This is a genomic window from Kitasatospora azatica KCTC 9699, assembly GCF_000744785.1.
Classification (GTDB): Bacteria; Actinomycetota; Actinomycetes; order Streptomycetales; family Streptomycetaceae; genus Kitasatospora; species Kitasatospora azatica.
The window spans coordinates 5,479,243-5,708,283 of sequence record NZ_JQMO01000003.1; the positions used below are offsets into that span (position 1 = coordinate 5,479,243).

Here is a 229,041-nt window from a genome sequence, read left to right on the forward strand (position 1 = left end):
TATGACGGGAGGCTGTGGCGATTCGGGCCCGCGTGTCGGACCTCGCTGGTGGACCTCGGCCGGCGGGCCGTCAGACCCGGAAGATCCCGTACGAGAACCCGGCCGCCCGGACCCTGCCCGCCGCCACCTCGACCCCTTCGACCAGCAGCGGCACCGCGTCCGACACCGAGGGCACCGCGAGCTCCGCCGGCTCCCGGCGCGGGTTCACCACCACCAGATGGGTGCCACCGCGCACGTAGGCGAACGGGTAACCGGACCCGAGCACGGTCACCTCGGCACCCGTCCCGAGCTCGGGGGTGTCGCGGCGCAGCCGGATCAGCCGGCGCACCTGGTTCAGCAGCGAGTCGGGGTCGGCCCGCTGCGCGGCGACGTCGGGCCGTGCCGGGTCCGGGTCCAGCGGCAGGTAGAGCACGCCCGGGTCGGCGGTGGAGAACCCGGCGTTCACCGAGGCGTCCCACTGCATCGGGGTCCGCGAGCCCTGCCGGGCCTCGGTGCCGAACTGGCTGCCCTCCTTCTCCGGCAGCCCGGGCACGAACCGCATGCCGATCTCGTCGCCGTAGTAGATCACCGGCAGGGTCGGCCAGCTGAGCAGGAAGGCGAAGGCACAGGCCGCCTGCTCGCGGGTGCGCGGGCCGCAGACCAGCCGGGAGAAGTCGTGGTTGGCGGTCGGCAGCGCGACCAGGCCGCGGCCGTCGATGGCGGCGTCGGCCTGCTGCCAGGCGGTCAGGAACTCCGCCGTGGAGCCGGCGCCGGCCGCGTCGAAGTAGCAGGGCTCGCCGTGTGCCCAGGAGCCCTGGCTGCCGGTGCCGTTGTCCCAGAGCGAGCGCAGACCGCGCCCGTTGAAGTGCAGGAAGAAGTCGGAGTGCAGCCCGGCGGGGACGGAACGGGCCGGATCGCCCCACTCGGCGATCAACACCCGGTCGGGATAGTGCTTGTCCAGCCAGGAGCGCATCTCGCCCCAGAGTTTGGCGGTCTCCAGCTGCCCCGGGTCGTCCTTGACCAGCGAGGCGGCCATGTCCACCCGGAAGCCCGCGACGCCGAGTTCGAACCAGTGCGCCATGATCTGGCGCAGCGCCTCCCGGTTGGCCCGCGGACCGGGGTCGTCGACCGAGCTGCGCCAGGGCTCGGCCGGGTCCGGGCGGGCGTAGCCGAAGTTGAGCGCGGGCTGGATCGGGTAGAAGTTGGCCCGGTAGAAGCCGCCGCGCCGGCCCTGGTTGGGGATCCACTCGTGCACCGGGGCGGTGATCCGGTCCGACCAGATGTAGCGGTCGTCGGCCGGGTCCTGGGCGGACTGCTGGAACCACGGGTGCCGGTGCGAGGTGTGCCCGGGCACCAGGTCGAGCAGCACCCGGATGCCGCGCTCGTCGGCCGCCGCGACCAGCGCGGCGAGGTCCGCGTTGCTGCCGTAGCGCGGGGCGATGCTCAGGTAGTCGGCCACGTCGTAGCCGGCGTCGCCGAACTCGGAGGCGAAGCACGGGCTCAGCCAGACCGCGGTGATCCCGAGCTCGGCCAGGTGGTCCAGGTGCGCCGTGATCCCGGGCAGGTCACCGATGCCGTCGCCGTTCGAGTCGGCGAAGGACTGCGGGTAGATCTGGTAGAGCACGGCCTCGGCGAGCCAACTCGGTACGGACTGACGGTCGGTCATGGGCGCGGCCTCCGTGGATCAGCTGGATCGGGATCAGGATCAGGGGGACGGTGGGGACAGCGGGGCGTACTTCGCCAGGAAGTCCAGCACGTCGCGCAGCCCGCCGTCGTCCAGCAGCAGGGCGCCGTGCCGGCTCCCGTTGTAGAGCTTGAGCACCTTGTTGCCGTCGGGGGAGGCCATGTAGAGCGTGTGGATGTTGTCCCGGAACGGCATGTCGTCCATTTCGGCGGCGAAGAACCCGGGAATCTTCAGGTTGGCCACGGCCTTGCCGGCGTCGTCGCCGTGGTAGACCACCGGGGCGCTGAGCGCGACCACGGCCTGCACCGGCAGCGCCAGCGGCTGTACGGCGGCGACCAGCGAGGCGGTGCCGCCCTTGGAGGCGCCGACCAGCACCACCCTGCTGGCGCCGCGCTGGGCCAGGTAGCGGACCACGGTCGCGATCTCACCTTGTCCGCCACCGGAGTTGAAGGCCAGGATGCCGTAGCCGGCCTTGCTGAAGTCGGCCCAGTGCGGCTGCCACTCGCACAGGTCGCCGCCGGCCTGGTGGGAGAAGACGAGCACGGTCTTGGCCGGATCGGGGCCGGGGTCGCGCAGGTAGGCGTCCAGCGAGCCGCTGTCGGTGGGCAGCGAGTAGGAGCCCTGCAGGGCCTCGTCCTGGGTGAGGCAGCCGTAGGTGGCGCTGGTCTTGCGCGGGGGTGTGGGGCTGAAGTCCGAGGACGACAGCGGCGGGGTCGGGCCCGGGTGCAAGGGGCGGGCAACGCCGTCGCCGTTGGACGGCGAGCCGCAGCCCGCCAGCAGGCCCACGGCCAGTAATACCCCGATGGTGCGCAGCATGGTGTCCCCCGTGACGACTCGGGCGCGCCGTGCTGCGCGCCCTCGTGCAGCCACGCTAGGAAGCGGCGGCGGACCGCGTCAATGGCACTGCACGCTCGGTCAGATCCGGGCGTGCGAGGCGATGTCCGCGGTGAACTCCTCGACCAGCGCCGGGGTGACCGTGGGACGGCAGCGGGCGATCGCCGCGAGGTGGTCCTCGGTGGTGGCGCCGGCGGTCTGCGGCGCGCCGGGCGCCGGACGGGCCAGGTCGCGTTCGAAGGCGGCCTGGGCGGCGCCGCGCGCGGCGTGCTCGATGTCGGCCGGGGTGAACAGCTCGCTGGCGGCGACCAGCACGTCCAGCTCCACGCCCGCCCGGTCCGCCGCGTAGCGGCGCCAGATCGCGGCCCGGGCGGCCGGGTCGGGGGTGCCGATCGGCACCGGGTAGTCGAACCGGCCGGGACGCAGGAAGGCCGGGTCGAGCGAGCGGATCGAGTTGGTGGCGCAGACCAGCACCCGCTCCAACCGGCCGACCCGGGCGAAGGCTTCGCGCAGCGCGGCGGCCAGGTTGCCCTGGTCGGCCAGCCGGGAGGGCAGCAGCTCCACGAACGGCCAGCCGAGCCGGGAGGCGATGGCTCGGGCGAAGGTGGTCTCGCCGGTGCAGCCGGCTCATGTGGAACCGCCCCTCGCGTCGGTTGGTGGCCCGACGGTAGGGGCGGGTGGCCGGGCACGGCGCGCGCCGCAGGGGACAAGCGGCGCGCCGGAACCGTACGGACCGGCGGTGGCGCTCGGCTCAGGTACGCCCGGGGTCTCGCGCAGGCCGAAGGCCTCAGGTCTCGCGCAGGCCGCTCAGATGGGCGAAGACCACCACGTTGGCGGTGTAGTCGCCGCGCTGGCGGTCGTAGGCGCCGCCACAGGTGATCAGGCGCAGCTGGGCGTCGGCGGTCTTGCCGTAGACCCGGTCGTCGGGGAAGGCGTCCTTGGCGAAGACCTCCACGCTGTCCACGGTGAAGGTGGCGGTCACGCCGTCGTCCCGGGCGATGTCCACGCTGCTGGCGGGGGTCAGTGCGCTGAGGCCCCAGAAGACGGCGGGGGCGGTCGCGGTGTCGACGTGGCCGAGCACGATCGCCGGGCCCTTGTTGCCCGGCACGGTGCCGCCCTTGTACCAGCCGACCAGGTTGGTGTCGTTCGCCGGCGGCGGGTTCAGCACGCCGTTCGGGTCCAGGTCCACCTGGGTGAAGGGGGCGTTGACGCCGATGGCGGGGATGCTGATCCGGTTGGGGTGCGCGTCGGGGACCACCACGGCGGGGGTGGTCCGCTTGGCGCCGGCGGAGGGGGAGAGCGGCGCGCTGGGGGAGGCGACGGCCTGAGCGGCGGTTGGCTGGCGCGGCGGGAGCGGGGAGCGCGGCTGCTCGGAGCGGTGGATCAGCAGCAGGCCGATCAGGCAGGCGCCCAGGGCGGCGAACAGGACGTTCCGGCGGCGCGGGCTCAGCCCAGAGCCGAGCGGCGGCGGGTCGTCGGTCGGCGGGACGGGGTTGCCCATGGACGTGCCTTTCTGCGGGAGGCCGGGGGAGCGGGGCGGGGGAGGCAGCCGCCGTGCCCCGCCGGGACGGGGCGGGGGAGGCAGCCGCCGTGCCCCGCCGGGACGGGGCGGGGCACGGCGGCTGGACGGGCTGGGCCGGGTCAGGCCGCCCGGTTGCTGGACGGCTTGCGCCGACGCAGCGCCAGCGCGCCCACGCCGAGGCCACCGGCCAGCAGCACCGCGCCGGTGGTCATGCTGGCGTCGCCGAGGGCGCCGAAGCCGCCGCCGGTGTGCACGCCGCCGTGCGGGCGCCGCTCGGCGTCGCTCCAACTCTTGTCCTTGTCGCTGGACTTGTCCTTCTCCCAGCTCTTCTCGGAGCTCTTGTCAGTGCTCTTGTCGGAGCCCTTCTCCGTGCCCTTGTCGGTGCTCTTCTCGGAGCTCTTGTCGGTGCTCTTGTCCAGGCCCTTGTCCGTGGACTTGGTCGCGTCCAGGTCGGCGGGCTTGTCCATCGGCACCGAGCTGATCGGCCGGTCGGCCGGTACGGAGGTGATCGGCCGGTCGGCGGGCACGCCGGGCGCCGTGTCGGCGAAGGCGAGGGCGGCGGGGGCCAGGCTCAGAGCGGCGGCGGTCAAGGTCGCGGCGGCAAGCCGGTGTGCACGAAGCATGAGTGGGAATCCCTTCGACGGCGCAGCCCGGACGGGCCGACAGTCGTCGGCCAGGGGGACATCCGGGGCGCCTGCTCCACCGTCGGTCGCGCAGCGCTCCGCTGCCACTACACAGCGTGCGAACGTGTGACGCCACGGCCAGTCGGCCCCGCCGGGTGCATCCTGGAGGGGGTACGTGGTGGAGGTGTTGGCGATGACAAAGACGCTGGTCGGATGGCACATCGAGGTGGAGTTCGCCGAGGAGGGCCCGCACACGACGGCGGCCGCCCTGCTCAGGCTCCCGGACGGGCGCGAGCTGCGGGCCCGCGGCGACACCAGCAGGCACCCCGCGGACCCGGAACAGCTGCGGGTGGGCGAGGAGGTCGCGACGGCCCGGGCGTTGCAGGCGCTGGCCAGGCAGCTGCTGGACAAGGCCCACACCGAGATCGACGAGATGGGAGCGGTGCCCAGCTACCCGCTGTAGTCCAGCTGCCCGCTGTGGTTCAGCTACCCCCTGTGATTCAGCTGCCCGTCGTGGCTCAGCTGATCGGACCCCGCGCGGCGGCCAGCTTGATCGCCGCGCGGATCCGGGCGTAGGTGCCGCAGCGGCAGACGTTCTGGATCTGGTCGATGTCCGCGTCGCTCGGCTGCGGGTTCTTGCGCAGCAGGGCGACCGCGGTCATGATCTGGCCGGGCTGGCAGAAGCCGCACTGCGCCACATCGCAGTCGATCCAGGCCTGTTGGACCGGGTGCAGCTGCTCGCCGGTGGCCAACCCCTCGATGGTGGTGACCTGGCGGCCCGCGCAGTCCTGCACGGCCACCGTGCACGGCTGCACCTCGGCACCGTCCAGGTGGCTGGTACAGGCCCGGCAGACGCCCACCCCGCAGCCGTACTTGGGGCCGGTGACGCCGAGCTTGTCGCGCAGCACCCAGAGCAGCGGCATGTCGCCGGGGGCGTCGACGCTGACCGGCTGTCCGTTGAGGACAAAGTTGTAGACAGGCATGGCTCGAGTCCTGACGGTGACGGCGGCCGCGAGGGCGGCGAGTTGGGCGAAGCCGAGAGTGCGTCCGTCGGGGGCCAGCACCGCGCTGTCCCGGGTGCGCAGCGAGCCGGCGGCCAGGCCCCACTGGCGGGCGGCGGCGGTGACCAGCCGGGCCCGAGCGGCGGCGGCCGCCGCCCGGACCGGGGTGTACAGCGAGCGGACCGAGTTGGAGGCGCCGGTCAGCTGGTTGAAGAGCAGCTCCGGTCGGGCGTCGCTGAGTCGGACCCCCACATCGGTGAGCCGGGCGTCCAACTCGTCGGTGGTCAGGCCCTGCCCGACCTCCAGGCGCGGGAGTTGGAGCAGCACCCGGCCGTCGGCGGTCAGCTGCAGCACCAGCAGGCTGGAGGTCGGCAGGCCGGCCAGGATCAACGCGTCGCCGAGGTCCAGCACATCGGGGATGCCCGGCAGGCTGGGAATCGCGGCCTGGGCTGACGGCTCGTCAACTGCCAGGGAGGCGCCGATCGCCAGCGTCGGGGCGGCCACCAGGTAGGTGAGGAAGCGGCGCCGATCGGGATGCGGGGTGGTGATGGGGGCGCCCCTTGCTCGTGGTGATGGTGGGGAGAAGCCGAGCATAGGGAGTGGCCGACTGACGAGTCAACATGGACATGTCTGGGTACGTTCCCTGCCCATGAGACGCTTCCCGCTGGTGGCCGTCGTCGCCACCCTTCTGCTCGCGCTGCTCGGGCCGGCCGGTACCGCCTGGGCCGCCGCGCCCGCCGGCACCGTGCACGGCGGTGCCAGCCAGCCCGTCTACTCCTATGCGCACGCCGTCCGCGAGACCGTCTGGGTCGACACCGGCCTCGACGGGGACGGCAACGGCAGGACCGACCGGGTGGCCGCCGACATCATCCGCCCGAGCGAACCGGCCGCCGCCGGCCGCAAGGTCCCGGTGATCATGGATGCCAGCCCCTACTACTCCTGCTGCGGCCGCGGTAACGAGAGCCAACTGAAGACCTACGACGCCCAGGGGCGCCCGATCCAGTTCCCGCTCTTCTACGACAACTACTTCGTCCCGCGCGGCTACGCCGTGGTGCTGGTCGACCTGGCCGGGACCAACCGCTCGGACGGCTGCGTGGACGTCGGCGGAAGGTCCGACGTGACCAGCGCCAAGGCGGTGGTCGACTGGCTCAACGGACATGCGGTCGGCCACAGTTCACGCACCGGCGGCAGCCCGGTGCCGGCCGGCTGGAGCAACGGCAGCGTCGGTATGATCGGCAAGTCCTGGGACGGCACCATCGCCAACGGGGTCGCCGCCACCGGCGTCGCCGGCCTGAAGACCGTGGTCCCGATCTCCGCGATCAGCTCCTGGTACGACTACTACCGCTCCCAGGGCGCCCCGCTCTACGGCGGCACCCCGGCCGACCTGGCCGGCTACGTCGAGGACCAGGCCACCACCGCGCGCTGCGCCGCCCAGCAGAGCGCGCTCGCGGCCGGCGCCCCCTACAGCGGGGACTGGACACCGCTGTGGCAGCAGCGCGACTACCTGGCCTCGGCGAACCAGGTGCGGGCCAGCGTCCTGCTGGTGCACGGCATGCAGGACCTCAACGTGCGGACCGTCAACTTCGGCCAGTGGTGGGACGCGTTGGCGGCGCGCGGGGTGGAGCGCAAGATCTGGCTCTCGCAGACCGGGCACGTCGACCCGTTCGACTTCCGGCGCGGCGCCTGGGTGGACACCCTGCACCGCTGGTTCGACCACTACCTGCTGGGCGTGGCCAACGGGATCGAGACCGAGCCGATGGCCGACATCGAGCGGGCCCCCGACCAGTGGACCCAGGACGCCCGATGGCCCGCGCCCGGTACCGCGCAGACCACCGTGCACCTCAACCCGGGTGCACTCGGCGGAAGTTCCAACAGCGGGACGGCCTCCTTCACCGACGACCCGAGCCGGGACGAGAACGCCTGGGCCGCCGACGCGGACCTGAGCACTCCCGACAAGACGGTGCTCAGCACCGGCGTGCTCGGCCAGGACCTGCGGCTCTCCGGCAGCGGCTCGGTCACCCTGACGGTCAGCTCCAGCACCAGCAGCGCCCACCTCAGCGCGGTGCTGGTGGACCTGGGCGCGGCCACCGTCCGCGACTACCAGGGGACCGGCGAGGGCATCAACACCCTTGGCACCCGCTCCTGCTGGGGGCAGAGCACGACCGGTGACAGCGCCTGCTTCCTGGACACCGCCGCCGCCACCGCCCAGGTGGACGCCACCGTGTTCAGCCGGGGCTGGGCCGACCTCGGCCACTACGCCTCGCTCGACCACGGCGTCGCACTCACCCCCGGCGCGCCGTACCGGATGACCGTGCACCTGGCGGCCACCGACCACGTGGTGCCCGCCGGACACCGGCTGGCGCTGATCCTGGCGGGCACCGACAACGGCCTGGTCGACCCGCCGGACACCCGCCCGACGGTCACCGTGGACCTGGCCGCCTCCTCGCTGCAGCTCCCGCTGGTGGGCGGTGCGGCCCGGCTGACCGGCGGCGGCGAGCCGGCCGCACTCCCGCACCACGTCCTGACCGGACACCAGCCCCGGCTGCTCGGCTAGTTCCCAACCGATAAGAAGAGCCGGCCCTGCTCGGCCCGGCGGCGGACCGCCGGGCCGAGCAGGGCGACCCGGCCCAGGTCGGCCAGCCGGCCGAAGGCCACCGCGTGGTACCCGGCCGGCCGCTTGCCGGCCAGGCTCAGCGCGCGCCGATTTGAGTGATCGTCACCGCGGCCACGCTCCGCGGGCCGCCCGAGCCGTCACCAGTCGGGCGCCACCAGCTCCCCGGTGCTCGCCCGGTGCACCGCGATCGCCTCCATCGGGCAGAGCTCGGCGGCCTCGACCACCGCCTCGTGCGCGTCGGTGCGCTCGCGGCGCGGGCGGGCCCGGCCGTCCTCGCCGAGCGCCAGGTCGGCGGGCGCGGTGGAGGCGCAGAGCCCGGTGCCCACACAGCGACCGCGGTCGACGGTGACCACCAGGTCCGGCCCGCCCGGGTCCGCCGCGCCCAGGTCCGCCGCGTTCGGGTCCGACGGTTCGGCGCTCACCAGGTGACCGGGAGGGACTGCGGGCTGCGGGTGAGCAGGCCTCGCCGCCAGTCGATCCCGTCCGGCGGCACGGTCAGCCGCAGCTGGGGCAGCCGTCGGGCCAGCCGGTGCAGGGCCAGCTCCAGCTCCATCCGGGCCAGCCAGGAGCCCAGGCAGTGGTGCGGGCCGGCGCCGAAGGTCAGGTGCGGGGTGCCGGGCGGCTCGAACAGCCCGGCCCGCCAGTTCTCCGGGTAGACCGCCGGGTCCTGGTTGGCGCTGACGGTGTCGGCGGCCACCACACTGCCCGCCGGGATCAGCACCCCGCCGATCTCCACGTCCTGGGTGGCCCGGCGGAGCAGCCCGGGCAGCACCTCCGCGTCGCCGAGCGGGATGCTGCGCAGCAGCTGCTCGGCCGCCACCGAGGCCTGCGCCTCGTCCCCGGCCAGCCGCTGCCAGTCGTCCCGGCCCTCGGTGAGCAGGTAGACCAGCGCGTTGCCGAGGGTGGTCATCGTGGTCTCGTGGCCGCCCACCACCAGGCCGATGGTCAGCATGACGATCTGATGCTCCGTCACCTCGGCTTCCTGGTCGGCGGCCTGGACCAGCGAGCTGACCAGGTCATCGCCCGGCTCGGCCCGGCGCTGGGCCACCAGGGCGGCTCCGAAGGCGCCGAAGTCCTGCATCGCGTCCTGGACTTGGCGCGGCGTGTAGGCGGAGGTGGCCAGCGCGTGGTCGCTCCAGTAGGCCAGCCGCTTGAGGTCGAGTCCGTCCAGGCCCATCAACCGGCTGATCACCGCCACTGGCAGCGGGCGGGTGAAGGTGGCGACAAGGTCGAGCGGCTGCTCGTCCGCTCCGGGCTGGTGGGCGTCGGTCAGCTGGTTGAGCAGGTCCTCGACCACCGAGGCGACCCAGGGCCGCCAGCGGGCGATGGCCCGGGGGGTGAAGGCGCGCTGGACGGTGCGGCGCAGCCGCTGGTGGTCGGGGCCGTCCAGGTTCAGCAGGCTCTGCGGATCGTCCAGCAGGTTCGGGTAGGGGGTGAGCGCGGGGGCGTCGGGAGCGTAGAGGTGGGCCCGGTTCAGCCGCGGGTCGGTGAGCACCTGGCGGACGTCCGCATGGCGGCGGACCAGCCAGACCGGGGTGCCGGTGCGCAGCGCGGTGAGCATCGGCGGACCGGCTTCCATGGCGCGCAGGCAGTGCAGCGGGATCAGCGGCTCGGCGCTCGGCGCGTCGCTGTGGTCGAGGGACACAGTTCCTCCTGGCGGTAGGCCTTGCTACCGACGGTAAACGGCCGATCGCCAGTCAACCAGAGGGCGTAGCCGGGAAGTTGGGGGCGTGCGCAGGAGTCGCACGTGCGCCGGGTTTGCCGCGCGCAGCCAGCGGGAGGATCGTGGAGGAAGGGCTTCGGGAGCGAGGTGCCCATGCGTGATGCGGTGATCCGGACGGCGGGGCTGACCAAGGTGTACCCGAAGTCGGAGACGCGCGCCGTGGACGGCCTGGACCTGGAGGTCCGGCACGGCGAACTGTTCGGTCTGCTCGGCCCCAACGGCGCCGGCAAGACCACCACCGTGGGCATGCTGACCACCCGGGTGGTGCCGACCGAGGGGTCCGCCTGGATCGGCGGGATCGACGTGGTGCGCCGACCGACCCTGGTCAAACAGGTGATCGCGGTGGTCTCTCAGCAGAACACCCTGGACCGCTCGCTGACCGTGCGGGAGAACCTCTACTTCCACGGCCTGCTCTTCGGCTACCCGGCCCGCGCCGCCCGCCGCACCGCCGACGAGCTGCTCGCCCGCTTCCACCTGGGCCGCTGGGCCGACGCCTCGGTCTACGCGCTCTCCGGCGGCCTGGCCCAGCGGCTGATGGTGGCCCGGGCGATCTTCCACCAGCCCGCCGTGCTCTTCCTGGACGAGCCCACCGCGGGCCTGGACCCGCAGAGCCGGCTGGCGCTCTGGGAGATCCTGGCCGGACTGATCGCCGAGGGCCAGACCATCCTGCTGACCACCCACAACATGGAGGAGGCCGACCAGCTCTGCGACCGGGTGGCGATCATCGACCACGGCCGGGTACTGGCGCTGGACACCCCGGCCGCGCTGAAACAGGCGGTGGAGGCCGACACCGTGGTCACCGTGCAGGCCTCCGGCGACCCCGCCGCGCTGGCCGAGCGGCTGGTCAGGGAGGTCGCCGGGGTCGGCCGCACCCGACTGCTGCCCGGCGGGGTGGAGCTGCAGGTCAAGGTCGGCGGCGCCGACCGGCTGCTGCCCCGGGTGCTGGGCGCGGCCGAGTCCGGCGGCTTCGAGGTGGCCGACCTGTCGGTGGCCGAGCCGACCCTGGAGACCGTCTTCATCAGCCTGACCGGGAAGGAGCTGCGGGACTGATGGCCACCGAGGAGATGCTCACCGACCAGATGCTCACCGTGCGCCCGCCGCGCTCGGCCTTCGCCGCCGCCCGCTCGGCCCTCGGCGCGCTGATCCAGCGCGACCTGCTGGTGCTGCGCAAGCACTTCGGCGAGTTCGCCGGCCGGACCATCATGCAGCCGCTGCTGCTGGTCTTCGTCTTCCTCTACGTCTTCCCGACCATCGGCCAGGGCGTCGGTGCGGGCGGCGGTACCAAGGGCGAGTCGGACTTCGCGACGGTGCTGGTGCCCGGGGTGGTGGCGGTGACCATCATGTTCCAGGGCATCCAGTCGGTGGCCATCCAGCTCTCCCAGGAGTTCGGCTACACCCGGGAGATCGAGGACCGGGTGCAGGCGCCCTGCCCGCTCTGGCTGGTCGCGGTGGCCCGGGTGCTCTCCGGCGCCACCCAGGGGATGATCTCGGCGGTGCTGGTCTTCCCGATCGCGGCGGTGGTGCACGCGCCCGGGGTGCACGCGCACCTGTCGGTGCACTGGTGGGTGGTGGTCACCCTGATCCCGCTGGCCTGCCTGGCGATGACCTCGCTCGGGCTGGTGCTCGGCACCACCTTCGAGCCGCGCAACATCGGGCTGATGTTCGGCTTCGTGGTGCTGCCGCTGGTCTTCCTCGGCGGCACCTACTACCAGTGGACCAGGCTCTCGGCGGTGCAGGTCGGCGGGTTCCCGTGGCTGCAGACGCTGGTGCTGGTGAACCCGCTGATCTACATCGCCGAGGGCATGCGGGCGGGGCTGACGGCCGCCTCGCACATGCACCTGTACGTGGTCTACCCGGTGCTGATCGGCTTCTGCGTGCTCTTCCTCAGCCTCGGGCTGCGCAACTTCAGACGGCGGGTGCTGTCCTGAGGAGGGCGGGTGCCGTCCTGGGCTACGCGGCCGCGCGCGAGGCCGCCACGGTCTCGCGCAGGGCGGCGTCCAGGTCCTCGCGCCCGGTCGGCTCGAGGTAGAGCTCGCCGCAGAGCAGCTCGGCGAGGTGCTCGGTGTCCAGGCCGCCCTCCAGCCCGCGCAGTCGGTGCCCGAGGCCGACACCGCGCAGCACCGCGCGCAGCGCGCTCGGCGGCAGCCGACGGACCCGGACCGGGTACGGTCGCCCGGCCGCTGCCGCGAATCGGATCAACAGCTGACGCCAGGTCATGTTGCCGTCCGCGACCGGGAGATCGGTCCCGAGCCCGCGCTCCAGGGCGTCGACCGTGGCGGTCGCCACCGAGCGCACGGTGACCGCCGCGGTACCCCCGGGCGGGGCCAACAGCGGTGCGCGCGAGGCCAGCCAGGGCACGGCCGGGGCCCAGAGCGGGCGCCGTCCCGGGGTGGCGCCGAAGACGAACGGTATCTCCAGCACGGCCACCGGCAGCGCGTCGCCGGCCGCCTTCCGGGCGGCCTCGGCCTGCAACATCCGGCTGCGAACGTACGGGTGACGGTCCGTCAGCCGAAGCTCGGGGCGCTGCCGGTGGATCGCGGTGAAGTACGAGCCGTGCAGCACCGCCTGCTCCACGCCGACCCGGCGGGCGGCGGAGAGCAGCCGCCGCACCGGCTCGACGTTGGCCTCGGTGAAGTAGGCCTCGGCCGGGCGGCGCGGCACCGTGCGGTCGTCCGCCCCCGCCGCGAAGACCACGCCCTGGTGGCCGTCCAGCAGTCGGGCCCACTCGTCCTCGGTGAGCCGCTGGGCGTCACCGAGGACGAGGTCGAGTCCGGGTCTCGGGGATCGGGCGAGGACGGTGGCCTGGTGGCCGCCGTCGGTCAGTCGATCCACGACGTGGTGCCCGATGAACCCTGTCCCGCCGACCACGAGTACCCGCATGTGCGGGAGGCTACTCCGCGCCGAAGCGCTCGCGCCAGGCCGCCAGGTCCTCATCGGTGATCTTGGCGAAGAGCACCGGCGGCACGGTGAACGCCGTGCCGGCCGCGACGAAGTCCAGCCCGGTGGCCTGCTCCGCGCTCACCCAGCCGGGCTCGCCCGACTCGGCCGAGGCGAAGACCGCCCGCATCACGGCACTGGTGGCCGGGATGAACGGCGCCGAGATCACCCCGTACAGGTGGATCAGGTTCATCGCGGTGCGCAGCGTCAGCGCGGCGCCGGCCTCGTTGGTCTTGATCTCCAGCCAGGGGGCCTTGGTCTCCAGGTACACGTTGCCCGCGCTCCACAGGGCCCGCAGCGCCTGGCTGGCCTTGCGGAACTGCAGGGTCTCCAGGTGCCCCTGGTACTCGGCCAGCAGACCGGCCAGCTCGACGCCCAGCGCGTGCTCCGCCTCGCCCGGCGCGTCGCCGGCCGGGACGGTGTCGCCGAACCGCTTGAGCGAGAAGGAGAGCACCCGGTTGACGAAGTTGCCCAGGGTGTCGGCCAGGTCCTTGTTGACGGTGGAGGCGAAGATCTCCCAGCTGAAGCTGGTGTCGTCGGACTCCGGCGCGTTCGCCATCAGGAAGTAGCGCCAGTAGTCGGCGGGCAGCAGCTCCAGCGCGGCGTTGGTGAAGACGCCGTGCTGCTGGCTGGTGGAGAACTTGCCGCCGTAGTAGTTCAGCCAGTTGAAGGCCTTGACGTAGTCGACCTTCTTCCACGGCGCCCGGGTGCCGATGATGGTGGCCGGGAACATCACGGTGTGGAAGGGGACGTTGTCCTTGGCCATGAACTCGGTGTAGCGGACGTCGTCGGCCTGGTACCACCAGGACTTCCAGTCCCGGTTCGCCGGGTCCGCGTCCGACCACTCCTTCGTCGCGCCGATGTACTCGATCGGGGCGTCGAACCAGACGTAGAAGACCTTGCCCTCGGCGGCCAGCTGCGGCCAGACGTCGGCCGGCACCGGGACGCCCCAGTCCAGGTCGCGGGTGATCGCCCGGTCGTTGAGGCCCTCGGTCAGCCACTTGCGGGCGATCGAGGAGGCCAGCGTCGGCCAGTCCCGGCCGTGCTCGTCGATCCAGGCCTCGACCTCGCCGGCCAGCTTGGACTGCAGCAGGAACAGGTGGGTGGTCTCGCGGACCTCGAGCTCGGTGGAGCCGCTGACCGCCGAGCGCGGGTTGATCAGGTCGGTCGGGTCGAGCAGCCGGGTGCAGTTCTCGCACTGGTCGCCGCGCGCCTTGTCGTAGCCGCAGTGCGGGCAGGTGCCCTCGATGTAGCGGTCCGGCAGGAAGCGGCCGTCGGCGATCGAGTAGACCTGGCGGATCGAGCGCTCCTCGATGAAGCCGTTGGCCTTCAGCTCGCGGGCGAACTCCTGGGTGATCTCCCGGTTCTGCTGCGAGGAGCTGCGGCCGAAGTAGTCGAAGGAGAGCTGGAAGCCGTCGTAGATCGCCTTCTGCGCGTCGTGCTGCTCGGCGCAGAACTCCGCCACCGACTGGCCGGCGGCCTTGGCGGCCAGCTCGGCCGGGGTGCCGTGCTCGTCGGTCGCGCAGATGTACAGCACGTCGTGGCCGCGCTGGCGCAGGTAACGGGAGTAGACATCCGCCGGGAGCATGGACCCGACCATGTTCCCCAGGTGCTTGATCCCGTTGATGTAGGGAAGCGCGCTGGTGATCAGGTGTCGAGCCATCCGGGGAAGCTCCCATTCATGTAGGCGGCGCGCGCCGGGTGCCAGGCACCCGGGCGGGCGGATCGGCGGCCATCGCCGAGGAATGCGGCCAGTCTATCGGCCGTGACCGGGCCGCCCGTACGGCATTACGGCCCGAGCGCGCCGGTCAGGGCTGCGGGACGTTGGGCGGGGTGGAGCCGCTCCAGATGTAGATCGGGTTGCCGGAGCCGGTGTACTTCTGCGGGTTGACGTCCATGCACTGGTTGGCGTCGTCCCCCGCGTTCTGCGAGACGGCGGTGGTGGGCATCGCGGTCGGCGCCGGCGGCTGCGCGCCGCCGGAACCGCCGGGCGCGGCGGTCGGGAACTGGGTGCCGGTGGTCCAGTCGGTGCCGACCACCAGGGTCAGGTGGGTGGCCGAGGCGGTGGACTCGCTCAGCGCCGCGTCGGGCAGGCCGAGCACACCGGCCAGCGCCTTGGCCTCGGCCTCCTTGGCGGCCGGGTAGAGCAGCTTGGTCGGCGACTTGGGCACCGCGCTGGTGTCCCGCTGGGCGTGCGTGTAGCCCTGGTTGACCAGCGCCTCGGCGATCGCGGTGCTGCGCATGCTGGCGCCGCTGGCGTTCTGCACGTCCACCCGCACGGTCGACTTGTCGGCCGGGGTGGCCGGTGCGCTGCTCGGCGCGGCCGGTGCGGAGCTGCTGGGCGCCGCCGGTGCGCTCGGGGCGTCGCTGGGCGCGGCGGTCGGGGCCGGCGCGTTGCGGTCCAGCGGGACGTCGTTGACGACCATCTGGAACAGCTTGGTCGAGTCGGCGTTCGGCTCGACCAGGGCGGCCTGGGGGTTCTTCGGGTCCGGCACGTAGGTGAAGGGCATGGTCACCGAGGTGATCCGGTTGGCCGGCACCTTGTTGAGCTCCATGGCCAGGCCGGCCAGTGACTGGATGGTGGCCAGCGCGTTGTCCACCTGGAGGGCCTTGCTGGCGGCCACCGCGAGGTCGTTGAGCTTGAGCGGGTCGGCCAGTGTCTTGGCCGACTTCATCTTGCGGATCATCGAGTTGAGGTAGAGGTGCTGGGCGTGGGTGCGGCCGATGTCGCTGCCGTCCTCCCAGGCGTGCCGGGTGCGCAGCCACTCCAGCGCCTGCACGCCCTGGATGGTGTGGGTGCCGGCCGGCAGCACCAGGTGCGAGCCGGTCTCGTGCCGGACACCGTCGATGTGCTCGACCTGATAGTCCATCACGTTCTGCTTGGTGCAGACGTCGACACCGCCGACCGCGTCGGCCATGCTCACCACGCCCGCGAAGTCGATCATCATGTAGTGGTCGATGTGGATCCCGGTGAGGGTCTCCCAGGTGTCCACCACGCAGCTCGGCTCGCCGACGTTGAGGCTGTCGGTGATCTGCGACTTGCGCGCCTTCCAGACCTGCTTGGTCTTGGAGTTGGTGCAGCTGGGTATGGAGGCCTGGGTGTCGCGCGGGATGCTCAGCACCGAGGCGTTGCTGCGGTCGGCGGAGAGGTGGACCAGCATCTCCACGTCGGCGTGCGGGGCGCCGCTGTCGCAGGCGCCGCCGAGGTTGCAGTCCTCGGGCTTGTCACGGGAGTCGGAGCCGAGCAGCAGGATGTTGATCGGCTTCTGGCCGGCCGCGTTGGCCTTGGACTCGGGGGCCAGTGCCGAGCCGCCGTTGTTGAGGTCGCCCTTGCGGAAGTTGGAGTTGAGGTACTGGACGTAGGAGTAGCCGCCGACGACCGCGAGCAGCACGACCAGACCGGTGCCGCCGGCGCCGTACTTGAGCAGGCGTTTGCGTTTGGCGGCCTTGCTGAGCGGGGCGCCCTTGCCGCGCCGGCCCTTGGCGGCCTGCTGGGCGGCTCGGCGGGCGGCCGCGCGGCCCTGGGGCGCGCCTTCCTCGGGTGGGCTGGGCGCGGCCAGCCGGCCTTCGGTCGTGCGGTCTCCGTCAAGCGTCATCAGGTGTCCACCAAGCTGGCCTGGCCAGGTCCCTCCCCTGGACTCTTGGCGGGAGACTATATCAATTCGAGATCATAGGTTTATGTGATGAGTGCGACCTAGTGGGGGAGCGGATCCCATGAACCATCAGAAAACACCGGCCGTTGGGAAGTACGCACGGGTGGAGCGGGAGCGGCGCTTCCTCTTCGCCGAGCCGCCGGCGCCGGCTGTGGTGACCGTCACGCGCCGGATCGACGACCGCTATCTCACCGGCACCCGCCTGCGGCTTCGCCGGGTCGAGCGGACGGACAGCGGGGCGGTCGAGCTCAAGCTCACCCAGAAGCTGCCCGGCACGCCGTGGGGGCTGGTCACCAACACCTATCTCTCGCCCGAGGAGTACCGGCTGCTCGCCACCCTTCCGGCGCAGGTGATCCGCAAGACCCGGTACAGCGTCCCGCCGCTCGGCATCGACGTGTTCGAGCCGCCGCTGCACGGGCTGGTGCTGGCCGAGGCGGAGTTCGACACCGAGGAGGAGGCGCGGGTCTTCGCCCCGCCGGCCGGATGCGTCGCCGAGGTCACCGCGGACCCGCGGTTCACCGGTGGCAGCCTGGTGTCCGCGAGCCGGGCGCAGCTGCGCGCCCGGCTCGCGGAGTACGGCATTCAAATCGAGTAGGTGTTCGATTCACGAGCTACGCTGGACCCATGCGCACCCACCTGCAGGGCTCCCTCTTCGAAGCCGGGGACGAGATCGGCCTCGGTCCGCTCGGCGGGCAGCGGCGCACGGTGCTGGGCCAGGGTGCCTGGGTCGACCACCTGCCGGGCTGGCTGACCGGCGCCGACGAACTGTTCGAACTCCTGGCCGGGGCGGTGCCCTGGCGGGCCGAGGAACGGGTGATGTACGAGCGGGTGGTGGCCGTACCCCGGCTGCTCGCCTCCTACGGTGCGGGCCAGGCGCTGCCGCACCCGGTGCTCGACCGGGCCCGGGAAGCGCTCAGCGCCTGGTACCGACCGGAGCTCGGCGAGCCCTTCGTCACCGCCGGACTCTGCTTCTACCGGGACGGACAGGACAGCGTGGCCTGGCACGGCGACCGGATCGGGCGCGGCGCCACCGAGGACACCATGGTCGCGATCGTCTCGGTCGGCGAACCGCGCCAGCTGCTGCTGCGACCCCGCAACGGTGGTGGCGCGAGCACCGGATACCCGCTCGGGCACGGCGACCTGGTGGTGATGGGCGGCTCCTGCCAGCGCACCTGGGAGCATGCGGTGCCGAAGACGGCGCGGGCGGTGGGGCCGCGGATCAGCATCCAGTTCCGGCCGCGCGGGGTGGCCTGACCAACCGAGCTACGAGTCGAGCCCGGTCTCCAGCGCGAGCAGTTCCGCCACCGTCTGCCGGCGCCGGATCAGCCGGGTCTGCTCGCCCTCGACCAGCACCTCGGGGATCAGCGGGCGCGAGTTGTAGGTGGAGGACATGCTCGCGCCGTAGGCACCGGCGTCGTGGAAGACGACCAGGTCGCCGATCTCGGTGCGGGGCAGCGGGATCGGTTCCACGTCGCCGCCGGCCAGCTGGGTGAAGACGTCCCCGGACTCGCAGAGCGGACCGGCCAGGACGGTGTCGCGCTCGTCGGCGAGCCGCGGTTCGCCGTCGGGGGTGAACACCGAGACGCGGTGGCTGCTGCCGTACATCGCGGGCCGCATCAGGTCGTTGAACCCGGCGTCGACCAGGACGAAGTGGTTGCTGCCGACCGGCTTCTGCGCTCGCACCTCGGCCGCCAGCACACCGGCGCCGGCCACCAGGAACCGGCCGGGTTCGATCTCCAGCCGCACCGGGTGGCCGAGTTCGCGGACCAGCTCCTGCCGGGCGGCGTCCCAGAGCCGGAAGTACCGGTCGGTGTCCACCTCGGCCTGACCCGGACCGTACGGCACGGAGAGGCCGCCGCCGGCCGAGATGGCCCGCACGTCCCGCCCGCTGAGCCGCACCTGCTTGACCATGGTCTCGCAGACCGCCTCCAGGTGGCCGTAGTCCACCCCGGAGCCGATGTGCATGTGCAGGCCGATCAGGTCCAGTCCGTGACGGTCGATCAGATCCAGGCTCTCCTGCAGGTGCTCGTGCCAGATGCCGTGCTTGCTCTGCTCGCCGCCGGTGTTGGTCTTGCGGCTGTGGCCGTGCCCGAAGCCCGGGTTGATCCGGATCCAGACCGGGTGGCCCGGGCTGGCCGCGCCCAACTGGTCGAGCATCTGCGGGGATCCGGCGTTGACCGGCACGCCCAGTTCGACCACCCGGCGCAGCGTCGGACGGTCCAGCAGGTCGGCCGTGAAGACCACCGGCTCGTCCGGTCCGCCCACCTGGTAGCCGGCGGCCAGCGCGCGCTCGATCTCGCCCAGCGAGACGGCGTCCACCAGCACGCCCTGGGCCCGCATCAGCCGCAGGATGTGCGTGTTGGAGCAGGCCTTCTGCGCGAACCGGATGGTGTCGAAGCGGCGCAGCCGGGCGATCTGGGCGCGGATCAGCTCGGCGTCGTAGACCCAGGCGGGGGTGCCGTGCTCACGGGTGATCCCGGCCAGGCGCGGGCCGCTGAGCGAGCCGCCGAACGGGCCGTCGAGGCCATCGAAGCCATCGAGGCCGTTGCGGCCGTCGGGCTCGCCGGTGCCGGAGGTGGGGGCAGTGGTCACGGGTCAGTCCTTCTCGCTGGTCAGGCCGCGGCCACCGTACGGGCGGCGCTCGCGCCGGCGAAATCCGTTTCGGGACCGGCCGCGGGCCCTGTTCGGCGAGGCGTGGGCGCGAGCGGAAGTTGTCCGCGCGAGCGCCCGCCGCCCTGGACGAATGCGGGGCCACCACGGCTCGTTCGGAAGATAATCCCGTGCCGCGATCGGTGGACATCGAGTCCGGTATCTGGGACGCGGCGGCGACCGGGCGGGCCCGAGTCAGGATCGCGTATGGATTCGGGCCAGGTGCGTATGGAACGCGTCAAGAAGGTGCTCGGTGGGCCTGCGGCCGCTTTTCCTCAAGGCCATGCGGCTGTATCGAGCGCGGCCGGGCGGCCGACACTACTACCCCGAGCTGCGGCGGATGGCCGCGAGCCTGTCCGGCGCACTGGCCTTCCTCGGCGCGGCCGCGCTGGCGTTCGCACTGGCCGCGGTGGGGGAGCTGCGGCCGTGCTGGCTGTCGCTGGGAGCCTTCGCCCTGCTCTGCGCGGTGCTCGGGGCGTGCTCGCGGGTCGCGGCGACGCCGTTGATCGCCGGGGCGGACTGGCTGGTCTACAACGGCTTCGTGGTGCACCGCTACGCCACCGTCGCCTGGACCGGGACCGGGCTGGAACTGGCCAGGTACGGGCTGTTCGCGGCGGCCGCGCTGGCCACCGCATTGCCGGCCGGACTGCCGCGCCGAAAGATCCGCGCCGAGCACTGGCCGCCGCCCGGCGCGGGAAGGTGAATCGCCCGGACCGCGGTCAGCAGGCCAACCGGCGGTCCGGACGCGGCGGATGAGCAGGCGGAGCGGGATGAGCCGCCGGGCCGTCCGGTCCCGGTTGCGCCGGAGCCCGCTGGGCCGGAACCCGCTGGGCAGTCCGCTCGGCGCCGTCCCGGTACCGGTCCACGGCGGCCTGCGCCGCGCGGGCCAACTCCCGTCGTCCGGTGTACTGCCCGGACGGCAGCGGGGCGGGGAGGACCACCTCGGCCACCAACCCGTCCGCGGCGAGCACCCGCCGCAGCGAGAAGAGCAGCCCGTCCTCGCCCACGAAGGCCGCCGCCGTGGTCGACAGCCCGCCGAGCCGGTAGCGCAGGGCCATCGGCTGCACCGGCACCCCCGCGTCGAGCGCCGCCTGGAAGAGCGCGGGCCGGAACCGTCCGCCGGCCCGGCCGCACCAGGTGCTGCCCTCCGGGAAGACCGCCACCCGTTCGCCCCGGCGCAGCGCCCCGGCGAGCTCGGCGACAGTGCCGGGCAGCGCGCGCAGCCGGTCCCGGTCGATGAACAGGGTGCCGCCCCAGGCGGCGAGCGGACCGAGCAGCGGCCAGCGGCGCACCTCGGTCTTGGCCATCATCCGGGCGGGTCGCAGCGCGGCGATCAGCAGGATGTCCAGCCAGGAGACGTGGTTGGCCACCAGCAGCGCGCCGCCGCCAGGTCCACCGCGTCCACGGCCGGCAGCCGAACCGTCGGCCGAGCGGACCCGCACCCTGACCCCCAGCGAGCCGAGCACCAGCCGCGCCCAGGCCCGGATCAGCGCTGCCCGCACCCGCGGCGGCAGTCCGCGCACCGGTGGGATCAGCGCCACCCCGGTGATCAGTACTGCGGCGCACCCCAGCGCGCGCAGCAGCTGCCGTCCGGGGCCGACCGTGACCGCCGGCCGCTCCACGCAGGCCTCGGGCGTGCACGGCGCGGTCGGCAGCCAGACACTCGAGCGAACCGCCACGCTTGCGCTGCCTGTCCCGCCGGAGCGGGCTGTCCCGCTTGCGCTGCCTATCCCGGGGCTCATGCCGCACCCAGGAAGTGCCGCAGGTACCGGGGGTCGGTCCGGCGCAGCGAGAGCAGCACGAACAGGTCGGCCACGCCGAACTCGGGGTCGTGCGCGGGCGTTCCGCAGACCCAGGCGCCCAGCCGCAGGTAGCCGCGGAGCAGCGGCGGCACGGCGGCCCGGGCAGCGCGGGGGCGGCCGGTCGGGTCCCAGGGGCGGTGCGGCGTCACCCGGTACTCCTCGGGGGCCAGGTACTTGGTCGCGACGTTGTCCCAGACCCCGGCCGCCAGCGCGCCGCCGTCGTCCAGCGGCACCGAGCAGCAGCCCGCGATCCAGTCGTGGCCGCTCTCCGCGAGGTAGCGCGCGATGCCGCCCCACATCAGGTTGATCACCGCCCCGTTGCCCCGGTGGTCCGGGTGGATGCAGGAGCGGCCGACCTCGACCAGGTCCCCGCGCAGCCCGGCCAGCCGGGACAGGTCGAACTCGGTGTCGGAGTACAGCCGGCCGGCCCGGGCCGCCTGGCTGGGCCGGAGCAGCCGGTAGGTGCCGACCACCTGGCCGGTGGCCAGTTCGCGGACCAGCAGGTGGTCGCAGTAGTCGTCGAAGGCGTCGACGTCCAGGCCGGGCAGCGGGCTGTCGAGGACCGCGCCCATCTCCTCGGCGAAGACCTGGTGGCGCAGGCGCTGGGCGGCGCGCACGTCCTCGCCGCTCTGGGCGAAGGAGATGGCGTAGCGGGACGGGGCCGCGAGCTGGGCCGCGGCGGGACGCAGTGGGGCGATGGTCATGGCGAACTCTCCGTCGGGAGGAGGGCGAAGGCCTGGCACTGGGAGTTCTCGCCGGTCCGACTGGCCTTGAAGTGGCCAACCGACGGAGTCGAGATGTGCACCCGCTGAATGGCTGGCCGGTGCTGGAAGCCGCCGCCTGCTGGTCACGTGCCGGACGCCGGGAGGTCGTCTGCCGGCCATGACGCCCCGTCACCGTTCCCCGCATGCCGAACTGGGGCGTGACCGCCGACCCGCTGCACTGTCGACGGCTGGGACTGGCCGGATCGGTGGCGCTCGCGGTGGGCGGACTGGCCTCCGGCGCGGTGCCGGTCGGCGCTCCGCGCTCGCTGGCCGATCTCGGGCTCTTCCTCGCCTACTTCGGCATGGTGCTGCTGGTCGCCGCCTGGCTGCTGCTCGGCCGCGCGATCCGGAGCCCGGAGCGGCCCAGCCAGCGCTGGCTGCTGTACACCCTCGGCTGGTGGGCCGCGCCGCTGGTGCTCGGGCCGCCGCTGTTCAGCCGGGACGTGTACAGCTACCTGGCCCAGGGCGCGCTGGTGCAGGCCGGGGTGGACGTCTACACCAACGGGCCCGCGGTGCTCGGCGGCCCGCTGGCCGCCCAGGTGCCGGGCGTCTGGCAGAACACGCCGGCGCCGTACGGTCCGGTCTTCCTCGAGCTGTCCAGCCTGACCGAGCGCCTGTTCGGCACCGGGCTGCACACCGGGGTGCTCGGACTGCGACTGGTGGCGCTGCTGGCCACCGGCGGACTCGCGGTGCTGCTGCCCCGGCTGGCCCGGGCCTGCGGGGTGGACCCGGCGGCCGCGCTCTGGCTCGGCGCGCTCAACCCGCTGCTGCTCTTCCACCTGGTGGCGGGCGCCCACAACGACGCCGTGCTGCTCGGCCTGCTGGTCGCCGGACTGGTCGCGGCCCGGCGCGGCCACCCGGTGCTGGCGGCCGTGCTGGTCACCCTCGCCGCGCTGGTGAAACTGCCGGCCGCGCTCGGCCTGTTCGCCGTGCTGCTGCTCTGGAACGGCCAACTGCGCGGTCGCGCCCGGCTGCCCAGAGCCCTGCTCGGCACCGGCGCGGTGGCGCTGGCGACCACCGTGGTGGTGACCCTGCTGACCGGGACGGGCTACGGCTGGATCCACGCGCTGGCGGTGCCGGTCTCGGCCGGCAGCTGGTCGCTGACCAGCGCGATCGGCCGGGCCAGCGGCGCCGTGGTGGGGACCTGGCTGCCCGGGCTCGGCCACCTGGCCGTGACCGCCTGGCGCTGGTTCGGCCTGGCCGTGGCGGCGGCCGCGGTCACCGCGCTGGCCGGCCGGGTGCGCCGCCAAGGCCTCGGCGTGGTCTACGCGTTGGGGCTGGGACTCGCCGTGGTGGTGGCGCTGGGGCCGGCGATACGGCCGTGGTACGCGCTCTGGGCGGTGGTGCTGATAGCCGCCGCCGCCCCCGAGGGCCGGGTGCGCCGCTGGGCCCCGGCGGTCAGCGGGCTGCTGGCGATCATCGTGGTGCCGGACGGCTTCACCCCGGACCGTGAGCAGCTGGCGATCGCGGTGGCGGGTGGCGCTGTCGCGGTCGCCGTCCTGGGCGGCCTGCGCCTGCTGCTCGCGGTGAGTCACGCCCGGCGGGCCAAACTGTGCTGATCGTTCGTCGACTGATGCAGCGTCAGATCCTGCTCAAGGCAACCCTGCTGATCGTGCTCGGCACCGCTGCCGGGGTGTTCCTCGCGGTGATCCCCGGCCACCGCGGCTGGTTCGACGTGGGTGTCTACTACGGCACCGTGCAGCACTGGATGCACGGCGGCGAGCTCTACGACTACCAACGGCCCGGCACCAGTTACGGCTTCACCTACCCGCCGTTCGCCGCGCTGTGCATGCTGCCGATGGTGCTGGTCGGCTGGCACACCGCGATCGCCATCGCCACCACGCTCAACGCGCTGGCCACCGCCGCGCTGCTGTACTGGCTGGTGGACCCGATCGCCCGCCGCCAGGGCTGGGACCGCTGGTTCGCCTTCGGCCTGGCCGCCTGCGCCTTCGCCGTCCTCAACCCGGTCCGCGACACCTTCAGCTTCGGCCAGATCAACCTGCTGCTGATGGCCCTGGTCTTCGCCGACTGTCGCCAACTGGCGCGAGGCCGGGGCCGGTTCGCGGGCATCGGGATCGGCCTGGCGGCCGCGATCAAGCTCACCCCGGCGGTCTTCATCGGCTACCTGCTGATCACCCGACGGCGCCGCGCCGCGCTGCTCGCCGCCGGAACGGCCGTCGGCGCGACCCTGCTCGGGCAGTTGGCCGCGCCGAGCGCCTCGCACTTCTTCTGGACCGACGCGCTGTGGAACACCGGCCGGGTCGGATCGCTCGGCTACATCTCCAACCAGTCGCTGCAGGGCATGCTGGCCCGGCTCGCGCCGAGCTCGCCGAGCCGGATCGCCTGGGCGGTGGCCGTGCTGCTGGTACTCGGCCTCTGGGCCCACCGGGCCCGTCGGGCCGCGCTGCGCGGTGACCACCCGACCGGCTTCGCGCTCACCGGCCTGGCCTCCTGCCTGGTCAGCCCGATCACCTGGGTGCACCACCTGGTCTGGACGCTGCCCGCGCTGCTGACCCTGGCCGACGCCGGACTGCGGGCCCCGGGCCGGGTGCGGCGCCGCCTGCTGCTGGCCGGCGCCGGGGTCGGGTACCTGGTGCTGACCAGCGGCCTGGTCTGGCTCTGGCACGACCCGACCGGTGGCGTCGGCGAGTTGCTCGGCGCCAACGCCTACCTGCTGCTCACCCTCGCGCTGCTGGTCGCCGTCCCGCTGCCGCCCAAGCCGAAGGGCCGCCCCCGGACCGAGGTCCGGGAGCGGCCCGTGCTCACGCACAGCGGCGAACTGGTCAGCCGAGGCTCGCGATCGCCTCGTTGAAGGTCGCCGACGGGCGCATCACGGCCGCGGCCTTGGCCGGGTCGGGCTGGTAGTAGCCGCCGATCTCGACCGGCGAGCCCTGCACCGCGATGAGCTCGGCGACGATGGTCTGCTCCTGCTCGGTCAGGGTCTTGGCCAGACCCGCGAAGGCTTCGGCCAGCTGCGCGTCCTCGGTCTGCGCGGCCAGCTCCTGGGCCCAGTAGAGCGCCAGGTAGAAGTGGCTGCCGCGGTTGTCGATCCCGCCCAGCTTGCGGCTCGGCGACTTGTCCTCGTTGAGGAAGGTGCCGGTCGCCCGGTCCAGCGTGTCGGCGAGCACCTGGGCCCGCGCGTTGCCGGTGGTCTGCGCCAGGTGCTCGAAGCTGGCCGCCAGCGCGAAGAACTCGCCCAGGCTGTCCCAGCGCAGGTAGTTCTCCTTGAGCAGCTGCTGCACGTGCTTGGGCGCCGAGCCGCCGGCCCCGGTCTCGAACAGGCCGCCGCCGTTGATCAGCGGGACCACCGAGAGCATCTTGGCGCTGGTGCCCAGCTCCAGGATCGGGAACAGGTCGGTCAGGTAGTCGCGCAGCACGTTGCCGGTCACCGAGATGGTGTCCTCGCCGCGGCGGATCCGCTCCAGCGAGAACGCGGTCGCCTGCTCCGGCGAGAGGATCTCGATCTGCAGGCCCTCGGTGTCGTGCTCCGGCAGGTACGCCTTGACCTTGGCGATCAGGTTGGCGTCGTGCGCCCGGGTCTCGTCCAGCCAGAAGACGGCCGGGACGCCGGTGGCGCGGGCCCGGGTGACGGCCAGCTTGACCCAGTCGCGGATCGGCACGTCCTTGGTCTGGCAGGCGCGGAAGATGTCGCCGGCGCTGACCGGCTGCTCCAGCACCGCGTTGCCGGCGGCGTCGACCAGGCGGACGGTGCCGTCGGCCGGGATCTCGAAGGTCTTGTCGTGGCTGCCGTACTCCTCGGCCGCCTGCGCCATCAGGCCGACGTTCGGCACCGAGCCCATGGTGGCCGGGTCGAAGGCGCCGTGCTCGCGGCAGTTCTCGATGACGACCTGGTAGACACCGGCGTAGCTGCTGTCCGGCAGCACCGCCAGGGTGTCGGCCTCCTTGCCGTCCGCGCCCCACATGTGGCCGGAGGTGCGGATCATGGCCGGCATCGAGGCGTCGACGATCACGTCGCTCGGCACGTGCAGGTTGGTGATGCCCTTGTCGGAGTCGACCATCGCCAGCGCCGGGCCCTCGGCCAGCTCGGCCTCGAAGGAGGCCTTGATGTCGGCGCCCTCGGGCAGCGCGTCCAGGCCGGCCAGGATGCCGCCCAGGCCGTTGTTCGGGTTCAGGCCGGCCGCGTCGAGCACCGCGCCGAACCGGGCGAAGGTCTCCGGGAAGAAGGCCCGCACCACGTGGCCGAAGATGATCGGGTCGGAGACCTTCATCATGGTGGCCTTCAGGTGCACCGAGAACAGCACGCCCTCGGCCTTGGCCCGGGCCACCTGCGCGGCCAGGAACTCGTTCAGCGCGGCGGCCCGCATCACCGAGGCGTCGATCACCTCGCCGGCCTGCACCGGCACCGACTCGCGCAGCACGGTGGTGCTGCCGTCGGCGGCCACCAGCTCGATCCGCAGCGCGCCGGCCTCGGCGATCACGGTGGACTTCTCGGTGTGGCGGAAGTCGTTGACGCCCATGGTGGCGACATTGGTCTTGGAGTCGGAGCTCCAGGCGCCCATCCGGTGCGGGTGGGTCTTGGCGTAGTTCTTGACCGAGGCGGGGGCCCGGCGGTCGGAGTTGCCCTCGCGCAGCACCGGGTTGACCGCGCTGCCCTTGACCTTGTCGTAACGGGCGCGGACGTCCTTGTCCTCGTCGCTCCGCGGGTCGTCCGGGTAGTCCGGCAGGGCGTAGCCCTGGGCCTGCAGCTCGGCGATCGCGGCCTTCAGCTGCGGCATCGAGGCCGAGACGTTCGGCAGCTTGATGATGTTCGCGCCGGGCGTCTTGGCGAGCTCGCCGAGCTCGGCGAGGGCGTCCTCGATGCGCTGGCCCTCCGCCAGCCGCTCCGGGAAGCTCGCGATGATTCGCCCGGCCAGGGAGATGTCGCGGGTCTGCACCCCGACGCCCGCCGTCGAGGCGTACGCCTGGACCACTGGCAGGAACGAATACGTCGCCAGGGCCGGGGCCTCGTCGGTGTGCGTGTAGATGATGGTCGAGTCAGTCATCGGTGCTCCGCTTCACGGCTACAACGTCTTGATGTCAAGATATCTCGTCCCGGGCCCTCTCCGACACCCGGGCCCGCCGGGGAGTCCACGAAGTCCGCTCGTGTTCACCCCGCCGGGCCCGGGTCACGCCTTCCGTTCCTGCGGCGTTGGCGGCTCAGCCGCGCTTCGGGCCCTCCTGCAGCACGCCGTCGACGTAGATGTCCGCCTTCCAGAAGGCGATCAGGCCGGCGGCCCGCTGGCTCTCCGGCAGCGCCGTGCGGTACGACCAGGCCAGGTCGCGGTGGTACTCGTCGCCGACCCGGACCGACCAGTACTCGGCCGTGCCCTTGTACGGGCAGTGGCTGACGGTGTCGGTCGGTTCCAGCAGGTCCATCCGGACATGCGTCTTGGGGAAGTAGTAGCGGGTCGGCAGGCCGGTCTCGAAGAGCAGCCGCGCGTTGCGCGACTCGGCGACCGTCACACCGTCCACCTCGACCCGGATGTGGCGAGAGCTGGGCAGCACGTCGATCCGGGTGTACGGGGAGCGGGGGTGCACGAAGACCTCCTCGTCCTCCTCGAACCAGGCGTCCATCGCATCCCAGTCGAACCGGTAGTGGCCGCGCAGCTCCTCGATCGGCGACTCCTCGTAGTGCAGCGCGGCCCCCGGCGCCTGGGCCGCGCCGACCTTGACGGTGTACTTCTGCGCGTCGCCGCGGCTGGGCGAGTGGGCGATCTTCCCGTCCGCCGCCAGCAGCTCCTGGTCGACGTCGGCGGCCGCGAAGTAGTACGTCGGGTAGTGCGGCGACTCCCACACCAGCAGCGGGTGGCTGCTGTCGGCCACCACCTGGCCGCCCAGGTAGACCCGGACGCGCTTGGCGCTCGGTTCGGTCCGGACGCTTCCTCGACTGGTCGTCATATGTCCGTCGGTCCCTTCGAATTGAGCGGTCGGTACGTGCTAGCCACAGTACGTGACGGCCTGCGGGAGAACGACGAACGCCCGCACCCGGCCGAGGGCCGGGTACGGGCGTCGATGCGGGTCGGTTCACTCAGTAGCGTTGCTGCTCGTACTCCCGCGCCGCCGGGGCCTGCGGCGGCACCGGTGCGGCACGGTAGCGGCGCCCGCCGCGCGGGTGGCGGGTGAACCGGTAGCCGGCCACCCCCGCCAGCGCCGCGAGGGCGCCGCCGCCGATGGTCCAGAACCAGCGGGTGTTCCAGCCGGAGAACAGCTCCGAGTACCAGTGGGAGACCGCCTTGACCGGCGCGGCCGCCCGCAGGGTGCCCGGCTCCGTCGAGGCGGAGGCGGAGGGGGCGGCGGAGGCCGAGGCCGTGGCCGTCGGCGCGGCGGTGGCGCTCGGTGCGGCGCTGCCGCCGGGAGCGGGCGCGCTGCCCGGGTTGACCGGCGGCACCAGCGGCGCCTTGAGCGAGCCGCCCTCCGGCTGCGCGTCGTCCGCCCCGCCCTTGGTGCTGACGTGCAGGTTCACCTGCGCGGCGAGACCGAGGTCCTGCTGCTGGAGGTCGCTCACCGACAGCCGGACGTAGTACGTGCCGGGCAGCGGGTCACCGGACCACGGCTCGGCCCAGGTGCGGATCTGCCGCAGGGTGCAGCTGGTGGTGACCGAGGCCGCGCTCTGGCTCGCGGTCGCGTCCTGCGGCCCCGCGGTGCAGGCCTGGCGGCGGCGAAGCCCGTCGAACAGCTCCACCGACCAGGTCTGCGGCCCGTGCCGGTCGGTGGACGGCGGGAGCGTGACGGTGACCTGCGCGGTGGCGATCTGCCCTTCGGAAGCCGCGAAGGCCCAGTACAGGTAGTCGCCGGTGGAGGCGGTCACGGCGGCGTCCTGGCCCGGGGCCAGCGTGGTCGCGGTCAGGAAGGAGGTGCCCGAGGTGGTCACCGGAGCGGCCGTGGAGCCGGGCGACGGGCTGGCCGACAGGTTGGCCGACGCACCGGCTGACGGGGTGGGGGAGGCCGCCGATGCCGCCGATGCCGCCGATGCCGCCGGAACGGCGAGCAGGGTGAGCCCGACCGCGAGCAGCCCGGCCTTGAGGATGGAAGGTGCACGCATGGTCAGTTCTCCCGCCAGACAGCGATCCGCCAGCGTGCCACCCAGCCGGCCAGCAGGCCGGTCAGCAGTCCGGCACCGGCCAGCACCAGGAGCAGGATCCAGCCCCGGCCCAGACCCATCGCCGGGCCGTCCGGCGTGGGCGAGGCCGCCGCCACGTCCACGGTCAGCTCCAGCGGCAGCCCGGGGTCGGCCTGCACGCCCGCCTGCGGCGCGAAGGAGTTGCTGACCACCAGGCAGACCTGGCGGTCCGCGGCGGTGCCGGGGGAGGGGGAGGCGGCCGGGCCCGGGTCGGACCAGCGCACGCCGGTGGAGGCGACATCGGTGCGGCCGCTGCCCGCGTCGGTCCCGCGGACCAGCTCCTGGCCGGTCCGGTCGGTGGCCTGCAGCAGCACGCCGTAGTCGCGGGCGACCGCGCGGTCGGGGGTCACGCTGACCGCGGCGCGCAGCTCCTGCCCCGGCTTGACCGGGACCCGGTAGACCCGGTGCTCGGAGAACTTCTCCCGGTCGCTGTACACGCCGGGCGTCAGCACCGGGGCATTGGCGCAGCTGTCGCTGCCGGCCACCTGCGCGGGGGTCTGGCGGTAGGTCTTGTCGGAGCGGTCGACCAGCTGCTTCACCCGATCGGTGAGCTGCTGCTGGGTGTGCACGTCGGTGTAGGTGCCGCCGGTCGCGTTGGCGATGCAGAGCAGCTGCTGGCGGATCTTGTCGTCGTGTGCCAGGCCGAGCGTGTCGACCACCAGGTGGATGCCCTGGGCGGCCAGCTCGCGGGCCACGTCGCACGGGTCGGGCGGGGCGCAGTCGTCCTCGCCGTCGGTGATCAGCACCACCCGGCGGGTGGCCTGGCCGCTGCCGAGGTCCTGCGCGGCGCCGCGCAGCGCCAGGCCGATCGGCGTCCAGCCGGTGGGCCGCAGGGTGGCCACGGCCGTCTTGGCCTCCACCTTGTTGGTCCGCCCGACCGGGAAGAGCACCTTGGTGTCCTTGCAGCCGTTGGCCTTGTCGCTCGCCGGGTAGGTCGCCCCGAGGGTGCGGATGCCGAACTCGGCCTCCGGCGGCAGCGCGTCGATGACGTCGCTGATCGAGCGCTGGGCGACCGACATCCGGCTCTTGCCCTCGATGTCGGTGGCGCTCATCGAGCCGCTGACATCCAGCACCAGGTCGACCTTGGGCTCCTCGACGCCCTGGGTGGTCGGGGCGCCGCCGGCGCCGGTGGGTTCGTCGGCCTGCGCCGGCAGGCCGCTGAGCAGTGTGGCGGCCGTTATCGCCAGGGCGGCCAGCAGGCCTGCCGTCCTGGTCGGTCGTCGTCGGGTGATCTTCACGGCGGCATCCTACGGATCATCAGCTCGACGCGTCCGACCTGCCCAGGAAGGCGGCCGACGAAATATCCACCCCCCACGAACGATGACGTGACCATGGCCGCTATATAGTGACCCCCTCTCGCCTCCGGGCGCTGCTGGGCGGCGGCTTGCCGCGTCCGCGGGCGGGTGCTTTTTCTCACCGGAACGGGGCCGGTGGGGTGCTGTCGGCGCCACCTGCCGCCATGCCTTGAACCCGCGGCACCGTGCGCCGTCCACATTGGGAGATTCGACGATGGGCTACTCCACCAGACACCGCTGCGCCGCCGTGGCCGCTGCCAGCACGACGGTCGCCCTGCTGCTGAGCGGCTGCGGCACGAGCGGCAAGGCCTCCCTGCACGACCAGCTGCCCGAGGCGATCCGCAAGGCCGGCGTGATCAAGGTCGGGGCCTCGTTCACCGCCGCGCCGGTGATCTTCCGCAACCAGCAGGGCCAGCCCGAGGGCCTGGACCCCGACATCGCCGCCGCCCTGGAGAAGGTGCTCGGCGTCAAGCTCGAGTTCCAGGACGTCGGGCTGTTCGCCAATGTGCTCCCCGGGCTGTTCGACAAGAAGTACGACATAGCGATGTCGGGCATCACGGACACCCGCGCGCGCGAGCAGGGCGTCGACAAGAACAGCAACAAGATCAACGACGGCGTGGACTTCGTCGACTACTTCATGGCCGGCATCGGCATCGTGGTCGGCAAGGGCAACGCCGACGGGATCGCCAAGCTCGACGACCTGTGCGGCCGGACCGTCACGGTGAAGAAGGGCACGATCCACGACGACCTGGCGGGCCGCCAGCAGAAGGCCTGCGACCACCTCGGCAAGGCCCTCAAGATCCTCGAGACGGACGCCGACGCGAAGGCGCTGGACAACCTGAAGAGCGGCCAGGCCGACGCCTACCTCACCGACTTCCCGAAGGCCCAGTACAACGCCCTGACCGTCGACAACGGCCAGACCTTCGCCGTCGCCGGCCCCCAGCTGCAGCCCCAGCCCTACGGAATCGCCCTGCGCAAGTCCGACACCGTGCTGCGTGACGTGCTCACCAAGGCGATGAACTCCCTCGTCCTGGGCACCGCCTACGACGGCATCCTGGCCAAGCGCCAGCTCGCCGCCGGCGCCATCCCGGTCGCGGTCGTCAACGGCAGCAGCTGAGCCTGCCGGTACGGCGGCACCGCCCGGCTGCTACCGGGCGGTGCCGCCGCCGTCGCGGCTGTGTCTCGTGAATCCGGCGCGCGTACCCTTCGTCTCTTCGGGCGTAGCTGATGAAGAAGTCGAACTCCGGCTCCGCGGCGCTCTCGCTGGTCCAGCCTTCGGTCACCATGACGACCGGCTACCCCTCTCTGCCTATGACGGTATGTCAGAAGCGTAGGGTGATGATCAGCTCACGGATGGCCCGCGTCCGGAGGCTGCGGTAACGGAAGGGCGAAGATCACCCGAGGCTCGACCGCCCCCGCTACGCTCCGCGGCATGGGCGGAATAGACGTGGTCAACGGAGTCGCCGGCGCCGTGATCGGGATGCTGCTCGCGGTGCTGTTCCAACAGCCGCTGCAGGACGTATGGTTCAGGGTTCGCAGACGCTGGTTCGGCGCGGTTCGAAGCCTCCGGTTCCGGGAGGAGCCCAGTCCCTCGTGGACGACCTTCTCGCTGGGCCCGCTCCACACGTCGGCGCTGATCGTCGAGGGCGACGGCGAAACACCCATCCGCGCCGAGAACGTACACATCCAGGTACTCGATGGCGAGACCGAGCTTCCTGCGGAGATCGCGCACTGGTGGGACGAGATCGAAGCCGAAAGCGCCCGGCTCCGGGCGGAGGGACGAACGCCGATCTGGAACGGTCTCCGGTACTCGGTCGAGTCGTTCGACGTCTCCCGCACGCCCCTCGACGAGCAACCGGAAGTCCGCCTACGGCTGCGGCCCACGGACTACTACACCTTCCTCGCCGCCCAGCAGCTCGACCGGCGGCTGCCCGACGGGACCACGCTACGGTCCCGCTACCTCGACCCCGGCCGCCCGCTCGAGGCGCCGGCGTTCCTGCAGTGCAGCTTGGGCGTCAACATCGCGGTGGTGACCGCCGACGACCTGCTGGTCGTCAGTCAGCGCAGCGACCGGGTCCGGATGGCACCGGGCATCTGGAACTCCTCCGTCAACGAGGGCGTGTCCCGGCACATCGATTCATCCGGCAGGAGCGCCCCGGTCCTCCATGCAGTTGCCCAGCGCGGCATGCGGGAGGAGATCTCCCTGGAGCCGCACGAGTACTCCCTCGAGCTCCTGGCCTTCGTACTGGACGTGGAGAAGCGCCAGTGGAGTGCCCACTTCTACGCGCGCCTGCACGAGTTGACCCGCCAGGGACTCCAGGCCCGGCTGAGCAGAGGGGTCGCCGACAGGTGGGAGCACCAGACCATCGACTACGTCCCGTTCCGCGCGGCAACCGTGGCCAGGTACCTGCTGCACACGGACCGCATCCACCGCTGGGCTCCGGTCGCCCCGGCACTGTTCCACCTGGCGCTGGTCCACGTGCACGGGCGAGCGACGGTAGAACGGGCCGAGGCGCAGGTCGTTCGACGCCGGTAGCACCTGACAATCCGTCGACCGTAATCCTCAGGGTCCGGCTACGGCCCGCACCCCGACACGGCGAACCCGCTGATCGCTCTGCGAGCCACCTTCACCGCCGAGGACCCCTTCGCGGTCGAAGCCCTGATCAGGGAGGTGCTGCTCGCGATCCTCCCCTTCGCCGCAGGTGCCGCGGCGGACTGGCCTGCCGATGACCGGTGGCCGGACCTCCTGCCGGACTGGTTCGTGCAGCGCTGCGCTCCAGAAGCCCCGGACGGTCCGGAGGCTCCGGCGGGGCTGCGCACTCCCGGCGACTGGTTCTCCTGGTGGCGCGGCCTGACCCAGCGGCAGCGGGAGTTCGAAATCAGGGTGGACGCCGTGGCCGACTGGCGGCTGTTGGACTGGATCAACCTGTTCGATCCCAACGGGATGGCCGATCGCCGCAGCTGGCGGTTGTGGGACAGCGGGGTCAGCGGCCGTGGCGTCGGTTGGATCAGCGTCGGCGTGGACGGGCATCCGTATGGTGGCGGCGGAGCCCTGCGCTGGCTGATCGAAGCCGCAGGCGGCTATGACATCGAGCTCGCTTGAGGCCGGAGCCGGTGGGCGTCGACGGCGGGGCCCGCAGATATCCGCTCGTCGTCCGTTCGGGGTGGCCGCTACGGTGGGCAGCCGATCGAGGGAGACAAGGAGAGCACGATGGCCCAGGCGCAGACGGTGACGCTGTGGCGTCCGACCGGACCGGAGGAGCTCGCGTTGGTCGAGGCGTCCGGGTGGCGTGCCTGGCCGCCGCGGCTGCCCGAGCAGCCCATCTTCTACCCGGTGTTGAACGAGGACTACGCGGTCCGCATCGCGCGGGACTGGAACGTGCCGGCTTCGGGTGTCGGCTTTGTGACGCGGTTCGAGGTCGACGCCGAGTTCCTGGCGCGTTACCCGGTTCGTCAGGCGGGCGGTGAGACGATCCTCGAGCTGTGGGTGCCGGCGGAGGAGTTGGCGGAGTTCAACCGGCACATCGTCGGCGCCATCGAGGTCGTCCACGAGTTCCGGCCGGAGGTGTGAACACGGGCCCGGCGCCGGTTCTGCTGACGTCGGCCCAGCGGACCAGCACGACCGTGCTGCTCGCCGAGGCCGCCGCGCGCCGTGGTCTGGAGGTCGCGACGCTGGACGGGCCGCTGCTCATCGAGACGTGGGCCGGCCGACAGGTGCACTGGTACGGCGGTCCGCTCGCGGCTGACCGGATCGGCGGCGGGCTGGACCTTGCCCTGCTGGAGCCGGCCGACGACTGGCTGGCCGGGCTGCCGGAGGAGTTCACCGGCCGCCGGATCGAGCTGACCACGCTGTCGGAGGCCTGGACGGCGCGGCGCTCGCTGTTCGCGAAGCCGCCCAGCGACAAGCAGTTCCCTGCCGAGGTCTACGCCGATGGCAGCCGGCTGCCCCGCGCGGGCGAGCGGACCGCGGCCGGCACCGTGGTCGGCGGCTCGGCCCAGCGCCGTCGTTGTCGTCCTGGTGCTGTCGACTCCGGGCCGCCGCTCGGTGATGACCAGCGCGGCGACGGCGCCGAGCAGCGCCACGCCGAGCACGACGGCCAGGACTACGGAGAGGTTCATGCGACCGCCTTCATCGGGACCTGGTCTGGCACGTGGGAGAAGTCACCGGCCCGCTACGGCCCCGGCCGCCGAACGGCTCACCCCACGCCGAGCCGACCGCCGCGACCACCCGGCGTCGCGCGCCCGGCAGGATCCACAGGAGCGGCCCTGGCTCTCTCTCAGTGCCCGACGATCCGCCGGAGCCAGCGGGAACGGGCGTCGCGGGCATCCCGGCTGAGGACCGCCCGCGGTGCGAGGGTGTCGAAGCCGTGGAACGCGCCGGGCCACACGTGCAGTTCGGCCTGGCCGCCGGCCTGCCAGATCCCATTGGCGTAGGCCACCGCCTCGTCCCTGAAGGTCTCGGCCGAGCCGACCTCGACGTAGGCCGGGGGCAGCCCGGACAGATCGGTGGCGCGCGCCGGGGCCGCGTAGGGCGACAGGTCGGCGGCGCCGTACCTGTCGCCCAGCAGCGCCTGCCACGCGGTCGCGTTGGAGGTTCGGTCCCAGGTGTCGCGGCCGGCCAGCTGGTGGCTGGAGAAGGTGCTGTTGCGGTCGTCGAGCATCGGGCTCAGGAGCAGTTGACCGATCGGGGTCGGCCCGCCCCGGTCGCGGGTCAGCAGGGCGAGCGCCGCAGCCAGTCCGGCGCCGGCGCTCTTCCCCCCGATGATCACCCGGTCCGGGTCGAGGCCCAGTTCGGCCGCGTGCTCGGCCGCCCAGACGAGTCCGGCGTAGCAGTCCTCCACGGGGCCCGGGTACCGCGTCTGCGGGGCCAGCCGGTACTCCACGGAGATGACCGCGAGTTGGAGCGGGAGCGCCCAGTCGCGGAGCACCTTCGGGAGTACGGACCAGGCATTGCCCATGATCATTCCGCCGCCGTGCAGGTAGTACAGGAGCGGCAGGGGACCGGCGAGTCCGGCAGGCCGTGCGCTGACGAGCCTGACCTCGGTCGCGTTGCTCCCGTGGCGGGGTCCCGGTGCGAGCAGTTCCGCGACCTCGAACCGGCCGTCGGCCCGCAGCTCCCGAACCGTCGGCCTGGGCCGGGCCGTGGCATCCCGCTGCTGCCTGGCCGCGAGGTTCTCCGGGGTGACCGGCTCGCTCGCCTCCGCTCCCAGGGCTGCCAACGCGGCACGCAGCTCCCGGTCGAAGGGAGGCGCCGGCCGAGCCGGTGAGGCAGGGCCGTGCTCCACCGGCATTCCATCGACGCCCACCACAGGACCCCCCTCGGCCATGGAATGCCCGGCGGCACCCCGACCAGGACAGCTTGCCAGCCTGATCGCGCGATGGAGGCCCCGGCCCATCAGGCCGGTTGAGGCTCCCTCAGCGGCGCCTCCCGATTCCTGACCGGCCTGCTCACCTGCTTCGCCACGCATGACGGCAGCCCCGCCGCCCCGCCCGCCGCCCGGCGCTGGTAGGTGCTGGGCGGCATGCCGACCAGCTCGGCGAAGCGAGTGCTGAAGGTGCCCAGCGAGGAGCAGCCGACCGCGAAGCAGACCTCGGTGACGGTGAGGTCGCCCCGACGCAGCAGCGCCATCGCGCGCTCGATGCGACGCGTCATCAGATAGGCGTACGGCGACTCGTCGTAGGCCAGCCGGAACTGACGGCTGAGGTGCCCGGCCGACATGTTCACGCCTCGGGCGAGCACCTCGACGTTCAGCGGCTGCGCGTACTCCCGGTCGATCCGGTCACGGACACGGCGCAGTCGTGCGAGGTCCTTCAGGCGCTGCGCCGCCGTGAGGGCGCGCCCCCATGCGGGATGGCACACGAGAGAAGTCCTTTCGTCTGTGGGGGAGCGGCGGGGGCGGGGGTGCTGCCGGGGCCGCATCGAGGACCGAACGGCTCAGCGGAGCTCTTGGATTCGGATCAGGTTGCCCGCCGGATCGCGGAAGGCGCAGTCGCGAACCCCGTACGGCTGCTCGGTCGGCTCCTGGACGACCTCGGCGTCGCCGGCCTGCAGCCGCTCGAAGGTGGCGTCGAGGTCCTTGGTGGCCAGCAGGATCCAGCCGTAGGTGCCCTTGGCCATCATCTCGACGATGGTGCGGCGCTCGTCCTCGGTGATGCCCGGGTCGGCGGCCGGCGGCGCCAGCAGGATGGACGTGCCGGGCTGGTCGGCGGGGCCGACCGTGATCCAGCGCATCTTGCCCTGCCCGACGTCGCTGCGGACCTCGAAGCCCAGCGTGTCGCGGTAGAAGGCCACCGCGGCGTCCGGGTCGTCGTGCGGGAGGGAGGTGGTGTGAATGGTGATGTCCATGGGCGCCACGCTAGTCGCGGTCAGGTGACCCGCGCTTCTCGAATCCTGATCGGTCCGGCTGGCTGTTCCGGCGGGCGGATGCTCGGGATCACGGTGCCGCCCCGCTGACCGACGCCCCGGCGGGGGTGTCGTCGAGGAAGCCGCCGGACTGGTGTTGCCACAGTTTGGCGTAGGCGCCGTCCGCGGTGAGCAGCTCCTGGTGGGTGCCCTGTTCGAGGATCCGGCCGCGGTCGACGACGACGAGCCGGTCCATCTTGGCGACGGTGCTCAGCCGGTGGGCGACGACCAAGGCCGTGCGCCCCTCCATGAGTCGCCACAGGGCCTGCTGGACCAGGATCTCGCTCTCGGAGTCCAGGGCGCTGGTCGCCTCGTCCAGCAGCAGGATGGGCGCGTCGCGCAGGATCGCCCGGGCGAGCGCGACCCGCTGGCGCTGTCCGCCGGAGAGCTTGACGCCGCGCTCGCCCACCATGGTCTCGAAGCCCTCCGGCAGCGCCTCGGCGAACTCGGTGACGTGCGCCGCCTCGGCGGCCCGGCGGATCTCGGCCTCGGTGGCGTCCGGCCGGGCGAACGCGATGTTCTCGCGCAGCGTGCGGTGGAACATCGCCGGGTCCTGCGGCACGTAGGCGATCTGGCCGCGCAGGTCGGCCTGGCGCAGCCTGCTGATGTCCTGACCCCCGATCAGGATCCGCCCGGCGTCGATGTCGGTCATCCGCAGCAGCAGCCGGGTGAGGGTGGTCTTGCCCCCGCCGGACCGGCCGACCAGGCCGATCTTCGCCCCGCTGGGCACGGCCAGGTCGAGGCCCTGGAAGATCGGCTCGGCGCCCGCGTAGGCGAAGGTCACCTGCTCGAAGCGGACGTCGGCGGCCTGGCGCCGCAGCGGTTCCGGCGAGGGCGGGTCGAGCACGGTCGGCGGCGTCAGCAGCAGCTCGGTGAACTGCGCCGCCTCGGTCATCGAGCTCTCCAACCGGCGGTAGATCTGGTTGAACTCGAACATGATCCGCGTCGCGCTGCTGTAGTACGTGAAGGCGACCATCACCGCCTCCACGCCGTGCCTGCCCCCGCCGAGGGTGACCGCGAGCAGCAGGCCCAGCGCGTTCGTCAGCACGGACATCGGGGCGACCAGCGTGTCGATCCGCAGATTGCTGTAGTCCCAGGAACGCAGCGCCAGGCTGCGCGACTTCGCGACGCGGGAGCGGTGTTCGGCGGCCTCGCGGTCCTCGGCGGCGAACGCCCGGACGGTGTCCATGTTCATCAGGCTGTCGGCGACATGGCCCGAGACCCGGGCGAACGCCTCCTCGCGCTGGTCGACCAGCCGCTGGCGGCGCCGGATGAGGGGCGTCACGCACACCGCCGTCAGCGTGATCATCGCCAGCAGCCCGACGACGAGCAGCGGTTGGTACTGCCACAGCACCACCGAGCCGAACAGCAGCGGCACGAAGCTGGCCACCACCGAGAAGGTCAGCGTGTCCACGAACTCCTCGAAGCGCGAGGCGAAGCTCAGCACCCGCTTGGTCAGCGAACCGGCGAAGTTGTCGTGGAAGAACGCGGAGTCCTTGGCGAACAGCTCGTCCATCCCGATCACGTACAGGTGCTCGATGCCGCGTGCCTCAAGGCGGTTCATGCAGTGCAGGCCGATGCGCCAGAGCGTCTCGGCGACCAGCAGGACGCCGCCGAAGGCCAGCACGTAGGGCAGCATGGTGCCGAGGCCGAGACCTTCCCCCAGCCTTCGGCCGGGGGTGCTCCCATCGCCGGCGATGCGACCGACCAGCTTGGCGACCACCAGCGGCGCGATGTAGGCGATCCCGATGTTGCCCAGCGCCGGTAGCAGCATGGCCGGCAGGGCCAGTCTCGGCGATCGGGCCAACTCCCGTCCGTAGTAACGAAGTGCGAGGAGTACCGAGGCCCGACCGGGCGAGCCCTGGCGCGATTCAGACGATCCCATCCCAACCCCGAATTCCCGTGTGGCGGTGTGCGAGGAGGCCAAGGACCGTAGTGTCCCGCGTGGGCGGCTGAGGAGTCCAAGCGTTTTACCTGGGTGTTGGGGCGCTGGAGGACATACCCTCAGGCCATGGCCGACACCACCGAAACCACACCTGGCTGGCTCGCTCCCGAGGAGCTGGAGACGACACGGGCACGAATGCCGATCCTGTACGTCGAAGCGGTACCGGTTCGCGTCGACGTCGCGGGGGAGGTCACCCAGGTCGGGCTCCTGCTGCGGATCGGGCCGGACGGCACGGTGAGCCGGACCCTGGTCTCCGGTCGGGTGCTGCACCACGAACGGATCCGCGACGCGCTGCTGCGCAACCTGGAGAAGGACCTCGGCCCGGTGGCGCTGCCCCGCATCCCGGCCTCACTGCAGCCGTTCACCGTCGCCGAGTACTTCCCGACCCTGGGCATCACCGAGTTCCACGACCCCCGCCAGCACGCGGTCTCCCTCGCCTACGTCATCCCCGTGGCCGGCGACTGCCGCCCGCGCCAGGACGCCCTCGACCTGGTCTGGTTCACCCCCGAGGAGGCCGCCTCCGCGATGGTGCAGAACGAGATGCCCGGCGGGCAGGGGGTGTTGCTCAAGCGGGCTCTCGCGCACATCGGGCGCCTCGGCTGACGGTCCGCCAGCTTCACTGAGGCTGTGATCCGTCGAGCGCTGAGGGGCCGGCGACCAGTTGCCGACGAGGTCGGCGTAACGGCGGTCGGACAGCAGCTCCTGGTGGCTTCCGAGGGCCACATGGTCGCCGTCGAGGACGAGCACGCGGCGGGCCCGGGTGGCGGACGGGATCCGGTGGGCGATCACGATCAGGGTGCCCGGCCGGGCGGCGAACGCGGCCTCCACCCGAGCCTCGGCGGCCTGGTCGAGGTGGCAGGTCGCCTCGTCGAGGATGACGATCCGCGCCGGTGAGGCGAACACCCGGGCGAGGGCGACGAGTTGGCGCTCGCCGCTGGAGAGCTCGGCGCTCGGGTCGGCGAGCTGTGCGTGGTAGCCGCCCCAGCGGCTGACGGCGGCCGTCAGTCCGACCGCCGCGACCGCCCGTTCCAGGTCCGCCCGGGGGAGGTCGGGCGCGAGGTAGGCGAGGTTCTCGCGGACCGTACCCGGGAAGACGTAGGCCTCCTGCGGCAGCAGGGCGATCAGGTCACGGCGCAGCGGTTCCGCCAGCTCGCAGGCCGTCCGGCCGCCGACCCGGACCGTGCCGGAGCCGGGCGTCTCGATCCCCGCGAGCAGACCGGCCAGGGTGGACTTGCCGATGCCGCTGGCGCCGACGACGGCGAGGTGGTCGCCCTCGGGGATGCTCAGACTGAGGTCGTCCAGCACCGGGGCGGCTGCCGGGCCGTAGGCGAAGCCGAGGCGGTCGGCCTCCAGGGCGTAGCCGGCCGGTACCCACCCGACCTGGCCGGACGGGGAGTCGGGTTCGGCGGTCGCCTCGGCCAGGCGGTCCAGGATCACCTTCAGCTGGGTGCCGTAGCCGCTGACGGTGCCGGCCAGTTGCTGGAGCGCGGGCACCAGGTAGCCGGCCAGGTAGGTCGCCGCCCCCACCAGCGCCCCCGGACCGACCGAGCCGTGCCCGACCAGCCGCGGGCCGGCGACGAGCAGGATGAACAGCGGGACATAGCCGCCGACGAGCACGATCGGCACCCGGACCGCGGCGGCCCGGGCGACCGCGACGAGGGTCCCGCGCGAACGGTCGGCGGCCCGCTCGACCGAGGCGACCGCGGTCGGCTCGGCACCCAGCGCGCCGATGTCCCGAGCTGCGGTCAGCACCGCGCCGGCCTGGGCGGCGAGGCCCTCCTCGGCGAGCACGGACTCGCGGCGGCGCCCGGTCAGGGCCCGCATCGACAGCGCGAACCCGGCCAGCGCGAGCAGCAGCGGCGGCAGCACGACGGCCGCGAGTGCCGGGCTGAGCGTGCCCAGGCCCAGCACGACCGCCGCCAGCCGTACCGCCAGCGGGCGGGCGGTGCGCAGCAGGGCGCCGACCAGGCCGCGCACGGTGTCGGTCTGCGAGCTCAGTCGGGACACCCCGGAGGCGTCCCCGGCCCGGCCGCCAAAGGCCGCCTGGCGCAGGGTCGCGCGGACCACCCGGCGGACCAGGCTGTCCCGCAGCGGCTCCACGATCCGCGGCAGCAGGGCGAACATCGCCCGTTCGGAGACCGCGCTGCCCAGGTACAGCACCGCGAGCAGCCCCAGCCAGGCCAGGCCGGCGCCGGGTCGGCCGGCCAGGAAGCCGCGGTCCAGCGCGGCCGCGGTCACCCGGCCGGAGGCCAGCACGGGCAGCGCCTCCACCACGGACCAGGCGCCCAGCAGCAGGAACGGCCGGCGGCTGCCGCGCAGCCCGTCCCGGAGCAGCCGCATCCCGCGGCCCCCGGCGCCGCGGCCGTTCTCGACATGGCCGTTCTCGACATGGCCGTTCTCGACGCGGCCGTTCTCGACGTGGTCACTCGCGCCGCGACCGCTCCGACGGTCGGTCAGGCTCCGGTACGGCATGTGTCCTCCTCGACGGCCAGGTGGTCGGCCGCGGTGGTCTGGTCGGGGTCCGGTGCCGAGAACACCGCCCGGTACTCGGGGTCGCGCCACAGGTGCGCGTGCGGCGCCAGCGCGCGGACCCGGCCGTCCTCGAGCCAGGCGACCCGGTCGCAGCGGGCGGCGGTGGCGGCCCGGTGGGTCACCACCAGCCGGGTCCGGCCGGAGAGCAACTCGGTGACCGCCCGGCTGACTTCGGCCTCGGTGACGGTGTCCAGACCGGAGGTGGCGTCGTCCAGCACGTACACCCGGCCGGCGCGGGTGCGGGCCAGCGCGCGGGCCAGGCCCAGGCGTTGCCGCTCGCCGCCCGACATCGGGGCGTCGCCGAGCGGTGTGTCGTAGCCGGCGGGCAGCCGGCGGACGAAGGCGTCGGCGGACGCGGCCCGGGCCGCGTGCTCGACGTCGGCCCGGGACAACTCCGGGCGGCCGTAGGCGATCGCCTCGTGCACCGTCCCGCCGACCAGGGTGGGCCGTTCGAAGGCGTACACGACGCTCTGCCGCAGCTCGGCCAGGGCAACCGAGCCCACCGGAACGCCGTCGATCAGCACCTCGCCGGAGTCCGGTTCGGTGAGCCGCCCGGGCAGGCCGGCCAGCACGCTCTTGCCGGCGCCGGTCCGCCCGACCAGGGCCACGGCGGTGCCGGCCGCGATGTCCAGGTCGACCCGGTCCAGGACGATCCGGTCCTCCCGGCGGACGGTGACCGCGCGCAGCCGCAGCACGCCGGGGCCGGGCGCGAGGGCGTCGTGGCCGTCGGCCGGGGCGGGCAGGGCCAGTGTCTGTGCGATCCGACCGGCTCCGGCGCGGGCCTGGGCGAGCGCGAGGAAGGAGTCGATCTGCTGCACCGCGCCCGCCGCGATCCGCTGGTAGGCGACCACGGCGAGCAGCTCGCCGGGGCTGATCCGGCCCGCGCTCACCCCCAGGCCGGCCACCGCGAGCACGGCCAGCTGGGTGAGCGCGGACACCAGGTTCAGCCGCCAGACGGTTCCCCGTTGGAAGCCCCAGATCGCGTGCCCGGCCGCCGACACCTCGCCCAGTGGCTCCAGCACCCGCTCGGTCTCCGCCGACAGCGTCCCGGAGGCGCGGATGGTCCGGGCGCCGGCCAGCGCGGCGATCAGCCGCCCGGCGATCCGGCCCTGCGCGGCGAAGTAGCGGCCCTGCACCTCGGCGACGTTACTGACGAAGGTGCGGGCGAGCAGCACGGAGAGGAGCATCCCGATCGTCATCGCGAGCCCGGAGTCCAGGTCGACCAGCCACAGGGCCACGAAGGCCACCGCGGATCCGGCCAACGAGACCGCCAGTTGGACCACGGCCATCGGCAGGCCGGCGGCCTGCGGAGCGGCCTGGACGAGCTGCGTCACCACCTCCCCGGCGGGCACCGGGGGCCGCGGGCCCAGCGACAGCACGTGCCGGGAGACGGTGGTGCGCAGCCAGGCCGTGCCGCCGCCGGCGGCCGAGGCGCCCAGCGGGCCCAGCGCCGCGTCGCACAGCGCGGCCAGCACCAGCAGCACGGCGAGTGCGGCGGCCGGCGACAGGTCGCGGGAGCCGCGCAGCAGCGCGTCGACGGCCGACGCCAGCCGGCCGGGGACGGCAACGCTGACGCCGACGAGGACGAGGGTGACGGCCGTGGCCGGAAGCAGCCGGCCGCGGATCCGGCCGGCGGTGGCGAGCAGCACCCGCCGGCTCGTGGCGTTCTCCAACTCCGTTGGCTCCTCTGAGTGGTGGATGGCGGTCCGGGTTCTCGGGGAAGTGCTCCCCGGGAACCCGGACGGTTCAGGCAGCCCTCATATGTGGGCGAGTGACTGCTAGTTGGTGACCCAGCAGGTGACCGGGCAGGACTGCGGGCACGAGATCGTGCAGCTGCCGTCCAGGTAGTCGCCGCCGTTGGCCAGGCCCTCGGCCTCGGGCAGCTGCTGCAGGGCGTCCAGGTCGATTTCCATCGGGATCTCCTTGTTGGGGTTGGTCACTTCTTGGTGTAGTCGCAGGTGGCTGCGCAGCTGTCGCCGCAGGTATAGGTGCAGTCGGGGTCCAGGCCGCCGCCGGCGTAGGCCTGGGCCTCGGGTGCGGGCAACTGCTGCAGGGCGTCCAGGTTCAGTTCCACGGTTCTCTCCTTCCGTCCTCGGAGGGTGGGAGCCGCTCGGGCAGCGGCAGGTGCGCGGCGTCAGGTCGTCTGGTCGCAGCCGGTGTGCAAGCACGTGTACTCGCAGCTGCTGCCGCAGGTGAACTTGCAGTCGGGGTCCAGGCCGCCGCCGGCGTAGGCCTGGGCCTCGGTCGTCGGCAGCTGCTGCAGGGTGTCCAGGTCGAGTTCCATGACGCGGCCTCAGAGGGTGGCGGGGCCGGTGATGGTGCAGGAGTTGGCGCAGGTGTAGCCGCAGTCGGGGGTACGGTCGCCGCCGCCGGTGGCCTGGGCCTCGGTCGTCGGCAGCTGCTGCAGGGCGTCCAGGTCGAGTTCGAGGTTCATGGGTGTCTCCTTGTGTGGTCGGGTGGCTGGTCGGCCGGGTGGGTGGCTACATGTTCCAGATGCTCATGACGCAGGTGACGCAGCACGTGTAGTCGCAGGTGTTGGTGCAGTCGGGGTTCAGGCCGCCGCCGGCGGTGGCCTGGGCCTGCGTCTCCGGCAGCAGCTGCAGGGCGTCGAGGTCGAGTTCCATGGGGATCACCTCCTTCTGTGGTCGCAGTGGTGGTACCGCTACTGCGTTTCGATGCAGGTGTGGCAGCAGGTCACATCGCACTTGCCGGTGCTGTTCTCGAGGGGCTGCAGACCGTGGGCCTGGGCCTCGGGGTCGGGCAGTTGCTGCAGGGCGTCCAGGTCGAGCTCCACGGCTCGCCCTCCTTCGCGCTCGGGCTGGTGGTTACCACCAGGCGGTGGTGGGCCAGTTGGTGTACTGGCAGCTCTCGGTGCAGGCGTTCTGCTCGGCGGGCTGCCGGGTGTCGCCGGCGGCCTGCGCCTCGGGGCCGGGCAGCTGCTGCAGGGCGTCGAGGTCGAGCTCCATGGGGATCACCTCCTTTCCAGGACGGGTGGGCGGGTGGGAGCGGGGGCCGGGCGAGGGGCCGTCAGGAACGCCAGGACGCGCGCGGCGACCGGGTCCGTCTCGGCCGTGCCGGGTGCGGCGTGGCCGCGCTCGGCGAGCTCCTCGTAGCGGAAGTCCCCGCTGGTCGGTGGGTCGCCCGCCAGGCGCCGGGCGAGGGCGCGGGAGTGGGCGACGGGTACGGATTCGTCGTGCACGCCGTGCAGGACGAGCGTGCGGGTGCGCAGGCCGGGCGCCAGGCGCTCCAGATCGCGCGGGCCGATGGCGTCGTGCGCCGGGCGCAGGCCGCCGAGCCGGACCACCATGTCCCGCACCGGGGGCCGCGCGTCGGCGTGCAGGCGGGGCCCGGACAGGAAGGGCGCGTAGGCCACGCAGGCAGACCAAGGGTCCGGGTCCGTCATCGCGGTCAGCAGCGCGAGGTAGGCGCCGTAGCTGGCTCCGTACAGCGCCGGGGCTTCGGCGCCGGGGCCGCGACCCTGGCGCAGGTGGTCGGCGACGGCGAGCAGGTCGGCCCGGTCGACCACGCCCCAGGCGTCGACCAGGGCGAGCGTGTGGGCGGCGCCGTAGCCGGTGCTGCCGCGCTGGTTGGGGGCCACCACGGTGAACCCGACCTCGACGCAGGAGCGCAGGAAGGGCTCGTAGCGCAGGGTCCAGTGGCTGTTCGGGCCGCCGTGCAGGGCGACGAGCAGCCGCCGGTTGGTCCGCCAGTCGGGCCCGTACACCACGGCCTCCACCGGGCCGGCCGCGCCCGGGAAGGTCTCCACCCGGGCCCGGTGCGGAGCGCCCGCCGCACCTACCGCGCCCGCCGCACCTACCGCGCCCGCCGCACCTACCGCGCCCGCCGCGCCTGCCACGCCCGCCGCGCCTGCCACGCCCGCCGCGCCTGCCACGACCCGCGACCGGCGCAGGGCGGTGCCGCGGCGCGGCAGCTGGGCGAGCGACTGCGGGCCGTCCGGGGTGGACAGCGGCAGCCAGGCGCCCGCCGCGGTCCAGGCGCAGCGGGCGGTCAACTCCCCGTCGGGGACCTCGATCCGCTGCACCTCGTCGCTCTCCCACCCGTGCCGGAGCAGGCCGGAGCGGGCGCCGCGGGTCTCCATGTGCAGGACCTGGGTGCCGGACGGGTCCACCGCCACCGGGTGCAGCGGAGCACCGGTCCGGTGCAGCGCCGACTCCCGGTCCAGCAACCGCAGTTCGCCACCGACGGCCGGGGTCAGGGCGAGCCGGTGGCCGCCCTCCTCCGGTACGGCCAGCAGGACCTGGCCACCACCGACGGCCAGCACCTGGGCCGCCCGGTCGGTCAGCGGCACCGGCGGCCCGACCGCCGCGGCGCCGGCCCGCAGGTCGAACCCGACGGCGCTCGGGCGGCCGTCGGTCAGCAGGGTGAAGACCAGCCGGTCGCCGACCAGTCGGCCGGCCTGCAGCAGACCGGGCACCTGATGCAGCGTCAGCCACCGGGTGTCGTCCGCCCGCAGGCCGTGCAGCGTGGAGCTGCCGTCGGTGCCCCGGCTGACGGCCAGCGCCAGCAGTCCGAGGTCCGCCGGGGCGGGGAGCAGCGTGAGTCCCGGCCCGGTCCAGGTCGCCAGCGGGATGCTCGCGCCCTCGTCGTGCAGGTCCAGGTGCTGGCCGGCGCCCGAGTGCCAGGAGGCCAGCACCCGGCCGTCCGCCAGGGGCAGCACTGCGGCGAAGCCGGGTTCGCCCCGGAACGCGTGGCGGCGCAGCAGGCGGGCCCCGGTGGGCAGCAGCCGCCACTGCTCGACGTACCGCTGGCCGCTGCCGTCGGCGGCCAGCGACGCGGCGTACCCGCCGTCGGCGGAGAACTCGAAGCCGCTGCGCAGGGTGGCCGGTACGGGTGCTGCGGTCACCGGGCGGCGCCCAGCAGCGCGGGCGCCGCAGCGGCCGGGACCTGCACGGCGGGGGCGTCGGTCATCCACAGGCGCGGCCCGCCATGGTCGAGGCGCAGCAGCAGGTCCAACGGCCCGGCGAGGCCGGTCTGGTAGTCGGCCCGGACGCTGCGCCCGCTCTCGTCCGGCAGGACGATCCGGCCGTCCCGCAGCGCGTGCCGGACGTGCATGACGTCGACGAGATCGAGGGTCCACTGCCGGTACGGGCCGCCCAGCGCCTCGTCCAGGTCGAGCAGGAACTGTCCGTTCCCGGCCAGCCCGTGGCAGGCCGCCGAGGGGGCCAGCCAGCGCATCCGGTGGACCGCCACCGCGGCCTGCTCGGTCGGCCGCAGGAACGCGTCCTCGCCGGTCGCCTGCCAGAGCCGGAGCAGGAAGGTGCCCACCCCGGAGGAGCCGTTGCACCAGTGGTAGAGCATGCCCTTGCCGGGCCCGCCGTCGCGGTCGCTGCGCCAGCGCGCACCCCAGGGGCCGTACTCCGCTTCGGCGGCGAGGGTCCGGCCGGCCTCGACCGCGAGGTCCAGGTACGGCTGCCGGCCGGTCGCCTGCCAGGCGGCGAGCAGGAACGCGCCCACGCCCGCCACGCCGTGGCCGAAGCCGAGTTGACGGATTCCGGCCAGGTTGGAGTCCAGGTCGGGCGCCACCTGCCAGTAGACCGAGCCGTCGGTGCGCTCGGCGCAGTCCAGCAGGCCGTCCGCGCAGTCGGCCACCCGGGCCAGGAACTCCTCCCGGCCGGTGGCGCGCCACAGGTGGAGCTGGGCGAAGCCCGCTCCGGCGGCGCCGTGGCAGACATCGGGGTTGGGCCAGCGCACCGGCAGCGAGAGGACGAAGTCCTCGGCACGGGCGGCGAGTTCGGCGTCACCGAGGTGGCGGGCCGCGTCGTGCAGCGCCCAGGCGGTGCCGGAACGCCCGAAGTACAGTCCGGGAAGCCGGTGCTGGACCCTGGTCAGCCGGTCGTCGGTCCACCGGGCGGCCCGCTCGACGGCCACCCGCAACTCGGGGCGGTCCAGCGCCGCGTCGGCGCGGGTCAGTAGGGCGAGCACGCCCGCCGCCCCGTGCTGGACGGCCAGGGTGTCGGCGGTCGCGGCGAAGGCGGAGCTCTCCCACAGGCGTTCGTCCGCGTCGGGGTCCATGGTGGCCACCAGGTGGGCGAGGCCGTCGTCCAGCATCCGGCGGCGCAGCGGCTCGTCCGGCGCCGGCCAGGCGGGGAGCGCCGGCTCAAAGGTGCGGGCGGCGGGGTCCTGTGCCGTGGCGAGTTCCTGCGTCGTGGCGAGGTAGTGGGCGACCTTGGCGAGCGGCCACCGGTCGGCCGGGTCCTGCGCCATCAGGCCCAGGATCGCGGGTGCCAGCAGGGCCACCGCGGGGTAGTGGTCCGCCGCGCGGTCGAGCAGGTGCGCGGTCCGCTCCCGGGGCGTGCGGGTCTTCGGTTCGTCCTCGAGGTACGCCGGCGTCAGCCCGGTGGCGAGGTAGCAGAAGACGGCACCCAGGGCGAACAGGTCCACCGCGGCGTCGTCGACCCGGGCGTAGCGCCGGCTGAGCACCTGCTCCGGCGCGCCGAAGCCGGGCGTGTAGGCGTGCACGGCCCAGTCGCCGACGGGGGCGGCGTGCTCGGGGTCGATCAGCACCAGCCGGTCGTCGGGGGTCACGATCACGTTGTTGGGGGTGAAGTCCTGGTAGACCAGGCCCCGGTGGTGGATCTCGGTCACCAGCGCGGTGAGGTCGCGGGCCAGCCGGAGCACCTCCCCGGGGTCGAAGGCCTCGCCGTCCGCGGCGAGCCGCTCCTGGACGTACCTGGTCAGGGGCTGGCCCTCGACCAGTGACTCGACCAGGAAGGCGTGCCCGTCCGCCTCGAAGAACTCCACCAGTTCGGCGGCCAGTCCGGAGAGTCGGGCAAGGGTCCGCGCCTCCTGGCGCAGCGCGTCGCGGGCGTCCCCGGCGGGCAGGCCCACTCCGACGTGCGCCCGGGCCTGCTTGACCACCACATCGGCGCCGGTCCGCTGGTCGAGCGCCCGGTAGACGCCGCCGCGGGCGGAGAAGGTGATGGCCTCGCGCACCACGTAACGATCGTTGATCAGCACCGGCTTCGGCTCGGTCGGCGTGCCGTCGGCCGCCGGCTTGGCGGGGGCCGGCGCGGGTTTGGCCTCGATCGGCGGCACCGCCCAGGCCGGCGGCGAGAACCACGGCTTGCGCGGGTCCGGCACGGCGGTCCCGTCGGGGGCCTGGAGGCGGACCTCGTGGACCCCGTCGGCGGTGAGGGTCGGGACCCCGTAGAACGCGCCGTACCGGAAGTGCACCAGGCTGCCCGGTCGGTAGGGCCGGTCGGAGAGCACCGCAGGGCCCGGCAGGCCGGCGGTCGCGGCGTCGAGCGCCGCTGCGAGCTCCCTGAAGTGGTCGTCGTCGCGCGGGTAGGCGGTGATGAACTTGCCGCACTGCGCCCGGTCGTAGCGGTGCGAGGTCATCTCCTCGGTCAGCGCCAGGTCCCGCGCGCACTTGAAGGCGCAGCCGCCGCGGATCAGCACCTCGGCCGCGCGGGTCAACACCTCGGGCGCGCTCAGCCGGGTGGCGGAGACGTGCAGCTTCCACCCCTGGACCCGCCGTTCGACCACCGGCGGCTCGACCCGGCACCAGACCCCCGACTCCTGCACGGACCAGCCGTCCTCGCCGAGTTCGGCGAGCACCGCGCGGACCACGCTGCGCAGCGGGAACGCGAGCTTCCCCTGCTGTTCCTGCACTGCCAACGCCGTACCTCCGGTGCCTGGGATTCGCGGAGCCTCGGTGGCCCCGCCCGCACCGCAGATACTTCCGTCGCCGCGCCGGCCGGACATCGGTACGGCGCACGCACATTCACGCCCGCGCACCCCACCGATCCTCCGGACGCGCGCCCAGCTTCCCGCCCAGCTCCGCGCCCCGCTCGGCTGCCCGGTCAGCCCTCGGCGACCTCGACGGACAGCTGTTGCAGCCCCGCCCGGTCGGCCCGGCCGGTCTTGCGGAGCAGGCTCGCCATGTGCTTCTCCACCGTGCGCGGCGAGATGGAGAGCCGACGGGCGATGTCCTGGTTGCCGAGCCGCTCGACGATCAGCGCGAAGACCTCGTACTCACGCGTCGTCACGCCGACGGCGCGCAGGCCGGCGGGTATCAGGTCCCGTCCGCTGCGGCGCTGCGCGACGGTCGCGCCGGTACGGCGCAGCAGAGCCCGGCAGGCGGCCGCCACGGCGGGCACGTCGAGGCCGTGGAAGTAGTCCTCGGCCGTGCGCAGCCAACTCACGGGATCGCCCCAGCCGTCGGTCAGGGCCGCCTCCGCGACCAGCCGAAGGGCGAGGTGACTGCCCGTCGGGAAGACCGACGCGGCCGAACGCACGGCCTGCACCGCCCGGGTGGCCTCGTCCGCGTTGCCCTCCCGCCCCAGCAGGACCGCCTCGGCCGCCAGCAGGAACTGCCGGTTCCAGGCGAGTTCGGCCGCCGGCGCGGCCGCCGCGACCGCGTACTCCGCCCGGCCCGCACGTCCCGCGAGGACGTCGAGCAGCGGGCGCAGACCGTACCGTCCGGCCAGGTAGAAGATGTTCGGATGGTCGCGTTCCCAGTCCGCGGCGGCGGCCAACTCGGCCTCGGCCAGGGCCCGGTCCTCCTCCAACAGGGCGCAGACGGCGCGGCCCAGGCCGAGCATCACCGGCACCAGGAACGACCGGCCGCCGCCCGCCTGGTCGAAGGCCAGCAGCTCGTCCTCCATGTCGCGCCGGCGACCGCGGTGGGCCGCCAGGGTGGCCGCGGTCAGCAGCAAGTAGCGGTGGGTGGCGAGATTGCGCATCCGTGCGGTGGCGTCGAGGCAGCGGTCGATGATCTCCCGGGCCCGGTGCGGATCGCCGGTGAGCACCGCGTGCATGGCGAGCAACCCCTCGGTCCGCTGGGTCAGCGTGATCGATCCCAGCTCGTGCGCCGCCGCCAGCGCCTCCTCGAGGGTGCGGGAGTCGCCGGTGCGCAGGAAGGAGTTGGCGCCGAGCCGGATCAGCGCCTCGAACCGCCAGCCGGGCAGCGCGTGGGTCTCGGCGACCGCGAGCATCCGGGCCAGGCAGTCGTCGGCCTCGTCGAAGCCGCGTTCCCGCGCGAGCGTCGCGAGCAGCTGCCAGGCCTGGCAGGCCAGCACCGGGAGTTCGGCCCGCTGGGCGACCTCGGCCGCCTCCCGGGCCTGCCGCTCGGCGTCCGCCAGGTCCGCTTCATGGCCTGGCAGCAGAGCCAGGCCCCCCTGGACCAGTGCGAGGGCGGCGGTCTGGGCAGGCGCGCCGCCATCGCCCATGAGCGTCCACGCCGCCGCCAGCTGCTCGCCGCACTCCTCGGCACGCTCGGCGAGCAGGGTGGCCCAGGCCAGGCGGGTGTGCAGGGCGATCCTGCGGTCGGCACTCAGCCCGGCGACGCCGGCGGTCGGGAGGGTGCCGAGCAGTTCCAGCGCGCCGTCCAGCTGGCCGGCCTCGGCCCGGGCGTACACCAGGGCCTCGGTGAGGTCGGCGCGATCGGCCTGGGCGGCGAGCCGGTGCCCGCGTTCGAGCAGCCGGACGGCCAGTCCTGAGGTGGCGTCGGCCAGCGCCTGCCGTCCAGCTTCGGCGTACAGCCGGGCGGCGGCGGCCTCGTCCCCGGCGGTCTCCAGCAGCCGCGCCGCGAGGTGCCACCGGCCGTCGGCGGGCTCCGGTCCGGCCTGCTGCAAGGCGATGGCGGCCCGTCTGGCGGCGGCGGCCCGCTCCGCGAGCGGGATGCCGGCCAGCAGGGCTTCGCCGATCAGCGCGTGACGAAACGCGTAACGATCCGCCACGATGCCGTCCGGGACGACGAGTTCAGCCTCCACCAGCGTCCGCAGCGTGGCGAACAGGCTCCGGTCGTCGTGTCCGGTGATGAGCTGGACGGTGCCGACCGAGAACTGCGGGCCCAGCAGTGCCGCGAGCACGACGAGTTCCCGCGCCCGGGGGGCGAGTAGCCCGGCGCGGCGGCCGTAGGCGTGCACCACGCTGGTCGGGACGGTGGCGGCGAGATCCCCCGCCACCCGCCAGCGCGCCCGGTCCTGGCGCAGCGAGCCGGTGCCGACCATGTCGGCCAGCAACTCCTCCACCAGGTACGGGTTTCCGCCGCCGACCTCGGCCAGCCGGTCGACCACCTCGCCCGGCACCTCGGCGGCCGGCACGCCCAGGCAGCCGGCGGCCAGTGCCCGGATGTCCGGAGTGTCGAGCGGTCCCAGTGCGAGGACGGACGCCGCCCTGCGCCGCTCGGTGGCCTGGAGCAGGTCGAACGCGGCTCCGGCCTCCGGCCGCAAGGTCGCGATCAGCAGCACCGGCAGGTCGGCGACGTTGTCCACCAGGTACTCCAGCACGGCGACCATCTCGGAGTCCGCGTCGTGCAGGTCCTCCAGCACCAGCACGCACCCGGCGTCCCGGCCGAGGACGGCGAGCAGCCGCAGCAGCGCCTCGGCCAGCTCGATCACGCTCTCCGGGTAGTCCGGGCCGGCGGCCGTCCGCCACTCGGGGACCACCCGGGCCAGCGCGGGCCGGTACGGCACGAGCTCCTGGTCGTCCGGCGGGCCCGCCTTGCGGAAGCGGGAGCTCAGCGCCTCGACGAGCGGGCGGAAGGGTGTACCGGCGCCACTCGGGCTGCCCCGGCCGCGCAGCAGTGGCAGGCCCAGGGCGACGGCCTGCCGGGCGCACTCGTCGGCCAGCCGGGACTTGCCGATCCCGGCCTCTCCGGAGAGGAACACCGCGTGGCCGACGCCTTCCCGAAGGCTCGTCAGCAGGCCTTCGACCAGCGCGATTTCACTCTGTCGGCCGACAATGACAGGCGACGAGGTATGCATGATCGCAGGCTAATCGAGCCGATCATGATCCGGTAGGGCCTCTGCGGGCCGCGCTCTCAGCTGTGCCCGTCGCAGTTCCCGGAGGTCATGGTCATGGTCTCGAACGGGTCGAGCGACAGCGCCACGGCCCCGTCCGAGGAGAGCAGGTTCGCCCGTCGCCCGAGAGCGCCTGCGGTCCACAGCCTGATCTCGCCGGCCGGGTGAACGTCCGGCTCCTCTCCCTGCCTGGTCGGCTGCTCCCACGAGCGGTTCACGTCGAGGGTCTCCATGCGTGGTCTTTCCTCTCCTAGAGCGTCAGGACTGCGTCGTCCTCAGGGAATCCACATCAACTTATATGAATGTATACCTTTTTTGATTCACCTGAGTTTACACGCGGGGGGTGCACCCATGACCAGGTCGGGTGACACCCGGGCATCACGCCTTCGGCACCGCTGACACACGGTCAGACCCCGGTGCCCAGAGCAGCAGCACCGCTGCGGTCCGGTCGGCGAACCCCAGCCGCAGCAGTCCGTGGCCGATGCCCGCCAGCCCGGTCAGCAGTCCGGGGACAGCCAGGCCGCCAGGGGTCCCGCACCCCGGCCCGTGCTGCTCCAGCGCGGCCAGCAGCAGGAGCGCGCGCCGCTCCCGGGCCGCCTGCGAGACCGGGTCGCCGCGGCGGCCGAGCAGTTCGAGGGCTCCGAGCTCGCCGTGGCACAGGCTGTGGTCCGGCGACGGCCCGGGCCGGGCCTCGGCCGCACGCACCGCCCGTGCCGGTAGGTCCGCCAATCGCGGATCGGCCGCCGCCACCGCCCGGTCGGCCACCGCCAGCGCGACGCCCGGCAGCCCTCGGCACCAGGACTCACCGGAGGCCCGGTCGGCGGCCGCTCTCAGCGCCGCCAGTCCGGCCTGCTCGTAGCGGGCGCCCCCGCCGGCCGCCGCGAAGCCGAGCAGTGCCCAACCCACCCCGGCCGCGCCCGAGGCGAAGCCCGCCTCCGGCGGCAGCGGGCAGGCGGCGAGACGGGCCGCGCAGACCTGTGCACCGCGCCAGGCATCGAGCGAACCGGTGGCCTGGTGGACGGCGAGCAGCGCCGCGAGGCCACCGGCCAGGCCGTCGACGATCCCTGGCGCCGTCTCGGCTTCGGCGGCCAGCACGGTCAGGGTGGTCGCCGGGGCGGTCAGGGCGGCGAGCTGCGGGTCGTCCAGCGCGGCGGCCACCACGGTGACCGCGTAGGCGATGCCGCCCAGCCCGGCGAAGCCGCCGGGCCCCACGGCCGCGAGGTCCTGCGGCCTGGCCGCGAGCCGCTCCAGCAGGGCGGGCAGCGGCCGCAGCGCGCGGCGGGCCACCTCCGCGTAGCGCTCCTCCCCGGTGAGCGCGGCCAGTTGGGCGAGGAACAGGGCCACTCCCGGATAGCCGCCGCCCAGGTCGGCGCCGCACGGCCGCAGTTGCCAGTAGCGGTCGGCGATGAGTTGGAGACCGAGCCAGTTCGTCCGTACGGGACTCCGGTGAGCCAGTTCGACCAGCCGGTCACCGATGCCGCGGGCTGCGCCGAGCAGCCGGCCCGGGTCGATCGAGGAGGCCGACGCGGCGGGCACGGTCTGCGCGGCCGCCCGCCGGCCGGCCGGCCCGTGGGGCGGCTCGGTCGACCGCGCCCTCATCGCGGCCCGAACGATCCACTCCTGCGCCGCGAGGTCCGCCTCGCCCATCCCCGTGATCCGCTCGGCCACCCGGTCGAGACCGGTCCGTTCCAGGGCGCCGGCGATCCGGGCCCCGGTCCCGCTCCACAGGTCCACCGCACCCGGCCGGGTGGTGAACAGCGGGACGTCGCCGTCCCACAACTGCGCGATCTCGTGGCCGAGGACACCGGGGTGGCCCGGCCCGGCGGACTCGTCCGTGCCCAGCAGGTCGAACAGCGCCTCCCGCTCGGCCGCGTCCCGCAGCACGTCGGGATGGGTCGCCTCGGCCAGCAGCGTCGTGTAGATCTGGGTGGGGCGTACCACCACGCGGACGTCGGCGTCCGCGAAGCGGCTCAGCAGCCCCCGCCGGCCGAGCAGTTCACGCCGGCCGGCGACGACGGCCCGGTAGCCCGCGCGGAAGCCGGTGAGCAGGGCCTCGGTGTGCGCCGCGGGTTCGGCCCGGGTCCCGGCGAGGCCGGGGCGGTTGGCGGCACCGGCGAAGGTCTGCGGCCGGCGTACCAGCCGCATCCGGTCGGTGCCCGGATCCGCCCAGTCCACCCCGTCCATCGGCAGCGGCGTGCCCGGGTCGCCACCGAGCCCGGAGGCGTCCATCGCCGTCCGGTCCCCGAGGAGCAGATGCGGGAGCAGCCCGGTCCGGTACACCGACGAGCCGAGCGCGAGCGCCGCCGGATCCTCCATGCCGCGAACCGCGAGCGGCGGGTGGAACAGCGTCTCGACATCGATCAGCACCGGTTCGTCGCCGCAGGCGATCAGGTTCTCGTAGTGCAGGTCCGTGCCGTCCAGGGCGTACAGCAAGGCCAGCAGGGCGCCCTGTCGACGGTAGAAGCCGTCGAGCTGACGTGCTGTCGTGCACGGCCGGTGGGCGACATGTTCGACCCAGCCGTACTCGCCCCGGTCCAGCAGGGCCAGCACCGGCAGTCCCGGAGTGCCGGGCTGCTCGTTGAACCAGTCGACGGTCTCGTTGAAGTGCCGGTGCGTCCCGAGCGGCCTCGGCTTGTACACCGCCCGCCGCCCGTCGGCGAAGCGCAGGATCGCGACACTGCGTCCCCGCTGATGCCCGTCGCCGGCCCCGCTCTCCACCGCGAGCAGCGCCCCGGGATCCACTCCGCCCAGCAGGGTCGCGACGATCTCCGCCCGGTCGAGCGCGAACCGGCCGAGCATCTCGGCCAGCGCGGAGACCGCGTACAGACAGGTCTGACCGAGCAGGCGAGCGAGCACCGGGTACTCGGCCAGCAGCGCGGCCAGGCCTTCTTGGCGGGACATCAGGTCCACGAAACTGCGGAACCGCTCGGCCGGTGTGTCACCGGCCAGTTGGCCGCCGACCCTCGCCACCTTGAGTTCCAGCACGAGCGTACGGGCCGAGCGCCGCGCCAGATCCCGGGCGAGCCGCTGGACGAAGGCGGCCCGAACCGCGACCAGGTCGACCGGCCCCTCGCCGAGTTGAACCGACAGTTGCTCGGCGGCCTGCTCCGCGAACGGTGTCAGTACTGCCACGAACCCGGTGGTTCCCGGGAGTTCACCGGCCGGCAGTCGCGGCGCCGACAGCGGCCCGACCAGCACCGCGTCCACGAAAGCCGCCCAGTCCGGCTTCCCCCGAGCGGGCCGCTCACCCTCCGGCAGCGCCCGCAGCCACCAGCCGTCCGCAGCCGGCGCGGCCCCTGACCGCCCCTGCGTATTGATCACAGCGGCCGAGCTTGCCACCCGCCGACCGGCTCGCACAAGAGCGGTGCTGCGCACCCGGAGGGTCCCGCCCTGCCGGCCTCACCCCTCCCGGAAGTGCACCAGCACCCGACCGGGATTCTTCGGGTCCAACTCGCGCCGCAGGTACAGCTTGCGGATGTGCTTCTGGTCCAGGAACGCCAGCACCCGCCGCATCAGCTGCCCTGAGCCCTTCCCGGGAATGATCTCGGCGACCGGGTCACCCGACTGGGCTGCAGCGAAGAGGAACTGCCGCATCGCCAGCTCGATGTCACGGTTGTTCCGGAAGATCGGGTGCAGGTCGAGGCTACGCATCGGAATCACCGCCGCACCCTAACCGGCCCGGACCGACAGCCATGCCGTTCTGCGAGTCGGTCCCCGGATCGGTGACGGCCACGCGGCGACCGCCAGCTGCCTGAGCAGCCTCACCAGTTGCCCCCATCCAATGGAATGATTCCAATGAAAATGGCGCGGGGAAGATACTCATGGGCACCATCAGGATTCACCGCACAATTGTGCAACGCTGAGCTGCACCCGATTACTCTGACCTCGTGCGCAACATGCGCAACATTCCATTTTCCCCTTGCGGCAGTTGACGAGCTGGCTGTAGCTTTCGTCGCGGGAAGCAAGGGTGTTGCCAGGTGGCGTGATCATCGCTTGGAACGGCCTCGTCTCATGGCGCTTCGAGACAGCCTGATGTCGATCAGCGAAAAGCCGCCGCGGGACTCACTGCCGGAAAGCATCTGCAGCGCGCTTCCTGAGAAAATAGGGGGCAGGGGGTGGGGATGCATTCCTTATTGGCGCGATTCCGGGAAAGACGTCGACTCGGGCACTCGATTCAGCGTGCCGTCGAAGGCGCGCCGGCGTTGTCGTGCGCCACTCTCCCCGCCGGGTCCCCAGCGCCCGTACGGCCGCCGGCGCGCGGGCGACGGGCAGGTCGCGCCCCTGGTCGACCGGCTCGACCGGGTCGACCGGAATGCGTTCGCGGCCCGCTCGGCGGTCTCGGTGGTTCCCGCGCACCGCTGGGACGCACTCAGTTTCCAGGCGTTTCGATCCGCGCGACCGGGGCGCCCATCGGATCCGATAAATCCGCTCGAAAGATGACGGGGTTCAGCCATGACCGAGTCCACCACCTCGCCCGACCTGCCCGCCCGCACGAATCGGCCCACCGGCACTTCCCGAGCTCGGACGGACGTCCAGAAAAGCATTGCCCCGGGAGCGGTCGACCTGCCGTCGCTGGTGCCAATCATGTACACGTTCATGTTCCGGAACATCGCGAGTGACGGCTTCGTCTTCAGCGATCCGCAGTCGCCGGGCGACATTTCCCGGGACTCGAAGCCGGGCTGCATCATCGCCGCCCCGTCCTTCCCCGCCGACACCCCCGGCATCGACGAGGACTACGTCTTCAACTGGGTGCGCGACGGGGCGATCACGGCCATGGAGGTGGCCAAGGCGGGCATGCCCACCCGCCCGGGCGGGACGGTGCAGACGCTCAACGACTACGTCCAGTTCGCCGACCTCTGCCACTCCAACGCCCAGCCGCCGCTGACCAAGGGTCACGCCTGCTTCAACATCGCCGGCGACGCCCGCCCGTGGACCGAGCAGAACGACGGTCCGGCCCTGCAGTCGATCACCATCCTGGCCGCCTACGACCAGCTCGACCTCGACACCCAGAAGCGGGCGGTCGACCTGGTGAACGCGAACGTGGCGTACCTGCTCGGCGTCTACGAGGACGCCACCACGAACCTGTGGGAGGAGCACAACGGGTTCAGCTTCTTCGCCCGGGCCGCCCAGCTGCGCTGCTTCGAGGAGATCCAGGCCTCGACCGTCGTCGGGATCGACAAGCCGGTCGAGCTGCGGCCCGCCATCGACTGGCTGCGCCAGGCCCTCGCGAGCCACTGGGACGGAAGCAAGTACGTGAGCATGATGGCCGACCCCGGCAACGGGGCCCAGCCGTCGCCGCAGAACCCGGTCGTCAGCGGTTACGACCCGAACATCGACATCGTCCAGTCGGCCGTCTACGGCGCCGTTCCGATCACCGACACCAAGCTGCTGGCCACGGCGGCCCAGCTGCGGTCGCAGTGGGAGGAAGGCGGCATCGCCTTCTACCCGGTCAACAAGGCGGACCGGGAGGCGTTCGGTATCGGGCCGCTGTTCGGCCGCTACCCGGGCGACGTCTACGACGGTGACACCTCGCACCCGGTGCTCGGCGGTCACCCCTGGGCCCTGTCCACCTGCAACGTCGCCGAGCTGCACTACAAGCTGGCCGCCGAGATCACGGCGAGCGGCAAGGTGCCCCTGGACGACCTGTCCGCACCCTTCTTCGCCCAGTCCGGCATCGACGCGTCGACGGCCCCGGCGGCAGCCGCCACCGCCCTGGTGGCGACCGGTGACGCCATGGTGCGGGCCGTCATCTACCACAGCGACAACCTGGAGCTCTCCGAGCAGTTCGACGGCGCCACCGGCTTCGAGCGCAGTGTGCACAACCTGACGTGGAGCTTCGCCGCCTACCTGTCCGCCATGCGAGCCCGGGCCGAGGCCGAGTGACCCCGGGGCCGACCGACCCGAATCCCGACCACCGCTCCGGTCCCGGCTGCGCCCGGGACCTGGCAGAGGAGTAACTGCCCCATGTACGCGAAATTCCCCGACGGGGCGGCGAAGCGTACCGACCCCGCGGCGGCGGCCGAGGTTCTCTACGACGCCGTGATCGTCGGTGGCGGGATCGCCGGTGCCATCGTCGCCGCGCGGCTGGCCGAGGCCGGCAAGAGGGTGCTGATCCTCGAAGCGGGCCCGGCCGAGGACCTCACCCTGCGGGGCTACGAGGACTACCTCGACCGCTTCTACTCGGCCACCAGCAAGGACAACCAGGCCCCCTACCCGGTCGTCGCCAACGCTCCGATGCCCCGCGGCACCGACGCACGGCGCATCTTCCCGGGTGCGCCCGACACCTCGGCCTACATCGTCCAGAGCGGGCCCTTCGCCACCGACACCACCTACACCAGGGTCCTCGGCGGCACCACCATGCACTGGGAGGCCAAGACGCTGCGGATGCTGCCCGAGGACTTCCGGATGCGCACCCTCTACGGCGAGGGGACCGACTGGCCGATCGGCTACGAGGACCTCGCCCCGTACTACAACGAGGCCGAACGCGAGATCGGCGTCTCCGCCGACGTCGCCGACCAGGCCTACCTCGGGATCACCTTCGACCAGGACTACGTGTTCCCCATGAAGGGGCTGCCGCTGTCCTACCTGGACCGGATGGTGGCGGCGGACCTCGACGGGATGCCGGTCGAACTCGACGGGGAGAAGCGGGAGCTGCGGGTCCGGCCGTTCCCCCAGGGGCGGAACGGGATACCGAACCCGGCCTACGACGGCGGGAAGGGATACGTACCGCGCGGGGCGGTGAGCACGTACCAGGTCGAGGTCGGCGGGCGGTGCCAGGGCAACAACAACTGCGTGCCGATCTGCCCGGTGCAGGCCAAGTACAACGCCGGCAAGACCCTCGCCGCGGCCCTGCGGAGCGGCCGGGTCGACCTGGTGGCCCAGGCGGTCGCCCACAAGGTGCACATCGACGAGCAGACCGGCCGAGTGACCGAGATCGAGTACCGCCGCTACGACCGGCCCGACAGCCCCGGCTTCACCACCGTGCGGGCCCGGGGCCGGCTGTTCATCCTGGCCGCCAACGCGGTGGAGAACCCCCGGCTGATGCTGGCCTCGGGCCTGCGCAGCTCGAGCGGCCTGATGGGGCGCAACTTCATGGACCACGCCTACCTACTGGCGTGGGCCCTGCTGCCGGAGGTGGCCGGCACCTTCCGGGGCACGAACTGCACCGGCGGCATCACCGACCTGCGCGGGGGCCGGTTCCGCCGCCGCCAGGCGGCATTCAGCGTCGACATCCACAACGACGGCTGGGGCTGGGCGCGCGGCGCGCCGATGACCGACCTGGTCGACCTGGTGGACGCCGGTGGTCGCTACGGCGAGTCCCTGCGCCAGGGCCTGGTGGACCGGGTGTCCCGCCAGTTGCAACTGGCGTTCATGGTCGAGGTCCCCGCCAACCCGAGCAACCGGGTCACCGTGGACCCGGCCGTCACCGACAGCCTGGGGAACATGCGGCCCATCCTCAGCTACGACATCCCCGACTACACGATGCGCGGGGTGGCTTACGCCCGGCAGCTGTCGAAGCGGATCTTCGCCCGCCTCGGGGCCGAGGACCACACCGCGTACGACCCCAACTTCTGGGGCTACGCCGTGCACGAGGGCGAGGGGTACGAGATCCGCGGCGGCAACCACCTCGCCGGCACCCACGTGATGGGCAGCGACCCGTCGACCTCGGTGGTCAACGCGGACCAGCGGAGCTGGGACCACGAGAACCTCTACCTGGTCGGCGGGGGCAGCATGCCCACCGTGGGCACCTCGAACGTGACGCTCACCGTCGCGGCCCTGTGCCTGCGCAGCACCCGCGCCATGCTGGCCCAGCTCGAGTCCGAGACCGCACCGATCCACGTCAGCACGAACGGCGCCGCCCAGGGCCGACCCCAGGAGGCGGGCCAGTGACCGCGTCGACCATCGAGAACCGTGACGACCTGATCAGCTACCTGAACGCGGCGATGGCGCTCGAGCACGCGACCATCCCCACCTACCTGACCGCGTTCTACTCCATCCACTCCAGCACCAACTCCGACGCCGCCCACATCATCCGGGTGGTCGCGGTGGAGGAGATGCTGCACCTGACCCTCGCCGCCAACGTCCTGAACGCCATCGGCGGGACACCCGACCTGACGCGCCCCGGCTTCGTACCGTCCTACCCGGCCTATCTGCCCGACGGGGAGGACGACTTCACCGTCGACCTGCGGCCTTTCTGCCCCGAGGCGGTGGAGACGTTCTGCAAGATCGAGCGGCCGGGCAAGGCCCCCAGCGCCGACTCACGGCTGGTGCGCACCCCGGACCACGGCAGGCCGCTGCTGGTCTCCAGCCCCACGGCCGAGGGGATGCACTTCTACAGCATCGGCGAGTTCTACGAGGAGATCATCGAAGGCCTCGAGCAGGTGGCGGCCGCCGACCCCGGGCTGTTCTGCGGGGATCCGGCCCGGCAGGTGGGGCCCGAGTACTTCTACTCCGGCGGCGGCCAGGTGATCACCGTTTCCGACCTGGACTCGGCCCGCCGGGCGCTGCGCTTCATCGCCGATCAGGGCGAGGGCCTCGACTCCGGCATCTACGACGCGGACGGCGAGTTGGCCCACTACTACCGGTTCCGGCAGCTGCAGCTCGGCCGCTACTACCAGGCGGGCGACCACCCCGACGCGCCCTCGGGGCCGCCGCTCACCGTCAGTTGGGACGACGTGTACCGGCTGAAGGTGAGCGCCCGGCTGGCCGACTACCCGGCGGGATCGGAACTCGCCGGCGCCGCCCGGAAGTTCAACGCCGAGTACGGCGCCTTCCTGGCGCTGCTCAGCAGGGCCTTCAACGGGAAGCCGGAGCTCCTGCAGGACGCGGTCTGGTACATGTTCCGGCTGCGCGACGGGTTCAACCGGCTGGTGCGCAACCCGCTGCCGGGCAGCGACGGCCTGCACGCCGCGCCGACCTTCGAGATCCCGGCCGCGGTCGGATCGGGTCCGGACGCCGCACGGACCGTCGGCGGGACACCCGGGGCGGTGGCGCGATGACCGCCCCGTCGTTCGAGGAGTTCCTCCTCCTGTCGGTCGACCTCACCGCCTTCGAGCGGACCGACCTGCTCGGCACGGGTCTGGCCCACCAGTACCTCGCCAAAGCGCGGGCCGCCTGCGGCGACGAGGTCGTCACCGCCCTTCTGGACGCCCACCGGGCGGCCCGGGCCGAGGCGGCCGACGGTGTCGGAGGCCATGACCGGGCCCTGCTCGACCGGGCCCTGCGCCACCGGATCTTCAGCGACGACCGCCTCGGCCCGGTGGCCCGCAATGTGATCAAGCTCTGGTACGCCGGGACGTGGTACGGCCTGCCGCCCGAGTGGACCGACCGCTACGGCGCCCAGACGGCGGCCGAGACCTCCACGGTCACCGCCGCCTCCTACCAGGAGGGGCTGCTCTGGCCGGCCATCGGGGCCAATCCGCCCGGTGCCAAGGCACCCGGCTACGGCTCCTGGGCCCAGCCGCCCCGCATCGAGGACCGTTACCTGAAGGGGGACGCGAAATGACCGAACTGGGTGACCGCCTCGGCCCGGACAAGGTGAAGCTCGGCGTCTGCTGCACCCTGTGGTGGAACGACGACTTCCCCAGCATCGACGCCGGCATCTCCTTCGGCCAGGCCGTCAGCGAGATGGCGCTCGCCGGCTTCCAGGGCTGCAGCCTCGGGCACAAGTACCCCTCGGACGCCGCCGAGCTCAAGGCCGCGCTCGACCTGCGCGGCCTGCAGGTCTCCGAGCCCTGGACGAGCACGTACTTCACGATCGCCAAGATGCGGCAGAAGACGATCGAGGCCTTCGAGAAGACGCTGGTCCACATCAAGGCGCTCGGCGGCACCGAGGTGGTGGTGGCCGAGTTCGGCGCCTCCTCGCACCTGCTCCCGGTCGACGTGTTCGCCAACCGCCCGGTCTTCACCGACGCCCAGTGGGACGACCTGACCTCGGGCTTGGAAGAGCTCGGCAAGATCGCCAACTCGGCCGGGATGAAGCTCAGTTACCACCACCACATGGGTACCGGCGTGATGACCCGGGCCGACGTCGACCGGCTGATGTCCTCGACGGATCCGGCCCTGGTCCACCTGCTGCTCGACACCGGCCACATCGCCTTCGCCGGCGACGACCCGCTGGAGCTGGCCCGCGCCTACGCCGACCGCATCGGCCACGTCCACATGAAGAGCGTCCGGTCCGAGATCGTGCGGCGGGTGCGCGGCGAAGGCCTGTCGTTCCAGGAGGGCGTCGAACTCGGCGTGTTCACCGTGCCCGGAGACGGCGCGATCGACTTCCGGCCCATCCTCGGGGTGCTGGCCGAGGCCGACTACCGGGGCTGGCTCGTCGTGGAAGCCGAGCAGGACCCGAACAAGGCCGTCCCGCTCGAGTACGCCAAGAAAGCCCGCGCCTACCTCGCCGACCTCCTCGGCTGGTAGCCCGACAGCGGGGACACCAGGAGCGGACACGGGAGCGAGGACACCAGGAATGAACGCGGCAGTCCGGCGGGACATCTTTTTCAGCTTCTTCATGTTCACGGCCGACCTGCGGCCGCAGGACTCGGACTACACCCAGGTTCTGATCAGCCATCTGAAGGCCCTGACCGAGATGGGCTACGACGGCTTCGACCTGCACATCGCCACCCAGCCCGAGACCGTCGACCACCGGATCGAGGTCGACAGCTACGTCGGCCTCAAGAAGGCGTTCGACGAGGCGGGCCTGCGGGAGGTGAAGTTCACCACCAACGTCGGCACCACGCGGACCTTCGACCCGACCTCGCCCTACCAGGAGCAGCGCAGGCAGGCCCTTTCCTACCTGAAGTCGCGGGTCGACATCACCCGGGTGCTGGGCGGCGACTCGATCATGTCGGGGCCGTTCCTCTACCCCTACGGGGTCTTCCCGGTCACCGACGCCGGTGCGCCGATGTGGAGCGACGCCCTCCAGGACTGGATGAAGTCGCGCTACCACGCGGCGCGTTCGATCTTCGAGGAGTTGGCGCAGTACGCCGCGGCGCAGGAGGTGAAGCTCGCCATCGAGCCGGTCAAGAGCTGGGAGACGCCCCCGCCCAACTCGGTCTCGGAGGTGCTGGACTTCCTGGAGGGCCTCGGACCCCGGTCGGGTGGCGTGACGGTCGACACCGCGCAGGTGGTGATGGAGAGTCAGGGGCCGGAGGCCTTCCGGGAGAACATCGCCCGGGCCGCGCGGCAGGACCGGCTCAGCTACGTCCACCTCTCCGCGCCCGACCGCGGTGCGGTGCGGGACAGCTGGATCCCGTGGGACATCGTCCGGACGGAGATCGAGCCGGTCTACCGCGGCCCGTACCTGGTCGAGGTGTTCAACGCGATTCCGCCGTTCGACAGTTCGATGCGGATGGCGCGCCGGCGCTTCTGGCGGCCCGGCGAGGACGACCCGGTGCGCGGCGTCGACAGCGCCTACCAGGTCGCGCTGGCCGCGCTGGACGAAGTGCGGGCCCAACTCCCGTCCGCCTGAACTCGATCCACCACAGCAGAGAGGTCCCCGCATGCCGGCTCAGGTGTCGGATCCCATCGTCATGGTCGTGAAGCGGGCGGGCAACGTCCGCATTCACACCTTCGTCGCCTCCTTCGCGTACAACAACATCGCGAACGCCACGCACATCATCGAGACCGAGAACCAACTGGTGCTCGTCGACGGGCAGTTCCTGGCGCCCTACGCAAGGGCGTTCAGGGAGTACGCGGACAGCCTGGGCAAGCCGATCGAGCGGCTGTACCTCTCGCACCGGCACCCCGACCACTGGTTCGGCACCGGGGCGGCGTTCGCCGACGTCACCATCCACGCGCTGCCCGAGACCATGAGCTTCATCGAGGAGCACGGCGAGGACTCCAGGAGCGACCACTGGAAGCTCGGTGACCTGCTGCCGGACCGGATCGTCGTCCCGCAGAAGCTCGCCGGCCCCGGTGAGGAGATGATCGACGGGGTCAGGTACGTCTTCGACCGGGTGACGGACACCGAGATCGACTACCACCTCACCATCAAGCTCCCCGAGTTGGGCGTGTACATCGCCCAGGACCTGCTCTACAGCGGAACCCACCTGTACCTGACGAAGCACATGGACCACTGGATCCGGGTGCTGCAGGACATGCTGGTGGAGGACTACGAGCTGTTCCTGCCGGGCCACGGCCTGCCGGCCGACAAGAACGAAGTCGCTCGCAACATCGAGTACCTGTCGGCCGCTCGCCAGGCCATCGGCAACGGCCTGGCGGACGACGCCTTCAAGGACTTCATGCTCCAGCGGTATCCCGAACGCAGGTGTCCGGGCATCTTCGACATCTACCTGCCCCGGCTGTTCGGCGGCGCGAGCGACTACTGACCAGCGACTACTGACTGCGGAGGTCACCATGAACAAGCGCTACTCGGTGGGACAGTACCTGGTGGACCGGCTCCGGCAGCTGGGCCTGGAGCACCTGTTCGCCATCGCGGGTGACTACTCGATCGAGTGGCTGAACCGGTACGTCGCACCGAGCGGCATCGAGCTCGTCGAGGAAGTCAACGAGGTGAACGCCGGCTACGCGGCGGACGGATACGCGAGACTGAAGGGCATCGGCGCCCTCTGCGTCACCTACTCGGCGGGCGCGCTGTGCGCCGTGAACGCCGTCGCCGGTGCCTACGTCGAGAAGGTGCCGATCGTGCTGATCAACGGCACGCCGAGCATCAAGAAGACCCTGACCTTCGAGCAGACCGGGTTCAGCGCGCACCACTTCATCAGCGGACGCGAAACGGACCTCCAGTCGTTCGAGCACATCACGGTCGCAGCCGTCCGGATCGACAATCCCGACCTCGCACCGAACCTGATCGACTACGCGCTGACCAGATGCATCAGCGAACGGCGCCCGGTGTACCTCGAACTCCTCCAGGACATGGTTGACTTGGAGTGCGAGCCGCCGCAGGGCGAGCTGAAGCCGGTCAGGATCCTGTCGGACCAGACCAGCCTGGAGGAGTCGGTCGAGAAGATCTGCGCCAGGCTCGAAAGCGCCGAGAACCCGCTGATCTGGATCGGCGTGGAGATCGACCGGCTCGGCCTGCAGGAGAAGGCCCTGCGGCTGATCCGGCAGCTGGACGTCCCCTTCGTCACGGAACTCCTGAGCAAGGCCGTCCTGTCCGAGGACGATGTGCTGTTCGCCGGAGTGCTCGACGGCCAGGCATCCTCGGCGGCCGTCACCGAGTTGGCCGGGTCGGCCGACTTCGTGCTGGCCCTCGGCGTGTGGCTGACGGACATCAACTCCCTGGGCTGGAACCCGGACTACGACAAGACCGCGTTCGCCTCGATGGACGCGGTCAAGCTCGGCACCTACTTCGGCGGGCAGGTCGCGCTGGAGCACCTGATCGACGGGCTCCTCGCGGCGAAGCAGGTCGCGCCCAACGCGCGGAAACTGCCGGCGAAGCCCGCCCGGAGCGTACCGGCCGTCGCGGGGACCGAGGTGATCACGTACCAGGGGTTCTACAACTACGTGCAGCGGTACATCGATCGGAACACCATCGTCAGCGCTGACGCGAGCATGAACTACTTCGGCAGCCTGCTGCTCGATGTGCCCGCCCCGAGCGGGTTCATCGTCCAGTCGTCCTACTCGGCGATCGGTTACAGCGCGGCTGCCGCGACGGGTGTCTGCCTGGCGAAGAGGGACGATCAGCGGGTCATGGTCTTCTCGGGCGACGGCGGCTTCCAGATGACCGCCCAGTGCCTGTCGACGCAGACCCGCTTCGGACTCAACCCGATCATCTTCGTCATCGACAACGGCGTCTACGGCGTGGAGCAGTGGCTCGCCGACGCATCGGTCTTCCACACCGACAAGCCGTTCTACCGGCCCTGCATCCTGCACCGGTGGAACTACAGCAGGCTGTCGGAGGTATTCGGTTGTCAGGGATGGGAGGTGAGTACCTACGGGGAACTGGGCCATGCCGTGGCGGGTGCGCTGGAGAACTCCGGCAGCCCGTCCATCATCCAGGTCCGGGTGCCCGACAAGTCGATTCCTGACAATGCGAACTGGAAGACCCAGTAGCAGGACCAGCAGGACGAGCAGGACGAACACCTACCGCAATACCGGAGAGAGGATCAGAACAATGCCCACGAAGATCACCGCAGTCTTCGAGAACCCGCAGGACCCCACCGTCTTCGAGGCCGGTCACGACGACCAGGTCGCGCTGGCGAAGAAGATTCCCGGAGTCCAGCGGGTCGAGAGCGCGAAGGTCTGGCCGAAGGAGGACGGCAGCCCGACGCCGGCCTACCGCGTGCTCGACCTGTACTTCGCCGACTACGACGCGGCCAGCAGGGCCGTGACGACCGAGGAGGCCGGGGCGTTCGTCGGCAAGCTCCGCGAGTTGGCGACCGGCGGTGTCCGGCTCCTCTTCGCGGACGTCGAGGAGGTCTGAGCGCAGCCTCGTCCCACGGCCCGCATGCGAGCGGCCCGCGCTGCACGGCTCCTCGGGAGCGGTGCGGCGCGGGCCGCTGTGGTGTGCCCGTGGGCGCGGGCCGTGGGCGTGGGTTACCAGCGCGCGGACTGGGTGGTCAGTTCCGCACGGCCGGCCAGCCGTTGGTTGCGCGGGTGCTCGCGCTTGAGGAACCAGTGGCGGGCGGAGACCAGCCACCACAGGGCGGCGAAACCGACCACGATGGCGACCGCGACCGGCGCGTAGTTGAAGTTCTTCGCGGTGATCGGGTTGACCTGCGGCAGCATGAACAGCACGGTGATCAGGACCACCCAGGCCACCGCGACGACGCCGATCGGGCGGCTGTACCTGCCCAGGTGCCAAGGGCCGCGGTGGAAGTTGTCGCCCTGGCGCAGGCGCAGGAAGGTCGGGATCACGTACGCGATGTACAGGCCGATGGTGGCGATCGAGGTCACGGCGGCGTAGGCGGTGGCGTTGATCAGGTCGGGCAGGCCCAGTGCCAGCGCGCCGCCGACGGCCAGCCAGACGGCCTTGGTGGGCGTGCGGGTCTTGGGGTTGATCTGGTGCCAGACCTTGCTGAACGGCAGCGCGCCGTCGCGGGAGAAGGCATAGATCATCCGGGAGTTGGCGGTGACCGAGGCCATCCCGCAGAACAGCTGGGCGCCGATCACGACCAGCAGCAGCAGCTTGCCGCCGGTCATGCCGAGGGCGTCGATGAACACCTGGGCCGGCGGCACACCGGTGGTGGTGCTGAGCGTGCTGTCCCAGTCCTGGATCGCGAAGGTGAGGCCGACGATCAGCACGAAGCCGGCGATCCAGGAGAGCCAGATGGAGCGGACGATGCCGCGCGGGCCGGAGACCGCCGCATCGTTGGTCTCCTCGGTCATGTGGGCCGAGGCGTCATAGCCCGTGAACGTGTACTGCGCGACGAGCAGGCTCAACAGGCCGACGTAGAAGGAGGACTGGAAGCCGGTGCCGTTGACGAAGTGCCCGAAGACGAAACCCACCGACTGGTGGTGCGAGGGCACCAACGCCAGCGCGCCGACGATCAGCAGCACACCGCCGACGTGCCACCAGACGCTCACGCTGTTCAGGACCGCGACCATGCGGACGCCGAAGGTGTTCAGCGCGCCGTGCAGCAACAGGATGCCCGCGAACAGCATCATCGTGTGCTGCGGCGTGGTGGCGAAGCTCCACTGCAGGTCGAGGTAGGCGTTCAGGAAGGTGGCCGCGCCGAAGTCGACGCCGGCGGTCACCGCGACCTGGCCCAGCACGTTGAACCAGCCGGTGAACCAGGCCCAGGCCGCGGCCGACTTCTGCGGGGCCATCTCCTTGGCCCAGAAGTACAGTCCGGCGGAGGTCGGGTAGGAGGAGCAGACCTCGGCCATCGCCAGGCCCACGAACAGGGTCATCGCGCCGACCAGCACCCAGCCCCAGGTGAGCATCGCGGGGCCGCCGGTGGTCATGCCGAAGCCGTAGAGGGTCAGGCAGCCGGACAGGATCGAGATGATGGTGAAGGAGACGGCGAAGTTGGAGAAGCCAGACATGCGGCGGGCCAGGACCTGGGTATAGCCAAGTTCGGCGAGGCGTTCCTCGTCTGACAGGTGATCGGCTTCCAGGGGCATGGGCGTTCCTCTCGGGGGCGAGGGGGAGCGGGACGGGGGAGGGCAACACGTACGGGGACGCCGGGGAGCCTGCCGCCGGCTCAGTTCGAGCGGCGCCAGCGGGGAGTTTGGGGAGGATTGACCGCGCGCTCGCGGTGCTGCAGGAACAGCTGCTGCGCGTCGCCCGTGAAGCCCCACGGCGTCCTGGTGGCGAACGGGCCGATCGCCTCGAAGACCTCCCGTGCCTCGGCGTGCCGGCCGGCCAGGCACAGGGCGTAGGCCAAGTAGTTCGCATCGTCCGCGAAGTTGGCGTGCGGCTGTGGCGAGCGGTAGTACCACCAGCGCTCCAGCACCCGGTCGATGTCCGGGCAGTCGGCCCACGGGTTGAGGCTGAGTCCGAGGCCCCGCGGGTTCTGCCGCAGCCGGTGCTGGTGGTGCTCGGCCTGGGCGACCAGCAGTACCACCGGGATCGGGGTGCCCTGCGGGGTCTGATGGGTCCGCTCGTGCGCCCAGTCGAACATCATTGCGCTGCCGCCCTGGTGACGCGGCATCAGGAAGGCCAGCATCTCGTGGTGACCCTCACGGCTGTACGGATCCCGGCGGCAGGTCTCGGTCCACAGGTCCTGCATCAGCGCGCCGTCCTGCGCGAGCGTGCGGGCCAGCGCCATCAGCACCAGCCACGGAGACGGGTCCGGCGGCGCGGCGTCCGCCGCCTGGACCGTGGTCTGCCAGGCCAGATCGGCCAGTTCCTGGCTCTCGTTGCGGCCGGCCAGGATCGCCCTGAGCGCCTGGACGTGCGCCAGCATCACCAGGGCGTCGGGGTTGTCCGGTTCGGCGGCGGCCCAGGTCTCGGCCCAGCGCAGCCGCACGCCCTGGCGGGCGAGCACCTGGAGCCGGAAGACCCTGCGGTCCCAGTTGTACCCGGTGGCGGCGATCAGGTCGCGCGGGGCGTCCCAGCGGCCCATCGCGGCATCGTCGCAGACCGTCCTCAACTCCCGGTCGTCGCGGGCGGGATGCGGGTCGATCTGGAGGGAGCGGCCCGGTCCCCTAGCCACGGCAGTTCCTTGCCATCCTTGAAAACGGGGACTTCGGGGTCACAGGTCGCTCTTCTCCGTATCCCGGATCCGCGGACGCTCGTGCGGACACACTCGGGGGCTCATCGACACACGGTTACGCAGCGTCAGCTGCAGGTAGCGGTACAGGCAGTAGAAAATCAGACCCACGTGCGGTCGCAATAGGGCTCACAGGGGGTCCACTTGCCGCAACAGGGCACACACGGGTTAAGCGGGACCTATGAAGAGGTCACAGTCACATACGAATTCAGCGACCATCCCTCACCAGGACGCCGTCGGTCCTACAGTCCCTCCATGACCAGTGGCACCGAGAGCGCACCGGCCCCCACCCGTCGCGGCAACGGCCAGCTCATAGCTCTGATCGAGCAGGCCGCGATGTCGAACAAGGAATTCGCCCGCGCCGTGCGCGCCACCGCCGTGCGGCACGGGCGGGACGCCAAGTGCACCCACACCAGCGTGCAGCGCTGGCGGGACGGCCGGATGAGCCGAGCCGTGCCGCCGGAGCTGATCGCGGAGACGCTCTCCCGCGCGCTCGGCCGGATCGTCAGCACCACCGACATCGGCATGGCGGGCCCGAGCCGATCCCAACGTCCGCTGTGGACGGCTGAGTTCCTCGAATCACCGGCCGAACTCAGCTCCGTCATGCGGGCGCTGTGGGTCAGCGACCTGGAACAGGAGGGCGCCGTCCGCAGCGAGATCCCGGCCACCGCGCTCAGCGGACCGGGACTGCACTGGCTTATGGCCGACAGGGTCGCCGCACCCGTCGGCCGGGGTACCGGCCGTGAGGTGACGCCCGCCGACCTCGCCGGCTTCCGTGACACCCTGCACGCCTTCGACCTGATCGCCCGGCGGACCGGCGGCGCCGCCGCGCGGCTGCCCGCCGTGCAGTACCTGCACACCAGCCTGACGCCGCTGCTGACCGGCCGCTACCCGGCCGAGACCGGGCGCAGCCTGTTCGGCGCCGTGGCCCTGGCCCACCTGGGCATCGGCCGCTACACCCACGACGCGGGCCTGCACGGGCTGGCCAGGCGCTACCTGCTGCTGGCCCTGTGCTCGGCGCACCAGGCCGACGACCGGCTGCTCGGCGCGCACGTCCTGACCACCCTGGCCGAACACGCCGCCGGTGCCGGCGACCAGCCGGCCACCGCCAACCTGGTGCGCGCGGCACTCGGCGCGAGCAGCGGCAGCAACCCGCGGGCCCGGGCCGCCCTCTACGCGGCCCAAGCCCACGCACAGGCGGCCCGGCAGGACGGCGAGGCGGCCACCCACAGCCTGGCCGCCGCGTCCCGCGGACTGGCGCACGCGATCCCGCAGGACGCCCCGTGGCTCGACTACTTCGGCGCGGCGGAGCTGGCCGACACCGCCCTGCGCTGCCGCCTGGAACTCGGCGATTTCGCCGCTGCCCCGGCCGACTTCGCCGCCGCCACCGCGGCCCGGTCGCCCGACCGCCTGGTCGACCAGGTACTCGCCCGCTGCCTGCTGGCCACCGCCTACTTCCGGCTCGGCGATCCGGTCCAGGCCTGCACCGCGGTCGAGGCCGCCCTGAACGGTGCCCAGGGCCTGCAGTCCGGCACGGTCGCTGCCCAACTCGCCCAACTGGCCACCTACCTGGCCCCGCACCGCGAATCCCCCCGCGCTGCCGCCCTGCTCCGCCGAATCCGCCGATGCGGCAGCCCCCTTGGCAGCCCGGACACACCCCGGTCAACAGGCGCCGCCACCCGTCCGACCCACTGACTATCCTGCTGCCGCCGGCAGTCGCGGACGTCCATGAGGGCATTGTCCACGCCTGATCGTGGCGGCCCGGGCCGGCGGCAGCTTCTAGGATCTGGGGCATGTCAACACGACTTGTGCAGATCACCATGAAGGCCCAGGACGACTCCGCGCTCGGCCGGTTCTGGGCGGAGGCACTCGGTTGGGGTGTCGACAGCGAGGGGCCCGGCGTGACCAACCTCGAACCCGTGGGCTTCGCCTACCCCGACCCGGTGGCCGTCTGCATCGACATCGTCGCCCGTCCGGAACCCAAAACGGTGAAGAACCGGGTGCACCTCGATCTGGCCACCACCTCGGCCGCCCATCAGGCGCAGTTGGTCGCGCGCCTGAAGGATCTCGGCGCGACGCTCGCCGACGTGGGACAGGGCGACGTCCCCTGGACGGTCATGGCCGACCCGGAGGGCAACGAGTTCTGCGTCCTGGAGCCCCGTGCGATCTACCAGGACACCGGGCCGATCGCCGCGGTGGTGGTCGACTGCACCGACCCAGGAGCGATGGCCCGGTTCTGGGGCGAGGCGATGGACTGGACGCTGCACGAGGTCACCGACGACCACGCGGCCATGCGCTCCGCCCAAGGCGTCGGCCCCTACCTGGAGTTCCTCCGCACCCCGGACACCAAGAGCGGGTGGAACCGCGTCCACCTCGACGTCCGCCCCTACGCCGGCGACGACCTGGCAGCAGAGGAAGCCCGACTGCGTGCGCTGGGCGCCACCGACCCGGGCATCGACCAGTCCGCAATCTCCTGGACGGTTCTGGCCGACCCGGAGGGCAACGAGTTCTGCCTCCTCGCTCCTCGCTGACCTCGAGCAACAGCTCCCGTCGGAGTCGGGCCTCGGCCGTGCCAACGAGTACCCAACGAGTACCGGTACGGCCTGGGGGCGCCTTCACCCTCGCCGCGCGGATGACGCCTCCGGTCACCGTCATCGCCCAGGACCCGGTCGCGATCGGCACGACCGCCGCCCATCTGCTCTTCGCCCGTATCCACGGGGACACCTCCCCGCCCCGCACGATCGTCATGCCCACCACCCTGATCCCGCGCGGCTCCGGCGAGATCCTCGGGCCCTACGCGCAAGGAAGCTGACCATGGCCCCAGCAGACCGTGAGGCGCTCTCCCGCGACGAGTCGCCCGCCGTCCGCAAACTCCACGTCGTCCGCGCGGCCCTCGGGCGCCAGTCCGGGCTCATCGGGGCCGCCCGCCACGCCATGGCACACCGACCCACCAGGTCGCACCCGCCGGCGCCGCCGTAGGCGGCGACCGCTTCCCGGTTGGCCCCCGCCCTGTGCTCGCGACGGCAACCTGTGACGCGCCGCCTATTCCACCATGCGAAATGGTGCTTCCGAATTTGATGCGTCGCTTACGTCGCCGGAATCGCCAGGAAATGCACGGCCCGTTCCCTGTACGTCAGCTGGCACCTGGTCTGCCTCCCCTGACGGCGCACGTGTGCTTCTGCAGGTCAGCCCAGCATGGAGAGAGCATGACGACGACAGCGAGCAGCACACCCCTCACCCCGGCGCCGGTCCCGGCAGAGTACTCACCGCGCCTCTACAACGAAGACCTGGCCCCCACCACCGAGCGGAAGTGGGGGGCGTTCAGCATCTTCAACGTCTGGACCTCGGACGTGCACAGCCTCTACGGCTACTTCCTGGCCGCCAGCCTGTTCCTCGTCGCCGGCAACGCCTTCAAGTTCGTCATCGGGATCGGCGTCGGCTCGCTGGTGATCTACTGGCTGATGACGCTGATCGGCAAGGCGGGCGTTCGGACCGGTGTGCCGTACCCGGTGCTCGCCCGGGCTTCGTTCGGCACCTTCGGCGCGAACGTCCCGGCGCTGGTGCGGGCCGTGGTCGCCACCTTCTGGTACGGGGCGCAGACCAGCGCGGCCGCCGGCGCGATCGTCGCCTTCCTCACCAGATACAGCGGCCCCAGACACTTCCACGAGACCACCCACCTGCTCGGGCACAGCGGCCTGGAGGTGGTGTGCTTCCTGGCTGTGTGGGCCGCTCAACTGCTGGTCATCAGCAAGGGAATGGAGACGGTTCGCCGCTTCCAGGACTTCGCCGGGCCGGTCGTCTGGCTGATGATGCTGATCCTCGCCGTCGTTCTGTCGGTCAAGGCCGGCGCACTGTCCTTCTCGGTCGACATGCCGGCCGGCGACCTCGCCGCGCTCGCCAAGAGCTCGACCGGCCTGGACGTGGCCCCGGGCTCGCTGGCCGCGATAGCGGCGATCGCGGCGACGTGGATCACCTACTTCGCGGCTCTCGTCCTCAACTTCGGTGACTTCGCGCGATTCGTGCCCAACGAGAAGACGCTGCGCAAGGGGAACATCTGGGGGCTGCCGGTCAACCTCGTCCTCTTCTCCTTCGTCGCCGCCCTGACCACTGCGGCGGCCAGCAAGGTCTACGGCCAGGTGATCCTCGAACCTGCCAAGATCTCCGCCAAGTTCGACAGCGTCTACCTCGTCCTGCTGGCCGCCCTGACCTTCGCGGTCGCCACCCTGGGCATCAACGTGGTCGCGAACTTCGTCAGCCCGGCGTTCGACTTCGCCAACGTCGCCCCGAAGTACATCGACTTCCGGCGCGGCGGCCTGATCGCTGCCGGCGTCGCGCTCCTGCTCTACCCGCTGCACCCCTGGGACAACGCGCCGAGCTTCGTCAACGCCATCGGCTCGACCATGGGCCCGATCTTCGGGGTGATCATCGTGGACTACTACCTGATCCGCAAGGCGCGGATCGACGTCGCGGCGCTCTACCAGGAGAACGGCGAGTTCCGCTTCCAGGGCGGCTGGAACATCCGAGCCTTCGCCGCCGCCGCCGTCGGCGCGGTCTTCTCCAGCCTCCTCCCGATCTACGGCCCGGCCGGCTACGGCGCGGCGCTCGGCCCGTACAGCTGGTTCATCGGCGTCATCGTCGCCGGCTCGCTGTACTTCGCGGTCAGCGGCGGCAGGAGCCGGATCCTCCCGGCGCTCCCGGCGGACAAGACGGCCTGATTCGTCACTGTGGCCCCCCGGCCCCCGGCTCGGGGGGCGGGGGGGCCACAGCCGTCGCCCGTCGTCGACGAGCGCTGGTGGCTCGGGAAAGCAGAAAGTGCTGGTTGAGATGAATCTCAACCAGCACTTTTACGGAACCCGTGGGCTCACGTTCGGTGTCCGAGGGCCGAGTTGAACCACACGCACATGCCGCCGCTGCGCGGGGAACCATCGCCGGCCAACTAACCGGCCTGGTACTTGCCTGTCTCCCGGTCGCGGTAGATCGCGCCCGACTTGCGCAGCTGCTCCAGGTCCCGCCGCACGGTGCGCGGGTCGGGCTCGACCACATAGCTTGCGCGGGCGCGCACCCAGTCCCAGGCGCCGCCGCCCTGCCGCATCGCCTGAAGGAGCTGGTCGCGCCTCTCGATGGCCGAGGTGGGTGCGTCGGGGGTGTTCTCGTTCATGGCCATCATTCTCGCCCAGGACCGGCACGCCTCCCAACGTTACGGTGGGGCACGAGGGCCTCCTGAACTCGGTCGAGGTGCCGCAATCCCCACCGAGCCGGAAGGCCCTCAACCGTTCACCCCGTACGGTCAGCCGCCCGCTACCGGCCGCAGGTCCATCGCCAGTTCGCCGCCGTCCCGGGGGTGCACGGTGCAGTAGGCGAAGCGGCCGGCGCCCGACAGCCAGTCGGCCTGGGTCGGGCCGAGCACCGCCCGGGCGAAACTCAGCGAGGGGTGGGTGGATTCGACGTCCGTGGCGGCCGTGTCGCAGTCGCTGTTCAGAAGGGCGAGGGCGGTGTGCCACTTCGCAGCAAAGGTCGGATCGGTGAGGGTGAGCATCTTGACGACCTGCGCCTGGTGTGGGCGGGCGCAGTCCAGCCGCGTCCAGCCGAGCCCCGCGTCCAGGTTCGTGTCCAGATCACTGGTCGGCTCGGTGTAGGAGAGGCAGTCGCCGGGGTGCAGCTGCGGCGGGAGCGGGATGGCGGTCGGGTGGTTCGGCTCCCACCCGGGGGTGGCGGCGGTGTCGGAGGTCGCGTACGGCACGTCGAGGACCTTGACGGCGGCCAGGGCGAGGGCGAGCACGGCCGCACTGCTCAGGACGGCCCGGCGCACCCGGTGCTGCGACCCCTTGGCCCCCTTCGGTGCGCGGCCCATGGGGATCTGCCGCACCGTCTTCGGGGCCTTCCGGCCGCCGTGCCGCTCGGCCAGGCGGCGCAGCTGCTCGGCGACCGGCGCGGCCTCGGCCGGGCGCTCCGCCGGGTCGGGCCGGAGCAGGGAGCCGATCAGCTGCTCCAGCTCCTTCGGCACGTCCGGGCGCAACTCCCGCAGCTGCGGGCCACCGGCCGGCGGCCACCCGGTCAGCAGGGCGTGCAGGGTGCCGCCCAGCGCGTACAGGTCGGCCCGGGCATCGACACTGCGGCCCGTGTACTGCTCGGGGGCCATGTAGGCGAGGGTGCCGGCGGCCGTGGTGCGGTCGGTGCTCCCGGAGTCGTCCGGGGCCTGCGGGCGCTCGTGGACGAGGCCGAAGTCCAGCAGCTTGACGGCGCCCTCCTCGGTGAGGAAGAGGTTGCTCGGCTTGACGTCCCGGTGCACCAACCCGGCGGCGTGGGCCACCGCCAGGGCCTCCGCTACCCGGGCACCCACCTCGGCGGCCCAGCCCACGGCGACCGGGCCGTCACCCCGGCGGGTCTCCAGCGAACGTCCGGCCAGCAGCTCCATGACCAGGTACGGCATGCCGTCGAACTCGCCGAAGTCGTGCACCACCACGATCCCCGGGTGCTGCAGCCCGGCGACGGCCCGCGCCTCGCGCAGGAAGCGCTCCCGGGAGTCGGTGTCGGTCCGGTGCAGCAGCTTCACCGCCACCCGCCGGTCAAGCAACTGGTCCTCGGCAGCCCAGACCTCGCCCATCCCGCCGGCGCCCATCGGACGGTCCATCAAGTACCGTCCTGCCACGACCGTGCCGCTCTGCACCGCGTCCGCCCTTCGTCCTCGTGATCATCGGAGAGCGGCCCAGCATAGAGCTACCTCCGTCGGCGGCCTCAGGGCTGGACGGTCTCCTGGTACTGGTCGGCCGGAGCGGGGATCGCGGTGACCACTCCTACCGCCGGGCCCCGGAAGGGCAGGCGGAGGAAGACGCCTGGAAACCGGCTCGCGAATGCCCATGTCTCCCACTGGTCCTGCGTGTTGACCGCTGAGGCTCGAGTGAGGGCGTCCTCTCGACGCCAAAAACGGTTGGCGACGGCGCTGGGTGTCGGGCATGCTCCGCGCGATGAACGACGATCCAGAGGTCTTCCAGTACGTCCATCCAGTGCTCGCCCTCACGGATGTACGACCTCAGGACCTCACGAAGTGACGCCGGGCCGCACGTACCAGGTGGCCAGGACTCCGCACTGCGGCCCGGGCAGACAACTCGGTTCGGCGAGGGTGCGGTTCGTGCTGGAGGACCAGGTGTTTCTGGCGGCGCTGCTGGCGCGGCTGCCGCGCGCGGTACTGCGACGGCTGCGCCTGGTGGTGCGGCCGGACACGGTGTTGCGGTGGCACCGCGATCTGATGCGGCAACGTCACGCCGTAGCCAGCCGCCGCCGGCGTGTTGGGCGTCCGCGTACCTGCGCCTCGATCCGCCAGCTCGTCCTGCGCCTGGTCAGCGAGAACCCGCCCTGGGCTATCGGGAATCCACGGTGAACTCGCCCTGCTGGGCATCCGTGTGGCCGCGTCGAACGTGTGGGAGATCCTCAAATCGGAAGGTATCGGCCCCGCTCCCGACCGGGCATTGACAACATGGGCCGATTTCCTGCGTTCCCAGGCTGACGCTCTCCCCACAACTACCACCGCACCCACCGATCCCTCCAAAGCGCCGCCCCACTTCGGGCACTGCCCACAGCGATCATCGGACCACAGCAGATCAGCCGCCTCGACATACGACGCCACGACCGTCTCGGCGGCGTGATCCACGAGTACCAGCACGCGGCCTGACCAGTGCGGACGGGGATTTCGGCACGCACACCGTGGCGCATGGCACGGGGCAGGCTGCCAGGTCTCCCTACCGGGCCGGTAACCGTGCTGCGGAGCCTTCGGCGCCCGCCCCGGCGACGCGGAGGGATCGGACGAGGGATTCGTGGAGCTCGGGTGCGATGCTCAGGGCGACTTTGAGGAGGAGTGGCACCAGGCGGACGGGGTCGGCAAGGGCCACGGCGGCGGAGTCGCTGGTGGTGCGGGTGCGGAGATGGATGTCGAGGACCGCACGGGCTTCCGTGTGCCGGTCCTGGCCGATCAGGTCGGCCACGGCCGTGCCGATGTCCAGGGCAGAGCGGTTCATGCACTGCCGCCGTAGTTGATCGCCGTCGGCGGAACGTCCGGTGGCACTGAGGGCGTCAGCGGCGGCGAATACGAGGTCGAGCGGGAGAGCGGCCACCTCCCACAGCAGTGTGGCCCAGTCCGCGGCCAGGCCCGCTCGTTCCAGTTGCTCGGCCAGCAGGGGGAACCGTGCGGCCGGCTGGTGTGCGGTCTCCGCGAGGACGGCGTGGGCCTGGCCGCCGAGGTTCTGCGCGCGAAGTTGCCGCAGCAGCTCAACGGTGTGGGTGACCGCCGCGCGGTCCGCGTCGTCCACCGAGGGTGCGACCCGGACAACGGGCGTGTCCTCGGCACCTGCGAAGAAGCGCGCACCGCGCGGAACGCCGTCCGCTCCCGGCGGAGCAGGAGCCGCGAGGGTCACCACGGAGGCTGTTGTCGCCGCCCCGGAGAACCGGGCGCCGCGGGGCGCGGCCACGGTCTGGGTGAGCGGATCCGCACCTGCCAGGTCGGTGGAGTCTGCCTCGTCGTTGATGTCCAGACCCGCGAACCGGGCGCCACCGCGCTGCCGGCGCCTGTGCTTCTGCGCGGGGGCCGTGGCGGGCTGCGGATCCGACGGCCGGGGACCCTCGGGCGAGGGGAGGAAGGATGGCGCTTCGACCTGTTCCAGGGCCGCCTGTTCCAGGGCCGCTACCCGGCTGCGAAGTTCGTCGATGCGACTGCAGATCCGCGCGTGGTAGTCCCGAGCCCAGGCCAGATCGCTCTCGATGGCACGTAGATCGTCCATGCCGGTGACGCAGGCGCTGATCTCCTGATGAAGGTCCCGCAGACGGCGGGTCGAGCGATGCTGCTCCTCCCGCAGCAGGCGCAACCGTTCGGCGAGCGTCGCCCGGACCCCGTCCCCACGGTCATAGGCGCCTACCGCGGCGCGGTACAGGGAGCGGAGCCGCGTCGCCTCGTACCGGGCGCCTTCCACGCCCTTGGCCGTGGCGAGGTCCTGGAGCAGGGACTCGATCACGTCCCAGGGCGGAACCTCCCGACCCTCCAGGCAGTCACGCATGCCATCGGTGTCGCGCTGCCAGAACTCCCGGAACCAGCTGCCCTCCCAGTCAACGAGCGCTGCGACCCCGCACAGACGCTCCGCCAAGTGCCGCATTGCATCAGGAGGTTCAGAGAGCCCCCTCGTGGTCGTCACATCCGCCCCTCGACACTGGATCCGTCTCAGGAGCACAGAACACCACGAGTGTTTCGGGCTTACTACGGAGGCTTTTCCGGCACGGCACGTTCCTTATCTGGTGCAGCCGGTCGAAGACGCCGGCCTCCTGCCACCGCTCCAGGCGCCGCCAGCAGGTCTGCCCGGACCCGAAGCCCAGCTCCAGGGGCAGTTGCTGCCACGGGATCCCGGTGTGGAGCACGAACAGGATGCCCTGCAGGCACAGCCGGTCCGACACGGGCTTCGGACCGGGAGACCGCTCGGGCCAGGCCGGCAGGACCGGCTCCCACCACCCCAAGTGAGGAGCCCTCGCCCAGGCGCCGCAGGTGCGCGGGCTGTCCTGCGACTGTGCGGGCCGTGCGGGGCAGATGCGGCAGGGCGGGACGGCTCGACGGCCGTCCCGCTCCGCTTCGCGCGCGCCCCGGGGAAGGCGCGCGTGGGCTATGCCGCGACGCCGCTCTGCTGCTCCTTGCGGGTGCGGAGGAATGCGGTGGTCAGGACGCCGACCAGGACCAGGACCGTGTTGACCAGCACGGCCAGTCCGACACCGTCGAGCACACGCTGAGTGGTGATCAGCGCACCGGTTTGGGTGGCGACGATCGAGCTCATGATCGGGGTGCCCATGGTGATGCCGATCTGCTGGGTCATGGTGGCCAGTCCGGTGGCCATGCCCTGTTCGTGGTCGGGCAGGCCGGAGGTCGCGGTGACCATGAATCCGACGATGACGTACATGTTGCCGATTCCGCCGATGAAGGTGGCCGGCAGCAGCAGCCACAGGAAGGCGTGGCTGACGCCGAGGGCGAGCAGCGAGGCGGTGGCGGCGGCCTGGATCAGACCGCCGATCACCAGAGTGCTGCGAGTGCCGGTGCGGGCGATGACCTTGGCCGCGGTGGAGCCGCCGATCACGGTGCCCAGGCCGAGGACGCCGAAGGAGAGCCCGGCGGCGAGGGCGGAGAAGCCGAGGACGTCCTGGAGGTAGAGAGTCATCAGGAAGACCAGGGAGGTCTCGGTGAGGAAGGCGATCAGCCCGGCGGTGTTGCCCCAGACGACGGTGCGTCGCCCCAGGATGGCCACCGGCACGAGCGGAGCCGCCGCGCGGCGTTCGACGAAGTAGAAGGCCGTCAGGAGGGCGGCGCCCAGCGCCAGGGTGAGCAGCGCGGTCGGGTCGCTCCAGCCGCGCTGCCCGGCCCGGGTCAGACCGAAGACCAGCGAGAGCAGGCCGAGGGTGACGGTGGCGGCTCCGGGCAGGTCGAGCTTGGGACGGCTCTGGGCGCGGCTCTCCTTGATGACGCTGGGGGCGATGATCAGGACGGCGAGGGCGAACGGGACGTTGATGAAGAACGCCCAGCGCCAGTTGAGCAGGTCGGTCAGGATGCCGCCGAGGATGGCGCCGGTGGTGAAGCCGGCCGACATCAGGGCGCCGTTGAGGCCGAGCGCCTTGTCGCGCAGCGGCCCCTCGGGGAACGAGGTGGTCAGCAGGGACAGGCCCGCCGGAGTGACGGCGGCGGTGGCCAGGCCCTGGGTGACGCGGGCGATGATCAGGACCGTTGGGCTGGTGGCGAGGCCGCCGGCCAGCGAGGCAGCGCCGAGCACGGCCAGGCCGGTCAGGAAGAGCCGCCGGCGCCCGAAGAGGTCGGCGACCCGGCCGAACAGCAGCGTGAAACCGGCCGCCGACAGGGCGAAAGCGGTCCCGATCCACTGCAGGTTGCCGAGCGGGAAGCCCAGTCCGTTGCCGATCACCGGCAGCGCCACGTTCAGGATGGAGAAGTCCACCGCGAGCATGAACTGAGCGACCAGCAGAACGATCAGCACCAGCAGTGACCGCCCCGACAGTTTGGACGGGTCCTCCCTCTGGTCGGCGCGGGCAGCGGGCCGCTGTTCCCGGATGTTCAGATCGTCGACCGCGGACATGGCGCAACCCCTTCGTCGTGGTGTCTGCTACGAGAAAGAGCCTGCACCGGGGCGCCGCGGCTACCCAGATCCTTGCGGAAGGTAGCCGGGCGTTTGGTAGGACCGCCGAAAGTAGCACTCGCAGGGTTACCTTGAGCCCGACTCCGGGCCCTGCGCGCGGGCAGACTGGTGCCATGGAGACACCGACCGCGCTGGGAGAGTTCCTGCGCAACCGACGCGCCCAGCTGCGACCGGAGGACGTGGGGCTCAACCCGAGCGTCAACCGGCGGCGGGTTCCCGGGCTGCGCCGTGAGGAGCTGGCGATGCTGGCCGGCGTCAGCGTCACCTACTACACGCGCCTGGAGCAGGGGCAGAGCACCAACGCCTCGGACGGGGTCCTGGACGCGCTGGCGCAGGCGCTGCGGCTGAACCGGGACGAGCACGCGCACCTGCGCAACCTGGCCCGGCCGGAGCGGGCCAAGCGGGTACCGGCGGTGCGCCCGGAGCGGGTCCGCGCCGCCACCCGGCATCTGATCAACGCGATGACACGGGTGCCGGCGGTGGTGCTCGACCGGCGCAACGACGTGCTGGCCTGGAACCCGCTGGGCCACGCCCTGCTGGCCGGCCACCTCGCCCCGGACAGCCCGGACCTCCCCGCCGAGCGCCCCAACCTGACCCGACTGCTCTTCCTGGATCCGCACACCCGCGAGCTGTACATGTACTGGGACGAGGAGGCCCGGGTCGCCCTCGCCGCCCTGCGACTGGTGGTCGGGCGCCACCCCGAGGACCAGCGACTGGCCCAACTGGTCGGCCAACTGACCATCCAGAGCCCTACGTTCGCCGCCCTGTGGTCGCGCCATCCAGTCCGCAACTGCACGGTGGGCAGCAAGTCGTTCCACCACCCGCTGGTCGGCGCGATGGAGCTGAACTTCGAGAGCATGCGGCTCTCCGACGAGAGCGGCCACCGCACGATGCTGTACAGCGCGGAGCCCGGCAGCGCCTCGGCGGCCGCGCTCGATCTGCTCGCCGACACGGTCGCCGCCAGCCGCCTGGATGCTCTGCGGACCGCACCCCACCTGGCCGCCCCCGCCCCTGACCGCCGTTGATGGGTCTATCAGGAGAATTCCTGATACTCCCCCTTAATCTGGTCTACGACGTAAAGAAGCGGATCGTGACTGTAGAGTCGCGACCCGCATCTGCTATGTGCGTAACGAAGTGTCCGAGGTCGGACACAGACCGTGAGCCCACAGCGGTCCGGGGTGGTGGGGGAAGCTGGACCTGGGTGCTTCCCAGTGATCAGTGAACGCTGCCCGGGGGCCTGGCCGCAACAGCGCGGCAGACTGCGGCAGCGGTCAGCGCGCGGACGCTCTGCGGCGGCGGGATCGCAGGTACCCGCCGCCTCCGACAGCGGCGAGCAGCACGAGGCCACCCACCGCCGCCGGCTGCCAGGACGTCGGCGAGGCCGACGCAGCGGGCGCGGCGACCGGCTGGGCAGACGCCGTCCCGCCCTGCCCCTGGTCCTGTCCCTGGGTCAGCCCGTAGCCGCCGGCGAGGCCCTTGCGGTCGTAGGCGGAGCCCGGGAGCTTGTCGCCGTACCGGCCGTTGACCAGCTTCTGGTAGGCGGCGAGCGTCACGCTCGTCCTGCCGCCGAGGCCGGTGGTCGCCTCCTGGTTGAGCGGCTCCACGGTGCCGTTCTCGGTGAGTTGGTACCAGGCGTGGATCTGCGGTTCTGTGAAGGTGCGGGCCTTCGCGGTGCCGCGCTCGGCGAGGCTGAGGTCGGAGTCGCCGTCGCGGATGCCGGCCAGCTGCCAGCTGTGATCCTGGCTGTTGGGGGCGAGCAGCACGGCGGCCTGGTGCCCGTCGGCGGCAGTCACCCGGGAGGCGAGGTACGACAGCCGGAGCGCGTTCTGAGCAGTGGCCGCCGTCTTGCCCGTGACGAAGTCCGGGGTCAGTTCGTAGAGCGGGACCGGGTTCTTGTTCAGGTCGAACCGCGGTGCCGGGGTGGTGTTCGGCACGCTGCGCGGAGCGCCGGCTGCCCCTCCGTCGGCGCCTGCGGCCGGGGCGGCCGCGCGCGGCGCCGAGGTGAGGAACCGGGAGACGGTGTCGTGCACCTGGGCGGAGCCGAGGACCTGCTGGGCGGCTCCGTAGTCGGGAATGTCGCTCCCGCCGTTGCCGCCGTCGGCGAACGCCGGGCCGGCGGCCAGCAGTACGGCCATCAGCGGGGCGGCCAGGGCGGCCAGCGCGGCCGGCCGCGCGACGGTGCGGGGCAGGTGTGTGGTCTGCATGGTCGGTCGCCTCCTCAGGCGTGGATGCCGATACGGGAGTGGGTCCACTGGAACTGGTTGTTGGACGCGTAGGTGGAGTAGTTCCACCAGGTGTACGTCTGGGTGGTGGGCCACGGGTCGCCGACCGCGATCATGTTGCTGGTGCTGTCGTAGCCGTAGATGACGTTCATGTGGCCGCCACCGGTCGACCAGCCGATGCGCACGGCGAACGGCCGTCCGTTGGCGATCTCGTTGCTGGTCTCGCCGAACGAGGCGCTGCGGTAGAGGTCGTAGCCGTTGTTGCGGAAGCCCATCTTGGCCAGGCCGTTGGCCATGTCGTCCAGGGTGGCCGGCTGGTCGTTGCAGTCGAGCCAGCTGCCCTGGGCGGCGAGGTGGCAGAAGTCGTACTGGCTGTACTGGTTGTAGCCCCAGTAGTTGGCGAGGGTCAGCCCGGAGGCGTCCCAGCACCACTCGTCCTGTACCTGCTTCTGCATGGTGACGCCAAGGGCGGTCCAGCTGGTCGGGCGGACCGACGTGCAGGTCGCCAGGTTGTTGGTGTTCTCCTGGATGAAGGCGTCCGCTATGTAGTAAGTCCCGGACCAGATCCACCGGTTGTCGTTCTCGACCGTGTCGCCGGTGGTACGGCAGATCATCGGGATCCGGTCGCCGACCGCCGAGGTGCCGGTGATCCGGGAGGAGACGGAGGGCAGGCTGCGCTGATTGACGGTGCTGTACTTGCCCTGACCGGCGATCACGGTGCCGGTGGGCTGCCCCGCCTGGGCGAACGCGCCGATGGCCAGCGTCAGTGCGCCCGACAGCAGGGCGACGACGGCGGCTATGAGCGCTTTCTTGCGCCGGGAGGCGCGGTGGCGGTGTCGGTGCATGGTGCTCCTTGGGTCGAGGAGGGTTGTGCCCGGTCGCGGTGGGCCGGCGTTGGTGTCGACGACGGCAGCGGCGGCGCGGGCATACCGGGGGCAGGTGGTGGTCCCGCGTTCCGGTAGGTGGAGCGGCGAGCTCAGCGCCGGGGACCGAGGGCCGGCAGTCCGCGGCCACGGCGAACAGCCATGGATCGCGGACTGCCGCCGCCGGCCTCCGTCCTCGGCGCTGTGCCCTAGTGCCGCGTGGACTCCCTGTGCGGCAGGCAAGTTGACGGATTGCCGGGCTGACTTGTCGTCGGCATTGCGTCGATGGTCGACGTGCAGCGCGGCCGGGACGGCAGGCCGTCTCGGTCATTCGGTCGCTCCCCGGACGCTGCCCGCCGGGACCGCAGGGCGGGAAGCCTCGTGATCGGCCGGCGAGTCGCTCCGTTGTGACCGGGCAAGCCGCACCTCATTCCTGTCGGGGATGGAAGTGCCCGGAAGTTTGCCAGAACGAAGATCGGCAGTGGAGTACCCAGTTTCTACGCGCGAAGATGTCGTCATTTCAACAAGGAAGCCGAGTAGATTTGACGGATCGTCAGTGCCAGTGCAGATCGCGCCAGTTGTCGGATGCGGTGAGTGGTGGTCCAGTCCGCTCGGCATGCTGCTCTGCATACGTCTATATCAAACCGTTATGCACGGCACGGCACTATTGGAAACGCAGTCAAATAGTGCAATTGCACAGAGTGTGTGCAATGTTACTGGGTGTCGATCGGTCCGGAGTGCATCTGGGAGGGGTCATCGGTCGTCGTGAGCGGTCACCGCTTCGGTCGTAGGCTCCAGTCGTGAGCTCTGCGGGTGCCCCGATGAACTGTTCGGTCATGTCATGAGCTTGATCGTCGATCAGAAGCCGACTGTGGTCGCTGCTCTCGCCCGGGCGAATCGCCCGCCTGGACAGACGCCGCCACGACCGGCTCGGCGGAGTACTCCACGAGTACCGACACGCTGCCTGACCTGGACGGACGGATTTTCGGCAGGCGCAGTCCCGAAATACGTCAAGAGGCCCCGAGCGGGAGGGTCGCTACCGGTTGCTCGGGGCCTCGGTGACTACGGAGCGAAGGCTCAGCAGCGGTGGAGGGATTCGCAGTCTTCCCAGCGGGTGCCGGTGTCCGGGGCGGTGGAGCCGGTGGACGGGGCCGCGAGGGAGCGAGGGGCAGCAGGGGAACTGCTGGGGGCCTGGTGGCCGGTGGCGAGGCGGACGGCGATGGCGTCGAGGATGCCGTGCGGGACGGGGCCGGTGAAGTTGTTCAGCATCGCGGTGAAGGCGAGGTGGTGGCCGTCGGGGGTGGTGACGTAGCCGGTGAGGTTGTCGACGCCGCTCATGGAGCCGGTCTTGGCGTGGACGTTGTTGGCGGCGGCGGTGCCACGCATGCGGTTGGCGAGGGTGCCGCCGACGAGGCGGTCGGGGTTGCCGGCGACGGGGAGGGCGTTGTACCAGGCCTGGTACCACGGCTTGGTCTGGGCGGCCTTGAGGAGACCGGTCATTTTGGCGGGCGTGATCAGGTCGTAGCGGGACAGCCCGGAGCCGTCGACCTGGCGGCCGGCGGGGGTGGTGATGCTGTTGGCCACCAGGAAGTTCTTGATCTGGGTGATGCCGGCGGTCCAGGTGCCCTGGCCGGCCTTGACCTTGCCGATCTCCTTGGTGAGGTGCTCGGCCATGCCGTTGTTGCTGAGCTTGAGCATCGGCACGACGAGTTCGGAGAGCGGCGCCGAGTCGTGGCTTGCCAGTGGCTGGGTGTCCTCGGTGCCGGTGGCGGCCCGGACATCGTTGTGGATGACGTGGACGCCGTGGCGTTCCAGGGCGCCGGCGAAGACGTCGCCGGTGTAGACGGCCGGGTCCTCGACGGTCTGCCAGAAGGTGACGGGGGCGGCGCCGGATGGCAGACTGCCGTTCAGATCGAGCGAGTTGACGGAGCGTCGGCGCTCGACATCTGCGGTGGTGGTGCTGCCCGCCGCACCCGTGGTGATCTTGCCGTTGAGCTGCATCGGCGCCTCGGCGGGGGAGAGGCTCACCCGGGCGTCGTCCCCGGGGTTGGCGCCCGGGGTGACCGTCACCTGCACGGTGTCCATGGTGTACTCGGAGTCCGGGGCGACGGTGAGGCCGGATATCTGCGGGCTGTAGCTGTACGGCTGGTCGTCCCAGGCCCAGCCGGGGCCGTACGGGGTGGAGTCGTAGCGGGTTCCGTCGGCGAGCACGCGGCCGGTGACGGTGGTGATGCCCGAGTTGGCGACCCGGGCGGCGAGGTCGTCGAGGTCCCCGGGTCGCAGGCTGGGGTCGCCGCCGCCGCGCAGTAGGAGGTCGCCGACCAGCACCGGACCGTGCACGTTGCCGGCGGTGCGGACCTCGGTGGTGAACCGGTGGTCGGCGCCGAGCAGTTCGAGCGCGGCGGCCGAGGTGACGGTCTTGAGGGTGGACGCCGGGGTGAGCAGGGCATCGGGCTGGTGCTGGTAGAGCACCTGGCCGGTGTCGGCGTCGATGATCTGCACGCCGGCCTGAGCGTTGGTCAGCCGCGCATCGGCGAGGATCGCGCCGAGGTCGGTGGTGAGCGTGGGATCGGCGGGCGCAGGGGTGTCCGCCTGGGCGGATCCGACGAGCAGGGATGCGGCGAGCATCACGGCGGCGAGCGGCAGAGTGCGGCGCTGCAGGCGTGCGGTCAACAGGGGCTCCAAGAAGCGGGTCGGTGGGGGCGGTTCCGTCACGCCCCGGCCCGCGCGCAGGCGCGGGTGGCCGACCGAAATACCCCCATTTGTCGTGATCATGCTATCAGTCGGGCGATAGGCGATCTGAGGGTGTGTCATGAGTAGTCACGCGCTGACGGCCGGAAAGGTTGCACGGAGCGCTCGTTCGGCCACACGTACGGCCGGCAGCGTCAAGCCCAGGTGGTGACACCGGGACAGGTGCTGGTCAGCATCATCGTGACGATCAGCGCATCGCCTCGGATAACCGGCGGGATCACCGGTGGGACCACGGCGGCAGGTGCGGATCTCCTGATCGAAGGCCGCCCCACGGGAACAGCAGATCGCCGACCTCGTCCACCACGCTGGCAGCCTCGCTGACGTCCTACGTGACGCCGACCCCGAAACCAAGCGGCAGACCTACGTTGCCCTCGGCCTGCGCTGCCGTTACAACCACGCACAACGCAAAATGCAGGTCAGGGGGGCGCGAAACGATGAACGCCCGCACTTGCCCGAAGGTCTGGTACGGGCGCCGATCCATGCTGCCCGGAAATCGAGCACCGTGGGAAATCGTGTGTCCTAAGCCCGTACGTACATGCCGCCACCGCGTGGGGAAACGCAGTTGGTGTAGACGTTGGTCGCCTTTTCCGGGACCCTACTCCGAAGAGGCATGAAAACGCGGATCATGACGCCGTGCCAGTGTTTCGCTCGGCTATTCGGTGAGTACCGACATGCTCCGTGGCCAGTACGGCTGAGCTGTCGGCACCCGCAAGGCGGGAACCACAGAGCATGCCTGGTCGTAAGGGTGCCTGATTTGCGGCGACGGTGCTGACCCGGGGCCTGTTAAGCCCGGAGACGAGAGTGACGCGATATCTGCCACCTCGGCGGGGTAAAGCGTTGAGGCATACCCGAACGGCTCCTTTGAGTAGTGGAGTCGATACGTAGCGTGGTCTCGTGGTGAATGGGCCGCACGGCCCGTGGGATGTGACAGCGGCCGGGCACAAGGCCGTACGGCGCGAGGTGCTTTACGCGGCCAGTTCCGCGAACACGCGGGACACCCTTCGCCACCGCGTCCCTGTCTCCAAGAGCGCCCGTGCCTGTCGGCACCGGCGCCCATTGCCGACCGCCCTCACACGGACGCAGCCCAGTCGGGCACGCCGCGCCAGGGCTGTCACTGTCACGGAAAGATGGATCATGCAGCTTCCTCGTACGCCCCGCTTGCCGGTGCCGGCCCGTCGCGCCGAGCGCCCTATGGCCGGAATGGGAGTCCTTGCTCTGCTCGCTGCAGCCGGCCTCGCCGGCCTCACGCCGGGCACCAGTGCCGCTTCCAGTCACCGTGAGGCCCCGCTCATCGCGGGCGACCCGCGCGCCGACAATACCGACGTGTATGCCTTCGTCAGTCCGGACAAGCCCGACACCGTGACGCTGGTGGCGAACTGGATCCCGTTCGAGGAGCCCAACGGCGGCCCGAACTTCTACCCGTTCGCGGACGACGCCCACTACACCATCAAGATCGACAGCGATGGTGACGGCAAGCCGGACACCACCTACACGTGGACGTTTGCCAACCACATCCGCGACGACGCGAACCAGTTCCTCTACAACACCGGCGTCGTGAAGACCCTGGACGACCCGAACCTGAACTTCCGTCAGACGTACACCCTGACGGTGACCGGCCCCGACGGGTCGGTGAAGACACTGCTCAAGGACGCGCCAGCGGCCCCGTCGAACGTCGGCAAGGCCTCGATGCCCGACTACGCCTCGCTGCGTCAGCAGGCGATCGTCGACCTGCCGGGCGGCGGTCAGACCTACGCGGGCCAGGCCGCCGACCCGTTCTTCCTCGACCTGCGGGTCTTCGACCTGCTCTACGGCGGGAACCTGAAGGAGACCGGCCACAACACGCTGGCCGGCTACAACGTCAACACCATCGTGCTGCAGGTCCCGAAGAAGGACCTCGCGCTCAAGGGCGACGCGTCGCGCAACCCGGTGATTGGCGTGTGGTCCACCACCGACCGCAAGGGCGCGATGGTCACCAGCAGCGGTGACAAGGGCCGCGAGGGCAAGGGCGGCGAGGGCAGGAAGGACGAGGGCAGGAAGGACGACAAGGGCGGTGAGGGCTGGCACCAGGTCTCGCGCCTGGGCAATCCGCTGGTCAACGAGGTCGTCGTCCCGCTGAAGTACAAGGACGCCTTCAACGCGCTGGCACCGGAGAACGACCACACCGTCACCCCGGTGGTGGACAAGGTCAAGGATCCGATCGTGCCCAAGCTCATCCAGAGCATCTACGGCATCCCCGCACCAGCCACCCCGCGCAACGACCTCGTCGAGATCTTCCTGACCGGGATCTCGAAGAACTCCGGCGGTCCGATCCAGGCCGACCTCAACTCGCAGCTGCTGAACGCCGATGTCAGCAAGGACAAGTTCACCCCCGCCGAGGAGCTGCGCCTCAACATGGCCGTGCCGCCCACCGAGTCGCCCAACCGGCTCGGCGTGCTCGGCCAGGACCTGGCCGGCTTCCCGAACGGCCGGCGCCTGGCCGACGATGTCGTGGACATCGAGCTGCAGGCCCTGGAGGGCGCGGCCCAGACCGGCAAGATCGTGCCGGCGCTCGCGGCCGGTGACGGCGTCAACGCCCCCGACCACGCCTTCGGCAAGCACTTCCCCTACGTCGCGCTGCCGAACACCGCAGCCGTCAACCAGGCCGACTCCGACAACCCCGGTGGCGGTGTCGCCGCAGGCTTCGGCGGCCTGGTCGGCATGGGCAAGGAGGGCAGCTTCCCGGTCGTGGCTGCGTCCGCGCTGGGCGGCGGCGTCCTGCTGAGCGGCGCCGGGTTGCTGGCGCTTCGCCGTCGGCGGGCCGCCGAGTAGTGGCCCGCTTTCTACGTCCCGGCCGCCTTCCCCTCTCCAGGGGCGGGCGACCGGGGCCCGCCCCGTTCCCGGGACGACGCTCCGTCTGGCGCCCGGCGGCTGCTCTGGCGGTGGCCGCAGGGCTGGTGCTGTTCGGGGTCGGGACGATGGGGCTGCTTCAGCGTCCGGATGCGGCAGTGGTAGCGGCCCCGAACATCGGCGCTTTGCCGGTGCCTTCTCCTTCGGCCGGGCCTGTGTCTGGACCGCAAGCCGCAGCCAGTGCCAGTGCGCTTTTGACCGGCGAGCCGTCGCCTGGCCGGCACGCGCCACCGGTACGGCTTCGCATTGCCCGCATCGGCGTCGACACTGCGGTGGCGGACCTTCAGGTAGAGGAAGACGGCCACCTCGCCGCACCCGGCGACCCCGAAGTAGCGGGCTGGTGGACCAACGGGCCGTCGCCCGGCAGTGCGGGAAACGCGGTCCTTGTGGGGCATGTCGACTCACGGACCGGGCCCGCGGTGTTCGCCGGCCTGTCCGTCCTGCGACCGGGCGACCGCATCGACGTGGACGAGGCCGACGGCACCACTGTCTCCTTCACGGTCCAGGCGCTGCGCGGCTACACCAAGGACAACTTTCCCGACGGCCTGGTCTACGGCCCGACACCCACCCCCGGCCTTCGGCTGATCACGTGCGGCGGCATCTACGACCGCGACGCCCACGAGTACCTGTCGAACCTCGTCGTCTTCGCCGAGCCCGCACCGCCCGCGACCTCCCCGACACGGTCAGCCTCAGCCACCTCCCCAGCCCAACGGAGCGTCTCGTGACCAGACCCAAGCCGTTCTCCGCCCTGCGCCGCCGCCGGCTCCTGCCCGTGGCGGCCGTCGGCGTCCTGGGCGTTGGCATGTTCCTCGCCGGCGGACTGGGCCTGGCGTCGCCCTCCGGCATCGGGCAGTCCGACACTGGGCCGGCCGCACGCCGACCGGGGACGGTGCATGAGGCGAGCACCTCCGCCGACACCCTGGCCGGGGACATCGCCGGGCTCCAGGAGCGCCTGCGCGAAGCGCCCCAGGACGCCCCCGCACTGGGCACGCTGGGCCTGGACTACGTCCAGCAGGCCAGGATCACCGTCGACCCGTCCTACTATCCCAAGGCTGAGGCGGTCCTGACACAGTCGTTGAAGCTCGACGCGGCAGACAACTTCACCGCCATGGCCGGGATGGCCGCTCTGGAAGCCGCCCGGCACAACTTCGCCTCGGCCCTGGACTGGGCCCAGAGGGCCATTGCGGTCAATCCCGACAACGCGACCCTCTCCGGGATCCTCGCCGACGCCTACACCCAGCTCGGCCGCTACGCTGATTCGTTCGACGCCGTGCAGCACATGGTCGACCTCAGACCCGGCACCCCCTCACTCGCCCGCGCCTCCTACGCCTGGGAACTGCGTGGCGACGTCAACGCCGCCACCGAGAACATGACGCGTGCCCTGAACGACGCCAACACTCCGGCCGACCGGGCTTTCACCCTCTATCACCTGGCCCAACTGGCCCTCGAGAACGGCGACCCGAAGACCGCCCTCGCGCACGCCGAGGCGGGCCTGCGCGCCGCCCCCGGCTCCGCCGAGCTGCTGGAAGGCCGTGCCAGAGCCGAAGCTGCGCTCGGCAACGCCGACGCCGCCCTCGCCGACTACACCAGCGCGGTCGCCAAGGTCCCCCAACCCTCCTACGTCCTCGAACTCGGAGAGCTACTCCAGTCCCTGGGACGCACCAGGGAAGCCGAACAGCAGTACCAGGTCTTCCGCGGCGAGGAGAAGCTCTTCACCGACAACGGCGTCGCCCTCGACAGCGACCAGACCCTCTTCGAGGCCGACCACGGCGACCCCGCCAAGGCCCTGTCCCTCGGGGAGAACGGCCTGCGCACCCGCCCCTTCGTAGAGATGCACGATGCCTACGCCTGGGCCCTGCACGTCAACGGGCACGACACCGAAGCCCTGGAACAGTCACGTCAGGCGACCGCCCTCGGCATGCGCAACGCCCTCTTCCACTACCACCAGGGAATGATCGAGAAAGCACTCGGACACCCCGATCGGGCCCTCGCCGAACTCCACCAGGCACTGACCATCAATGACCACTTCAGCCCGATTCACGCCCCCGTCGCCCGCGCCGCCATTCAGGACCTCGGCGCCGGACAGTAGCGGCGACGCGGCTCGTGAGCAGGCAGGGGCGCTATGCCGATGAGTCCTGTGCGCGGTGGGCGCTGCCCCGGGCTTCGCCGAACCGAGGGATGGAGCTGATCTGTCCCGGTCGGCATGCCGGACCCGCCGCCTGGGCTGGCGCTCTCAACTGACTCTCGCTCGACCGCAGCACGAGGTCACCAGCTGAGGTCGCGGGCGGACCGGCTCGGCTCAGTTGCCGGTGGGGACGTGGGAGGGGTCGCCGCCGAGGGCGCGGTACAGCCGGGTCCACTGGCGGTCCGTCGCCGTCGCGGGCTTGCCGTCGCAGTACGCCTTGGCGCCGTTGGCGGTGTAGAAGCGCATCATCTCCAGGACTGACATCGGGTCGGAATTCTCGCTGTCGGTGTAGCGGGTGCCAGGTTCCTGGCTCTGGTGTTTCTGGCAGGTTGGTGTGGGGGTGGCCGGCTGGGCATCGAAGCGGCCCTCCTTGGTGGAGGCGCACCCGGTGGTGAGAGAAAGGACCATCAGGGCGAGGACAAGTGTGGGGGACGTGGGGTGGCGTCGGCGGGTTGGCACGGGCGGAACCTCCGGCTGCGGAGTGCGGCTTACAGGGTGGACGGCAGGCTGCGGACGACCAGCCCGATACCGACGGCGACTACGAGCAGGGCGGTCAGCCGCGCGGTGTACGGGATGATGCGGTTGACCGTGCGCATGAACGGTCGGTCGGCGGCGCCCGCGATCGAGTCGCCGAGGCGGACGAAGAGCAGCCCGGCCGTGGTGAGGGTGGCGGCCATGCCGAGTCCGTAGGCGAGCACCAGGCCGGCACCGAACAGCGTCCGGCCCAGTGCCACGGCTCCCAGCAGGACCACCAGCGCGGAGGGGCTCGGTACCAGGCCGCCGGCGATGCCCAGCCCGATCAGGCCGCGCCTGCCGAGCGAGTGCTCGGCATCGCCGTGGTGATGATGATGACGGTGGCCGAACAGGTCGTGGCGGTGGTGGTGTCCGTGGTCGTGCGTGTGGTGGGGGTCGGGTTCCCCGTGGGGGTGCTGATGGTGCTCGTGGGCGTGGTCGTGCTGCGTGTGACCGTCCAGGTGTTCATGCGTGTGCTGCTCGGGCTGGGGGGCTGGAGCTCCGGCGAGCACTGGGATGGCGGAGGCGGTGTGCTGGGCGGGCGTGTTGGGGGCGTGCGTGTGTGGGCGGGCGCGAGCGCGACGGGCCGCGTCGAGGAGCAGTCCGGCACCGACCAGGGTGACCAGTGCGCCGCTGGTGACGCCGAGCCAGCCGAGAACGACGTCGCCGGCCAGCGAGGAGAAGGCAGTCAGGCAGAGCCCGAGGACGAGGACGCCGGCGGTGTGAGTGACAGTGACGGTGGCTCCGACAGTGAGGGCGTCGCGCGTGCTGCCGCGCCGCCCGGCGAGGTAGGCGGCCATGATCGTCTTGCCGTGTCCGGGCAGAAGCGCGTGGCCGGCGCCCAGGACGATGGACAAGAGCACGGCGAGGAGCCCGACCGGCAGGGTCAGCTTCTGCGTCGCGCCCAGCCCGGCCAGCTTCGCGTCCAGTCGCGCGAGCCACGCGGCGGGCCCGCTGCCCCGCGACCCGGGAGCGGCACCGGCGAATGCCGAGCCGGGGCCGTTGCCGGGCATCGCGGTGATCCGGGCGTGCACGACGCCGCTCGGATTGTCCAGCAGGTCACGCGGATAGTTCCGCAGCTGCTGGGAGTTCGACTCCTCGGGGACGTCGCTGTGTTCGAGGTGCACGCCCTCACCGCGGGCCGTGATCTCGTTCCAGCCCACCCGCGTCGCGTCGCTCCCAGTGGCCACCTGCAGCTGTGCCCCGGCAGCGCCGAGGTCCAGCGGTGCCTGGAGGACGCACTCCAGGCGGCTGGTCTCCAGGCCCGCGGCGCCCTGCGCGTACTGGAACTGCGCAGAAGTCACCGTCCAGTGCAGAGCGCGGCTGTCCGCGGTCACGGTGAGCCGCTCGGCACTGTGCCGGCACTCCTGCGCGGCCCAGGCGGCGCGCTCGCTGTCGTCGGCTGTGCCGTTGCCGTCCCGGTCCACTTGGGGCTTCTGCTGCAGGGTGGGGATCTCGGCGCTGTCGGTGACGGACAGGGCCTCGATGCGGTCGCGGTGCACGGTGAGGCCGGTGTAGTGGTTGATGGAGAAGTTCCCGAGCGGGTGGGCTCCGGCGGGCGGCGCGAGAGCTGTCGTCAGCCAGACGGTGCCGGCGAGGAGGAGACCTGCACGGGCGAGGGAACGGGCGATGGCCACGCACTGCCTCCGGGCGGGCGGACGAAGCTGCCGCAGGAGATGCGAGGGCAGCACGAGGATGGTGTGGTCGGCTCCGTTGACCGGCACCGGCCCTGACACCATCCCCAGACAATGCCGGCGGGGCCGTTCACGACACCAGCGAGCACTCCACACTCACCCGAACGGCTCCGCCGCTTCTCAGGTATCGACGCGGCGGGCGCCGAGACGGTCTGCATCGGAGAGCGCCTCCCTACGAGCAGCAGCGGCCAGCCGAGCTAGGCCTGGACCCGGGCTGCCACCACCACGAGAGCGACCTCGATCCGGACGACGTCGGTGTCAACCCGCTCGACCTCGAGCCCGACACTCCCGCCCGGGGCATCTGGCCTCTGCGGCGCGGACGCGGCGACACCGACCGTGACCTCACGGGGCGGTCGGGGGAGGGGCACCATGGAGGCCGCACCTCGGTGCGGCCGCCGGGCTCTTCGACGACCTCGTCCGGTTCACCGGGCAGCGGGTCTCGGCTGTACGCCTGGGTCCCGGACGCGAAGTACGAAGGCCCTGTCGCCACCTCCAGCGAACTGCGCACGCGGCGATGCGTCAACGCGGGTGCCTGTGACGCATGTCACGGCAGCTTGTGATCATCGATCCGATCCGCCTAGCGTGCTGGCGTTCGCATCTGCGGACCCTGCCGCCCGGGGCGCCGAGTCCTGTCCACCGGTCAGCGGGACATCGAGCGCTGCATTGGGCAGGAGCGGGGGAACCAGGTAAGCGCCGTGCCCCGTCCCGCCTGTTTTCCGGGCCTGCCGGGGTGCGGCTTGGGGTGAAGCCGCCTCCGCGCGGCCGGGCTACCCGACGGCCCGAACCCGACAGCTCACCTCGCAGGCGTCGCCGAGGGATCCGCCATGCCGTCTTCACGTACTGGCCGACACCGCCGACCACGCCGGAGCCACGCCCCGCGTGTCGCCACCACCGCGGGGTTCGTCGGCGTCGGCCTGCTGCTGCCGCTGGTCGCCGCGGCCAGCAGCAGCTCGGCCGCTGCCGACGCCGATGCCTACTCTCGCCGCCAGGCCCATGTGGCACACGACACGTCGCAGGCGCACCCCCCGCGCCGTGTCGCCGCCCCGGGCGCGGACGCGAACCGCGCCGGGACGAGGGCTACTGCCGCTACCTCCCCTGTGGCCTCGGCCGTAGCGCCGACCGCATCTCCGTCGGCTGCCTCCGCCACGCCGTCCTCCCTGGCAGCGATCGCGTCCTCCTCCCCGACGGCGGCCCCGTCGCCTCCGCCCTCGTTCCTCCCAGCCAAGCCGTCGTACACACCGGCGCCTCCGTCACCGTCGGCCGTTTCGCACCTGCCGACGTCCCCGGCGCCGTCCGCCGCCCCGGTTCACACGCCCACGACGACGCCCACGCCCACCGCCACCGCGGCCTCCTCGTCGACGGCCGCCTCGGATGCCGTGCAGCGGGTACTGGCTCTGATCAACCAGGCGAGGGCCGCTCACGGCCTGCCCGCCTACACCATCACCGCAGGTCTGACCACCAGCGCTCAGACCCACAACCAGGTGATGGCCGGCGGATGCGGCCTGTCCCACCAGTGCCCGGGCGAGCCAGGGCTGGGGGCTCGAGTGACCGCGCAGGGCGTCCAGTGGACCGCAGTCGGTGAGAACATCGGCTACGGCGGCCCGGTCTCCACCGCGGCCCAGGACACCGCCGCCCAGGCCGTCGGGCTGACCAAGGACATGCTCAACGAGCAGCCTCCGAATGACGGACACCGGCGGAACATCCTGAGCAGCTCCTTCACGCACATCGGAATCGCCGTCTATCGGGACGCGAACGGCACCGTCTGGCTGACCCAGGATTTCTCCAGCTGACGCCCTGCTCTTTCATGCCTGTCGGGCTCGGAAAGTCATCGCTGCAGGTAAGAGCGGTATGGCGATTTCGACTGGCACCAAATCCGGGTGATCGTCTCGCTGCTGTACAAGGTGGTCCGCAAGCTGGTGTCCGTCCCCGGGGCGCTGCCCGCCGCGACACGGCGAAGGATGCCGAAGAGGGCCGCAGACTCCTGCGCACCCGCGTTCTCGGCGGCGTCATCAACGTGTGCCGATATGCAGCTTGACCAGCGACAATGACTTTCCGAGCCTTGCACGGCCGCGTCGGAGTCGAGGGCCAAACACTTCACTACGGGCCCCCGGTGTGCCAGTGTCGGGCTTCGATGTCAGTGTGCCGGTGCCGTGCCGGTAGCGATGGGGAGGCGATTCCAATTCGCTCTTTCGAGCGAGGGCACATCAGATGATGGTACGTCAGAAGCGGTCGAAGCGACGGCAGGTGGGGCGGTCGGGGTAGGTACGGCACTCGAAGATGTAGACCCCTCCGGCGTCACCGAGCGCGAGTCCCGCTGCGTCCAGGGCGGCCCTTGCCGGCCTCGCGGCAGGTTTGCTGCCCGTCCACGAGTGTGGGTCTGCCGGGGAATCCCAGACACCGCCCGTCTGGGCATACGCCGCCACGACAGGCTCGGCGGAGTGCTCCACGAGACGCTCTCGCTGGTTGGTCCGCATCACTCAGGGCTGACTGCGGAAGTCGGCTCGATCGCATCGTCGGCGGCGGGCTCGTCGCCGCTCCCGACCTCGCGTACCAGGTCGAACTCCCAAGCGCCCAGCGAGGCGAGAGAACGCCAGGGCGCGACGGTGGCGGCGAATCGCATACGAGGAGGTGTGGACATGGTCGCCTCTCTCACAGACTCGGGTCGCTGGTCGGGGTCACCGGCAGCGGTGACCTGGTTGGGCGGGCGGTTCGGGCGCGCAGCACGGAGAGCAGAAGCCAGCGGCGCATCGGGCCCAGATGCGTCGGCGAGCCGTGGACGTCGTCGAACTCCTTGAACCGCACCCGGGGCAACCGCTCGGCGAGCAGGTGCCGCTCGCCGGGCGGGATGATCTCGTCGCGCGTGCTCACCACGTAGCCGACCGGGATCCGGACCGAGGCGAGCTGGTCGGCGCTCAGCGGGAAGTCGGCCAGCAGCCTGCGTAGCTGGTGCCCGTCCGCGGCGCCTGTGAGGCGGCGCAGGGTCTCCACAGTGATCCCCGGCACCCGGGGCCACCAGTGGGGGTCGTCGAAGAATCCGGAGACCGGAGCACCGACCGTGTGGATGCTGCGGATCCGGGAGTCGTCGACGGCCGCGCGCAGCGCGAGGTGTCCGCTGAAACTCAGGGCCAGCAGGGAGGTGTCGGTGACGCGGGCGCGGTCGGCGAGCCGGTCCAGCAGGTAGGGCAGCACGCGCCAGGAGTCGGCCCGGTACGGGAGGGTGTTCTCCCCCACCCCGGGAAGTTCGGTGACCACGGCGGCGAAGCCGAGCCGGGCCAGCTTGGGGAGCATGGGGGCCCACTGTTCCTTGACGCTGACGATCCCGCCCATGACCAGGAGCAGCGGGCGTGAGCGGCTGCCCGAACGCGCGGGCGTCAGACCGGCCGCCCAGCAGGCGATCGTGCCGTCGGGGTGTTCGAACTCCAGCCGCTCGACGCCGGTTCGCGCGCTCCGCCAGTCGTCGAAGGAGCGCACGCAGCGGCGCTGGGCCTCCTGGCGGTCCTCGTCACCGGGGTAGGGGAAACGGGCGAGCGCATAGTGCCGACAGGCGTCGAGCGGGCGGCCGCGCTCGAGGAGCTCGTCGCCCTTGGCGGTCCAGACCCGCGCCCATGAGTCCGGGGCGCCGGGCTGGTCGCCGGCTACCCGGGAGAGCGTGTCCTCGACCTGGCGCGCGGCGATTCCCTGACCGCGGGCGTGCAGTCGCGCGAACTCCTTCAGCTCTTCCAGATGGTCCATGCCATGTCCGTCTCCGTGTGGGCGGGGTACGAGTGGGCGGGGTACGAGTGGGTGGGGCGGAGGAGGGAGTCGATGCGGAACATCGGTCGACCTCGGGAGCGACAGGGCGCGGATCAGCCCACCGGTACCGGGGATGGGGCAGTGGTCTTGATCAGGGTCCGCACCGACGGTTCGAGCACCGCGTGCAAGGCGGCGACCTCGTCCTGGAGGAAGAGCTTGCGCATCAGGGCCCGTTGGATCTTGCCGCTGGTGGTCCGCCTGATGGTGCCGGGTCGGACCAGCAGGATGTTGCCCGCCGGGACGGAGAACTCCTTGCTGATGAGCTGCTGCACTGCGGAGACCAGGCCCCTCAGGTCCGTGTCGGCGCGGGCGCGGACCTCGTGGACCACCACCAGGTGCTCCTGGTCGGTTTCGACGGCGAAGACGGCGCCGTTACCGAAATCCGGGTTCAGCGCCCGCACCGCGTTCTCCACGTCGTACGGGTAGATGTTCCGGCCGTTGATCAGCACCATCTCCTTCAGGCGCCCGGTCACGAACAGCTCGCCCTGCTCCAGCGCTCCCAGGTCTCCGGTCCGCAACCACGCTCCCAGTTCCTCGGCACCGGCGATCCGCGCTCCGAACACCTCAGCGTTCACCTCGGGCCGTTCCCAGTACCCCGAGGCGACGCTCGCACCGCGTACCCAGATCTCCCCGACCCTCCCCTGCGGGAGCTCCAGCTGCGTCTGCGGATCCACGATGCGAACCTCGAAGTCCTCACCCCGCACGATCCCGCTGCTCACAAGTGTCCGGGTGGTCGCGTCCAGGAACGGCCCCGCCAGTCGGCCCGCCTCGAGCCCGCTCGCGTCCACCTCTCGCAGCAGTGGTCCGCGACCGGGCTCCTTGGCGGAGACCACCAGGGTGGTCTCTGCCATGCCGTAGCAGGGGAAGAAGGCCTCCGGGCGGAATCCGTACGGCGCGAAGCGCTCGGCGAACGCCCGAAGGGTCTCCGCCCGTACCGGCTCCGCGCCGTTGGGGGCGGTCCGCCAGGTCGACAGGTCCACGCCCTCCAACTGCGCGTCCGTCACCCGGCGCACGCACAGGTCGTAGCCGAAGTTGGGGCCGCCAGTGCCGTGGAGGCCGAACTCGCTGATCATCTCCAACCAGCGCACCGGGCGCCGCAGGAAGGACATCGGGGACATCAGCACCGAGGTGCTTCCCAGCCAGAGCGGTTGGAGCACATGCCCGATCAGGCCCATGTCGTGGTAGAAGGGAAGCCAGCCACCGATCACCATGTCGGGGGTGTTGCCGAAGGACCGCTGGATGGCGGCCTCGTTGGCCAGCAGGTTGCCGTGCGACACCATCACCCCCTTGGGTGCGCTGGTCGACCCAGAGGTGTACTGCAGGAACGCCAGGTCGGCGCGGCCCACTCCCGGATCCCGCCACGCACCGGCGTCCCCCACCGGTCCGCCGTCGGTGGGCAGGCAGACGACATCGGAGAAACCCTCGTCCGCCAACCAGGCCTCGACCTCCGGCGCGTGCACCCCCAACGTCAGCACCGCGCCCACCCGCGCGTCACGCACGATCCCCGAGACCCGCCGGAAGTGCTGCCCCTGCTCACTCGGCAACGGCGCCGGAACCGCAACCGCTCCCGCGTACAGGCAGGCCACGAACGCCTTCACGAACTCCAGCCCTGACGGATACAGCAGCATGACCTGACGTCCCCTCAGGCCGCGCTCCTGCAACCACGACGCCACCCCCTTCGCTGCCTCGTCCAGCCCCGCGTAGGACAACCGCTCCGGCTCGACTCCCCGCACACCGTCCGACAGGAACAGGAACGCGTCGCTGTCTCCGCGCTCGACTGCCCGCGCCAGCACGAGCTCCGCAAACGAACCAAACTCCGCCACCGTCATCCCCTCGTTCTGGTCGATACCTCGTGTCGATGGTCAGCTGGAGCCCTAAAGCCGTCATTGCGCACGGCCCCCTCGTCCCAGCCCCTCCAGCTGCGCCCACAGCTCCCGCTCACTCGCCGAGAGCGGGACTCCGGGTAACAGCCGTTCCGGGTGATCTGCGGGCGGTTCGTCCAGCGGCAGGCCGACCGGTTCCGACTGCGCCGAAACCGTCACCAGGTACGCGACGTTGACCACGCCGAACATGGCGCCCATGACCGTGAGGCCGCTCGAGCAGGATGCCGCCGCCCGGCGCACCAGGCGCCACAGGGTGCAGCGCGGACTGTCACCGGCGGCCGTCTCCCCGTGCCTCAACCGGCAGGCCGGGCGAGGTCTGCGGTCAGGCAGACGGGGTCGGACACCTCAGGCGTGATCATCCTGCCTCCTTCGCAGCCGCTGACGGACTCGCCGAGCGTGCACCCCGCGTCTAAAGGCCGACTTGCGCAGGTTGCGCCAGGGGCTCGGTCGCAGAGCCGGCCCGCCGCACGCAAGTCCGGCTTTAGGCGGAGTGCGGACAGTGGGGCTGGACCTGACCGCGCCGGGCTTGGCAGGCGCGGGAAGGCGCACAGCAGCGGCAGCGATCGGACCCCGTCGCGCCGACACGATCGCTGCCGCCGACTGTCGGACCTTTCTCCGACACCACCGCACCGCTCGAGACCGCCGCCCACAGACCAGGAAAAAAAGAGGACTGATCGATGAGCACTGAGCCTGAAGCGGCAGCACTTCCCGCCGGAGTCACCGAGGACGACCAGCAGGTGCTGAGCTACCCCTTCGAGCGCACCTCCGCGATGCAGGCGTGCCCGGTGTACGGGCACCTCCGGGAGAACCGACCGGTGGCCGAGGTGCAGATGCCCAGTGGTGACCACGCTTTCCTGGTCACCACCTACGACGACGTGCGCACCGTGCTGGGGGACCCGAGGTTCAGTCGGGCCGCCACGCTTGAGGACGGTGCGCCCCGACTCGCCGCCGCCCCGCAGAAGTTCAAGAGCCTGCTCAACATGGATCCGCCCGAGCACACCCGCGTCCGCATGCTGGTCTCCCGGGAGTTCACCGCCCGCCGGGTGGCCGCGCTGCGCCCGCAGATCCAGGCGCACACCGACGCCCTGCTCGATGCCATGGAGGCGGCGGGGCCGGGCCCGGTGGACCTGATCCCGGCACTGGCCTTCCCGCTTCCCGTGACGGTGATCTGCGAGCTGCTCGGGGTGCCGTTCGAGGACCGGGAGAAGTTCTCCGCCTGGTCGAGCGCCTTCCTCTCGACCACGTCGCGGACCGCGGACGAGATGTTGGAGGCCCAGATCGGCCTGTTCACCTATCTCTCGGAACTGGTCGAGGCCAAGCGCGAGACCCCGGGCGAGGGCCTGCTGTCGGCCCTGGTCGCGATCCACGACGAGGACGGCGACCGGCTCAGCCACGAGGAGCTCGTCTTCCTGGGCATCAGCATGCTGGTGGCCGGGCACGAGACCACGGTCAATCAGATCGCCAACAGCGTGGTCGCGTTGATCACCAACCCCGAGCGTCTGGCCGAGCTCCAGGCCGACCCCGACCTGATCGGCCCCGCTGTCGAGGAGTTGCTGCGCGCGTACCCGCCCGGCGACGACGGACTGCTGCGTATCGTGACCGAGGACGTGGAGCTGAGCGGCACACTGATCCCGGCCGGCACCGCGGTGATACCCGGCATGGCTTCGGCCAACCGGGACGCCTGCCAGTTCGCCAACGCGGACGAGCTGGACTTCCACCGTCCCAACAACGCGCACTTCGCCTTCAGCCACGGCCCGCACTACTGCATCGGATCCGGGCTGGCCCGGCTGGAGCTGCAGATCGCGATCGGCTCGCTCTTCAAGCGCTTCCCGACGCTGAAGCTGGCCGTTGCGCCCGAGGACCTGCCGCGGCCGTCGGGGATGCTGGTTCACGGCATCTCGGCGCTGCCCGTGGTGTGGTGACGAACAGGTCGTGAACCAGCGAAGCGAGGGCCGCCCCCAGCCGGGGGCGGCCCTCGCTTGGTCGCGTCTGCCTGCCGTTCAGACGACCGACTGGGGCACCGGCTCGCGGGCCTCTCCGACGGCGAAGTCCGCTCCGCGGGTCGGGGGCAAGCCCTCCACGCGGTCCAGCCGCAGCCAGGAGTGGAGCCACCGCAACGGTCGTGGTGCCCACCAGGCGGCCGCGCCCAGCATCGCCATCAGCGAGGGCACCAGCAGTGCCCTCACCACGGTTGCGTCGAGCAGGACGGCGAAGGCCGCGCCGAGGCCGAGCTCCTTGATGAAGATCAGCCGACCCAGCGCCAACGCACCCACCGCCACGAAGAACAGCGCGGCAGCAGAGGTGACGGTGGCCCCGATGTCCGCAAGCCCCTCGGCGACCGCCTCCCGTTCACCCAGACCGGCTGCCCGCGATTCCTTGATCCGGCCCAGCAGGAAGACGTTGTAGTCGGTCGAGAGGCCGAAGGCGAGAGCGAAGACCAGGACGGGAGTGGTGGTCTCCAGGCCGCTGTGGGCGGCGTTGCCGAGGTTTCCGTCCTGGAAGAGCCACACCAGGAATCCGAACGTGGCGCCGGTGGTGAGCAGGTTCATCAGCAGAGCAGTGAGCGGCAGCACCACCGAGCCGGAGAAGACGAAGAGCAGCAGCAGGGTCACCGCAGCCAGCACGGCGAGCGCCTCGGGCAGCCGGTCGGCGATGGTGTGCCGCTGAGCCAGGTAGTCTGCCGTCACCCCCGTGTAGCGAGCGGTGTTCGGCGTGGCCACGCCCTCCACGGCCTGCCCGGCCCGCAGCGCGGCCTGGTCCAGGGGCTTCCCGGACAGGACCGCGTCGACCTCCCAGTGCGAGGCGTCCAGCCGGAACGGCGTACCGACGGACGCGACACCCGGCACGGCGGCGACCCGCCGCGCGTACTCGGCGAGCCCGGTCCCGTCGGAACTGTCGAGGACGGTCTGCACCGGGGTGGTGGCGGCGTGCTCGAAGTCAGTGGCGAGGCTGGCAGCCACCTGTCCGGCGCTGGTCGAGGTGGGAAGGATCGTCGGGTCGACACCGGTGAAGCGCACCCCTGTCAGTGGGAAGGCCATGAGCAGTAGCACCACGGTCGCGACCCCCGCGAAGACCGCTGGACGTCGCATCACCCCGGTAGCCAGCCGATGCCACCGGGTGGCCCCGGCCTTCCTGGAACCCGTCCCGCGCTGCCAGCGCCGCGGCGCCAGCGCGTTGATCCGTGATCCGAGGACGGCGAGCAGGGCGGGCAGCCCGACAAGCGCGAACAAGGCTGCCGAGACGACCGTGATGACGCCGGCCAGACCCATCGAACGGAGGTACGGCTGTGGGAAGACCATCAGCGCCGCCAGTGCGGCTGCCACGGTGAGCGCGCTGAACAGCACGGTGCGACCCGCCGTGGTGACCGTTCGCCGCAACGCCTCGGCGCCGGGACCGTGCTCGGCCAGTTCCTCGCGGTAGCGCGTGACGATCAGCAGGCCGAAGTCGATGGACAGGCCGAGGCAGAGGGCGAAGGCGAGGTTCATCGCTCCGCTGGAGACGTGCATGAAGGTGGTGGCGATCCGCAGTCCCGCCATGGTGAGCAGCAGCGAGACGATGGAGCCCACCACCGGGACGGAGGCGGCCACCACGCCGCGGAAGACCAGGAAGAGCGCGATCAGGATGATCGGCGTGGCCAGACCCTCACCCTTGCCCAGGTCGGTGGTGGAGACGGAGGCCACCTGAACGTGGCCGGGGGTGGCGCCGCCGAGCCAGGTACGGCCGCGCAGTTCGGGGTCGGCGGCGATGTCCTGCTGAAGCTGCTGCTCCGCGGCCTTGGTCTCCGCGTCCGACATGGGGCGGACGGCGCCGACGACCAGTGTGCTGAGTCCGTCGCGGGAGATCAGCGCGGGGTTGGCCCCCGAGGAGTAGTCGAGGACCAGCTTGACCTCGGGGCGGCCGCGCAACAGCGTGCCGGCCGCGGTGACGGCGGCCGGCGGGGTACTACCGGGCAGGAGCTGCTGGTCGGTGCGGACCAGCAGCACGTATCCCTGCTGGGAATCGATGCCGGTCGCCCCGGTGATGATGTTCCGGGCGACGACGTTGTCGCCGCCCGGGTTGTCGTAGTCGGACAGGCCGTTGGTCAGCTTGTCGGCCACACTGCCGCCGAAAACGGCGGCGACCGCGGCGACGAGCAGGGCCAGCAGCAGGACGACCCGCCGTCGACTGTGCAGAGCGGAGCCCAGACTGGAGAACATGGTTCCCTTCCTTACGTCAAGCCAGCCATTGACCTAGCCGACCGGAAACGCGGATGACGCGTGCGCGCCACGGTCCAGGAACACCCTGTAGTCCGGCTAAAGCAGCCGCCACAGGCGGCACTTAAGCAGCCTCAGGTGTACTGCTGCGAGTCAGACGCGGAAGTCCTCTCGCTTCGCGAGCCCGCCTGTTCGAAGGGATCTGCCCATGATCGCGGCCAGTGCACGGCTCTCGCCCGGAACGCCTCCTGCCGACGCGCCGGAGACCGAGCGGACCCTTCTCCTGGAGGGTGTGGAGATGCTCGCCGACGGCGTGCGAGGGCTCACCCTCCGTTCCGTGGACGGAAGTCCGCTGCCGCGTTGGGAGCCGGGCGCCCATGTGGACCTGCTGCTGGAGCCGGACGGCCAGGCCCAGCCGGCCATGGTCCGCCAGTACTCGCTCTGCGGAGACCCGGCGGACCGGGACCGATGGCGCATCGCCGTGCTCCGTGAGCCCGCAGGTCGCGGCGGATCGGCGTACCTCCACGAGCGGGTCGCCCCCGGCACCTCCGTGCGGGTCCGCGGACCGCGCAACCACTTCGCTCTGGTGGACTCGCCCCGCTACCTCTTCATCGCCGGAGGTATCGGCATCACGCCCATACTGCCCATGCTCGCGGCCGCCGAGGCCGCAGGAGCGCAGTGGCGCCTGCTCTACGGTGGCCGGCGGCTGGACTCCATGGCCTTCCTGGACGAACTCGCAGGCCACGGGAGCAAAGTGGACGTCTGCCCGGAGGACGAGCACGGCCTGCTGGATCTCGGCTCCTTCCTGCGCCCGCCCCGGCCCGGCACCGCGGTCTACTGCTGCGGCCCCGAGCCCCTCCTCGCCGCCGTCCAGGAGCGGTGCTCGGACTGGCCTGCCGGCAGCCTCCACCTCGAACGGTTCCACGCGGTGGCGGCGGACCCGGCTGCGCCGTCTGCGGGCGAGTTCGAGGTGGAACTGCGCCAGTCCGGCCTGACCGTCCAGGTGAAGGCTGACCGCTCGGTCCTGGAATCGATCGAGGACGCGGGCGTCTACGGCATCTACTCCTGCCGCGAAGGCACGTGCGGCAGCTGCGAGACACCGGTCCTGGAGGGCACGCCGGACCACCGCGACAGCCTGCTCACCGACGAGGAACGCTCGGCCGGCGACACCATGATGATATGCGTGTCCCGCTCCCGCACCCCGCGGCTGGTGCTGGACCTCTGACGCCCGGTTGACCTCCCGTCAGGTCGGCTGGTCACGGGAACAGCCAAATGCCGGGCCTGGCTTCCACAGCAGGGAGCGCCTGCGGGTGCCCACCGCGCTGCGAGTCCACCGATCGCTCCAGGATCCGTTCGGTGCTGCGACGTCCGAACCGGGTCCACCGCCGGTCGCCCAGCCGCTCAGCGGCCTCGACGAAGTCCGCGAAACCCCGCAGGGCGTCTTCTGTGCGGCCGTGAAGGAGCGCGACCAGGGCGAGGCCGCGCTGGACGTCCGCCTGGCCGCGCGTGTCCTCCTGCCAGCGGTGCAGGTCCGAGGCCCGGGTGTACAGTTTCGCCGCGTGCTCCACCTCCCCCTCGCTCAGTGCCACGTCCGCCTCGCCCACCAGGCAGCGGGCCTCCCCGTCGGGATCCGACAGTTCGAAGAAGATCGTGCGGGCAGTCTCGTGGTACTCCCGGGCCTGCCGGGTACGCCGCTGCTGCCAGGCCAGATTTCCCAGTGAATGCAGCACCCCGGCCCTCGCCGCAGGTCGGTCCGCCTGACGCGCCGCGTCCAGGGCCAGCTCGTGCGTCACAGCCCACGGTCCCCACAGGGAAGCGGCCTCGAAGTAGCCCGCCAGTGCCTCCGCGAGCTCCCACACCAGGTGCCACAGCCCTGCGGCGTGGGCCTGGCGCACGGCGTCGACGAGTCCGTCCAGCTCCTCCTGGAACCAGTGCAGGGGCGCGTCCCCGATGATCGCCGCCTCGTCCGCCTGCTCCGCCTGTTGGAGAGAGCGTGGGCGTCCGGGCGTGAGCAGCCAGTCGGCGTGCCGTGCGAGCGCCAGGTAGGCGGTGCAGAGCCGCTCGGTCGCCAACCGGCGGGCCCCGGCCGGCTCTTCCGTAGCGAGCTGCTCCCTCGCAAGAGCCCGCAGCAGCCGGTTCTGGCTGTAGCGCGGCGTACCGTCCGGGGCCCTGCGCACAGCCAGGAGCCGGGCTTCCACCAAACGCTCGGCAGCCTGCTCGGCAGCGGCCGACGGGACGTCGAGCAAGGCCGCCACCGCCCACGTGGCGAAACCGGACTCGGAAGCCGGCGCCAGCAGGCGGAAGGCCCGGCGCTCCGCCGCGCCGATCTCGCGGTACCCCACCAGCAGGCTGGCGCGCACATCCAGATCCCCGATGGCGAAGGGGTCCAGGCCGGCACTCTCGTCGGCCAGCCGCGCCGCCAGCACCGCGGCGGACCAGTGCGGCCGCGCCGTCAGCGTGGCGCCGGCCACGCGCAGGGCGAGCGGAAGACAGCCACAGAGTCGGGCGATTTCCCCGGCTGCTGACGGATCGTCCGCCATCCTGCCCCCGGCGATCTTGACCAGCAGGTCCTGGGCCTGCGCAGGTCGAAGCGCGTCAAGCGTCAGGTGCCGTGCCCCGCCGAGGCCCGCCAGGGTGCGTCGGCCCGTGACCACGACCAGGGCGTCCGGCATGAATTCGAGGACCGGGCGGACCTGTTCCTCGGACACCGCGTCATCGAGGACGATCAGCAGCCTTCGGCCCTGCTGGGCCCGGTAGAGGGCCTGTCCGAGCTCGCGGAGGTCGGTGGAGACGCCGGATCGGCGCGCGGGCACCGCGCCCGTCCGGTCGAGACGCCGGAGCAACTCGGTCAGAGTCCGGGCAGGGTCCAGCGGCTCGCCCAGCGGCCCGCGCAGGGACACGAGCACCCTCCCGTGCGGGAACACGTCGGCGCTGCGCCGGGCCAGCTCCACCGCGAAGGCGGTCTTGCCGACGCCCGCAGGCCCGCCGATTGCCAGCACCGGCGACGGCCGGTGCTCCGTCACCTCCTGGATCAGCTCGGCGGCTGTGGCGAGCGAGTCCTCGCGCCCGGTGAAATCGGAAGCGGCCGACGGGAGCCACACCACGGGAGCGGCGACACGATCGGTGACCGCGGGCCCCTCCCAGCCGAGCTCCGGATCGGAACGCAGGATGCGCTCGTGCAGACTGCGCAGTGCCGCTCCGGGCTCCACCCCCACTTCGTCCACCAAGGACTTCCGAGCCCGCCCGAACGCGTGGAGCGCGTCGGACTGCCGCTCCGACCGGTAGAGGGCCAGCATCAGATACTCGTACAGGGTCTCCCGATAGGGATGTTCGCCGACCAGGGCCAGCAGCTCGCCTATCAGTTCCCGGTGCCGTCCTAATCGCAGATCCGCCGCGATTCGCCGTTCCAGGGTGCTGATCCGGAGTTCCTCCAGGCTCACAGCGGCGGCCGAGAGCATCGGCCCCTGCGGGACGCCGGACAGCGCAGGGCCGGTCCACAGGCCCAGGCCCTCCCGCAGCAGGCGGGCGGCTGTGCTGAACTCCCCTTGCTCGTAGGCCTCCTGACCCCGACGGCGCAGGTACTCGAACCGGTTCTGGTCGAGGTCGGCCTCGTCCACGTGGAGCCGGTAGCCGGGAGGCACGGTGTCCAGCCGCGCGTCGCGGCCGGGCGCGGTCGGGGATCCCGTTGCCAGCAGCAGCTTGCGCAGTTGCGAGACATAGACCTGGAGGGTGGTCACCACGGTCCGTGGCGGGGCGATGCCCCAGATCTCGTCGATAAGGTTGTCCGTGGGGACCACCTCGTTGGCCCTGAGCAGCAGGACCGCGAGAAGGACACGGACCTTCGGTGCCGTGGGCGAACGCGGCGTCATGCTGACCGGGCCGAGGACCCTGAACGTCACGCCCGTGGGCTTCCCGTCCCCTGCCGGGCGGACGGCGTACGGTGTGTCGGACACGTCCCTCCTTTCTCTCACGATGGAACGCAGTCGCTTCTACGTACAGTCAGCAGTCCTGGAGGACGACGACTTCCACCGTCCCGATATGGCGCGGACCCTGGGAGAAGACCAGGGCCACCGGCAGCGCGGGACGTCCGTGGGCGTCCCGCCGCAGTTCACCGGAGGACGCCGCGCAGTGCAGTGGAAGACCTGGTGCGGCCGAGCCCTCGAACCGGGCGTTCCAACGGCTCAGAACACAGCTGCCGACCGAGAAGCCGCCCAGCCGGGCAGCGAGCAGGAAGGCCGTCCTCCGTGAGGCCTCCAGCAGCTCGATGCCGGACCCGCCGCCGCCGGCCCCGCGCGCCGAGAACTCCATCCGGGCCGTGGCCGTACCGCACACGGTCCCCTCGATGCTGAGCGTGCTCTCGCACTCCAGTCCATGCGGTACGCCGTGCGTGACATCGAACGGTCGCAGCATCAGATCCATCGTCAGATGGGCCGTTGCTCCGTTACGGCGCCAGGGGGCGAGTGCGCTGACTTCGAACGCGGTCCTGGAGAACACCGCCGGACGGTCCGCCGGCACCCGGAAGTAGCGGTGGGCAACGAACAGGGCCGATCGGTGCAGTGCCTCGACGGGGAGGTGCGTGTCGTGGAACAGCCCGGGCCCGGGCGTGCCGGCGAAGCCCGAATGCTGGTGGGGCAGTTCCACGGACAGGCTGAAGTGCTGCGCCACCGGTGTGGCGCTGCCGTGCATGATGCCTTCGAAGGAGCTCGCGCGGTGAACCAGCTGGTGGGTGAACACCCCTGTGGGGTTGGCCGGCCGCGCTGCCGGTATCACGACGCGGGACGCCCACTGACGCCCCTCATGACTGGTCTCCAGGTATTGGACCGCCACGGGAATCCTCCTGGTGAGTGTGGAACTCTTTCGGCACCGACAGCATGCTTGGTTCCGGTTCCCATCGAATCCCAGATTCATCCTGGAGAGACCGACCGCTGCCGGCCCCGACCGCGTTCCATCCCGTCGGACGGCCTGGCCTCAGGTGTCGCGCGGGGACCTTTTGGGCAGCGGCTGCCGCACGAGTGTCCAAGGACAGGGGGAAGAACGCCCACGCACGAGCGGAGGAGGGGATCGAGACGGGCCCGTCACCGGCTGGGTGCCGAGAACGACGAGATCGTGCGTGCGGCCCCAGGTCACATGCCGGGTATTGAACATGATGGGGCATCAAGCCCTGGTGCCTCGGATACCATCCCGCGTCGAAGACCTCGGAACGGGCGACGGCGGTGCTCCGGGACCCCCATGAGGGCGAAGAGCTCGTCCGCCGCGGCCGAGTGCTTCGCCGCCTGCGCGGAATCACCCAGTCCTGCGGACGCGGCGGCCATTCCTTCGAGCGCCTCGGCCATGCCGAGGCGGAACTCTATGTCCGAGGCCAGCCGGTGCGCGCGCTGATGTCTTCGCAGCGCCTTTGCCTGCTCTCCACGGGCGTTCTCGATGCGGCCGAGCACGTTCTCAACGGTGGACATCGAAGCCGGCGAATGTGCGGTCCAGATCAGGTCCAGCGCGCGAGACCCGGTCTCGTACGCCTCCGAATAGCGGCCGACCTGTCGGTAGGCGTCGGCGAGCTGGACCAGTACCAGGGCTGTGCAGCTCTGCGTGCCCAGACGTCGGCACAACTCGTGCGCCCGGGCCAGATGCATCAGAGCCGCTTCGCTCTCGCCGAGTCCAAGACGCGCGTTCGCCTCGTTGACCAGGCTTCGGATTTGGCCGTGGAGTTCGCCGAGCTGCTGGTTGAGCACGAGCGAGCGGCTCGCCGCGACGGAGGCCTCGGCGTAGCGGCCGAGCACGACGGTCGCGGAGCTGATGCTGACGAGTGTCTCAGCCGCCTCACGCGGGCTCTCGAGCTCCTGGTGCATGGACAGCGCCAGTTGCAGGCAGCGAAGGCCCTCGGCATAGTCGCCGAGGCTGTTGTGGAATGTCCCCAGCCCGCGCAGGCACACCGCTTCACCACGGCGGTCACCGATCTCAACTGCCAGTTCCAGTGCCTGGTCCAGGTATTCGACGCCTTCCCGGAACCTGCACAGGTACCACAGGGCCACGGACAGGTTGGTGAGAGCCACTCGCAGCAGCAGCGGTTCCCCCGCCATGCGGGCCGCCTCGACACCGATTCGGCCGACGTCCAGACTGTCCGTCAGGTGTCCCTGGCTCTGCAGGTACCGTCCGAGGTTGCGCGGTAACCAGGCTGCGTAGCGGTGCAGCCCGCTCCGCTGGGCGAGCCGGACGGCCGAGAGCAGGTTCCTCCGTTCCTGCTCGAACCAGAACAGGGCCGCTTCGACGGTACCCAGACCGGGCAGCTCGGCCGTCCCGCGCGGTAGACCCGTGTCGAAGCGCACCCGACCGGGGTACAGGGTTTCCGATGCCGCCTCGACCGCCCGTGCGTAGTAGTCCATGAGGCGTAGCACGGCCGCCCCGGTCTCGTCCGCCGTGCCCGGGTACTCGTCCCGCAAGCTCTGCGCGTAGCTGCGGACCAGGTCGTGGAACACGTACCGGCCGACCTCGGGCTGCCCGATCAGATGGATGTCCAGCAGGTGCTCCAGAGACTCCTCGGCCTCGTCCGCGGACACACCGAGCAGGGCCGCGGCTGTCCAGACATCGACCTCCTGGCCTGGATGGATGCTCAGAAGCCGGAAGGCGGCCTGATGGCACGGCTCCATCGCCAGATAGGAGAGCCTCAGACTGACCGCCACGCTCCGGTCGCCGGCGCTCAACTCCTCGAGCCTGCTGGTCTCGCTCCGCATCCGGTCGACCAGGTAGCGGATCGTCCAGCGGGGCCTGTTGATCAACCGCCCTACGGAGATCTGCAGCCCCAGCGGCAGATACCCGCACAACTGGGCCAGTTCGCGGGCCGCATCCGGTTCGGCGCAGACCCGATCGGCCCCGAGCGTTCGCTCCAGCAGGTCCGCACTCTCCTGAGGCGACAGCAGCCCGATGGGAAAGGCGTCCGAACCGTCGATGTCCGTCATGCGGACCCGGCTGGTGACCAGTACCAGACAGCCGGGGGAGGAGGGGAGCAGTGGCCGTACCTGGGCGGAGTTCACCGCGTTGTCGAGGAGGATCAGGAGCCGACGCTGCGCCGTGGTCACCCGCCACAAGGAGATCCGGCCGAGCAGGCCGTCGGGTATGCGGTCGCCGGGCACCCCCATCGTCCGCAGCAGGACGTCCAGGACGACCTCCGGTTCCAGGGGTTCCTGCCCCGGGGTGAAACCACGAAGGTCGACCGCCAGTTGGCCGTCCGGGTACCGCTCAGCGAGTGCGTGCGCCGCCCGCACGGCGAGTGCCGTCTTGCCGCTCCCGCCCATGCCCTCAATAGTGATGATCTTCGTGCCTCGGTCGGCGGAAATCGTCGCGCTCTCGGTCAACTGTCGCAGCGCCTCCTCTCGGCCGACGAAGTTCGGCAGGTCGTAGGGCAGCGAGCACGGCGACACCCGTGCGGTGGGGACCGGCGACGGCGCGGCATCCGCCCGTGGCGGGGCGGCCAGCTCCGGGCTGTTGCGCAGGATGCGCTGATGGAGGCTGACCAGCTCGCCGCCGGGATCGACGCCCAGTTCTTCGACGAGCAGCTTCCTGACCTTGCTGTACTCCTCCAGTGCATCCGCCGGCCGACCGGACCGGTAGAGGGCGAGCATCAGCCGGGCGCGTAACCGCTCACACAGGGGATGCTCCCGCACCAGCTGCTGGATGTCCCAGACAACGTCGGCCGCTTCGCCCAAGTCGAGCCTGATGTCGATGAGCTGCTCGGCGGCGGTAAGCCGCCGCTCCTGCAAGGCTGCCGAGGCAGCACCGATCACCGCACCGCCGGCCCCCGCCATGATCGGGCCCCGCCAGAGGTCCAGTGCCGCGCGCAGCTGGTCTGCGGCATCGGATCGAAGCCCGGCCGCGACAGCCTGCTTGGCCCGGTGCAGTCGGACGGTGAACAGGGTCAGGTCGAGCTGGTCGTCCGCTACCGCAGCACGGTATCCGGAGCTGTCGGTCCGGATGACGGCGGCTCCGTCCGGAAGGCGCCTCCGCAGGTCCGCGATGATCTTGCGAATCTGGTGGGGAGCCGTGGCGGGCGGCGTCTCGTCCCAGGCGGCCTCCACCAGTCGGGGCAGCGGGACGACTCGGTTTGGTTCCAGGAGCAGCGTGACCAGTACCCGCTCCTGGGTCGGGCCGCCGAGATGCAGTCGTGCCCCTGCCGACCAACCCTCCGGCGAGCCCAGAATCTTGAAAGTGGATCGTGGCTTCTCGGGCCCAGCGCTCATATCACGCCCTCACAACAGATCCGCAGTCGGCTCAACTCACGTCCTAGGCCATGATCATACGGAGCATGCGGGCAAGATCGATGTCAATGGTGAGAACGGCCAGTAACCATTTGACAGGGACATCATCCATGCCGGCGCCAAGGCGACCAGAGGACGGCTTCCGGGCCTTGGGCTTTAGGGAGCCGCAACGCCTCGGCCGCACTCTCGGAGGAACACAGCGCGCGAACGGCGCAGGCGCCGACGACCACCTTCGGTAGGCGTTCGGATCGGAGAGGGGAGAACCACCGGAGATGACACGCTATCTGTCGGGTCACGCAGGACCAGCGCCGGAGGCCGGGGGCCGACTGCGCCTGTTCTGCTTCCCGTACGCGGGCGGCGGTGCCTCGATCTACTCGGGCTGGCAGCATCGCCTCGGTTCGCGCGTGCAGGTGATGCCGGTTCAGCTGCCGGGCCGTGAGGGCCGCTCGGCGGAGCCCAGGTTCACCGATCTCGAATCGCTCGTCGACGACCTCGACGACGAACTCGGTCCGGCCCTGGAGCAACCGCACGCCTTCTTCGGCCACAGCATGGGCGCGCTGATCGCCTTCGCTCTGACCCAGCGCCGACACGTCAGGGGAGCGCAACTACCGCGCTGCCTCCTGCTCAGCGCCTACCGCGCCCCGCACTTGCCGGCACCGCAGCAGGTGGCGGCCGACGCCGACGAGAGCGAGCTTCTGGAGAGCCTGATCAGCCTCGGCGGCATCCCGCCGATCATGCTCGACCACCCCGAGTGGCTGTCGGCGCTGCTGCCGGTGACCAGGGACGACCTGCGGCTGTGCGCCAGCCCGGGCCCGGGACCGGACGCACGGGTACCGGTGCCCATCCACGCCTTCGCCGGTCTCCACGACTCCCTGGTGTCACCGGCGGAGGTACGGGGATGGAGCCGCTACTCCGCCGACGGCTTCAGCATGCGGACCCTGCCCGGCGGCCACTTCTTCCTACGCGACCGGAATCATCCGCTCTTCGCCGAGCTCTCCCAACTGCTGGCCTCCCTGTCACTGTCGCCGACCACGGCGGTTCCGGCCTGACGTTCCGACCACGACACCCCGCAAAGACCGACTGCCGGGCCGCCCTTGGAGAAGGGCTGCCCGGCAGCGGATTTGGTTCTTCTGTTCCTAGACGGCCACCGGGCTCGGCTCCGGGCTCTCCGGCTGCGGGCTCATCTCGCCCTTCGGGGTGCCCAGTCCGCGGAATCCGATCACGCCGTTCACCATGCTGAGCACAAGCATCACCAGCAGCGCTGCGAAGGCCGCGCTGAGCCCGTGGACCAGTGCGGCCTGCGGCGCCGTGCCCCCGGCGACATCGTGGGTCACCCGGTTGTTGAGCACCGTGACCCCGATGGCGATGCCGAGTGCGCCGCCGATCTGGGTGGACGCGTTGAGCAACGCGGAGGTGGTCCCCGCGTCCTCCTCGGTGGCGTGGGCGGTGCCGACCACCGGAGTGGCGATCAGGCACAGCACCAGGCCGACGCCGAACAGAGCGGCCAACGGCAGCATGAACCCGGTGTAGGAGGTGTGCTGCGGGACTCCGATGGCCACGGCCAGAGCACCGCCCACGAACAGGGTGCCGACCAGGTACATGGCGCGGGGGCCGGTCCTGGTGATGAGGTTCGAAGCGATCGGGGCACAGATCATCAGGCCGAGGCTGGTCGGCAGCCATGCGAGCCCGGTTCGCAGGGGGCTGTAGCCCAGCACCTCCTGCAGGTACAGCGGGAGCAGGAAGAAGATCGGCATCATCACCGACGCGGTGAGGAACTCACCGAGGGCGCCGGCCACCACCGAGCGGATTCGGAAGAGGCGCAGCGGCACCAGCGGAGCCGGGCTGCGGCGCTCCACGGCCACGAAGGCGGCCAGCAGGACCAGCGCACCGGCGAAGGAACCCAGCGTCTGCACGGAGATCCAGCCGTGGGTGTTGCTGGTGACGATCCCGTAGACCAGCAGCATGGTCCCGCCGGTCACGGTGAAGGCGCCGGCCAGGTCGGTCGGCGGGCGCTGGGCGGTCCGCACCCCGGTGCGCACCAGGAGGTAGGTGCCGACGGCGACCAGGACACCCACCGGGACATTGATCCAGAACGCCCAGCGCCAGTCCGAGTTGACGATGGCGCCGCCGATGATGGTGCCGATGCTGGCACCGATGCCGATCACCGCCCCCCAGACCCCGAACGCCTTGCTCCGCTCCTCGGGATCGGGGAAGGAGGTCACCAGGATGGACAGCGACGCCGGGGACAGGGCCGCGGCGGCGATGCCCTGCGCGGCGCGGGCGAGCAGCAGCTGGGTCTCGCTGTGGGCGAGGCCCGCCGCGAAGGAAGCCGCGGTGAACACCAGCAGACCGACGAGGAAGACCTGCTTGCGACCGAGGATGTCGGAAAGGCGGCCGCCGAGCAGCAGCAGGCCGCCGAACAGCAGGACGTAGATGTTCATGACCCACTGCAGGCCGGTGGTCGAGAGGCCGATGGCCTCCTTCAACGTCGGACCCATCACATTGACGACGGACGAGTCGATGGCGGTGATGAACTGGGCGAAGGATATGACGCCGAGGATCCACCAGCGTCTGGGATCCACCGGGAGGGCAGCGGAGCCGGAGTCGGCCCCGGCGGGATCGGTCTTCATGGCTTCTCCTCGTGGTTTCAGCAGGTGGGGGAACTGATCGCTCCGTGGGAGCGTAGGAAGCCGTCCTGTAGGCGTGCTTAAGCCGTCCGGCGCCCCACCCGCGCAAGCAGAGCTTTAGTCGTGCCTCCGACGATCAGTGCCACCGCCGCTTCACGCCGGCCGCGCACCCCAGGAGAGGTAAGGCGATGACAACTGCACTGACCACGCAGGTCTGCGTGGTGGGAGGCGGGCCTGCCGGACTCGCTCTCGCCTTGGAACTCGCAAGGCGCTCGTGCGAGGTGGTGGTCGTCGAACAGAGCCCGCACTTCGAGCGCTCGTTCCGCGGCGAGTCGATCTCGCCCGACTCCGTCTGGCTGCTGGACCGGCTCGGCATACTGGACGCGGTCAGGGCCAGCACCCTGCGCACCGAGCGCATGGAGATCTCGGACGGCGGCAGGGTCGTCCTCGCCGGGGAGTTCTCGTCCTTCGACCGCCCCAACCCCTATCCCATGGAACTCCCGCAGCCGCCGCTGCTGACCGCGCTCGCCGAGGAGGGCGCGCGGAACCCCGGCTTCACGCTGCTGCGACGTACCGCCGCCACCGGACTGCTGCGCGAGGGCGGCAGGGTGACCGGCGTGGCCTGCACCGGTCCCGACGGACCGCTGGAGATCAACGCCGCGTTGGTGGTCGGTGCGGACGGCCGGTTCAGCAAGATCCGCGAGCTGTCTGGGCTGACCTACCAGAAACGCCCCCTGGAACGGGACTTCATCTGGTTCAAGGTCCCTCTGCCACAGAGCTGGGACCCGCACACCTACCGGGTGCGCATCAGCGGCGACCGGCACGCCCTGTTCATCCCCAGCTTCCCGGATCTGGTCCGGGTGGGCTTCAACATCCCCAAGGACGGCCTGCGGGAGCTGCGGCAGCTCGGCATCGGAGCACTCCACGAGCGCATCGACGAACTCGCCCCGGAGCTCTCCGACTCGGTCCGCGCGGAGGTGAAGAAGTGGTCCGACACGTCGATGCTGGAGATCTTCACCGCAGTGGTGCCGGAGTGGTCGATGCCGGGACTGGTGCTGATCGGCGACGCCGCTCACACCCTGACCCCGATCCTCGGGCAGGGCGTCAACCACGCGATCATCGACGCGGTCACGCTGGCACCGCTGGTCGCGTCCGCCCTCCAGGCGGCGGACCCCGGCCCCGCGCTGGATGCGGCAGGAGCGGAGCTGCAACGCCTGCGGGAGCCGTCCGTCGCCGTGGCGCGCGCTCTCCAACTGCGACAGGAACGAGCGTTCGCGCTCTCCGGGCGCGCCGGTGTGACGCTGCGACGCGCGGTCTACCGGGTCGTGAACACCAACAACTTCCTCAAGCAGAAGATCCTCGGCGGCGTCTACTACCAGCTGCAGGACGCCGTGCAGAGCGGACGACAGCGGTTGGACCTGGCACCGCACGTCCCAGCACAGCGCTGAGCAGCGGCTCACTATGGAAGGACCGCACCAGATGGGGTTTCAACCGGCCGGCCTGGCCATCCGGTTCCTGCTCGAACTGTCGGCGCTCGCCTCGTTCGGCTACTGGGCATGGGAGTCGTGGCCGTCCAGCCTCCGCTGGGTCGGCGTCGTTGCCGCACCGCTGCTCGCCGCCGTTCTGTGGGGAGTCTTCGCCACCCCGGGCGATCCCTCCCGCTCGGGGGGCACCGTGATCGCGACCCCTGGTGCGCTGCGGCTCGTTCTGGAACTGGCCGTTTTCTTCGGTGCCGCCTACGCCGTGTACAGCACCGGGGCCCGGACGGCGGGAATCGCCCTCGTCGTGGTCCTGGTCATCTATCACCTGGCCGCCATCGACCGGGTGATGTGGCTCCTCAGGCACTGAGGAGCCGTCAATGACAACCCATGAAAGCGGGAGCGGGAGAGATCCATGACGCCTGTCGTCACGAACAGCGCCGCGGAACAGGCCGGTCCACTGGACCGACTGCGCACACTGGCCGACCAGGACCGGCTGGCCTCCGAGTACCCCTCCGTCGCCACCCTTCTGGCCGGACTGGAACCCGAGGACCTGGCCCGGGCCGGTCGGCTGCTGGACCGCCTGGACCGGGAGGAAGTGCTGCGTCACCACCCGGACACCCCGGTGCTGGCAGTCGCGGTGACCGGCAGCTCCACCCTCGGCGGTCTGGTCCCGCCGCTCACCGGGGAGTTGGCCCGCCACGGGATGCTGTCGCGCCTGACGGTGGGCGACTACGACGGCTGGATCACCGAACTCCAGGACGTCACGGGACCCCTCTACACCTCCGGCACCGAGCTGGTGCTGTGTGTGCTGGACGCCGAGGCAGTGTTCCACTCCGTCCCCTCGCCCTGGCGGGCAGCGGACGTCGAGGCGGCCTCGGCAGAGCTCCTGGCCCTGGTGGACCGGCTGGCCGCGCAGTACATGGAGCACGGCACCGGCACCCTGGTGCTCAACACAATCCCGCTCCTGCGCGCCCACACCCACCAGTTGGTCGACCTGGCCTCGCGGGCCGCACTCGGCGCCGCCTGGCGGGAGTTCAACGCCGGGCTGCTGCGGCTGACTGCGAAACACGAACGCGTGGTCGTGGTGGACCTGGACCCGCTGCTCGCGGAGGGCGGCCCGATCCACGACGTGAGGCTGGCTGCGTACGCCAGGGCCCAGCTGGGCGACGAACTGCTGGGACGCTACGCCCGAGAGATCGGCCATCTCGCCCGCACCCTGCGCGGCCGGGCCAAGAAGGTCCTCGTGGTCGATCTCGACAACACCCTGTGGGACGGAATCCTCGGCGACGACGGCAAGGACGGCATCGCCGCCGCCACCACCTTCCGCGGTGAGGCGTTCGGCCAGTTCCAGCAGGTCGTCAAGCAACTCGGCTCGCAGGGCGTCCTGCTGGCGGTCAGCAGCAAGAACGACCAGGAGCCGGTGCTGGAGGTGCTCCGCGACCACCCCGACATGGTGCTCCGCGAGGAGGACTTCGTCCAGGTCAACGCCAACTGGCAGCCCAAGGACGGGAATCTGCGGGACATCGCCGGCCGGCTCAACCTCGGCACGGACAGCCTCGTCTTCGTCGACGACTCGTCCTTCGAGACGGGTCTGGTGCTGTCCAGCCTGCCGGAGGTCGCGGTGGTTCCGCTCGACGAGGAGCCGGCCTCGCACATCAGCCGACTCCTCGCCGACGGCTGGTTCGACGTCAGGGAGCTGACCGCCGAGGACCGGGCCCGGGCGGGCCAGTACCGGAGCGAGGCGGCGCGGCAGTCGCTGCTGGAGAACACCGGATCGCAGGCCGAGTACCTGGCGGAGCTGGGCATCCGGGTGGAACTCTCCCCGGTGCGGGAGCACGAGATCGCCAGGGTGGCCCAGCTGACGCTGCGCACCAACCAGTTCAACCTCACCACCGAGCGGCTCCAGACCGCCGACGTGCGGACCCGACTGGCAGACCCCGGCCATTGGGTCCTCGCGGTGCGCACGTCCGACCGGTTCGGCGACCAGGGCCTGGTGGGCGCGGTGTTCGCCCGCCGAAGCTCCGAGGCCCTGTACCTGGACAACGTGATCCTCAGCTGCCGGGTGTTCTCCCGGGGCATCGAGCAGACGGTCCTGGCGGCTGTACTCGGCCGGGCCCGGGAGCTCGAACTGCCGGCCGTGCGGGCAGCCTACCGACCCACCGCCAAGAACCACCGGGTGCGGGCCTTCTACCCCTCCCTCGGCTTCCGGACGTCCGGGGGCACGCAGGAGGCCCCCGACTTCGAGCACGACCTGCTGGAGTTGCCGTCGGCTCCTGAGCATGTGCGGCTCGAAGCCGCACTCTGATCTGCGGACGTCCCGCAAAGGCGGCTTAAGGGCCGCTCGGGATCATCGCGGTGCGGACATCGGTCGGCTGGGATCGCCCCGGCCGTCGATCGAGTCGAAGGGAAGATGTTGACGAGTCTCCACACGTTCACCGAACGGGTTCTGCATCGCGCCGCCGGCCAGAGCGGGCGCGTTCCGGGATCGGTGGGCTGACCCATGGACCACACCCCCTACCGGCTGGCAGAACAGCTGGAGCGCGAGCTCGGCGACCCTGAGGACCCGGCGACACCCTTCAGCTACGCGAACTGCCTGGCCCTTGACGAACGCGAGGAGTTCCCCGCCGACATCTGCCGTCGGCTGGAGTCCCTGGGCGTCCACGAGTACTACGTGCCGGCCCAGCACGGTGGTCGGCTCACCGACTACGAGCAGGTCCTGCAACTCATGCGCGCGGTGGCCCGGCGGGACCTCACCGTGGCCATCGGGCACGGCAAGACCTATCTGGGCGGGGTCTGCGTCTGGGTGGCCGGTTCCGCCGAGCAGGCGGCGGCACTCGGCGCGGACATCCTCGCCGGAGTACCCGTCTCGCTCGGTCTCACCGAACGCGAGCACGGCAGCGACCTGCTCGCCGGCGAGGTCCGCGGAGAAAGCCGCGAGAACGGCGGCTACCTGGTCAGCGGCGAGAAGTGGCTGATCAACAATGCCACCCGCGGCACCCTGCTGTCCGTGCTCGCCCGCACCGGGACGGACGGCGGTCCGCGCGGCTTCAGCGTGCTCCTGGTGGACAAGCGGCAACTGCCCCCCGAAAGCTACCGCCACCTCGACAAGGTTCCGACGCACGGCATCCGCGGCGCCGACATCTCCGGGATCGCATTCAGCGAGGCCGCGGTTCCGGCGGACGCAGTGGTGGGCGCACCGGGCACCGGTCTGGAGACGGTGATCAAGGCACTGCAGCTCACCCGCACGATGTGCTCCGCCCTGTCGCTGGGCGCCGCCGACCACGCGCTGGTCCTGGCACTGGACTTCACTGAACAGCGCGAACTGTACGGCCGCCGTCTGGCGGAGCTGCCGATCGCCCGGCGGAGGCTGGCCACTGCCGCCACCGACGTCCTGACCGGAGAAGCGCTGGCCCTGGTGGCCGCGCGGGCGGTCCAGACGGCGACCGCCGAACTCAGCGTCAGCGCCGCGGTCACCAAGTACCTGCTGCCGACCAGCACCGAGGCGGTGATCGTAGAACTGACCCAGCTGCTGGGATCGCGCGCCTTCCTGGGCAACGTGTACGCCCGGGGCATGTTCCAGAAGGTGGACCGCGACAACCGGATCGTCGGACTCTTCGACGGCAACACGCTGGTCAATCTGAACTCCCTGATCGGGCAGTTCCGGAGCCTGGCGCGCGGCTACCGACGCGGCACCGGGGACACGGCAGGCGCGGCGGCGGCCTTCGACCTCGGCGTGCCGCTGGCACCGCTCGACCCCGCCAAGCTGGCCCTGGTCGCCCGGCACGGCAGCGGCGTACTGGCCTCGCTGCCCGACTCGGTCGCGGCGCTGCGCCTGGCCGCCGCCGACTCCCCACCGCTCAAGTCGGCGCTGACCGCGGCGGAACAACTGCTGGCCGCGGCCGACCGGGTGCACGACGCCATGGAGCCCTACCAGAACGCGGTGACGGACATCCCCCCGGAGGCGTTCGAGGTGGCCAAGCGCTACGCCCTGTGCTTCGCCGGAGCAGCCTGCCTCGGCCTGTGGGTGCACAACCACGAGGCCGCCGAGCAGGGCGGCACCGCCGGCCTGTGGCAGGACGGGCTGTGGCTGCGCGCGGCCTTGTCCCGCATCCTGGTCCGCCTCGGCGTCCCCGGCGCCGAGGCTCCGGAAGCCTACGAGGAACTGCTGGAGCAGGCCCGCGCCCTGCGCGCGGAGGGCGCGCTGATCTCCCTGCTGCCGCTCTCCCTGGTCCGACCCGAAGTTGAGGAGACGTCATGCTGACCGAGGCAGGCACCGCCGCCCGGGTGGCCGAGCTGGAACGGGCCTTCGGTGATCCGACGGACGCCACCAACCCGGTGGGCTTCGCCCGCCTGCTCGAAGCGGACGAGGCCGGGGAACTGCCGGAGAGCGGCGAGAAGCTCCTCGACGACCTGGTGTTCAACGCCGAGTTCGTGCCCGCCCACCTCGGCGGCCGCCTGGAGCGCGTCGACAGCCTGGTCCGGGTCGTCCGCCAGGCGTTCCGCCGGGACATCACGCTCGGGCTCGGATACGGCGTCACCTCCTTCATGGCCGCGGTCAACGTCTGGACGGCCGGCAGCCCCGAGCAGCAGCGCCGACTGGCCGACCTGCTCCTCGACGGCGGCAAGGCCTCGGTCGCCTACCACGAGCTGGCGCACGGGAACGACTTCCTCCGCAACGAGTTCCGGGCGAACCCGGACGGCTCCGGCTTCCGCCTGCACGGCGCCAAGCAGGTCATCAACAACGCCCACCGGGCCCGTGCCTGGCTGCTGTTCAGCCGTACCTCGGACGCGCCGGGAAGTCGCAGCCACTCCGTGCTGATGGTCGAGCGGGACGAGGTGGACCCGGAGCGGCTGCGCGTGCTCCCGCGCTACGAGACGGTCGGTGTCCGCGGCTGCACACTCTCCGGTCTGGAGTTCGACGACTGCCCGGTCCCTGGGAGCGCCCTCGTCGGCGAGCAGGGACAAGGAGTCGAACTGGCGCTGCGTTCGTTCCAGATCACCCGCAGCGCGGTCCCCGGGATGGCTCTGGGCGCCGCCGACACCAGCCTGCGCACCGTGGTGCGCTTCGCCGTGGGGCGGCAGCTGTACCGCAAGTCGGTCATGGAGATCCCGCACGCCAAGGGCGTCCTCGGCAACGCCTTCCTGGACCTGCTGATCTGCGACAGCCTCTCCCTGGCCGGCACCCGCGCGGTCCACCTCCTCCCGGAGCAGACCAGTGTCTACGGGGCCGCGGTCAAGTACCTCGTGCCCAAGGTCCTCACCGAGGCCATGTACGAGTTGTCGATCGTCCTGGGTGCCAGGTTCTATGTACGCGACGGTGAGTTCGGCATCTTCCAGAAGCACCTTCGGGACCTGCCGGTGCTCAGTCTGGGCCACGCCGGATCGGCCGCCTGCCAGGCCACGATCATCCCGCAGCTGCCGAGGCTCGCGAAGCGGTCCTGGTTCAAGGACGCGCCTGCTCCGGCCGAGCTGTTCCAGCCCCGCGCCGACCTGCCCGGAATCCCCTTCACCCGGCTGGCCCTCGCCAGCGGCCAGGACAGCATCAGCGCCGCCCTGGTCACCGCGATCGACGAACTACCGAGCGGTACCCCGCAGGAGCAGGCGGTCCACGGTCTCGCCCTGCGCCTGCTGGACGAGTTGCACCGGCTCCAGGAAGCGAGCCTTGAGCTGTCGTCTGCGGACCGCACCTCGCTGGCCCGCCCGCACAGCTTCGCTCTCGCAGACCGGTACGCCGTGCTGCTCGCGGCCTCCTCCGTACTCGGCGTCTGGCGGCAGGCCACGAATGGTGGCGACGCCTTCCTGGCCGACCCGTCCTGGGCTGCGGCCGCCCTGCACCGGCTGGTCCGCCGGTTGGGCCAGCAGCCTCCGGCACTGCCCGCCGGCTGCGAGGAGCGGGTGCACGAAGAACTGCTCCGCCGCTTCCACCAGGGCCGCAGCTACGACCTGTACGACACCCCGCTCGCGGGCTGAGCACCCGCAGCGTCAACAGTAAACAGAGGAGCGCGACATGGCCGTCCCCGCAACCGATCGACCCGCCAAGGGATTCGACCACTCCGCCGATTCGCTCAGCGCGTGGCTGGTCGACCGCATCGCGACCTACCTCCGGCGCGCACCTGCTGAGATCGACCCGTCCGTGCCGCTGGCCGAGTACGGTCTGGACTCCATCGCCGCACTGAGTCTGTGCGGCGACATCGAGGACGCCTTCGACCTGGTCCTGGAGCCCACGGTCGCCTGGGACTACCCCACCGTCCACGCGCTCGCGGCCTACCTCGTCGAGGAGTTCGGCGCTTCCGGGAACGCCGGGGACGCCGAGCGATGAACGACGTAGCGATCGTCGGCATCGACTGCCGGTTCCCGGGAGCCGCCGACACGGCGGCCTACTGGGACCTGCTCATGCGTTCGGGTGACGGTGTCGGCAAGGTTCCCGGCAACCGCTGGGACGTCCGGGACTTCCACGACCCGGAGGGTGGCGAAGGACGGAGCAACACGGCGCAGGGCGGCTTCATCGCCGACCCGGACGCCTTCGACAACGAGTTCTTCACCGTGTCTCCTCGCGAGGCCGCGGCCATGGACCCGCAGCAGCGACTGCTACTGCAGTGCGCGTGGCGCGCGGTGGAGGACGCGGGAATTGCCCCAGGCCGACTGGCGGGGACGCCCACCGGCGTGTTCGTCGGAATCATGGGCAACGAGTGGGCGCAGCTGCATCTGACCGACTACGACCGGATCACCGCGCACGTAGGGTCCGGAAACGGCTACTGCATGACGGCCAACCGGATCTCCTACCACCTGGACCTCAGGGGCCCCAGCCTCGCGGTCGACACCGCCTGTTCCTCGTCCTTGGTGGCCGTGCACCTGGCGAGCAACTCCCTGCTGTCCGGCGAGTGCGACTACGCACTCGCCGGCGGCGTCAACGTGGCGCTCACTCCCGCGCTGGGGATCTTCTACACCCAGGCCGGCCTCTCCGCGCCGGACGGCCGCTGCAAACCGTTCAGCGCCGACGCCGACGGCATCGGCCGCGGGGAGGGCGTCGGCGTGGTCGTCCTGCGCCGTCTGGAGGATGCGCTGGCCGACGGCCAGCAGGTGTACGCGGTGATCCGCGGCACCGCCGTCAACCAGGACGGCCGGAGCAACGGCATCACCGCGCCCAGCCGCTGGTCCCAGCAGGAGGTGCTGGCCGCCGCCTACCGTCGGGCCGGCGTCGACCCCTCCGAGGTGCGCTTCACCGAGGGACACGGCACCGGGACCGTGCTCGGCGACATGATCGAGGTCAAAGCGCTGGGACACCTGCACGGACGCCGCGAGGGCGGACCGATGGCGCTGGGCTCGGTCAAGGGGAACCTCGGTCACACCGAGGGTGCGGCCGGCATTGCCGCGCTCATCAAGGTCGCACTGGCGCTGCATCACAAAGTCGTGCCCGCCAGCCGGTTCGCCAGCCGGGAGAACCCCGACCTGCGCCTGGCCAAGCACGGCCTCAAGCTGCTCAAGGCGCCGCTCCGGCTGCCGGCCGGGACGACGGTGGCGGGTCTGAGCAGCTTCGGGATGGGAGGCACCAACGCCCACGCGGTGCTGGCGTCCGCCCCGGCGCAGGCCGCCCGTCCCGTCGTCGCCACGGGCGGCGGAGTGTTCACGCTGAGCGCGACCAACCCGGACGCGTTGCGCCGCAATCTGCTCGTGCAGGCGGCGGAAGTGTCACGCCGCCGGGTGCCCCTGGTCGACCTCTGCTGGAGCAGCAACCGGGTGAAGACCGGGCAGCGGCTTCGCTTCGCACTGCCGGTCACGGACACCGCCGCTCTGGCCGACGGATTGAGGGCGGCGGCCGAGGACCAGGAGCTTCTGGGGCGCCTGGCCGCGCAGCCGGTCGGCCGCCCGAAGACCGCGTTCCTCTTCACCGGCCAGGGCTCCCAGTCGCCCGGTATGACAGCCGGGCTCTACCGCGATTCAGAGCTGTACCGCCGGTTCCTGGACGCGGCGGACGCGGCTCTGCTTCCGCACCTCGGCGAGTCGGTGCGCGACCTCATCCTCGGGCGGGACGAACGGGTGCACCAGACCGCCATGGCGCAGCCGGCCCTGTTCGCCGTGGGCTACGCCCTGACGCGCACCCTCTCCGAGCTCGGGGTGGAACCGTCGTTGCTGATCGGTCACAGCGTCGGCGAGTACGTGGCCGCGGTGACCGCCGGGGTCTTCGGGCTCGACGAGGGCGCCCGACTGATCGCCGCCCGGGGCGCGTTGATGCAGCAGCTGCCCACCGGTGGCGGGATGCTCTCGGTGAACGCGCCCGTGGACGAGGTCCGCGCGCTGGCCGAGGCAGAACCACTGGTCGGCGTCGGCGCGGTGAACGGACCGCGGCGGACCGTACTGTCCGGGGATCTGGCCGCGCTGGAGCGGCTCGCCAAAGTCTTCGACGCCGCAGGTCTGGAGACGCGTGCGCTCCAGGTCTCGCATGCCTTCCATTCGCCTCTGATGGAGCCCATGCTGGAGCGATTCGCCGCGGTCGCGGGCGAAGTCGGCGGCGGCGTCCCGCAACTGCCGGTCTTCTCCACGGTCCGGGGCCGGCTGCTGCAGGACGAACCGATGGATGCCGACTACTGGGTCGAGCACATCAGCGCGCCGGTCATGTTCGCGCAGGCAGCCGAGAGTCTGCTCGAGGCCGGTCCGACCCACGCGGTGGAGATCGGGGCCAAGCCGGTGCTGAACAGCCTGGTCCGCGGACTGCGCCCACCGGCCGGACTCCGCACGCTGCACCCCTCGCCCTCCGTTGAAGGCGGCGTTGCGGAACTGGCCGAACTGCTCGCCGAGCTGTACCGCGGCGGCCTCGATCCGCACTGGGACGGGCTCTATCCGAAGGACGGGCCGCGCGCGCTACGGCTCGCGCCGTATGCGTTCTCCGACGCCCACCGCTACTGGAGCAGTGGGCCGGTGCGCAGGACCCCCGTGCCCGCCGCGCTGGGCCTCCTGGACAGCGGAGTCCAGGCGGTCGCCGCGGTCCCCGAGTTCGTCCCGCCGGCACCGGGATCGCCGGTCACCACGTGGATCGGAGCGGCCCAGGGTCCTGCCCTCAACGGGCCGGTGGCGGAGCTGGCGGTGGCGGCCGTCGCCCAGGTGGGCGGCTACACCGTGGCTGAGCTCGGCCCGCAGTCCCGTCTCTACGAGGACCTCGGCTTCGATTCCGTGATGGTCATGGAGCTGAAGAGCCGGATCGAGAAGACAGTCGGCGGGATCGGTCCGATCTCGATCGAGGACCTCCTGACGAGGCTCTCCTCGGTGGGCGACCTGGTCGGATTCCTCGAGGAGCGCAGCAGCGGCGCGGTGGCTTCCTGACCTCGTCCATCCCCGCCGAACGCAACAGCAGATGAGAGGAGCACGTGATGGAACAGCAGGAGGCGTACATCAACTCCGTCGGCACCGCCCTGCCGGGCGATCCCGTCGACAACGCGCGATTGTCCAAGGTGCTCGGCGTCAACGAGGAGTGGATCGACGTCTTCATCGGCACCAGGACCCGCCACTTCGCCCGCGACCTGGGCACCGGCGAGGTCCGCTGGTCACTGGCCGACCTGTGCGCCCTGGCCGGCGAGCGGGCGATGGCCGCGGCAGCCGTCGACCCTGCGGCGATCGACTTCGTCGTGCTGGGCACGGCCACCCCCGACACCCTGATGCCGGCCAGCGTCAACCTTGTCGCCGAACAGCTCGGACTCGACCAACTTCCCACGTACCAGCTGCAGTCCGGGTGCGCGGGTGCGGTGCAGGCGCTGGACCTGGCGCGCACCCTGGTCACCAGCACCGGCGGCACGGGACTGGTGATCGGCGGGGACGTCTGCAGCAAACACCTCGACCTGCGCCGCGACCTTTCCCTGGCCACTCCCAGTGAGCTGGTCAACTACGTGCTCTTCGGCGACGGCGCCGGGGCCGTGGTGATGTCCCCCGAACCGACCGGCGAGCGGGTGGCCCTGCGCCGGGTGCTCAACCGCCTGACCGGATTGGGCCGGGCACCGGGCCAGGTGATCGAGTGGTTCGGCCTGGCCGACCTGGACAGCGGCAAGCAGGCCTTCTACGAGGACTACAAGGCGATCGAGGAGTCCGTCCCGGTCATGGCGGTGGAGATCCTCTGGGAGCTGCTGGAGGAGCTCGGCTGGTCCGTCGAGCAGCTCGACTACCTGCTGCCACCTCAACTGGCCGGTCGGATGACCCAGCGGATCTTCGAGCAGCTCGGCGTCCCCCACGCTCGGGAGGTCTCCTGCGTGGCGGACACCGGCAACAACGGCAACGCCCTGCCGTTCCTCCAGATGGAACGACTGCTCGGGCAGATGACCGAGGGCCAGCGGGCGCTGGCCGTGGCCGTGGAATCCAGCAAGTGGCTCAAGGCCGGATTCGCCCTGGAGAAGCTCGGATGAACGACCACCGCGTCCCAAATCGCTTCCGAACCCCCTTTGGAACTGGAGTGCACTCGTGATCCCCACCATCGAATCCGTCGAGGACTTCGTCTCGCTGTTGCGTGACGAGCTCGGCCTCCAGCTGGACGAGTCGTCCCTGGGCACCGACTTCGACGCCCTCCCGGACTGGGACTCCCTCCACCTGCTGAAACTGGTGACCGCGCTGGAGCGGGCGACCGGTCGGCGGATCTCCGTCGGCAAGCTCCTCGAGGTCCGCAGCCTGCGCGAGGTGTACGAGCTCGCGGGCCGGTCATGACCGTCGATCAGGGCACGGTCTCGATCCGGCCGGTGCGGGCCCGCCGCCATACGCTCTACTTTCTGGAGTACGCGGCCGGGCAGCGGCCGGTGTTCCTGGACACCGAGGTCGACATGACCCGGGTGACGGCCCACCGACGGACAGCCCGCACCGCGGTGGGGGGAAAGATCTCACTGGTCAGTTACGTGCTCCTGGCCACCGGGCGGGTACTCGCCCGTCACCCGGAGGGGAACGCGGTCATGGTGCCGGGCTGGCCGGGCCGGCTGCGTGCCCCGAGAATCGCCCGGTTCTCCCAGGTCACCGCCAAACTCGCGCTGGACCGGGACGTCGACGGAGAGCGAAGCGTCCTGTCGGCGCTCCTTCCCGGCCTCGAGCAGGCCGGTCTGGCCGAGATCCAGGAGCGGATCGACCGCTACCGCGGTGAAGGGACGGCCGATCTACCGGAGTTCGCCAGGGTACGGCGGCTCGACCGGCTGCCGGTCCCGCTCGGCCGGCTGGCCTTCGCCGCGGCGCTGCGCGACCCGCGCCGCCGGGCGGCGGTCTTCGGCACGGTCTCGGTAAGCTCGCTCGGCCATCAGCCCGTGGACGGATTCCACTCCACCGGAGGCACCGCGCTCACCGTCTGCCTCGGGCAGGTCGCCGAGCGGCCCACGGTCAAGGACGGCGTACTCGCGGTGGCACCGTTGATGCGGCTGAGCCTGGCCTTCGATCACCGGGTCGTGGACGGCGCCACGGCCGCCGACGTGCTCGGTGACCTCAGGCGCACCTTGGAGGAGTTCGATGCCGACGAGGAGTTCGATGCCGACTCCGGCCTTCGGGGAGCCGCTCAGGATCAGCGGCCGGTACGGCTCGTGGGGCGCGGTCCGCGCTGAGCTCGACGAGCACGGGGTCACGGTACTCCACGCCCGGCTGGCAGACTGGAGGCCGGGACACGTGGCGGCACCGCGGCTGCGGACGCTGCTGGGGCGGGACTGGGATCGGTATCTCGCCCTTACCCATCCCGAGGTCCGAGCGCGTTTCGCGGCATCGCGCATCCTGCTCAAGTTCGCGGCCGGCGCGGCGGTCGAGGTCGCCCCTGAGGCCGTCGAACTGGCCTACCACTCCACTGGACGGCCCTACCTGCTCGGCATCGACGCGGTGGACATCAGCCTCAGCCACACGGAGGAACTGCTGGTGGTCGGTCTCAGCAGCCGCGGACTGATCGGCGTCGATGCCGAGCGGGCCGACCGTGAACTGTACGGCTGCGGTCTGGCCGGGCATATGTGCACGCCTCATGAACTCGACGCACTCGAAAGCCTCCCGGTGCGGCGACGAAACCCTGAACTGCTCCGGCTGTGGACGCTGAAGGAGGCGTACAGCAAGGCCACCGGCCTGGGTATGCGCTTCCCCTTCACCGAGTTCGGCTTCGGATCGCAGGGCAGCCCCCAGGGGGTCAGGTGTCCTGACGGCAGCCCCGCCACCGGCGCGGACTGGTGCTTCAGCACCTGCGTCGTGGACGACTCGTACGTCCTCAGCACCGCGGTCCACGACTCGGGCTTCGGCATCACCGAGGACAGGGCGGCGCACACGATGCTCGACGAAACTCTGGTCGACGCGCTCATCTGCGCGCTGGGCGAGGAGGAACCGGAGAGAGGGACGGACGAGGAGTGGTGAGCCACGACAGCCGTCCGTACCCCCGCCATGGAAGGAACCGAGACATGCCCACGACCGCATCGCCCGACACGCCCGAAGACATGACCGCACCCCTCGGGAACCCGTACCCGAGGACCACCGCCGAGGGAGTGTCAGAAGCCCCACGTGACAGCTGGACCTGGCGCAGCCCTGAGGGCCGCATCCTGAGCGCTGTCGCCGGAATCGGCGCCGTGACCGCCGCGGCTTTCCTCGGCGGCCCGGTCACCTGGACCTTCTGGGCCGGTCTGGTCGGTCCGGACGTGGCATTCCTGAAAGGGCTTCATGAGGAGCCGGCCGGCAAGGGCGCGCTCCCGCGCTCGGCCGTCGGTCTCTACAACGAGCTGCATCGTCCTGCGGCCCCCGGCGCCGTCATAGGTCTCGGCCTGGTGACCCTCTCCCGGCCGCTCGTCGTCGGCGGCCTCGGGTGGTTCGCCCATATCGCACTGGACCGGGCGTTCGGCTTCGGCCCACGTCGCCCCGACGGGTACATCCACTGACCGGTGGCCCGGCGGATTGCGGTGGACCCCTCCGGCAGGTCCCGGGCGTGCTCGCGAGGCTGACCGCCAATGGAACCTTCGCCGAGCAGTTCGGCTCGGCCTGTACGTTGACCGGCGTACTCGAGGCCGCGGGATTCGAGCCGGTCCGGGTGAAGATCGAGGCGGCCGATCCGCGGTTCACCGACGAGCACACAGGGCGAGCCTGGTATGCGGCACGCCGGGCCGCGATGGACCTGGTGATTGCGGCGATCTCCAACTCGCCATGGGCGGACGCCCTGGTCCTGTGTGGCAGATACCCGCAGGGCAAGGACCTCTACGACGCTGTACTGCTCGCCGAACACTGCACGGAACGCTGGTCGGCCTCGACCGGGGTGATGCAGCGCGTCTCAGCCTCCCGCGGAGGCGCACGACCCGGCCAAGCCGCACGGCCGCTCCTGAGCGTCCCGCTGGATCGTGAGTAGCCTGAGGCGCAGGTTGCCCGCGCCCCGACGTCGGGGTTTGGTCGCGAAGGGGCCCGGTGGTCACCGTCGCCGTCTGCCTTTGCTGCGGGTCCGGCGGCTGTTCGAGTACGCGGAACATCACAACGAACATAGGTCGCGGCGGTGCCTTGGGCCCGCCACGACGCCGGACACACATACGACTTCGACCAGCAGGTCGCCTGGCTGGCCACCGAGTGCTCCAAGTCAGCCACCGCACAGTTGATGCGGGTAGCCTGGCGCACTGTCGGCGCGATCCTGACCCGCTACCAGCGTGACGCCGACGCCGGGATTGACCGCTTCGCCGGGCTGCGGCGGATCGGCGTCGACGAGATCTCGTACCGCAAGGGCCAGAAGTACATGACCGTGGTCGTCGACCACGACACCCGGCACGTGGTGTGGATGGCAGACAGCCACGGCAAGGACGTCCTGCGCTCGTTCTTCGACGCCCTGGGCGCCGAGTGCGCCCACCGGCTTACGCACATCAGCGCCGACGGCGCCGAATGGATCGCCGACGTGGTCGCCGAGCGGGCCCCGAATGCCGTGCGCGCCATGGACCCCGGAACTCGTGCTCCGCGAGGATCTGTCCGAAGTGGTCGGCGCCGAGGTCGAAGAAGCGGCGGTAGTGCACGCCGACGCCGTGCACGCGGACGGGGACCCTGCCGAGATCCACGACGGTCCACGCCTCCTCGCCGCCGCGGTAGCCGTGCGACAGCTCCCGGACAACGAACACCCGGGCGGCTGCCTGCAGCCGGCGGCCGCTGATCCGGGACAGGTCGCCAGACAGGTACACGGTCTTCTGCGCGAGGTCGACCGAACCGGAGGCAAGGTCCTCCGGCGAGATGACGCACCCGAAGAAGCTCTCGACCAGGTCGTTGTCCTGCACCATCGAAGGCACGACCAGTACGTTGCCCGCGTCCTCGATGCAAGCCTCTGGTGGCTCTGCCGTGTACATCAAGCGGTACCCCTGCCGTCCGCAGATCTTGGTGGACTGCTCGAACCGTGGCCCCGGCAGCAGCCCGCTCTCGCGCATGTGCGTGGCAGAGCCCGGACGGAAGGAGGCGCAACGTTGGGCCCAGATGCTCTCAGGGGGCCCGAGGCCGGACAGCGGGGTTCTGCTGCAGGCCGACGGGCGGAGCTGCTCGGCCAGGTCGTACCGGCCCCGGGCCAGCCGCGTACCTTGAGGTCCGCGGCCGGGCCCGACGGCGGCTCAGTTCCAGGCCGTGCAGGTCACTCCTCCGGACCAGTCCTCCCCGCAGGCCCGCACCCAGTAGCCCGGGCCGTCGTAGAGCGGGCTCTGGTCGGCGCCGTAGGTGGCCGCCCCGAATCCCCCGTTGGCACAGGTTCTGCGCAGCAGGCCGTTCCAGGTGCGCTGGGTGGGATCGGTGGTCTGGTCCTCCCAGAGGCAACCGCTGAAGAAGTCCTGCCAGTGGATCTCGCCCCAGGTGTGATCGTGCCCGTCCAGGGTGAAGACGTGCAGGGTCACGACGGTGCCGGAGCCGTACCCCCGCAGCGTCAGCCGGTCGGACGGAGCCGCCTGCGCCGCGGACGGGGTCAGGACAGCGGCGGTACCCGCCAGGGCCAGGCCGATCATCCAACGCTTGAGCATCATGGGCGTTCCTCCTCGGGACGGTGGGGCTCGCGGATCAGTAGTACGCGCGCCGGTGCCCGCCACCGGAGCCGTTGCCGGTGGAGCTCGGCGGCGCTGCACTCGACGGCGTGCTGGTTGCCGCCTTCTTGATCCATTGCCAGCCCTTGGAGAGCATCTGCTTGAAGGCCAGCACCGAGGCCACGATCGCCAGCTCGGAGCTGATCCAGTGGAAGGCGTGGTTGACGGACTCGACCGGCCCCTTCGGTGTACCGGTGCCGCTACTGGTCCGGCCCTGCCAGTCGTCGAACTTGTCGATCTTTCCGCTCTTGTCAACGGCGCCCTTGACGTCGCCGAGCTTTCCGTCCATCTGGCCAAACTTCTTCGCACGGGCGGCTGTTGCGTCGGCCTCGTCGGTGCCGTGGTCCGCCCCGCCGATGTCCTGGCCGGTGCCGTTCGGCCCGCCGTTGGGGTTGGGTCCCGGGTCGACGGGGTCGGGCAGCCCGCCCGTTGCCTTCTCCGCCTTGCTCGCCTCGTCGGCGTCCTTGCCGAGTTTCAGGAGCCACTTGCCGAACTTGGGGGCCTTGCTGAGGAACCTGCCCGCCTTGCCCCAGGGCGTGACCGATGCCACTCCCAGGACACAGGTGGTGTCGATGCTGTCCCCGCAGTGCTCGATGTCGGGCAGCGGATTCAACGGCTGCAGCACAGTGACTACGGCCTGCTGGCCCTTGCCCACCGGCGAGTCGCTGCCGAAGAAGTGGTCGTAGAGGCCACTCCACATGCAGTCCATTGGGTTCCAGGAGCTGCAGCCCGACCCCTGGTCGTCCGAGCTGAGGCCGGTCGGGTCGCTGGCGCTGACCGGGTCGTTGCCGGCGTAGGCATAGCCACCGATGGTCTGCGGTTCCGTGGCCGAGAACAGCGGGTCGACGGAGAGGAACCGGCCGGTCCCCGCATCGTAGGTCCGCGCACCGACTGCCGTGAGTCCGGTGACGGCGTCGGTGGGCTTGCCCAGGAAGGTGTGGTCGTCCACCCAGTTGGACTGAACGGCGCCGCGGCTCTCGCCGAACGGCTTGAGGTAGCGTCGCGACAGCACCTGGCCGCTGGCGGCGTTCACTGTCGTCCCGCCGGTGGCCTGGTTGTTGGTGATCTCGTACGTGAGCGCGCCGGTCGAGCCGGCCACGATCGTCGGGGCGCTCGGGTAGGCGTAGTAGCGGGTTCCGGTCACCGTCCCGGTACCGGTGCTCAGTTGGAGTTCGGTTCCGTCCAGGTAGAGCGTGGCGGTGCCGCTCTGGGTTCCAGTGGTGTAGTCCCGGCGCAGCAGGGTCTGGCCGTTGGCGTCGTAGACGAAGGATGCAGTCTTGTTGCTGCTCGTGTCGGCGACGGCGGCCAGGCGCCCCTCCGCATCCCAACTGAGCGTCTGCTTGGCGCCACTGGCCAGGTTGCGACCCGTGGTGTTACCCGATCCGTCGTAGGTGTAGGCGTCGGTGCCCGTGCTGCCGCCGGCCGCCGTGATGCCGGCCGGCAGGTGGGCGCCGGCGCCGCCAGTAGTGGCGGCGCCCGCGGTGTTGGTGGTGCCCGCGGCCGGGAAGGTGGACGTGCGGGTGACGTCCTTGGCGGTGTTGCCGGCGGGGTCGTGGTCGGTGACGGTGGAGCGGTTGCCGGTCAGGGCACCGTTCCCGAGGCCGGTGGCACCGGTGGCGTCGAAGCCGAAGCTCTGCCAGTACGGAGCCGGGCCGCCCAGGGCGGCAGCCGATGCGGGAGCGTTGTTGCGGGTGGAGTCGGCGCAGGAGCCGAGGCCACCGGTGGCGGTGGTGGGGCTGTTGGGGTTGGTGGTCGCGGAGGGGGTCTGATCACCCTTGTCGGCCCAGGCCTGGGTGACCCGACCGGCGTAGTCGTAGGTGTAGCACTGCAGGTCCCGAACGGCCGCACCCGGGTTGTAGGAGCCCGAGACCGTCCAGTTCTGCAGGTCGGCGGTGGAGGTCAGTCGGCCGGAGACGTCGTATGTGTAGGAGACGGCGTCGACGCTGTAGGTGTTGAGCTGGGTGGGGTTGGCGGCGTTCTGACCGGCCGTGGCGTCGGTGAAGGAGTTCGTCACCCGGCCCGTGGCGGCGTCGTAGAGGTTCTGCTGGACGATCTGGTACGGGTAGTCGCCCAGCGTCCGGGAGAGGATGCGGCCGAGCTGGTCATACTGGGTCGCCACCACGTAGTCGGCGTTGCCCCCGGCGGCCATTAGCAGGCCGTTGACGTTGTACGAGTTGTAGACCGTCTCGGCGGGAAGACCGCCTGCGGCCGGGAGGTCGGTGTGGTCGAGCAGGCCGGTGACGGGCGTGTAGGAGTTGTTGGTCACGTATGTGCCTGCCAGCGCGGCGTTGCCGTCAGCGGCCGGGACGCTCACCTGGGTACCGAGCGGCCGGGCGGCCGCGTCGTAGCCGGTGACCGCGGTGGTGTACGCGTTGGTCCCGCCACCCGTGTAGCGGGTGGAGGAGGCGGACAGGCCGCGGGTCGGCTTGCCATCCGAGCCGGGAGCGGTGTCGAAGCTCCAGGCGGCCAGCAGGGTCGAGGCGGCCGGAGTTCCGCTGCTCGCCAACGGCGCGTTGTACTCGGCAGTCCTGCGGTTCAGTGCGTCGTAGGTGAAGGACAGGTACTGGTTGCGGGCGTCCTGGGTCTGGACGACCAGCCCCGCGTTGTCCTCGGTCGTGTAGCTGGTGCCCGTGTCCGGGCCCGTGCTGGTGGTGTGATGGCCGAGCAGGTCGGTGGTCGTGGTGGTCCAGGTGTTGCGCCCGGTGGCGTCCGTCACGGTCGAGGTGGTGCCACCCGCGACGTAGGAGAAGCCGTAGGCCGTCACGTCCGCGTCGGCGGAGTTGCCGGTGGGCGCCGGCGGGTTGTTGTGGTAGGTCCACAGGGCGCTGGTCCGGCCGCGGACGTCCGTGACGGTCGATGTCGCTCCCGCGGACGCGGTCCCGTTGCCCGCCGGGGCGGTGGTGTCCGTGCGGTCGGCCCCGGGGTAGGCGGTAGTGGTGATCGCGCCGGGCACGGCGGTGCCGTTGTGGTACTGGGTGACGGTCAGCGGGCGGGACAGTCCGTCGTACGTCGTGACGGTCTGCGAGGGCAGGGCATCACCGTAGTTGCGGAACGCGCCGGACGGACTGCTGGACCCGTCGTAGGTGGCGCTCGCGGTGCGGTAGGGCTTTCCCAGGGAGTTGAACTCCACCTGGGTGGACACCAGTCCGGCAGACCCGTCGGCGGGCGTGGCCTGGGTCTGCACCTGCTCCCCGAAACCGTCGAGGATCGAGTACGCCAGCCCGTAGGAGTTGTCCTCGCGCAGGGTCTGAGTGGCCAGGTACGGGTTGGCCGCGGGGCCGGTGGCCCCCAACGAGGTGCCGAACACGCCGTACGAGTAGACCTGGTTGGGAATGGCCGGATACTGCGCCTTGGGGTGGTCGGCAGCCCAGACCTTGACCACTCGTCCGAGGCCGTCGTACAGCGCGTCGCTCTGGCGGCCGTTCACATCCACGGTCGTCTCGGTGACGGCCCGGCCGCGGTCGAGCGCGGTCGTCGAGGTCCAACCGGCCGCGTTCCGGACGGCGACCTGCTGGGGCAGCAGCTCGGTGCTCGGAGTGTAGGTGGTTTGGGTGGTGTGTTTGTCGGCATCGGTGGCCGAGAGGGTCCGGCCGTACTGGTCGAAGCCGGTCTGTGCGGTCGTGATCCAGCCTGCGTGGAACGAGGCTGCCGCCTGTGTGCTGGTGACGTCGCCGGTCGTGACCGTCCCCGGCGGTTGGTCGTCGTACAGGGCCTGGGTTTCCGAGACGGTCGTCGCCGCGGTCTCCGAGTTCGTGGCGCAGCTCTTGCCGGCCGGAACGGTCGAGGTGATGGTCGTCAGCGGATAGGCGGTCCACTGGGCGCCGTCGGCTCCCAGCGCGGTGTTGCCGGCGTAGTTGGTGAAGGTGCACAGCTCCTGCACGCCGCCCAGCGGATTGCCGGAGGTGTCGGTGTCGCCCTTGTCGTCGGTCAGCATCAGGTGGCCATTGCCGCCGACGCCGCCGGAACCGGTGAATACGGGGAGCGAGTTGTCGTAGGTGTAGTCGATCTCCGAGCGGCGCAGCGCGCCGGAGGCGAGCGGCGCGTAAGTGATCTTGCGCTGGATATGGGAGAAGTGCGCCCGCTGCGCCGGCAGTCCGGAAGCGCGGGTGTGCTGCGCGGTGACCATCCGGGGGTCGGTGGGGTCCTCGGGCACCGAGATCACATCGGAGAGCACCGTCGAGGACGTCTCCGAGGCGTAGGTCTGGGTCTCCAGCGCCTCACCGGCCAGGGCGTTGTCGTCGCGGTACCCGCCGGACGGGCACGCGGTGGTGACCGGTGCCTGGTTGTGCGAGTCGTTCAGGCAGACGAAGCCGGTCGGGTCCTGGTCCATGCCCCGGAAGTACGTCGTGACGCTCATCGCGTTGTGTCCGGCGGACTCACCGGCGGTGCTGGTCTGCACCTGAGGGAAGCCCCGGAACTGGTCGACGGTCCGGTAGGCCGGATCGGCCTGCTCGGAGTCGTTGGTGTGCCAGGCCGGCTTGCCCACGTAGGTGTAGTTGGTGGCGTGCGGAGCGGAGTAGACGTAGCCGGTGCCCTTGGTGGTGTTGTCGTTCACCGTGACACCGGTGACCAGGTACTTGTTGAACCAGTCGGTCACCATGGTGCCGTTGTTGCTGAAGTACTCCGGGTAGCACAGGGTCGTGTTCGCGGTGGTCGCCGGTGGCGGCGTGCTGCCGCATTTCAGTGCGGCGGGCAGGCCGTAGCCGACGATTGTCTCCGAGCCGAGCTCGTCGGTGATGTCGTTGAGGCGGTAGCGGTAGAACTGCGCCGTGCCGTACAGGGTGGATGCCTGGGAGCGGTTGGCCAGCTGCGTGTATCCGAGGTTGACCGCCGGGGCGTTCGAGGTGGCCAGGGTGCCGTCGGAGTTGACCGTGTAGCCGGTGCGGCCGATCGAATCCAGGCGCAGTTGCGCGCGGTTGCCCGAGGTCGCGTTGTCCTGCGGGAGCGGGAAAGACTGGTTGAACGTATAGGTGTCGACCGCCTGGTACTTGGCCGGAATTCCGGCCGGCTGCTTTCCCGAGGGAGCACCGGTGTTCACCGCGGTCTGGACGCCGGTCAGGCGCACCGTGGAGAAGTAGGCCGGGGAGAAGACGGCGCACGAGGTGCTGCCCGCGTCGCAGTGCCGGTCGTACGGGACGTCTGGGAAGGCCACGGCGTTGCCCGAACTCCCCGAGGTGATGCCCGTGGTGGCGACGCCCGACGAGACGCTCGGCGCAGCGGTCGGGCACTTCGGGTTGCCTGCCGCGTCGTACACACAGCGCGGGGCGTAGCCGAAGAGGTCGGTGGAGGCCGGCCAGGCGACGGCCGCGTTGCCGTCGGCGAGCAGGCCGGTGGATCTGGCGAGGTCGGCCTTCTGCCAGCCGTAGTCGATCTCGCGCAGGTAACCGGAGCGGGTGTAGGCGGTGGTGGCCGTCTTGTGCTGGTAGTTGTCGAGCTCCCTCGCGTAGCTGAAGCGGGTGACGTTTCCGTGCGGGTCGATGATGAAGTCCAGGTTCCACCGCCAGGCCTGCAGGCAGGTCTGCGGATCCACCGTCCCCGTCGGGTCGTTGCAGTTGCTGCCGCTGCCGGTGCCGAACACCGGCTCGGACCAGGTCGAATACGTCGGGCTGTCACCGCCTGTGCCGCCGAACCCCGCGGGCAGCCGGTTCGCCCCGTACACGTACACCGTGCCGTCGGTGTCCGTCAGCTTCCAGTACGCCTGGTTGGCCGTGTTGTTCGAGCCGCCCGTCGTGCCGTACAGGAGCTGCACCCGAGTACCGTCGTCGACCGCGAGCCGCCATTTGGAGGTGTCCGTGTCGTCCCGGACCAACTGCCCGGAGTGGCCGGTACCGGAGACGGCCGCGTTCGCCACGCCGAGGCACAGGTCACCGGACGACCCCCAGTTCGTCGGATCGACCTTGGCGCAGGGCTTGTACGTCGTCTCGATGAACGAGGAGGCGGCGCCGACGTCGAAACCCTCGCCGATGGCCGACGTCTGTCCGTTGGAGACCGTGGTGCGCCCGTCGACCGAGGCCGAGTCGTAGGCCAGCGACAGAGCGGCCCCGCCCGAGCCCAGCGACGCGGGGGTGCTCAGCGGGTAGGACCACTGGAACGACCCCGAGTTGCCCGAGGTCGTCCAGGAGTCCGAGGACTTCAGGGAGGATGCGGCGTACGTGCCGTTGGCGCCCGATGCCGTGGTGGTCGCCGCCAATACCAGCGACTGGGGCTGGGCCGTCGGGGCCGGCCGCTCCCCCGAGGAAGCCGGTCCCGAGGCCGACCCGGAAGTCGCACCCGGGAGACTGACGGTGGCGAGTAGCCGCTGGTTCGCGCGGTCGTTGACGGTCCGCACCGGCACCTGCACCCGGCAGGACGGCACGGACGGCGTGGTCAGCGCGCAGGGCTCCAGCGCGACCAGAGTCAGCCGGTCCGCAAAGTTCCCTCCGTCCGCACCGGACCAACTCCCGTACGGGACAGCGATATCCGCGGATCCGGATGCCGTCGACCCGTCCGCGCGTGCCAACTGCACGATGACGCCGGAGACACCGGCGGCCACCGCGGCCGCGTGGTCGGGCACGGTCACCCGCACGGCGGCCGGGCCAGGCGCCGCCACCTTCCCGGTGGTCGTCCCCGCCTCGGCCAGGGCCCCTGCCGGGGCCACCGAGACCGGCGCTTCCAAGGCCGTCTTCGTGGACAGCAGGGGTGCGGCGCCAGTGGTCAGATCCACCGTGAGGGTCGAGGCCGGGGGCCAGGCTGGCAGCGCTGCCGGTTGGGAGGCCACCCGGGGTGCGGCGCCGGCCGCGCGGGCGCCGGCGGCCCCGTTGAGCGGTGACGTGGACGGCAGCCCCTTGATGTCCCGGGGTTGCCAGACCCTCTGCGGATGCGGGCGCCCGCCGTGCCGGTCGGCGGCCGCGGCCTGCGCCGCCAGTCCTGGCAGCGGCGCGATCGAGCTGCCCAGCACGCCCGCCAGCACGGCCGCAACCGTCCACCGCCGCGAGCGGCCGACCGGTCGGCCGGACGGCGCGACCGGCGGAGAAGTCCCCCACAAACCCATGACCCCGTACCCCTTTGGTGACGTGACCGTGCACGGCCGGCTTCCGGCAGCCCATCGGCCTGGCGCCCGGCCGCCCGGAGCAGCAGGAGAGCCCACTCGCTCGACGTACCCGGCATGGAGGTGCATCGACCTCGGCAGTGAACCAGCCTCCGTCAGGAGGGACCAGTCACTTGGCAGCAAGCTGTCAGTTTCCGTTGCCAGGTGGCTGATGGGTCGTACCGTCGGCTAGCCGCGCCCGCGTTCGGGACCGGCATCCGCAACCACCTCGATCTGGAGGACCCGGGTGAGAGGATCACCGCCCATCCGCAAACGCACCGTGGCCCAAGTCGGGACGTCCGTCCTTGCCGCTGTGCTGATCACCGCGCTGTCGTCGACAGCTCTGGCGGTGGCCACGCCGTCCGCACCGTCCGTGACAGGTGGGAGGGGCGCGGCCGCGAGCGCAGGCCCGCCACGGCCTGCCGCCTCCTCCTCGGCCGCGCCGCCGGCTGCCGCCCAGCCTGCGGCACCGGCGGCCGATGACGTCCCGAGCACCGCGGATCCGCTGCTCAAGGGGATCGCCGCAGCGGTGGCGCAGGCCAGGAAGACCCACCAGCCGGTGGGGGTCGACGCCGCGACGACTCCCTACGCCACACTCACCGCGAAGCCCGACGGGGTGCTCACCGCACAGCAGTTCCTCGCCCCGCAGCGTGCCAAGGTCAATGGGTCCTGGCAGTCGATCGACACCACACTGGTCAAGGACGCCGGCGGCGGCATCAGCGCCAAGGCCACCCTGGCGGCGGTGAAGCTCTCCGGTGGCGGCAACGGCCCGCTGGCCACGGTGGACGACGGCTCGGGGCACGTGCTGACCTTCACCTGGCCCGGCGGCGCGCTGCCCGTGCCGACCTTGTCCGGGGACACCGCGACCTATGCCGGGGTCTACCCGGGGGTGGACCTCAAGATGGTGGCGCTGCCAGGCGGGGTGCGCGACCTGCTGGTGGTCCACGACGCCGTGGCCGCCGCCAACCCGGCACTGAAGACCATCAGCCTGGGCGTCACCGGCACTGGCCTGTCCGTGGGTGTCACCCCCGACGGCGGCGTGACGGCCAAGGACGCCGCCGGGCACGAGATCCTCGGCGGGCCCGCACCGATGATGTGGGATTCCGCGGGGTCCTCGGCACCGGTGCGCAGTGCCGCGGCGGAAGTGAGCCCGCCCGCCCGGACCGGCGGCGAGTCGGCCGCCAAGCCGCACACCGCGAAGATGCCGGCCACCGTCGCGCAGGGCGCGGTGACCGTGGTGCCGGACCGGTCGATGCTGACCGCGTCGTCCACCGTGTGGCCGCTGATCATCGACCCGGCGTGGTCCGAGACCAGCGAAGGCCCGCGCGACTGGATGGAGATCTGGTCCAACGGGCAGTCGGTCTACGACGGCAACCCCTGGCCGTACGCCAACTACGACACCTCGGCCGTCCGGGTCGGCAACGCCTCCGGGACGTTGGTCCGCTCATTGCTGTCGTTCCCGGCGTTCAACCTGCCCAAGCCCAGCGACTACAGCGCGCACCCGGGCGACCAGAGTCAGAACGTCACGTACATCGCCAAGGCGAACCTGAACCTGACGGCCCAGAGCGCGGTGTGCCCGACCACCCAGGTGTGGCGGGCCAATCCGTTCAACACCGGCTCCAACTGGTCCAACCAGAACGGCGGCAGCAACACCAACCTGTGGCCGACGTCGGGCCCCGGCTGGAACAACCCGGTCGCCACCATCGGCGGGTCGACCAACTGCCGCAACAGCCAGTTCAGCGTGGACATCACCGGTCAGGTGACCGACGTGTACAAGGCGGGCGGGAGCACGTACACGCTCGGCCTGCGGGCCGCGAACGAGGGACCAACCACCAGCAACTACGGCTCCTACTTCGTGCAGAACGCCGGGGGCAGCAACCCCAACATCACCATCGACTACGTCTCCGAGCCCTGGCTGGGCAAGCCGGCGCTGAACAGCACACCGGTCGGAAACCACTCGGGGAGCAGCAACCCCTGCGGTGACACCCGGGCCACCGCCGGCTACCTGCCGGTCCAGGCTGCCTCGGTCGGGCTGACCATGCCGGTCTACGACCTGTCCAGCCGGGTGGTGTCCTGGCAGCTGAACGCCGACGACTACGCGCCCGGCGCTTCCCTCCCGTCCGAGACGCTGAACGGCGGCTACGGGTACAGCACTGCTCCGACCACCGCGACCGGGCAGGCGCTGACCTCGATCACGCCCACCGGGTCCAACGGCTGGAACGGCACGCCGATGTCCTTGCAGGACGGCCACACCTACGCACTGTCGGGGCAGGCCTCGGACGACAAGTACGCCACTGACGGCTCGTCGGTCAACGTCTACGGCCAGCAGCTGCACGACGCCTGGAGCAACGGCGGCAACAACTACCCGGCGCCGTCGAGCCAGCCCTGCTGGTTCACCGCCGCGCTCACCCCGCCGAACCAGCCGACCGTCACGCAGTCGACCTTCCCAGCCACCGGCCAGCACCTGGCTTCCTACCCGACCGTGGGCAGCGCCGGCACCATCACGGTCAACGCCACCGCTCCCACAACTCCCATCGATCACTTCGACTGGGCGCTGAACACCACCAGCACCAACGAGGGCGCCGGCAACTGCACCGGCATCGCCAACGCCGCCTGCGGCACCGTCAACTCCGGTACCGCGGGCACCAGCGGCCTGGGCACCACCAACGCCACCGTCCCGATCAACCTGGCCTCCGGCGCGGGCAACGGCGAGCACTGGGGCGACAACTACCTCTACGTCTCGGCCGTCGACAAGGCCGGAAATGTCTCGGCCTACGGCCGCTACGACTTCTTCCTGGCCCAGGCGTTCTCCCCGGTGTCCTTCGGAAACGTCACCGGTGACGGCACCCCGAACCTGATGGGCGCCGACAAGAGCGGCAACCTCATCGTCTACCCGACCAACCTCGACCCGGCGGGCTCGGTCAACGCGGTCCAGGTGGCACCCGCCGCCTCGGCACCCAACGGCAGTTCCTGGGCCTCCGCCTTGATGACCCACCGCGGCGCCGAGCGGGTCCAGCCCACGGACGACCTATTCGCCTGGGACAAGGACAGCTTCGGCAACGGGCATCTGTACTACTACTTCAACGCCCAGACCGCCTCGGCCAGCACCCAGCCCGGCTACATCCCGCCGACCACGCTCAACGCCTTCGCCCAGACGCAGCAGACGCTGGTCACCCGGCCCAGCTGCACCCCCGGCGCGCTCAACGGCGGCTGCGTCGGCTACGACCCGAGCCCGAACTGGAGCTCCGTCCAGCAACTCGTCGCGCTCGGACCGGTACACGGCGGCTGCGCCATCAGCGCCCCGACCACCGCCTGCAAGACCAACCTGGTCTCGGTCGAGACGTACCAGGGCGCCACCAGGGTCTGGCTGTTCTCCCCCGCCGGCACCGGCCAGCTGACCAATCCGGTCCTGCTGTCGGTCTCCCAGCCGGGCTGGGACTGGTCCCGGATGCGGGTGATGGCACCGGGCAACGCGACGGGTCACCCCGGCGGGCCGGGCGGCATGCCCGACCTGTGGGCCGAGGACCCGGCCGGCACCCTGTGGCAGTTCACCAACCACACCGACACCGGTACCCTCGGTGCCGGCCTGGGCGACCTCAGCAGCAAGCAGCAGTTGGGGGCCACCGGTCAGTTCGCCCCTTACACCTGGGTCAACACCGCCGGTGACCTGAATGCCGACGGCAACCCCGACCTGTGGGCCATGAGTCCGGACGGTCAGGTCAGCGTCCTGCTCGGCCCGATCAACCCGAACCTGTCGGCCCAGGGCCAGACCACCGCCACTGCCATCGGCTGGGGAACCACCTCGGGCGTCAGCAACCTTCAGGGCGCCCCGCTCACCGGCAGCATCAACGGCCAGATCGTGATCGACATGACCGCAGGCGTCTCGGGCCAGAAGTGCGTCGACGATCTCTACGGAACGACGACCAACGGTACGACCGTCGACCTGTACGACTGCAACGCCACGTGGCCACAGCAGTGGTCCTTCCGCGCCGACGGGACCGTCCGGGCCCTGGGCAGCAACCCGGCAACCCCGTCGAACGTGTGCCTGGACACCAGCGGATCCCTCGTCCAGGCCACCAAGGTCACCCTGTGGAGCTGTGACTCGGCCAAGCGGGCCGCGTTCCAGACCTGGCGGATCATCCCCTCGCCCGCTGCCGCGGGCCGGTACTGGATCTACAACCCGGCTGCCGGCATGTGCCTGGACGACTCCGGGGCCAACACCGGCAACACCAACCCCTTCCAGCTGTGGCCCTGCTGGGACGCCGCCGGAAGGCCCGACGCCGCCCAGCGCTTCGTCCTGCCCACCGGAGCCGGCCAGACCCAGAGCGTCGAGGCCGAGTCCGTCTGGGGCAGCGTCAACGGCCCTGCCAGCCAGGTCCAGGGCAACTGCTGCGGGATCTCGCTGTCCAACGGCAACCAGGCCTACTTCCCCGGCAACGCTGCCAACCAGTCGGTGACTCTGAACTACTACGTGGCCAACGCCGGCACGTACTCCGTCACCCCCGCGCTGACCCGGACCAACGACCGCGGGCAGGTGTCGGTCACCATCGACGCCGGGACCGCACAGGCAGTCACCCTGCCGGTCACCTACGACGCCTACCAGGCTTCGGGCGTCTCCATCGTCCCGGTCCACTTCGGGACAGCGACGCTTGGCGCCGGACAGCACACCTTCACCTTCACGATGACCGGGACCAACGCCGCCAGCGTCGGCAACCGGTACGTCATCGGAATCGACACCCTCACGCTGGTCCCGACCGGCACCAACAGCCCCGCCGTCGGACTGGCCGTCCCGGTGACCGGACTGGTCGGCACGCCGGTCACGGCGGACGCCACCGCGTCCTACCCGGGCACCACGGGCATCACCGGCTACACCTACGACTTCGGCGACGGCACCGTCGTCGGACCGCAGGCCGCGGCCAGTGCGAGCCACACCTACGCCACGCCCGGCAGCTACATCGTCAAGGCCACCGCCACCGACGGCAGCGGCACCGGCACGAGCACTGCGGCGGCGATCACGGTGACCTCGGGCGCGGCCGGGCAGTGGAAGCTCTCCGACGGCACCGGCGCCACCGCCGCGGACACTGGCAACCCCGGCGGCCACCCCGGCACCCTCGGCTCCGGAGTGACCTGGAACCCCAACGGATCGGCGACCTTCGACGGCACCGGCCAGATCACCGCCGCGCCGGCGGTCGACACTTCGAAGTCGTTCTCCGCCGCAGCCTGGGTGAACCTCCAGGACAACACCGGCTACCACTTCGTCGTGGCGCAGGCCGGGACCACCATGGAGTCCTTCTACCTGGACTACGACCAGGCCCAGCACTCCTGGGCGATGGTCATGCCCACCAACGACACCGCGAGCCCCGGTTGGACCTGGGCCGCGGCGCCGGCCTCGGCAGTGTCGCTGAACACCTGGACCCACCTGGTCGGCACCTACAACGCGACCAACGGCACGATCAGCATCTACGTGAACGGCGTGCTGGCCGGCACCGGAACCACCACCACAGCCTGGAACAGCGCCACCAAGGCCGGCAGCGCGCTGCTGATCGGCGGTTCCGAACGTGCCGGAGTCGGCGGGTCCCGGCTCACCGGGGGCGTCGCGGATGCCCGCGTCTACCAGCAGGCTCTGACCTCCGACCAGGTGTCCTGGCTGTTCGGGAACTCCTCGTTCGCCCCGCAGGCCGCGCGAGGGCCCATCAACAGCCCGTCCCTGCCGGGCAAGTGCATCGACGACTACTACGGCAACCAGGCCAATGGCACCCACGTCAACGAGTGGGACTGCAACGGGTCCGCGCCGCAGGCCTGGACGATGAACCTCAACGGCACCATTACCCTGACCGGCTCCAACGGCACGAAGTGCCTGGACATCACCGGCGGCCCGGGCGCCACCGCCAACGGCACCCTGGTCCAGTTGTGGGACTGCCTGGGCAACGCGAACCAGCAGTGGGTGGCCCAGTCCGACGGCAACGGCCGCACCCGCCTGCTCAACCCCAACTCCGGGCGCTGCCTGGACGACCCGAACGGCTCGTTGAACAACGGCACCCAACTGCAGATCTGGGACTGCCTCGGCAATGCCAACCAGGCCTGGACACCTCCGCTGGGCACCAACCTGGCGGCCGGTGCCGCTGCGACCGCGTCCAGCCAGACCCCTGGCTGGGAGGCGACCCACCTGACCGACAACATCTACCACGGCACCAGCGCCGTTCCCGGCTACGCCAGCCAGTTCGACAGCACTGCCAACGCGACCGAGTGGGCCCAGATCGACCTCGGGAGCACCCACCAGATCGGCGAGGTCGACCTGTTCCCCCGGGACGAGGCCGCCAACGTCATCGGTGCGGGCTTCCCGGTCAACTTCACCATCGCCGTCAGTACAGACGGCACGAACTGGACCACGGTGGTCACCCAGGCGAACCACGCGAAGCCCGGTGACACTCCCCAACAGTTCTTCTTCAACCCGACGGGCGCGAGGTACATCAAGGTCAACGCCACTGTCCTGAGCACCGACCAGAACGGCAACCACTACTTCGAGCTCCGTCAGATCGGCGTGCAGGGGGTCTGATCCACCGCCTCCTGCGAGCACCGAAGTGGCCCGTCCCGCCGTCGGCGGGGCGGGCCACCACCGTCACTGCCCGGTCAGCTGCGCGGACGCCCGATGCGGGCCTCGATCTCGGCGGCCCGCGGATGGCCGAGATCGTCGAGGACGGCACGAGCCTGCTCCCAGTACCGCAGGGCCGGCCCGGTCTCCCCGTTGGCCGCGGCCACGAGGCCGAGGACGTCCAGCGCGATGCCCTCGTCAACGCGGTTGCCGGCTTCCTGGTTCAGCGCGAGGGCCTGGGTGGCGTACTCGCCGGCTTCTTCGACCCGGTCCAGCATGTGCAGGGTATCGGCGACGTTGGCCATGTCCCGGCCCATGAAGTAGCGGTCGGATCTCTCGACGGCGATGGCGAGGCCTTCCCGATAGTGGCTGAGAGCGGCTTCGAGATTGCCGAGTTTCCTGTGCGCCTCCCCGAGATTGGAGTGCGCCGCTTCCTCGCCGTAAGGCAGCCCGATCTGCCGGAAGATCTCGAGTGCCCGCTCCAGCATGCCCACGGCCGCTCGGGCCTCGCCCATCTCGATGTGGACGTAGCCGAGATTGATCAGGCAGGACGCTTCCCCTCGGATGTCGGCGAGTCGCCGTCGTATCTCCAGGGCTTGGTCGAGGCAGTCCGCCGCGTCAGCGAGGCGCCCGGCCGCCTGATAGGCACTGGACAGGCTGTTGAGCACCCACGCGGTCGCTCCCGGATCATCCAGCACCCGGGTGGCAGCCAGCGCCGCCTCGTAGCAGTCGGTCCAGCCCTCGTCCGGGCGGCGCAGATTGAAGAGATCCCACATCGTGATCGGCAGCTTCCACGCGATCTCGTGCCGACCGGTGCGGGCGGCCTGCAGCACGGCTGCGACGAGATTCTCCTGCTCCGTCTCGCACCAGGCGAGCGCCTCGTCGTAGTCGGCGAAGTTGAGCGGCCGAACGGAAGGGGCCGGTGGATCGAGCACGACATGGCGCCGGGGCGGATTGAGCTTCTTCGTGGCGGCCGCACTGGTATGGAGGTACCAGCCGAGCAGCCGGTCGGCGCCGGCATCCTGCTCCTGCGGCGGATCCTCCGACTGCGCGCACTCGATGGCGTAGACACGCAGCAGGTCGTGCAGGCGGTAGCGCCCCGGGCCCGGGGCAACGACCAGGTGCATGTCGACCAAGGCGTCCAGGATCCGCGCGGCGCTGGCCGCCGGCAGCGCCAGCAGTGCGGCCGCCGCGGCGAGGGTGGTGAAGGGCCCCTCGCACTGACCGAGCAGACGGAAAGCACGGGCCTGGTCCGGTTGCAGATTCCGGTAGCTCACCGCGAAGGTCGTCCGAACCGCCCGGTCCTCGACCTGGAGCTCGTCCAGCAGCCTTTCCTGACCACCGAGTTGATCGGCAAGGGCCTGAACACTCCAGCTGGGCTGGGCGACCAGCCGGGCGGCGGCGATCCTGATGGCAAGGGGCAGGCCCGCACAGGCCGCCAGTACGGAGGCGACCGCTCGCGGTTCTGCTCCGGCCCGCTGCGCCCCGATGATCCGGGTGAACAACTCGCGCGCCTCGTCGTGGGGCAGGGTGCTGAGCGTCAGCCGGTCCGCACCGTCCAAGCTGGCCAGCATGCTGCGGCTCGTGACGAGCACGGCGCAGCCACCAACTCCGGGCATCAGGGGGCGCACCTGAGCAGCGTCCTTGACATCGTCCAGCAGGATCAGCACGCGCTGCCCGGCCAGCAGACTCCGATACAGTGCTCCGCGCTCATCGGGATCAGCCGGTATTCGCTCCGTCGTGATGCCCAGACCGCGCAGGAATCGGGCCAGTATCTCGGTGGGGTTGGTCGGCGACGGACCGCTTCCCAGCATGTCGGCGTGGAGTTGGCCGTCGGCGAATCGGCTGCGCACCAGATGGGCCACATGGACAGCCAGGGCGGTCTTGCCGAAACCGCCGGCACCGTCGATCGCCGACAGCACCACTGGTCCGATCGGCCGCTCGGAATCCGTCCCCGCCAAGAGGCTCACAAGGCGATCCACCTGCTCGGCCCGACCGGTGAAGTCAGCGAGATCCGCAGGTAATTGAACCGGACGTACGCGAGCCGCACGGCCGGCCGACCGGCCGCCGAAGCCGGCCTGCCGGGGTGCTGCCCATGCCAGTCCAGGGTCCTCGGCCAGGATCGCGCCGTGCAGCGCCCGCAGCTCGACCCCCGGTTCGAGGCCCAACTCCTCGACCAGCAGACGGCGCCCGGCCTGGAACACCGCGAGCGCATCGGCGCGTCGCCCGCTGCGGTACAGGGCCAGCATGAGCTGGCAGCGGAAGTGCTCCCGCAACGGCCAATCCTCGACCAGGCGGCTGAGCTCCGCGACGAGCTTGTGGTGGTCGCCGAGCGCGAGCTCGGCCTCGATCCGGCCTCGCAGCGCATCCAGCCGGCGTTCCTGCAGCGGCGGAACTGTCTGCATGCCCAGCAACTCTCCGGGCAGATCCTCCAACGGCTCACCCCGCCAGCAGGCCAGGGCGCCGACGAACAGCTCGCCGGCTGCCCGCCAATCCTCCACTCCCTCGGCAGCGATGCCTTGTTGGTGGAGATCCTCGAAGCGGCGCAGATCCACCTCTTTCGGATCGGCAGTCAGCCGGTAGCCGGGACGCGCGGTCCTGATCCGAGCTCCGACCTGCGGCCCGAGGCTCTTGCGCAGCCTCACCACCATCACCTGGAGCGCCGCACGAGGCTGACGGGGAGGTGTGCCCTCCCACACGTACTCGGCCAATGAGTCGGTCGAGACGGCGTAGCCGGCGTGGAGGAGCAGCACGGCCAGGAGGGTCCTCAGCCGCCCGTCAGGAATCCGGCACAGCTCACCGTCGTCGTCCCTGACTTCCAAAGGCCCGAGCAGCCTGAAGTCCACGTCCCACCCCCCATAGCGCCGCCAGCCCCCTGCGGCTACGCCCCGTGTAGGAGGAGTGTAAGCGTGAGAAGTCAGGATCGGGTCGATACCGTTCCCGGGGGAGAAGGCATGCCTAGAGAGTCCCTGACCGAATGTCCGAGATGTTCCGGATGCCTTGCCAACCCCCTGCCGGAGTCGGCCGACCAACACGTGGAGGCCCCCGCGAAGCCCTCGCGGCCACGCCGTCCACCGGTCGACGAACTGTCGGACCTGGAGCACGAATTGATCGTCCTGCTGGCCAGCGGGCTGACGGACGAGACCGCCGCGAAGCGGCTGGGAATCTCGCTGCGCACCGAGCGGCGCCTGGTGGCCGGCCTCATGCGGCGCCTCAACGCCACCAGCCGGTTCGACGCCGGGATCAAGGCGGCGCAGCGCCGTTGGATCTGATCACGGTCTGCCGGCTGCAGCCAGGGTGGTGACGGCAGCGCCGTAGGCGCACTCGACCGGGACGGCCCCTATCTCTGGCCGCGCCGTTCCGGACTGGCGACGGACGAACGGCGCGGCGGGTGCCGACCCGCCGGTCCCACGCGGCTCAGAACAGGGGTCGCCGGCCCGTCCGCAGCGTCCGGCAGGCCGGGGAGCGCGTCCTGCCACGGACTGATTCTGACGTTCGACCCTGGAAAACAAAAAGTGCTGGTCGAGATGGATCTCAACCAGCACATCGTCGCAGGCCGTAGGCCCAGAGTTGATGTTCGAGGGGTGTGTCGACCCATACGCACATGCCGCTGTTGCGCGGGCAACTGGCACTGCCATAGTAGATTCGCTGCGGCCAGCCACAGTCCTACTACAGATATGGTGCCCGCTGCGGATGGCGGCGCGCAAGGGCAGCCCGGTTTCACCCTGTCGGGCTCGGAAAGTCATCGCCGCAGGTGGCAGCGGTGGGGCGATGGCGCCTGGCACCATGTCCGCGTGATTGTCTCGCTGCTGTACAAGGTGACCCGCAAGCTGTTGTCTGCCCCCGAGGTGCTGCTGCGGCGCGGCACCTCGAAGGACGCGGAGTTGCTTGTGCTCCGGCACGAGAACGCGGTGCTGCGCCGCCAGATCGTCGGCCGGGTCCGCTACGAGCCGGCAGATCGGCTCTGGCTGGCAGCGCTGTCGAGCCTGATACCCCGTCACCGGTGGCGCGAGGTCTTCCCGGTCGCCCCGGGCACGCTGCTGGCGTGGCATCGCAGGTTCATCGCGGCGAAGTGGGACTACAGCGCGGCGAACCCGGACCGGGCGCCCGTCGACCCGAACGGCGATCAAGAAACTGATCCTGCGGCTCGCTCGAGAGAACGCGAGGTGGGGACACCGGCGGATACAGGGGGAACTCGCCCGCCTCGGGCACCCGATCGCCGCATCCACGGTGTGGGAGATCCTCCACGCGGCGGGCATCGACCCGGCTCCGCGTCGCACCGGCCCGACGTGGCGCGAGTTCCTCACGGCCCAGGCCGAGGGCATCATCGCCGTCGACTTCTTCCATCTCGACACGATGCTCGGCCGGCGCCTGTACGCGCTGGCATTCATCGAGCACGGCAGCCGGCGCCTGTACATCGCCGGCGTCACCGCCCACCCCACCCGGGACTGGGCGGTGCAGCAGGCCCGGAACGTGGCCGCCGACCTCGGTTGACGCACGGAGTCCCTACGCTTCCTACTACGTGACCGCGACGGCAAATACGGGCAGTCCTTCGACGCCGTCTTCGAGGCCGAGGAGATCGAGATCCTCAAGAGCGCACCGCGAGTTCCCCGGATGAACGCCCACTGCGAGCGAGTGATCGGGAGCATCCGGCGTGAAGCCCTGGACCATGTGCTCATCATGAACGAGGCCCACGCCCGCCACGCCCTGGCCGCCTACCAGCAGCACTACAACGAACACCGTCCCCACCGTGCCCGCAACCAACTACCACCCGGCACCCATGAGCAGACCACCGTCGCACACGACCTCCAAGGCCACAGACTCCTGCGCACCCGCGTCCTCGGCGGCGTCATCAACGAGTACCGATACGCAGCCTGACCGGCAGCGACGACTTTTCCGAGCCCCACAGGATCGCCGAAACCGAAACCCAACGCGCCAGAGCCGAGGCACGACTTCGAACCGCAACCGGCACCCGCCGCACCCAGGCCCTGACCGAACAGCAGATCGCCGACCTCGTAGATCAAGCCGGCAGCATGATCGACGTCCTACGCGATGCCAAGCCCGAGACCAAGCGGCAGACTTACGCCGCCCTCGGCCTGCGCTGCGACTACAATCACGCACAACGCAAAATGCAGGTCAGGATCGCTCCTGACCTGCATTCCCTCGCCAACAACGTTGGCGAATGGGTCGTGTCCGAGGGGGGACTTGAACCCCCACGCCCGATAAAGGGCACTAGCACCTCAAGCTAGCGCGTCTGCCATTCCGCCACCCGGACTGGGTGTGTGCCTTGGGTTCCGGTCTCGGGCCCTGCGGCGACAGAGAGAACAGTAGCAGGCTTTGGGAGTGGTCCTCACCTGGGATTCTCTGGTGGTGAGGGGGGTGGGTGAGCGGATGCGAGCTGGACGGGGGTGGGAGTTGGGCGGGAGTGGTGGGGAAGTGGTCAAGGTCGGTCAGGAATGGTCCGGCGGGGGCAAGTTCCTCGACCCTGCGCAAGGAATCGGGCGGCTCTCCTAGCCTCTGAAGTGAAGGGGAGCCCCTGAACGGAACGCCCCGTTCCCGAAAGGTCGGCCGGTGCCGGCGATGCGGCTGGTGCCGGCGATGCCTCCCGAGTCCGGAGGAAGGTGGCACAACGTGGAGCGGACCAGCGTGACGGCGACCGAACTGACGCAGGCCGAGGCGGTGACCGAGGGTCGGACCGCACAGGTGGCGCCGGCCGCCGCCGAGGAGGGCCTGTGGCGGATCGTCGCTGGAGCGCAGGAGTCCTCGGTCCCACAGGTCAGGCACGCGGTGCGGGATCTGCTGCGCAGGTGCGGGCTGGTCGGCGAGCGTTACGAGGAACTGACCGACGGGCTGCTGCTGATCGTTTCGGAACTGGTCACCAACGTGGTCGCGCACGCGGCGGTATTGACCCCGCAGGTGACCACCGAGGTGACCATCGGCGGTGGCCAGGTGCGGGTGGCGGTGGAGGACGGGCATCCGTACCGGCCCAAGGCGGTGCAGAGCGACGAGGGGCAGACCGGCGGGCGCGGACTGATGCTGGTCAAGAGCATCGCGCTGGAGGCCGGCGGTTCGTGTGACGTGGAGCAGGCCGGGGACGGCGGCAAGGTGATCTGGGCCTCCCTGCCGCTGCCCCCCGGCCCACGCGGATAGCTGCGGCTACCAGTCGCGCAGCCGTGGCTGCCGGTCGCGTAGCCGCCGCTACCAGTCACGTAGCTACAGCTACCAGTGGCGTAGCTACAGCTACCAGTCGCGCCCGGCGATCTCCCGGATCCCGGGCAGCGCCGCCTCGAAGACCGTGTTGAACCAGACCGAGAACGGCTTCTGCGCCTGCAGCTCCTTCAGCTCCCGCGCGGTGACGAAGCGGGTGTCGTCGACCTCCTCCGGGTCCGGCCGCAGTTCGTCCGTCATCAGCCCGACGAACAGGTGGTTCCACTCCCGCTCGATGAGCCCGGAGGCCTCGTCCGGCAGGTCGTAGCGGACGGTGCCGGCCGCGCAGAGCAGCGCGGGGGCGGTGCCGAGCTCCTCGGCGGTGCGCCGGGCGGCGGCGACGAACGGCGGCTCGTCGGGGTAGGGGTGGCCGCAGCAGGTGTTCGACCAGACACCGGGGGAGTGGTACTTGCCCAGGGCCCGGCGCTGCAGCAGCAGTCGGCCCTGCTGGTCGAAGAGGAAGACCGAGAACGCCCGGTGGAGGTGCCCGGGCTGCTGGTGCGCCCAGAGCTTCTCCGCGGTGCCGATGGTGACACCGGTGTCGTCTACCAGCTCCAGCTTGATCTCCGGAGCGACGACGGTCGGCGGCTCGGCGGCCAGGCTGGTCGGTCGGCTCTCTGGCATTGGACCTCTTTCGGCACGGGGACCGGCGCCGCCACCCGGGTAAGCCACCTCGGGCAAGCCCCCCCGGTCCAGCGGACGGCAGCGCGCCCCGGCGCGAACTGTGCCGCGTGCGGAGGGCGTCGGTGCCCCAGTCTGCCCCATGGGCGCGTCGTGGGGACGGATTCGACGCACGAGCGGCCTTCCGGGGGGTGAAGAGGCGCGCACCTCGGCAAATCCCCGGCGTGCGCGCTGTTCGCACGCCCCCAGCAACCGCTCAGCAGATTCCCATCAAGCTCCCAACAACCTCCCGCCAGGCTCCCAACAACTGCCCGCCAACCCCCCGCCAACCTTCCACCGACCTCCCACCGACCCCTCCTCGCAACTGATCGTGCACATGATCAACACGCTTCGGGCACCTGCTGTCCAGCTGCCCAGGCCGCCGTTCGGGCTGGTCGCGCGGGTCGCCTACCATCACATAGACACGGTGCACCGCCGCAGGGCGGGACCGGGGCGCCGACTCGTCGGTCGGCACAGGGGGACCCCAGGGCAGCACGGCGTAGCAGCACCACAGCACGGCACCCGGTACGACGAAACAGGAGACCCCGCATGATCGGCCTCGTTCTGGCGGCCGGAGCCGGCCGACGGCTCCGCCCGTACACCGACACGCTCCCCAAGGCGCTGGTACCGGTGGACGGCGAGAAGACCGTGCTGGACCTCACCCTCGGCAACTTCGCCGAGGTCGGCCTGCGCGAGGCCGCCATCGTCGTCGGCTACCGCAAGGAAGCGGTGTACGACCGCAAGGACGCGCTGGAGCAGAAGTACGGCGTCAAGCTCACCCTGGTCGAGAACGACAAGGCCGAGGAGTGGAACAACGCCTACTCCCTCTGGTGCGCCCGCGAGCTCTTCGGCGAGGGCCTGCTGCTGGCCAACGGTGACACCGTGCACCCGGCCTCGGTGCAGCGCACCATGCTGGACGGCAACGACCGGCTGACCGCCGAGGGCCGGGCGCCGGGCATCCTGCTCGCGCTGGACACCGTGAAGAAGCTGGCCGACGAGGAGATGAAGGTCATCGTCGACCCGGCAAAGGGCGTGCAAAGGATCACCAAACTGATGGACCCGGCCGAGGCGACCGGCGAGTACATCGGCCTCACCGTGATCAACCCGTCCGCCGCCGCCGACCTGACCGACGCGCTGCGCACCACCTACGAGCGCGACCCGCAGCTCTACTACGAGGACGGCTACCAGGAGATGGCCGACCGCGGCCTGCGGATCGACGTGCAGCCGATCGGCGAGGTCTCCTGGGTCGAGGTCGACAACCACGAGGACCTGGCGAAGGCGCGGGAGATCGCGTGCCAGTACTGACGAGGCTGATCCCCTCGCCGGTCTTCGTCGAGATCCGTCCGGGCGCCCTGGACGCGCTGGCCGGCATCCTGGCAGACCAGCGCCTGTCCGCCGCCGGCCGGGTCGCGGTGGCGATCAGCAACGGTTCCGGGGCCCGGCTGCGCGAGCGCCTGGAGCCCCAGCTGCCCAGCGCCGACTGGTTCCAGGTCGGTGACGGGACGCTGGACGGCGCGGTGCGGCTGGCCGAGCAGATGCGCGGCGGGCACTACGACGTCCTGGTCGGTCTCGGGGGCGGTAAGATCATCGACGCCGCCAAGTACGCCGCCGCGCGGGTCGGGCTGCCCGTTGTCGCCGTCGCCACCAACCTGGCGCACGACGGCATCTGCTCTCCCGTCTCGATCCTCGACAACGACGCGGGGCGCGGTTCGTACGGGGTGCCCGGACCGATCGGCATCGTGGTCGACCTGGACGTGATCCAGAAGGCCCCGAGGCGCTTCGTGGCGGCGGGCATCGGCGACGTCATCTCCAACATCTCGGCCTGCGCCGACTGGGAACTCTCCCAGCGCGAGACCGGTGAACCGGTGGACGGCCTCGCCGTCGCGATGGCGCGTTCGGCCGGTGAGAACCTGCTGCGCCACCCGGGAAAGCTGGAGGACACGGACCTCCTTACGGCGCTCTCGGAAGCACTGGTACTGTCCGGCATCGCGATGAACATCACTGGCAGTACCCGGCCTTCCTCCGGTGCCTGCCACGAGATCTCGCATGCCTTGGACGTGCTGTATCCCAAGCGATCCGCCCAGCACGGCGAGCAGGTCGGCCTCGGTGCCGCCTTCGCGAGCCACCTGCGGGGCGAGCGCGAGCTGACCGCGCTGATCGTCGAGCGCCTGCGGACCCACGGGCTGCCGGTGACCGCCGATCAGATCGGTTTCACCGAGGCGGAGTTCACCGAAGCGGTGCACTACGCTCCGAATACCCGGCCGGGCCGCTTCACCATTCTTGAGTACCTCGACCTCTCCCCTTCCGCTATCAGGGACGCGTACGCCGACTATGTCCAAGCCGTCAACAGCTGAGTCCGCCACCTCGGCCCCCGTCCGCACGGTCGACCTCACGGTCCGCCCCTCGATCGAGGAGCTGCGCGCCGTCATCCATCCCGAGGGCATGCTCCAGCGGCGCAGCGCCGAGCACTGGGCGGGCCGGCTGTACATGCGGAAGATCTCGCTGCGGATCACCCGGGTGCTCTCCACCGTCACCGCGATCACGCCCAACGGCCTGACCTACCTGATGATGTGCACGGGCATCCTGGCCGGTGCCGCGCTGGTCATCCCGGGCATCGGCGGCGCGATCGCCGGCGCCCTGCTGATCCAGGTCTACCTGCTGCTGGACTGCGTGGACGGCGAGGTGGCCCGCTGGCGCCGGCAGACCTCGCTGACCGGCGTCTACCTCGACCGGGTCGGCCACTACATGTCCGAGGCCGCGCTGCTCACCGGCCTCGGCCTGCGCGCCGCCGACCTCCTCCACCGCTCCGGCAGCGCCTCGCGCTGGGAGTGGGCCTTCCTCGGCACGCTGGCCGCGCTCGGCGCGATCCTGATCAAGTCGGAGACCGACCTGGTCGACGTGGCCCGGGCCCGCAGCGGCCTGACCGCCGTCGAGGACAGCGCCTCGGTGCCGCGCTCGGCGGGTGTCGCCAAGGCCCGCCGGGCCGCCTCGCTGCTGAAGTTCCACCGCCTGGTCGGCGCCGTGGAGGCCTCGCTCTTCATCCTGGCGGCGGGCATCGCCGACGCGGTGCACGGCGGCCTCTTCTTCACCCGGCTCGCGGTGGTGGTGCTGGCGGCGATCGCCATGCTGCAGACCGTGCTGCACCTGCTGAGCATCGTCCTGTCCAGCAGGCTCCGATGAGCGCGGCCCAGAAGACCGCCGAGGACTTCAAGCTCGGCGCGGTCATCATCACCATGGGCAACCGCCCCGCCGAGCTGAACGCGCTGATCGAGTCGGTGCTGAACCAGGAGGGCCCGGCCGTCGAGCTGGCCGTGGTCGGCAACGGCGCCCCGCTGCCGCCGCTGCCGGCCGGCGTGCGCACCGTCGAGCTGCCGGAGAACCTCGGCATCCCGGGCGGCCGCAACGTGGGCATCGAGCTGTTCGGCCCGAGCGGCCGGGACGTGGACGCGGTCCTGTTCCTGGACGACGACGGCCTGCTGCCGCTGAAGGACTCGGCGAAGCTGCTGCGCGAAGCCTTCACCGCCGATCCGGAGCTCGGCATCGTCAGCTTCCGGATCGCCGACCCGGACACCGGCGTCACCCAGCGCCGGCACGTGCCGCGGCTGCGCGCCAGCGACCCGCTGCACTCCTCGCCGGTCACCACCTTCCTCGGCGGCGCCAGCGCGGTCCGCTCGACCGTCTTCGAGCAGGCCGGGCAGCTGCCCGCGGAGTTCTTCTACGCCCACGAGGAGACCGACCTCGCGTGGCGTGCGCTGGACGCCGGGTGGTCGATCGACTACCGGGCCGACATCGTGCTGCACCACCCCACCACCTCACCGGCCCGGCACGCCACCTATTTCCACAACGTGGCGCGAAACCGGGTCTGGTTGGCCCGACGGAACCTTCCGGCCCTGTTGGTGCCTCTCTATCTCTGCACCTGGATTCTGCTCACCCTGGCTCGCCGTCCCTCGGGGGAGGCTTGGCAGGCGTGGCGGGCCGGGTTCCGGGAGGGCTGGCGCACGCCCTGTGGTGCGCGACGGCCCATGCGGTGGCGTACTGTATGGCGATTGACCAGGTTGGGCAGACCGCCGGTCATCTGATCACTCCGCTCGGGGGACCACCACACCCCCGACGGACTTCCCCCGTGATCCGTTTGGATCTCCCCGTCGAGAACCCGGCGACTGCCCCCCGGCCAGCAGCCGGACTTCCGATCCGTGAAGGACGAATGTGTCGACAGTGAGTGAACCGATCAACCTCTCCCTCCCCGGGGGTGTTGATACCGGGCTGACCCAGAAGCAGCTCGCCGAGAAGTACGGCCTGACGGTCAGTGGGCGGCGGCCCGGACTGGTCGCGTACACGAAGCAGCTGTGGGGGCGTCGGCATTTCATCGTGGCCTTCGCCACGGCCCGGTTGGTGGCGCAGTACACCACGGCGAAGATGGGCCAGGTCTGGCAGGTCGTCACCCCGCTGCTGAACTGCGCGGTCTTCTACCTGGTGTTCGGCCTCATCCTGAAGAACCGGGATGACATGCCGTACTACATCCCCTGGATGTGTATCGGCGTCTTCATCTTCCAGTTCACCCAGAGCGCCATCCAGGCCGGAACCCGGGCCATCTCCGACAACCTCGGTCTGATCCGTGCGCTGCACTTCCCGCGCGCCTGCATGCCGATCGCCTTCACGGTGATCCAGCTCCAGCAGCTGCTGATCTCGATGGTGGTCCTGGTCGGCATCGTGCTCGGCTTCGGCTTCCCCCTCACCACGACCTGGACGCTGCTCGTCCCGGCGCTGATCCTGCAGTCGATGTTCAACACCGGCCTCGCCCTGGTGATGGCCCGGGTCGGCTCCAAGACCAGTGACATCTCCCAGCTGATGCCGTTCCTGCTGCGGACCTGGATGTACACCTCGGGCGTGATGTACAGCATCGCCAACCACATCGACAATTGGCCCAAGTGGTGCCAGATCCTCATGCAGATCAACCCGGCGTCGGTCTTCATGGAGCTGGTGCGGCACGCGATGATGCCGTCGATCTACAGCCCGCACAAGTACCCCGGGCACCACGAGACCCTCCCGCCGCACATCTGGGCGGTGGCCACCGGCTGGGCAGTGGCGCTGTTCGTTCTCGGGTACGTGTTCTTCTGGAAGGCCGAAGAGGAGTATGGACGTGGCTGACACCACCACCATCACCGACCGTGACGAGCGCGACGCCAAGGCGGTCGCGGCTGCCAAGGAGACCCGGGTCCCCACCGTCATCGTCGACGACGTGCACATCGTCTACAAGGTGCACGGCGCCTCCGCCGGCAAGGGCAGCGCCACCTCCGCCCTGTCCCGCCTGATCTCCCGCAAGCGCTCGCCCGCGATCACCGAGGTGCACGCCGTCCGCGGCGTCAGCTTCACCGCGTACAAGGGTGAGGCGATCGGCCTGATCGGCTCCAACGGCTCCGGAAAGTCGACCATGCTGTCGGCGATCGCCGGTCTGCTCCCGACCGAGCGCGGTGCGATCTACACCAACGGCCAGCCGTCGCTGCTCGGTGTGAACGCCGCGCTGATGGACGACCTGACCGGCGAGCGCAACGTGGTGCTCGGCTGCCTGGCGATGGGCATGAGCCCGGCCCAGGTGAAGGCCCGCTACCAGGACATCGTGGACTTCTCGGGGATCAACGAGAAGGGGCAGTTCATCAACCTGCCCATGCGCACGTACTCCTCCGGCATGGCGGCCCGGCTGCGCTTCTCGATCGCGGCGGCCAAGACCCACGACGTGCTGCTGATCGACGAGGCGCTGTCCACCGGTGACCAGGCCTTCCAGCGCCGCAGCGAGGACCGGATCCGCGAGCTGCGCAAGGAGGCCGGTACGGTCTTCCTGGTCAGCCACAACAACAACGCGATCCGCGACACCTGCGAGCGCACCGTCTGGATCGAGACCGGCCAGCTGATCATGGACGGTCCGACCGACGAGGTGGTCGGCATGTACGAACGCGGCGAGCGCCCGTAGACGCGACAAGCCACTCAAGAGCCGGTGCCCCCCAGCGGGCACCGGCTCTTCCGCGTGCGGAGCAGGGCCGCCGGCCGTGCGCTCCGGCGTGTGCGCCGCGTGGGTGAGATGGGACCGGCGCGCCGGGGGGTGGTCTTTTCGGCGGGTGTCCGGAAGTGAAAGGGTGGGGGCCCGAGAACGGGCCCGCCTGCCCTGGGGGGAGTGTTCGAGTCGATTCCATGGTCAACACCGGTGTAGAACGGGGGAGTGACGGCAGTGACGACTTCGGCTCAGTCCTCGGCACGCTCGGGGAGCGGTGACGACACGGGGGCAGCGACCCTCGACAAGGCGGCGCGGGAGAACTTCCCGGTCGCGCCCGGGTTCCTGCCCGCGGCCTGGCGCGACGACCTGATGGCGGTCTACGGCTTCGCCCGGCTGGTGGACGACGCGGGCGACGGGGACCTGGAGGATCCGGCCGGGACGGCCAGGATCCTGGGCGTCCCCACTCCTTCGGAGCAGTCCGACGAGACGACTTTCAGACTGGGTCTGCTGGACGGTCTGGAGCGCGATCTGGACCGCGCCTTCGAGGCGGCCCTGAAGCCGGGCAGCCCGACCGCCGAGGCGCCGCGGCACCCCCTGCTGCAGGCGCTGGTCCCGCTGGTCGACCGGCATGCGGTGACCCCCGAGCCGTTCCGCCGACTGATCGAGGCGAACCGGGTGGACCAGGTCACCACCCGCTATCCGACTTTCGAAAGTCTGATCAACTACTGCACGTTGTCCGCCGATCCGGTCGGTCGTCTGGTCCTGGCGCTGGCCGACGTTGCCACCCTGGAGCGGATCGAGCGATCGGATGCGATCTGTTCCGCGCTTCAGGTGATCGAACACCTGCAGGACGTCGCCGAGGACCACGCCCGAGGTCGGATCTACCTTCCGGCCGAGGACATGGCCCGCTTCGGTGTCTCCGAGGACGACCTGGGGCAGCCCACGGCCGGACCGAAGGTGCGCGAACTGGTTGCCTTCGAGGCCGCCCGGGCGCGGACCCTGCTCGATCACGGCGCGCCGCTGGTGGGTACGGTTCGTGGCAGGCTTCGACTGCTGCTGGCGGGATTCACCGCCGGCGGGTACGCGGCGCTGGCGGCCATCGAGGCCGCCGGTCACGACGTACTGGCACAGCAACCGAAGCCCGACAAGCGCCGCCTCGCACTGAAGGCGGCGGCCATCTTCGCGAAGGGAAGGTGAACGCCCGAGTGGCGGCATCACCACTGGCGTCGGCACCGGTCATGGCGGCGTATCGGTACTGCGAGGCGGTCACCGCCCTGCAGGCCCGCAACTTCAGCTACGGGATCCGGTTGCTCCCGGAGCCCAAGCGCCTGGCCATGTCCGCGCTGTACGCGCTGGCCCGCCGGGTCGACGACATCGGCGACGGCGAGCTGCCGGCCGAGCGCAAGACCGAGCAACTGCTAGCCACCCGGGCACTGCTGGACGAGATCCGGTCCGGCACCGTCACGGAGGAGGACACCGACCCGATCAAGGTGGCGCTGGCCGACGCGTCGCGTCGCTTCGCGATCCCGTTGGACGCCTTCGACGAGCTGATCGACGGCGTCGAGATGGACCTGCGCGGCGCCGAGTACCAGACCTTCGAGGACCTCAAGGTCTACTGCCGCTGCGTGGCCGGCTCGATCGGGCGCCTGTCGCTCGGCGTCTACGGCTGCGACGACCCCAAGCGCGGGGCCGAGTACGCGGACACCCTGGGCCTGGCGCTGCAGATCACCAACATCCTGCGCGACCTGCGCGAGGACGCGGTCAACGGCCGGACCTACCTGCCGGCCGAGGACCTGGCCCGGTTCGGTTGCGAGCAGGGCTTCGCGCTGTCCACGCCGCCGGTCGGCGCGGACTTCACCGGACTGGTGGCCTTCGAGGCGGAGCGCGCCCAGGGCTACTTCGAGGAGGGGCTGCGGCTGCTGCCGATGCTGGACCGCCGCAGCCGGGCCTGCACCGCCGCGATGGCCGGCATCTACCACCGGCTGCTCGGCCGGATCGCCGCGGAGCCCGAGTCGGTGCTGCGCGGCCGGGTCTCGCTGCCGGGCTGGGAGAAGGCGTACGTCGCGCTCTCCGGTCTGGCCGGAGGCCGCTCTTGAGCGCTGGCCCAGGGACGCTCCTGATCCTCGCGGATCCGGGGCAGTACAGCTGCAAGGACGGATCCACCAGCAGGGAGGCGAGATGACCGGGCGAGCCGAGACGGCCGGCCTCCCCCAGCCGTCGGCCGGGGGGACCCCGGCGGCCGTGGTGGTCGGCGGCGGTCTGGCGGGGATCACCGCCGCGCTCCGGCTGGCCGAGGCCGGCCACCGGGTCACCCTGCTGGAAGCCCGCCCCCGGTTGGGCGGGCTGGCCTTCTCGTTCCGCCGGGGCGAGCTGACCGTGGACAACGGCCAGCACGTCTTCCTGCGCTGCTGCACCGCCTACCGCGGCCTGATCGAGCGACTCGGGGCCGGCAGCCAGATGGAGATCCAGCCGCGGCTGGACGTCCCGGTGCTCTCGGTACGGGAGACGGCGCGCGGCGCCCGGCACCGGCTCGGCCGGTTGCGCCGGGCGGCGCTGCCGGTCCCGCTGCACCTGGCCGCCAGCCTGGCGACCTACCCGCACCTGGACTCGCTGGACCGCCTGCGGGTGGTCCGCGGCGCCCTCGCCCTGCAGCGCCTGGACCTCGCCGACCCGGCGCTGGACCGGCTCTCCTTCGGTGAGTGGCTGCGCGCGCACGGCCAGAGCGAGCGCACCGTCGCCGCGCTGTGGGACCTGGTCGGCATCGCCACCCTGAACGCGCGGGCCGACGAGGTCTCGCTGGCGCTGGCCGCGATGGTCTTCAAGACCGGCCTGCTCACCGACCCGGGCGCCAGCGACATCGGCATCGCCGCGGTGCCGCTCGGCGCGGTCCACCACGACACCGCGCTGGCCGAGCTGGCCAAGGCCGAGGTCGGGGTCCGGCTGCGCACCAAGGCCGTGGAGCTGAAGTCCGACGCGTCCGGGCAGCACACGGTGCGCCTGGAGAACGGTGAACTGCTGACCGCCGACACCGTGGTGCTGGCCGGCGCCCAGGAGACGGCCGCCGCGCTGCTGCCGCCGGAGTCGATCGACGAGCAGCAGCGGCTGGGCGAGCTCGGCTACGCGCCGATCCTCAACGTGCACGTGGTCTACGACCGCAAGGTGCTGCGCCGGCCGTTCTTCGCCGCGCTGGACTCCCCGGTGCAGTGGGTCTTCGACCGTACCCAGCACTCGGGCCTGGCGCGGACCCGGCCCGGCGCGCAGTACCTGGCGCTCTCCCAGTCCGCGGTGCGGGACGAGATCGACCTGCCGGTCTCCGAGCTGCGCGCCCGCTACCTGCCGGAGCTGGAGCGCCTGCTGCCGGCCGCGCGGGGCGCCGAGGTGCTCGACTTCTTCGTCACCCGCGAGCGCACCGCCACCTTCGACCCGGCGCCGGGCACCGCCGCGCTGCGCCCCGGGCCCGCCACCAGGGTCCCGGGCCTGCTGCTGGCCGGCTCGTGGACCGCCACCGGCTGGCCCGCCACGATGGAGAGCGCCGTGCGCAGCGGCCATGCCGCCGCCGACGCCGCCCTGGCCGCCGCCGGTCACCGGGTCCCGGTCGACCGGGGCGACGGGCGGTGGCCGCGATGACCGCCCCGTCAGACACCGCGCCGTCGGAGACGGCGCTGCCAGGCACCTCGCCGTCAGGCATCTCGCCGTCAGGCATCTCGCCGTCGGGCACCTCGCCGTCAGGCACTTCGCCGTCGGGCACTGAGGCCCGCAGCACCACACCCACTGACACCCGTACACCGGCCCAGGGAGAGGGAACACTCGTGGAGGCACGTCCCAGCACGTTCGCGGGAGCGACGGCCCAGGCCGAGCCCGTCTCGGTACCCGAGCTGCTGGCCAGAGGCCGCACGCTCTGCACCCCGCCGCTGCGCGCGGCGATCGCTCGACTGGCAGCCCCGATGGACGCGGTCGCGGCCTACCACTTCGGCTGGACCGACCAGGCCGGCAACCCGACGGCCGGCGACGGCGGCAAGGCGGTCCGCCCGGCGCTGGCGCTGCTCTCGGCCGAGGCGGCCGGCGCCTCCGCACATGCCGGAGTACCTGGTGGGGTAGCTGTTGAGCTGGTGCACAACTTCTCGCTCCTGCATGATGATCTGATGGATGGTGACGAGACTCGCAGGCACCGGGCGACCGCCTGGACCGTCTTCGGTCCGGCACAGGCGATCCTGGTCGGCGACGCGCTGGCCACCCTCGGCACCGAGGTCCTGCTCGACGCCGGCAAGAGCGGCGCCGCGACTCCCGCGGACGCCGCCCGAGCCGTGCGGCTGATCACCACTGCCACCCGCAAGCTGATCGACGGTCAGGCCCAGGACCTCTCCTTCGAGCACCGCGACGCGGTCAGCGTCGCCGAGTGCCTCGAGATGGAGGGCAACAAGACCGGCGCCCTGCTGGCCGCCGCCGCGGCGATCGGTGCGGTGCTGGCCGGCGCCGACGACCGGACGGCCGACGCGCTGGAGCGCTACGGCCACCACCTCGGGCTGGCCTTCCAGGCCGTCGACGACCTGCTCGGCATCTGGGGCGCCACCGAGGTCACCGGCAAGCCGCACTGGGGCGACCTGCGCCAGCGCAAGAAGTCGCTCCCGGTGGCGGCCGCCCTCGCCGAGGGCGGAGCGGCCTCGCGCCGACTGGCCGAACTGCTCGCCGACCCGCAGGGGCGCGGCGAGGAGTCCGAGGAGGTGCTGGCCGGCCGGGCCGCCCTGATCGAGCAGGCGGGAGGCCGCTCCTGGACCCAGGAGGAGGCCCGCCGCCAGCACAAGACCGCCCTCGCCGCTCTGGACGAGGTGCCGATGGCCGACGAGGTGCGCGATCGCTTCGTGGCCCTCGCCGAATTCGTGGTGGTACGAGAGAGGTGACAGCAAGTTGACAGCAACCGCGGACGGCCGGCTCGACCCTGAGTACGATTCCGAGCCGGTCGCGGTGGACGAACGGCCGATGGCCGGCCCGGCCGAAACGGCCGAGCGGGTCGGAGCATGGCCGATCGAGACAAGCGTGGCGGCCAATGGGGGGCCCGCCACGCAGGGGACGCAGCCACTGGCGCCGTCACCCTTGGACCGCGCGGCGATCGAGGACAGCCTGCGCCGGGCCACCGAGCATCTGCTGTCCCTGCAGGACGACGAGGGCTGGTGGAAGGGGGACCTCGAAACCAACGTCACCATGGACGCCGAGGACCTGTTACTCCGCCAGTTCCTGGACATCCGCACCGCGGAGCAGACCGCGGCCACCGCCGAGTGGATCCGCTCGCAGCAACGCGAGGACGGCACCTGGGGCACCTTCCACGGCGGCCCGCCGGAGATCTCCACCACCGTCGAGGCCTATGTGGCGCTGCGCCTGGCGGGGGACGCGCCGAGCGCCCCGCACATGCGGGCCGCGGCCGAGTACGTGCGCGGGGCCGGCGGCATCGCGGCCACCCGGGTGTTCACCCGGATCTGGCTGGCACTGTTCGGCTGGTGGCCCTGGGAGCGGCTGCCGGAGATGCCGCCCGAGATCATGTTTCTGCCCAAGTGGCTCCCGCTCAACATCTACGCCTTCGGCTGCTGGGCCCGGCAGACCATCGTGCCGCTCACCGTGGTCTCCGCCCACCGCCCGGTCAAGCCGGCCCCGTTCGACCTCACCGAACTGCACAGCGACCCGGCCAACCCCTTCCCACTGCGCCCGCTCGCGCCGCCGACCAGCTGGGACGGCTTCTTCGAACGGCTCGACCTGGTCCTGCACGCCTACCACAAGCGCGCGGTGCGTCCGCTGCGCCGGCTGGCGCTCAGTCAGGCCGCCCGCTGGATCGTGGAGCGCCAGGAGGCCGACGGCTGCTGGGGCGGCATCCAACCGCCCGCCGTCTACTCGCTGATCGCCCTGCACCTGCAGGGCTACGAGCTCGACCACCCGGTGATGCAGGCGGGCCTGGCCGCGTTCGAACGCTTCACCGTGCACACCGAGGACGGTGCGCGCTGGCTGGAGGCCTGCCAGTCCCCGGTCTGGGACACCTGCCTGGCCGCCATCGCGCTGGTCGACGCCGGCCTGCCGGGCGACCACCCGGCGGTGCTGAAGGCGACCGACTGGATGCTCGGCGAGGAGATCAGAACCAAGGGCGACTGGTCGGTCCAGCGTCCGCAGCTGGAGCCCGGCGGCTGGGCCTTCGAGTTCCACAACGACACCTACCCGGACATCGACGACACCGCCGAGGTGGTGCTGGCGCTGCGCCGGGTCAAGCACCCGGAGCCGGCCAAGGTGGACGGCGCGGTCCACCGCGGCGTCGAGTGGAACCTCGGCATGCAGTCCAAGAACGGTGCCTGGGGCGCCTTCGACGTGGACAACACCAGCACCCTGCCCAACAAGCTGCCGTTCTGCGACTTCGGCGAGGTGGTCGACCCGCCGTCGGCCGACGTCACCGCCCATGTGGTGGAGATGCTGGCCGAGGTCGGCAAGGCGGACGACCCGCGCACCCGCCGGGGCGTCGAGTGGCTGCTGAAGAACCAGGAGGCCGAGGGCTCCTGGTTCGGCCGCTGGGGCACCAACTACATCTACGGCACCGGTTCGGTGGTGCCGGCCCTGGTCGCCGCCGGGGTGCCGGAGTCCGACCCGGCGATCCGGCGCGCGGTGCGCTGGCTGGAGGAGCGGCAGAACCAGGACGGCGGTTGGGGCGAGGACATGCGCTCCTACGAGGACCCGGAGAAGTGGTCCGGGCGCGGCGACTCCACCGCCTCGCAGACCGCCTGGGCGCTGATGGCGCTGCTGGCGGCGGGCGAAGGCCCGGGCGGCCGGTTCGCACCGCAGGACGGCCGCGGCACCGCCGCGGTCGAACGCGGCGTGCGCTGGCTGGCGGCCACCCAGTTGGCCGAGGGCAGCTGGGACGAACCGCAGTTCACCGGGACCGGCTTCCCGTGGGACTTCTCGATCAACTACCACCTCTACCGGCTGGTCTTCCCGGTCACCGCGCTCGGTCGCTACCTGCACGGCAACCCCGTGCTGGGCGATCCCCGGAGGGCCACGTGAACCGTCCTCTGCTCGTGCTGTGCGCGCTGGCGCCCGAGGAGTGGGCGCTGCGCGGCGGCGACTGGGCGAACGCCCTGGGTGGTCCGGCGGTGCTGGCGCGCACCGGCATGGGCCCGGAGCGGGCCGCACGGACCGTCAGCACCCTGCTGGCGGCCGGGCCACAGGCCTACGGCGCGGTGCTGATGACCGGATTCTGCGCCGCCTCGGCGCCGGGAACAAGACCGGGCGAGGTGATTGTTGCCGACAGGGTGCACTCCGCCTCGGGATGTTCAACTGCTACCCGGTTGCCCGATGTTCTCGCCCAGGCCCTGCGGGGCCTGGGTCTCGGTGTGCGCGTCGGAGCGCTCCACACGGCCGACCACGTGGTGCGCGGCCACGAACGCCGCGTCCTGCACCGGGCCGGGGTGACGGCGGTGGACATGGAGTCCGCCGCGGTCCTCGACCGACTGCCCGACGGTCTGCCGGTGGCGGCCGTGCGGGTGGTGGTCGACACGCCCGAGCGCGAGTTGCTCCGTCCGGGGACGATCCCGGCGGGCCTGCGCGCCTTCCGTACCCTGCGGGCCACCGTGCCCGCACTGCTCGGCTGGCACCGCGCCGTCAGCGGCGCCGCAGTCGGCACCACGCACCTCCGTTCGATACCGGAGCCGTCAGATTTGTTCCCGATGACCCACTCTTCCCTGCCGACGCTCCCTCAGGAGGCGAGCTAGCCATGGCAATGCCGCTGCGCCAGACCGTGCGGGTTGGTACCTATCTCATGCAGCAGAAGCTCATCAAGCGGCGGGAGAAGTTTCCCCTGATCGTGGAGCTGGAGCCGCTTTTCGCCTGCAACCTCGCCTGCGAGGGCTGTGGCAAGATCCAGCACCCCGCCGGGGTGCTCAAGCAGCGGATGCCGGTCGCCCAGGCGGTCGGCGCGGTCCTGGAGTCCGGGGCCCCGATGGTCTCCATCGCCGGTGGCGAGCCGCTGATGCACCCGCAGATCGACGAGATCGTCCGTCAGCTGGTGGAGAAGCGCAAGTACGTCTTCCTCTGCACGAACGCGCTGCTGATGCGCAAGAAGCTGGACAAGTTCACTCCTTCGCCGTACTTCACCTTCACGGTGCACATCGACGGGCTGCGCGAGCGGCACGATGAGTCGGTGGCCAAGGAGGGGACCTTCGACGAGGCGGTCGCCGCGATCAAGGAGGCCAAGCGGCGCGGCTTCCGGGTGACCACCAACAGCACCTTCTTCAACACCGACACCCCCCAGACGATCATCGAGGTGCTCGACTACCTCAATGACGAGCTGAAGGTGGACGAGATGATGATCTCCCCTGCCTACGCTTACGAGAAGGCTCCCGACCAGGAGCACTTCCTCGGTGTCGAGCAGACCAGGGAGCTCTTCCGCAAGGCCTTCGCCGGCGGCAACCGCCGTCGCTGGCGGCTCAACCACAGCCCGCTCTTCCTGGACTTCCTGGAGGGCAAGGTCGACTTCGAGTGCACCGCCTGGGGCATCCCCAACTACTCCCTCTTCGGGTGGCAGCGCCCCTGCTACCTGATGTCGGACGGGTATGTGCCGACCTACCGGGAGCTGATCGAGAAGACCGACTGGGCCAAGTACGGGCGGGGCAAGGATCCGCGCTGTGAGAACTGCATGGCGCACTGCGGCTACGAGCCGACCGCCGTGCTGGCCACCATGGGTTCGCTCAAGGAGTCGATCCGGGCGGCCCGGGAGACGGTGGGCGGCACTCGCTGAGTCGGCGCGCCCGGCGCGCGTGCAGGAGCGCGCGCCGGGCCCGACCATGGCAATCAGCACCATGGCATCAAGACCACCGCACAGCAAGGATGAGTCAACTCATGACCGCGATCTCGCTCGGCCTTCCCTCGCTGCCACTCAAGCCGCTCGCCATCCGGCGGATCTCCCGTCAGATCATGGTCGGCAACGTTCCGGTCGGCGGCGACGCCCCGGTCTCGGTGCAGTCGATGACCACCACGCTGACCTCGGACGTGAACGCGACGCTGCAGCAGATCGCGCAGCTGACGGCGTCGGGCTGCCAGATCGTGCGGGTCGCCGTGCCGTCCCAGGACGACGCGGACGCGCTGCCGATCATCGCGAAGAAGTCGCAGATCCCGGTGATCGCCGACATCCACTTCCAGCCGAAGTACGTGTTCGCGGCGATCGACGCCGGCTGTGCGGCGGTGCGCGTGAACCCGGGCAACATCAAGGCCTTCGACGACAAGGTCGGCGAGATCGCCAAGGCGGCCAAGGCCGCCGGGACCCCGATCCGGATCGGCGTCAACGCCGGCTCGCTGGACAAGCGGCTGCTGGAGAAGTACGGCCGGGCCACCCCCGAGGCGCTGGTGGAGTCCGCGCTGTGGGAGTGCTCGCTCTTCGAGGAGCACGACTTCCGCGACATCAAGATCTCGGTCAAGCACAACGACCCGGTCGTGATGATCAACGCCTACCGGCAGCTCGCGGCGGCCTGCGACTACCCGCTGCACCTCGGTGTCACCGAGGCGGGGCCGGCCTTCCAGGGGACCATCAAGTCGGCGGTGGCCTTCGGCGCGCTGCTGGCCGAGGGCATCGGCGACACCATCCGGGTCTCGCTGTCCGCGCCTCCGGCCGAGGAGGTCAAGGTCGGGATCCAGATCCTGGAGTCGCTGAACCTGCGTCAGCGGGGCCTGGAGATCGTCTCCTGCCCGTCCTGCGGCCGCGCCCAGGTGGACGTCTACAAGCTCGCCGAGGAGGTCACCGCCGGCCTGGAGGGCATGGAGGTGCCGCTGCGCGTCGCGGTCATGGGCTGTGTGGTGAACGGTCCGGGTGAGGCCCGCGAGGCCGACCTCGGGGTGGCCTCGGGCAACGGCAAGGGGCAGATCTTCGTCAAGGGCGAGGTGATCAAGACGGTGCCCGAGTCCAAGATCGTCGAGACCCTGATCGAGGAGGCGATGCTGCTCGCCGAGCAGCATCTGGCCCAGGGCGGCGCTACCGGCGTACCCGCGGTGATCGCGGCAGGCTGAACCCAAATCGAGAGGTGGAGTCATGTCACTGCTGTCCTCCGTCAACGGGCCGGCCGACCTCAAGCGGCTACCGGCCACCCGGCTGCCCCAGTTGGCCCAGGAGATCCGGGACTTTCTGATCGAGGCCGTCTCCCGCACCGGCGGCCATCTCGGCCCCAACCTCGGTGTGGTCGAGCTGACCATCGCGCTGCACCGGGTCTTCGACTCGCCGCGTGACCGGATCCTCTTCGACACCGGCCACCAGACCTATGTACACAAGCTGCTGACCGGCCGTCAGGACTTCAGCCGGCTGCGCGCCAAGGGCGGGCTGTCCGGCTATCCCTCACGGGCCGAGTCCGAGCACGACGTGATCGAGAACTCGCACGCGTCCACCGTGCTCAGCTACGCCGACGGGATCGCCAAGGCGCACCAGATCCAGGGCCGCCGGGACCGGCAGACCGTCGCGGTGATCGGCGACGGCGCGCTCACCGGCGGGCTGGCCTGGGAGGCGCTGAACAACATCGCCGAGGCCCAGGACCGTCCGCTGGTCATCGTGGTCAACGACAACGAGCGCTCCTACGCCAAGACCATCGGCGGACTGGCCAACCACCTGGCCACACTGCGCACCACCCAGGGCTACGAGCGCTTCCTGGCCTGGGGCAAGGAGGCGCTGCAGCGCACCCCGGTGGTCGGCCAGCCGATCTTCGAGGCGCTGCACGGCGCCAAGAAGGGGTTCAAGGACTCCTTCGCGCCGCAGGGCATGTTCGAGGACCTGGGCCTGAAGTACGTCGGCCCGATCGACGGGCACGACATCGCCGCCGTGGAGTCCGCGCTGCGCAAGGCCCGCGGCTTCGGCGGCCCGGTGATCGTGCACTGCCTGACCGTCAAGGGCCGCGGCTACCGCCCGGCCGAGCTGGACGAGGCGGACCGGTTCCACGCGGTCGGCGCGATGGACCCGTACACCTGCCTGCCGATCTCGCCGAGCGGCGGCACCTCCTGGACCTCGGTCTTCGGCGAGGAGATGCTCGCGATCGGCGCGCAGCGCCCCGACGTGGTGGCGATCACCGCCGCGATGCTCCAGCCGGTCGGCCTGGCGGCGTTCGCCAAGGCCTTCCCGCAGCGGATCTTCGACGTCGGCATCGCCGAGCAGCATGCCGTCACCAGCGCGGCGGGTCTTGCCACCGGCGGGCTGCACCCGGTGGTCGCGGTCTACGCGACCTTCCTCAACCGGGCCTTCGACCAGGTCCTGATGGACGTCGCGTTGCACAAGCTGGGCGTCACCTTCGTCCTCGACCGGGCCGGTGTGACCGGGAACGACGGCGCCTCGCACAACGGCATGTGGGACATGTCGGTGCTCCAGGTGGTCCCCGGACTGCGGCTGGCCGCGCCGCGCGACGCCGAGCAGCTCAAGGCGCAGCTGCACGAGGCGCTGGAGGTCGACGACGCGCCGACCGTGGTCCGCTTCCCGAAGGGGGAGGTCGGCCCGGTGGTGCCGGCCGTCGAGCAGCTCGGCGGGGTCGACGTGCTGCAGCGCACCCAGGTGCCTGGCCGGACCGGGCAGCAGATCCTGCTGGTCTCGGTGGGCACCATGGCGACCGCCTGCCTGGACGCCGCCGCGCTGCTCACCGCTGACGGGTTCGCCACCACGGTGGTCGACCCGCGCTGGGTCAAGCCCGTGGACCAGGCGCTCGTCCAGCTCGCCGCCGAACACACCCTGGTGGTCACCGTCGAGGACAACGGCCGGGCCGGCGGCGTCGGCGCGGCGCTCGCCCAGGCGCTGCGCGACGCCGAGGTGGACACCCCGCTGCGCGACCTCGGCCTGCGCCAGGAGTTCCTTGACCACGCGAGCCGCGGCGAGATCATGGAGGAGGCCGGTCTGACCGGCACCGGGATCGCCGCCCAGGCCGCCGCCTTCGCCAAGCACCTGCTGACCGACCGAGGAGTGAACGAGCCCCGTGCCAGCTGACCGCCCCGCCAACCCTCTGGACCTCGCCGCCCTGCTCGCCGAGCGCGGCGGCGAGCGGTACGAGCTGCACGCCCGGTACCTCAACCCGCAGCTGCCCCGGATGCTGCACACCATCGGCTTCGACAAGACCTACGACCGTGCGAGCGGCGCGTACTTCTACGACGCCGAGGGCAACGAGTACCTCGACATGCTGGCCGGCTTCGGCATCTTCGCGCTGGGCCGCCACCACCCGGTGGTCCGCGACGCGGTCCAGCAGGTGATGGACCTCGACCTGCCCGACCTGACCCGGTTCGACTGCCCGCCGCTGCCCGGTCTGCTGGCCGAGCGCCTGCTCGGCTTCGCTCCCGGCCTGGACCGGGTCTTCTTCGGCAACAGCGGCACCGAGGCGGTGGAGACGGCGCTCAAGTTCGCCCGCTACGCCACCGGCCGCAAGCGGATCATCTACTGCGACCACGCCTTCCACGGCCTGACCACCGGATCGCTCTCGGTCAACGGCGAGAGCGGCTTCCGCAAGGGCTTCGACCCGCTGCTGCCGGACACCGCGATCCCGCTGGGCGACCTCGGCGCGCTCCAGCGCGAACTGCGCAAGGGCGACGTGGCGGCGCTGATCGTCGAGCCGATCCAGGGCAAGGGCGTGCACGCGCCCCCGCCCGGCTGGCTGCTCGCGGCCCAGGAGCTGCTGCACGCGAACAAGGCGCTGCTGATCTGCGACGAGGTGCAGACCGGCATCGGCCGCACCGGCGCCTTCTTCGCCTACCAGGACGAGGAGGGCGTGCAGCCCGACCTGGTCTGCGCGGCCAAGGCGCTGTCCGGCGGCTATGTGCCGATCGGCGCCACGCTCGGCAAGAACTGGATCTTCGAGAAGGTCTACTCCTCGATGGAGCGGGTGCTGGTGCACTCGGCCAGCTTCGGTTCCAACGCCCAGGCGATGGCGGCCGGCCTGGCCACCCTGCAGGTGATGCAGGACGAGAAGGTGGTGGAGAACGCCCGGGTGGTCGGCGACCTGTTCCGCTCCCGGCTGGCCGCGCTCAGCGAGAAGTACGAGCTGCTGGCCGAGGTGCGCGGGCGCGGGCTGATGATCGGCATCGAGTTCGGCCGGCCCAGGTCGCTCAAGCTGCGCACCGGCTGGACGGCGCTGCAGGCCGCCCGCAAGGGCCTGTTCGCCCAGATGGTGGTGGTCCCGCTGCTGCAGCGGCACCGGATCCTCACCCAGGTCTCCGGTGACCACCTCGAGGTGATCAAGCTGATCCCGCCGCTGATCATCACCGAGCGCGAGGTGGACCGCTTCGTGGACGCGTTCAGCGAGGTGATGGACGACGCGCACCGCGGCAGCGGGCTGATGTGGGACTTCGGCAGGACGCTGGTCAAGCAGGCGGTCGGCAGCCGCTGAGGCTCACAGCTCGACCCGGCGGCGGCGGATCACGATGTAGAGGTCGACCGCCGCGAAGACGGTCAGCGCGAAGCAGAAGACCGCGAAGCCGATCAGGGTGCCCCGACTGGGCACGCTGGTCGGCTTCGCCAGCGCGGCGAAGTACGCGAAGGCGGCGGTGGCCAACGCGAAGAACGGGGTGAAGAGCACCGAGAGCAGGAAACGCAGCTTGAGGTCGCTGCGGGCGAACCGCGGCTCCGTCCCGCTGCGCCACCGGCGCGGTGTGGTCGCATAGCGCATGCCGGTCCCACCTTCCTCACGTCAGCGAGGTACCCGGACCATTCCAGGCTAATCCGGAGGTACCCTCGTGGACCGAGGCATTGGCCCCCGCTTCAGGGGCGCGGCGAAGGGATGACCGGCGTGAGCATCGCGGTGTGCACCATCTGCACCGGGACCGGGCGGTTGGCCGGCCTGCAGTGTCGGACCTGCAAGGGCACCGGCACCACCGAGCGGGACGGCGGTGGCAACTGTTTCCTGTGCAACGGCACCGGCACGTACACCCGCTACCGGGTGTCCGCGGACGGCAGCAAGCAGGCCTACCGCGAGGAGCCGTGCCGGACCTGCGACGGCACCGGAACGATCACCGCCGGCCACCCGGTGGATGCTTGACCGTCCCTCAGCTCGCTCTTTCTGATGTACGGTCAAGACGCTACCGTGGACGTACTCTTCGTACCCGATGCGAGGTCGTCATGGTCGCCACCGTCACCTACTCCCGGTACTGCGCGTCCTGCGGTACCCCGGTGTCCGAGGGGCCGGAGGGCGGGTACGTGTGCGGGGCCTGTTTCCACGTGGTGGAGCCGCTCGGGGCGGACGAGGCCCGCAAGGCGCGGCGCGCCGAGCGGGCCGCCATGGTCGCGGAGGCGGCCCGGCTGCGGGCACTCACGCAGTACCACTAGCGCCGGTTACTTCTTGCGGCCCACCGCCGCGTAGCCCGGCGCCCAGACCTCGGCCGCCTCGGCGGACTCCGGCCGCCACTTCGGCAGCACCACCAACCCGGGCTCGGCCAGCTCCAGGCCCGCGACCAGCCGCTCGAGCTGTTCCCGGGTGCGCGGGCTGACCTGCGCGGTGGCCTTCCGGTAGATCTCCTTGCCGGCCTCCGCACGGGCCGGCGGGTCGAAGTCGGCGGTGGCGTGCGACAGGATCAGGTAGCTGCCCGGCGCCAGCGCGTCCAGCAGGGTCGCCACGATCCCGTACGGGTCCTGCTCCTCGTCCACGAAGTGCAGCACCGCGACCAGCATCAGCGCGATCGGACGGTCGAAGTCCAGGGCCTCGCGCACCCGCGGATCGGCCAGGATCTCGGCGGGATCGCGCAGGTCGGCCTGGATCACGCTGGTCGCGCCGTGCCCGGGGCCGGCCATCAGGGCCCGGGCGTGCGCCAGCACGATCGGGTCGTTGTCGATGTAGACCACCCGGGCCTGCGGGGCGACCTGCTGCGCCACCTCGTGGGTGTTGCCCGCGGTGGGGATGCCGGTGCCGATGTCGAGGAACTGGTCGATGCCCTGGTCCGCGACGAAGCGCACCGCCCGCTGCAGGAAGGCGCGGTTGGCCTTGGCCGCGCCCGGGGTCTGCGGGGCGACCGCGATCACCTTCTCGGCCGCCGCGCGGTCGGCCGGGAAGTTGTCCTTGCCGCCGAGGAAGTAGTTGTAGATCCGGGCCGGGTGCGGGATCTCCGGGCGCAGGTCGGTGGCCGGGTGCGGCTCCTCCGTCCAGTCCTGCGCCATCCAGGTGGTGTCGTTCTCCATCGCCTGCTCCCGCCTTCGTGCATTGGTATGGCAGCAGCATAGACAGCAGCCGATCAGGTGTACGACGGTTCGTCAGTTTGTCGACAGCAGCTCGGCGGTGGCCCGGTCGGCTGGGAGGAAGGCCTCCAGACGCAGTTCGGCCAGCGCGACCTCGGTGGCGGTGGCGAAGGTGGTGACGGTGGTGATCAGCCGCAGCTCGCCGCGCGGGGTGCGCAGCCGCAGCGGGACGGCGAAGCCGAGGGTGCCCTCGCTGCCGCCGTCCGCGGGGACGAACGGGGCGAGCTCGGCGGCCAGTTCGGCGAGTCCGCCACCCGGGTCCTGCCGGGCGGCCCGCTCCAGGCCGAGCAGGACGTGGCGGCCCCAGGCGGGCAGGTTGGCGATCCGGGCGGCCAGACCGCGCGGGTGCAGGGCGAGGCGGTAGACGTTGAGCGGCTCCGCCAGCAGCTCGTCCGCCGCGCCCTCGGTGAGCAGCGCGAAGGCCGGGTTGGCCGCGACCAGATTGCCGTGCCGGTCCACCACCAGGGCCGGGTAGGGCAGATGGCCGGTCAGCACGGCGTCCAGCGCCTCCCGGACGGCGGCCAGTTCGGGCGCCTGCAGCGGCCGGTCGGGGTAGGCGGGTGCGTAACCGGCCGTCAGCAGCAGCTCGTTGCGCTCGCGCAGCGGCAGCTCCAGGGACTCGGCCAGCCGGACCACCATCGCCCGGCCCGGCTCCGAGCGGCCGGTCTCCATGAAGCTGACGTGCCGCTGGGTGGTGCCGGCCCGGAGCGCCAGATCCAGCTGGCTGAGTCGGCGTTGGACACGGCGCTCGCGCAGGGCGGTGGGGAACTCCATGGCTCCGTTCTACGGGCCGGGCCGGGGAATCGCCATTCCCGGCAGGGAATTGTGGCCGGTCCCGGGCGCTCGGCAGGCTGGCGGGCATGGAGATACGAACCGGAGTGGTACTGCCGACCGCCGGCGCGCAGTGGGGCGAGAAGCTGGACCTGCCCGCGCTGATCGACTTCGCGGTGGACGCGGAGGAGCTGGGATACGACGCGGTCTGGGCGGGGGACACCCTGCTGCGCCCGGTGGCCGATCCGCTGACCACCCTGGCGGCGGTCGCGGCCCGCACCGAGCGGGTCGGGATCGGCACCGCGGCGCTGCTGCCCGCCTTCCGCCGCCCGGTGCAGGCGGCCCGCGAGCTCGCCACCCTCGACCTGCTCAGCACCGGACGGCTCACCGTGACGGTCGGCGCCGGCTTCCCCGGCCGATCGGAGCGCGAGTACGCCGCCACCGAGGTGCCCTGGGCCCGGCGGTTCGCCCGGCTGGACGAGACGGTCGCGCTCTGGCGGCAGCTGTGGAGCACCGAGGGGCCCTCACAGTTCCACGGCACCGTGCTCCGGCTGGACGACATCCCCGAGAGCCTGGCCCCGCACCGCCCCGGCGGCCCGCCGATCTGGCTCGGTGGCTTCACCCCGGCCGCCTTCCGTCGCACCGGCCGGCTCTACGACGGCTGGCTGCCCTACCCGCCGCAGGCCGCCGACTACGCCGCCGGCCTGGCTGCCGTCCGGGCGGCCGCGACCGAGGCGGGGCGCCCGGCCGAGGCCGTCGCACCCGCGCTCTTCGTCACCGTGCTGCTCACCGACGCCGCAGACGGCGGCCGCGCCGAACTCGACGCCTACTGCCGGGCGAGCTACCGACTGCCGGTCGAGGTGGTGGAGACCATCCAGCTGGTGGTGTCCGGCACCCCCGAGCGGGTACTGGCCGCGCTGAACGGGCATCTGGCCGCCGGCGCACGCCAGTTGCTGATCCGGATCGCCGGCCTGGACATCCACACCCAGCGCACCCAGTTGCGTCGGATCGCGGAGCTGAAGCCCGCTCTGATCAGCGGCCAAATACGTAGCGTCCCTGGTCAGCAGCTCGACGAGGTGACCAGGGACGCTACGTAGGACGAACTAGTCGAGCGGGCCACCGGCGACGTAAATCACCTGGCCGCTGACGAAGCCCGCACCCTCGCTGGCGAGGAAGGAGATGGTGTGCGCGATGTCCTCGGGCACACCCACCCGGTTGACCGGGATCTGGGTGGCGGCGGCCTGCTTGAAGGCCTCGAACTCCATGCCGACCCGGGCCGCGGTGGCGGCCGTCATGTCGGTGGCGATGAAGCCCGGGGCCACCGCGTTGGCGGTGATGCCGAACTTGCCCAGCTCGATCGCCAGGGTCTTGGTGAAGCCCTGCAGGCCCGCCTTGGCGGCCGAGTAGTTCGCCTGGCCGCGGTTGCCCTGGGCCGAGGAGGAGGAGAGGTTGACGATCCGGCCGAACCCGGCGTCCACCATGTGCTTCTGCACCGCGCGGGTCATCAGGAAGGCGCCGCGCAGGTGCACGTTCATCACGGTGTCCCAGTCGGCGGCGGACATCTTGAAGAGCAGGTTGTCGCGGAGCACGCCGGCGTTGTTGACCAGGACGACGGGTGCGCCGAGCTCGGCCGCGATCCGGTCCACGGCCGCCTGGACCTGGGCCTCGTCTGAGACGTCCGCGCCCACCGCGAGGGCCCGGCCGCCGGCCGCGACGATCTTCTCCACGGTGTCCTTGCCCGCCGACTCCTCCAGGTCGACCACGGCCACGGCGTAACCGTCGGCGGCCAGCCGCAGCGCGGTGGCGGCACCGATACCGCGGGCGGCACCGGTGACGACGGCGACCTTCGGGGTGCTGGTCTGCTCGGTCATGCGTAGTACTCGTCTCTCTCGGTTCAGGGGTGCAGCTACCCTACCGACGAGTAGTTAGTGGGGCCAGAGCCTCGCCGAGCGGATCGGTCAAGTCGGCCGCACGGGACGAAATACCACAAGTACACCGAACATCCGTCTACTATCTGCCCCTGCCTGCCGCACGGGGGGCTCCGTTTGTATAGTGTGCGCCAGCAGCCGTCGGCTGCACGGCGGAGCTCCCCTCGAAACGGGTCGACATCACTGCGGTTGGTGCCGGTCCCACCGGGGGAGGCCAGCACGCCGCTACTGCCCCGCCCGGGTGTCCCACAGCACGCCGGGTGTGACATCAGGACGGATTCATGGTGCTGGGGGAGATCCCGACGACCCGTGTGCCCGGACGGCTTCAGCAGTCGCCCGGCCACCTCATCCGCGTGACCCAGCAGGTCCACACCCGGCTGTGGTCCGAACATGTCGGAGCCGAACTGACGGCTCCTCAGTTCGCGGTCCTGCTCGCGCTCGCTCTCGAACCGGGCGCCGACCAGCGCACCGTCGGGGAACGCGCCTCGCTGGACAAGGCGACGATGGCCGAGATGGTCGCTCGGCTGGTACGGCGTGGCCTGGTGCTGCGCCGACGCGATCCGGCGGACGGCCGGCGCAAACTGCTCGCGCTCTCGCAGAACGGCGCCCAGGCGGTGCGGGAGGCCACCGGCGGAGTGGTCCGGGTGCAGCGCACCCTGTTCGAACCGCTCAGCTCCGACGAGCAGCTCGAACTGGTCCGGGTCCTGGCCAAGATAGCCAGGCTGGAACCGGCCGCGGTCGCCGCACTGACCGACACCCGACCGCTGCTGGATGCGCAGCGCGCGGTCGGCTACCTGATCCGGGTCGGCCAGCAGGTGCACACCAAGCTCTGGTCCGAGCACGTGGGATCGGAGCTGACGGCGCCTCAGTTCGCCGTGCTGGACGCGCTGGAGACCGAGCCGGGCGCCGACCAGCGCACGGTCGGCGAACTGGCCTCGCTGGACAAGGCGACGATGGCCGAGATGGTCAGCCGGCTGGTCCGGCGCCAGCTGGTGCTGCGCCGCCGCGACCCCTCGGACGGCCGGCGCAACCTGCTCTCGCTCTCGCCCACCGGTCAGGAGCTGCTGCACAGCGCCGCCGCCGGGGTGGCCGAGGTGGAGCGGCTGCTGCTCGAACCGTTGGAGGCCGCCGAGCACCAGCGGGTGCTGGTGCTGCTCGGCAAGGCGGCCCGACTCTCGCCGGTGGCGTAACGATTCGCCTGTTCGGCCCTGGTCACAAGCCCTGTGGGCGCCCCTCGACAAGGGGCGCCCACAGGGTTTTTCACTGACTGGCGGTCAGTTCACCGGTTCCGGTTCGGGTTCCGGTCCGAGCTCTCGGGCTCAGTTCCAGTCGAAGCCCGTCGGGTCCGGGCCCAGCCGCCGGCCGGTGGCGGTCTCGGCGATCGCGGCGAGGTCCTCCGCGTCCAGCTCGAAGCCGGCCACGTCCAGGTTCTCCCGGATCCGGGACGGGGTGACCGACTTCGGGATCGCGATCACGCCGATCTGCAGGTGCCAGCGGAGCACCACCTGCGCCACCGTCCGGCCGTGCTTGGCCGCGATCTTGGCCAGCGCCGGCTCGCCGAGCAGCTCCTTGCCCTGGCCCAGCGGGCTCCACGCCTCGGTGGCGATGCCGTGCTGGGCGTGGAAGGCGCGCAGCTCCTGCTGCGGGAAGTGCGGGTGCAGCTCCACCTGGTTGACCGCCGGAACCACCGAGGTGGTCTCGAAGAGCTGGGTCAGCTCGGCCTGGCCGAAGTTGGAGACGCCGATCGCCCTGGTCCGGCCGCCGGCCAGCAGCTCCTCGAAGGCCTGCCAGATGTTCGCGAAGCTGCCGTGCATCGGGCGCGGCCAGTGGATCAGGTAGAGGTCGAGGTAGTCGGTGCCGAGCTTGTCCAGCGAGGCGTCGAACTCGCGCAGCACGGCGTCCCGCCCGGCCTGGCCCGACCAGTCGCGCTTCCCGCTGTTCCACAGCTTGGTGGTGAGGAAGAGCTCCTCGCGCGGAACCCCGGCCTGCCGGATGCCGAGGCCGGTGCCGACCTCGTTCTCGTAGATGGTGGCGGTGTCGATACTGCGGTAGCCGGCCTCGACGGCGGTGCGGACGGCGGCCGAGGCCTCCTCGTCCGGGACCTGCCAGACGCCGAAACCGAGCTGCGGCATGGCGAGACCGTTGTTCAGGGTGATGCTGGGGATGGTGCTCACGAGAAGGGGTGCCCTTCGAGGTTGTCCAGTAGTGCTCCATGGACAACAAAGCGGGCGCGTAATTCTTCCCGAGGGTCCGGCGCCGCCACTCCTGCGGGGGACAGTACGTACTCCGTCCGGGGCACCTGCTGGCGGATCGGCTGATCTTCCGTCGGATCGGCGCGCAGACTGCCCCTGTGACCAAGAACCCGGACAGTTCGTTCTCCGGTCGGAAGCGGCCGAGCGATATCGCGGGCATCCCGACCAGGGTTGTTGTCGGCGTGGTGGTGGGCGCCCTGGCGCTCTGGTTCCTGCTGGCCAATCTCGAGCGGGTGAAGATCCAGTTCTGGGTCTTCACCGTGACCGCGCCGCTGTGGATCGCGCTCGCCGCGACCCTGCTGATCGGCGCGGTGCTCGGCTATCTGTTCAAGGGCCGCCGCGACAACCGCTAGCACCGGTCCGGCCGGCACGCGTCCGGCCGGCACCGGCCCGTAAGGCCAAGGGGAGGGGACCAGGTGACCAGCGCGTCTTTCACCCCGCTGATCCAGCTCAGCGGGGTCAACAAGCACTTCGGTGCGCTGCACGTGCTGCAGGACATCGAACTCACCGTCGGCCGTGGCGAGGTGGTGGTGGTGATCGGCCCGTCCGGCTCCGGCAAGTCCACCCTCTGCCGGGCGATCAACCGGCTGGAGCCGATCGAGAGCGGCATCATCACCATCGACGGGCAGCCGCTGCCGGCCGAGGGCAAGGGGCTGGCCCGGCTGCGCGCCGAGGTCGGCATGGTCTTCCAGTCCTTCAACCTCTTCGCCCACAAGACGGTGCTGCAGAACGTGACGCTGGCCCAGCTGAAGGTCCGTCGGCGCGGCCGCGAGGAGGCCGAGGCCAAGGGCCGCGCGCTGCTGACCAGGGTCGGCCTGGCCGACCAGGCCGACAAGTACCCGGCCCAGCTCTCCGGCGGGCAGCAGCAACGGGTGGCGATCGCCCGGGCGTTGGCGATGGACCCGAAGGCGCTGCTGTTCGACGAGCCGACCTCGGCGCTCGACCCCGAGATGATCAACGAGGTGTTGGACGTGATGCGCGCTCTGGCGGCCGAGGGCATGACCATGGTGGTGGTCACCCACGAGATGGGCTTCGCCCGGGCCTCCGCCAACCGCGTGGTCTTCATGGCCGACGGACGGATCGTCGAGGACCGCAGACCGGAGGAGTTCTTCGCCAACCCGGAGAGCGAACGCGCCCGGGACTTCCTCTCCAAGATCCTCAAGCACTGAGGGGCGGCCGTGCGACGCCCCTTCGCCCTCCTGCTCCTGCTGCTGTTGATCGCCGCGCCGGTCTCCTGCGGCAAGCCCGGCAGCCCGCCCACCAAGGGCCCGCAGCCCAGCAGCCTGCCCAGCTACCAGGTCGCCGCCGGCCCCCCGGTCACCGGCTCGCCCACCCTGGACGCCGCGCGCGGCCGCGGCCACCTGGTGGTCGGCGCCAAGGAGGACCAGCCCTACCTGGGCCAGAAGGACCCGGCCAGCGGCGTCTACTCCGGCTTCGACATCGAGATCGCCAAGATGGTCGCCGCCGACCTCGGCTTCGGCCCCGGCCAGATCCAGTTCAAGACGATCGCCTCCGCCAACCGGGAGACCGCGCTGCAGAACGGCCAGGTCGACTACTACGTGGGCACCTACACCATCAACGACAACCGCAAGAAGCTGGTCGGCTTCGCCGGTCCGTACTTCGTCGCCGGGCAGGGCCTGCTGGTCCGCAAGAGCAACAACAGCATCAAGGGCCCGCAGGACCTGGCCGGCAAGACGGTCTGCTCGGCCTCCGGATCGACCCCCTACCAGCGGATCCAGAAGCAGTACCCGCAGGCCAAGCTGGTCGGCTACGACACCTACTCGGCCTGCGTGGACAACCTGGTCTCCGGTCAGGTGGACGCCGTCACCACCGACAACGCGATCCTGCAGGGCTACGCCGCCAAGGTGCCGGACGAGTTGAAGATCGCCGGACAGCCGTTCTCCACCGAGCCCTACGGCATCGGCACCCCGCACAACGACGCGGTGCTGCGCGGCGCCCTCGACGACGCGCTGGCGCACCACGAACAGAACGGCGACTGGAAGAAGGCCTACGACGCGACGCTCGGCCTGTCCGGCGTCCCGGCACCCACCCCGCCCCCGATCCAGCGGTACTGAGGAGCGGCCCGATGCACGTCCTGACCGCCAACTGGCACACCTACTGGCGCGGCTTCGTCGGCACCGTGGAGCTCACCGCAGTCAGCGCGGCCCTCGCGCTGGCGCTCGGGGTGCTGATCGCCGGCTTCCGGGTCTCGCCGGTCCCCGCGCTGCGCGCCTTCGGCACGGCCTGGGTCACCGTGCTGCGCAACACCCCGCTGACCCTGCTCTTCTTCATCGTGGTGCTCGGGCTGCCCCGGTTCGGCATCTCGCTGCCGTTCTTCACCTTCGCGGTGCTGGCACTCGGCTGCTACACCTCGGCCTTCATCTGCGAGGCGCTGCGCTCGGGCATCAACACCGTGCCGCTCGGCCAGGGCGAGGCCGCCCGCAGCCTGGGCATGACCTTCGGCCAGACCCTCTCGCTGGTGGTGCTGCCGCAGGCCGCCCGTGCGGTGATCGCCCCGGTCGGCAGCCTGCTGATCGCACTGGCGAAGAACTCGGCGATCGCCGGTTCGTTCAGCGTGATCGAACTGCTCGGCACCTACCGGACCATCAACGAGCTGGGCTACAGCATCATCTGGACCTTCGTCTGGATCGCGGTCGGCTACCTGGTCATCACCCTGACGATCAGCGCCGTCTTCAACCTGCTGGAACGACGACTGGCGGTGTCCCGATGACGACGGCGGTGCGCCACGCGGAGCCGAGCGCCAGCGCGCTCTACGACATCCCCGGCCCCAAGGCCCGCTCCAGGCACCGGCTGTACAGTCTGCTCGCGCTGCTGGCGATCGCCGGACTGCTCGCCTGGGTGGGCTACCAGCTGGTCAACACCGGGCAGTTCAGCTACGCCAAGTGGAATCCGTTCCAGTACATCGGGATCCAGAAGCTGCTCTGGCACGGTCTGCTCAACACGCTCAAGGCCTTCGGCCTCACGGTGCTGTTCGCGCTGCCGTTCGGTGCGCTCTTCGCCGCCGGGCGGCTCTCCGACCACCGGGTGGTGCGCTGGTTCTGCACCCTGGTGGTGGAGTTCTTCCGGGCCATGCCGCTGCTGGTGATGATCTTCTTCATCTTCGTCGCGATGAAGGTGCAACCGCTCTGGGCACTGGTCGCCGGACTGACCCTGTACAACGGCTCGGTGCTGGCCGAGGTCTTCCGGGCCGGGGTGCTGGCCGTCCCCAAGGGGCAGAAGGAGGCGGCCTTCGCGCTCGGGATGCGCAAGACCCAGGTGATGTCCTACGTGCTGGTGCCGCAGGCCAACCGGGCGATGCTGCCGAGCATCATCAGCCAGCTGGTGGTGGCGCTCAAGGACACCTCGCTCGGCTTCCTGATCACCTATGAGGAGTTCCTGCACGCGGGCAAGTTGATCGCCACCAACCTCGACTACGACCTGCCGTTCATCCCGGTGGTGATGGTGATCGCGCCGATCTACATCGGGATGTGTCTGCTGCTCTCCTGGCTGGCCCACTGGGTCGAGCGGCGCGGACGGCGCAGTCCGCGGGTGAAGGGCGGGGCCCCGATGGCGACGGCGGACACCGAGCTGGGGCTGCCGCCGGAGGCTCAAGAATGATCACCGGAGGTTGGGGCATGTCCGGTTGCACCAACTACTGCTTATGATTCGGCCATGCTCGACTCGCGGCACATCCGGACCTTCCACGAAGTGGTCAACACTGGCTCGTACACCGCGGCGGCCCGCTCGCTCGGCTACACCCAGCCGGCCGTCACCCAGCAGATACGCGCCCTGGAACGAGAGGCCGGCGTCCCGCTCTTCGCCCGGGACGGGCGCCGGATGCGGCTCACCGAGGCCGGCGAGACGCTGGCCAGGCACGCCGGCGTCATCCTCGGCAACCTGGGCGCCGCCCAGCAGCAACTGCAGGCACTGGCCCGGCTACGAGCCGGCCGGGTGCGGCTCTGCGCCTTCCCCAGCGCCAACGCCACACTGGTCCCCGAGACGATGGCCCGGCTGCTCAACGACCACCCAGAGGTGCGGGTCGAGCTGCTGGAGGCCGAACCGCCGGACTCGCTGAACAAGCTGCTGGCCGGCGAGTGCGACATCGCGCTCGCCTTCAGCTATCCCGGCCTGCGCGCCGAACTTCCCGTTGACCTGGTGGAGATCAGGCTGATGGAGGACCTGCTGACGGTGCTGCTCCCGGTCGGCCACCCGCTCAGCCGCCGGCACGCGGTGCGACTCGCCGAGCTCGCCCAGGCCCGCTGGATCGCCGGCTGCGCCCGCTGCCGGGCCAACTTCCTGCACATCTGCGCCAACGAGGGCTTCGACCCGGACATCGTGGTCACCACCGACGACAACCTCGCGCTGCAGAGCCTGGTGGCCGCAGGCGTCGGGCTGGCGGTGGCGCCCTCGCTGGTGCTCTCCTTCCTCTGCCACCGGAAGGTCACCGGGCGGGCGCTGGAACCGCACGTCCGCCGGCAGGTCAGCGCCTACGTGCTGCGCGAGCACCTGCCGCTGCCGGCCACCGCGCTGGTGGTCGAGGCGCTGAAGGCCGCCGGGGCGGCCCGGGTCGGCTGCTGACGGTCCGTCGAGCGCCGGGCCCCCTGGCCCGGACTGGCGCTAGGAGAACGGATCGGGCTTGGCCGGCGCGGTGCCGGCTGCCGGAGTGGCGGCCGGGGCGGGCGTAGCGGGCTGCGGGGCGAAGGGGTCGAAGTCGTCCGGCGGGACCATCACCGGGGTGCCCTTGGTGGAGGCCGCCGGTTCCGCGGGCTGGGGGGCGAAGGGGTCGAAGTCGTCGGGCGGGACCATGACCGGAGTGCCCTTGGTGGGTGCGGGCGCGGCCGCCGGCTCCGCGGGCTGCGGGGCGAAGGGGTCGAAGTCGTCCGGCGGGACCATCACGGGAGTGCCCTTGCCCTTGCCCGGCGCCGCAGGCGCGGTGGTGGGCGCGGCCGCGCGCGCGGGAGCGGCGAACGAAGGGGGCGCGGGGCGATCGGGGGTGCCACGGGTGACGGTACCGAAGGGGTCCAGGGGCTGGTTCTTCATCACCGTGCCGAACGGGTCGAGCACCACGGGGGCGGGCTCGGGCTCAGCCGTGGGCGCCGGTGCCGGGGCAGCGGTGGTGGGGGCCGCCGCGGGCTCGGCGGCCTGCGGGGCGAAGGGGTCGAAGTCGTCCGGCGGGACCATGACGGGGGTGCCCTTGCCGGGCGCGGGCGTAGCCGCCAGCACCGGTGCGGGCTCGGGCGCCACCGGCGGTGCGCTCGGCGGCTGCTGAGGAGGCAGCGGCGGTTGCTGGGGCGGCGTCGGCGGCTGCGGCGGCGGAGGCGGCACCACCACCGGAGCGGGCGCCAGCACCGGAGCAGCCATCGGAGCGGGCGCCGGAGCAGGCGCCGGAGACGGCAGTGGAGACGGCAGTGGAGCGGGCAGCGGGGCAAGCGCCGGCGCGACCGGCAGGCTCGCCAGCGCCGCCCGGGCGTCGACGCCGTCCCAGCCGACCACCACGCTGCGCAGCAGGTCCGCGAAGACCGTCGCGTACAGCTCCCAGTCCTCCCCGTGCGTGGTCCCGAGCTGCACCGTGAGCAGCGAAAGGCCGTCCGGCAGCGGCATGAAGGCCTGCACCACCGAGGAGACCACCCAGCGCCGCGTGCCGTCCGCGGTCAGCGCGGCGGGCACCGCGCCGGTCCGCGCCTGGACCAGCACCACCGCCGGACCGGACGGCAGGATCACCGTCCACACCTCCGCCTGCGGGCGCGAAGTGGCCAGCTCGGCGGCGAGTTCGGCGACCGGGGTGCCGTCCCGGTGCAGGGCGATCACCAGCGAGGCGTTGCTCGGGCGCCCGTCGACCTCCAGCGCGGCCACACCGGCGAACCGCACGCCGGCCGCCGCGTGCTCGTCGGCCAGGGCGCCGGTCAGCACGGCCCAGTCCCGGCGCGCCGTGGTGGCGTCAGCGGCGAACAACTCCTCCGCCACCTCGCCGAGTTGCTCGGCCAAGGCCTGGTCGGTCCCACGCACCGTCAGGGCGTGGAAGGCGGCGGGCACGGTCAGCCGGACCTCGACGCCGCTGCCGGTGGCCAGTTCGGCGAGGCCCTGGGTGTGCCGGCCGGCGGCCAGTTCGGCCAGCGGGGCGGCGAAGGCGGGGCGCAGCCGGGCCGCCGAGGGCTCGGCGCTGACCGGCAGGTGGAAGGCGGCGGCCTCGGGCACGGCGTCGAGGGCGGCCGGCACGCCGCGCACCGGCGCCGGACCGTAGCGGGCGAGCAGGCGCTCGACGGTGGCCGGAGCGGCGGCGGACTGCTGCCGGGCCGCGCAGGACACCACACAGCCATGGCCGGGAATCGCGAGACGGCCGGGGCCGGACTGGGTGAGCCAGGTGTCGAAGAGCTCGGCCCGGGGAGTGCCGGTGCGCAGCGCCGTCACCGGATAGCGGGTCACCGCGGGGCCCAGCAGCGCCTCCGCCAGCGAGTCGAGCGTCGCCGACACCGCCTCGGCGGCAGCCCCGGCCGAGGCCGCCGCCATGCCCGTCAGGGTGGCCGCCCCATTCCCGTACCCGTCCTGCGCCATCCTCCGCCGCCCCCGATCGCCGTCCGTACTGTGCTGTTCCGCCCCGCTGTTGTATCAGACCGCGCCGTCTCCGCCGTCCGTCACCGTGGCGCCGCCGTTCGTCACCGGGGCCCCGCCCTCGGTCGCCAGGGTGCCGAGGGCCTCCGCCAGGCCCGGCACGGCCAGCAGGCCGATCAGGTCCTGGACCAGGCCGGCGGTCGGGGTGCCCGGGCGTTCGACGGTGAGGTAGCCGGTGAGGGCGGCGGCCAGTTCGGGCTCGCGGGCGGCGGTGACCACGAGGGCGGCGACGAAGTCCTGCACCAGCCGCCGGCGGACCGCCTCGCGCGGTTCGCGCTGCTGGTCGGCGAGCCAGGCCAGCGAGGTGATCTCGGCGTTGGCGATCCACACCCGAATGGTCAGCCGCAGCTGCGGGCTGGGCCGCTCCAAGGCCAGGTGGCCGAGGATCTGGTCGTGCGCGGCCTGCCGCACCTCGTCGATCACCGCGCTGGTCCCGGGGCTGGCGGCCACCGAGCCGCCCCGCAGCAGCGCGGCGAAGCCGGGACCGTGGCCGGCGACGTAGGCCAGGTAACGGTCCATCACCCGGTCGAGGCGCTCCGACAGCGCGCCGACCGGCGGCTCCTCGAAGCGGCCGGCCAGCTCGGCGGCGGCCCGGCGCAGCGACTCCTCGTAGATCGCCTGCTTGCCGGGGAAGTAGTGGTAGACCAGCGGCCGGGAGGCACCGGCGGCGGCCGCGATGTCGTCGATCGACACCTCCTCCGGCGGCCGGGCACTGAAGAGTTCCAGGGCGACGGCGATCAGCTGCTCGCGCCGCTCGTCCACGCTCAGCCGTCGGCGGGGCGGGGACTTGGGAGCCGCTGCGGGCGTTCGGGGGGCCATGGCCCAACCCTATCGAGCGGGCGACCGGGTCTGACGAAAGTCTGACGTCCGGGCTGCGCCCCTGTTCGTGCCCGGCCGGCGGGACGACAATTGCTGCTGTGAACGACAAAGCTCCGACCCGCGGCACGCCGGTCGGCCGACGGGTGATGCTCGGCATGATCGGACTCGGCGCCGCAGGGGTGGCCGCCGGGCCGGTGCTCTCCAGGGCGCTGGACTCGGTGCTGTCGAGCGTCTCGCAGCAGGACCCGACCGGGCTGACCGGCCTGCTGCCGAACTCGGGCGGCTTCCGCTACTACTCGGTGACCGGCCCGGTGGACGCGAAGAGCGCCACCGACTACCGGCTGACCGTCGACGGCCTGGTGGACCGTCCGGGCAGCTACACGCTGGCCGACCTGCGGGCGATGCCGCAGACCCGGATCGTCCACGACGTGCAGTGCGTGACCGGCTGGCGGGTCCCCGCCACCCCGTTCGAGGGGGTCCGGCTCGCCGACCTGCTGGATGCGGCCGGGGTCCGCTCCGGCGGCACCGCCGTGCACTTCACCTGCTTCGACGGCAGCTACAGCGAGAGCCTCACCCTCGACCAGGCCCGCCGCGACGACGTCCTGGTGGCGCTGCGGATGCAGGACCAGCCGGTGACCCACGACCACGGCGGCCCGGTGCGGCTCTACGTGGCGCCGATGTACTTCTACAAGTCGGCCAAGTGGCTCTCCGGCATCACCGTCACACCCACCGTCCAGACCGGCTACTGGGAGCACTACGGCTATGACACCGACGCCTGGGTGGGCAAGTCGAACGGGCGCGACGATGCCCCCACCAGCTGACCCGGCGGCGGCCGGCAGCGGGAAGTGGCTGCCCCGGTTCACCCGGGCCGAGCGCTGGGTGCACCGCTGCACCGCCGCGCTGATGCTCACCTGCATCGTCACCGCGGCCTGCCTCTACCTGCCGCAGCTGGCCGAACTGGTCGGCCGGCGCCGACTGGTGGTCGTGGTGCACGAGTGGGCGGGCCTGCTGCTGCCGGTGCCGCTGCTGCTCGGCCTGGCCTCCCGGGCGCTGCGCCGCGACCTCGGCCGGCTGAACCGGTTCGCGCCGTACGACCGGGAGTGGCTGCGCGGGGTGCTCTGGCGGACCTATCACCGCCCGGCCGGGAAGTTCAACGCCGGGCAGAAGCTCTACGCGGGCTGGATCGCGGGGGCGGTGGTGGTGATGCTCGGCACGGGGCTGCTGATGTGGTTCACCCACCTCGCGCCGCTGGTCTGGCGCACCGGCGCGACCTTCGTGCACGACTGGCTGGCGCTGGCGGTCGGTGTGGTGGTGCTCGGGCACATCTCCATGGCGCTGCGCGACCCGGAGGCCCGGCGCGGCATGCGCACCGGACGGGTGGACCAGCTGTGGGCCACCCGCGAGCACCCGCGCTGGGAGCCGGACCAGGACGATCAGCCGCGAGCCAGGTAGCGTCGCCAGGCCTCGCGCCCGTCCGGCACGAAGTCCCACTCGTCCAGCCGCTCGGCGATCTCCTCCTCGGTGAGCCAGCCGTGCCAGTCGATCTCCTCGACCTGCGGGGTCACCGGACCGGTCCACACCGCCTGGTGCACATCGCAGAACCAGGAGCAGGCCTCGCTCTCGAGGTCGAACAGGAACCGGAAGAGCGGCTCGGTGGTGATCCCGCTGACCCCGAGCTCCTCCTCGGCCTCCCGCACGGCGGCCTGCGCGTAGCTCTCGCCCACGCCCAGCACGCCGCCGACGAAGACGTCGTACGTCCCCGGCGCGTACTGCTTCCCGGCCGAGCGGCGGTGCACGAAGATCCGGCCCTCCGCGTTGCGGACCAGCACCATCGCGCAGCGGTGGGTCAGCCCGCGCGCGTACACCTCGGCCCGGGTCGCCCGCCCGATCACCCGGTCCTGCTCGTCCACCACGTCCAGCAGTTCGTCCGTCGGTTCGCTCATGGCCTTCAGACTAGAGTGCGAGTGATCAGCTGATCGGTGAAAGGCACAGCGTGGTGGAGATCCAGGGCGAGACGGCCGAGGGGTTCGAGGCGGTCCGTGCGGCCTTTGCCCAGAATTTCAGCGAGTACGGCGAGCTCGGCGCGGCCTTCGCGCTCTATCTGCGCGGGCGCAAGGTGGTCGACCTGTGGGGCGGCGACGCGCGGCCCGAGGTGGGAGGCCGACCGGCGCCGGCGGTGGCCTGGAACGCGGACACCGCACAGGTGCTGCGCTCGGTCACCAAGGGCTGCACGGCCGCTGCCGCGCTGCTGCTCGCCCAGCGCGGCGAGTTGGACCTGGACGCGCCGGTGGCCGAGTACTGGCCGGAGTTCAAGGCGGCCGGCAAGGGGCGCATACCGGTGCGCTGGCTGCTCTCGCACCGGGCCGGGCTGCCCGCGCTGGACGTCCCGCTGACGGTGGACGAGGTGCTGGCCTGGGAGCCGGCCGTGGCCGCGGTGGCCGCGCAGCAGCCGTTCTGGGAGCCGGGCACCGCCCACGGCTACCACCCCTACACCTATGGCTGGCTGGTCGGCGAGGTGGTTCGCCGGGTGACCGGACGCACCCTCGGGCAGTACTTCGCCGAGCAGTTCGCCCGGCCGCTCGACCTGGACCTGTGGATCGGGCTGCCGCCCGAGGCCGCCTCCCGGGTCGGCAGGCTGGTCGACCTGCCGGCTCCGCCCGCCGCGGCAGGCCAGGGAGCGAGCGGCCTTCGGCTGCGCCCCAAGCGCGAGGTGGTCGAGGCCTACCAGGACCCGACCACGCTGACCGCCCGCGCCTTCGGCGCCGTCCGGCCCAAGCTGGACCTCAACGAGCCGGCCGCCTGGGCCGCCGAGATCCCGGGCGCCAACGGGATCGGCACGGCCCGTTCGGTGGCCCGGTTCTACGCGGCGCTGATCGGTGCGGCCGAGCAGCCGCAGGCACTCTTCGACCCGGTGACGCTGGCCGAGGCGACGGGCCCGGCCAGCGACGGACCGGACCGGGTGCTGATCGTCAACTCCCGCTTCGGCCACGGCTTCTTCCGGCACGGTCCGACCTCGCCGATGAGCTCCCCGGCCGCCTTCGGGCACCCGGGCCGCGGCGGCGCGCTGGGCTTCGCCGACCCCGACCTCGGGCTCGGCTTCGGCTACGTCACCTGCGGTATGCAGCCGGGCGTGACCGGTGACATCCGGTCCCGGAATCTCATCGCGGCGGTCCGATCCAGCCTCGGACACATGTGATTGGATCCGAGAGGGCCAACTCTCAAAAAGTACAAAAGGGACACTTGTACGGCGAAAGGAGTCCTGCATGGGGCCGGCCGAACTGCTCGTTCTGACCTTCCCGCAGGAGACCATCACGGCCGAGGCCGCCCAGGCGCTGGTGAAGCTGCGCACGGCCGGCGACATCCGGGTGATCGACTCGCTGGTGGTCACCCACGCCGCGGACGGTGAGACCACCTACGGCGAACTCGCCGACTTCGAGCACCTGCGCGGCATCGTCGGGGACGGTACTGACGAACTGCCGCTGATCGGCCCGGAGGACGCGCAGGAGACCGCCGAACTGCTGGCACCCGGCACGGTGGCGCTGCTGGTGCTGATCGAGCACGTCTGGGCACAGGAGGCGGCGGAGGCGCTGCGCGCGGTCGGCGGACGGATCGCCACCGGTGTGCGGATCCCGCCGGAGCACATCGAAGAGGCCGTGCGCGCCGCGGCCGGGAGGTGAGGGCCGGTGGTGCGTCCGTTGCATCCGGCGGGTCCGTTGCGCCCCTCGAGTCCAGAACATCCGCTGCGTCCGCTGCGCCTTCTGCGGCCGATCCGGGCGGTCGGCCGGGTGCGCCCGACGGGTGCCCCGCTGGTGCGAGACCTGATGGTCGGCGGCGTGGCCTACCTGGCGGGGCGCAGTGCGGTCCGTCGCGCGGGCCTGACCGGCCTGACGGGATGTCAGCCCGGTGCGGGGGAGGGCGTCCCCCGCACCGGACCGACCGGCTAGAAGAAGCCCAGCGCCTGCGGTGAGTAGCTGACCAGCAGGTTCTTGGTCTGCTGGTAGTGCTCCAGCATCATCTTGTGGTTCTCCCGCCCGATGCCGGAGTTCTTGAAGCCGCCGAAGGCCGCGTGCGCGGGGTAGAGGTGGTACGAGTTGGTCCAGACCCGCCCCGCCTCGATCGCCCGGCCCGCCCGGTAGGCGGTGCTGCCGTCCCGGCTCCAGACACCCGCGCCCAGGCCGTAGACCGTGTCGTTGGCCAGCGCGACGCCCTGGGCGAAGTCCTCGAACGGGGTCACCGCGAGCACCGGGCCGAAGATCTCCTCCTGGAAGATCCGCATCCGGTTCTCGCCCTCGAAGACCGTGGGCGCCACGTAGTACCCGCCGGACAGCTCGCCGCCCAGGTCCACCCGCTCACCGCCGGTCAGCAGCTTGGCGCCCTCGGCCTGGCCGATCTCGATGTAGGAGAGGATCTTCGTCAGCTGCTCGGTGCTGACCTGCGCGCCGACCATGGTCTCGGTGTCCAGCGGGTTGCCCTGCTTGATCGCCCGCACCCGGTCCAGGCCGTCGGCCAGCAGGCGGTCGTAGACCGAGGCCTGGATCAGCGCCCGGCTGGGGCAGGTGCAGACCTCGCCCTGGTTGAGGGCGAACATCGCGAAGCCCTCGAGCGCCTTGTCGTAGAACTCGTCCTTCTGGTCCGCCACGTCGGCGAAGAACAGGTTGGGGCTCTTGCCGCCGAGTTCCAGGGTGACCGGGATCAGGTTGTCGCTCGCGTACTGCAGGATCAGCCGCCCGGTGGCGGTCTCCCCGGTGAAGGCGATCTTGCGGACCCGGTCGCTGGAGGCCAGCGGCCGGCCGGCCTCCTCGCCGTAGCCGTTGACCACGTTGACCACGCCGGCCGGCAGCAGGTCGGCGATCAGCTCGATCAGCACCAGCACCGAGGCGGGGGTCTGCTCGGCCGGCTTGAGCACCACCGCGTTGCCGGCCGCCAGCGCCGGGGCGAGCTTCCAGACCGCCATCAGGATCGGGAAGTTCCACGGGATGATCTGGCCGACCACGCCCAGCGGCTCGTGGAAGTGGTAGGCGACGGTGTCCTCGTCGATCTGCGAGAGCGTGCCCTCCTGGGCGCGGATCGCACCGGCGAAGTAGCGCAGGTGGTCGATGGCCAACGGCAGGTCGGCGCCCAGCGTCTCGCGCACCGGCTTGCCGTTGTCCCAGCTCTCGGCGACCGCGAGGAGCTCCAGGTTGGCCTCCACCCGGTCGGCTATCCGGTTCAGCAGCTGGGCCCGCTCGGCGGCGGCGGTGCGGCCCCAGGCGGGAGCGGCCGCGTGCGCCGCGTCCAGCGCCAGTTCGATGTCCTCGGCGGTGGAGCGCGGCACCTCGCAGAAGACCTGGCCGGTCACCGGGGTCCGGTTCTCGAAGTACTGGCCGCGCACCGGCGGCACCCAGGTGCCGCCGATCCAGTTCTGGTAGCGGGACTTGAAGCAGGTGGGTGGCTGGTGGATCGTCAAGTCCGGTCTCCTCGGCGTGCGATGACTGAGGGTTTGACGTGCACCCGGCACCCTAGCCGCCGTCCGGGGAATCGGCTACGGTGAGTGCCGATCCGATCACTCGTCAACTCTTGACCGACCTGCGCGAAGCGGCAGCCAAGTGACGCTGACGGCGATAGCCTCGGGAGGATCACGCAGTGGCGAGGCGGAGGGACCGAGGGTGACCGAGCAGAGGAGCGAGCTGACGCACGGCGGGCAGCAGGAGGCCGGCCGGCCGGAGGACCAGGAGCAGTCGCAGCACCTCCTGTACGAGCGCGAGAACGCGATCAGGCAGGCGGAGCAGGCGATCGACACGCTCTGCCGCCAGTACGCGGCCGGCGGCATCGAGCTCGGCTCACTGCTGCTCTACAGCGGCAAGGCCGGCATGGGCAAGACCACCATGCTGCAGCAGGTCCGGGCGATCGCCGGACGTCAAGGCCTGACCGTGCTCAACGGCCGGGCCGGCGAGCTGCGCGGCAAGGAACCCTTCCACCTGCTGCGCCAGTTGCTGCTGGGCGAGCTGCTGAGTCTGAGCCCCGATCAGCAGCAGGAGGTGCTCGGCCCGTGGCGCGACATCGCCGGCCCGGCCCTCGGGTTGGTGGTCCCCGGCGCCGAGGAGCTCGACCCGGCCAGTGTGCGGCTCGGCCTGGACTACGTGATGACCCAACTCGCCCGGGTCAAGGCCCCACTGGTGATGCTGGTGGACGACCTGCAGTGGGCCGACCAGGAGTCGCTGGGCTGGGTCGAGTCGCTCGCGGTGCGCTGCCCGGAGCTGCCGGTGCTGCTGGCGATCGCCTGGCGCACCAACGAACTGCCCGAGCAGGCCCAGAGTTTCCGTTCGCTGGTGGCCGGCAACTCGCACCGGCACCTGGAGTTCCAGGGCCTCACCCCGACCGCCACCGAGAAGCTGGTCCGGGCGGTCTTCCCGGAGAGCGCCCAGGACTCCTTCAACCGCCAGGTCTGGGCGGTCACCGACGGCAACCCGTTCCTGGTCAACGCGCTGCTCGGCAAGGTGCGCGACAGCGGGATCGAGCCGATCCACGAGAACGTCCCGCTGCTGCACGACCTGGCCGCCGAGGCGCAGGGCATGGACCGCGCCTACTGGCACAACAAACTCACCGTCAGCACGCTCAACTTCGCCCAGGCCGCGGCGATGCTCGACACCGAGATCCTGCCCCGGGTGGCCACCCGGATCGCCGGGATGAGCCCCGCTGCCGCCGTCGAGGCGATCGCCGAGCTGCGCCAGAAGAAGGTGCTGACCGGCCCGGCCGACGGCCCGTTGGAGTTCGAGCACCCGCTGCTGGCCACCTCGCTCTACCAGTCCATCCGGACCGGCATCCGCACCGCGATGCACGGCAAGGCCGCCGTCGAGCTGGAGAACGCGGGCCGCCCGCTGGTCGAGTCCTCCCGGCACCTGCTGGAGACCCATCCGGAGGGCGACCCCGAGGTGGTGGTCAAGCTGCGCCGGGCGGCCCGCGAGCACCTGGCGGTCGGCGCCCCGGACGCCGCCGTGCGCTGCCTGGACCGGGCCCTGGCCGAGCCGCCGGAGGACGAGGACCGGGCCGAGGTGATCTACGAACTGGCCTGCGCCACGCTGCTCACCGACCCGATCGCCACCGTCAACCAGCTGCGCCGGGCGCTCGAACTGCCCGGCCTGAGCAGCGAGCTGCGGGTGGACGCGACCTTCCGGCTGTCCGAGGTGCTCGGGCACAGCGGACAACTGGTGGAGGCCGCCCAGGTCACCCTGGCGGAGGCCGAGCGCACCCAGCCGGGCCCCGGTCGGACCCGCCTGGAGGTGGCGCACTTCATCTGGGCGGCCTTCCAGGCCGAGGAGGAGGACGGTCCGGGCCGCTCGGCCCGGCTGGCCCGGTTCAGCGCCGAGCTGACCGGCGACGACCTCAGCGCCCGGGCGGCCAGGGCGCTGCGGGCCTGGGACCTCACCCTGCAGGGCGGCAGCTCCGCCGAGGCGCTGGCCCTGGTCGACTCCGCGCTGGACGACGGGCGGCTGCCCGAGGGACTGTGCTGGACCAGCACCACCTGGGGCTTGGAACTGCCCGCCATCATCGGCCTGACCTATGTGTACACCGACCGCCTGGAGCGCGCCGAGAAGCTCTTCGACGAGGTGATCGTGGCCTTCGACCTGGCCGGTTGGCACGGCGGCCACCTCGGCTTCGCCTACTTCCTGATGGGCCTGGTGCGGTTCCGCCGAGGCGAACTCGCGGCTGCCGAGGAGTTCCTGCGCGAGGCGCTGCGGATCGCCCGGCGGCTCGGCCCCAGCCTGCCGCTGCAGTGGGACGCGGTCGGCGTGCTGGCCGACACCCTGCTGGCCCGCGGCCGGATCGACGAGGCGTGGAAGCTGGCCGACGACTACGGTTTCGCGCCGCCCTACCACCCCGGCGCGATGGTCCTGCCGGACGCCGCGACGCTCTACGGAAAGCTGCTGTTGGCCCAGCACGACCGGGAGGCCGCCGCCGAGGTGCTGCAGGGCGTCGGGCACAAGCTCGCCGACCGCGGCTGGCACAACACCATCTGGGCTCCCTGGGCCGGCCACCTCGCGCAGGCGCTGCTGCCCGAGGACCCGGCCAGGGCCCGCGAGCTCGCCGCCGAGTCCCTGAGCCGGGCCCGGGCGCTGGGAGTCGGTTCGGCGATCGGCACCGCGCTGCGGATGAGCGCCGCCGTGGTCGAGGGCCAGCCGGCGGTGGAGCTGCTCACCGAGGCGGTCCGCTACCTGGGCCGCTCCCCGGCCGGCTACGAACACGCCTACGCGCTGGTCGAACTGGGCGCCGCGCTGCGCAAGGCGGGCCGCCTGCTGGAGGCCACCGAGCAGCTGCACCAGGGCATGGAGCTGGCGGTGGAGTGCAACGCCGACGGGCTGGTGGCCCGGGCCCGCGGCGAGCTCAAGGCCTCCGGACTGCGGCCCAACCGGCTGCGCAGCACCAGCAGGGACACGCTCAGCCGGGCCGAGTGGCAGGTCGCCGAGCTGGCCGTGGCGGGTCTGTCCCCGGTGGACATCGCCGAGCACCTGGACGTCCCGTTGAGCCTGGTCAACCGCCGGCTCGCCGCCGTCCACCGCAAGACCGGCAGCGACCGCGAGGGGCTGGCCGCCGCGCTCGGCCTGCAGGGCAAGCGACCTGACAACACCTAGGCTGAGCACAGTCCCAGGAGGAGGAGCCATGACGACCCAGCAGCCGCACCCCGTGCAGGTCACGCACGCCCCGCTGGAGCACGGCGGGGCCGGCGCGGCGATCGAGCGCTGGACCATGAGCGGCGGCCCGATCGAGGTCTCGGTCCTCAGCCTGGGCGCGACCCTGCACACAGTCCGGGTGCCCGACCGCACCGGCGCCGTCGCCCAGGTGCTGCTCAGCAGCGACGAGCTGTCCGCGATCCTCGGCCCGGCCCGGCACTACGGCGCCACCGTGGGCCGGTACGCCAACCGGATCGCGGACAGCCGGATCACCCTTGACGGGGAGGAGCACCGGCTGGCCCCGACCGGACACGGGGTCACCCTGCACGGCGGTTCGGACGGCTTCGCCGACCGGATGTGGTCGGCGGAGCAGGTGGTGGACGGCGAGCGGGCGGGCGTTCGGCTGCACCTGCACAGCCCGGACGGCGACCAGGGCTTCCCGGGCGCGCTGGACGTCTGGGTCAGCTACCTGCTCGACCCGCGCGGTGAACTGGCCATCGAGTACCGCGCCGTGACCACCCACCCGACCGTGCTCAACCTGACCAACCACGCCTACTTCAACCTGGCCGGCGAGGGCCGCGGCGACATCCTGGGCCACCTGCTCACGGTGGACGCCGACGAGTACACCCCGACCGACGAGCGGCAGATCCCGTACGGCCCGTACGAGCCGGTGGCCGGTACGCCGTTCGACTTCACCAGCGCCACCCCGATCGGCAAGCAGATCCACGAGGAGCACCCGCAGCTGGTCGGTCCGGGCGGCTACGACCACAACTGGGTGCTGCGTCCGCGCGCGCAGGACGGGCCGCCGGTGCGGGCCGCGCTGCTGGAGGACCCGGTCTCCGGGCGCACCCTGGAGGTGCTCACCACCGAGCCGGGCGTGCAGGTGTACACCGCCAACTCCTTCGCCGGCGCGGTCACCGGCGCGGCGGGCGTGCCCTACGGCCCGTACGCGGGTGTCGCGTTGGAGACCCAGCACCACCCGGACTCGCCGCACCACCCGGGCTACCCGAGCACCGAACTCCGCCCCGACCAGGAATTCCGTTCGACCACGGTGCTTCGTTTTTCCTGGTAGTGCCCGGGGTTTACTCCTCGGACACGCGGTATGACTAGTATCACTCCGTCAAAGCTCGTACCACAGACGGCGTGCCGCCCCAGCCAGCCGTCCGTCCCGAGGAGAACGCCCTGCGCGCGCGTAGAGCCTCCCAGCAGAGCAGTACCTCGACGGCGGGCCGCGCGCGGCTGAGCCTGCGGACCGCGCTGCTGGTCCTGGCGGTGGTCCCCAGCCTGGCGCTCGCCGTGCTCTGGGGCGTCACCACCGGGCAGACCCTGGCCGACTTCCGACGGCAGGCGGCCCAGGAACTGCTGGCCCAGAAGGCCGGCCAACCGTCCACCATCGTGTACTACAACCTGCAGGAAGAACGCCGGCTCAGCGCCGAGCAGTTGGCCCATCCCGGCAGCATCACCGACGCGCTGCAGCGCCAGCGCCGACAGACCGACGAGGCCGTGCGCACCTTCATGGGCCTGTCCGCCGTGCCGGCCGAGCACGCGCCGCAGGAGGTGCTCGACGCGGTCCGCAAGACCCGTCAGGCGACGACCCAACTCCCGCAGCGCCGCGCGGCGGTGGACCAGGGCCTGGCCGACCAGCAGACCACCTTCGGCTTCTACACCGAGCTGATCACCGTCGACCTGCAGCTGTTCACCGCGCTCGGCCACATGGACGACGGCGAGGTCGGCTACCTCTCGCGCACCCTGCTGGCGGAGTACTGGGGCCTCGAGATGGTCTCCCGCGAGGACGCGGTGCTGGCCCGCGGCTGGCCGACCGGCAAGCTGTCGCTCGCCGACCTGCAGACCGTGCAGCAGGCCATCAACGCCCAGTCCTTCCTCTACACCGTGCAGATCCAGCCCTACCTGCCCGCCCAGGACGCGGCCGCCGCCCAGCGGTTGATCGACAGCGCCGGCTGGCAGTCCAAGGCGGGCATCGAGCAGGCGCTGCTGCGCCCGGCCACCGCCAACGCCGACGCCATGGTGCAACTGCCGCCCTACCAGAGCCAGTGGCACCAGGCGATGGAGCTGGTCACCCCGCAGCTGGTCGCCCTGGTGCAGACCCGCAACGCGCAGGTGGTCGCCACCGAGCAGGACGCCCTGCACAGCCTGGTCCTCAAGGTCGTGCTGACCAGCGTGATCGGCCTGATCGCGGTGGTCGCCGTGATCATCACCAGCTGGCGGCTGACCCGCTCGCTGCGCCGCCGGATCCTGGACCTGCACGGCCAGGCCGCCGAGCTCCAGCAGACCCTGCCCGAGCTGGTCGAGCGGCTGGCCAGCGGCGAGCGGGTGGACCTGGCAGCGGCCGGCGGCCGGCTGCCGGCCGTGGGTGGGGTCGGCGACGCCGATCCCCAGTCGCCCGAGGGCGACGAGCTGACCCGCCTCGGCCAGGCCCTCGAGTCGGCCCGCGCCAGCGCCGTCAACGCCGCCGTCCGGCAGGCCGAGCAGCACCGCGGCTTCGAGAAGCTGCTGCAGCGCATCGCCCGCCGCACCCAGCTGCTGATCGGCCGTCAGCTGCGCACCCTGGACGAGATGGAGCGCAAGCACGAGGACCCGGAGGTGCTGGAAGGCCTCTTCGACCTCGACCACCTGACCGCGCGCTTGCGCCGCTACGAGGAGAACCTGGTCATCCTGGCCGGCGGCCAGCCGCAGCGGCGCTGGCGCAAGCCGGTCCCGCTACTGGACGTGCTGCGCGCCGCCCAGGGCGAGGTGCAGGACTACCGGCGGATCCTGCTCGACGTCGAGGGCAGCCCGTGGCTCTCCGAGCGGGCGGTCGGCCCGGTGGTGCACGTGATCGCCGAGCTGATGGAGAACGCCGCCGCCTTCTCCAAGCCGCCCACCCCGGTGGAGGTGCGCGCCGCGCTGGTCGGGCGCGGGCTCGCGGTGGAGATCGAGGACCGCGGCCTCGGCATGGAGCCGGCCCAGTACGAGGCGGCCAACGAGCTGATGCGCCGACCGCCCCGGATGGACGTGCTGGCCCAGGCGGACGACGTCCGGCTCGGCCTGTACGTGGTCGCCCGGCTCGCCGACACGCTGGGGCTGCGGGTGGAGTTCCGCCCCTCGGCCTTCGGCGGCACCCGGGCGGTGCTGCTGATCCCGGCCGAGCTGGTCACGGATCCACCGGCCCTGGCTGCCCCGGTCTCGGCTGCCCCGGCCTCGGCCGGGCCGGTCTCGGTGACCGTCGAGCGGGCGGAACTGCCGTCCCGGATCCGCGGCCGGGCCCTGGCCGAACTGCCCTCGGGAGGAACGCCGGCGGAGCAGCTGCCCACCCCGCGAGCGTCCTGGGCGCAGCCGACCCCGCCCGGCGGCGACCACGAGCGCACCGCCGGGGCCGTCGAACCCCCGCTGCCGCAGCGCATCCGCCAGGCCAGCCTGGTCACCGAGCTGCGCACCCCCGAGTCCGAGCCCGAGTCCGAGCCGGCGCCAGACACCGGCGAGGCCACTGACGAGACCCGCTCCCGCGCCGGCGCCACCATCGGCGCCTTCCAGCGCCGCTCCCGCGCGGCCCGCCTCGGTGACGAGACCACCGAGCTCACCCCCATCCCCACGACCGAGGACCGGACATGACGCGCACCACCGCCACCCTTCAGGACCTGGACTGGTTGCTGGACGGGCTGGTCGACTCGGTGGCCGGCACCAGACACGCCGTGCTGCTCTCCGACGACGGTCTGGTGGTCAGCCAGTCCCGGGGCATCGACCGGGCCGACGCCGAGCGGCTGGCGGCGGTCGCCACCGGCCAGCAGAGCCTGGCCCGTGGCGTCGGCACCCTGTTCGGGGGCGGCGCGGTGCAGCAGGTGATCGTCGAGCTGGCCGAGCTGTGGCTGTTCATCACCGCCGCCGGGCAGGGCACCCACCTCGCGGTGATCGCCTCCCAGGAGGTGGACGCCGAGCTGATGTCGGTGGCCATGCACACCCTGGTGCAGCAGGTCGGGCAGAAGCTGGGCACCCCGGTCCGGGGCACCGCCGGGTGACCGGCCACTGGAGCGAGGCCGGCGCGGCGCAGGACGATCCGGACGAGGACGGCGCCGAGACCATGGTCCGCCCGTACACCATCACCCGGGGCCGGACCGCGCCCGAGCGCGACGACCTGACACTGATCACGGTGCTGACGACGGTTCAGCCGGCCGCCGAGCAGCCGGGCCGGCGACTGCAGCCCGAGCACCGGCTGATCCTGGACCGCTGCCGCCGGCCCGCGGCCGTCGCCGAGCTGGCGGCCGACCTGAACCTGCCGGTCTCGGTCACCAAGATCCTGCTGGGCGACCTGATCGCCCAGGGCCTGCTCACCGCCCGGGCACCGCTGTCGGTGGCCAGGGCGGCCGGCGGGGTGGACCTCGACCTGCTGGCCGCCGTACGCGATGGACTGCGGAGACTGTGATGACGAACGACCTGACCGCCGCGGCGGACCGGACCGCCCCGGCGGCCGTCAAGATCCTGATCGCGGGCGGCTTCGGTGTCGGCAAGACCACCCTGGTCGGCTCGGTCAGCGAGGTCACCCCGCTGCGCACCGAGGAGTACCTGACCCGGGCCGGCATCGGTGTGGACTTCCTGGACGGGGTGGACGCCAAGGACACCACCACCGTCGCGCTCGACTTCGGCCGGATCACCATCGGCCCCGAACTGGTGGTCTACCTGTTCGGCACGCCGGGCCAGGAGCGCTTCTGGTTCATGTGGAACGACCTGGTGAACGGCGCGCTCGGCGGAGTGGTGATCGCCGACACCCGGCGGCTGGACGCCAGCTTCGCCTCGATCGACTTCTTCGAGAGCCGGCGGATCCCGTTCGTGGTCGCGATCAACTGCTTCGACGGCGTCAACACCCGATCGTCCGGCGAGGTCCGCTCCGCGCTGGACCTGGACCCGCAGGTCCCGCTGCTGATCGGGGACGTGCGCACCCGGGTCTTCGGCCGGGACATCCTGCTCGCCCTGGTCGACCACCTGATGGCGCCGGCGCTGGTCTGAGGCCGCTCGTCTGAAGCAACGTCAGGCGCCTGCGCGGGAAGTCGACCTGGCCGACTTCCCGCGCAGGACCATCAGCTGAAGCCGGATCAGCTGTGCTTCCAGGCCACCGAGAAGTCGGTGTTCCCGCTCAGCGCCGAGGTACTGGCCAGCGTGGTCCCGTGGCTGGCCATGTCGATCCGGTCGGGGGAGAAGCTGCCGATCGGCTGCCCGTTGGCCTTGGCGGAGGTGAACTCCACCGTGCCGAAGTCGGTCAGCGGCAGCGGCCCGGACAGCGTGGACGGGGCCTCGGCGATCACCTCGGCCGAGGCCAACTGCGCGTTGCGCAGGGTCCTCTTGAGGTTGTGGCTCCAGCCCTTGGTGGTGTCGGAGAGGGTCAGGGTGAAGGAGCCGCGGCTGCCGGCCACCACCGAGGCGGTGAAGTGGTCGCCGGGATCCACCGGGTCGCGGAAGTTGACCGGGTAGGCCGGGTACATCTCGTACCAGGAGTAGTACTGCGGCGAGCCGCCGGAGCAGTCCACCTCGCTGCCGGTCTGCTCGACCGAGTTGCTGCCGTCGCCGTCCAGGCCGACCCAGAAGCTGGACCAGGTGTCGGCGTCGGTGCAGTTGGCCGTCGGCTGGATCCAACTGGCGCTGACACTGGTGAACTTGGTGCCGGTGGCGGCGTAGCCGGACCAGTTGCTGCTGGTGCTCTCGGTGAGGCCGCCGTGCGGGCCGACCAGGTGGGGCGAGGTGCGGATGATCGGCGCGTCGGCCGGCGGGCCGTCGGTGACGGCGAGAGCGGGGGAGGCGCTGCTGAGGACGGCCGTGAGGGCGGCGGCCAGCGCCAGGTACCGGCGGGTCATGGAGTACTCCCTGGTGGGGGCGAGGGATTGACGGAGTGCCGACAACGCTAAGTCAGTCCGACGATCCGGTGATGTTACGAGAGCGAAAAATGTCCGCGCTTCACCCGCACGGCTGAGCCTGAATCAGTTCGACGTGTTCCGTTCAAGGTCTCGTTGCCCGATGCTGGTGGAACACGACGCAGGCGACCCCCATGCTGCTTTTCGGCAGCCGCCTACGCGCGTAGCTCTGCCCTCTGATCCCCACGGCACGAGGAGTTTGACGGATGATCACCTCCCGCACGGCCCCCCGCAGAAAGCCCGCCGTCGCTGCCGCCGCGGTGCTCGCGGCGCTGGCCGCGGTGGCCGTCGGCCAGCCGGCCGGCGCCGCGCAGGCCCCGGCCGCGCAGGCCGTCGCGGTGGCCCCCGCCGCCACCGCCCAGCACCGGGTCCTGTTCGACAACAGCAAGGCCGAGACGGCCGGGAACGCCGACTGGATCATCAGCACCAGCCAGCCCGACCCGCTGGCGCAGAACGCCAACCCGCAGTCGGAGACCGCCTGGACCGGCGCCATCTCGGCCTGGGGCGTGGCCCTGCAGAAGACCGGCAACTACAGCCTGAAGACGCTGCCCAGCGGCTCCACCATCACCTACGGCACCGGTGGCGCGCTGGACCTGGCCAACTTCGACGAGTTCGTGCTGCCCGAGCCGAACATCCGGCTGAGCGACGCCGAGAAGACCGCCGTGATGACCTTCGTGCAGAACGGCGGCGGCCTCTTCCTGATCTCCGACCACACCCAGAGCGACCGCAACAACGACGGCTGGGACTCGCCCGCCATCATCAACGACCTGATGACCACCAACTCGGTCAACAGCAACGACCCGTTCGGCTTCTCGGTGGACCTGCTCAACATCACCACCGACAACCCGCGGGCGATCAGCGACTCCGCCGACCCGGTGCTCAACGGCCCGTTCGGCACGGTCACCGGCAGCATCCTGCGCAACGGGACCACCTTCACCCTCAAGCCGGCCGACAACCCCGCGGTCAAGGGCATCGTCTACCGCACCGGCTCCAGCGGGAACACCGGCGCCTTCTTCGCCACCAGCAGCTTCGGCAAGGGCAAGGTCGCGATCTGGGGCGACAGCTCCACCATCGACGACGGCACCGGCCAGCCGAACAACAACCTCTTCGACGGCTGGGACGACCCGGCCGGCACCGACGCCGCGCTCGCCCTGAACGCCACCCAGTGGCTGGCCGGCAGCGGTGGCGGCGGTACGACCGGCAGCGTCACCGTCGGCAACCCCGGCAGCCGCAGCACCACGGTCGGCAGCGCGGCGAGCCTGCAGCTGTCGGCCACCGACACCGCGGGCGGCACGCTCTCCTGGTCGGCGACCGGCCTGCCGGCCGGGCTGGGCATCAACGCCTCGACGGGTCTGATCAGCGGCACCCCGACCACCATCGGGACCTACTCGGTGACCGCCACCGCCAAGGACTCCACCGGCCCGACCGGCTCGGCCAGCTTCACCTGGACCATAACCGGCAGCGGTGGCGGTGGCTGCACGGCGGCCCAGCTGCTCGCCAACCCCGGCTTCGAGACCGGTGACTCCTCCTCCTGGGTGGAGACCAACACCAGCGGGAGCAGCAGCATCAACAGCAGCTCCAGCGAGCCCGCCCACTCCGGCAGCTACGACGCCTGGCTGGACGGCTACGGCACCACCAACACCGACACGCTGGCCCAGACGGTGACCCTGCCGAGCGGCTGCGCGAACTACAACTTCAGCTTCTGGCTGCACATCGACAGCGCGGCCAGCACCACCACGGTCTTCGACACGCTCAAGGTCCAGGTGCTGAACAGCTCCGGCAGCGTGCTCTCCACCCTGGCCACCTACTCCAACGTGAACGCGGCCGGCGGCTACCAGCAGCGCAGCTTCAACCTGGCGGCCTACGCGGGCCAGACCGTCACGCTGAAGTTCACCGGCGCCGAGGACAACACCAAGCAGACCTCGTTCGTGCTGGACGACACCGCGCTCAACGTCTCCTGACGCACCGTCGGTCCGCCCGCCCCGCGTCCCGGGGCGGGCGGACCGCTTTCCCGCTCAGCCCCGGACGGTGCCGCTGACCTCGCCGAAGCCGATCCGCACACCGTCCGCGCCGGGCGCCGAGGCGGTGATGGTCACCGTGTCGCCGTCCTCCAGGAAGGTGCGGGTGGTCCCGTCCGGCAGCGCGATCGGGTCGCGGCCGTTCCAGGTCAGCTCGATCAGCGAGCCGCGCTGGTCGGCCTCGGGCCCGGAGATGGTGCCGGAGCCGAAGAGGTCGCCGGTGCGCAGCGCGGCGCCGTTGACCGTGGTGTGGGCCAGCATCTGGGCCGGTGACCAGTACATCCCGGCGTACGGCGGCCGGGAGACCACCGCGCCGTTCAGCTCGACCCGCAGCCGCAGGTCCAGCCCCCAGGGCTCCTTCTCCACCAGGTACGGCAGCGGCTCCGGGTCCTGCACCGGTGTCGCCACCCGGGCCGCCTCCAGTGCCGCCAGCGGCACCACCCAGGGGGAGATCGAGGTGGCGAAGGACTTGCCGAGGAACGGGCCGAGCGGCACGTACTCCCAGGCCTGGATGTCGCGGGCGCTCCAGTCGTTGAGCAGCACCGCGCCGAAGACGTGCTGGGCGAACTCGTCCACCCCGACCGCGCTGCCCATCGCCGAGCCGGCGCCGACCACGAAGCCGAGCTCCGCCTCGATGTCCAGCTTCACCGAGGGGCCGAAGACCGGCGCCGGGTCCTGCGGGCCCTTGCGCTGACCGTTGGGCCGGACGACGTCGGTGCCGGAGACCACCACGGTGCCCGAGCGGCCGTGGTAACCCACCGGCAGGTGCTTCCAGTTGGGCAGCAGCGCGGCGCCGTCAGGGCGGAACATCCGGCCCAGGTTGGTGGCGTGCTGCTCGGAGGCGTAGAAGTCGACGTAGTCGGCGACCTCCACCGGCAGGTGCAGGGTCACCTGGTCGATCGGGTACAGGTTGGCCTCGACCAGCCGCCGCTGGTCCTCGGTGGTCAGCAGGGCGGTGACCCGCTCGCGGACGTAGGCCCACTCGGCCGGTCCGCGGCGCAGGAAGCGGTTGAGCGAGCCGGTGGCCAGGTCCGCGCCGAGCGGGGTGCCGGCCCAGATCGCCGACAGGTCGAGCACCTGCTCGCCGATCGCCACGCCCACCCGGGCGCCCTGGGCGCGCGGTGGGGTGAAGACCCCGTAGGGCAGGTTCTGCACCGGGAAGTCCGAGCCTTCGGGAACCGGTACCCAGGTCTGCAAGGTCACTTCGTCACACCGTCCTGCGGGCCGCGCCCGCTCCAACTCCACGCGTACTTGCCGTCGTCGCTCGCCCGGCCGCCCTCGGCGACCTCCAGCGGGCGGAAGGTGTCCACCATCACCGCGAGCTCGTCGAAGAACTCGGCGCCGATCGAGCGCTCGTAGGCGCCCGGCTGCGGGCCGTGGGTGTGGCCGCCGGGGTGCAGCGAGACCGAGCCCTGGCCGATGCCGGAGCCCTTGCGGGCCTCGTAGTTCCCGCCGCAGTAGAACATCACCTCGTCGCTGTCGACGTTGGAGTGGTAGTACGGCACCGGGATCGACAGCGGGTGGTAGTCCACCTTGCGCGGCACGAAGTTGCAGATCACGAAGTTGTTGCCCTCGAAGACCTGGTGGGCCGGCGGCGGCTGGTGGATCCGGCCGGTGATCGGCTCGTAGTCGCTGATGTTGAAGACGTACGGGTAGAGGCAGCCGTCCCAGCCGACCACGTCGAACGGGTGGGTGGGGGTCACGAAGACGGTGCCCACCACGCCGGCCGAGCCGTTCCCTCGGTGCTTCACATAGATCTCGACGTCTCCGCCGCCCTCGACCAAGAGGGGCCCCGACGGCCCGCGCAGGTCCCGCTCGCAGAACGGCGCGTGCTCGAGCAGCTGCCCGTACTTGGAGAGGTAGCGCCTGGCCGGGGTGATGTGGCTGTTCGCCTCGATCGCGTACAGCCGCAGCGGCTGCTCGCCGCTGGGCAGCCAGCGGTGGGTGGTGGCGCGCGGCAGGATCACATAGTCGCCCTGGCCGACTTCCAGCGTCCCGAAGACCGTCTCGACGATGCCCTCGCCCGACTCCACGTAGACGCACTCGTCGCCTATGGCGTTGCGGTAGAGCGGCGAGTCCTGGCCGCAGGCCACGTACGCGATCCGCACGTCGGCGTTGGCGAGCACCACCCGGCGGCCGCGCACCGCGTCGGTCTGGCGCCACTCCTCGCCCGGGAACAGGTCGTGCAGCTTGAAGTGGAAGGGCTTGAGCGGGTGGTTCGGCTCGGGCTTGCCCTCCGGCAGCGCCCAGATCCGGCTGTCCACCAGGGCGGAGGGGATGGCGCGGTGGTAGAGCAGCGAGGAGTCGGAGAAGAACCCCTCCTCGCCCATCAGCTCCTCGTAGTACAGGCCACCGGCCTCGTTGCGGTGCTGGGTGTGCCTCTTGGGCGGCACCGTGCCGACGGTGCGGTAGTACGCCATCTGCGCCTCCTGAGCGACTGACGCCCTGGACTGCGCCGGCCAGGGCAGGTCCGCCCGTGGGGTGGGGGCGGCCCAGACCAATCCCATGGCCCGCGCCCCCGTGTGTCAAGGACTGCCCGGCTGGTCAAGACGCGCGGAGGCAACTCTCAGGACACGCCGATGTAACGATCCCCTGGTTCTTGCAGAAAATTGCTGCAAGAACTTTCACCCGGGCTTGCGGCGCTGTTACGTTCCTGCCCGAGCCCGAAACCGACGCCAGGTGCGGTCGGCGTCGGGGGGCCAGTATGCGCCCCCATCACCCCAGCTCGGGCACCCACCCCCACCTTTGTTACCTAGGAGTTCTCATGCGGCGTGGCATCGCGGCCTCCGCTCTCGTTGCGGCCCTTGCGGTTTCCCTTGCGGCTTGCGGCAGCAGCGGCTCCGGTTCGTCCAAGTCGGCCGACGGCCCGGTGACCATCACCTACTGGGACACTTCGAACGCGACCAACGAGGCGCCGAACTACCAGGCGCTGGCCCAGAAGTTCGAGGCCGCCAACCCGAACATCAAGGTCAACTTCGTCAACGTGCCGTTCGACCAGGCGCAGAACAAGCTGCAGACCGCCATGGGCAGCAAGGGCGCCCCGGACGTGTTCCGCTCCGAGGTCGGCTGGACCGCCGCGTTCGCCAAGGCCGGCTACCTGACCCCGCTGGACGGCACCGCGGCGCTGCCCAGCGCCTCCGCCTTCCAGCCCAGTCTGATCAAGCAGGCCAGCTACCAGGGCAAGGTCTACGGCGTCCCGCTGGTCACCGACACGCTGGGCCTGATGTACAACAAGGCGCTCTTCGCCAAGGCCGGCATCACCGCCGCCCCCACCACCTGGGACGAGCTGAAGACCGACGCCGCCGCGCTCAAGGACAAGGCCGGCGTGGACGGCTTCTGGATGCGCGCCGCCGACGGCTACTACGTGATGCCGCTGCTCTTCGGCGAGGGCACCGACATGGTCGACGCCGCGGGCAAGAAGATCACCGTCAACTCGCCGCAGGCCGCCAAGGCGATCAGCACCTACCAGTCGCTGTTCACCTCGCCCGGCACGGTCAAGGCCGACGTGACCACCGACTCGTACGCGCACATGATGGACGCCTTCGACAACGGCAAGGTGGCGGCGATCATCCAGGGTCCCTGGGAGATCACCAACATCTACAAGGGCTCCGCGTTCAGCGACAAGACCAACCTCGGCATCGCGGCCGTCCCGGCCGGTTCCTCCGGCAAGGCCGGTGCCCCGACCGGCGGCCACAACATCGCCGTCTTCGCCGGCTCGGACGCCGCCCACCAGGCCGCCGCCGAGAAGTTCGCCGCCTTCATGACCTCGGCGGAGAGCGAGTCCTTCATCGCGCAGAAGAACTCCACCCTGCCGACCCGCTCCGACGCCTTCACCGCCGACGTCAAGGCCGACCCGGGCATCGCCGGTTTCCAGGCGATCCTGCCCGCCGCCCAGCCGCGCCCCGAACTGCCCGAGTACAGCTCGCTGTTCACCTCGCTCGGCACCAACCTCGGCAAGATCGCGCAGAACCAGGAGGGCATCCAGGCCGGCCTGGACGCCACCGCCGGCGACTACGCCAAGCTCCTCCCGGACTTCGCCAAGTAGTCCCCGCCGCCCGGCCCGCCTTCGGGCGGGCCGGGCCCAGCCGTACCACCAGCAGTCGCCGTAGCCGAGCCTGCGGACTTCTCGAAAAGGTGTCGAAATGACAGTCGCCGTGCAGGGTACGGCCGGCCAGGGCGGGCGCGACCGCGGATCGCGCCCCGGCCCGGTGCAGCGCCTGAAGCTCTCGTACAGCAAGTACTGGTACGCCTACGCGATGGCCGCGCCCGTGGTCATCGTGCTCGGGCTGCTGGTGGCCTACCCGCTGGGCCGGGGCATCTACCTGACGCTGACCGACGCGACCAGCCTCAACGTCGGGCACACGGTCGGTGTCAACCACATCCCCGACACCTTCAAGTTCGTCGGGCTGCACAACTACCAGGACGTGCTGTTCGGCCCCGGCTCGTACGACCGCTTCTGGTCGCACTTCGGGTGGACCGTGATGTGGACCGCGCTCTGCGTCGTCCTGCACTACAGCCTGGGCCTCGGCCTGGCGATGCTGCTCAACCAGAAGCTGCGCGGGCGGACCTTCTACCGGATGATGCTCATCGTGCCGTGGGCCGTGCCCACCTTCGTGACCGTCTTCTCCTGGCGCCTGATGCTGGCCGACGGCGGCCTGGTCAACTCGGTGCTCGGCTCGCTCCACCTGGGCCAGCCCGGCTGGCTGTCCGACCCGCTGGCCCAGAAGGCCGCCGCGATCCTGGTCAACACCTGGTGCGGCGTCCCGTTCATGATGGTCTCGCTGCTCGGCGGCCTGCAGTCGATCCCCGCCGAGCTCTACGAGGCGGCCGAGATGGACGGCGCGACCGCCTGGCAGCGGTTCCGCCACGTGACGCTGCCCGGCCTGCGCTCGGTCAGCAGCACGGTGGTCCTGCTCGGCATCATCTGGACCTTCAACCAGTTCGTCATCATCTTCCTGCTGTTCGGTCAGAACGCACCGGACGTGCAGATCCTGGTGACCTGGGCGTACCGCCTCGGGTTCGGCCAGCAGCCGCGCGACTACGCGCAGTCGGCCACCTACGGCATCATCCTGCTCTCCATCCTGATCGTCTTCACCGCCTTCTACCAGCGCTGGCTCAAGCGCAACGACCAGGCCGCGATCTGACGGCCGGCCGGACGACAGCAGCGACGAGACCCACGCAGGAACGGAAGGCAGGCCACCCGATGAGCACCACCGCAGACCTCCCCACCCAGGGGACCAGCACCGCCCCGCGCGCGCAGCGGCCGATCGCCGCCCGACCCGCCCGGGTCCGCCGACGCGGTCAGAGCAGCCGAACCGCCACCGCGCTCTCGCACGGCGTGCTGGTCCTGGCCAGCCTGATCGCGGTCCTCCCCGTGCTGTACATCTTCTTCATCTCGCTCGGCCCGGACAAGATGGACTACCTGCACCCCGGGCAGATCCTCGGCAAGGCGACCCTCGCCAACTTCGGCAAGGTGCTGGGCCAGACGGACTTCCTGACCTGGTTCCTCAACTCGATCCTGGTGGCCGGCGGCACCTGCATCGTCGGCGTGCTGATCGCCGCCAGCACCGGCTACGCGGTCTCCCGGATGCGCTTCCCCGGCCTGCGCCCGCTGATGTGGTCGCTGCTGGTCACGCAGATGTTCCCGATCGCCGTGCTGATCGTGCCGATGTACTACATCATGGCCAACCTCGGCCTGCTGGACAGCTACGGCGGTCTGATCCTGGTCTACGCCAGCACCGTGGTCCCGTACTGCGCCTGGCTGCTCAAGGGCTACTTCGACACCATCCCGGTGGAGATCGACGAGGCCGGCCGGGTCGACGGGCTCTCCCCGTTCGGCGCGTTCTGGCGGCTGATCCTGCCGCTGGCCCGCCCGGGCCTGGCGGTCGCCGCCTTCTACACCTTCCTGACCGCCTGGGCCGAGGTGCCGTTCGCCTCCACCTTCCTGCTCAGCTCCGGCAAGTACACCCTCGCGGTCGGCCTGACCACCTTCGTCAGCCAGTACGAGAGCCAGTGGAACCTGATGGCCGCGACCTCCGTGCTGATCGCACTGCCGGCCTCCGCCTTCTTCTACCTGGTCCAGAAGCACCTGGTGACCGGCCTGACCGCGGGCGCCGCAAAGTCCTGACGTACCGTCAGATCCAGTACCTCCCCCACGTCTTCTCCTCGTTCTCAAGGGATCTGCCTTCCATGACCCAGGCTTCCACTGCTCAGAGCGCGGCCGACACCTCCCGGCCCGTCCTCGCCACCGCCGAGACCCAGGCGACCGGCGAGCCCAGAGGCTGGTGGCGGGACGCGGTCATCTACCAGGTGTATCCGCGCAGTTTCGCCGACGCCAACGGCGACGGCATGGGCGACCTGCCCGGCATCCGCAGCCGGCTGCCCTACCTGCGCGAGCTCGGTGTGGACGCGGTCTGGCTCTCCCCGTTCTACGCCTCCCCGCAGGCCGACGCCGGCTACGACGTGGCCGACTACCGGGCCGTGGACCCGATGTTCGGCAGCCTGCTGGACGCCGACGCGCTGATCCGCGACGCCCACGCGCTGGGCCTGCGGATCATCGTCGACCTGGTCCCCAACCACTCCTCCGACCAGCACGAGTGGTTCCAGCGCGCGCTGCGCGAGGGCCCGGGCTCCCCGCTGCGCAGCCGCTACCACTTCCGTCCCGGCCAGGGTGCCGACGGCGAACTGCCCCCCAACGACTGGGAGTCCATCTTCGGGGGCCCGGCCTGGACCCGCTCGAAGAACCCGGACGGCACCCCGGGGGAGTGGTACCTGCACCTGTTCGCCCCCGAGCAGCCCGACTTCAACTGGGAGAGCAAGGCGGTCGCCGACGAGTTCCGCTCGATCCTGCGGTTCTGGCTGGACATGGGCGTCGACGGCTTCCGGGTCGACGTCGCGCACGGCCTGGTCAAGGCCCCCGGCCTGCCCGACCTCGGCACCCACAACCAACTGCACCTGCTCGGCAACGACGTGATGCCGTTCTTCGACCAGGACGGCGTGCACGAGATCTACCGCGCCTGGCGCGAGATCCTCGACGAGTACCCGGGCGAGCGGATCGCGGTCGCCGAGGCCTGGACCCCCACCATCGAGCGCACCGCCAACTACGTGCGCCCCGACGAGATGCACCAGGCCTTCAACTTCCAGTACCTGAGCACCTCCTGGGACGCCGCCGAGCTGCGCGCGGTGATCGACACCTCGCTGGCCGCGATGCGCCCGGTCGGCGCCCCCACCACCTGGGTGCTCTCCAACCACGACGTCACCCGGCACGCCACCCGCTTCGCCAACCCGCCCGGCGGCACCCAGATCCGCACCCCCGGCGACCGCGAGCTCGGCCTGCGCCGGGCCCGCGCCGCCACCCTGCTGATGCTCGCGCTGCCCGGCTCGGCCTACGTCTACCAGGGCGAGGAGCTCGGCCTGCCGGACGTCACCGACCTGCCCGACGAGGTCCGCCAGGACCCGTCCTTCTTCCGCGCCAGCGGCCAGGACGGCTTCCGCGACGGCTGCCGGGTGCCGATCCCGTGGTCCGGCACCGCGGCCCCCTACGGCTTCGGCCCGCAGGCCGGCGGCCCCAGCTGGCTGCCGCAGCCCGCCGAGTGGGCCGAGCTCAGCGTCGAGGCGCAGACCGGCGACCCGACCTCCACCCTGGAGCTCTACCGCGGCGCGCTGGCGATCCGCAAGCAGCACCCGGACCTCGGCGCGGGTGCCGACGTCCAGTGGCTGGACACCCCGCCCGGGGTGCTCGCGTTCCGCCGCGATTCCTTCGTCTGCGTCGTCAACACCACTGGCACGGCCGTGGAGTTCGCCGATCCGGGCCGACTGCTGCTGAGCTCCGCAGTGGACGCAGTGCCGGGCTTGATCGCTGCTGACAGCACCAGCTGGTGGGCGGTCTGAGATGGTTGCAATAGGCTCTGGGATCGTGACTACGGCGCGACTTTCGGACATCGCGGCGCAGGCGGGGGTCAGCGAGGCCACCGTCAGCCGCGTCCTCAACGGCAAGGCGGGCGTCTCCGCGACCACCCGTCAGACGGTGCTGGCCGCGCTCGACGTGCTCGGCTACGAGCGGCCGACCCGGTTGCGCCAGCGCAGCGCGGGCCTGATCGGCCTGATCACCCCGGAGCTGAGCAACCCGATCTTCCCCGCGCTGGCCCAGGTCATCGAGCAGGTGCTCAGCCGGCACGGCTACACCCCGGTGCTCTGCACCCAGACCCCGGGCGGCTCCACCGAGGACGAACTGGTCGAGATGCTGGTCGAGCGCGGCGTGGCCGGGATCGTCTTCGTCTCCGGCCTGCACGCCGACTCCACCGCCGACCACGACCGGTACGCCAAGCTGACCGGCCGCCAGGTCCCGTTCGTGCTGATCAACGGGTACAGCGACCGGATCGCCGCACCGTTCATCTCGCCCGACGACCGGGCCGCGATGTGGATGGCGGTCCAGCACCTGGCCGAACTCGGCCACGAGCGGATCGGTCTGGCCGTCGGCCAGCGCCGGTACGTGCCGGTGCTGCGCAAGATCGAGGGCTTCACGGCCGCGATGCGGTCGGTGCTCGGGGTCAGCGCCGAACAGGCCGAGGAGCTGGTGCACCACACCCTGTTCAGCGTGGAGGGCGGGCACTCGGCGGCCGGCGTACTGCTGGACCGCGGCTGCACCGCGATCGTCTGCGGCAGCGACATGATGGCGCTGGGCGCGATCCGCGCGGTGCGCCAGCGCGGTCTGACCGTGCCGGGCGACGTCTCGGTGGTCGGCTTCGACGACTCGCCGCTGATCGCCTTCACCGAGCCGCCGCTGACCACCATCCGCCAGCCGGTGGAGGCGATGGCCACCGCCGCCGTCGACGCCCTGCTCGAGGAGGTCGGCGGCGAGCCCGCCCAGCGCGCCGAGTTCATGTTCCAGCCCGAGCTGGTGATGCGCGGCTCCACCGGCGCCCGGGCGCGGTAGGGCCTGTCCGGCCTGTCCGGTCGATCCTGCCGGATCGGCCGGGCCCCGAGGCCGCTGCGCCGGGCGGCGGCGTCGACAGGCGCCCGGCCGGCCCCGGTGCCAGCATCGGGGCATGGCGCAAACATCCCAGCAGCACGAGCCCAAGCAGCCGGCGCCGGCGGTCCGAGTGGACCGCCGGCGCCGACTGCTGTTCGGCGGCATCGGCCTGGCCGTGCTGGTCGGCCTCGACTTCCTGTACGCCGCGACGGTGCCGCGCTGGTGGTCCCAGCGGGTCGGCGACGCGGTGGACGGCAAACTCTCCAGCGGCCTGCTGCTGGGCCTGCTGACCGGCATCACCTGCACCCTGCTGCCGCTGCTGGTGCTCTGGTTCGGGCTGCGCCGGGGACAGCCCTGGAAGGTCCGCGCGGCCTGGATCACCGGCGCCCTGGTGATCGCCTCACCGAACCTGTGGACGCTCGGCGTGGTGGTCGGCAACGGCAGCGGCGCGCACGCGGGGCAGCGCACCATGGACGTCAACGCCCCCTGGTTCCGCGGCGCCTCGCTGCTCGGGGCGCTGATCGGAGCGGCGGTCTTCGGCGCGCTGCTCCGGTACACCCGCCGACGCCGCGCACCCGGGCCCGCGCCACGCTGAACTCAGGCCCCGTCAGCTCACGGCCGAAGGCCGCTCCCCGGGTACGGGGAGCGGCCTTCAATCGGTCCTGCGGCGGGGTCAGACCCGGCCGGCGAAGTCCGGGGTGTAGTTGGCGATGGTCTCGTACTTCACGCCCGCGCTCGGGTTGGCGGCCTCGACGTACTTGCCGTTACCGATGTACAGGGCGACGTGGTAGACGCCGGAGGCGCTGCCGTTGTTCGACCAGAAGAGCAGGTCGCCGGGCTGAACGTTGCTCAGCGAGACCCGGGTGCTGGCGGCGGCCTGGTCGGCGGCGACGCGCGGGATGGAGACGCCGGCCTTGGCCATCGCGGCCTGGGTCAGGCCGGAGCAGTCCCAGCCGCCGTTACCGGTGCCGCCCCAGATGTAGGCCTGGCCGACCTGGGACTCGGCGAAGGTGATCGCCTTGGCGAAGGCGCCGGTGGCGGTCTGCGCGCTGGCGGTGGTGGCGGTGGTGGTCTGGGCGCTGGTGGTGCGCACGGCCGGGGTGGCCGGGGCGCTGGCGGCGTCGTTGTCCGAGGACTTGTCGCTGCTCTGGGTGGCCGGGGCCGGGGTGACCACGGTCTTGGTGCCCAGGGTGAGGTGCTGACCCGGGTAGATCAGGTTCGGACCCTGGGTCAGGACCGACTTGTTGAGCTCGTAGAGCTTCTGCCAGCCGCCGTCCACGTTGTGGTTCTGGGCGATCTTGGACAGCCAGTCACCGGAGGCCACGGTGTAGCTCTCGTTGACCGTGGTGGTGGTCGGCTGCGGTGCGGCCGCGGTGGCGTCCTGGGAGGCGCCGCGGTGGCCGGAGTGGCTCTGGGCGCTGCCCTGGTCGGCCTTCGGGGTCTGCGCGGCCTTCGGGGTCTGCGCGGGCTGCGGGGTCTGCGCGGGCTGGCTCTTCGCCGCGGCGCTGGTGTCCACGGTCGGGGCCGCGCCACCGCGGGTCAGGCCCGCCTGGATGGAGCAGACCGGCCAGGCGCCGGGGCCCTGGTCGGCGAGCACCTTCTCGGCGGTCGCGATCTGCTGGTCCTTGGTGGCCAGGTCGGCGCGCGGGGCGTACTGGGTGCCGCCGTAGGCCGCCCAGGTGGAGGAGGTGAACTGCAGGCCGCCGTAGAAGCCGTTGCCGGTGTTGATCGACCAGTTGCCGCTGCTCTCGCAGGCGGCGACCTTGTCCCACACCGAGACCGGCGCGGCGGAGGCGGTGGTGGCGGTGACGCACGGCAGGGTCAGGCCCAGGCCGATCAGGCCGGTCGCGGCGATGACGCGCTTGGCGGTGCGGGACGGGCGGTCCGTGGCAGTGGTGGGCAGCATGAAGACGCGTTCCTCTCCTACGCCTACGAGGTGAGCTGTCGGATTCGGGCTGGAGTTGCCCGGCCGTGCTGAGCACGGCTTCACCCCTAGCCCCTGGCGGCCGGTCCGTGGACCGGTGCCGGGGCGGCTTACCTGGTTCCCCCGCTCCTGCCGTGGTGCGTTTTCGCGCTGCCAGCGGTGCCGGTGGCAGGACTCGGCGTCCGGCCCACTGGGTCCGTGTGACCACGAACGGGGAGCACGTTAGACAGAGATAAGTTGAATCCGCAAACAGCTGTGATCGGCGTCACATCGCCTTCACCAGCCCTTCAAGATCGACCGGGGTGGGTATCTGAGGGGGTGTCGGCGCCCGCTGGGCCAAGGGGGCTCGGCGGTGGGGGAGTTGCCGGTCCTTCAGGGTGACGGTTCGTCGGCGGACGGACCTTTCCTGACCCAGCCTCAGCGGTCCGTTCCGACCGCCCGCGACCGGGCCCGAGGTCCCGCAGTTACCGTTTCGAGACCAAAGCCGACTCGCCCTCAGATGTCCGTTTTGCCCGGTCATTGGCGTCCCGTCAGCTCGGGTTGCCCGCCGTCTTCCGTGCTCGGGTCCGCCGCCGGCGTCTCCGGTGCTCCGGTCGGCCGCCGGCGTGTCCCCTGTCCGGAAACGCCGACGGCCCCGCTCCCGCCCTGGCGGGCGGCAACGGGGCCTTGAACTGGTGCGAGGGCTACCGAGAGGTCTCAGGCCTGCTCGGCGGGCTCCTGCGGGTCTTCCTCGACGGGCGCGGGCAGCGCGGCCAGGTACGCCGAGGCGACCAGCTGACCGACCGTGGGGTAGGCGCCCAGCGGCGCGGCGCTCGGGCAGCCGGTCTGCTCGCTCGCGCCGAGCAGCAGGTCGCCCGCCGCCTCCGGACCGATCACCAGCGGAGCCAGTGCCGGGCGCTGCGAGCCGGTGGCCCGCAGGTGCTCGACGGCGCCGGCCACCGAGCCGGGCACGTCCAGCGCGGCCGCCACCACCGGCACCGCCAGGCGGGCCGCGAGCAGCACGCCGGTGATCCCGGCCGCCGCGGCGGCCTCCTCGCCGCCGACGGTGGTCAGCACCACGCCGTCGGCCGAGGTGGCGATGGCGAACAGCCGGGCCCGGTCGGCGCGGGCCAGGCCGGCCTCGGAGAGCCGCACGTGCACCGCCTCGGCCAGCAGCGGGTGCGGACCGAGCACGTCGGTCAGCAGCGCGCCGGTGTCGGCGGCCAGCTGCTGCAGCTGCGGCAGGTACGGGTGCGGGCCGAACAGCAGCGGGACCAGCACCGGCGCGGGCAGCCCGGCCTCGGCGGCCGCGCCCAGCAGCGACTCGACAGTGGGGATGGTCGGCTGCCCGCCGGTCTCGCCCTCGGCGGCCTGGGCGGCTTCGGCGGCCGACGGGCCGGGCAGCCAGCCCGCCGCGGCCTCGATGCCGGGCTGCTCGCCGCGGATCACCGAGAGCAGCTCGTTCACCACCGCGACCGCCTCCGGGGTCGCCTCGGCGGGGACCGCGAGGACGAGCGCCGGCGCGCCGGCCGGCACCTCGGGCCGCTCGGGCCGACGGTGGCGCCCCCGTGCCCGGGAGCCTGGCGTGCGGACGGGCAGTGGTGCGCCCGGGATGGCTGCAGTGCTCATGGCGCAGAATCGTAGGACATGCGCGCGATCATTCCGCATCCGGCTGCCGTTCCGGGGGTCAGCCAGGGGCAAGTCGGGTCAATCGCGGCAAAATCCGGCGCTGCCGTTACTGATGTGACGGAGTGTGAGGATCCGGCTGCGAAGTTGATCACGCTCGATCCGTGTCAACGGTCGAACCGGCCAGGCTCCCCCGGGCGTCTTCCCGACGCGGGGTTACCGATCACCAGCTGAATCACCCTCATATGTCCGCTTCTGCACCGCCATGAGGGCGATTCTGGCAGGTTACCGTCACATCCTGTGCAGGTCCGTGCACGCGCAAAATCACATGCCGATGCACGTGCATTAGCGTTATCATTACGACAAGTAAGGCATTCGCCCTGCCCGTACGAGCCGGAGGCGGCCGGCGGCCGGAGCGGTCGGGCGCCGAGCGGTACGAGCACTCCAGGCTCTTGGGAGATTTCTATGCACCACACGTACAACGGCATGGCGGCGACGGACCTCGATGGCGTGGTCTGGCAGAAGAGTCGGCACAGCAACTCCAAGGGGAACTGCGTGGAGCTCGCCGCCCTCCCGGACGGCGCGGTCGCGATGCGCAACTCGCGGTTCCCGGACGGTCCGGCGCTGATCTACACACGCGACGAGATAGCAGCGCTGCTGCTCGGCGTGAAGGACGGGGAGTTCGACCACCTGGCGGGCTGAAGCGGGGCCCGAGTACCGGGTGGGACGAGGATGCGCCGTCGTGGGAGCCAGTGCCGCGACGGCGTTCGGCATCTCCGGCGGCAACCGCGGGTGTGGCAGTAGCTGGCAGCCGGCCGTCGGCGGTGCTCGGCGACGGGGACGACAGGCGATGGGGACGACATGCGATCGGGACGACGAAACGCCGCGCCAGGGCGCGGCGTTCGGGGCACAGCGGGATCAGGCTAGGCGGAGCGCCGGTGGCGCCCGGCTGACGCACTGTCAACCACCAGCGAGGAGCCGTGATGCGGCACGTCCTCGGCCTGGAACAGGGCCCAGACCACCTTGCCGGCCCCGGAGGCGAGCGGATGCCAGCCCCAGGAGTGGCTGAAGGAGTCCACCAGGTGCAGTCCGCGTCCGGACTCGGCGACGAAGTCGGCCTCCCGGGTGACCGGGCCGATGCTGCTCGGATCGCTGACGGCGCAGACGAGTTGGGGGGCCCGGTGGACCAGGCTGATCCGGATCGGCAGTCGGCTCTCACCGTTGTGGAGCGGTCCGGCCTGGACCGGGAAGGGCTGGCGCCCGGCGGCGCCGGGCAGATCGGCCGCGGTGGGCTGGCCTATCGCGTGGCGCAGCGCATTGGTCACCAACTCCGAGGCCACCAGGGCAACATCGTCGAAGAGGTCACCGAGCCCCCAGCGCTGCAGGGTGGTTCGGGTGAAGTCGCGAGCGGTCTTCACCGCGTCATAGCGGGGAGCGAGCGTACACGTCATGACGTCAGGATCGACGGCCAGGGCCGTACCGGTGCCCATGAAGAGCTCCTCCCATAAGGGGGCGGACACGGCTGGACCCGGCGGGGTCATGCCGGTCACCTCCGACTCGCTCGGCCGCTTCGCCATCGCCTCGACACCGTGCATGGGGTCGACAACGAAGCCTGCGGGACTGTCACAGGGGGTGTGCAACTGCACGTGCACCATCGTGCTCTGCGCTCACGGCAGATGCAAGAGTCGATTCACGTGCAGTCGCATCATTGGCATATGCAGGCGCCGGATGCACGTGCATCCGAACGTGCCGATGGACGTGCTGATGGACGTGCCGATGCAAAATTGATAGATCCTTCTGCCACGACAAGCACTGTCAGCGGCCGGATAGTGGCAGACTGTGCCCTGTTTCCCGAGGCGGAGGTTCCCACGGCATGACCACAGCGCAGCCCGGCGGCGGCGGTTCCATGGTGCGCCGAATCCTCCTGGGCTCCCAGCTGCGCCGGTTGCGCGAGGCACGGGGTGTCACCCGAGAGGATGCCGGGTACCAGATCCGCGCCTCTGAATCCAAGATCAGCCGGATGGAACTGGGCCGGGTCAGCTTCAAGGAACGCGACGTCGCCGACCTGCTCACCCTCTACGGCGTCACCGACGGTGAGGAACGCGAGTCACTGCTCGGCCTGGTCCGCGAGGCCAACAAGTCCGGCTGGTGGCACAGCTTCAGCGACGTGCTGCCCGGCTGGTTCCAGACCTACGTCGGGCTGGAGGAGGCCGCCTCGCTGATCCGCACCTACGAGGTGCAGTTCATCCCCGGTCTGCTGCAGTCGGAGGAGTACGCCCGCGCCGTCTTCGGCCAGAGCCGCCCGGTGCTCAGCGACGAGGAGATCGACCGCCTGGTGGGCCTGCGCCTGCGCCGCCAGAAGCTCCTGACGGAGGGTCAGGGCCCGCGCCTGTGGGCGGTGATCGACGAGGCGGCGCTGCGCCGCCCGGTCGGCGGGCCCAAGGTGATGCGCGGTCAGCTGCAGTACCTGATCGACATCGCCGAGCAGCCCAACGTGGTGATCCAGGTGATGCCGTTCCGGTTCGGTGCGCACGCCGGCGAGAGCGGGGCGTTCAGCATCCTGCGCTTCCCGGAGCAGGACCTGGCCGACGTGGTCTACCTGGAGCAGCTCACCAGCGCCCTCTACCTGGACAAGCGCGACGACGTGGACGCCTACGTCCAGGTGATGGAGCGGCTGTGCGTGGACAGCCTCACCCCGGAGCGCACCGTCGAGCTGCTCTCCACGATCCTGCGCGAGGCCTGAGCGCCAGGCCCGCTCCGCCGCCGGGCGGACCCGTGCCCGCTACGCCCGTCGTATCCAGTGCGGTCGCCCCGGCGGGTCGACCTGCGGCGGGTTGCCCAACTCCCAGGGCAGCTCGTAGCGGGCGAACAGGTCGGCCCGGATCGGCGGCAGCGGAGTCTGCGCCCCCGGCAGCAGCACACCGATGCAGCCGCCCATCAACGCGCTGCGCAGCACCGCGTGTTCGGCCACCGGATCGCCCGCGCCCCAGCCGGCCAGCACCTCCCGCAGGATCGCGCCGAGCTGCTGCTGCTCCGGGTCCTGGACGAAGCCGCCGACGTCCGGATCGAGGATCAGCGCCAGGTGCGAGCGCATCACCCGCGGGTGGTCCAGCGCGGTGCGCAGCACCTGGTCGATCGCGGTGGCCAGCCGCTCCTGCGGCGAGGCGTCGCCCGGCAGGACGGCCAGGGCGGCGGCCAGCTCCAGATGCATCAGACGGTGCGTGGCCGACTGCATCAGGAGTCGTTTGCCGTCGAAGTAGTACGACACCAGGCCCCGGGCCAGCCCGGCCCGTTCGGCGATGTCGGCCAGCGTGGTGGCGGCGTATCCGCGCTGGTCCACCAGCTCGGTGGTGGCCCGCATCAGCCGGCGCCGGGAGCGCAGCCGCATCTCCTCGTTGACCGATTCCCCGCGAGGTGCCATCGTGTCAGCTCCGTACGTTGGTTGGCTCTCGGTCAATATACTTCTGACCGTGAGTGACCGACGGTCTCCGCCCGAGGCGAAGGCGGGAGTCGGTCCGGTACGGGCAACAGCGTCGGTCTCACCAGAACGGGGGACTGGTGAGACCGACGCCAAAGCTCTGCTGACAGCCCGTCAGACCCTCCCTCGACCTCCGGCCGCGGGAGCCCCCATCTCCGGCGCCGCCTCGGCGCCGACCCGGGCGTAATCGTAGTCCGGCACCGAGTGCCGCGCCGCCGCCCGGCGGCGGTCCAGCAGCGCGCCGCCGGCGGCCACCAGCAGACCGATCAGGGCGACCCCGGTGACCAGCAGCAGGGCCGGGCGGTAGCCGGCCAACTGGGCGTGCGGGCTGTCGCCGCCGTGCGTGCCGGCCGTGATCACCGCGGTGGTGACGGCGAGCACCAGGGCGTTGCCCACCTGCATCGCGGTATTCACCAGACCGGAGGCCAGACCCTGCTCCTCGTCGGCCACGCCGTCGGTGGCGGCGATGTTGGCCGAGGGGTAGAAGAGCGCGAAGCCGATGCCGAGCAGCACCATGCTGGGCAGCACCAGCGCCAGGAAGGTGCTGTCCGGGCCGAGCCGCAGGAAGAGCGCGTAGCCGAGGACCATCGCCGCACTGCCCAGCGGGAGCAGCTTGCCGGTGCCGAAGCGGTCCACGATCGCGCCCATCCTGGTGGCGGACAGCGCGACCAGCGCGCCGGCCGGCAGCAGGGCGAAGCCCATCTCCAGCGCCGACCAGCCGAGCAGCCGCTGCAGGTAGAGCGCCACGATGAACTGGAAGCCGGCGTAGGAGCCCATCAGTACGAACGCGCTGAGGTTGGCCCGGGCCACGCTGCCGTTGCGGAAGATGCCGAGCCGCACCAGCGGGTGCGCGGTGCGCTGCTCGATCAGCAGGAAGGCGGCGCCCAGCGCCGCGACCGCCAGCAGCGAGCCGATGGTGCGCAGGCTCGCCCAACCGACGCTCTGCGCCTCGGTGACGGTGAAGACCAGCAGCAGCAGGGCGGCGGTGCCGGTGATCGCGCCGGCCACGTCGTAGCCGCCGTCGCTGTCCTCACGTGCGTGCTTGGGCAGCAGGCGGATCGCGAAGACCAGCGCGACCAGGGCCACCGGGACCGGCATCAGGAAGGTCCAGCGCCAGCCCACCGAGGTGAGCAGGCCGCTGATCACCAGGCCCAGCGAGTAGCCGCTGGCGCCGCAGGTGGTGAAGATCGAGAGCGCCTTGTTGCGGGCCGGGCCCTCGGCGAAGGTGGTGGTGATGATCGAGAGCGCGGCGGGCGCGGTGAACGCGGCGGCCGCGCCCTTCAGGAAGCGGGCGCCGATCAGCAGCGCGCCGTCGTCGACCAGGCCGCCGAGCAGCGAGGCGGCGGCGAAGACGGCGAGCGCGATCAGGAAGACCCGGCGCCGGCCCAGCAGGTCGGCGGCCCGGCCGCCGAGCAGCAACAGGCCGCCGTAGCCGAGCACATAGCCGCTGACCACCCACTGCAGGGTGGAGGTGGAGAGGTTCAGGGAGGTGCCGATCGAGGGCAGCGCGACGCCGACCATCGAGACGTCCAGCGCGTCGAGGAAGAGTGCGGCGCAGAGCACGATCAGGGTGCCCCAGAGCCGTGGGCTCCAGCGGACGGCACTGGACGCGGTGTCAGACATGTTCAAAGCGTGGGTAGTTGATCCGTCGATGCTGGTCATGGAGCAAGACACTACATGCACGTGCAATCAATGCAAGTAAATATAATGTGAACTCATATAGTTCTCGTGCATGTGATAGGATGCCCCCGTGCGAACAGCTGACCCGGCCGCGACGGCCGCCCTGGTCTCCGAGTGGCGCGAGCTCCTGGCTCGCCACGCGGCCACCGCCTGCGCCCTGGACCGCGAGCTGAGCGAGCACCACGGGCTCGGCATGAGCGAGTTCGAGGTGCTGGAGCGCCTCACCGAGGCTCCCGAGGAGCACCAGGACAAGCTCCGGGTGCAGGAACTCGCCGAGACGGTGCACCTCAGCCAGAGCGCGCTGTCCCGCCTGATCGGCCGGCTGGAGAAGGCCGAGCTGGTCGAGCGCGCCATGTGCGCCGAGGACCGCCGCGGCATCTACGTCCGCCTCACCGAACTCGGCCGCGAGCGCTACGAGGCCGCCCGCCCGCTCCACCGCGAGGTGCTGAGCCGAAGCCTGACGGATCATCAGAACCCGGGCGAGTAAAGCCTCCTGGCGGCAGGGACGGTCAGACCGGCGCTACCGGAGCGCGCTCAGCCCTGGTGCTGCGGCCAGCAGCAGCACCAGGGCGGGCGCCGCCAGCGCCAGCAGGGTGAAACGCAGCCGGGCCGCCACCGGAAGCCGGGGCTCGCCGGCCAGCAGACGGTCCACCCGGCGCGGCGCCTGGGCCAGCTGACCGGGGGCCGGCTCACCAGGGCAACCGTTGAACACCCCGCGCCCGGTGTTGATCTCCACCATCGCGTGCGCCGTGGTCACCCGCCCGTGCCGGCGGGCCGCCCGGTCGTCCGCCGCCAGCTCCACCAACTCGCCCACCTGGTCGCGGAACGCGCTGAACACCCCGACCCCGGGAAAACCCGCCGCCAGCGCCTGCGCGCCCTGCGCCAACCAGTGGTGCCGGGCTCGGACATGCCCGCGCTCATGGCTCAGCAGCGCGGCCAACTCGTTGTCGGTCAACCGGCTCAACGCGCCCGTCGTCACCACCAGGCGCGACTGCGACCCCGGCAGCGACCAGGCCTCGGGCCGGACGTTCTCCAGCACCACCAGCCGCTCCCGCCGGGCCGGCTGGTCGCCGGCGCCGGCCGGCAGCTCGGGCGCCCGATCCGCCAACTCCCGCTGCCGCCGCCCACGCTGGGCCCGCGCGGCGCGGATCTCCCGGGTCAGCGAGAGCGCGGTCCGCAGGCCGCCGAGCGCCAACAGCACCGCACAGAGCCGACCCCAGCCCTCGCCGCCGGCCAGACCGTACGCGGCCTCCACTCCGCGCGGGGCACCGTGGAAGAGCAGCGTGCGCACCTCGGGCAGCGCGGCCGACAACGCGAGCAGCAGGCTCAGCAGACAGCAGAGCAGCACCGCGACCACCAGGCACTGCCAGACCAGCAGCGCGAGCACCGGTTCGCGCTCAGCCCAACGCGCCCGGGCCAGCAGGAGTGGCCCGGCGGTGGCGAACAGCAGACCGAGCAGCAGCAGGCCGAGCAGGGCCGTCATGGCAGCAGGTCCCCCCAGGGGAAGGCGCGACAGTACGCTGAGTCTCAATCTAGGCGCTGGGCGTGCCCGGTGGTACGGCCGCCCCGGCAGCAGTGACCAAGGACACCACGGCGGGCGGCGCCTCGGCCGCCCAAGCGGCTGCCATCCGGCTCCCCTAGAGCGCCAGCAGCATCGCGAACATCCCCACCCCCATGGCCAGTCGGCAGGCCTGCGGCACCGGCCCGGCCACCAGCGCGGTCCCGGCCGGCTGCGGCCCGCCCGCCGTGAGCAGCCGACTGCCCGCCCAGACCGCATAACCGCCGAAGTAGAGCAGTAGCCCCCCGGTCAGGGCCGGCCACCCCATCGCCATCGCCATCCCGGGGTGGTCCGGACGCCCGCCCATCGCCAGCGCCATGTAGACCATCGCCGCCGCCCCCACCGCGTGGTGCAGCCGGTGCGCCCGCCGACCGCCGGCCCGCCGACTCAACGCTGCCCAGAGCGAGGCCGCGCCGAGCACCCCGAACAGCGCCACCCACAACGGCGCGGGCAGCCGGTCGTCGGAGGCGATCATCGCGGCCGTGCCCAGCCCCATCACCGCCTCGGCGGCATCGGAGGCCCGGCCGTCGTGCCAGTCGCCGGGCCACTTGTCGTGCCGGTCGTGGTACCGGTCGCCGGGCCGGTCGTGGTCCCGGTCTTTGCGCTGGTCGGCGGGCCGGTCCGCAGGCCGATCGTCCGGCCGGCTGCCCAACCGCTCCGGCCCGGGGTGGGACCGCAGACGCAGCCGCAGCAGGCAGATGCCACCCGTGGCGGCGGTGAGCAGTGCCAGCAGCCAGCTGAGTACCGCCGGTCCGTGCATCGGTCCCCCCTCGCGCCCGTCCCGACAGGGGACAGCACCACGATCACCCGCCGCGACCGCTCGACAGCAGGGCGCGCACAGGGGCGTACGGAGGTGCGACCGCCGACGTCGCTCAGTGTCGTGCGCCGGGCACCACCGAGTGGCCGCGTCGCGGTGGCGGCCGACCGGGGGCGCGGCCAGGCTCGAACCGTCCGCGATCCGTTTCCGCTCGGGCAGGTGTCCAATTCCCGCCCGCCGCAAGGCTTCCGGGCAGACGGCCCGTAGTGCGCAGATTCTCTCACCTACCCCCCCTTGAACAGGAGAACCTTTCGTCATTATCGTGTTCTTGACTCAATAACTTCTGTCGAAGCAGGTCTCTCATGCAGAATCTTTCGTCGAAGCACGCTGAGGCGGCCGACCTTCCTGCGGCGCCGCTCGCCGACCACCCCGCCTGGCAGCGGCTCAAGCAGACCGTCGAGGCACTGCGCCCGTTGCAGTCCAAGGACGGCTCGATCGACCTGGCCAGCGTCCAGCGCACCACGGTCGACCCGCTGCTGAGCACCGTGCTCGAGGCGATCCAGGAGCTCGCCCCGCTCTTCCCGCACGATGCCGGCTACCTCGAGTCCGTCCAGGCCGACCTGCGTAAATGGGCCGACACCGGCTACCGGGAGCCCGACTTCCTCGACTCGCTGCTGGCCTTCCAGCCGGCCGCCGAGCGGACCGACGGCCTGGACCACCTCGTGGTCTTCCCGATGTACACCCAGAACGGCAACCCCGACCGCAACCTGGAGGCCGTGCTGCTCCAGGTGGTCTGGCCCGACTGGCTGGCCGAGCTCGAGCGGACCCGCTTCGACAACCCGATGTTCGTCCCGATCACCTTCACCGACTTCACGGCCGGCTACGACACCAACTCCGCCGTCCTCTTCCCGGAGACCGTCGCCGTCCGCAAGGCCCCCGAGCGGTTCACCTGGGGCGGCATCTTCTGTGACCGCGAGGCCGCCCGCTTCCGCGCCGTCTCCAACTCCGCCGTCGAGCTGCTCGGCCTGGAGATCCCCGAGGACGCCGCCCAGCTGATCGCCGACCAGGAGCGCGCCCAGCAGACCTTCGTCCTCTGGGACCTGGTGCACGACCGCACCCACAGCCACGGCGACCTGCCCTTCGACCCGTTCATGATCAAGCAGCGCAGCCCGTTCTGGATGTACGGCCTGGAGGAGCTGCGCTGCGACCTGACCGCCTTCAAGGAGGCCGTCCGGCTCGAGGCCGAGGGCTACAAGCAGGGCCGCGACGTGCAGTACGCGATCCTCTTCGACCGCCTCTTCCGCTTCCCCGTCACCGGTGGCCGGGTCCGCAACTACGACGGCATGGGCGGCCAGCTGCTCTTCGCCTACCTGCACCAGCACGACGCGCTGCGCTGGCGCGACAACCGCCTCAGCATTGACTGGGCGCGGGTCGCCGAGGTCACCAACGCGCTCTGCGGCGAGATCGAGGCGCTCTACCGGGCCGGCATCGACCGCCCGAAGACCGCGCACTGGATCGCCGCCTACGAGCTGGTCTCCCGCTACCTCACCCCGCACCCGGCCTCCACCTGGGCCAAGGGCCCGGCCGCCCTGCCGCTGGACGCCGGCGACAGCAAGTCCGTCAACAAGGCGCTGTGCGACGCCGTCCACCCGGACGAGTTCCCGCTCAGCATGTTCTACGAGGCCCTGTCCAAGAAGCTCAGCGGCGTGATCGCCGCCACCACCGGCATCACCGGCGCCGGCATCCAGGAGGTGGCCGCGTGAGCGAGCGAAGCGAGCGAACAGTCCAGAAGGTGCGCATGTGCGAAGCGCCCAGCGAGCGAAGCGAGGTGGCCGCATGAGCACCGACTCCCTGAACGGCAAGGTCATCGCGGTGGCCGGCGCCAGCGGCCCGGCAGGCCAGGCCACGCTGCGCCGCCTAGCGGCCGGCGGCGCCACCGTGATCGGCGCCGACATCGACCAGCACCGCCTGGACGCCGCGATCGAGACGGTCAAGGTCGCCGTCCCCGGCGCGAAGATCAGCGGGCAGGTGATCGACCTGCTCGACCCGCAGGAGGTGCACGACTGGGCCGACCACCTGGAGGCCGAGCACGGCCACGTCGACGGCCTGCTCCACCTGGTCGGCGGCTGGCGCGGCAGCAAGACCTTCCACGAGTCGCGGATCGACGACTGGGACTTCCTGCACGACACCGTCGTCCGCACCCTGCAGCACACCTCGCTCGCCTTCCAGCCCGCACTGCTGCGCAGTGAGGCCGGCCGGTTCGCGATGATCGGCGCCGCGGCCGCGCACAAGCCCACCGCCGGCGGCGCCGCCTACGCGGCCGCCAAGGCCGCCACCGAGGCCTGGACCCTGGCGATGGCCAACTCCTTCGTCAAAGAGGCCACCGCCGCCGACGGCACCCCCAGCGCCGCGGCTGTCATCCTGGTGATCAAGGCCCTGCTCAGCCCCGAGATGCGGGCCGAGAAGCCGGAGGCCAAGTTCACCGGGTACACCGAGACCGCCGACCTGGCCGACCACCTCGCGGACCTCTGGGCCCGCCCCGCAGCAGAACTGAACGGACAGCACCTGTGGCTGACAGCCCGATGATCTCCTTCACCTCCCGCACGGACGCAGTACCGCACCACGACGCCGCGGTTCGCGGGTTCGCCAGCGACAACTACGCCGGGGTCCACCCGGAGATCCTTGCCGCGATCACCCTGGCCAACGGCGGCCACCAGGTCGCCTACGGCGAGGACCAGTACACCGAGCACCTGCAGACCGTCTTCAAGCGCCACTTCGGCGACAGGGCCGAGGCCTACCCGGTCTTCAACGGCACCGGCGCCAACGTGGTCGCGCTGCAGGCGCTGCTGCCGCGCTGGGGCGCGGTGATCGCCGCCCAGAGCGCGCACATCAACGTGGACGAGTGCGGAGCGCCGGAGAAGATCGCCGGCATCAAGATCCACACCGTCCCCACCCCGGACGGCAAGCTCACCCCCGCCCTGATCGACCAGCAGGCCTACGGCTGGGACGACGAGCACCGCGCCGCCCCGCTCGCCGTCTCCATCACCCAGAGCACCGAACTCGGCACCCTCTACACGGTGGACGAGGTCAAGGCGATCTGCGAGCACGCCCACGAGCGCGGCATGCTCGTCCACATGGACGGCTCCCGCCTGGGCAACGCCGCCGCCTCGCTCGGCCGCCCGTTCCGCGAGTTCACCACCGAGGCGGGCGTCGACGTCCTCTCCTTCGGCGGCACCAAGAACGGCCTGCTGTTCGGCGAGGTCGTGGTGGTGCTCAACCCCGAGCGGGTCCGCAACATCAAGTACCTGCGCAAGATGTCGATGCAACTCGCCTCGAAGATGCGCTTCGTCTCGGTGCAGTTCGAGGCGCTGCTCACCGGCGACCTCTGGCTGCGCAACGCCGGCCACGCCAATGCGATGGCCCAGCGCCTGGAGACCGCGGTGCGCGGCATCGACGGTGTGACGCTGGTCCGCCCGGTGCAGGCCAATGCCGTGTTCGCGATCCTGCCGCGCGAGGTCAGCGAGCGACTGCAGAAGCGTTACCGCTTCTACTTCTGGGACGAGCACACCGGTGAGGTGCGCTGGATGGCCTCCTTCGACACCACGGAGGAGGACATCGACGCCTTTGCCGCGGCGATCGCGGAGGAGATGGGCCGCGAGGGCTGAGCGCCGCTCTCACCCGCGATGGCGCTGCTCCGAGCCGCTCAGTCGTACGAATCGTCCCGTCCCGGGCTCCCGGGACGGGACGATTTGCTTGTGGCGGGGCCGTGCCCGTACAGTTCCGGAGTCGCGCCGCGAGGGGCGACGGAGAGAAATCGGGACGATGAACTTCGGTAAAACGGAGTGAAAAAGATCTGATAGGCTCTGCAAAGTAAGAACGAAGCGCCCGGAGAGCTGCGAGAGCGGCTTGAAGAAAGTGTCCGTTCCTTGAGAACTCAACAGCGTGCCAAAAGTCAACGCCAGATATGTTGACATCCCCGGCCTTGATCGTCTGATCGGGGTTGGAGATTCCTTTTGAAGTAAAACACTAGCGAGGACGCAGTGCACGGGGTCGGCCTATTCCGCTGATTGTCGTGCCGCTCTGCGCGGGTGTCGACCCGATTACGGGAAAACATTCACGGAGAGTTTGATCCTGGCTCAGGACGAACGCTGGCGGCGTGCTTAACACATGCAAGTCGAACGGTGAAGCCCTTCGGGGTGGATCAGTGGCGAACGGGTGAGTAACACGTGGGCAATCTGCCCTGCACTCTGGGACAAGCCCTGGAAACGGGGTCTAATACCGGATATGACCTGGGACCGCATGGTTCTGGGTGTAAAGCTCCGGCGGTGCAGGATGAGCCCGCGGCCTATCAGCTTGTTGGTGGGGTAATGGCCTACCAAGGCGACGACGGGTAGCCGGCCTGAGAGGGCGACCGGCCACACTGGGACTGAGACACGGCCCAGACTCCTACGGGAGGCAGCAGTGGGGAATATTGCACAATGGGCGAAAGCCTGATGCAGCGACGCCGCGTGAGGGATGACGGCCTTCGGGTTGTAAACCTCTTTCAGCAGGGAAGAAGCGCAAGTGACGGTACCTGCAGAAGAAGCACCGGCTAACTACGTGCCAGCAGCCGCGGTAATACGTAGGGTGCGAGCGTTGTCCGGAATTATTGGGCGTAAAGAGCTCGTAGGCGGCCTGTCGCGTCGGATGTGAAAGCCCGGGGCTTAACCCCGGGTCTGCATTCGATACGGGCAGGCTAGAGTGTGGTAGGGGAGATCGGAATTCCTGGTGTAGCGGTGAAATGCGCAGATATCAGGAGGAACACCGGTGGCGAAGGCGGATCTCTGGGCCATTACTGACGCTGAGGAGCGAAAGCGTGGGGAGCGAACAGGATTAGATACCCTGGTAGTCCACGCCGTAAACGTTGGGAACTAGGTGTTGGCGACATTCCACGTCGTCGGTGCCGCAGCTAACGCATTAAGTTCCCCGCCTGGGGAGTACGGCCGCAAGGCTAAAACTCAAAGGAATTGACGGGGGCCCGCACAAGCAGCGGAGCATGTGGCTTAATTCGACGCAACGCGAAGAACCTTACCAAGGCTTGACATATATCGGAAACGGCTAGAGATAGTCGCCCCCTTGTGGTCGGTATACAGGTGGTGCATGGTTGTCGTCAGCTCGTGTCGTGAGATGTTGGGTTAAGTCCCGCAACGAGCGCAACCCTTGTTCTGTGTTGCCAGCACGCCTTTCGGGGTGGTGGGGACTCACAGGAGACTGCCGGGGTCAACTCGGAGGAAGGTGGGGACGACGTCAAATCATCATGCCCCTTATGTCTTGGGCTGCACACGTGCTACAATGGTCGGTACAAAGGGCTGCGATGCCGCGAGGCGGAGCGAATCCCAAAAAGCCGGCCTCAGTTCGGATTGGGGTCTGCAACTCGACCCCATGAAGTTGGAGTTGCTAGTAATCGCAGATCAGCATGCTGCGGTGAATACGTTCCCGGGCCTTGTACACACCGCCCGTCACGTCACGAAAGTCGGTAACACCCGAAGCCGGTGGCCTAACCCTTGGGAGGGAGCCGTCGAAGGTGGGACCAGCGATTGGGACGAAGTCGTAACAAGGTAGCCGTACCGGAAGGTGCGGCTGGATCACCTCCTTTCTAAGGAGCACATGGCCGGTTGCGAGCGAATGTCTCGCACGGTTGCTCATGGGTGGAACGTTGACTATTCGGCACACAGGGCGAGTCTTCCTTCAGTACTGCACTTCGGTGCGTGGAACGGGGTTGGTGAGTCTGGTGTGTCGGGCACGTTGTTGGGTCCTGAGGGAACGGCCGTATGGTCTGAACCTCGAGGATGCCGGTCCCACGGACAGTACTCGTTTTCGGGTGGTGTAGGTGGGTGTCTGGTCGTTGTTTGAGAACTGCACAGTGGACGCGAGCATCTGTGGCCAAGTTTTTAAGGGCGCACGGTGGATGCCTTGGCACCAGGAACCGATGAAGGACGTGGGAGGCCGCGATAGGCCCCGGGGAGCTGTCAACCGAGCTTTGATCCGGGGGTGTCCGAATGGGGAAACCCGGCAGTCGTCATGGGCTGTCACCCGCACCTGAACACATAGGGTGCGTGGAGGGAACGCGGGGAAGTGAAACATCTCAGTACCCGCAGGAAGAGAAAACAACCGTGATTCCGGGAGTAGTGGCGAGCGAAACCGGATGAGGCTAAACCGTATTGGTGTGAGACCCGGCAGGGGTTGCCGATACGGGGTCGTGGGAAAGTTCTTCAGTCGTCTGCCGGCGGCTGGGTGAGTCAGAAACCGTTGGTGTAGTCGAAGGACATGCGAAAGGTCCGGCGTAGAGGGTAAGACCCCCGTAGACGAAACATTAGCGGCTCACTTGAGCTTCTCCCAAGTAGCACGGAGCCCGAGAAATTCCGTGTGAATCTGGCGGGACCACCCGCTAAGCCTAAATATTCCCTGGTGACCGATAGCGGATAGTACCGTGAGGGAATGGTGAAAAGTACCGCGGGAGCGGAGTGAAATAGTACCTGAAACCGTGTGCCTACAAGCCGTGGGAGCGTCGTTCGCCAGCTTGCTGGTGGGCCGTGACTGCGTGCCTTTTGAAGAATGAGCCTGCGAGTTTGCGGTGTGTAGCGAGGTTAACCCGTGTGGGGTAGCCGTAGCGAAAGCGAGTCCGAATAGGGCGTTTGAGTTGCATGCCCAAGACCCGAAGCGGAGTGATCTAGCCATGGGCAGGTTGAAGCGCGGGTAAGACCGTGTGGAGGACCGAACCCACCAGGGTTGAAAACCTGGGGGATGACCTGTGGTTAGGGGTGAAAGGCCAATCAAACTCCGTGATAGCTGGTTCTCCCCGAAATGCATTTAGGTGCAGCGTCACGTGTTTCTTGCCGGAGGTAGAGCACTGGATAGGCGATGGGCCTCACCGGGTTACTGACCTTAGCCAAACTCCGAATGCCGGTAAGTGAGAGCGTGGCAGTGAGACTGTGGGGGATAAGCTCCATGGTCGAGAGGGAAACAGCCCAGAACACCGACTAAGGTCCCTAAGCGTGTGCTAAGTGGGAAAGGATGTGGAGTCGCAGAGACAACCAGGAGGTTGGCTTAGAAGCAGCCACCCTTGAAAGAGTGCGTAATAGCTCACTGGTCAAGTGATTCCGCGCCGACAATGTAGCGGGGCTCAAGCACACCACCGAAGTCGTGTCATTCACAGAATACGTCCAACGACGCTGTGGATGGGTAGGGGAGCGTCGTGTTCCGGGTGAAGCGGCCGAGGAATCGAGTCGTGGACGGGATACGAGTGAGAATGCAGGCATGAGTAGCGATACAAGAGTGGGAAACTCTTGCGCCGATTGACCAAGGGTTCCTGGGTCAAGCTGATCTGCCCAGGGTAAGTCGGGACCTAAGGCGAGGCCGACAGGCGTAGTCGATGGACAACGGGTTGATATTCCCGTACCCGCTTTGAAGCGCCAACGCTGAACCAGGTGATGCTAAGCCCGTGAAGCCGGCCCGGAGTCTTCGGACAAAGGGACGTGGTGGAGCCGGTGGTCCAAGTCTGTAGTAGGTGAGCGATGGGGTGACGCAGGAAGGTAGTCCAGCCCGGGCGGTGGTTGTCCCGGGGTAAGGGTGTAGGCCGAGTGGTAGGCAAATCCGCCACTCTTTAAGGCTGAGACCTGATGCCGAGCCGATTGTGGTGAAGTGGATGATCCTATGCTGTCGAGAAAAGCCTCTAGCGAGTTTCATGGCGGCCCGTACCCCAAACCGACTCAGGTGGTCAGGTAGAGAATACCGAGGCGTTCGGGTGAACTATGGTTAAGGAACTCGGCAAAATGCCCCCGTAACTTCGGGAGAAGGGGGCCGGAACTGGTGGAGGCACTTGCTGCCCGAGCTGGGGCCGGCCGCAGAGACCAGCGAGAAGCGACTGTTTACTAAAAACACAGGTCCGTGCGAAGCCGTAAGGCGATGTAT

At 71.1% G+C, this 229,041-nt stretch carries 182 protein-coding genes, 1 tRNA gene, 2 rRNA genes, 8 pseudogenes and 2 riboswitches; of the genes and pseudogenes, 110 read left to right on the plus strand and 83 right to left on the minus strand.

Going from position 1 to position 229,041, the window contains the following annotated elements:
- Positions 1-70: 70 nt before the first annotated feature.
- The 5 genes and pseudogenes from BR98_RS34870 to BR98_RS36940 all read right to left on the minus strand — a co-directional run bounded on the left by BR98_RS34870 (position 71) and on the right by BR98_RS36940 (position 4,642).
- On the minus strand, positions 71-1,645 hold the full coding sequence (locus BR98_RS34870) for an alpha-amylase family glycosyl hydrolase (protein WP_035851404.1): 1,575 nt from the start codon (positions 1,643-1,645) through the stop codon (positions 71-73).
- A 39-nt stretch (positions 1,646-1,684) separates the two neighbouring features.
- Positions 1,685-2,479, minus strand: a complete 795-nt coding sequence (locus tag BR98_RS36935) for a dienelactone hydrolase family protein (RefSeq protein ID WP_051970885.1) — start codon at positions 2,477-2,479, stop codon at positions 1,685-1,687.
- 99 nt (positions 2,480-2,578) lie between these two features.
- Positions 2,579-3,115: pseudogene (locus tag BR98_RS34880) on the minus strand (AAA family ATPase); the annotation flags it as partial.
- A gap of 169 nt (positions 3,116-3,284) precedes the next feature.
- Entirely contained in the window at positions 3,285-3,998 is a 714-nt protein-coding gene (locus BR98_RS34885) for a class F sortase (RefSeq protein WP_083977364.1), read from the minus strand.
- Between the two features lie 140 nt (positions 3,999-4,138).
- Positions 4,139-4,642 carry a hypothetical protein gene (locus BR98_RS36940; protein WP_051970890.1) on the minus strand — a complete coding sequence of 168 codons (504 nt, stop codon included), beginning with the start codon at positions 4,640-4,642 and terminating at the stop codon, positions 4,139-4,141.
- Between the two features lie 193 nt (positions 4,643-4,835).
- On the opposite strand from BR98_RS36940, the gene BR98_RS34895 reads away from it, so the two are divergent.
- Complete coding sequence (locus tag BR98_RS34895; protein WP_035854914.1) at positions 4,836-5,105, plus strand: DUF1876 domain-containing protein; 270 nt, start codon at positions 4,836-4,838, stop codon at positions 5,103-5,105.
- Between the two features lie 55 nt (positions 5,106-5,160).
- On the opposite strand, the gene BR98_RS34900 is transcribed toward BR98_RS34895, so the two are convergent.
- Entirely contained in the window at positions 5,161-5,625 is a 465-nt protein-coding gene (locus tag BR98_RS34900; RefSeq protein WP_035854916.1) for a (2Fe-2S)-binding protein, read from the minus strand.
- Positions 5,626-6,237: pseudogene (locus BR98_RS39925) on the minus strand (molybdopterin cofactor-binding domain-containing protein); the annotation flags it as partial. It lies immediately after the preceding gene.
- 55 nt (positions 6,238-6,292) lie between these two features.
- Here BR98_RS39925 and BR98_RS34905 point away from each other — a divergent pair.
- Positions 6,293-8,197, plus strand: a complete 1,905-nt coding sequence (locus BR98_RS34905; protein WP_051970892.1) for a Xaa-Pro dipeptidyl-peptidase — start codon at positions 6,293-6,295, stop codon at positions 8,195-8,197.
- 197 nt (positions 8,198-8,394) lie between these two features.
- Here BR98_RS34905 and BR98_RS34910 read toward each other — a convergent pair whose 3' ends face one another.
- Positions 8,395-8,679: a ferredoxin gene (locus tag BR98_RS34910; protein ID WP_232247851.1), complete on the minus strand. Its 285-nt coding sequence runs from the start codon at positions 8,677-8,679 to the stop codon at positions 8,395-8,397.
- Positions 8,676-9,836, minus strand: a complete 1,161-nt coding sequence (locus BR98_RS34915; protein ID WP_051971261.1) for a cytochrome P450 — start codon at positions 9,834-9,836, stop codon at positions 8,676-8,678. The genes BR98_RS34910 and BR98_RS34915 overlap by 4 nt, the downstream gene beginning before the upstream one ends.
- A gap of 237 nt (positions 9,837-10,073) precedes the next feature.
- Between BR98_RS34915 and BR98_RS34920 the strand changes: the two genes are divergently transcribed.
- Positions 10,074-11,030, plus strand: coding sequence for an ATP-binding cassette domain-containing protein (locus tag BR98_RS34920; protein WP_035851406.1), 957 nt, complete (start codon positions 10,074-10,076; stop codon positions 11,028-11,030).
- A complete protein-coding gene (locus BR98_RS34925; RefSeq protein WP_083977366.1) occupies positions 11,030-11,908 on the plus strand; it encodes an ABC transporter permease in 879 nt (292 codons plus the stop codon). Before BR98_RS34920 ends, BR98_RS34925 begins: the two co-directional genes overlap by 1 nt.
- Positions 11,909-11,930: 22 nt before the next feature.
- Here the strand turns inward: BR98_RS34925 and BR98_RS34930 are convergent, their stop codons facing one another.
- From BR98_RS34930 to BR98_RS34940, 3 genes are all read right to left on the minus strand, one after another.
- Entirely contained in the window at positions 11,931-12,860 is a 930-nt protein-coding gene (locus BR98_RS34930; protein ID WP_035851408.1) for an NAD-dependent epimerase/dehydratase family protein, read from the minus strand.
- Positions 12,861-12,870: 10 nt separating this feature from the next.
- Positions 12,871-14,580 (minus strand): methionine--tRNA ligase, encoded by a 1,710-nt coding sequence (metG, locus tag BR98_RS34935; RefSeq protein WP_035851410.1) that lies wholly within the window; start codon positions 14,578-14,580, stop codon positions 12,871-12,873.
- A gap of 145 nt (positions 14,581-14,725) precedes the next feature.
- Positions 14,726-16,513: an LCP family protein gene (locus tag BR98_RS34940; protein WP_051970896.1), complete on the minus strand. Its 1,788-nt coding sequence runs from the start codon at positions 16,511-16,513 to the stop codon at positions 14,726-14,728.
- Positions 16,514-16,631: 118 nt separating this feature from the next.
- Between BR98_RS34940 and BR98_RS34945 the strand changes: the two genes are divergently transcribed.
- Together BR98_RS34945 and BR98_RS34950 are read left to right on the plus strand one after the other, a co-directional pair.
- Positions 16,632-17,165 carry a CYTH domain-containing protein gene (locus BR98_RS34945; RefSeq protein WP_035851411.1) on the plus strand — a complete coding sequence of 178 codons (534 nt, stop codon included), beginning with the start codon at positions 16,632-16,634 and terminating at the stop codon, positions 17,163-17,165.
- 29 nt (positions 17,166-17,194) lie between these two features.
- Positions 17,195-17,824: an alpha-ketoglutarate-dependent dioxygenase AlkB gene (locus BR98_RS34950; RefSeq protein ID WP_035851414.1), complete on the plus strand. Its 630-nt coding sequence runs from the start codon at positions 17,195-17,197 to the stop codon at positions 17,822-17,824.
- A gap of 9 nt (positions 17,825-17,833) precedes the next feature.
- Here the strand turns inward: BR98_RS34950 and lysA are convergent, their stop codons facing one another.
- Positions 17,834-19,162 (minus strand): diaminopimelate decarboxylase, encoded by a 1,329-nt coding sequence (gene lysA / locus BR98_RS34955; protein ID WP_083977368.1) that lies wholly within the window; start codon positions 19,160-19,162, stop codon positions 17,834-17,836.
- Positions 19,163-19,502: 340 nt separating this feature from the next.
- Here lysA and BR98_RS34960 point away from each other — a divergent pair, with 340 nt between their 5' ends.
- Entirely contained in the window at positions 19,503-19,922 is a 420-nt protein-coding gene (locus BR98_RS34960) for a hypothetical protein (RefSeq protein WP_157538083.1), read from the plus strand.
- Positions 19,923-19,938: 16 nt separating this feature from the next.
- Here the strand turns inward: BR98_RS34960 and BR98_RS34965 are convergent, their stop codons facing one another.
- On the minus strand, positions 19,939-20,898 hold the full coding sequence (locus BR98_RS34965; protein ID WP_063774891.1) for a lysophospholipid acyltransferase family protein: 960 nt from the start codon (positions 20,896-20,898) through the stop codon (positions 19,939-19,941).
- 59 nt (positions 20,899-20,957) lie between these two features.
- Positions 20,958-21,725 carry a GNAT family N-acetyltransferase gene (locus tag BR98_RS34970; RefSeq protein ID WP_051970900.1) on the minus strand — a complete coding sequence of 256 codons (768 nt, stop codon included), beginning with the start codon at positions 21,723-21,725 and terminating at the stop codon, positions 20,958-20,960.
- A gap of 203 nt (positions 21,726-21,928) precedes the next feature.
- Here BR98_RS34970 and mptB point away from each other — a divergent pair, with 203 nt between their 5' ends.
- On the plus strand, positions 21,929-23,344 hold the full coding sequence (gene mptB / locus BR98_RS34975; protein WP_051970903.1) for a polyprenol phosphomannose-dependent alpha 1,6 mannosyltransferase MptB: 1,416 nt from the start codon (positions 21,929-21,931) through the stop codon (positions 23,342-23,344).
- A 14-nt stretch (positions 23,345-23,358) separates the two neighbouring features.
- A complete protein-coding gene (locus BR98_RS34980; RefSeq protein ID WP_083977763.1) occupies positions 23,359-24,597 on the plus strand; it encodes a glycosyltransferase 87 family protein in 1,239 nt (412 codons plus the stop codon).
- Here the strand turns inward: BR98_RS34980 and BR98_RS34985 are convergent.
- From BR98_RS34985 to BR98_RS35000, 4 genes are all read right to left on the minus strand, one after another.
- On the minus strand, positions 24,569-26,788 hold the full coding sequence (locus BR98_RS34985; RefSeq protein WP_035851421.1) for an NADP-dependent isocitrate dehydrogenase: 2,220 nt from the start codon (positions 26,786-26,788) through the stop codon (positions 24,569-24,571). The genes BR98_RS34980 and BR98_RS34985 overlap by 29 nt on opposite strands.
- A 154-nt stretch (positions 26,789-26,942) precedes the next feature.
- A complete protein-coding gene (locus tag BR98_RS34990; RefSeq protein WP_035851423.1) occupies positions 26,943-27,683 on the minus strand; it encodes a DUF427 domain-containing protein in 741 nt (246 codons plus the stop codon).
- A 130-nt stretch (positions 27,684-27,813) separates the two neighbouring features.
- Entirely contained in the window at positions 27,814-28,827 is a 1,014-nt protein-coding gene (locus BR98_RS34995; protein WP_051970905.1) for a hypothetical protein, read from the minus strand.
- A 2-nt stretch (positions 28,828-28,829) separates the two neighbouring features.
- Positions 28,830-30,143, minus strand: coding sequence for a VWA domain-containing protein (locus BR98_RS35000; protein ID WP_051970908.1), 1,314 nt, complete (start codon positions 30,141-30,143; stop codon positions 28,830-28,832).
- 271 nt (positions 30,144-30,414) lie between these two features.
- Between BR98_RS35000 and BR98_RS35005 the strand changes: the two genes are divergently transcribed.
- The 5 genes and pseudogenes from BR98_RS35005 to BR98_RS40675 all read left to right on the plus strand — a co-directional run.
- A complete protein-coding gene (locus BR98_RS35005) occupies positions 30,415-31,317 on the plus strand; it encodes a transporter substrate-binding domain-containing protein (RefSeq protein ID WP_035851424.1) in 903 nt (300 codons plus the stop codon).
- A gap of 315 nt (positions 31,318-31,632) precedes the next feature.
- Complete coding sequence (locus BR98_RS35010; RefSeq protein WP_035851426.1) at positions 31,633-32,736, plus strand: hypothetical protein; 1,104 nt, start codon at positions 31,633-31,635, stop codon at positions 32,734-32,736.
- A gap of 135 nt (positions 32,737-32,871) precedes the next feature.
- The gene (locus BR98_RS35015) at positions 32,872-33,303 is read left to right on the plus strand and encodes a hypothetical protein (RefSeq protein WP_051970910.1); all 432 of its coding nucleotides are present in this window, start codon (positions 32,872-32,874) and stop codon (positions 33,301-33,303) included.
- Between the two features lie 108 nt (positions 33,304-33,411).
- On the plus strand, positions 33,412-33,771 hold the full coding sequence (locus BR98_RS35020; protein ID WP_035851427.1) for a hypothetical protein: 360 nt from the start codon (positions 33,412-33,414) through the stop codon (positions 33,769-33,771).
- Between the two features lie 143 nt (positions 33,772-33,914).
- Positions 33,915-34,154 (plus strand): annotated as a pseudogene (locus BR98_RS40675) (ATP-grasp domain-containing protein); the annotation flags it as partial.
- A 323-nt stretch (positions 34,155-34,477) separates the two neighbouring features.
- Here the strand turns inward: BR98_RS40675 and BR98_RS35030 are convergent.
- The 4 genes from BR98_RS35030 to BR98_RS35045 form a co-directional block, all read right to left on the minus strand.
- Positions 34,478-35,419 (minus strand): alpha/beta hydrolase, encoded by a 942-nt coding sequence (locus BR98_RS35030; protein ID WP_232247852.1) that lies wholly within the window; start codon positions 35,417-35,419, stop codon positions 34,478-34,480.
- A gap of 176 nt (positions 35,420-35,595) precedes the next feature.
- A complete protein-coding gene (locus tag BR98_RS35035) occupies positions 35,596-36,060 on the minus strand; it encodes a helix-turn-helix transcriptional regulator (RefSeq protein WP_051970915.1) in 465 nt (154 codons plus the stop codon).
- A gap of 75 nt (positions 36,061-36,135) precedes the next feature.
- A complete protein-coding gene (locus BR98_RS35040; RefSeq protein WP_035854944.1) occupies positions 36,136-36,546 on the minus strand; it encodes a VOC family protein in 411 nt (136 codons plus the stop codon).
- Positions 36,547-36,634: 88 nt separating this feature from the next.
- Entirely contained in the window at positions 36,635-38,488 is a 1,854-nt protein-coding gene (locus BR98_RS35045; RefSeq protein ID WP_083977374.1) for an ABC transporter ATP-binding protein, read from the minus strand.
- A gap of 126 nt (positions 38,489-38,614) precedes the next feature.
- On the opposite strand from BR98_RS35045, the gene BR98_RS41845 reads away from it, so the two are divergent.
- Complete coding sequence (locus tag BR98_RS41845; RefSeq protein WP_083977376.1) at positions 38,615-39,151, plus strand: NUDIX hydrolase family protein; 537 nt, start codon at positions 38,615-38,617, stop codon at positions 39,149-39,151.
- 267 nt (positions 39,152-39,418) lie between these two features.
- Here BR98_RS41845 and BR98_RS35050 read toward each other — a convergent pair.
- The 12 genes and pseudogenes from BR98_RS35050 to BR98_RS35070 form a co-directional block, all read right to left on the minus strand.
- Positions 39,419-41,020, minus strand: a pseudogene (locus BR98_RS35050) (ATP-binding cassette domain-containing protein); the annotation flags it as partial.
- Positions 41,002-42,753, minus strand: a complete 1,752-nt coding sequence (locus BR98_RS35055; RefSeq protein ID WP_051970920.1) for an ABC transporter ATP-binding protein — start codon at positions 42,751-42,753, stop codon at positions 41,002-41,004. The pseudogene BR98_RS35050 and the gene BR98_RS35055, both read right to left, overlap by 19 nt.
- A gap of 105 nt (positions 42,754-42,858) precedes the next feature.
- A complete protein-coding gene (locus BR98_RS40680) occupies positions 42,859-42,993 on the minus strand; it encodes an ALQxL family class IV lanthipeptide (protein ID WP_198042337.1) in 135 nt (44 codons plus the stop codon).
- Between the two features lie 23 nt (positions 42,994-43,016).
- A complete protein-coding gene (locus BR98_RS39935) occupies positions 43,017-43,154 on the minus strand; it encodes an ALQxL family class IV lanthipeptide (protein ID WP_157538087.1) in 138 nt (45 codons plus the stop codon).
- Positions 43,155-43,214: 60 nt separating this feature from the next.
- Entirely contained in the window at positions 43,215-43,364 is a 150-nt protein-coding gene (locus BR98_RS39940) for an ALQxL family class IV lanthipeptide (RefSeq protein ID WP_157538089.1), read from the minus strand.
- 9 nt (positions 43,365-43,373) lie between these two features.
- Complete coding sequence (locus tag BR98_RS39945) at positions 43,374-43,514, minus strand: ALQxL family class IV lanthipeptide (protein ID WP_157538091.1); 141 nt, start codon at positions 43,512-43,514, stop codon at positions 43,374-43,376.
- 46 nt (positions 43,515-43,560) lie between these two features.
- Positions 43,561-43,704: an ALQxL family class IV lanthipeptide gene (locus BR98_RS39950; RefSeq protein WP_157538093.1), complete on the minus strand. Its 144-nt coding sequence runs from the start codon at positions 43,702-43,704 to the stop codon at positions 43,561-43,563.
- 38 nt (positions 43,705-43,742) lie between these two features.
- Positions 43,743-43,874 carry an ALQxL family class IV lanthipeptide gene (locus BR98_RS40685; RefSeq protein ID WP_198042338.1) on the minus strand — a complete coding sequence of 44 codons (132 nt, stop codon included), beginning with the start codon at positions 43,872-43,874 and terminating at the stop codon, positions 43,743-43,745.
- A 31-nt stretch (positions 43,875-43,905) separates the two neighbouring features.
- On the minus strand, positions 43,906-44,046 hold the full coding sequence (locus tag BR98_RS39955) for an ALQxL family class IV lanthipeptide (RefSeq protein WP_157538094.1): 141 nt from the start codon (positions 44,044-44,046) through the stop codon (positions 43,906-43,908).
- Between the two features lie 5 nt (positions 44,047-44,051).
- Complete coding sequence (locus tag BR98_RS35060) at positions 44,052-45,944, minus strand: alpha/beta hydrolase family protein (RefSeq protein ID WP_157538096.1); 1,893 nt, start codon at positions 45,942-45,944, stop codon at positions 44,052-44,054.
- A complete protein-coding gene (lanL, locus tag BR98_RS35065; RefSeq protein ID WP_051970922.1) occupies positions 45,941-48,712 on the minus strand; it encodes a class IV lanthionine synthetase LanL in 2,772 nt (923 codons plus the stop codon). The genes BR98_RS35060 and lanL overlap by 4 nt, the downstream gene beginning before the upstream one ends.
- 191 nt (positions 48,713-48,903) lie before the next feature.
- Positions 48,904-51,768, minus strand: a complete 2,865-nt coding sequence (locus tag BR98_RS35070) for an ATP-binding protein (RefSeq protein WP_232247965.1) — start codon at positions 51,766-51,768, stop codon at positions 48,904-48,906.
- On the opposite strand from BR98_RS35070, the gene BR98_RS42205 reads away from it, so the two are divergent.
- Positions 51,718-51,846 (plus strand): hypothetical protein, encoded by a 129-nt coding sequence (locus BR98_RS42205; protein WP_267886139.1) that lies wholly within the window; start codon positions 51,718-51,720, stop codon positions 51,844-51,846. The two genes, BR98_RS35070 and BR98_RS42205, sit on opposite strands and share 51 nt — an antisense overlap.
- Before the next feature lie 20 nt (positions 51,847-51,866).
- Here BR98_RS42205 and BR98_RS35075 read toward each other — a convergent pair whose 3' ends face one another.
- The 3 genes from BR98_RS35075 to BR98_RS35085 form a co-directional block, all read right to left on the minus strand.
- Positions 51,867-52,079, minus strand: a complete 213-nt coding sequence (locus BR98_RS35075) for a hypothetical protein (RefSeq protein ID WP_035851434.1) — start codon at positions 52,077-52,079, stop codon at positions 51,867-51,869.
- Between the two features lie 145 nt (positions 52,080-52,224).
- Positions 52,225-55,167 carry a type 2 lanthipeptide synthetase LanM family protein gene (locus tag BR98_RS35080; RefSeq protein WP_198042340.1) on the minus strand — a complete coding sequence of 981 codons (2,943 nt, stop codon included), beginning with the start codon at positions 55,165-55,167 and terminating at the stop codon, positions 52,225-52,227.
- Positions 55,168-55,245: 78 nt separating this feature from the next.
- A complete protein-coding gene (locus tag BR98_RS35085; protein ID WP_035851435.1) occupies positions 55,246-55,497 on the minus strand; it encodes a Smr/MutS family protein in 252 nt (83 codons plus the stop codon).
- Between the two features lie 933 nt (positions 55,498-56,430).
- Here BR98_RS35085 and BR98_RS35090 point away from each other — a divergent pair.
- From BR98_RS35090 to BR98_RS35130, 9 genes are all read left to right on the plus strand, one after another.
- Positions 56,431-57,729, plus strand: coding sequence for a glycoside hydrolase family 15 protein (locus BR98_RS35090; RefSeq protein ID WP_198042341.1), 1,299 nt, complete (start codon positions 56,431-56,433; stop codon positions 57,727-57,729).
- Between the two features lie 81 nt (positions 57,730-57,810).
- Complete coding sequence (locus BR98_RS35095) at positions 57,811-59,736, plus strand: GMC family oxidoreductase (RefSeq protein ID WP_063774893.1); 1,926 nt, start codon at positions 57,811-57,813, stop codon at positions 59,734-59,736.
- Complete coding sequence (locus tag BR98_RS35100) at positions 59,733-60,845, plus strand: ferritin-like domain-containing protein (protein WP_035851436.1); 1,113 nt, start codon at positions 59,733-59,735, stop codon at positions 60,843-60,845. The genes BR98_RS35095 and BR98_RS35100 overlap by 4 nt, the downstream gene beginning before the upstream one ends.
- The gene (locus tag BR98_RS35105) at positions 60,842-61,351 is read left to right on the plus strand and encodes a hypothetical protein (protein ID WP_035851438.1); all 510 of its coding nucleotides are present in this window, start codon (positions 60,842-60,844) and stop codon (positions 61,349-61,351) included. Before BR98_RS35100 ends, BR98_RS35105 begins: the two co-directional genes overlap by 4 nt.
- Positions 61,348-62,262, plus strand: coding sequence for a myo-inosose-2 dehydratase (gene iolE, locus BR98_RS35110; RefSeq protein ID WP_035851439.1), 915 nt, complete (start codon positions 61,348-61,350; stop codon positions 62,260-62,262). The genes BR98_RS35105 and iolE overlap by 4 nt, the downstream gene beginning before the upstream one ends.
- 49 nt (positions 62,263-62,311) lie before the next feature.
- The gene (locus tag BR98_RS35115; RefSeq protein WP_035851440.1) at positions 62,312-63,313 is read left to right on the plus strand and encodes a sugar phosphate isomerase/epimerase family protein; all 1,002 of its coding nucleotides are present in this window, start codon (positions 62,312-62,314) and stop codon (positions 63,311-63,313) included.
- 43 nt (positions 63,314-63,356) lie between these two features.
- Positions 63,357-64,172 (plus strand): MBL fold metallo-hydrolase, encoded by an 816-nt coding sequence (locus tag BR98_RS35120; protein ID WP_198042342.1) that lies wholly within the window; start codon positions 63,357-63,359, stop codon positions 64,170-64,172.
- A 28-nt stretch (positions 64,173-64,200) separates the two neighbouring features.
- A complete protein-coding gene (locus BR98_RS35125; RefSeq protein WP_035851443.1) occupies positions 64,201-65,859 on the plus strand; it encodes an alpha-keto acid decarboxylase family protein in 1,659 nt (552 codons plus the stop codon).
- Between the two features lie 61 nt (positions 65,860-65,920).
- Entirely contained in the window at positions 65,921-66,229 is a 309-nt protein-coding gene (locus BR98_RS35130; protein ID WP_035851444.1) for an EthD family reductase, read from the plus strand.
- A gap of 113 nt (positions 66,230-66,342) precedes the next feature.
- On the opposite strand, the gene BR98_RS35135 is transcribed toward BR98_RS35130, so the two are convergent.
- Both BR98_RS35135 and BR98_RS35140 read right to left on the minus strand, forming a co-directional pair.
- Entirely contained in the window at positions 66,343-67,872 is a 1,530-nt protein-coding gene (locus BR98_RS35135) for an amino acid permease (RefSeq protein ID WP_035851445.1), read from the minus strand.
- A gap of 80 nt (positions 67,873-67,952) precedes the next feature.
- On the minus strand, positions 67,953-68,906 hold the full coding sequence (locus BR98_RS35140) for a hypothetical protein (RefSeq protein WP_051970927.1): 954 nt from the start codon (positions 68,904-68,906) through the stop codon (positions 67,953-67,955).
- Positions 68,907-69,218: 312 nt separating this feature from the next.
- Between BR98_RS35140 and BR98_RS35145 the strand changes: the two genes are divergently transcribed.
- The 5 genes from BR98_RS35145 to BR98_RS35160 all read left to right on the plus strand — a co-directional run bounded on the left by BR98_RS35145 (position 69,219) and on the right by BR98_RS35160 (position 73,678).
- The gene (locus BR98_RS35145; protein WP_035851447.1) at positions 69,219-70,658 is read left to right on the plus strand and encodes a hypothetical protein; all 1,440 of its coding nucleotides are present in this window, start codon (positions 69,219-69,221) and stop codon (positions 70,656-70,658) included.
- A 98-nt stretch (positions 70,659-70,756) separates the two neighbouring features.
- On the plus strand, positions 70,757-71,494 hold the full coding sequence (locus tag BR98_RS35150; RefSeq protein WP_035851448.1) for a VOC family protein: 738 nt from the start codon (positions 70,757-70,759) through the stop codon (positions 71,492-71,494).
- 101 nt (positions 71,495-71,595) lie between these two features.
- Complete coding sequence (locus BR98_RS35155; RefSeq protein ID WP_035851449.1) at positions 71,596-71,775, plus strand: substrate-binding domain-containing protein; 180 nt, start codon at positions 71,596-71,598, stop codon at positions 71,773-71,775.
- 2 nt (positions 71,776-71,777) lie between these two features.
- The gene (locus BR98_RS39960) at positions 71,778-71,942 is read left to right on the plus strand and encodes a hypothetical protein (protein WP_157538100.1); all 165 of its coding nucleotides are present in this window, start codon (positions 71,778-71,780) and stop codon (positions 71,940-71,942) included.
- A 227-nt stretch (positions 71,943-72,169) separates the two neighbouring features.
- Entirely contained in the window at positions 72,170-73,678 is a 1,509-nt protein-coding gene (locus BR98_RS35160) for an NCS1 family nucleobase:cation symporter-1 (RefSeq protein ID WP_051970929.1), read from the plus strand.
- Between the two features lie 221 nt (positions 73,679-73,899).
- Here BR98_RS35160 and BR98_RS35165 read toward each other — a convergent pair whose 3' ends face one another.
- Both BR98_RS35165 and BR98_RS36945 read right to left on the minus strand, forming a co-directional pair.
- Positions 73,900-74,121 carry a hypothetical protein gene (locus BR98_RS35165; protein WP_035851451.1) on the minus strand — a complete coding sequence of 74 codons (222 nt, stop codon included), beginning with the start codon at positions 74,119-74,121 and terminating at the stop codon, positions 73,900-73,902.
- Positions 74,122-74,250: 129 nt separating this feature from the next.
- On the minus strand, positions 74,251-75,594 hold the full coding sequence (locus BR98_RS36945) for a serine/threonine-protein kinase (protein ID WP_051970931.1): 1,344 nt from the start codon (positions 75,592-75,594) through the stop codon (positions 74,251-74,253).
- Between the two features lie 489 nt (positions 75,595-76,083).
- On the opposite strand from BR98_RS36945, the pseudogene BR98_RS38700 reads away from it, so the two are divergent.
- Positions 76,084-76,474 (plus strand): annotated as a pseudogene (locus BR98_RS38700) (integrase); the annotation flags it as partial.
- A gap of 225 nt (positions 76,475-76,699) precedes the next feature.
- Here the strand turns inward: BR98_RS38700 and BR98_RS39965 are convergent.
- From BR98_RS39965 to BR98_RS35190, 3 genes and pseudogenes are all read right to left on the minus strand, one after another.
- Positions 76,700-78,094, minus strand: coding sequence for a hypothetical protein (locus tag BR98_RS39965; protein WP_157538102.1), 1,395 nt, complete (start codon positions 78,092-78,094; stop codon positions 76,700-76,702).
- Between the two features lie 142 nt (positions 78,095-78,236).
- Positions 78,237-78,458: pseudogene (locus tag BR98_RS41850) on the minus strand (transposase); the annotation flags it as partial.
- Positions 78,459-78,601: 143 nt separating this feature from the next.
- Entirely contained in the window at positions 78,602-80,071 is a 1,470-nt protein-coding gene (locus BR98_RS35190) for an MFS transporter (protein ID WP_035851452.1), read from the minus strand.
- 173 nt (positions 80,072-80,244) lie between these two features.
- On the opposite strand from BR98_RS35190, the gene BR98_RS35195 reads away from it, so the two are divergent.
- The gene (locus tag BR98_RS35195) at positions 80,245-81,156 is read left to right on the plus strand and encodes a helix-turn-helix domain-containing protein (RefSeq protein ID WP_035851454.1); all 912 of its coding nucleotides are present in this window, start codon (positions 80,245-80,247) and stop codon (positions 81,154-81,156) included.
- Positions 81,157-81,402: 246 nt separating this feature from the next.
- On the opposite strand, the gene BR98_RS35200 is transcribed toward BR98_RS35195, so the two are convergent.
- The 3 genes from BR98_RS35200 to dacB all read right to left on the minus strand — a co-directional run bounded on the left by BR98_RS35200 (position 81,403) and on the right by dacB (position 85,889).
- On the minus strand, positions 81,403-82,335 hold the full coding sequence (locus BR98_RS35200) for a hypothetical protein (RefSeq protein WP_051970939.1): 933 nt from the start codon (positions 82,333-82,335) through the stop codon (positions 81,403-81,405).
- 14 nt (positions 82,336-82,349) lie between these two features.
- Positions 82,350-83,198, minus strand: coding sequence for a papain-like cysteine protease family protein (locus BR98_RS36950; protein ID WP_051970941.1), 849 nt, complete (start codon positions 83,196-83,198; stop codon positions 82,350-82,352).
- Between the two features lie 1,095 nt (positions 83,199-84,293).
- Positions 84,294-85,889 (minus strand): D-alanyl-D-alanine carboxypeptidase/D-alanyl-D-alanine endopeptidase, encoded by a 1,596-nt coding sequence (gene dacB / locus BR98_RS35210; RefSeq protein ID WP_051970944.1) that lies wholly within the window; start codon positions 85,887-85,889, stop codon positions 84,294-84,296.
- A gap of 1,212 nt (positions 85,890-87,101) precedes the next feature.
- On the opposite strand from dacB, the gene BR98_RS35215 reads away from it, so the two are divergent.
- The 3 genes from BR98_RS35215 to BR98_RS35225 all read left to right on the plus strand — a co-directional run bounded on the left by BR98_RS35215 (position 87,102) and on the right by BR98_RS35225 (position 90,942).
- Positions 87,102-88,775, plus strand: coding sequence for a DUF4331 domain-containing protein (locus BR98_RS35215; protein ID WP_035851455.1), 1,674 nt, complete (start codon positions 87,102-87,104; stop codon positions 88,773-88,775).
- Positions 88,776-88,885: 110 nt separating this feature from the next.
- Positions 88,886-89,578, plus strand: coding sequence for a class F sortase (locus BR98_RS38710; RefSeq protein ID WP_157538106.1), 693 nt, complete (start codon positions 88,886-88,888; stop codon positions 89,576-89,578).
- Positions 89,575-90,942 (plus strand): tetratricopeptide repeat protein, encoded by a 1,368-nt coding sequence (locus tag BR98_RS35225; protein WP_035851459.1) that lies wholly within the window; start codon positions 89,575-89,577, stop codon positions 90,940-90,942. The genes BR98_RS38710 and BR98_RS35225 overlap by 4 nt, the downstream gene beginning before the upstream one ends.
- A gap of 210 nt (positions 90,943-91,152) precedes the next feature.
- Here BR98_RS35225 and BR98_RS35230 read toward each other — a convergent pair whose 3' ends face one another.
- Together BR98_RS35230 and BR98_RS35235 are read right to left on the minus strand one after the other, a co-directional pair.
- Positions 91,153-91,446 carry a hypothetical protein gene (locus BR98_RS35230; protein ID WP_035851461.1) on the minus strand — a complete coding sequence of 98 codons (294 nt, stop codon included), beginning with the start codon at positions 91,444-91,446 and terminating at the stop codon, positions 91,153-91,155.
- Between the two features lie 80 nt (positions 91,447-91,526).
- The gene (locus tag BR98_RS35235) at positions 91,527-93,188 is read right to left on the minus strand and encodes a sulfite exporter TauE/SafE family protein (protein WP_232247853.1); all 1,662 of its coding nucleotides are present in this window, start codon (positions 93,186-93,188) and stop codon (positions 91,527-91,529) included.
- Between the two features lie 703 nt (positions 93,189-93,891).
- Positions 93,892-94,067, plus strand: a riboswitch (cyclic di-AMP (ydaO/yuaA leader).
- A gap of 554 nt (positions 94,068-94,621) precedes the next feature.
- Here BR98_RS35235 and BR98_RS40695 point away from each other — a divergent pair.
- Entirely contained in the window at positions 94,622-95,035 is a 414-nt protein-coding gene (locus BR98_RS40695; protein WP_051970951.1) for a CAP domain-containing protein, read from the plus strand.
- Between the two features lie 683 nt (positions 95,036-95,718).
- Here the strand turns inward: BR98_RS40695 and BR98_RS39975 are convergent.
- The 4 genes from BR98_RS39975 to BR98_RS35255 all read right to left on the minus strand — a co-directional run bounded on the left by BR98_RS39975 (position 95,719) and on the right by BR98_RS35255 (position 99,160).
- The gene (locus tag BR98_RS39975; protein ID WP_157538111.1) at positions 95,719-95,865 is read right to left on the minus strand and encodes a hypothetical protein; all 147 of its coding nucleotides are present in this window, start codon (positions 95,863-95,865) and stop codon (positions 95,719-95,721) included.
- A 29-nt stretch (positions 95,866-95,894) separates the two neighbouring features.
- The gene (locus BR98_RS35245) at positions 95,895-96,977 is read right to left on the minus strand and encodes an alpha/beta fold hydrolase (RefSeq protein WP_051970953.1); all 1,083 of its coding nucleotides are present in this window, start codon (positions 96,975-96,977) and stop codon (positions 95,895-95,897) included.
- Positions 96,978-97,090: 113 nt separating this feature from the next.
- Positions 97,091-98,866, minus strand: coding sequence for a fatty acyl-AMP ligase (locus tag BR98_RS35250; RefSeq protein ID WP_035851462.1), 1,776 nt, complete (start codon positions 98,864-98,866; stop codon positions 97,091-97,093).
- Positions 98,867-98,920: 54 nt separating this feature from the next.
- Positions 98,921-99,160: a DUF6059 family protein gene (locus tag BR98_RS35255; RefSeq protein ID WP_267886117.1), complete on the minus strand. Its 240-nt coding sequence runs from the start codon at positions 99,158-99,160 to the stop codon at positions 98,921-98,923.
- Positions 99,161-99,597: 437 nt separating this feature from the next.
- Between BR98_RS35255 and BR98_RS35260 the strand changes: the two genes are divergently transcribed.
- Entirely contained in the window at positions 99,598-100,842 is a 1,245-nt protein-coding gene (locus BR98_RS35260) for a cytochrome P450 (protein ID WP_035851469.1), read from the plus strand.
- A gap of 78 nt (positions 100,843-100,920) precedes the next feature.
- Here the strand turns inward: BR98_RS35260 and BR98_RS35265 are convergent, their stop codons facing one another.
- Positions 100,921-103,116: an MMPL family transporter gene (locus BR98_RS35265; RefSeq protein WP_198042344.1), complete on the minus strand. Its 2,196-nt coding sequence runs from the start codon at positions 103,114-103,116 to the stop codon at positions 100,921-100,923.
- A 205-nt stretch (positions 103,117-103,321) separates the two neighbouring features.
- Here BR98_RS35265 and BR98_RS35270 point away from each other — a divergent pair, with 205 nt between their 5' ends.
- Positions 103,322-104,338, plus strand: coding sequence for a PDR/VanB family oxidoreductase (locus BR98_RS35270; protein ID WP_083977388.1), 1,017 nt, complete (start codon positions 103,322-103,324; stop codon positions 104,336-104,338).
- Between the two features lie 31 nt (positions 104,339-104,369).
- Here BR98_RS35270 and BR98_RS35275 read toward each other — a convergent pair whose 3' ends face one another.
- From BR98_RS35275 to BR98_RS35285, 3 genes are all read right to left on the minus strand, one after another.
- Positions 104,370-107,066, minus strand: coding sequence for an AfsR/SARP family transcriptional regulator (locus BR98_RS35275; protein WP_232247854.1), 2,697 nt, complete (start codon positions 107,064-107,066; stop codon positions 104,370-104,372).
- A 46-nt stretch (positions 107,067-107,112) separates the two neighbouring features.
- A complete protein-coding gene (locus BR98_RS35280) occupies positions 107,113-107,940 on the minus strand; it encodes a hypothetical protein (protein ID WP_157538115.1) in 828 nt (275 codons plus the stop codon).
- A 296-nt stretch (positions 107,941-108,236) separates the two neighbouring features.
- Complete coding sequence (locus tag BR98_RS35285; protein WP_083977390.1) at positions 108,237-111,341, minus strand: AfsR/SARP family transcriptional regulator; 3,105 nt, start codon at positions 111,339-111,341, stop codon at positions 108,237-108,239.
- Positions 111,342-111,631: 290 nt separating this feature from the next.
- Here BR98_RS35285 and BR98_RS35290 point away from each other — a divergent pair, with 290 nt between their 5' ends.
- Positions 111,632-112,408 carry a thioesterase II family protein gene (locus BR98_RS35290; RefSeq protein WP_063774897.1) on the plus strand — a complete coding sequence of 259 codons (777 nt, stop codon included), beginning with the start codon at positions 111,632-111,634 and terminating at the stop codon, positions 112,406-112,408.
- 87 nt (positions 112,409-112,495) lie between these two features.
- Here BR98_RS35290 and BR98_RS35295 read toward each other — a convergent pair whose 3' ends face one another.
- Entirely contained in the window at positions 112,496-113,989 is a 1,494-nt protein-coding gene (locus BR98_RS35295; RefSeq protein ID WP_051970955.1) for a DHA2 family efflux MFS transporter permease subunit, read from the minus strand.
- A gap of 185 nt (positions 113,990-114,174) precedes the next feature.
- Here BR98_RS35295 and BR98_RS35300 point away from each other — a divergent pair, with 185 nt between their 5' ends.
- The 14 genes and pseudogenes from BR98_RS35300 to BR98_RS38720 form a co-directional block, all read left to right on the plus strand.
- Positions 114,175-115,434, plus strand: a complete 1,260-nt coding sequence (locus BR98_RS35300) for an FAD-dependent oxidoreductase (RefSeq protein ID WP_063774898.1) — start codon at positions 114,175-114,177, stop codon at positions 115,432-115,434.
- Between the two features lie 31 nt (positions 115,435-115,465).
- Positions 115,466-115,834: a YrdB family protein gene (locus tag BR98_RS35305; protein WP_035851473.1), complete on the plus strand. Its 369-nt coding sequence runs from the start codon at positions 115,466-115,468 to the stop codon at positions 115,832-115,834.
- Positions 115,835-115,879: 45 nt separating this feature from the next.
- Positions 115,880-117,772, plus strand: a complete 1,893-nt coding sequence (locus BR98_RS35310; RefSeq protein WP_035851482.1) for an HAD-IIIC family phosphatase — start codon at positions 115,880-115,882, stop codon at positions 117,770-117,772.
- Between the two features lie 195 nt (positions 117,773-117,967).
- Positions 117,968-119,728 carry an acyl-CoA dehydrogenase family protein gene (locus BR98_RS35315; RefSeq protein ID WP_051970960.1) on the plus strand — a complete coding sequence of 587 codons (1,761 nt, stop codon included), beginning with the start codon at positions 117,968-117,970 and terminating at the stop codon, positions 119,726-119,728.
- The gene (locus BR98_RS35320) at positions 119,722-121,437 is read left to right on the plus strand and encodes an acyl-CoA dehydrogenase family protein (RefSeq protein ID WP_051970962.1); all 1,716 of its coding nucleotides are present in this window, start codon (positions 119,722-119,724) and stop codon (positions 121,435-121,437) included. The genes BR98_RS35315 and BR98_RS35320 overlap by 7 nt, the downstream gene beginning before the upstream one ends.
- Positions 121,438-121,474: 37 nt before the next feature.
- On the plus strand, positions 121,475-121,786 hold the full coding sequence (locus BR98_RS35325) for an acyl carrier protein (RefSeq protein ID WP_035851484.1): 312 nt from the start codon (positions 121,475-121,477) through the stop codon (positions 121,784-121,786).
- Positions 121,783-124,785, plus strand: coding sequence for a type I polyketide synthase (locus tag BR98_RS35330; protein ID WP_035851485.1), 3,003 nt, complete (start codon positions 121,783-121,785; stop codon positions 124,783-124,785). The genes BR98_RS35325 and BR98_RS35330 overlap by 4 nt, the downstream gene beginning before the upstream one ends.
- Before the next feature lie 47 nt (positions 124,786-124,832).
- Positions 124,833-125,855, plus strand: a complete 1,023-nt coding sequence (locus tag BR98_RS35335; RefSeq protein ID WP_035851487.1) for a 3-oxoacyl-ACP synthase III family protein — start codon at positions 124,833-124,835, stop codon at positions 125,853-125,855.
- A 55-nt stretch (positions 125,856-125,910) separates the two neighbouring features.
- The gene (locus tag BR98_RS35340; RefSeq protein ID WP_232247855.1) at positions 125,911-126,150 is read left to right on the plus strand and encodes an acyl carrier protein; all 240 of its coding nucleotides are present in this window, start codon (positions 125,911-125,913) and stop codon (positions 126,148-126,150) included.
- On the plus strand, positions 126,147-127,022 hold the full coding sequence (locus BR98_RS35345; RefSeq protein WP_035851490.1) for a 2-oxo acid dehydrogenase subunit E2: 876 nt from the start codon (positions 126,147-126,149) through the stop codon (positions 127,020-127,022). Before BR98_RS35340 ends, BR98_RS35345 begins: the two co-directional genes overlap by 4 nt.
- A gap of 61 nt (positions 127,023-127,083) precedes the next feature.
- On the plus strand, positions 127,084-127,803 hold the full coding sequence (locus tag BR98_RS35350) for a 4'-phosphopantetheinyl transferase family protein (protein WP_324606703.1): 720 nt from the start codon (positions 127,084-127,086) through the stop codon (positions 127,801-127,803).
- 44 nt (positions 127,804-127,847) lie between these two features.
- Positions 127,848-128,318: a DUF4260 family protein gene (locus tag BR98_RS35355; protein WP_083977392.1), complete on the plus strand. Its 471-nt coding sequence runs from the start codon at positions 127,848-127,850 to the stop codon at positions 128,316-128,318.
- A 47-nt stretch (positions 128,319-128,365) separates the two neighbouring features.
- The gene (locus tag BR98_RS35360; RefSeq protein ID WP_035851495.1) at positions 128,366-128,779 is read left to right on the plus strand and encodes a hypothetical protein; all 414 of its coding nucleotides are present in this window, start codon (positions 128,366-128,368) and stop codon (positions 128,777-128,779) included.
- Positions 128,780-128,911: 132 nt separating this feature from the next.
- Positions 128,912-129,442 (plus strand): annotated as a pseudogene (locus BR98_RS38720) (ISL3 family transposase); the annotation flags it as partial.
- A gap of 562 nt (positions 129,443-130,004) precedes the next feature.
- Here BR98_RS38720 and BR98_RS35370 read toward each other — a convergent pair.
- A complete protein-coding gene (locus tag BR98_RS35370) occupies positions 130,005-130,406 on the minus strand; it encodes a hypothetical protein (RefSeq protein ID WP_035851497.1) in 402 nt (133 codons plus the stop codon).
- Positions 130,407-130,440: 34 nt separating this feature from the next.
- Positions 130,441-137,493 (minus strand): RHS repeat domain-containing protein, encoded by a 7,053-nt coding sequence (locus BR98_RS35375; protein ID WP_157538117.1) that lies wholly within the window; start codon positions 137,491-137,493, stop codon positions 130,441-130,443.
- A 409-nt stretch (positions 137,494-137,902) separates the two neighbouring features.
- Between BR98_RS35375 and BR98_RS35385 the strand changes: the two genes are divergently transcribed.
- Positions 137,903-144,085 (plus strand): ricin-type beta-trefoil lectin domain protein, encoded by a 6,183-nt coding sequence (locus BR98_RS35385; RefSeq protein ID WP_157538119.1) that lies wholly within the window; start codon positions 137,903-137,905, stop codon positions 144,083-144,085.
- Positions 144,086-144,159: 74 nt separating this feature from the next.
- On the opposite strand, the gene BR98_RS35390 is transcribed toward BR98_RS35385, so the two are convergent.
- The gene (locus tag BR98_RS35390) at positions 144,160-146,967 is read right to left on the minus strand and encodes an AfsR/SARP family transcriptional regulator (RefSeq protein WP_198042345.1); all 2,808 of its coding nucleotides are present in this window, start codon (positions 146,965-146,967) and stop codon (positions 144,160-144,162) included.
- Between the two features lie 261 nt (positions 146,968-147,228).
- Here BR98_RS35390 and BR98_RS39980 point away from each other — a divergent pair, with 261 nt between their 5' ends.
- A complete protein-coding gene (locus BR98_RS39980; protein ID WP_157538121.1) occupies positions 147,229-147,393 on the plus strand; it encodes a helix-turn-helix domain-containing protein in 165 nt (54 codons plus the stop codon).
- A gap of 522 nt (positions 147,394-147,915) precedes the next feature.
- Positions 147,916-148,999 (plus strand): annotated as a pseudogene (locus BR98_RS35400) (integrase core domain-containing protein).
- 312 nt (positions 149,000-149,311) lie between these two features.
- On the opposite strand, the gene BR98_RS35405 reads toward BR98_RS35400, so the two are convergent.
- Positions 149,312-149,396: transfer RNA gene (locus BR98_RS35405), tRNA-Leu, on the minus strand.
- Between the two features lie 404 nt (positions 149,397-149,800).
- On the opposite strand from BR98_RS35405, the gene BR98_RS35410 reads away from it, so the two are divergent.
- Positions 149,801-150,271, plus strand: a complete 471-nt coding sequence (locus BR98_RS35410; protein ID WP_407639553.1) for an ATP-binding protein — start codon at positions 149,801-149,803, stop codon at positions 150,269-150,271.
- 90 nt (positions 150,272-150,361) lie between these two features.
- On the opposite strand, the gene idi is transcribed toward BR98_RS35410, so the two are convergent.
- On the minus strand, positions 150,362-150,952 hold the full coding sequence (gene idi, locus BR98_RS35415; RefSeq protein WP_035851505.1) for an isopentenyl-diphosphate Delta-isomerase: 591 nt from the start codon (positions 150,950-150,952) through the stop codon (positions 150,362-150,364).
- Positions 150,953-151,325: 373 nt separating this feature from the next.
- Here idi and BR98_RS42415 point away from each other — a divergent pair, with 373 nt between their 5' ends.
- The 17 genes from BR98_RS42415 (at position 151,326) to BR98_RS35495 (ending at position 170,338) form a co-directional block, all read left to right on the plus strand.
- Entirely contained in the window at positions 151,326-151,541 is a 216-nt protein-coding gene (locus BR98_RS42415) for a DUF5941 domain-containing protein (RefSeq protein WP_324606704.1), read from the plus strand.
- On the plus strand, positions 151,538-152,293 hold the full coding sequence (locus tag BR98_RS35420; protein WP_035851508.1) for a phosphocholine cytidylyltransferase family protein: 756 nt from the start codon (positions 151,538-151,540) through the stop codon (positions 152,291-152,293). Before BR98_RS42415 ends, BR98_RS35420 begins: the two co-directional genes overlap by 4 nt.
- Entirely contained in the window at positions 152,281-153,342 is a 1,062-nt protein-coding gene (locus BR98_RS35425; RefSeq protein ID WP_035851511.1) for an iron-containing alcohol dehydrogenase family protein, read from the plus strand. Before BR98_RS35420 ends, BR98_RS35425 begins: the two co-directional genes overlap by 13 nt.
- An 88-nt stretch (positions 153,343-153,430) precedes the next feature.
- Entirely contained in the window at positions 153,431-154,168 is a 738-nt protein-coding gene (locus BR98_RS35430) for a CDP-alcohol phosphatidyltransferase family protein (protein WP_035855001.1), read from the plus strand.
- Complete coding sequence (locus tag BR98_RS35435; RefSeq protein ID WP_035851514.1) at positions 154,165-155,067, plus strand: glycosyltransferase family 2 protein; 903 nt, start codon at positions 154,165-154,167, stop codon at positions 155,065-155,067. Before BR98_RS35430 ends, BR98_RS35435 begins: the two co-directional genes overlap by 4 nt.
- Positions 155,068-155,194: 127 nt before the next feature.
- Positions 155,195-156,136 carry an ABC transporter permease gene (locus BR98_RS35440; RefSeq protein WP_051970978.1) on the plus strand — a complete coding sequence of 314 codons (942 nt, stop codon included), beginning with the start codon at positions 155,195-155,197 and terminating at the stop codon, positions 156,134-156,136.
- Positions 156,123-156,956, plus strand: a complete 834-nt coding sequence (locus BR98_RS35445; protein WP_083977400.1) for an ABC transporter ATP-binding protein — start codon at positions 156,123-156,125, stop codon at positions 156,954-156,956. The genes BR98_RS35440 and BR98_RS35445 overlap by 14 nt, the downstream gene beginning before the upstream one ends.
- 255 nt (positions 156,957-157,211) lie before the next feature.
- Complete coding sequence (gene hpnC / locus BR98_RS35450) at positions 157,212-158,174, plus strand: squalene synthase HpnC (RefSeq protein ID WP_035851517.1); 963 nt, start codon at positions 157,212-157,214, stop codon at positions 158,172-158,174.
- A 41-nt stretch (positions 158,175-158,215) separates the two neighbouring features.
- Positions 158,216-159,073 carry a presqualene diphosphate synthase HpnD gene (hpnD, locus tag BR98_RS35455; RefSeq protein ID WP_051970980.1) on the plus strand — a complete coding sequence of 286 codons (858 nt, stop codon included), beginning with the start codon at positions 158,216-158,218 and terminating at the stop codon, positions 159,071-159,073.
- Between the two features lie 82 nt (positions 159,074-159,155).
- A complete protein-coding gene (gene hpnE, locus BR98_RS35460; protein ID WP_035851520.1) occupies positions 159,156-160,604 on the plus strand; it encodes a hydroxysqualene dehydroxylase HpnE in 1,449 nt (482 codons plus the stop codon).
- 182 nt (positions 160,605-160,786) lie between these two features.
- Positions 160,787-161,875: a polyprenyl synthetase family protein gene (locus BR98_RS35465; RefSeq protein WP_035851523.1), complete on the plus strand. Its 1,089-nt coding sequence runs from the start codon at positions 160,787-160,789 to the stop codon at positions 161,873-161,875.
- A 79-nt stretch (positions 161,876-161,954) separates the two neighbouring features.
- On the plus strand, positions 161,955-164,009 hold the full coding sequence (shc, locus tag BR98_RS35470) for a squalene--hopene cyclase (protein WP_083977769.1): 2,055 nt from the start codon (positions 161,955-161,957) through the stop codon (positions 164,007-164,009).
- Positions 164,006-164,716 carry a phosphorylase family protein gene (locus BR98_RS35475; protein ID WP_063774899.1) on the plus strand — a complete coding sequence of 237 codons (711 nt, stop codon included), beginning with the start codon at positions 164,006-164,008 and terminating at the stop codon, positions 164,714-164,716. The genes shc and BR98_RS35475 overlap by 4 nt, the downstream gene beginning before the upstream one ends.
- 2 nt (positions 164,717-164,718) lie before the next feature.
- Positions 164,719-165,741 carry an adenosyl-hopene transferase HpnH gene (gene hpnH / locus BR98_RS35480; RefSeq protein WP_035851525.1) on the plus strand — a complete coding sequence of 341 codons (1,023 nt, stop codon included), beginning with the start codon at positions 164,719-164,721 and terminating at the stop codon, positions 165,739-165,741.
- Between the two features lie 101 nt (positions 165,742-165,842).
- The gene (gene ispG / locus BR98_RS35485) at positions 165,843-167,003 is read left to right on the plus strand and encodes a flavodoxin-dependent (E)-4-hydroxy-3-methylbut-2-enyl-diphosphate synthase (RefSeq protein ID WP_035851527.1); all 1,161 of its coding nucleotides are present in this window, start codon (positions 165,843-165,845) and stop codon (positions 167,001-167,003) included.
- A 22-nt stretch (positions 167,004-167,025) separates the two neighbouring features.
- A complete protein-coding gene (gene dxs, locus BR98_RS35490) occupies positions 167,026-168,948 on the plus strand; it encodes a 1-deoxy-D-xylulose-5-phosphate synthase (protein WP_051970982.1) in 1,923 nt (640 codons plus the stop codon).
- The gene (locus BR98_RS35495) at positions 168,938-170,338 is read left to right on the plus strand and encodes an aspartate aminotransferase family protein (RefSeq protein ID WP_035851530.1); all 1,401 of its coding nucleotides are present in this window, start codon (positions 168,938-168,940) and stop codon (positions 170,336-170,338) included. The genes dxs and BR98_RS35495 overlap by 11 nt, the downstream gene beginning before the upstream one ends.
- A gap of 3 nt (positions 170,339-170,341) precedes the next feature.
- Here the strand turns inward: BR98_RS35495 and BR98_RS35500 are convergent, their stop codons facing one another.
- Entirely contained in the window at positions 170,342-170,617 is a 276-nt protein-coding gene (locus BR98_RS35500; protein WP_035851533.1) for a DUF6343 family protein, read from the minus strand.
- Between the two features lie 120 nt (positions 170,618-170,737).
- Between BR98_RS35500 and BR98_RS35505 the strand changes: the two genes are divergently transcribed.
- Complete coding sequence (locus BR98_RS35505; protein ID WP_157538123.1) at positions 170,738-170,986, plus strand: hypothetical protein; 249 nt, start codon at positions 170,738-170,740, stop codon at positions 170,984-170,986.
- A gap of 80 nt (positions 170,987-171,066) precedes the next feature.
- Entirely contained in the window at positions 171,067-171,273 is a 207-nt protein-coding gene (locus BR98_RS35510) for a hypothetical protein (protein ID WP_035851538.1), read from the plus strand.
- A gap of 6 nt (positions 171,274-171,279) precedes the next feature.
- Here the strand turns inward: BR98_RS35510 and BR98_RS35515 are convergent, their stop codons facing one another.
- Together BR98_RS35515 and BR98_RS35520 are read right to left on the minus strand one after the other, a co-directional pair.
- Positions 171,280-172,098 carry an SAM-dependent methyltransferase gene (locus BR98_RS35515; RefSeq protein ID WP_051971267.1) on the minus strand — a complete coding sequence of 273 codons (819 nt, stop codon included), beginning with the start codon at positions 172,096-172,098 and terminating at the stop codon, positions 171,280-171,282.
- Positions 172,099-172,191: 93 nt separating this feature from the next.
- Positions 172,192-172,950: a helix-turn-helix transcriptional regulator gene (locus BR98_RS35520; RefSeq protein WP_035851540.1), complete on the minus strand. Its 759-nt coding sequence runs from the start codon at positions 172,948-172,950 to the stop codon at positions 172,192-172,194.
- 86 nt (positions 172,951-173,036) lie between these two features.
- Between BR98_RS35520 and BR98_RS35525 the strand changes: the two genes are divergently transcribed.
- Positions 173,037-174,044: an LLM class flavin-dependent oxidoreductase gene (locus tag BR98_RS35525; protein WP_051970985.1), complete on the plus strand. Its 1,008-nt coding sequence runs from the start codon at positions 173,037-173,039 to the stop codon at positions 174,042-174,044.
- Between the two features lie 6 nt (positions 174,045-174,050).
- Here BR98_RS35525 and fabG read toward each other — a convergent pair whose 3' ends face one another.
- Positions 174,051-174,818, minus strand: a complete 768-nt coding sequence (gene fabG, locus BR98_RS35530) for a 3-oxoacyl-ACP reductase FabG (RefSeq protein WP_035851542.1) — start codon at positions 174,816-174,818, stop codon at positions 174,051-174,053.
- 410 nt (positions 174,819-175,228) lie between these two features.
- Between fabG and BR98_RS40700 the strand changes: the two genes are divergently transcribed.
- On the plus strand, positions 175,229-176,065 hold the full coding sequence (locus BR98_RS40700) for a MarR family winged helix-turn-helix transcriptional regulator (protein WP_232247857.1): 837 nt from the start codon (positions 175,229-175,231) through the stop codon (positions 176,063-176,065).
- 129 nt (positions 176,066-176,194) lie between these two features.
- Here BR98_RS40700 and BR98_RS35545 read toward each other — a convergent pair whose 3' ends face one another.
- On the minus strand, positions 176,195-177,049 hold the full coding sequence (locus BR98_RS35545; protein ID WP_035851544.1) for an aldo/keto reductase: 855 nt from the start codon (positions 177,047-177,049) through the stop codon (positions 176,195-176,197).
- A gap of 176 nt (positions 177,050-177,225) precedes the next feature.
- Between BR98_RS35545 and BR98_RS35550 the strand changes: the two genes are divergently transcribed.
- The 6 genes from BR98_RS35550 (at position 177,226) to BR98_RS35575 (ending at position 181,705) form a co-directional block, all read left to right on the plus strand.
- Positions 177,226-177,480, plus strand: coding sequence for a LapA family protein (locus tag BR98_RS35550; RefSeq protein WP_035851547.1), 255 nt, complete (start codon positions 177,226-177,228; stop codon positions 177,478-177,480).
- Between the two features lie 63 nt (positions 177,481-177,543).
- Entirely contained in the window at positions 177,544-178,296 is a 753-nt protein-coding gene (locus BR98_RS35555; protein WP_035851550.1) for an amino acid ABC transporter ATP-binding protein, read from the plus strand.
- Positions 178,297-178,305: 9 nt separating this feature from the next.
- Positions 178,306-179,202, plus strand: coding sequence for a glutamate ABC transporter substrate-binding protein (locus BR98_RS35560; RefSeq protein ID WP_035851553.1), 897 nt, complete (start codon positions 178,306-178,308; stop codon positions 179,200-179,202).
- Between the two features lie 11 nt (positions 179,203-179,213).
- A complete protein-coding gene (locus BR98_RS35565) occupies positions 179,214-179,858 on the plus strand; it encodes an amino acid ABC transporter permease (RefSeq protein ID WP_035851556.1) in 645 nt (214 codons plus the stop codon).
- A complete protein-coding gene (locus BR98_RS35570) occupies positions 179,855-180,745 on the plus strand; it encodes an amino acid ABC transporter permease (RefSeq protein ID WP_051970987.1) in 891 nt (296 codons plus the stop codon). Before BR98_RS35565 ends, BR98_RS35570 begins: the two co-directional genes overlap by 4 nt.
- 54 nt (positions 180,746-180,799) lie before the next feature.
- On the plus strand, positions 180,800-181,705 hold the full coding sequence (locus tag BR98_RS35575; RefSeq protein WP_035851559.1) for a LysR family transcriptional regulator: 906 nt from the start codon (positions 180,800-180,802) through the stop codon (positions 181,703-181,705).
- A gap of 39 nt (positions 181,706-181,744) precedes the next feature.
- Here BR98_RS35575 and BR98_RS35580 read toward each other — a convergent pair whose 3' ends face one another.
- Together BR98_RS35580 and BR98_RS35585 are read right to left on the minus strand one after the other, a co-directional pair.
- A complete protein-coding gene (locus tag BR98_RS35580) occupies positions 181,745-183,634 on the minus strand; it encodes a serine/threonine-protein kinase (RefSeq protein WP_035851561.1) in 1,890 nt (629 codons plus the stop codon).
- Positions 183,635-183,733: 99 nt separating this feature from the next.
- Entirely contained in the window at positions 183,734-184,555 is an 822-nt protein-coding gene (locus tag BR98_RS35585) for a TetR/AcrR family transcriptional regulator (protein ID WP_083977404.1), read from the minus strand.
- 146 nt (positions 184,556-184,701) lie between these two features.
- On the opposite strand from BR98_RS35585, the gene BR98_RS35590 reads away from it, so the two are divergent.
- On the plus strand, positions 184,702-185,376 hold the full coding sequence (locus tag BR98_RS35590) for a molybdopterin-dependent oxidoreductase (RefSeq protein ID WP_083977771.1): 675 nt from the start codon (positions 184,702-184,704) through the stop codon (positions 185,374-185,376).
- Positions 185,360-186,007 carry a cytochrome b/b6 domain-containing protein gene (locus BR98_RS35595; protein ID WP_035851567.1) on the plus strand — a complete coding sequence of 216 codons (648 nt, stop codon included), beginning with the start codon at positions 185,360-185,362 and terminating at the stop codon, positions 186,005-186,007. Before BR98_RS35590 ends, BR98_RS35595 begins: the two co-directional genes overlap by 17 nt.
- On the opposite strand, the gene BR98_RS35600 is transcribed toward BR98_RS35595, so the two are convergent.
- Positions 185,989-186,498, minus strand: coding sequence for an NUDIX hydrolase (locus tag BR98_RS35600; protein WP_035851570.1), 510 nt, complete (start codon positions 186,496-186,498; stop codon positions 185,989-185,991). The genes BR98_RS35595 and BR98_RS35600 overlap by 19 nt on opposite strands.
- Positions 186,499-186,548: 50 nt before the next feature.
- Between BR98_RS35600 and BR98_RS35605 the strand changes: the two genes are divergently transcribed.
- From BR98_RS35605 to BR98_RS42210, 3 genes are all read left to right on the plus strand, one after another.
- Positions 186,549-187,751 carry a serine hydrolase domain-containing protein gene (locus BR98_RS35605; RefSeq protein ID WP_035851573.1) on the plus strand — a complete coding sequence of 401 codons (1,203 nt, stop codon included), beginning with the start codon at positions 186,549-186,551 and terminating at the stop codon, positions 187,749-187,751.
- Between the two features lie 67 nt (positions 187,752-187,818).
- A complete protein-coding gene (locus tag BR98_RS35610; RefSeq protein ID WP_035851575.1) occupies positions 187,819-188,232 on the plus strand; it encodes a DUF6325 family protein in 414 nt (137 codons plus the stop codon).
- A gap of 132 nt (positions 188,233-188,364) precedes the next feature.
- Positions 188,365-188,499 (plus strand): hypothetical protein, encoded by a 135-nt coding sequence (locus tag BR98_RS42210; protein WP_267886118.1) that lies wholly within the window; start codon positions 188,365-188,367, stop codon positions 188,497-188,499.
- On the opposite strand, the gene exaC is transcribed toward BR98_RS42210, so the two are convergent.
- Positions 188,496-190,001, minus strand: a complete 1,506-nt coding sequence (exaC, locus tag BR98_RS35615) for an acetaldehyde dehydrogenase ExaC (protein WP_035851577.1) — start codon at positions 189,999-190,001, stop codon at positions 188,496-188,498. The two genes, BR98_RS42210 and exaC, sit on opposite strands and share 4 nt — an antisense overlap.
- A 199-nt stretch (positions 190,002-190,200) precedes the next feature.
- On the opposite strand from exaC, the gene BR98_RS35620 reads away from it, so the two are divergent.
- The 6 genes from BR98_RS35620 to BR98_RS35645 all read left to right on the plus strand — a co-directional run bounded on the left by BR98_RS35620 (position 190,201) and on the right by BR98_RS35645 (position 198,201).
- Positions 190,201-193,164 (plus strand): helix-turn-helix transcriptional regulator, encoded by a 2,964-nt coding sequence (locus tag BR98_RS35620; RefSeq protein ID WP_051970992.1) that lies wholly within the window; start codon positions 190,201-190,203, stop codon positions 193,162-193,164.
- Positions 193,165-193,192: 28 nt separating this feature from the next.
- Positions 193,193-194,275 carry an aldose epimerase family protein gene (locus BR98_RS35625; protein ID WP_083977406.1) on the plus strand — a complete coding sequence of 361 codons (1,083 nt, stop codon included), beginning with the start codon at positions 193,193-193,195 and terminating at the stop codon, positions 194,273-194,275.
- A 71-nt stretch (positions 194,276-194,346) separates the two neighbouring features.
- Positions 194,347-196,812, plus strand: a complete 2,466-nt coding sequence (locus BR98_RS35630) for a sensor histidine kinase (RefSeq protein WP_232247858.1) — start codon at positions 194,347-194,349, stop codon at positions 196,810-196,812.
- Positions 196,809-197,216 carry a roadblock/LC7 domain-containing protein gene (locus BR98_RS35635; protein WP_035851579.1) on the plus strand — a complete coding sequence of 136 codons (408 nt, stop codon included), beginning with the start codon at positions 196,809-196,811 and terminating at the stop codon, positions 197,214-197,216. Before BR98_RS35630 ends, BR98_RS35635 begins: the two co-directional genes overlap by 4 nt.
- Entirely contained in the window at positions 197,213-197,620 is a 408-nt protein-coding gene (locus BR98_RS35640; protein WP_407639525.1) for a DUF742 domain-containing protein, read from the plus strand. Before BR98_RS35635 ends, BR98_RS35640 begins: the two co-directional genes overlap by 4 nt.
- Positions 197,620-198,201, plus strand: a complete 582-nt coding sequence (locus tag BR98_RS35645; protein WP_035851581.1) for a GTP-binding protein — start codon at positions 197,620-197,622, stop codon at positions 198,199-198,201. Before BR98_RS35640 ends, BR98_RS35645 begins: the two co-directional genes overlap by 1 nt.
- Before the next feature lie 86 nt (positions 198,202-198,287).
- Here BR98_RS35645 and BR98_RS35650 read toward each other — a convergent pair whose 3' ends face one another.
- Positions 198,288-199,043: a G1 family glutamic endopeptidase gene (locus BR98_RS35650; RefSeq protein ID WP_035851583.1), complete on the minus strand. Its 756-nt coding sequence runs from the start codon at positions 199,041-199,043 to the stop codon at positions 198,288-198,290.
- A 263-nt stretch (positions 199,044-199,306) separates the two neighbouring features.
- On the opposite strand from BR98_RS35650, the gene BR98_RS35655 reads away from it, so the two are divergent.
- Positions 199,307-201,061: an Ig domain-containing protein gene (locus BR98_RS35655; protein WP_035851585.1), complete on the plus strand. Its 1,755-nt coding sequence runs from the start codon at positions 199,307-199,309 to the stop codon at positions 201,059-201,061.
- Positions 201,062-201,115: 54 nt separating this feature from the next.
- Here the strand turns inward: BR98_RS35655 and fahA are convergent, their stop codons facing one another.
- Together fahA and BR98_RS35665 are read right to left on the minus strand one after the other, a co-directional pair.
- Entirely contained in the window at positions 201,116-202,321 is a 1,206-nt protein-coding gene (fahA, locus tag BR98_RS35660) for a fumarylacetoacetase (RefSeq protein ID WP_035851588.1), read from the minus strand.
- On the minus strand, positions 202,318-203,538 hold the full coding sequence (locus BR98_RS35665; RefSeq protein WP_035851591.1) for a homogentisate 1,2-dioxygenase: 1,221 nt from the start codon (positions 203,536-203,538) through the stop codon (positions 202,318-202,320). Before BR98_RS35665 ends, fahA begins: the two co-directional genes overlap by 4 nt.
- Positions 203,539-203,882: 344 nt before the next feature.
- Here BR98_RS35665 and BR98_RS35670 point away from each other — a divergent pair, with 344 nt between their 5' ends.
- The 6 genes from BR98_RS35670 to BR98_RS35695 all read left to right on the plus strand — a co-directional run bounded on the left by BR98_RS35670 (position 203,883) and on the right by BR98_RS35695 (position 210,684).
- Positions 203,883-205,163 (plus strand): extracellular solute-binding protein, encoded by a 1,281-nt coding sequence (locus BR98_RS35670; RefSeq protein WP_035851595.1) that lies wholly within the window; start codon positions 203,883-203,885, stop codon positions 205,161-205,163.
- 97 nt (positions 205,164-205,260) lie between these two features.
- Positions 205,261-206,262 carry a carbohydrate ABC transporter permease gene (locus tag BR98_RS35675; protein WP_035851598.1) on the plus strand — a complete coding sequence of 334 codons (1,002 nt, stop codon included), beginning with the start codon at positions 205,261-205,263 and terminating at the stop codon, positions 206,260-206,262.
- A 59-nt stretch (positions 206,263-206,321) separates the two neighbouring features.
- Complete coding sequence (locus BR98_RS35680; protein ID WP_035851600.1) at positions 206,322-207,245, plus strand: sugar ABC transporter permease; 924 nt, start codon at positions 206,322-206,324, stop codon at positions 207,243-207,245.
- Between the two features lie 62 nt (positions 207,246-207,307).
- A complete protein-coding gene (locus tag BR98_RS35685) occupies positions 207,308-209,008 on the plus strand; it encodes a glycoside hydrolase family 13 protein (RefSeq protein ID WP_035851603.1) in 1,701 nt (566 codons plus the stop codon).
- A gap of 1 nt (position 209,009) precedes the next feature.
- Positions 209,010-210,053: a LacI family DNA-binding transcriptional regulator gene (locus BR98_RS35690; protein ID WP_035851606.1), complete on the plus strand. Its 1,044-nt coding sequence runs from the start codon at positions 209,010-209,012 to the stop codon at positions 210,051-210,053.
- Positions 210,054-210,165: 112 nt separating this feature from the next.
- The gene (locus BR98_RS35695; RefSeq protein WP_157538126.1) at positions 210,166-210,684 is read left to right on the plus strand and encodes a permease; all 519 of its coding nucleotides are present in this window, start codon (positions 210,166-210,168) and stop codon (positions 210,682-210,684) included.
- Positions 210,685-210,762: 78 nt separating this feature from the next.
- On the opposite strand, the gene BR98_RS35700 is transcribed toward BR98_RS35695, so the two are convergent.
- Together BR98_RS35700 and BR98_RS35705 are read right to left on the minus strand one after the other, a co-directional pair.
- Complete coding sequence (locus BR98_RS35700) at positions 210,763-211,995, minus strand: transglycosylase family protein (protein WP_051970998.1); 1,233 nt, start codon at positions 211,993-211,995, stop codon at positions 210,763-210,765.
- A gap of 7 nt (positions 211,996-212,002) precedes the next feature.
- Positions 212,003-212,165, minus strand: a riboswitch (cyclic di-AMP (ydaO/yuaA leader).
- Positions 212,166-212,709: 544 nt separating this feature from the next.
- Positions 212,710-213,621, minus strand: a complete 912-nt coding sequence (locus tag BR98_RS35705) for a hypothetical protein (protein ID WP_198042346.1) — start codon at positions 213,619-213,621, stop codon at positions 212,710-212,712.
- Positions 213,622-214,083: 462 nt separating this feature from the next.
- Between BR98_RS35705 and BR98_RS35710 the strand changes: the two genes are divergently transcribed.
- The gene (locus tag BR98_RS35710) at positions 214,084-214,320 is read left to right on the plus strand and encodes a DUF397 domain-containing protein (RefSeq protein ID WP_035851607.1); all 237 of its coding nucleotides are present in this window, start codon (positions 214,084-214,086) and stop codon (positions 214,318-214,320) included.
- 221 nt (positions 214,321-214,541) lie between these two features.
- Here the strand turns inward: BR98_RS35710 and BR98_RS35715 are convergent, their stop codons facing one another.
- Positions 214,542-215,108, minus strand: coding sequence for an ATP-binding protein (locus BR98_RS35715; protein WP_035851610.1), 567 nt, complete (start codon positions 215,106-215,108; stop codon positions 214,542-214,544).
- A 383-nt stretch (positions 215,109-215,491) separates the two neighbouring features.
- On the opposite strand from BR98_RS35715, the gene BR98_RS35720 reads away from it, so the two are divergent.
- Positions 215,492-216,361 carry a helix-turn-helix domain-containing protein gene (locus tag BR98_RS35720; protein ID WP_083977408.1) on the plus strand — a complete coding sequence of 290 codons (870 nt, stop codon included), beginning with the start codon at positions 215,492-215,494 and terminating at the stop codon, positions 216,359-216,361.
- A gap of 39 nt (positions 216,362-216,400) precedes the next feature.
- Here BR98_RS35720 and BR98_RS35725 read toward each other — a convergent pair whose 3' ends face one another.
- Both BR98_RS35725 and BR98_RS35730 read right to left on the minus strand, forming a co-directional pair.
- The gene (locus BR98_RS35725) at positions 216,401-217,039 is read right to left on the minus strand and encodes a TetR/AcrR family transcriptional regulator (RefSeq protein ID WP_035851611.1); all 639 of its coding nucleotides are present in this window, start codon (positions 217,037-217,039) and stop codon (positions 216,401-216,403) included.
- 171 nt (positions 217,040-217,210) lie between these two features.
- Positions 217,211-218,719 (minus strand): MFS transporter, encoded by a 1,509-nt coding sequence (locus tag BR98_RS35730; RefSeq protein ID WP_051971003.1) that lies wholly within the window; start codon positions 218,717-218,719, stop codon positions 217,211-217,213.
- 127 nt (positions 218,720-218,846) lie between these two features.
- On the opposite strand from BR98_RS35730, the gene BR98_RS35735 reads away from it, so the two are divergent.
- The gene (locus BR98_RS35735) at positions 218,847-219,263 is read left to right on the plus strand and encodes a MarR family winged helix-turn-helix transcriptional regulator (RefSeq protein ID WP_035851613.1); all 417 of its coding nucleotides are present in this window, start codon (positions 218,847-218,849) and stop codon (positions 219,261-219,263) included.
- Positions 219,264-219,296: 33 nt separating this feature from the next.
- On the opposite strand, the gene BR98_RS35740 is transcribed toward BR98_RS35735, so the two are convergent.
- Positions 219,297-220,259, minus strand: coding sequence for a M56 family metallopeptidase (locus BR98_RS35740; protein ID WP_035851616.1), 963 nt, complete (start codon positions 220,257-220,259; stop codon positions 219,297-219,299).
- Between the two features lie 154 nt (positions 220,260-220,413).
- Positions 220,414-221,094, minus strand: a complete 681-nt coding sequence (locus BR98_RS35745; RefSeq protein WP_035851618.1) for a DUF5134 domain-containing protein — start codon at positions 221,092-221,094, stop codon at positions 220,414-220,416.
- 359 nt (positions 221,095-221,453) lie between these two features.
- Between BR98_RS35745 and BR98_RS35750 the strand changes: the two genes are divergently transcribed.
- The 5 genes from BR98_RS35750 to BR98_RS35770 all read left to right on the plus strand — a co-directional run.
- Positions 221,454-222,854 carry a DUF6421 family protein gene (locus BR98_RS35750; RefSeq protein WP_035851622.1) on the plus strand — a complete coding sequence of 467 codons (1,401 nt, stop codon included), beginning with the start codon at positions 221,454-221,456 and terminating at the stop codon, positions 222,852-222,854.
- A gap of 73 nt (positions 222,855-222,927) precedes the next feature.
- Entirely contained in the window at positions 222,928-223,677 is a 750-nt protein-coding gene (locus BR98_RS35755; protein ID WP_035851624.1) for an SDR family oxidoreductase, read from the plus strand.
- The gene (locus tag BR98_RS35760) at positions 223,674-224,756 is read left to right on the plus strand and encodes a threonine aldolase family protein (RefSeq protein ID WP_035855044.1); all 1,083 of its coding nucleotides are present in this window, start codon (positions 223,674-223,676) and stop codon (positions 224,754-224,756) included. The genes BR98_RS35755 and BR98_RS35760 overlap by 4 nt, the downstream gene beginning before the upstream one ends.
- A gap of 448 nt (positions 224,757-225,204) precedes the next feature.
- Positions 225,205-226,726 (plus strand): 16S ribosomal RNA (locus tag BR98_RS35765).
- A 285-nt stretch (positions 226,727-227,011) separates the two neighbouring features.
- Positions 227,012-229,041: ribosomal RNA gene (locus BR98_RS35770) — 23S ribosomal RNA — on the plus strand; the annotation flags it as partial.

What these genes read in the sequence shown, in the direction of transcription:
- BR98_RS34870 (WP_035851404.1), bottom strand. Translation starts at nt 1,645, where the DNA reads ATGACCGACCGTCAGTCCGTACCGAGTTGGCTCGCCGAGGCCGTGCTC.
- BR98_RS36935 (WP_051970885.1), bottom strand. Translation starts at nt 2,479, where the DNA reads ATGCTGCGCACCATCGGGGTATTACTGGCCGTGGGCCTGCTGGCGGGC.
- BR98_RS34885 (WP_083977364.1), bottom strand. Translation starts at nt 3,998, where the DNA reads ATGGGCAACCCCGTCCCGCCGACCGACGACCCGCCGCCGCTCGGCTCT.
- BR98_RS36940 (WP_051970890.1), bottom strand. Translation starts at nt 4,642, where the DNA reads ATGCTTCGTGCACACCGGCTTGCCGCCGCGACCTTGACCGCCGCCGCT.
- BR98_RS34895 (WP_035854914.1), top strand. Translation starts at nt 4,836, where the DNA reads ATGACAAAGACGCTGGTCGGATGGCACATCGAGGTGGAGTTCGCCGAG.
- BR98_RS34900 (WP_035854916.1), bottom strand. Translation starts at nt 5,625, where the DNA reads ATGCCTGTCTACAACTTTGTCCTCAACGGACAGCCGGTCAGCGTCGAC.
- BR98_RS34905 (WP_051970892.1), top strand. Translation starts at nt 6,293, where the DNA reads ATGAGACGCTTCCCGCTGGTGGCCGTCGTCGCCACCCTTCTGCTCGCG.
- BR98_RS34915 (WP_051971261.1), bottom strand. Translation starts at nt 9,836, where the DNA reads ATGGAAGCCGGTCCGCCGATGCTCACCGCGCTGCGCACCGGCACCCCG.
- BR98_RS34920 (WP_035851406.1), top strand. Translation starts at nt 10,074, where the DNA reads ATGCGTGATGCGGTGATCCGGACGGCGGGGCTGACCAAGGTGTACCCG.
- BR98_RS34925 (WP_083977366.1), top strand. Translation starts at nt 11,030, where the DNA reads ATGGCCACCGAGGAGATGCTCACCGACCAGATGCTCACCGTGCGCCCG.
- BR98_RS34930 (WP_035851408.1), bottom strand. Translation starts at nt 12,860, where the DNA reads ATGCGGGTACTCGTGGTCGGCGGGACAGGGTTCATCGGGCACCACGTC.
- metG (WP_035851410.1), bottom strand. Translation starts at nt 14,580, where the DNA reads ATGGCTCGACACCTGATCACCAGCGCGCTTCCCTACATCAACGGGATC.
- BR98_RS34940 (WP_051970896.1), bottom strand. Translation starts at nt 16,513, where the DNA reads ATGACGCTTGACGGAGACCGCACGACCGAAGGCCGGCTGGCCGCGCCC.
- BR98_RS34945 (WP_035851411.1), top strand. Translation starts at nt 16,632, where the DNA reads ATGAACCATCAGAAAACACCGGCCGTTGGGAAGTACGCACGGGTGGAG.
- BR98_RS34950 (WP_035851414.1), top strand. Translation starts at nt 17,195, where the DNA reads ATGCGCACCCACCTGCAGGGCTCCCTCTTCGAAGCCGGGGACGAGATC.
- BR98_RS34960 (WP_157538083.1), top strand. Translation starts at nt 19,503, where the DNA reads ATGCGGCTGTATCGAGCGCGGCCGGGCGGCCGACACTACTACCCCGAG.
- BR98_RS34970 (WP_051970900.1), bottom strand. Translation starts at nt 21,725, where the DNA reads ATGACCATCGCCCCACTGCGTCCCGCCGCGGCCCAGCTCGCGGCCCCG.
- mptB (WP_051970903.1), top strand. Translation starts at nt 21,929, where the DNA reads ATGCCGAACTGGGGCGTGACCGCCGACCCGCTGCACTGTCGACGGCTG.
- BR98_RS34980 (WP_083977763.1), top strand. Translation starts at nt 23,359, where the DNA reads ATGCAGCGTCAGATCCTGCTCAAGGCAACCCTGCTGATCGTGCTCGGC.
- BR98_RS34985 (WP_035851421.1), bottom strand. Translation starts at nt 26,788, where the DNA reads ATGACTGACTCGACCATCATCTACACGCACACCGACGAGGCCCCGGCC.
- BR98_RS34990 (WP_035851423.1), bottom strand. Translation starts at nt 27,683, where the DNA reads ATGACGACCAGTCGAGGAAGCGTCCGGACCGAACCGAGCGCCAAGCGC.
- BR98_RS34995 (WP_051970905.1), bottom strand. Translation starts at nt 28,827, where the DNA reads ATGCGTGCACCTTCCATCCTCAAGGCCGGGCTGCTCGCGGTCGGGCTC.
- BR98_RS35005 (WP_035851424.1), top strand. Translation starts at nt 30,415, where the DNA reads ATGGGCTACTCCACCAGACACCGCTGCGCCGCCGTGGCCGCTGCCAGC.
- BR98_RS35010 (WP_035851426.1), top strand. Translation starts at nt 31,633, where the DNA reads ATGGGCGGAATAGACGTGGTCAACGGAGTCGCCGGCGCCGTGATCGGG.
- BR98_RS35020 (WP_035851427.1), top strand. Translation starts at nt 33,412, where the DNA reads ATGGCCCAGGCGCAGACGGTGACGCTGTGGCGTCCGACCGGACCGGAG.
- BR98_RS35040 (WP_035854944.1), bottom strand. Translation starts at nt 36,546, where the DNA reads ATGGACATCACCATTCACACCACCTCCCTCCCGCACGACGACCCGGAC.
- BR98_RS35045 (WP_083977374.1), bottom strand. Translation starts at nt 38,488, where the DNA reads ATGGGATCGTCTGAATCGCGCCAGGGCTCGCCCGGTCGGGCCTCGGTA.
- BR98_RS41845 (WP_083977376.1), top strand. Translation starts at nt 38,615, where the DNA reads ATGGCCGACACCACCGAAACCACACCTGGCTGGCTCGCTCCCGAGGAG.
- BR98_RS40680 (WP_198042337.1), bottom strand. Translation starts at nt 42,993, where the DNA reads ATGGAAATCGACCTGGACGCCCTGCAGCAGCTGCCCGAGGCCGAGGGC.
- BR98_RS39940 (WP_157538089.1), bottom strand. Translation starts at nt 43,364, where the DNA reads ATGGAACTCGACCTGGACACCCTGCAGCAGCTGCCGACGACCGAGGCC.
- BR98_RS39945 (WP_157538091.1), bottom strand. Translation starts at nt 43,514, where the DNA reads ATGAACCTCGAACTCGACCTGGACGCCCTGCAGCAGCTGCCGACGACC.
- BR98_RS39950 (WP_157538093.1), bottom strand. Translation starts at nt 43,704, where the DNA reads ATGGAACTCGACCTCGACGCCCTGCAGCTGCTGCCGGAGACGCAGGCC.
- BR98_RS39955 (WP_157538094.1), bottom strand. Translation starts at nt 44,046, where the DNA reads ATGGAGCTCGACCTCGACGCCCTGCAGCAGCTGCCCGGCCCCGAGGCG.
- BR98_RS35075 (WP_035851434.1), bottom strand. Translation starts at nt 52,079, where the DNA reads ATGGAGACCCTCGACGTGAACCGCTCGTGGGAGCAGCCGACCAGGCAG.
- BR98_RS35085 (WP_035851435.1), bottom strand. Translation starts at nt 55,497, where the DNA reads ATGCGTAGCCTCGACCTGCACCCGATCTTCCGGAACAACCGTGACATC.
- BR98_RS35090 (WP_198042341.1), top strand. Translation starts at nt 56,431, where the DNA reads ATGTACACGTTCATGTTCCGGAACATCGCGAGTGACGGCTTCGTCTTC.
- BR98_RS35095 (WP_063774893.1), top strand. Translation starts at nt 57,811, where the DNA reads ATGTACGCGAAATTCCCCGACGGGGCGGCGAAGCGTACCGACCCCGCG.
- BR98_RS35105 (WP_035851438.1), top strand. Translation starts at nt 60,842, where the DNA reads ATGACCGCCCCGTCGTTCGAGGAGTTCCTCCTCCTGTCGGTCGACCTC.
- iolE (WP_035851439.1), top strand. Translation starts at nt 61,348, where the DNA reads ATGACCGAACTGGGTGACCGCCTCGGCCCGGACAAGGTGAAGCTCGGC.
- BR98_RS35115 (WP_035851440.1), top strand. Translation starts at nt 62,312, where the DNA reads ATGAACGCGGCAGTCCGGCGGGACATCTTTTTCAGCTTCTTCATGTTC.
- BR98_RS35125 (WP_035851443.1), top strand. Translation starts at nt 64,201, where the DNA reads ATGAACAAGCGCTACTCGGTGGGACAGTACCTGGTGGACCGGCTCCGG.
- BR98_RS35130 (WP_035851444.1), top strand. Translation starts at nt 65,921, where the DNA reads ATGCCCACGAAGATCACCGCAGTCTTCGAGAACCCGCAGGACCCCACC.
- BR98_RS35135 (WP_035851445.1), bottom strand. Translation starts at nt 67,872, where the DNA reads ATGCCCCTGGAAGCCGATCACCTGTCAGACGAGGAACGCCTCGCCGAA.
- BR98_RS35145 (WP_035851447.1), top strand. Translation starts at nt 69,219, where the DNA reads ATGACCAGTGGCACCGAGAGCGCACCGGCCCCCACCCGTCGCGGCAAC.
- BR98_RS35150 (WP_035851448.1), top strand. Translation starts at nt 70,757, where the DNA reads ATGTCAACACGACTTGTGCAGATCACCATGAAGGCCCAGGACGACTCC.
- BR98_RS35155 (WP_035851449.1), top strand. Translation starts at nt 71,596, where the DNA reads ATGACGCCTCCGGTCACCGTCATCGCCCAGGACCCGGTCGCGATCGGC.
- BR98_RS39960 (WP_157538100.1), top strand. Translation starts at nt 71,778, where the DNA reads ATGGCCCCAGCAGACCGTGAGGCGCTCTCCCGCGACGAGTCGCCCGCC.
- BR98_RS35160 (WP_051970929.1), top strand. Translation starts at nt 72,170, where the DNA reads ATGACGACGACAGCGAGCAGCACACCCCTCACCCCGGCGCCGGTCCCG.
- BR98_RS35165 (WP_035851451.1), bottom strand. Translation starts at nt 74,121, where the DNA reads ATGAACGAGAACACCCCCGACGCACCCACCTCGGCCATCGAGAGGCGC.
- BR98_RS36945 (WP_051970931.1), bottom strand. Translation starts at nt 75,594, where the DNA reads ATGGACCGTCCGATGGGCGCCGGCGGGATGGGCGAGGTCTGGGCTGCC.
- BR98_RS35190 (WP_035851452.1), bottom strand. Translation starts at nt 80,071, where the DNA reads ATGTCCGCGGTCGACGATCTGAACATCCGGGAACAGCGGCCCGCTGCC.
- BR98_RS35195 (WP_035851454.1), top strand. Translation starts at nt 80,245, where the DNA reads ATGGAGACACCGACCGCGCTGGGAGAGTTCCTGCGCAACCGACGCGCC.
- BR98_RS35200 (WP_051970939.1), bottom strand. Translation starts at nt 82,335, where the DNA reads ATGCAGACCACACACCTGCCCCGCACCGTCGCGCGGCCGGCCGCGCTG.
- BR98_RS36950 (WP_051970941.1), bottom strand. Translation starts at nt 83,198, where the DNA reads ATGCACCGACACCGCCACCGCGCCTCCCGGCGCAAGAAAGCGCTCATA.
- BR98_RS35215 (WP_035851455.1), top strand. Translation starts at nt 87,102, where the DNA reads ATGCAGCTTCCTCGTACGCCCCGCTTGCCGGTGCCGGCCCGTCGCGCC.
- BR98_RS35230 (WP_035851461.1), bottom strand. Translation starts at nt 91,446, where the DNA reads ATGGTCCTTTCTCTCACCACCGGGTGCGCCTCCACCAAGGAGGGCCGC.
- BR98_RS39975 (WP_157538111.1), bottom strand. Translation starts at nt 95,865, where the DNA reads ATGCGATTCGCCGCCACCGTCGCGCCCTGGCGTTCTCTCGCCTCGCTG.
- BR98_RS35245 (WP_051970953.1), bottom strand. Translation starts at nt 96,977, where the DNA reads ATGGACCATCTGGAAGAGCTGAAGGAGTTCGCGCGACTGCACGCCCGC.
- BR98_RS35250 (WP_035851462.1), bottom strand. Translation starts at nt 98,866, where the DNA reads ATGACGGTGGCGGAGTTTGGTTCGTTTGCGGAGCTCGTGCTGGCGCGG.
- BR98_RS35260 (WP_035851469.1), top strand. Translation starts at nt 99,598, where the DNA reads ATGAGCACTGAGCCTGAAGCGGCAGCACTTCCCGCCGGAGTCACCGAG.
- BR98_RS35265 (WP_198042344.1), bottom strand. Translation starts at nt 103,116, where the DNA reads ATGTTCTCCAGTCTGGGCTCCGCTCTGCACAGTCGACGGCGGGTCGTC.
- BR98_RS35270 (WP_083977388.1), top strand. Translation starts at nt 103,322, where the DNA reads ATGATCGCGGCCAGTGCACGGCTCTCGCCCGGAACGCCTCCTGCCGAC.
- BR98_RS35285 (WP_083977390.1), bottom strand. Translation starts at nt 111,341, where the DNA reads ATGAGCGCTGGGCCCGAGAAGCCACGATCCACTTTCAAGATTCTGGGC.
- BR98_RS35290 (WP_063774897.1), top strand. Translation starts at nt 111,632, where the DNA reads ATGACACGCTATCTGTCGGGTCACGCAGGACCAGCGCCGGAGGCCGGG.
- BR98_RS35295 (WP_051970955.1), bottom strand. Translation starts at nt 113,989, where the DNA reads ATGAAGACCGATCCCGCCGGGGCCGACTCCGGCTCCGCTGCCCTCCCG.
- BR98_RS35300 (WP_063774898.1), top strand. Translation starts at nt 114,175, where the DNA reads ATGACAACTGCACTGACCACGCAGGTCTGCGTGGTGGGAGGCGGGCCT.
- BR98_RS35305 (WP_035851473.1), top strand. Translation starts at nt 115,466, where the DNA reads ATGGGGTTTCAACCGGCCGGCCTGGCCATCCGGTTCCTGCTCGAACTG.
- BR98_RS35310 (WP_035851482.1), top strand. Translation starts at nt 115,880, where the DNA reads ATGACGCCTGTCGTCACGAACAGCGCCGCGGAACAGGCCGGTCCACTG.
- BR98_RS35315 (WP_051970960.1), top strand. Translation starts at nt 117,968, where the DNA reads ATGGACCACACCCCCTACCGGCTGGCAGAACAGCTGGAGCGCGAGCTC.
- BR98_RS35320 (WP_051970962.1), top strand. Translation starts at nt 119,722, where the DNA reads ATGCTGACCGAGGCAGGCACCGCCGCCCGGGTGGCCGAGCTGGAACGG.
- BR98_RS35325 (WP_035851484.1), top strand. Translation starts at nt 121,475, where the DNA reads ATGGCCGTCCCCGCAACCGATCGACCCGCCAAGGGATTCGACCACTCC.
- BR98_RS35330 (WP_035851485.1), top strand. Translation starts at nt 121,783, where the DNA reads ATGAACGACGTAGCGATCGTCGGCATCGACTGCCGGTTCCCGGGAGCC.
- BR98_RS35335 (WP_035851487.1), top strand. Translation starts at nt 124,833, where the DNA reads ATGGAACAGCAGGAGGCGTACATCAACTCCGTCGGCACCGCCCTGCCG.
- BR98_RS35345 (WP_035851490.1), top strand. Translation starts at nt 126,147, where the DNA reads ATGACCGTCGATCAGGGCACGGTCTCGATCCGGCCGGTGCGGGCCCGC.
- BR98_RS35355 (WP_083977392.1), top strand. Translation starts at nt 127,848, where the DNA reads ATGCCCACGACCGCATCGCCCGACACGCCCGAAGACATGACCGCACCC.
- BR98_RS35370 (WP_035851497.1), bottom strand. Translation starts at nt 130,406, where the DNA reads ATGATGCTCAAGCGTTGGATGATCGGCCTGGCCCTGGCGGGTACCGCC.
- BR98_RS35375 (WP_157538117.1), bottom strand. Translation starts at nt 137,493, where the DNA reads ATGGGTTTGTGGGGGACTTCTCCGCCGGTCGCGCCGTCCGGCCGACCG.
- idi (WP_035851505.1), bottom strand. Translation starts at nt 150,952, where the DNA reads ATGCCAGAGAGCCGACCGACCAGCCTGGCCGCCGAGCCGCCGACCGTC.
- BR98_RS42415 (WP_324606704.1), top strand. Translation starts at nt 151,326, where the DNA reads ATGATCAACACGCTTCGGGCACCTGCTGTCCAGCTGCCCAGGCCGCCG.
- BR98_RS35420 (WP_035851508.1), top strand. Translation starts at nt 151,538, where the DNA reads ATGATCGGCCTCGTTCTGGCGGCCGGAGCCGGCCGACGGCTCCGCCCG.
- BR98_RS35430 (WP_035855001.1), top strand. Translation starts at nt 153,431, where the DNA reads ATGCTCCAGCGGCGCAGCGCCGAGCACTGGGCGGGCCGGCTGTACATG.
- BR98_RS35435 (WP_035851514.1), top strand. Translation starts at nt 154,165, where the DNA reads ATGAGCGCGGCCCAGAAGACCGCCGAGGACTTCAAGCTCGGCGCGGTC.
- BR98_RS35445 (WP_083977400.1), top strand. Translation starts at nt 156,123, where the DNA reads ATGGACGTGGCTGACACCACCACCATCACCGACCGTGACGAGCGCGAC.
- hpnD (WP_051970980.1), top strand. Translation starts at nt 158,216, where the DNA reads ATGGCGGCGTATCGGTACTGCGAGGCGGTCACCGCCCTGCAGGCCCGC.
- hpnE (WP_035851520.1), top strand. Translation starts at nt 159,156, where the DNA reads ATGACCGGGCGAGCCGAGACGGCCGGCCTCCCCCAGCCGTCGGCCGGG.
- shc (WP_083977769.1), top strand. Translation starts at nt 161,955, where the DNA reads ATGGCCGGCCCGGCCGAAACGGCCGAGCGGGTCGGAGCATGGCCGATC.
- hpnH (WP_035851525.1), top strand. Translation starts at nt 164,719, where the DNA reads ATGGCAATGCCGCTGCGCCAGACCGTGCGGGTTGGTACCTATCTCATG.
- ispG (WP_035851527.1), top strand. Translation starts at nt 165,843, where the DNA reads ATGACCGCGATCTCGCTCGGCCTTCCCTCGCTGCCACTCAAGCCGCTC.
- dxs (WP_051970982.1), top strand. Translation starts at nt 167,026, where the DNA reads ATGTCACTGCTGTCCTCCGTCAACGGGCCGGCCGACCTCAAGCGGCTA.
- BR98_RS35500 (WP_035851533.1), bottom strand. Translation starts at nt 170,617, where the DNA reads ATGCGCTATGCGACCACACCGCGCCGGTGGCGCAGCGGGACGGAGCCG.
- BR98_RS35510 (WP_035851538.1), top strand. Translation starts at nt 171,067, where the DNA reads ATGGTCGCCACCGTCACCTACTCCCGGTACTGCGCGTCCTGCGGTACC.
- BR98_RS35515 (WP_051971267.1), bottom strand. Translation starts at nt 172,098, where the DNA reads ATGGCGCAGGACTGGACGGAGGAGCCGCACCCGGCCACCGACCTGCGC.
- BR98_RS35520 (WP_035851540.1), bottom strand. Translation starts at nt 172,950, where the DNA reads ATGGAGTTCCCCACCGCCCTGCGCGAGCGCCGTGTCCAACGCCGACTC.
- BR98_RS35525 (WP_051970985.1), top strand. Translation starts at nt 173,037, where the DNA reads ATGGAGATACGAACCGGAGTGGTACTGCCGACCGCCGGCGCGCAGTGG.
- fabG (WP_035851542.1), bottom strand. Translation starts at nt 174,818, where the DNA reads ATGACCGAGCAGACCAGCACCCCGAAGGTCGCCGTCGTCACCGGTGCC.
- BR98_RS35565 (WP_035851556.1), top strand. Translation starts at nt 179,214, where the DNA reads ATGCACGTCCTGACCGCCAACTGGCACACCTACTGGCGCGGCTTCGTC.
- BR98_RS35570 (WP_051970987.1), top strand. Translation starts at nt 179,855, where the DNA reads ATGACGACGGCGGTGCGCCACGCGGAGCCGAGCGCCAGCGCGCTCTAC.
- BR98_RS35575 (WP_035851559.1), top strand. Translation starts at nt 180,800, where the DNA reads ATGCTCGACTCGCGGCACATCCGGACCTTCCACGAAGTGGTCAACACT.
- BR98_RS35580 (WP_035851561.1), bottom strand. Translation starts at nt 183,634, where the DNA reads ATGGCGGCGGCCTCGGCCGGGGCTGCCGCCGAGGCGGTGTCGGCGACG.
- BR98_RS35585 (WP_083977404.1), bottom strand. Translation starts at nt 184,555, where the DNA reads ATGGCCCCCCGAACGCCCGCAGCGGCTCCCAAGTCCCCGCCCCGCCGA.
- BR98_RS35590 (WP_083977771.1), top strand. Translation starts at nt 184,702, where the DNA reads ATGCTCGGCATGATCGGACTCGGCGCCGCAGGGGTGGCCGCCGGGCCG.
- BR98_RS35595 (WP_035851567.1), top strand. Translation starts at nt 185,360, where the DNA reads ATGCCCCCACCAGCTGACCCGGCGGCGGCCGGCAGCGGGAAGTGGCTG.
- BR98_RS35600 (WP_035851570.1), bottom strand. Translation starts at nt 186,498, where the DNA reads ATGAGCGAACCGACGGACGAACTGCTGGACGTGGTGGACGAGCAGGAC.
- BR98_RS35610 (WP_035851575.1), top strand. Translation starts at nt 187,819, where the DNA reads ATGGGGCCGGCCGAACTGCTCGTTCTGACCTTCCCGCAGGAGACCATC.
- BR98_RS35625 (WP_083977406.1), top strand. Translation starts at nt 193,193, where the DNA reads ATGACGACCCAGCAGCCGCACCCCGTGCAGGTCACGCACGCCCCGCTG.
- BR98_RS35635 (WP_035851579.1), top strand. Translation starts at nt 196,809, where the DNA reads ATGACGCGCACCACCGCCACCCTTCAGGACCTGGACTGGTTGCTGGAC.
- BR98_RS35645 (WP_035851581.1), top strand. Translation starts at nt 197,620, where the DNA reads ATGACGAACGACCTGACCGCCGCGGCGGACCGGACCGCCCCGGCGGCC.
- BR98_RS35650 (WP_035851583.1), bottom strand. Translation starts at nt 199,043, where the DNA reads ATGACCCGCCGGTACCTGGCGCTGGCCGCCGCCCTCACGGCCGTCCTC.
- BR98_RS35655 (WP_035851585.1), top strand. Translation starts at nt 199,307, where the DNA reads ATGATCACCTCCCGCACGGCCCCCCGCAGAAAGCCCGCCGTCGCTGCC.
- BR98_RS35665 (WP_035851591.1), bottom strand. Translation starts at nt 203,538, where the DNA reads ATGGCGTACTACCGCACCGTCGGCACGGTGCCGCCCAAGAGGCACACC.
- BR98_RS35670 (WP_035851595.1), top strand. Translation starts at nt 203,883, where the DNA reads ATGCGGCGTGGCATCGCGGCCTCCGCTCTCGTTGCGGCCCTTGCGGTT.
- BR98_RS35675 (WP_035851598.1), top strand. Translation starts at nt 205,261, where the DNA reads ATGACAGTCGCCGTGCAGGGTACGGCCGGCCAGGGCGGGCGCGACCGC.
- BR98_RS35680 (WP_035851600.1), top strand. Translation starts at nt 206,322, where the DNA reads ATGAGCACCACCGCAGACCTCCCCACCCAGGGGACCAGCACCGCCCCG.
- BR98_RS35685 (WP_035851603.1), top strand. Translation starts at nt 207,308, where the DNA reads ATGACCCAGGCTTCCACTGCTCAGAGCGCGGCCGACACCTCCCGGCCC.
- BR98_RS35690 (WP_035851606.1), top strand. Translation starts at nt 209,010, where the DNA reads ATGGTTGCAATAGGCTCTGGGATCGTGACTACGGCGCGACTTTCGGAC.
- BR98_RS35695 (WP_157538126.1), top strand. Translation starts at nt 210,166, where the DNA reads ATGGCGCAAACATCCCAGCAGCACGAGCCCAAGCAGCCGGCGCCGGCG.
- BR98_RS35700 (WP_051970998.1), bottom strand. Translation starts at nt 211,995, where the DNA reads ATGCTGCCCACCACTGCCACGGACCGCCCGTCCCGCACCGCCAAGCGC.
- BR98_RS35705 (WP_198042346.1), bottom strand. Translation starts at nt 213,621, where the DNA reads ATGAGCACTGCAGCCATCCCGGGCGCACCACTGCCCGTCCGCACGCCA.
- BR98_RS35710 (WP_035851607.1), top strand. Translation starts at nt 214,084, where the DNA reads ATGCACCACACGTACAACGGCATGGCGGCGACGGACCTCGATGGCGTG.
- BR98_RS35715 (WP_035851610.1), bottom strand. Translation starts at nt 215,108, where the DNA reads ATGGGCACCGGTACGGCCCTGGCCGTCGATCCTGACGTCATGACGTGT.
- BR98_RS35720 (WP_083977408.1), top strand. Translation starts at nt 215,492, where the DNA reads ATGACCACAGCGCAGCCCGGCGGCGGCGGTTCCATGGTGCGCCGAATC.
- BR98_RS35725 (WP_035851611.1), bottom strand. Translation starts at nt 217,039, where the DNA reads ATGGCACCTCGCGGGGAATCGGTCAACGAGGAGATGCGGCTGCGCTCC.
- BR98_RS35730 (WP_051971003.1), bottom strand. Translation starts at nt 218,719, where the DNA reads ATGTCTGACACCGCGTCCAGTGCCGTCCGCTGGAGCCCACGGCTCTGG.
- BR98_RS35740 (WP_035851616.1), bottom strand. Translation starts at nt 220,259, where the DNA reads ATGACGGCCCTGCTCGGCCTGCTGCTGCTCGGTCTGCTGTTCGCCACC.
- BR98_RS35745 (WP_035851618.1), bottom strand. Translation starts at nt 221,094, where the DNA reads ATGCACGGACCGGCGGTACTCAGCTGGCTGCTGGCACTGCTCACCGCC.
- BR98_RS35750 (WP_035851622.1), top strand. Translation starts at nt 221,454, where the DNA reads ATGCAGAATCTTTCGTCGAAGCACGCTGAGGCGGCCGACCTTCCTGCG.
- BR98_RS35755 (WP_035851624.1), top strand. Translation starts at nt 222,928, where the DNA reads ATGAGCACCGACTCCCTGAACGGCAAGGTCATCGCGGTGGCCGGCGCC.
- BR98_RS35760 (WP_035855044.1), top strand. Translation starts at nt 223,674, where the DNA reads ATGATCTCCTTCACCTCCCGCACGGACGCAGTACCGCACCACGACGCC.